This window comes from Variovorax sp. CCNWLW225 (genome assembly GCF_037204045.1).
Classification (GTDB): Bacteria; Pseudomonadota; Gammaproteobacteria; order Burkholderiales; family Burkholderiaceae_C; genus Variovorax.
In genome coordinates this window covers 1-190803 of record NZ_JBBCBV010000009.1, presented here as the reverse complement: position 1 = coordinate 190803, position 190803 = coordinate 1, and the positions used below count along the sequence as shown (strand labels likewise).

Genomic DNA, 190803 nt, shown 5'->3' with positions numbered 1-190803 from the left:
ATAAAGGAGGAGGGGCGCAGCCCCGGGGGACATTCGCGGAGGGGAGTACCCGGTGGCCTTTGCACAAGCCCTGAACAACAGCGCCCCGAACAACAGCCCCAAGAACAAGAGCCCTGAACAAGCGCACCCCCAAGGAGACCCAAATGAAAAAATCCGTAGATTTCTATTTCGACTTCGGCAGCCCCGCCGCCTACCTGGCCGCCACCCAGCTGCCGCACGTCTGCGCCGACACCGGCGCCGAACTCGTCTGGAAACCCATGCTCCTGGGCGGCGTGTTTCAGGCGACCGGCAACCGGTCTCCGGCTGAAGTGGTGCCCAAGGCGCCGTACATGACCATCGACCTGCAGCGCTTTGCCAAACGCTACGGCGTGCCCTTTGTGCACAACCCGCACTTTCCAATCAACACGCTGCTGCTCATGCGCGGTGCCACCGGCATCCAGATGAAAGAGCCGGAGCGCTTCGGCGCCTACGTCGACGCCATTTTTCACGCCATGTGGGTCGAGCCCAAGAACATGAATGACCCGGCCGTCGTTGGCGCCGTGCTTCAAAATGCGGGGTTCGACGCCACTGCCTTGCTCGCGCTGGCCGGTTCGCAGGAGGTCAAGGATCGCCTCAAAGCCGTCACGCAAGAAGCTGTGGAGCGCGGCGTGTTCGGCGCCCCCACCATGTTCGTCGGCGACCAGATGTTCTGGGGCCAGGACCGCCTGGATTTTGTGCGAGAAGCCCTCGACGCCTGAGCGTGGCGCCACCCGTTTTTATTCAAGGACCATTCCCATGAGCGACATCCTCGTCCACACCGAAGCCGGTGTGATGACCCTGACATTCAACCGCGTCGACAAGAAAAACTCCATCACCAGCGGCATGTACGCCGAACTGGCCGATGCACTGGCCACGGCCGAGAGCGACGCGGCCGTGCGCTGCGTACTGATCCAGGGCGACCCGACCATTTTCAGCGCCGGCAACGACATCGGCGACTTCCTGAATGCCCCGCCCGCCGGCAAGGAGTCGCCGGTGTTCCGCTTTTTGCGCGGTATCGCCACCTTTCCCAAGCCCGTGGTCGCATCCGTCTGCGGCCCGGCCGTGGGCATCGGCACCACCATGTTGTTCCACTGCGACCTCGTCTACGCCGGTGACAACGCGGCTTTTTCGATGCCTTTCGTGAACCTGGGCCTGTGCCCCGAGGCGGCCTCGAGCCTACTGGTGCCGCAGATGCTGGGCTACCACCGCGCGGCCGAGGCGCTGCTGCTGGGTGAGCCCTTCATGGCCGAGGCCGCGCTCGAAGTGGGCTTGGTCAACCGCATCGTGCCGCCGACCGAAGCCAACGCCATTGCCCAGGTGCAGGCCCGCAAGCTCGCGGCCAAGCCGCTGAGCGCGCTGGTCGAGACCAAGCGCCTGCTGAAGAAGGCGCAGATGCCGGCAGTGCTCGAGCGCATGGACGAAGAGGGCGCGAGCTTCGGCCGCATGCTGCGGGAACCGGCCGCGCGCGAAGCCTTCGGCGCCTTCATGGAAAAGCGCAAGCCGGATTTTTCGAAGGTCTGAGGGCGCTCGGCCCTCTGCGCCGATTTACTTCTCGATCACGCGAGGGCGGCCGTTGTCGTCGATGGCCACGTAGGTGAACGTGGCCTGCGTCACCTTGATGTACTCGCCCTGCGCCCGAAAGCGCTCGGCGAACACCTCCACCGTCACCGTGACCGAGGTGCGCCCGATGCGTACCAGCTTCGAATAGAACGAGAGAATGTCGCCCAGCCGCACCGGCTGCTTGAAGATGAACTCGTTCACCGCCACCGTGGCCTGGCGGCCCTTGGCGTAGCGCGCCGGAATGACCGAGCCGGCCAGGTCGCACTGCGCCATGACCCAGCCGCCGAAGATGTCGCCATTGGCGTTGCAGTCCGCCGGCATGGGGATGACCTTGAGCACCAGCTCCATGTCGGTGGGCAGGCTTTTGAGGGTGGCGGCAGCGTCGGTGCTGGAAGTATCGGACATGGGCACAATCTGAGGCAGAACAAAGCAACCACGATTGTCCCTCATGCGCCGCAGCGGCGAAGCCCTACCTCCTCCCTCCCATCCCGTCGCCGGGCACCCCCCGGCGCGCAGCGATCGCTCCGACTGGGCCACGCTGCGCCGCCTTTTCCCCTACCTCTGGCAGTACAAATGGCGGGTGATCGCCGCGCTTGCCTTCATGGTGGGCGCCAAGGTGGCCAATGTGGGCGTGCCGGTGCTGCTCAAGAACCTGATCGACACGATGACGCCCAAGCCCGACATGGCGCAGGCGCTGCTGATCGTGCCCATCGGGCTTTTGCTGGCCTACGGGCTGCTGCGGTTCTCGACCGCGCTCTTCGGCGAACTGCGCGAGCTCATCTTCGCCAAGGCCACCGAAGGCACGGCCCGGCAGATTGCGCTGGAGGTGTTCGGGCACCTGCATTCGCTGAGCCTGCGCTTTCACCTGGAGCGCCAGACCGGCGGCATGACGCGCGACATCGAGCGCGGCACGCGCGGGGTGCACTCGCTCATCTCGATGTCGCTCTACAGCATCGTGCCGACCATCATCGAGCTGGTGCTGGTGCTCACCATCCTGGGCGTGAAGTTCGACTCGCTCTTTGTCTGGATCACGGCCGCGGCGTTGGTGCTGTACATCAGTTTCACGGTCACGGTGACCGAGTGGCGCACCCAGTTCCGCAAGACCATGAACGAGCTCGACTCCATGGCCCAGAGCCGCGCGGTCGATTCGCTGCTGAACTACGAAACCGTCAAATACTTCAACAACGAGGAGTTCGAGGCCAGGCGCTACGACGCCAGCCTGGACCGCTACCGCAAGGCTGCCATCAAGAGCCAGCGCACGCTGAGCATGCTCAACATCGGGCAGCAGATGATCATCGCCGTGAGCCTGGTGCTGATGCTCTGGCGCGCCACCTCGGGCGTGGTCGAAGGGCGCATGACGCTGGGCGACCTCGTGATGGTCAACGCCTTCATGATCCAGCTCTACATTCCGCTCAATTTCCTGGGCGTGATCTACCGCGAAATCAAGCAGAGCCTGACCGACCTCGACAAGATGTTCGTGCTGATGGAAAAAGAGCGCGAGGTGCGCGATGCGCCCGGCGCGCAGCCTCTGTCTTTGCTCCCTCTCCCTCCGGGAGAGGGCAGGGGTGAGGGCAGCGGCGTAGATTCCACCATCCGCTTCGAAGACGTCAGCTTTGCCTACGAGCCCGCGCGCCCCATCCTGAAGCACGTGAGCTTCGAGATTCCGGCCGGCAAGACCGTGGCCGTGGTCGGCCCCTCGGGCTCCGGCAAGTCAACCCTCGCACGCCTGCTCTACCGCTTCTACGACGTGCAGCAGGGCCGCATCACCATCGGCGGGCAGGACATCCGCGAAGTGCAGCAATCCAGCGTGCGCCGCGCCATCGGCATCGTGCCGCAGGACACGGTGCTGTTCAACGACACCGTCGAATACAACATCGCCTACGGCCGCCCCGGTGCCACGCGCGAAGAAGTGGAAAACGCCGCTCGCGCGGCGCGCATCCACGACTTCATCTCGGCCACGCCGCTGGGCTACGAAACCACGGTCGGCGAGCGCGGCCTCAAGCTCTCGGGCGGAGAGAAACAGCGCGTGGCCATTGCGCGCACGCTGCTCAAGAACCCGCCGATCGTGATCTTCGACGAGGCCACATCGGCGCTCGATTCCGCCAACGAGCGCGCCATCCAATCCGAGCTCAAGAGCGCGGCGCAGGACAAGACCACGCTGGTCATTGCGCACCGCCTGTCGACGGTGGTGGATGCACACGAAATCCTGGTGCTCGAGGCGGGCGTGATCGTCGAGCGCGGCACGCATGCCGAGTTGCTGGCCAGGCAGGGCCGCTATGCGCAGATGTGGGCTTTGCAGAAGAGCGAAGCAGCACCTCTGTTATAGGCTCGCCCCCAGGCTCCGCGCACTTCGTGTCGCTTCTCCCACCCCCTACCGGGGGCAACACCAGCGGCCCGGCAAAGCCGGTTCCGCGGTGTTCCACTGAAAGAAATTGCGAGTTCACTTTTTTTGATACCGATTAGGAGTTCAGACGTGCCGACCAAGATTCCCCTGCTGGTGCTCAACAGCCTCTCGAGTGCCCACCAGGCCCAGATTGCCGAGATCTACGACGTGACCTACGCCTTCGACCCCGCCGCGCGCGCCGCGGCCGTTGCCGAGCATGGCAAGAAGTTTCGCGCGGTGCTGACCATCGGCGTCATCGGCATCACGCCCGAAGAAATCGCGGCCATGCCGGCACTTGAACTCGTCTGCTGCATGGGCGCAGGCTACGAAGGCGTGCCGCTCGACGTGACCCGGGCGCGCGGCATCGTCACGGCCAACGGCGCGGGCACCAATGACGATTGCGTGGCCGACCACGCCTTCGGCCTGCTGATCAGCATCGTTCGCGGCTTTCGCCAGCTCGACCGGCTGTGCCGCGAGGGCGTGTGGCGCGAGGCCATTCCGCAGCCGCCGAACGTGTCGGGCAAGAAGCTCGGCATCCTCGGGCTGGGCACCATCGGCCAGAAGATCTCCAAGCGCGCGGCAGCGTTCGACATGGAAGTGGGCTATCACAACCGCAAACCGCGCGAAGGCGCAACGCAGCGCTACTTCGACGACCTGAAGTCCCTCGCCACCTGGGCCGATTTTCTGGTGCTCGCCGCGCCCGGCGGGCCGGCCACGCGCCACCTGGTGAATGCCGAGGTGCTCGATGCACTCGGGCCGCAAGGCTTCCTGGTCAGCATCGGCCGCGGCAGCGTGGTCGATACCGAGGCGCTGGCCGCGGCCCTGCGCGAGAACCGCATTGCGGGTGCGGGGCTCGATGTGTACGAAAGCGAGCCGAAGCGGCCCGAACCACTGATTGGCCTGGACAACGTGCTGCTCACGCCGCACATGGCGGGCTGGTCGCCGGAGGCGACGCAGAAGTCGGTTGACCATTTCCTTGCGAATGCCGAAGGGCACTTTGCAGGACGCGGAGTATTGACCCCGGTCTGATGCCTTGCCCCTTCCCCCGCTGGGGGAAGGTTGGGATGGGGGCGGGCAGGGTGCCCAAGGGATGCGCCGCGTGCCCCCACCCCAGCCCTCCCCCAGAGGGGGAGGGAGTCAGCCCAGAAACGGAGGGCGCCGGGCACCCCATCCGGACGCCTTCTCATACACATTCCCCAGCCGCAGCACGCCGAGATCTGCATGGATCGGCCCGGCCAGCTGCAGGCCCATCGGCAAACCACCCTCGCCGAATCCCGCGCGCACATTCAGCGTCGGCAACCCAGCCAGCGTGAACGGCGTCACGATTTCCATCCAGCGGTGGTACGTGTCGCTCGGCACGCCGGCCACTTCGGCGGGCCAGTGCAGCTCGGCATCGAAAGGAAACACCTGCGCCGTCGGCGCCAGCACGAAGTCGAAGCGCTCGAAGAGCCTGAGGAACGCGCGGTACACGTTCGAGCGATAGACCGAAGCCTGGTACAGCGACGCCGCATCCAGGTGGCGGCTCTGCTCTATTTCCCACTGCGCCTCGGGCTTGAGCTGGGCAAAGAGCTTCGGGTCGCTCAGGTATGCGCCGAGCTTGCCGCCGACCAGCAGCTGCCGCAGGCGCAGCCAGGCGCTCCAGTTGTGCTCGCGCGGCACGTCGAGCGTGCAGGGCTCGACTTCGCAGCCGATGGCGCGAAAGGTGTCGAGCGCGCGCTCGCCCAATTCGCGAATGCCCGGCGCCAGCGGCAGATCGGGCCAGATGCTGCCGAGCCAGCCCACGCGCAGGCCCTCCACGTTGTCGTCGAGCCGCAGTGCATCGGGCGCGGGCAGGGCCTGCGGCGACGACAGCGGCACGCGCGTGTCGAAGCCCGCCTGCACCGCCAGCAGCCGCGCGGTGTCTTCCACGTTGCGGGCCATCGGTCCTTCGGTGCCCAGCTGCTGGAAGAACAGCTCCTGCTCGGGATCGCCGGGCACGCGGCCGCGCGAAGGCCGCATGCCGATCACGTTGTTGAAGGCGGCCGGGTTGCGCAGCGAGCCCATCATGTCGCTGCCGTCGGCCACCGGCAGCATGCCCAGGGCCAGCGCCACCGCGGCGCCGCCGCTGCTGCCGCCGGCGCTGCGGTCGGGCGCATAGGCGTTGCGGGTAATGCCGAACACCGTGTTGTAGGTGTTCGAGCCCAGGCCGAACTCCGGCGTGTTGGTCTTGCCGATCACGATGGCGCCGGACTCCCGCATGCGCGCGACGTGAAGGCTGTCGGTGCGCGCCGGGGTGCGCGGCGAAAGCGGCGAGCCCATGGAGGTCGGCAGGCCGGCTGCGTGGCTCAAGTCCTTCACCGCCAGCGGAAAGCCGTGCATCCAGCCGCGCCGCTCGCCGCGTGCCAGTTCGGCGTCGCGCTCACCGGCTTCGGCCAACAGGGCTTCGGGTTCGCGCAGCGAAACAATGGCGTTGAAGCGCGGGTTGAGCGCCTCGATGCGCGCCAGCGACGCTTGCATCACCTCGCGGCAGGACACCTTTCGGCTCCCGATCAGGTGCGACAGTTCGGTGGCGGTCAGTTCGGGCAGGTCGGCAAAAGACATGGCGAGTGCGGGAAAAGGAGGGGGCGCCCAGTATGGCGCGGCGCTCGCATAATCGCCGCGTATGGAAACAAAGTGGCTAGAAGACTTCATCAGCCTGGCGGAAACGCGCAGCTTCAGCCGCTCGGCCCAATTGAGGCATGTCACGCAGCCGGCTTTTTCGCGCCGCATCCAAGCGCTGGAGGGCTGGGCCGGCACCGACCTGGTCGACCGGAGCTCCTACCCCACGCGCCTCACGCCCGCGGGCCAGACGCTCTACAGCCAGGCCATCGAGATGCTGCAATCGCTGCAGAGCACCCGGGCCATGCTGCGCGGCCATTCGGCGGCGGGGCAGGACGTGATCGAGATTGCGGTGCCGCACACGCTGGCCTTCACCTTCTTTCCTTCGTGGGTGACCAGCCTGCGCGAGCACTTCGGGCCCATCAAGAGCCGGCTCATCGCGCTCAACGTGCACGACGCCGTGCTGCGGCTGGTCGAAGGCAGCTGCGACCTGCTGATTGCCTATCACCACCCCTCGCAGCCGCTGCAGCTCGACGCCAACAAGTACGAAATGGTCAGCCTGGGCGAGGAAACCGTGGCGCCCTGGGTCAAGGCCGATGCCGAGGGCGCACCGCGCTTCCGCCTGCCCGGAAGGCCCGGCCAGCCGCTGCCCTACCTGGGCTACGCGCCCGGCGCCTACCTGGGGCGGGTGGTCGACCAGTTGCTGAAAGAGTCGGGTACCGCCATCCACCTCGACCGGGTCTATGAAACCGACATGGCAGAGGGCCTGAAGGTCATGGCGCTAGAAGGCCACGGCATCGCCTTTTTGCCGCAGAGCGCGGTTCGCAAGGAAATCAAGGCGCGCAAGCTGGTGAGCGCGCTGCCGCCCGAGATCGACAGCCTGGAGGCGACGATGGAAATCCGCGCCTATCGCGAGCGGCCAAGTGCCCCCATCCCCGTCAAGACCGGCGCCGGCCGTTCCGCCAAGGCCGCGGCGGGCCTGGAAAGCCTGCAGCCCAAGCGCACGGCCGATGCGCTCTGGTCATACCTGGTCGGCGCCCAGCCGCCAACCCGCCGAGATGGTTGACGCCTGGAATTTGTGCGCTGCACAATCTATAAATGCCGCGCATGAGGCTCCCCGCAAACGGCATTGGCGTTGCGGGCGGGCCGCCACTACAGTCGCGGCAGCTTTCAGATCGCTGTCACAGCAAGTCTTCCGGCACGCGCCACCCGCGTGCTTTTTTTTAGCCGAGGAACCTGTATGAGCCCCAATTTCAGGACCGAACACGACTTCCTCGGCGAAAAGCAGATTCCTGCCCTCGCCTACTGGGGCGTGCACACCGCGCGTGCGGTCGAGAACTTTGCGATCTCCGGCACCCGCGTGTCGGCCATGCCCGACCTGGTGCGCGCCCTGGCGCTGGTAAAGAAGGCCGCCACGCGCGCCAATGCCGACCTGGGCGCCATCGACCGCGACCGCGCCGCCGCCATCATCCTGGCCTGCGACGACCTCATCGAAGGCAAGCTGCTCGACGAATTCGTGGTCGACGTGATCCAGGGCGGCGCCGGCACCTCGACCAACATGAACGCCAACGAGGTGATCTGCAACCTCGCGCTTGAGAAGCTGGGCCATGAAAAAGGCCGGTACGACGTGCTGCACCCCAACGACCACGTCAACGCCTCGCAGAGCACCAACGACGTCTATCCCACGGCGGTGCGGCTGGCGCTGTGGTTTGCCATCGACAAGCTGCTCGAATCCATGGCGGCGCTGCGCAAGAGCTTCGAAGCCAAGGCGCTCGAGTTCAAGGACATCCTCAAGATCGGCCGCACCCAGCTGCAGGACGCCGTGCCCATGACGCTGGGGCAGGAGTTCCTGACCTACGCCATCATGATCGGGGAAGACGAGGCCCGGCTTGGCGAGGCGCGTGCGCTCATCGAGGAAATCAACCTCGGCGCCACGGCCATCGGCACCGGCATCAACGCGCCGCACGGCTATGCCAACCTGGCCTGCCAGTACCTGGCCGAGCAAAGCGGCGTGCCGCTGAAGCAGGCGGCCAACCTGATCGAGGCCACGCAGGACACCGGCGCCTTCGTGCAGCTTTCGGGCGTGCTCAAGCGCGTGGCCACCAAGCTCAGCAAGACCTGCAACGACTTGCGCCTGTTGTCCAGCGGGCCGCAGGCCGGCTTCGGCGAAATCCGGCTGCCGGCGCGGCAGGCCGGCTCGTCGATCATGCCGGGCAAGGTCAACCCGGTGATCCCGGAAGTCATGAACCAGGTGGCTTTCGAGGTCATCGGCAACGACATCACGGTCACCATGGCGTCGGAGGCCGGCCAGCTGCAGCTCAACGCCTTCGAGCCCATCATGGGGTGGAGCCTGTTCAAGAGCATCCGGCACCTGAGCAATGCCTGCATCACGCTGCGGCAGAACTGCGTCGAAGGCATCGAGGCGAACCGCGAGTTCCTGGCCAAGCGAGTGCGGGAATCGGTCACGCTGGTTACCGCGCTCAACCCCCTCATCGGCTACGAAAAGGCGGCGCTCATCGCCAAGACCGCGCTGGCCACCGGCGGACCAATCGACCTGGTGGCCGAATCGCTGGGCATCATGACGCGCGCCGAGATGGACGCGCTGCTCGTGCCCGAAAATCTGACCCAGCCCGTTCGCCTGTCCGCACCGGTGCCCCCGGCTGCCGAGCCCTCGGGCACAAAGGCTGCTTAGTGAAAGTCGGACAATGCCAATGGGTAGCCCTGCACCACGACGGCGCCGCGATGCGCGGCGCCGGTGCAAGCGTCATCGAGAATGCACCGGGTTGGCCCGGGTATTCCCCATGACCTGAATGTCTAAAATTTAGTTGTATCTGTATCTTCCAGTCACCTCAGGAGTTTTCCGTATGAAAAAGCAAGTATTGGCATTGGCAATCGCAGCCGTGGCTGCCGGCAGCGCGTTTGCACAGGCCAATGACACCCTGGCCAAGATCAAGGCCTCGGGCACCATCACCGAAGGCGTGCGGGAATCTTCCGGCCTTTCGTACACGCTGGGCAACGGCCAGTACACCGGTTTCCACTACGACGTCTGCGCCAACATCATTCGCGACATCCAGAAGCACCTCGGCCTGGCCAAGCTTGAAACCAAGTACCAGCCCGTGACCTCGCAAAACCGCGTGCCCCTGGTGCAAAACGGCACCGTCGACCTGGAGTGCGGCTCCACCACCAACAACGCCACGCGCCAGAAGGACGTGTCGTTTGCCGTGACCACCTACGTCGAGGAAGTGCGCATTGCTGTCAAGGCCAACTCGGGCATCAACAGCATCAAGGACCTGAACGGCAAGACCGTGGCCACCACCACCGGCACCACGTCGGTGCAAACGCTGCGCAAGAACGAGCGCGCCGGCGGCATCGACTTCAAGGAACTGTATGGCAAGGACCACTCCGACAGCTTCCTGCTGCTCGAATCGGGCCGTGCCGACGCCTTCGTGATGGACGGTTCCATCCTGGCCTCGAACATCGCCAAGTCCAAGTCGCCTGCCGAATACAAGATCGTGGGCGAAGTGCTCAGCGTCGAGCCCATCGCCATCATGATCCGCAAGGACGACGCCGCCTTCAAGAAGGTGGTGGACGACAGCATCAAGGCGCAGATCAAGAACGGCGAACTCGCCAAGCTCTGGGACAAGTGGTTCCTGAAGCCGATTCCCCCGGCAAACGTCACGGTGAACCTGCCCCTGTCCGACGCCACCAAGTCGGCTTGGGCCAACCCGAACGACAAGCCGATGGAAGAGTACGCCGCGAAGAAGTAATCGCTACGAAGGTCATCCGCGCAACGCCCGCCGCCCCCGGCGGGCGTTTGTTTTCGCAGGCAACGCAATGCTGCGGCGCGCAGGCATGGCCTCTGCAAGCTGGCAGTCTGGAAATCTGAAAGAAGGAGAGTCCCCGATGGGATCAAACTGGGATTGGCAGGTCTTCTTGCAAGACCCGGGCGGGAAGTACCCGACCTACTGGGAGTGGATGCTGTCCGCATGGGGCTGGACCGTGTCGGTGGCCCTGCTGGCGCTCATCGTCGCGCTGGTGCTGGGTTCGCTGATCGGCATCATCCGCACCTTGCCGAACAGCCCCTGGCTCGTGCGCCTGGGCAATGCCTGGGTCGAGCTGTTCCGCAACATTCCGCTCTTGGTGCAGATCTTTCTCTGGTACCACGTCATTCCGGCGCTGATTCCGGTCATGAAGGGCGTGCCCAGCTTCGTGCTGGTGGTGCTGGCGCTGGGCTTCTTTACCTCGGCGCGTATTGCCGAGCAAGTGCGCTCGGGCATCCAGGCGCTGCCCAAGGGCCAGCGCTACGCGGGCATGGCGGTGGGCTTTACCACGCCGCAGTACTACCGCTACGTGATCTTGCCCATGGCCTACCGCATCATCATTCCGCCGCTCACGAGCGAAACGATGAACATCTTCAAGAACTCGTCGGTGGCGTTTGCCGTGTCGGTGACCGAACTCACGATGTTCGCCATGCAGGCGCAGGAAGAAACCTCGCGCGGCATCGAGGTGTACCTTGCAGTGACCGGGCTCTACGTGATCTCGGCCTTTGCAATCAACCGCATCATGGCTTTCATCGAGAAGAAGACGCGCGTGCCGGGCTTCATCGTTTCGGCCAGCGCCGGCGGCGGGGGACACTGACATGATGAATCTCGACCTGTCGTTCTATAACTGGGACGTCATCAGCAACTTCGTCGTCAAGGGCTTCTACTTCAGCATCATGCTGACGATCGTGGCCACCATCGGCGGCGTGATCTTCGGCACCGTGCTGGCGCTCATGCGGCTGTCGGGCAAGAAGTGGCTCGACGCACCCGCCGCCATCTACGTCAACGGCATGCGCAGCATTCCGCTGGTGATGGTGATCCTGTGGTTCTTCCTCCTGGTGCCGGCCTCGTTCTACGCGGCCTTCGGCTCCATCGGCTCGAACTACCGCTCGGAAATCTCGGCCGTGATCACCTTCATCGCGTTCGAGGCGGCCTACTTCAGCGAGATCATGCGCGCGGGCATCCAGTCGATTCCGCGCGGCCAGGTGAATGCGGGCCAGGCGGTCGGCATGACCTACGGCCAGAACATGCGCCTGATCGTGCTGCCGCAGGCGTTCCGCAACATGCTGCCGGTGCTGCTCACGCAGACCATCATCCTGTTCCAGGACACCTCGCTGGTGTATGCCATTGGCGCGTACGACATGCTCAAGGGCTTCGAGACCGCGGGCAAGAACTTCGGCCGTCCGATCGAGGCCTACCTGCTCGCTGCCGTCGTTTACTTCATCATGTGCTATGCCTTGTCATGGCTCGTCAAGCGCCTCCACAAGAAGATTGCCATCATCCGCTGAGTGGCTGAACCGGAGAAAGAAATGTCCGAAAAAATGATTGAAATCAAGAACGTCTCCAAGTGGTATGGCCCGGTGCAGGTGCTCAACGATTGTTCGGTGAGCATCTCCAAGGGCGACGTGGTGGTGGTGTGCGGGCCCTCGGGCTCGGGCAAGTCCACCCTCATCAAGACCGTGAACGCGCTCGAGCCCTTTCAGAAGGGCGAGATCACCGTCAACGGCATTCCGCTGCACGACCCCAAGACCAACCTGCCCAAGCTGCGCTCCAAGGTCGGCATGGTGTTTCAGCACTTCGAGTTGTTCCCGCACCTGTCGGTCACCGAGAACCTCACGATCGCCCAGATCAAGGTGCTCGGCCGCAGCCCCGACGAAGCCAAGACCCGCGGTCTGAAGATGCTCGACCGCGTGGGCCTGATGGCGCACAAGGACAAGTTCCCGGGCCAGCTCTCGGGCGGCCAGCAGCAGCGCGTGGCGATTGCCCGTGCGCTCAGCATGGACCCGATCGTGATGCTGTTCGACGAACCCACTTCGGCGCTCGACCCCGAAATGGTCGGCGAAGTGCTCGACGTGATGGTGAGCCTGGCCAGGGACGGCATGACCATGATGGTGGTCACGCACGAAATGGCCTTCGCCCGCAAGGTGGCCAGCCGCGTGATCTTCATCGACGTGGGCGGCAAGATCCTGGAAGACTGCCCGAAGGACGAGTTCTTCAGCCACCCGGAGAATCGTCAGCCGCGCACGAAGGACTTCCTGAACAAAATTCTGCAGCACTGATCGATTCGCTGCAGCGGCACCAAAAAGCAAAAAGCCACGCTGTTCGCAACGTGGCTTTTTTTTATTGCCTGAGCTCTCAGGGCAACCGTGCGATGTGTTCGGTCAGCAGGTCGAAAAAGCCCTGCGCATCGCCATCGACGATCCAGTTCGCGTTGGCGGGGCGGTTCAGGCTGCCGTACCAATCGGCCGCCGTCTGGCCGAAACCCATGCCGTCGCGGCTGTCGACCTCGACGTTGACCAGCCTGCCCCTGAAGAGCGAAGGCTGCAGCAAATAGGCGATCACGGTCGCGTCATGCACCGGCCCGCCGGGCATGTCGTAGTGCCGCATTTCCTGCGGCGCATAGGCGCCCAGGATGTCGGCCACGATGGCGCCGGACCGGTTGCCGATGCCGCGAAGCCGCGCGATGCGTTCGTCGCTCGTGAGAATCTTGTGCGTCACGTCCAGCGGCAGCATGGTCGTCGGCACACCGCTTTTCAGCACGGCCTCCGCCGCATGCGGATCGGCAAATACATTGAACTCGGCGGTCGGCGTGATGTTGCCGCCGTTGAAATGCGCGCCGGCCATGAGCACCAGTTCGCGCAAGCCGCGCACGATGTCGGGGGCTTGCGCGAGCGCCAACGCAAGGTTGGTTTGCGGGCCGAGCATGGCAAGCGTCACGCTTTTCTCCGGCGCCGCGCGCAGCGTGCGAATGAGGTAGTCGACCGCGTGCCCTTCAGCCAGCGGCGTGGCCGGCTCATGAACCTCGACGCCGGTGATGCCTTCTCGGCCGTGGATGTTGGCCGCGTAGATTGGCGCGCGCTGCAGCGGGCGCTCCGCGCCGGCATACACCGGAGTGTCCGGACGCCCGGCCCATTCGCAGGCGAGGCGCGCGTTGCGCGAGGTCTTGGCCAGCGGAACATTGCCGGCCACCGTGGTCAGCGCCTGGAGCTTCAGCGCTTCAGGCGCCGCCATGGCGAACAGCAGCGCGATCACATCGTCCGCGCCGGGGTCCGTGTCGATGATCAGAGTGTGCATCGCGACATTGTCGCGGCGCCACCCTGAATCGACGACGGTGCTGTCTTCCTGCTGAGTTACTTCTTGCGTGCTGCGATGGCCTTCTCGGCCTTCGCCACGAGGTCGGCACCCACGGTGCCCTTCCACTTTTCGTACACCGGCCGCGTGGCCTTCACGAAGGCTTCGCGCTCGGCTGGCGTGAGCTGTGTCACGGTCACGCCCATGCCGGCAATGTCCTTCAGCACCGGCTTGTCGGCTTCGACCAAGCCCTTGCGCGCAATGGCAATCTCCTGCTGTCCCGCATCAATGGCGGCCTGGCGAACGATGGCCTGGTCCGCCGGCGTCCACGACGCCCAGATCTCCTTGTTGACCACGAAGACCAGCGGATCGGCAACATAGCCCCAGGTGGTGACGAATTTCTGGCCCACGTTCTGCATCTTGAGCACGGTGAACAGGAAGAGCGGGTTCTCCTGGCCGTCGACTGCGCCGCTGGCGAGCGCGGGCTGTGCGTCGGCCCAGCTCATCTGCGTGGGGTTGGCGCCGAGCGCGGTGAACATGTCGGAATAGATAGGCGAGCCGACGACGCGGATCTTCATGCCCTTCAAGTCTTCGGGCGACTTGATCGGCTTCTTGGAGTTGGTGATTTCGCGGTAGCCGTTCTCGCCCCAGGCAAGGGGCACGACACCGGCCTTGTCGAGTGTCTTGAACATGTCCTTGCCAACCTCGCCTTGGGTGAGCGCATCGATGGCCGCGTAGTCGGGCATCAGGAAGGGCATGGAGAAGAGGTTGAGCTGCTTGACTTGCGGCGACCAGTTGATAGTCGAGCCCACGGCCATGTCGATCACGCCCTGGCGCAGCGCGCTGAACTCGCGGGTCTGGTCGCCCTGGATGAGCGACACGCCGGGGTAGAGCTTGATGTTGATGCGGCCCTGGGTACGCTCTTTCACAAGGTCGGCCCAGATCTTCCCGGCCTGGCCCCACGGTGTGGGCGGGCCGAGCACGAGCGACATCTTGTATTCGGGCTTGTAGGCGGCCTGCGCCATGGCGCCGGTCGAGAACATGCCCAGGGCGGTGGCTACGGCGGCAAGGCCCAAGAGGGTGCGGCGGAATTTCATGAGAGGTCTCCTTGTTTTTTGAACACTACTAAGCAGGGGATTTTTTCGGGAACGGTTGGGGTGTTGCGGGGCTGCTGTTCAGGGCACGTGCAAAGGCCACCGGGTACTCCCCTCCGCGAATGTCCCCCGGGGCTGCGCCCCTCCTCCTTTATTTCGCTGCGTGGAGCACCCGATGCCCTGTGCACCTGACGCGCTGCTGGTGCAACGCCGATCAACGACCACTGCTCATAACGCGCACGTCGATGGGGTGCCTTGCGCAGCGAAATAAAGGAGGAGGCCGCAGGCCGGGGGACATTCGCGGAGCAAGGTACCCCGTCGGCGGGCGCGCGCCCCGAACAAGGCGCTAACCGAACAGCACGAAGCAAAGAGAAGCAGAGTCCCATCTCAATACCCCAGCTTCCGAGGCAGCCACAACGCAAGTTCCGGGAAAGCGATCACCAGCACCATCACCAGGAACATCGAGAACAGCATCCAGCCCACCCACCGCACGGTTTCTTCCATGCGCACCTTGGCAATACGGCACGACACCATCAGGTTGACCGCGAGCGGCGGGGTGAACTGGCCCAATGCGACCTTGAGCGTGAGGATGACGCCGAACCACACCGGATCCCACTTGTAGTACTGCACGATCGGCAGCAACAACGGCACGAAGATCAGGAAGATCGACACGCCGTCCAGGAACATGCCGACCGTGATCAAGAGCAGGATCAGCAACGCCAGGATGCCGTATTCGCCCAGGCCCGAATTCACAATCGCACGCGTTACGGGGTCGATGATGCCCAGCGTCGAGAGCGAGTACGCGAAGATGCCCGCGAGCGATACCACCAGCAGGATCACCGCCGAGAGCTCGCCCGACTCGCGCAAGATCACGAACAGGTCGCGCACCTTGATCGTCCGGTGCACGCACATGCCCACGAACAGGCCGTAGAACACCGCCACCACCGCTGCTTCGGTGGGCGTGAACCAGCCCGCACGCATGCCGCCCAGAATGAGAACCGGTGCCGCCAAGCCCCAGACTGCTTCGCGAAAGCTCTTCCAGAACGGAGGGCGCGGCAACGTCGATTCGAGCGCGCCCATCTTGTGCTGGCGGGCCAGCAGCACGGCCGGAATCATCAGCGCCAGGCCGGCCATCACGCCCGGGATCATGCCGGCGGCGAACAGCGCCGGCACCGAGGCACCCGGCACCAGCACCGAATACACGATGAACGCGACCGAAGGCGGAATCAGGATGTCGGTGGCCGCCGCGGCGCCCACCACGCTGGCCGAGAAGGCGGCCGGGTAGCCCGCGCGCGACATGGCCGCGATCATCACCGCGCCCACGGCGGCGGCATTGGCCGGGCCGGAGCCGGAGATGCCGCCGAGGAACATGGCCACCGCAATGGCCACCAGCGGCAGCATGCCGGGGCCGCGGCCGACGATGGCGACCGCAAAGTTCACGAGCCGCAGCGCCACGCCCGAGCGGTCGAAGATGGAGCCGACCAGCACGAACATCGGAATAGCCAGCAGCGGGTACTTGCCCAGGCCGGCATAGAAATTCTGCGGCACGGCCAGCAGGCCGAACCACTGCGCGTCGCTGTTGGCCAGCGCAATGCAGGCGGCGCCGGCCAGGCCGAGCGCGGCGCCGATGGGCACGCCCACCAGCATCATCGCGACGAAGGCGACGAACAGAAGGGTGGCGATCACGATGCGTCGCCTTTGTCGTTCCTGCTTTGCTCGCCGGTGTACTCCTTGCGGCCGCGGCGGATCATCAGGCCCACGGCGCGCAGCGCGATGGCAAAGGACACGATGGGCAGCCACATCGAATACCACCAGGCCGGCAGGCCGATGCCGGGCGTGGTTTCTTCGAAGCGGTAGTCGTCCCACACCATGCGGATGCTGAGCGCGCCGATCAACGTGAACAGGATGGCGATCATCAGCGCGCCGAACTGCGCCAGGCGCTTGCGCCGCGCCATCGAGCCGCTCTCCGAGAAGTATTCGATGCGGATGTGCCGGTCGCGCGCCACGGCGGCCGAGCCGGCCACCAGCGCCAGCATGATCATCAGGAAGACCGAGAACTCTTCGGTCCATGCGAACGAAGAGTCGGTGAAGTACCGCACCAGCACGTTGGCAAAGGTGATCAGCGCCAGCGCGCCCATGATGATCACGGTGAGCCAGTCCTCGATGGCGAGCGGCACCTTGGTGGGCTCGTCGGCGGCTTCGATGTCTGGGGGGAGGGGGCTGGCGGCGTCCAGCAAGGGGCCGGACTCGTTGGGAGTGGTCATCGAGAGGGAGGGGGAAAGCAGCTATGGATGGTAACGATCCATGTCCATCCGTTCATCGGGGTTTTCCTAAGCTGCGGCTCCATTTCCGCCCCCTCCGGCCCTCTCGAAACGGGCTACTCGAGCTTGGCGCCCGAATCCTTGATCAGGCGCTCCCAGATCGGGCTTTCCTTCTTGTACACGGCGGAAAAAGCCTCGGGCGAGCTCTCCTTCAGGTCAAAGCCCATGGCCGCCACGCGTGCCTGCACGTCCGGCTGGCGCGTGGCCTTGCCCACTTCTTCGGCAATGCGCTGCACGATCGGCTTGGGCGTGCCGGCCGGCATGGCAATGGCGAGCCAGCCCGCCACGCGATAGGCCTCGTCGCCCAGGCCCTGTTCGGCCAGCGTCGGCACGTCGGGCAGCGTGGCCATGCGGCGTTCGCCGCTCACGCCAACGGCCTTGAGCTTGCCCGCCTCGATGTGCGGCTTGGCCACCAGCGCGCTGGCAAAGGCCATCTGGATCTGGCCGCCGATCAGGTCTTGCAGCATCGGCGCCTCGCCCTTGTAGGCCACGTGGTTCATTTCGGCCTTCTGCGTGAGGCTCATGTGCGCGCCGGCCAAGTGCGGGTACGCGCCTACGCCGTACGAGCCGTAGGCCACCTTGCCCTTGTTGGCGGCTACGTACTTCAAGAGCTCCGGCCCGTTCTTCACCGGCACGCTGGGGTGCACCACCAGCACCAGCGGAGCCGTGGCAATCTGGTAGACCAGCGTGAGGTCGCGCTGCGTGTCGTAGGGCAGCTTCTGGTAGAGGAACTGGTTGGTCAGCAGCGAATTGCTCAGCGCCAGCACCAGGGTGTAGCCGTCGGGCGGCGCCTTGGCCACGGCGTCGGTGCCGATGATGCCGGCGGCGCCCGGCTTGTTGTCGATGATGACCGGCTGGCCCAGCCCGGCAGCCATCTTCTCGCCCACCAGGCGGGCCAGCACGTCGGTGGCGCCGCCCGGGGCAAAGGGCACCACCATGCGGATCGGCTTGCTCGGATAGGTCTGCGCCCAGCCGGCGGTGGTGGCTGTGAGCGCGAGCGATGCAATGGCAAGGCAGTGCAGGGCGCGGCGGGTGATGGTGAATGTGGCGTTGTTCATGTTCTCGATGTCTCCGATGGTTGATTTATTTTTGTGTGCGTGCCGCCAGTCAGCCGGTGCCTCGGCTATTCCGTGCGCACCCTGGTCCTGAACGGCAGCGGCGCAAGCGCCGCTTCGATCCGCTGCTGCAGCGCCGCCGCAAGCGTGCCCGCGGCGGCTGCGTCGACGCGCACCTCCACCAGGCTTTCGCCCTCGCTGCGCACGCTCGGCCGGGCGGCTTCCGCCACGCCGAGCTCGTTGCAGATCTGCACCACCGCGGCCGCCACCACGCGGCTCGCCGCCATGGCGCGCAACTCGGGCTTGTAGATCTTGCCGACGTTGGTCATCGGCATGTTCTCGATGACGATCACAGACTTGGGCTTGGCGGGTGCCTCGTCCACGCGCCCGGCGGTGAAGGCCAGCAGCTCGTCCTCGGTGGCCGACGCACCCGGCACCAGTGTTGCGAACACCACCGGCAGTTCGCCCGCATACGCATCGGGCGCACCCACCGCCGCGCACAGCTGCACCGCCGGATGCGCGCCCAGAGCGTCCTCGATCACCTTGGGGTCGATGTTGTGGCCGCTGCGAATGATCAGGTCCTTCGAGCGGCCGCTCAGGTTGAGCCGCCCTTCGCCATCGATCCAGCCCAGGTCGCCGGTCGCAAGCCAGCCGTCGGCCGTGAAGGCCTTGGCGTTGTCCGCCGGATCGACAAAGCCAGAGAACAGGTTGGGCGACTTGAACAGCACCATGCCCTGCTCGCCCGGCGGCAGGTCGCGGTCGCTGGCGTTGCCGCTTTCGTCGAGCGCCACGATGCGCATTTGCATATACGGCAGCGGAAAGCCGACGCAGCCCGCCGGCCCGTCCACGCCCGGCGGCGTGATGGTCGAGATGCCGGCCATCTCGGTCATGCCCAGGCTCTCGTGCACGTGCAGGCCGAACAGCCGCTCGAAGCGCGCGGCCAGCTCCGGCGAGAGCACCGCAGCGCCCGTGCGGCAGTAGCCGATCGATGAAATGTCGGCGCCGTCCAGCGGCACGTTCGCCAATGCGGCCAGCACCGTGGGCACGGCCGAGAGCGAGGTGGGCCGGTACTTCTCGACCAGCTTCCAGTAGTTGGCCAGCACCTCCTTGTTGCGCAGCAGCGAGGTCGTCGGAATGATCACTTCCACCCCGGCCGAGAGCGACGCCAGAGAGGCCGGCAGCACGCCCGCCACGTGGAACAGCGGATAGCCGTTGATCGAGATGCCCTGGTCGTTCATGCCCGCGACCTGCACGCTGGCCCAGGCGGTGAACACCTGCGCGCCGTGGCTGTGGCGCGCGAGCTTGGGCGCGCCGGTGGTGCCGCCGGTGTGAAAGTAGGCGGCAATGTCGGTGGGTGCGATGTCTCGGCCGCTCACGAGCCGGTCGGCAGGCTGCGCGGCGCGCAGCGTGTTGAACTCGGCGACACCTTCGGGCAGCGCGCCCGCGGCGCCCGGCGCCTCGTCGTGCGGCGCCACGCGCAGCACGGTGGTGAGTGTCGGCACCTGGCTGCGCAGCCGCATCGCCTTCGACCACATGCCCGATTCACTGTCCGAGCCGTAGGCAATCAGCACCTTGGCGCGGCCGGCCGTCATCAGCGCCACCAGCTTCTCGTCGGTGAGCAGCGGGTTGAGCGGCTGCACGATGCCGGCCGCTTCGCCGCCCCAGAGCGCCAGGTGGTATTCGAGGCAGCCCGGCAGCAGCACCGCCACCGCGTCTTGGGGGCCCACACCCAGCGCATGCAGCATGTTCGCGGTCTGGTGGATGCCCGCGAGCAAGTCGGCATACGACCAGCGAATCGGCTCGTCGGCCGGGTTGCCGGTGCGAAGAAAGGTGAGCGCCGTCTTGCCGCCAAAGGCCGCGCCTGCGTTGCGAAAGATCTCGTAGGTGCTGCGCACCGTCAGCGCCTGCTCGAGCGGCGTTTCCTCGAGCCTGCGGATATCGGCCAGGCTGCGCACCGGAAACTGGGGGCGGAACGGCTCGCCGGCCACCTTCGTCTTCTTGCTGTCTGCCATGCGTGTCTCCTGATGTTGTCTCTTTGCCGGCCGCGTTGCGAAGCGCTGTTTTACTGGTTCGTGATCTTGTTGTCGCGAATGACCTTGCCCCAGCGCTCGAAATCCTGGCGCATGCGCGTGCCCGTTTGCTCGGGCGTACCGTAGGCCGCAAAGGAGCCGACGCTTTCGAGCTTGTCCTGCACGTCCTTGTCGGCCAGCGCGTTCTTCAGTTCGGCGCTCATGCGGTCGACCACGTCCTTGGGCGTGCCCGCCGGCGCCAGCAGGCCGCCCCAAGAGGTCGCATCGAAGCCGGGGAAGCCCTGTTCGGCCACCGTCTTCACATCGGGCAGCAAGCTCACGCGCTTGCCCGAGCCGACTGCAATGGCGCGCAGCGTGCCGGCGCGGATGTGCGGCATCACCGCCACCAGGTCCGAGAACATGGCCGGCACCTGTCCGCCGATCAGGTCGGTCACGGCCGGCGCGCTGCCGCGGTAGGGCACGTGCTGCATGTCGAACTTGCCGATGTTCTTGAGCTGCTCAGTGGTCAGGTGGCCGAAGCTGCCGGCGCCCGCGGTCGTGTAGTTGAGCTTGCCGCCTTCGGCCTTGGCCTTGGCAATCAGGCCTTGCAGGCCGGTGACTTCGGGCAGCGACTTCGGATTGACCACCATCACGATCGGCAGGTCGTACACCGTGCCCACGGGCGTGAAGCTCTTGAAGATGTCGTAGGGCGTGGGGCCGTACAGGTGCGCGGCCAGCAGCGTGGGCGTGGCCAGCATCACGAAGGTGTAGCCGTCGGGCGCGGCCTTGGCGGCAGCCGCCGCGCCGATGGTGCCCGAGGCGCCGCTGCGGTTGTCGATGAGGATGTTCTGCTTCAGGCCCTGCGACATCTTCTGCGCCACGATGCGCGTGGCCACGTCGGTCGGGCCGCCTGGCGGAAAGGGCACGACCACGGTGATCGGCTTGGCCGGCCAGGCCTCTGCGAAGGCGGCGCCTGCCACCAGCGGAAGGGCCAGGGCGATGAGCGCGCGGCGTGCGGGATTGCGAAGGGAGCGGGAGAAAGGAAATGCCATGACTTCTTCAGGGAATCAATGAGGAGAAGGAAAGAGCGTCTTCAGAGAACGCCGTTCGATTTAAGTTGCGCGAGCTTGTCGTCCGAAAGGCCGAGCAGCGACTGCAGCACCTCGTGCGTGGCTTCGCCCAGTTGCGGCGGCGCGCTGCGCACCGGCAGGCGCTCGCCGTCGAAGCGGTAGGGCGGTGCCAGCACGTTGACCTTGCCGGCCACCGGATGCGGCTGCTCGGTGACAAGGCCCGCGTCGGCCGCGCGCTTGGAGTTCAGCGCTTCGAGCAGGCCCAGCACCTCGCCGCACGGAATGCCCGATTGCGTGAGCTTGGCCAGCAGGTCGGCGCGCTGGCGCTTGGCCAGTTCGGCATGCAGCTCAGGCAGCAGCACTGCGCGGTTTGCCGAACGCAGGATGTTGGTCTTGAAACGTTCGTCCGCCGCGAGGTCAGGCCGCTCGAGCACGTCGGTGCAAAAGCGCGAGAACTGGGCGTTGTTGCCCACCGTAATGACCAGCGGACCATCCGCCGCGTCGAACACGCCGTAGGGCACGATCGACGGATGCGAGTTGCCGTAGCGCGGCGGGTCTTCGCCCATCAGCAGTGCTTCCAGCCCGTAGTAGGCGGTGATCATCAGGCCGCAGTCGAACAGCGCCATCTCTACGTGGCGTCCCTTGCCGGTTTTTTCGCGCTGGTACAGCGCGGCCAGCACGGCCTGGGCCGAGTACATGCCGGTGAACAGGTCGACCACGGCCACGCCGAATTTCAGCGGCGGCTGGTTGGCTTCGCCGTTCAGCGCCATCAGGCCCGCCTCGCCCTGCACCACCAGGTCGTAGCCGGGGCGCGCGGCCTCGGGGCCGGTGCGGTCGTAGCCTGAGATCGAGCAGTAGATGAGCCCGGGCTGTTCCTTGCTGAGCTGTTCGTAGCCGAGGCCGAGCTTGTCGATGCCGCCGAACTTGAAGTTCTGGATCACCACATCGCACTGCCTGGCAAGGTCGCGCGCAATCTGCTGGCCTTCGGGCGTTTGCAGGTCGAGCGTGACCGAGCGCTTGTTGCGGTTCACGCTGTTGAAGTAGGCCGTCTCGGTGTTGCCGACACGCAGGCCCCAGTCGCGCGTGTCGTCGCCGCGGCCCGGGTGCTCGACCTTGATGACTTCGGCGCCCATGTCGGCCAGCACCATGCCGCACCAGGGGCCCGCAAGGATGCGGGACAGATCGAGAACGCGCACGCCGGCAAGCGGCAGCGAGGAATTCAGCATGGGCATGAGAGCAACTCCCTTGAAACGAGAAAGCCCCGCAGCGTGTGCGAGGCGTGATATGGGGTGAATGCGGCCGGGAGCGTCAGGAGGCGTTCGGTTTCTGCCGGCGCAGCGCCGCGAAATCCGCCGTGCGCTTGCCGAGAAAGGCGCCAATGCCCTCGGCCGCTTCGGCATCGGCCTGCGACTCGACCATGTACACGGCCTCGGCCTCGAGCTGTTCCTCGAGCGTGGCGCGGTGCGCCTGGCGGCACAGCGTCTTGATGCGCGCGCTCGCGCGCTGCGGGCCGTTGGCCACCTTCGCGGCGAGTGCAACGGCCTCGGCCAGCGCGACGCCCTTGTCGGTGAGCCGGTTGACCGCGCCCAGCGCATGCAGGCGCTCGGCCGTCATGCGGTCGCCGGTCAGGCACATTTCGGTGAGCACCTGGCGCGAGACGAACTCCGACAGAAAAGCCGTGGCGCCGCCGTCCGGCGTGAGGCCGACCTTGACGTAGGCCACGGTGTAGAACGCGTCGCGCGCCGACACCAGCATGTCGCAGGCCAGCGCCATCGACAGGCCTGCGCCCGCCGCACCGCCTTCCACGGCCGCGATGACGGGCTTGCCGCAATCGCGAATGGCGCGGATCAGGTTGTTCAGGCCTTCGAGCTTTTCGCGGCGCTCCGAAGCAGGCAGTTCGCGGCGCTTGGCCAGCAGGTTCAGGTCGCCGCCCGAGCAGAAGAAATCGCCCGCGCCGGTGAAGACGATGGCGCCGACTTCGGGGTCGTCCTGCGCGTCGGCAAGCGCGGCGCTCAGTTCCGCATACAGCGTTGGCGTGATCGCGTTGCGCGCGTCCGGGTTGCTGTTGGTCAGGATGCGGACGGCACCCTGCTGGGTGATGAGCACGGTCTTGTCGCTCATTGCACGGTCTCCTTGCCAAGCGCGATGTAGCGCTGCAGATGATGGTCTTCGTCGCCGAGCTGGTGGTCGATCATCACGAGCCGCTTGGCATAGTGCGGCAGCGGCAGCTCCCAGGTCATGCCGATGCCGCCATGCATCTGGATGCTTTCTTCGGCCACCAGCGCGCCGATGCGGCCGATGCTGAACTTGGCGGCCGAGAGCGCGCGTTCGCGCGTGATGCGATCCGCACCATCGATGGCGGCTGCCGCATTGATCACCGCCGAGCGCGCCTGTTCGATCTCGAGCAGCAGGTCGGCCATGCGGTGCTGCAGTGCCTGAAAGCTGCCGATCAACGTGCCGAACTGCTTGCGCGTGCGCAGGTAATCGAGCGTGGCGGTCTTGGCGGCTTCCATGGCGCCCACGGCTTCGGCACACAGCGCGAGCACGCCGCGGCCGATGGCGCGCTCCAGCGTGGCGTGGCCCTGGCCTTCGGTGCCCAGCAGTGCATCGGCACCCAGCTTCACGCCGTCGAATGCGAGTTCGGCCACGCGGCCGCCGTCGATGGCGGGGCAGCCGCGCACCGTGAGGCCCGGCGTCTTTGCGGGCACCAGAAACAGCGAGATGCCGGCCTCGTCGTTCACGCCGCCCGATGTGCGGGCGGAAACCAGCAACAGGTCGGCCTGCTCGCCGTGCGGCACGACCGCCTTGGCACCGCTCAGCACCCAGCCGTCGCCGCTGCGCTCGGCGCGGGTGGCAACGTGCGTGCGCTCGTAGTGCGCGCCGGCTTCGTCGTGTGCAAAGGCGGTAACGATGGCGCCGTTGATGATGTCGCCGAGCTTTTCTTTCTGCGCATCGCTGCCGGCTGCGCTGAGCGCTTCGCCAACCATCACCGCGCCCAGCAGCGGCTCGACCACGAGGCCGCGGCCCAGCGCCTCGAAGACCACGGCAATGTCGAAGCCGCCGCCGCCGAAGCCGCCATCGGCCTCGCTGAAGAGCGCGCCGATCACGCCCAGTTCTGCGAACTGCTGGAAGATCTCCTTGCTGAACCCGTGCTGCGACTTCGCGATGCGGTCGCGCGCATCGAACGCGTACTGCTCGGCGATGAAGCGGTTCAGGCTGTCGGCGAGCATGCGCCGGTCTTCGGTGTGTTCGAAGTTCATGTGCGTGTCTCCTTTACAGCCCGAGGATCATCTTGGAGATGATGTTCTTCTGGATTTCATTCGAGCCGCCGAAGATCGACAGCTTGCGGTTGTTGAAGTAGCGCGCGGCCGCGGCCGATGCGTAGGCCGGGCCGAAGGTCTCGCCGTCGAAACCGTCGTGCAGCGCTTCCTCGATGAAGGGCCGCCCGTACACGCCCGTCGCGCGGCGCGCCAGCGAAGAAATCTCTTGCCGGATCTCGGTGCCGCGAATCTTGAGCATCGAGCTTTCCGCGCCCGGCACGCCGCCACCCGCCACGGCGGCAATCACGCGCAGGTTCGTCGTCTTCATGTTCTCCAGGTCGATCTCGACACGCGCCATGCGCGCCGCGAACGCCGGGTCTTCCGCCAGCGGCTTGCCGTTTTTCGTCTGCGTGGCCGCAATGCCCTTGAGCTGTTCGAGCGCGGCCACCGAGAAGCCCACGCCCGCGATGTTGGTGCGCTCGTAGGTGAGCAGGTACTTGGCGCAGGTCCAGCCCTTGTTCTCTTCGCCCACGAGGTTTTCGGCCGGCACGCGCACGTCGGAGAAGAACACCTCGTTCACTTCATGCTCGCCGTCGAGCGTGATGATCGGGCGCACTTCCACGCCGGGGGAAGTCATGTCGATCAACAGGAAGCTGATGCCCTCTTGCTTCTTCGCCTCGCGGTTGGTGCGCACCAGGCAGAAGATCATGTTGGCGTGCTGGCCCAGCGTGGTCCAGGTCTTCTGGCCGTTCACGATGTAGTGGTCGCCCTGGGCGTCGATGCCGCGGACGGCCGATGTCTTTACCGCCGCCAGGTCGGAGCCCGCGCCGGGTTCCGAGTAGCCCTGGCACCACCAGTCGGAGCCGTCGAGGATGCGCGGCAGCCAATGGCGCTTTTGCGCCTCGTTGCCGTACTTGATGAGCACCGGCCCCAGCATGTTCACACCGAAGGGCACGATGCGCGGCGCGAAGGCCAGCGCGCATTCATGTTCGAAGATGAACTTCTCGACTGCCGTCCAGCCCGGGCCGCCGTACTGCTCGGGCCAGTGGTTCGCAAGCCAGCCGCGTTCGTTGAGGATGGCGTGCCACTCCTCCATGTCCGCCTTGGCGAGGATCTTGCCGCTGCTGACCTTGGCCGAGAGGCGCGCGGGCAGCTTGTCGGCGAGGAAGGCGCGCACTTCCGCGCGGAAGGCTTCTTCTTCGGGGGTGAAGTTCAGGTCCATGGCGTCGCTTCTTCCTAAGGGGTTCAGGCGTGGTTGAGGCTGTCGAAGTTCGCGCCGCGTTCGACCAGGTCGACCAGCAGCGGCGAGGGCTGCCAGAAGAGCGGGTCTTGCTTCGCGAATTCGTGGATGTCGGCCAGCACCTTGGGCAGGCCCACGGTGTCGGCGTATTTCATCGGGCCGCCGCGGTGGCGCGGGAAGCCGTAACCGTAGAGAAAGGTCACGTCCACGTCGAGCGGGCGCAGCGCGATGCGCTGGTGCACCACGTTCGCGCCCTCGTTGATCATCGCGGCCATGTAGCGGCGCATGATTTCTTCTTCCGTGAAGGCGCGCGGCTCGATGCCGGCGCGCTCGCGCTCGGCGTCGATGATGGCCAGCACCTCGGGGTCGGGCACGCCGGTGCGCGCGCGTTCCGGGTACAGGTAGTAGCCGCGCTGCGTCTTCTGGCCGAACCAGCCGCGCTCGCAGATGCGGTCGGCAATCTGCACGTAGCGCGCCTTCGGGTTGCGCGTGGCGGCCTTGCGCTTGCGCGTGGCCCAACCGATGTCGCCGCCCGCCAGGTCCGACACCTGGAACGGCCCCATCGGATAGCCGAAGTTGCGCACCGCCTCGTCGATCTGGTAGGGCGAGGCGCCGTCTTCCATCATGTGGTCGGCGGCCTGGCGGTACACGGCGAGGATGCGGTTGCCGATGAAGCCGTCGCACACGCCCGCGCGCACGGGCACCTTCTTGAGTTTCTTCGCAAGCTCGAAGCCCGTGGCCACCACGTCGGCGCTCACCTTGGCGGGCACCACGATCTCGAGCAGCTTCATGATGTTGGCCGGCGAGAAGAAGTGCAGGCCCACCACGTCCTGCGGGCGCGAGATGCTGGCCGCGATCTCGTCGATGTCGAGGTACGAGGTGTTGGTGGCCAGCACCGCGCCGGGCTTGCACACGCGGTCGAGTTCGGCGAACACCGCCTTCTTCACGCCCATGTCTTCGAATACCGCTTCGACCACGATGTCGGCCTGCGCGAGCGCGTCGTAAGAGGTGGAGCCCGAGAAGCGTGCCATCACGGCGGCCTTGGCTTCGGGCGTCATGCGGCCCTTGGCGATGAGGCCGTCGTACACCTTCTCGACGTGCTGGCGGCCGCGCGCGAGGCTGGGCTCGTCGCGCTCGATCATGGTCACGGGCAGGCCCGCGTCGAGCATTGCCACCGCGATGCCCGCGCCCATGGTGCCGCCGCCGATGATGCCGGCCGATTCGAGCGCGCGCGGCTTGGCGGCCTTGGTTTCGGGCGCCTTCAGCACTTCGCGCTCGGCGAAGAAGGCGTGGATCAGGCCGGCGCGCTGCGGGCTGTCGATGCACTGCAGGAACAGCTTGCGCTCCAGCGCCATGCCTTCGTCGAATGGCAGCGTGAGCGCGGCTTCGACCGCTTCGATGATCTTCATCGGCGAGAAAAGCCCGCGGCTCTTCTTGGCGGTGTCGGCGCGCGCTGCTTCCAATGCGGCGCGGCTGCCGTCGGCATCGGCCAGGCCGGCGGCCTCGCGCGTGCGGCGCACCGGTGCCTTGGCGGCGGCGAGTTCCTGCGCATAGGCCAGGCCTTCGGCGCGCGCGTCGGCCTGGGTGCCCAGGCGGTCGACCAGCCCGAGCGACAGTGCTTCCTTCGCACCCGCATGGCGGCCGCTGAGCATCAGCTCGAGCGCGGGCTTCACGCCGATAAGGCGCGGCGCGCGCTGCGTGCCGCCCGAGCCGGGCAAGAGGCCAAGCTGCACTTCGGGCAGGCCCAGCTTGGCCGAAGGCGCGGCAAGGCGGTAGTGCGCCGACAGCGCCACTTCAAGCCCGCCGCCCAATGCCGCGCCGTGGATGGCGGCAATCACAGGCTTCGTGCAGTTCTCGATCTTCAGGCACACCTCGGGCAACGAGGGCGGCTGCGGCGTCTTGCCGAACTCGCGGATGTCCGCGCCCGCGATGAAGTTGCGGCCCGCACCGACGATCAGCACCGCGGCGGCCGCGCTGTCGGCCTCCGCCGCCTCGATGGCGGCCACCAGGCCGCGGCGCACATCCACGCCCAAGGCGTTGACCGGCGGGTTGTCGATGGTCACCACGAACACGCCGCCCGGATGTGGGGCGCGCTCGAAGCTGACGGGGTTGGAAGAAGACGCGGGAAGGCTGGAGTCGGTGATGGCCATGTCTTGTCTCTCTTGTCTCTTGCGGGTTCCAGGGTGAACCCAGCATTCTTTGCCCGATGCGCGGCTTTGACAATTGCATAGAGGGTTGACAGACTGTCAAAGGATTTTTGACACAATCCGGTGCATGGACCTCCAATCGCTGACCTTGCTGGTGGAAATCCTCGACGCGGGCAACCTGAGCGCGGCGGCACGCCGCCTCAAGATGAGCCGTGCCAACGTCAGCTACCACCTGAACCAGCTGGAACGCTCGGTCGGCGCCCAGCTGGTGCGGCGCACCACCCGCCGCGCCGAGCCCACCGAGATAGGCCTGCGCCTCTACCAGCATGGCGTCGCCATCCAGACCGAACTGCTGGCCGCAAAAGAATCCGTCACCACGCTGGGCCAGGGCTTGCAGGGCCGCGTGCGGCTGAGCGTGCCCAGCGGCTACGGCCAGCTGGTCATGGCCGACTGGCTGATCGACTTCAAGCGCCAGTACCCCGGCATCGTGCTCGACGTGGTGTTCGAAAACCGCATCGAGGACCTGCTGCGCGACGAGGTCGACATTGCGATCCGCGTGGTGCCCGAGCCCCCGCAGAACCTGGTGGCGCGGGAGCTGGGGCCGGTGCGCTACGTAGCCTGCGCCTCGCGCGACTATGCGCAGAAGCATCCGCTGCCGGTGCAGCTGGACGAGCTGCAGGGCGCGCCGGTGGTCACCGCCGCGGTCATCGGCCGGGAACTGCGCGTGTCGGCCTACCAGGGTGAGACCCGGCGCGAGGTGATCCTGGAGCCAACGCTGATTTCAGAAAACTTCTTGTTCCTGCGCCAGGCCATCCTCGCGGGGCTCGGCATCGGCCTGGTGCCCGACTACGTGGTGCAGGACGACGTGCGCCGTGGCGAGGTGGTGACCACGCTGGACGACTGGCGCCTGAGCATTTTCGGCACGCAGATGTTCATGCTCTACATGCCGAACCGGCAGCACACGCGGGCGATCCGCACCTTCATCGACTTCATTCTGGAGCGGGTGCGGCCGCCCGCCACGGACCCGGCCGATCAGTCGCAGCGGTAGGTGACTTCGCCGACGACCGGCGCGCGCGACCCCTTGGGGTCGAGATAGCGCATCGGAGCGCCGAAATTGCGGCAGTAGGCCTCGGCGTCCTGCGGGCTGGGCGACTTGAACACGCCGTCGCCGAGCCAGGTGACACGGGGCGCGGGCCGCGCGGCGCATCCGGCGAGGACGAGGGCAGCGAGGGGCAGGACAAAGAAAGCGGAGAGAGCAGGTGAGCGGCGCATCGGAAAGCGCATCGCTGCGCACGGGTGAAGAAGAGAGCCCGCGACTTTAGCGGGTGAAAAGCCTGGGCGCTTTCCCCGCTCTTCAAGACATACGGCCTTCAAAGCTGTATATTCATACAGTATTTTAAGTGCCCAGTTTCCCGTGGACCTCCAGCGCAAACTCGCCATCCTCGCGGACGCCGCCAAGTACGACGCCTCGTGCGCGTCCAGCGGCTCGCAGCCGCGCGACTCCATCGGCGGGCGCGGCATCGGCTCGACCGAGGGGGCCGGCATCTGCCACAGCTTCGCGCCGGACGGGCGCTGCATCTCGCTGCTGAAGGTGCTGCTTACCAACCACTGCCAGTACGACTGCCTCTACTGCGTCAACCGCGCGTCGAGCAACGTGCCGCGCGCGCGTTTTCGCGTCGAAGAAGTGGTGCAGCTCACGCTCGACTTCTACCGCCGCAACTGCATCGAGGGCCTGTTCCTGTCGAGCGGGATCATCAAGTCGCCGGACCACACGATGGAGCAGGTGGTCGAGGTGGCGCGCACGCTGCGCGAAGACCACGACTTTCGCGGCTACATCCACCTGAAGACCATTCCCGATGCAAGCGACGAGCTCATTGCGCGCGCCGGCCGCTATGCAGACCGCCTGAGCATCAACGTCGAAATGCCGACCACCGAAGGCTTGCAGGCGCTCGCCCCCGAGAAGGACGAAAGCGCCATCCGCCGATCGATGGCGCGGCTGCGCCTGCGCATCGACGACACGCGCGAAGAGGCGCGCCGCGTGGTGCCGATTCGCGCGCTGCCCGGCGCGGCGCCCGCCGCCGCAAAGCCGCCGCCCTTTGCACCCGCCGGCCAGAGCACGCAGATGATCGTGGGCGCCGATGCCACCGACGACCGGCAGATCCTCGCCTCGAGCGCCACCCTCTACGGCGCCTACAAGCTCAAGCGCGTGTACTACTCAGCGTTCAGCCCCATACCCGACGCCGCCCGCGCGCTGCCGCTGGCGGCGCCGCCGCTGATGCGCGAGCACCGGCTCTACCAGGCCGACTGGCTCATGCGCTTCTACGGCTTCGGGCACCAGGAAATCGTGGCCGAGCCCAATGGCCTGCTGCGGCTCGACGTCGATCCCAAGCTGGCCTGGGCGCTCGCGCATGCCGACCGCTTTCCGGTCGACCTTAACCATGCGCCGCGCGAAATGCTGCTTCGCGTGCCGGGGCTCGGCGTGAAAGCCGTCGAGCGGCTGCTGCAGGCGCGGCGCGTGCGCCGGGTGCGTGCGGACGACCTGCGGCGGTTGCACGTGCCGGCGCGCAAGGTGCTGCCGTTTGTCGTCGCGGACGGACACCGGCCGTCGCGCGGGGCGCCCATGCCTTCGCCGGAGCCGCAGCGCGCGGCGCAAGCCTCGCTGTTCTGAGCCGAGTCATTTGCCATGCATGTGCGGCTCGACAACCCGGTCGATCTAGACGCCTTTCGCCGCCACGCGCGGCAGCTGCTTGCCGCGGGCGTGCCGCCGGACCGCGTCGAATGGAACGCGTCGCAGGCCGCCGGCGATGCCGCCGATCTGTTCGGCGCTCCGCACGATGCCGCGCCGCCGGCGGCGCTTGCTACCGCCGCAGAGCGGCAGCCCGTGCCCGCATGGTTCGTCGAATTGTGCGGCGACGTCATCCTGCACCGCGACCCGCAGCGCTTTGCTTTGCTGTACCGGCTGCTGTGGCGCCTTTCGCACGAGCCCGCGTTGCGGCACGATCCGCTCGACGCCGACCTGATGCAGGCCCGGCAGATGGCCAAGGCCGTGCACCGCGACATCCACAAGATGCGAGCCTTCGTGCGCTTCACCCGCGTGCTGGGCGACGACGGCCTGGAGCGCCACGTGGCGTGGTTCGAGCCCGAGCACCGCATCGTCGAGGCCAACGCGCCGTTCTTTGCGCGGCGCTTCGCGCAGATGCGCTGGGCCATCCTCACGCCCGAGCGCTGTGTCGAATGGAACGGCCAGGCGCTTGCCTTCCAGGGCGGCGCCGACCGCCGCGAGAAGCCGCCGCCCGATGCCGGCGAGCAACTCTGGCTCACCTACTACGAACACATCTTCAACCCGGCGCGGCTCAAGCTCGCGATGATGCGGCGCGAAATGCCGCGCCGCTACTGGCACAACCTGCCCGAGGCCGCGCTCATCCAGCCGCTGGCCGAAGCGGCCACGGCGCGCAGCCAGTCGATGATCGAGGCGTCGCCCACCGCGCCGCGCCGCATCCGCGCGCCCATCGCGCTGCACCTGCGGCCGGCGGCGGGCGTGGCGCCGGCTGACCTGGGCGAGCTGCGCGCGGCGGCGCACGCTTGCCGCGATTGCCCCATCGGCGCGCTCGCCACGCAGGCCGTGTGCGGCGAAGGCCCGCTCGGCGCCACGCACATGCTGGTCGGCGAACAAGCCGGCGACCAGGAAGACCTGGCGGGCCGCCCTTTCGTCGGGCCCGCGGGCCAGCTGCTCGATCGCGCAATGGCGCAGCTGGGCTGGGCGCGCGACACCGTGTACCTGGCCAACGCCGTCAAGCACTTCAAGTACGAGCTGCGCGGCAAGCGCCGCATCCACAAGACCGCGGGCCAGCGCGAGGCCGAAGCCTGCGCGCACTGGCTCGACAGCGAGATTTCGCTGGTGCGCCCGCAGGGGCTGGTGGCGCTGGGTGCGACGGCTGCGCGCACGCTGCTGGGGCGGCCGGTGGCGGTGCAGGCCGAGCGCGGTGCGTGGCTGCACGAGCGCGGCGATGGCCGGCCCGTGTTCGTCACCCTGCATCCGTCCGCGTTGCTGCGCTTGCCTGACACGGAGCGCGGCGAAGCCTTCGGCCATTGGCTGGCCGATCTTGCGTTGGCGCGCGGCACGCTTTCTGCTGCAATGGCCGCATGAACGAACAAGCTTCCGGCGGAACCGCCTTGCGGGTCGCGCCGCTCACGCCACAAGCCTTTGCGCCTTTCGGCACCGTGATCGAGGCGCCCGCCGCGGGTGGCCGCGACATCAACGGCGGCAACGCAAGGCGCTTCGACCTGCTCGACAACCTGCAACTCGATGCCGCCGGCGGCCGGCCGATGCTTGCGCTGTTCCGCGCCGCGGCGCGCGGTTTTCCGCACGCAGTGGCCGAGATGGAGCGTCATGCGCTCGGCAGCCAGACCTTCGTGCCGCTGGGCGAGCGGCGCTTCGTGATCGTGGTCGCGCGTGCGGGCGAAGCACCGGCCGCGGCCGGCGAGCTCGCGGCCTTTGTCACCGACGGGCGGCAAGGCGTGGTGCTTGCGCCCGGCACCTGGCACCACGCGCTGCTGGCAGTGGATGCGGGCGACTTCGTGGTGATCGAGCGTGCCGCTGGCGCTGTCGATTGCGACCTGTGCACGCTCCCGGCGCCGGCGGTCGTCGACTGGAAGGGTTAGCTAGGCGCTCTTGCCGGCCGGTTTTTTGGTGGCGAGGCTTTTTGCCACCCGCACGGCATCCCTGGCCAATTCGGCCAACGCCTCGTGGTCTTCGATGATCTCGATGGGCACCTCGAAATACTTCCGCACCTGGACCCGCCGGGCCTTCGTGTCGTAGGCAAAGCACTGGCTGCCCAGCTTCTCGTACTTGGGCCGGGTGGTGTCGTCCACCACGAAGTACACGGTGCTGCCCATGATCATCGCGAACTGCGTGGCATCGGCCACGAGCCCCGTTCCGCCGAAGAAGCGCGTCCTGGCGATGCGAGGGATTGCAGAGAGCCGGTCCACGATGAAATCGACGAACTGCGGCGAGGCTTCCGACATGGTGTGCTGGCGCCAGGGCGCCGGATGAAAAGAGCGCAGTGTCGCCGACGCCGGCGAAGCTGCGCCGCGCAGGGTCAGCCCGCGGCGATGCGCTGGGCGAGCTGGATCAACGAGCGGTCCGAGCCTGCCGGCCCGAGCAGCGAGATGCCCAGCGGCGCGCCGTCGCGCGACGCCAGCGGCATCGACAGCTGCGGAAAGCCGCTGAGTCCTGCAATGCACAGCATCCGGATCGCGCGGTTGCGGTAGTCCTCCAGCCCGGCCTCGCTCTCGCTGCGCAGCGGCGCAATGTCGGGCATGGTCGGCATCAGCAGCACGCCGTCGGTGCCCAGCAGCGCAGCCAGGTGCGCGCGAAACGCGGTGCGAAAGACGCGCGCGGCCACCACCTGCGCATCGGTCACGTCGCGCGACCATGCAAAGCGCTCGGCCACGCCCGGGCCCAGCGGCGGCGCATAGCGCTCGATCAGCGGGCCATCGGTGAGCCAGGCCTCGCGCGACTGCAGGTAGCGAAAGTTCCAGTACATCGCATCGAACGATTCCATTGCCACCGTCGTGCCCTGTGCGGGTCCGAGCAGGCCTTGTACACGGTCGATCACGCCTTGCAGCGCCTTCGTCGCGGCGGGCGCGGCCAGGCCCCACACGTCGTCGGGCCCTAGCAGGCGCACGCGTTCGGGCAGCGCCGGTGTGTCGGCGCCCAGCAGCACGTCGGCCACGCGCGCAAAGGTGCCGATGTCGCGCGCGAACCAGCCGCAGGTGTCGAAGCTCGGCGCAAGGTCGAGTGCGCCCTCCAGGCTCACGCGGCCATGCGTCGGGCGCAGGCCGTACAGGCCGCAATGGTTGGCCGGCGCGCGCACCGAGCCGCCGGTGTCGGTGCCGAGCGCAAAGTCGCAAAGGCTCGACGACACCGCCGAGGCCGATCCGGACGAAGAGCCGCCCGTGATGCGGTCTTTGGCGGCGCCGTTGATCGGTGCGCCGAAATGCGCGTTGTTGCCGTTCATCGAGAACGCGAGTTCGTCGGTCACGGTCTTGCCCGCGAAGCGTGCGCCCGCGTCGAGCAGCTTCTGCACGGTAGGCGCGGTGCGGCTCTTGATGCCCGACATCGCCAGCACGATGGGGCTGCCGCCGCCGGTGGGAAAGCCGGCCACGTCGAACAGGTCCTTGGCCGCAAAGCTCAGGTCGGCCAACGGGCCGGTGGGCGCATGCGGCACCGGCGCGTCGGGGTAGGGAACGAAGGCGTGGGCGGGGTCGTGCAAGGGCATGGTGCGTCAGTAGGAGTTTGTGCGGTGCGGGTCAGGCGACCAGCGTGGGTGCAATGGCTGCTGCGGCCTCGGTGTGGATGCAGCGCGCGCGGTGGTTGGGCGCGAGCTCGACCACCGGCGGCTGCGCGGCGCGGCAGGCATCGGTGGCAAGCGCGCAGCGTTCAGCAAAGGCGCAGCCCGGCGGCAGCGCGGAGAGATCGGGCGGCGCGCCGCCGATGGTTTCGAGCCGCGCACCGCGTGCCAGGGCGCCATGCGCACGGCTCTTGAGCAGCGCGATGGTGTAGGGGTGCCGCGGCGAGCGGATCAACTCGCGGGCCGTGCCTTCCTCGACGATGCGGCCCGCATACATCACGGCAATACGGTCGGCCACCTCCACAGCGGCGCCAATGTCGTGCGTCACGAAGATCACCGACAGGCCCAGGTCGCGCTGCAGTTCGCGCAGCAGCAGCAGGATCTGGATCTGCACCGTGGCGTCGAGCGCGGTGGTCGGCTCGTCGGCCAGCAGCAGCTGGGGCTTGCAGGCCAGCGCGAGCGCAATCATGGCGCGCTGGCGCATGCCGCCGGACATCTCGTGCGGGTAAGCGGCCAGGCGCCGCTCGGGGCTGGGAATGCGCACGCGCTCGAACAGCGCGAGCGCACGCTGGTGTGCCTCGGCCGCAGTCGCTTTCTTCTCGTGCCGACGGATCGACTCGACGATTTGCGCGCCGACCGAATACACCGGGTCGAGCGCGAGCAGCGGCTCCTGGAAGATCATCGAAGCGACCTTGCCGCGAAAATCGTCGAGCTCGCGCGCCGGCATTGCAAGCACGTCGCGCCCGGCCACCTGCACCTGCCCGCCCATGCGCGTGCGGCGCTCCGGGTGCAGGCGCAGCAGCGTGCGCATGGTCACGCTCTTGCCGGAGCCGGATTCGCCGATCAGCGCGACCACTTCGCCGCGCTGCACTTCCAGGCTCACGCCGCTGACCGCATGCACGGGCTTGCGGCCTCCGCTGAAGGTGACGCTGAGGTCGCGCAGGCGGACCATCGGCTCGCCGACAGGGATGGCGTTGCTGCTGCCGCTATCGGTTTTGCTGCTGTCGCTCATGCTGCCTGCCTCATCGGCGGTTGTGCCATCGGGTGCCCGCTCCCGGGCTCGAGAACAAGGCAGCTCGCCGCATGCAGCGAACCCGTGGCGACGGGCTCGGGCACGACCTGGCTGCACACCGGTGCGGCCAGCGCGCAGCGCGGATGAAAGCGGCAGCCAGACGGCGGGTTGATCGGATTCGGCGGATCGCCAGCCAACGCTGCTTCCATGGTGCGGTTGTCGGGGTCCATGGACGGCATCGACGAGAGCAGGGCGCGGGTGTAGGGATGCGCGGGTGCATCGTAGAGCGCATCGGCCGGCCCGATCTCGGCCACCTGGCCGAGGTACATGACCATGACGCGGTCGCTCACGTAGCGCACCACGTTGAGGTCGTGGCTGATAAAAAGATAGGTGAGGCCAAACTCGGCCTTGAGGTCGAGCAGCAGGTTGATGACCTGTGCTTCCACCGACTTGTCGAGCGCCGACACGGCCTCGTCCAGAATCACCATGCGAGGCTGCAGCGCAAGTGCGCGCGCAATGTTGACGCGCTGGCGCTGTCCGCCCGAAAGCTCATGCGGATACCGTTCGGCAAAGCGCTGTGGCTCCAGGCCCACGCGCGCGAGAAGATCGCGCGCACGCGCCACAGATTCGCGCCGGCTGACGCCATGCACCTGCGGACCGAAGGCAACCGAGTCTTCGATGGTGAGGCGCGGGTTGAGCGAGGCGTAGCTGTCCTGGAACACCATCTGTACCTGGCGCCGAAATTCCTTGAGCGGAAGTTCGCGGCCGCCGACTTCGCGGCCATCGAAAATCACCTCGCCCCGGGTCGGCGCAATCAGCTGCATCAGCAGCCGCGCGGTGGTCGACTTGCCGCAGCCCGATTCGCCGACCACACCCAGCGTTTCACCTTTCAGCACTTCGAAATCGACGCCATCGACGGCGCGCACTACACCGCCGCCACGGCCTAGAGGGTCTTTTTTGAGCGGGAAGTGCTTGACCAGGCCGGTGATGGTGAGCAGCGGCTGTGCGGGGCCGCCGATGTCTTTCAGTGCGTCCATGTTGCCGTGCTCCTTTGTTTTTGGCGCTGTTGTCCAGGGCAGGTGCAAAGGCCACCGGGTACTCCCCTCCGCGAATGTCCCCCGCCTTCGGCTCCTCCTTTATTTCGCTGCGCGGAGCACCCGATGCCCTGTGCACTGGGGCACGCTGCTGGTGTACCGCTGATCAACGACTGCTCCGTATAACGCGCCCGCTGGCGGGGTGCCTTGCGCAGCGAAATAAAGGAGGAGGCCGCAGGCCGGGGGACATTCGCGGAGAAAGGTACCCCGTCGGCGGGTGAGCGCCCTGAAGACGGCCCGCGACAAACAAAACAAGCAAAAGAACAAGCACCCATCTTCATCCCTTGTTGTCCATCGCCGACCGCAACCCATCGGACAAGAGATTGAAAGAGATCGAGGTGATGAAGATCATCGCCCCAGGCAGCGCAGCAACCCACGGCTGCACATAGATTGCAGTGCGCAGCGTGTTGAGCATCAGGCCCCACTCCGGCTCCGGCGGCTTTACGCCCAGTCCCAGGAACGACAGGCCCGAGGCCAGGATCATCGACACCGCGATCAGGCTCGTGGCGTACACGAAGATCGGACCGAGCACGTTGCCCAGCACATGCACCCGCACGATGGTGAACGGGTTTGCGCCCGAGGCGCGCGCCGCCTCCACGTAGTCGCGCGTGCGCACCTGCGTCGTCACGCTTTCGGCCACGCGGGCGATTTGCGGAATGAACACGATGGTGAGCGAGATCAACGAATTGACGACGCCCGCGCCCAGCGTGCCCGACAGCGCAATGGCCAGCAGCACCGACGGGAAGGCGTAGAACACGTCGATGGTGCGCATGATCAGCGTGTTGGTGAGGCCGCCGGCATAACCCGCGACGATGCCGATCACCGTGCCGAGCACGAAGGCGCAGATCACCGGGGTGATGCCGATGAACAGCGACAGCCGCGCACCGACGATCAGGCGCGACAGCATGTCGCGGCCCAGCTCGTCGCTGCCGAGCGGCAGGCCCTCGGTGCCGATGGGCTTGAGCCGCTTGAGCATCGACGATGCGTAAGGGTCGGCCGGCGCGAGCCAGGGGCCGAACACGGCCAGGCCTATGAGCAGCAGCACCATCAAGGCGGCGCCCATGGCGACCGGATCGCGCGTGAAGCGTAGCAGCGCCGAGGTCCAATAGCCGCGCGAGCGCTGCATCGGCAGCGGCTTTACATCGGCGGCTGCAGCAGGGGAGGGGAAGGGAAGTGCGCTCATGGTGGTCAGGCCCGCGCAATCCGCGGGTCGAGCATGGTTTGCAGCACGTCGACCAGCAGGTTCAGCAACACGAAGAACAGTGCCAGCACCAGGATGGTTCCTTGCAGCAGCGGCAGGTCGCGCTGGAAGATGGCGGAGTTCAAGAGAAAGCCGGTGCCGGGCCAGGAGAACACGGTCTCGATCAATATCGAGCCGCCGAGCAGATAGCCCAGCTGCAGGCCCATCACGGCCAGCGCCGTGGGCGCCGCGTTCTTCACCATATGGCGGAACACGCCGAAGTGCGTGAGGCCCTTCGCGCGCAGGCCGACAATGAATTCCTGATCCAGGATGTCGGCCACCAGCGCGCGCACCGTGCGCGCGATGATGCCCATGGGAATCACCGACATGGTGAGGGCCGGCAGGATGAGGAACTGCACATGCTCCCAGTCCCACGCCCAGTCGCTGGAGCCGCCCGGTCCCGCGCCCGTGGCCGGCAGCCACATGAGCTGCGACGAGAACACGATCACCATCACCATGCCCAGCCAGTAGTGCGGCACGCTCACGCCCAGCACCGACAGCATCGAGGCGAAGCGGTCGATCCACGAGTTGCGAAAGTACCCGGCCACGAAGCCGAACAGGCAGCCCAGCACAAAGCCGATGAACGTGGCCACCACCGCGAGCCGCAGCGTGTTGCCCACGGCGGTGAACACCTCGCCCGCCACGGGCCGGTTGCTCGCGATCGAAACGCCCAGGTCGCCGTGCAGCGCCCGCCAGATCCACATCGCGAACTGCTCGGGCAGCGAACGGTTGAAGCCGTAGAGCTCGCGCAGCTGCGCCTGCAGGTCGGCCGAGGCGTCGGGCGGAAGAATCGACACCAGCGGATCGCCGGGCGCGATGTGCACGAGCAGAAAGCACACCAGCGCCACGCCGATCATGATCGGCACGGCGTAGACCACGCGGCGCAGCAGATAGGCCAGCATCAGTCCATCGTCATGGTTGCGATGTCGATGAACCAGCTCTTGGGCTGCACCACGTTCTTGACCTTGGCCGACATCGCGCGCGGGCCGACGTCATGCGCAATCCAGACGAACGGCGCGTCGTCGACGATGTGCGCATGCAGCTTGGCGAGCGCGCCGTCGCGTGCCTTGTCGTCGAAGCTGGTGCGCGCATCGGCCACCAGCTTGTCGACCTCGGCGTTGCCGTAGTAGCCCCAGTTGTTGGACACCGGCGGGAAGGTCTTGGTGCTCACGAAGCGCACCATCGCGAAGAAGGGGTCCATCGCCGCGAAGCTCACATTGGTCGCGTTGGCGCCGTTGGCCGACGGGTCTTTCACGCCCTTGCGCCAGTTGGTGAAGAGCGTGTTCCATTCGATCACGTCGAACTCGACGTCGAAGAAGCACTGCTTGAGCGACTGCTGCGCAAATTCGTTCATGGGCAGCGGCTGCATCTGGCCCGAGCCCGAGGCGGAGATCTGCACCTTCACCTTGATCGGCTTGGCGGCCGAGTAGCCGGCCTGCGTCATCAGCGCCTGGGCGGCCTTCACGTCGTACTTGATGTCGAACTTCGGGTTGCCCCACCACGGATGGCCGGGCGGCACGGTGCCCTTGGGCTCGGCCATCATGCCGCCCAGCAGCTGCTTCATGCCGCCGCGGTCGATGCACAGGTTGGCGGCTTGGCGCACGCGCTTGTCGAGCCAGGGCGAGCCTTCGGCGAACGACAGCTGCCAGGGCCACACGTGCGGCTGCGCGTTGGAATAGATCTTGAAGCCGCGCTGCGTGATCTGCGGCATGGCGTCAGGCGCGGGCGCTTCGATCCAATCGACCTGGCCGCCCAGCAGCGCGGCGGTGCGCGCGTTGGCTTCTGGCATCGGCAGCATCACGACCTTGTCGATCTTGGGTACGCGCTTGGCATCCCAGTACGTCTTGTTGGCGGCCAGCTCCAGCCGCTCGCGGGCCACAAAGCGCGTGACCTTGAACGGGCCCGAGCCCGCGGGATCGGCGGCAAAGGCCGTCCATGCGGCCTTGGACTTGTCGGCGGGCGTGGCGCCGGCGGCGGCGTCGAACTTCTTCTGCCACTGGGCGGGCGAGGCCATGAACAGGTTCGTCAGGTTGATCGGCAGGAAGGCGTCGGGCTCGCTGGTGGTGAGCTCGACCGTCATGTCGTCGACCTTGCGCGCGGTGCGCAGCGTCGGCATGCGCGAGGCGGTCACGCCCACCTGGCTGGGGTCGAACTGCGGGGCGTCCTTGTCGAGCACCTTCTGCACGTTCCACACCACGGCGTCGGCATTGAAGGCCGAGCCGTCATGGAACTTGACGCCGGGGCGCAGCTTGAAGACCCACTTGGTCTTGTCCTTGGCATCGACGGTCCATGAGGCGGCCAGCGCCGGAATCAGCACGCTTGGCGCGTCGGCCTTCGACAGGTCCCACTGCGTGAGCGAGTCGTAGATGGGAATGCCGGTGAAGCGGTTGCCCTCGAAGCCCTGGTCGGGCTGCCCCAGGGTGCGCGGAATGTCGGCCGCGGTCATGGCGATGCGCAGCGTTTTCTCCTGGGCCAAGGCCGGCGTTGCAAAAGCCAGGGTGGCAAGCGCCGCACAGGCGGCCAGGGGTTTCAGGATCAAGGCAGGAACAGCACGCTTCACATGGAACTCCTAGGGATGAAAAGGCAAAAGGTGTCGAACCGGTGGTGAAGCACGACGTGTGCCAGCCGCGGTTTTCAGGGCCAGGCCCACGCCATCTCGCGGCGGGCGCAGCGCAGGTCCATCTCGTATTCCATGTCGACGATGGGCGGGCGCGCGAGGTGCCAGGTCAGGCCGGTCGTCAGGGCGCCGCGCTGCACGATTTCGTCGAACACCAGGGCGCCGATGTCGTGCGTGGTGTAGGCCTGCACGGCCGATGCGTCGCTCCAGCCGAAGCCCAGCGCCGCGAGCCGGCGCTCCATCTCGGTCATCACGTAGGCCAGCTTGTCGCGCATGCCTTCGGTACTGGTGTCGCCCAGGCGGACCATCACGTCGCGGTAGCTCGCGTGGCCGTCGGGCGCCTCGCCGCCGCCGGACACCACGAAGCTCGGCGGGCCGGCGGCATCGTCGGCCGGCACCGTGTACGAAAAGGCCTGGAACGCCGGCGTGGCGGGTGCGCCCAGGCGCGGGCAGACGTTGGTGCGGGCAACCGGGTTCCGCTCGCCGCGCACGAGGCCCCAGCTTTCGAGCGTGCCGGCATAGAGCCGGTTGAAGTCATGAAAGCCGCGCTCGGAAAACGGCGCCGGCGAGCGCAATTCGCAGCCGCACAGCGCCGCGAGCGGCCGGCCGATGGCGGCCAGGTGGTTGGCGATGGCGTCGAACCCGTCGGCCAGCGGCACCGCCTTCTGGAAGCGCACCCGCTCGATCGCGAAGCCCGGCTGTGCGGCCACGCCGGCTGAGTACTGGAACACGCCTTTCACGTAACGGTAGCCGCCCTCGGGAAAATCCACCACCTCAGTCGCAGTCTTCATGCAGCCTCTCCAAGTCAGCGCTCAATGTAGGGAGCGCCGGCTCCGGCGGGAAGGCTGATTCCGGCACGCCGCTGTTGCCGGAATCAGAACAGGCGGGTACGCCGCCACCGTAGCGGCGCATGCTGGCCGACAGCGTTTCGAGCAGCGCGCGCGCAGCCGGGGAGAGCCGGTGGGCGGGCATGGTGAGCAGGCTGGTTGCCGTCGCTGCAAAGTCGCGCTCCTGCAGCGGCACCGCGCAAAGGTCGCCGTTCGACACTTCATGCAGCGCGGCATAGCGCGGCAAGAAGGTGGCCAGGTCGCTGTTGCGCACCACGCCCTTGGCCATGTCCAGCGTGCTGGTTTCGATGGCGAGCTCCAGCGCAACCTGCGTCTGGCCGGCAATGCGGTCCACCAGGTGGCGGATCTGGAACGAGCGGTCTGGCAGCGCCACGCGCTGGCCCGCCAGCTCCTGGAAAGACACGCTGCGCCGCCGCGCGAGCGCATGCGTCGGCGCCACCACCACGCACAGCGGCTGCTCGAGCCGCGCATGCTCGCGGAACGCATGGCGCTCCGGAAGGTTGAACGCCAGCGCAATGTCGATGCGGCCCTCTTGCAGCGCCTCCAGCACCGCGCGCGAGCCGACCACGGAGGCCACCACCCTGACCTGCGGATGCCGCTTCTGGAAGCGCGCGAGGTTGTTCGAGAGAAAGTGGCCGACCATGCCCTCGATGCTGCCGATGCGCACCACGCCGCAGGGCTGGCCCACCAGTTCCTGCAATGCGCCGCGAAGAGCCGTGCTGTCCTGCAGCACCCGCTCGGCATGCGCCAGCACCAGCTCCCCGGCCGGCGTGAGCACCGTGCGGTTGGCGCGGCGGTCGAGCAGCGCGGTCTGCAGCTCGCCCTCCAGGTTGGCGATCTGCCGGCTGATGGCGCTCGGCGCCACGCCCAGCTGTTCGGCCGCCCGGCGCAGCGAGCCGGCACGCGCGGTCTCGCGGAAATAGAGCATTGCCGTGGAGAGCATCGTGGGTCCTCTTCTTTTCATTTGCCGGATGGCACGACCGGGCCGAACCATCGGCCCTTCCGCGCCGGACGTCAAGCAACCGCCGTGCCGCGGGAGGCCGATGCGACAATTGCCCTCCCATGACAGACACCCTCACCATCACCCGCCCGGACGACTGGCATCTGCACGTGCGCGACGGCGCCGCGCTCGAAGCCGTGGTGCCGCACAGTGCGCGCCAGTTCGGCCGCGCGCTGATCATGCCGAACCTGCGCCCGCCCGTGACCACCGCGGCGCAGGCCACGGCCTATCGCGACCGCATTCGCGCGGCGGTGCCCGAAGGCACGGCCTTCGAGCCCGTGATGTCGCTCTACCTGACCGACAAGCTGCCGCCCGAAGAAATTGCCTTGGCCGCCCAGGCCGGCGTGCGCGCGCTCAAGCTCTACCCCGCCGGCGCCACCACCAACAGCGATGCCGGCGTAACCGACATCCGCCACACCTACAAGACGCTCGAAGCCATGCAGAAGCACGGCCTGCTGCTGCTGGTGCACGGCGAAGTGACCGACCCGGCCATCGATTTGTTCGACCGCGAAGCCGTCTTCATCGACCGCGTGATGATTCCGCTGCGCCGCGATTTCCCTGAACTCAAGGTCGTGTTCGAGCACCTCACCACGAAAGAGGGCGCTCACTACGTGCGCGACGCCGGCCGCTTCACGGCCGCCACCATTACCGCGCACCACCTGCTGTACAACCGCAACGCCATCTTCACCGGCGGCATTCGCCCGCACTACTACTGCCTGCCCGTGCTCAAGCGCGAAACGCACCGCGTGGCACTGGTCGAGGCGGCCACCAGCGGCAGCGACCGTTTCTTTTTGGGCACCGACAGCGCGCCGCACCCGGCGCACCTGAAGGAACATGCACTCGGCTGCGCCGGTTGCTACACCGCGCTGACCGCCATCGAGCTCTATGCCGAGGCCTTCGACAGCGTGGACGCGCTCGACAAGCTCGAGGGGTTTGCAAGCTTTCACGGGCCCGACTTCTACGACTTGCCCCGCAACAGCGACACCATCACGCTGAAGCGCGAAAGCTGGACGGTGCCGGAGACGGTGCCTTACGGCGACGCCACGCTCAAGCCACTGCGCGGGGGGGAAACGGTGGCCTGGCGCATGAGCTGAGTGCGATCGTCGTCCCGTGCGTCACGGGGGGTCGCTCAATTGCCGGCCCCCCATAACAAGTTGCAGATAGCCTTGGGTGGCTGGATTGCCGGAGCGGCCCACCACCATCAGCAACGCACTGGGCTCGACGGTAGCATCGTATTGGTCTGTGGGCGAGGAGGTGTTCCATCCAATGCGAATGCCACTCGCGTGGGGGCGCGCAGTAGGGTAGGTCGATATGGGCTCAAGGGTGATGGAAAAGGGAAGTGAGCTGCCGTCGGGGTGATTGAAAACCGTGTTTATCGCGTTGACGGAAGTTCCACCGCTACCGTGGCCGCCGAGCGTCGAGACGGTCAGTGGAAATGAGTTTGCCGGCCACTGGAAGGGTGCCCAAGTCGTGAGGCCGACCTCAAAGATCGCGCGGTTCGATGAATCAACGGCGGCGCGCAGGTAAACATTTTTGCCCCCGATGCGTGCCACGGAGAAATGGAAGTTGTCGCTCGCATTCGCCGTGTTGGTGGCGACCCAATCTCCGGCTTCTGAGCCCTTGGTGACTGAGTAGTTCCGATCAGGCGTACACATTGGCTTCAACGGATCTGTGGAGCAGACGCCAAGCGTGGACGTGTTGGCTCCACTGTAGTGCAGGTCGAACGTGCTGGTCGTAGAGTCGGCTATTCCTGTGCCACGCGCCACGCTAAACATGTTGAAACGCGGGAGACTGCCAACAAGATGAAATTCTGTTGCGTCAATGACCAAATTGCGAGCCGCGACGAATGGTTGAAGCGCATAGCGGCCCGAACCACTCGACTCCAGAAATGGAAAGGTGCCGATGACAGCGTCAATAGTGACCTGGAAGCGCGCAGCTGACGGAGGGGCGACCCTGTCTGTGGCAAATACATAGACGTTTTTTTGCACCGGATCGGCAACGAAGGGTCCGCGAACCGAGTGGCCTGACTCATCCACCATCTCGTATTGATGCCTGTCGAAATCAAGTCGCAAGCGCTGCTTGGTGCCATTGGAGGCGAATACCGTGTAGCTGTCGTTGCGCGGATCTACGGCCACCCCTTCGCCAGTTCCCCATAAACCGATCACTCCATTCTGGTAAGGCTCGTTAGTACCAAGCCGCGGGATGGCTGCCATGGCCCAGAGGCCGGCGCCGCGTGCACCGTACAGCGTTGAACTACCCGATTGCAGTCCGCGCGCACCGATCGGTGCATCGTTGGCTGGCGTGACCAGCGGGCGCTGTTCAACGGTCCATTTGCCGTCTGCATACACAGCGGATTGGCGGACACTGTCTGCGTGCACGCTTGTTCGGGTCCACGCGTCACCGACTTCGAGCGCAGGCTCGTTTCCGCTGGTGCTACTCGCGGTAAAGGCGCCGTACATCGTGGCGGCCGTCCATTCGGTAGTTTCCGGCAAGCCAATACGAAACTGGAGATCAAGGTTCGGCAGCCGCCCGGCAGCCAAATAGACGTTCTGCCCCCCCACTCGGGCCACTGAAAAATCGATCTGCTCTGCTGTATCGGCCGTTGTTAAACGCCAGATGCCGGGACGCCCTGTAGCGACGATGGCATAGGTCTTCAAGAGCTGCGTGGGACAGGCTTCGACTCGGTAAAGACGGGTATCCGAGCGGCACACGCGCAATTGAGTCCCGCCGCCGGAAATGCTGATTTGGTGTGCCAGCGAGTAAGCGGTGTTTTGAAACGGTGTACCGTAGGTGAAGCGGTTATAGGTGCCGTCCAGTGCGGACTGTGCGCTAACCAGGTTCGTAACGCCCAAGAAGGGATAGGAGGTGCCAACTGTGCCTTCCAAAGCTGTCAGAGCCAGTGGAAACGTACCGACGATGGCGTCACCGAGAAGACGAAAGCGAGCGAGATTGACTACGGAATTGACTTTGCTACGCTGAAGCACAAAGGTGCCTGGCTGCATAGGATCATCAGAAAATTCACCAGACGCGATCGTGCCAACAACAGGCGAGTTGATCGGCTGTAATACGTTGCTATTTCCTCCATCGCTTAGACCAAATACGTAGCGTCGATTGTTGAAATCGAGGTCAAGGGTGTACTGCCCTCCGTTAGCGGAAAAAACCCGATAGCGGCGCTTAAAGGGACTCTTCGCGAGCGGACGCAGAGGCGTGGCCAGTTCCTTGTTGGGAACGGAATCTTCGGTGAGCGCGCTAGCCTGGGTCTGCCCTGACGCTGTAAATGAAGCGGGGAGCACGGAACCATCTCCTCCGCCGTTCCCGCCACAGCTTATGAGACATATTGCCGCGAACCCGCCAAACAGTATGCGATGAACTTGCACACTTCCTCCCTTTTGAGATTTATCCGATCAATCGTAACTGAATGTCTGTGATGGGTGCATGCTGTGCGGTACTGCCTCATGGCCGCGCAGGTGAGGTCTGCATAGAGCAAGCGGGGGATACTCGTTCTTCTACTTTGATAGGAACTTCATATGACTTCCACGCTGCGCGTGATGCTGCTGATCGATGCCGACAACGTCTCGGCCGACGTGATCGAGCAGGCCGTGCAGCGAACCATGTCCGAGTACGGCGCAGTCCATGTGCGCCGCGCCTACTGCAACGCCGAAACCGCACTCAAGCAGCAGGCGCTGTTCAAGCGGCTGTCGGTGCGGCCGATGGTCAATATCTCGGCCGGCAAGAACAGCACCGACATCGCACTCGCCGTGGATGCCATCGACCTCGTGATCGCCGAGCGTCCCGACGTGGTGGTGCTGGTGTCTTCCGACTCCGACTTTGCGCCGCTCGTGATTCGCCTGCGCGAAAAGGGCTGCCGCGTGTGCGGCCTCGGCCAGCAGGGCAAGACCGGCGAAGAGACCGTGACGGTCTACGACGAGTTCACCGACCTGCGGCACCACGGCGCGCCGGTCGCACCGCGCGCCGCACCGGCGAAGAAGGCAGCGGCCAAGGTGGCCGCCAAGCGCGCGCCCGCCAAGACCGAGAAGAAGAGCGCGGCCGCGCCGGCCCGCAAGACCGCGGCCAAGACGCCGCCGGCCCGAAAGACCACCAAGGCAGCGAAGCCGGCACAGGCGCAGCCGCAACCGCCCTCCGAGGCCGCCGAGTTCATCCTGCAGGCGGTGCCCGCGCTGCGCGGCGGCACCGACGTGCCGCTCAACGACGTGGCCCAGGCCCTGCGCGGGGCCGGGCTGCTCGGCAAGCACGGCAGCTCGCTCAAGCTGTTCGACAAGCTTCCGGCGGAGTTCGCCGTGCTGCAGCACCCCGACCGCATCCGCTGGACCGGGGCGCCCGCGTCTTGAGCCTGGCGGCGATCGACTGGGCGCAGCCCTGGCTCGCGCCTTATCGCGCCATCGGCGAGTCGGCAGCCCACGCCGCACTTCACACCACCACGGTTGCGGCCGCGCTGCAGCAGAGCGCGGCGCCGGGCTTCTCGCCCGTCTTCGCGCCGCAGCTGGATCTGCCCGCGGGCCTGGCGTACGAAGCGCACATTTTCCAGACTGGCACCGTGCCGACGCGCGACAACCTGCACGACTTCTTCAACGGGCTGGTCTGGCTCGCCTTTCCCGAAACCAAGCGCCGCCTCAACGAGCTGCAGGCCGCGGAGATCGCCCGCAGGGGCATCGCGTCCACGCGCGGCCCGCTGCGCGATGCGCTCACGCTTTTCGACGAGAACGGCGCCGTGCTCGATGCACCCGCCGCGTTGTGGAAAGCGCTGGCCGCGCGCGACTGGCACACCCTTTTCGTGACGCAGCGCGCCTTGTGGGCCAAGGCGCGGCTGCTCGTGTTCGGCCACGCGCTGCTCGAGAAACTCACCACCCCGCGCAAAGCGGTCACCGCGCATGTGCTGCTGCCTGCGCCGGGCGCGGTCGGGTTGTCGGTGCCCGACGACCGGGCGCTGGCCCGCAGCCTCGATGCGGAATACCTGGCGCAAAAACCTTTTGCTCCGCTGCCAGTGCTGGGCGTGCCGGGCTGGTGGCCGGACAACGCGTCGGTAGATTTCTACGACGATCCGAAGGTCTTCCGGCCTGGACCATAGAACTTTTGCTCCTATCATCGCTCTACCCGCGAGCCGCCGTGCAGGCCGCCTTCAGAACCAAACAACAATGGAAGAGGGCCACACATCGCACGGCTTGAAGAGGGCCATCCGGTCCTCATCTATGCGGCAGCGTTCCCCCACGGAGAATTCAACTTGAAACGTATCCTTCTGTTCGTTTTGACCAATGTGATGGTCGTTGCGGTGCTCGGCATCGTTGCCAGCCTGCTCGGCGTCAACCGCTACCTGACGGCCAACGGGCTGAACCTGACGGCCCTGCTCGGCTTCGCGCTGATCATGGGCTTTGGCGGCGCGATCATTTCGCTGCTCATCAGCAAGCCCATGGCCAAGTGGACGACCAAGCTGCACATGATCGACAACCCCCAGACGCCCGACGAGGCCTGGATTGTCGGCACCGTGCGCAAGTTCGCCGACAAGGCCGGCATCGGCATGCCCGAGGTCGGCATCTTCGAAGGCGAACCCAACGCCTTCGCCACCGGCGCGTTCAAGAACTCGTCGCTGGTGGCGGTGTCCACCGGCCTGCTGCAGGGCATGACGCGTGAAGAAGTCGAGGCCGTCATCGGCCACGAGGTGGCGCACATCGCCAACGGCGACATGGTGACCATGACGCTGATCCAGGGCGTGATGAACACCTTCGTCGTGTTCCTCTCGCGCGTGATCGGCTATGCGGTCGACAGCTTTCTGCGCCGCGGCGACGACCGCTCGTCGGGCCCCGGCATCGGCTACTACGTGAGCACCATCGTGCTCGACATCGTGCTGGGCTTTGCGGCGGCCATCGTGGTGGCATGGTTCTCGCGCCAGCGCGAATTCCGCGCAGACGCCGGCGCGGCCGCGCTCATGGGCCAGAAGCAGCCGATGATGAACGCGCTGGCCCGCCTCGGCGGCCTGCCGGCCGGCGAGCTGCCCAAGGCGGTGGAAGCTATGGGCATCACGGGCAGCATCGGCAAGCTCTTTGCCACGCACCCGCCGATCGAAGAGCGCATTGCGGCGCTGCAGAACGCGCGCTGATCTTTTGCCGAGCCAACAAAAAAGCCGTCACGGGCAACCGTGGCGGCTTTTTTAATGGGGGCCGAAGCTTCGTCAGTACGAACGCAGCGAAATGCCCCAGCGCCCCGTAACGCGGGTGGCAATCCAGAGATTGCGGTGCGTGCTGAGCACCGTGCCGGCCTCGTCTTCACGCGTGTAGGTGACCACGAAATGCACCTTGTCGGCGCTGGCCAGTACGGCTTCCTTCGACTGGTAGCGCGTGAGGCGCCAGCCAGAAGCCTTGAGCTTCTCGAAGAAATCGACCGGATGGTGGCCGGGCGCCTGCCACTCGAGCCGCTGCGCGCCCGAGAGCATCACATGCGGAAAGTGAAGCTCGCCGTCCATGCCCGCGGTGTCGCAGGCATTGAAGCGATCGGTAAAACGGTCGAGGCAGGCGGAGGCCTCGCGGATCGCATCCGCCTCCGCGGCGCCCGCAGAGGCCGCCGGTGCCACGAAGCTCGCGAAGTCGGTCACGGGTGCTGCAGCGGCAACGGCCGGGGCGATCAGGCCGCCGGGGCTGCCGGCTGGCGCTCGGCGCGTGCGCGTGCGAGCATGCGCGCGACTTCTTCGGCGTCCATGCCGTACATCTCGGCAAAGGCCTGCTCGCTATCGCGCCCGCTCGCCTCGAAGGCGCGCAGCAGCGCCTCGCGCTTGGCGGCTTGCCGGCCCAGTTCGGCCAGCGCCTCGTCGAGCACGGCATTGGTTTCTTCGTCGCGCGAGCGCACCAGCACCGCATAGGCTTCGCGGTCGAGGCCCGAGGCTTCCACCGCGCGGGCAATGCGTGCCACCAGCTGGGGGCGCAGGTCTTCGCCGGGGTTGCGCTGCGCTCGGCGGCGGTGGAGCTCGAGGATGGCGTGGTGCACATGCTCGGGCGCCACGGGTTCCACCACGTTGCCGTCGAGGTCGTGCCGCGGAAGGCCCGCCGCCACCGCCTCGAGGTAGCGCGTGGAACGCGCATGCAGGCCGAGTGCGACCTTCAGGTCGTCCTTCTTGAAATCGTCGGGGTGCTTTTCGAGCAGGTCCTGGAACACGCCGAGCTTGAGCGGCAGGAAGCGCGCGCCGAACATGCCGGGATAAAGCTCGAACAGCTTTTCGAGCGCGGGGTGCACCTTGCGCGCGCGCTGCGGCTGTTGCTGCTGCGCGGCCTGCTTGCCGGGCTTTTGTTTTTGCTGTTGCTGCTGCCGTGGCTGGCGCGGCTGCCGGGGCGGGCGGCCGCCCTCGGCGCGGGGCTGCTGGGCAGCGCCCTCGGCTTGCGTTTGCTGGACTTCCTGGATTTCTTCTTGAGGCGTGGCGGTGTCGGTCATCGGTCGGTTCTTGTCAGGTTGGCAGCAGGCAGAAAAAAAGCAATGTTCCCTCGCGCTCAGCGCGGTCGGAACATCTTGAAGAGATTGTCGGGGCTGATCTCGAAATAGTCGGCCGGGCCGCCGCCGCGCAGGATCGGGCGCGCGGCAGCCGTGTCGTAAATGCCGTTTTTCAGCAGGTGCCGTGCAATGTGCACGCCCACCACTTCGCCGAGGATGAGCCATGTGGGCACCGGCTCGCCGTTCACGCCTTCGAGCTGCAGCAGCTGCGTGAGCCGGCATTCGAACGACACCGGGCTTTCGGCCACGCGCGGCACCGCAATGTTGCGCGAAGCCGCTGGCGTGAGGCCGGCAAGCTCGAACTCGTTCACCTCGGGCGGGACGGCCGCGCACGACTGGTTCATTTGCTCGGCCAGCGGCCGGGTGGCCAGGTTCCAGCCGAACTCGCGCGTCTGGCGGATGTTGTGCAGGCTGTCCTTGGCGCCAATGCTCGCAAAGCCGACGATCGGCGGCGTGTAGTTGAAGGCGTTGAAGAAGCTGTATGGCGCGAGGTTGAGCGCGGCGTTCTCGTCCTGCGACGAGATCCAGCCGATCGGCCGCGGACCGACCATTGCATTGAACGGATCGTGCGGCAGGCCATGGCCCTTGGCGGGCTCGTAGAAGTGGAAGTCGTCTTCGCTGTTGTTGTTGCTGTTGGACATGGCGGTGGCTCCTTACGTTCCGGTGACGCTGCGTGCCACCGCCTCGGCCACCTTGATGCCGTCCACGCCGGCCGACAGAATGCCGCCCGCGTAGCTCGCGCCTTCGCCGGCCGGGTACAGGCCGCGCACGTTGAGGCTTTGAAAGTCGTCGCCCCGCGTGATGCGGATCGGCGACGAGGTGCGCGTTTCCACACCGGTCAGCACCGCATCGTGCAGGTCGAAGCCCTTGATCTTGCGGCCGAAGGCGGGAAAGGCTTCGCGCATCGCCTCGATGGCGTAGGCCGGCAACGCCTGGTGCAGGTCGGTGGGCGTGACGCCGGGCTTGTACGACGGCAGCACGCTGCCGAGCGCGGTCGAAGGCTTGCCCGCGATGAAGTCTCCCACCAGCTGGCCGGGCGCGCGGTAGTCGCCGCCGCCAAGCACGAAGGCGTTCGATTCGAGCTCGCGCTGGAGCGCGATGCCGGCGAGCGCATCGCCCGCGGTCTCTGCCGTCCAGCCGGGAAAGTCGCGCGGGTCGATGCCCACCACGATGCCCGCGTTGGCGTTGCGCTCGTTGCGCGAATACTGGCTCATGCCGTTGGTGACCACGCGGCCCGGCTCGCTGGTGGCTGCCACCACCGTGCCACCCGGGCACATGCAGAAGCTGTAGACCGAGCGGCCGTTGCTTGCGTGGTGCACCAGCTTGTAGTCGGCCGCGCCAAGCAGCGGGTGGCCCGCATGCCGGCCCCAGCGCGCACGGTCGATCAGGCCCTGCGGGTGCTCGACCCGAAAGCCGATGGAAAAGGGCTTGGCCTCGATGTGCACGCCGCGCTGGTGCAGCATGGCAAAGGTGTCGCGCGAGCTGTGGCCGAGCGCCATCACCACGTGGTCGGCGCGCAGCTCGCTGCTTTGGCCGGTGGCCTGGTCGACCACCGTAAGGCCGCGAAGCTGGCCGTTTTCGATCTGCACATCGGTCACGCGCTGCTCGAAGCGGATTTCGCCGCCCAGTGCCACGATCTGCTCGCGGATGTTCTCCACCACCTTCACCAGCTTGAAGGTGCCGATGTGCGGATGCGCGACGTAGAGAATCTCGGGCGGTGCGCCGGCCTTGACGAACTCTTCCATCACCTTGCGGCCGAGGAAGCGCGGATCCTTGATCTGGCTGTAGAGCTTGCCGTCCGAAAAGGTGCCGGCGCCGCCTTCGCCGAACTGCACGTTCGACTCGGGGTTGAGCACGCCCTTGCGCCACAGTCCCCAGGTGTCGCGGGTGCGCTGGCGCACCGTTTTGCCGCGTTCGAGCACGATGGGCTTGAAGCCCATCTTCGCGAGCATCAGCGCCGCGAAGATGCCGCAGGGGCCGAAGCCGATCACCACAGGCCGCGGCGCACCCTCGGGCGCATGCGCCGGCGGCGTGTAGCGCATGTCGGGCGCGGGCTGGATGTGCGGGTGGCCGGCGTGCTTTGCGAGCAGCGCGGCCTCGAGCTTCGAATCGGCCAGCTGCACGTCGACGATGTAGACCTGCAGCAGCTGCGGCTTGCGCGCGTCGAAGCTGCGCTTGAACACCTTGAACTCGCGCACGCTGGAAACCGGCGTGTCGAGGGCGGTGGCAATGGCCTGGGGGAGCGCCGCGTCGTCGTGGTCGAGCGGCAGTTTGATTTCAGAGAGTCTCAGCATGTCGGTGTGGCTTGTGGTTATCAAGCAGGCCGCAGATTTTACGCGCCCGGGGCGCTATGAAAGAGATAGCTGATCAGGCCGGCAGGAAGCCTTCGACCGAGAGGTAGCGCTCGCCGGTGTCGTAGTTGAAACCCAGCACCACCGCATCGGGTGCCAGCGTGGGCAGCTTCTGCGCAATGGCCGCGAGCGTGGCGCCGGACGAAATGCCCACCAGCATGCCTTCCTCCACCGCGCAGCGGCGGGCCATTTCGCGGGCCGGTTCGGCGTCGACCTGCAGCACGCCGTCGAGCAGCGAGGTGTCGAGGTTCTTTGGAATGAAGCCCGCGCCAATGCCCTGGATCGGGTGCGGCGAGGGCTGTCCGCCCGAAATGACCGGCGAGGCCACCGGCTCCACCGCGAACACCTGCAGCTTGGGCCACTTCTTCTTGAGCACCCGCGCCACGCCCGTGATGTGGCCGCCGGTGCCCACACCGGTAATCAGCACGTCGATGCCGTCGGGGAAGTCGGCCGCAATTTCCTCGGCCGTGGTGCGCATGTGCACGTCGACGTTGGCGGGGTTGTTGAACTGCTGGGGCATCCACGCGCCCGGCGTGCCGGCCACGATTTCTTCGGCGCGGGCAATGGAGGCCTTCATGCCGCCGGCGCGCGGCGTCAGGTCGAAGGTGGCGCCGTAGGCCAGCATCAGCCGGCGGCGCTCCACCGACATGCTGTCGGGCATCACCAGGATCAGCTTGTAGCCCTTGACGGCCGCAACCATCGCCAAGCCGATGCCGGTATTGCCCGAGGTGGGCTCCACGATGGTGCCGCCGGGCTTCAGCGCGCCGGATTTCTCGGCGTCTTCCACCATTGCGAGCGCAATGCGGTCCTTGATGGAGCCGCCCGGGTTGGCGCGCTCGGACTTGATCCACACCTGCTGCTTCGCATTGCCGAACAGGCGGTTCATGCGGATGTGCGGCGTGTTGCCGATGGTCTGGAGGATGTTCTGGGCCTTCATTGGATCTCCTTGGGCTTTATGGGGCAGGGCAGGTCAATCGAAGCGCCATTGTGAAACGGGCCGCCAGCGGATGCGAGGGGATCAGGCGATAATTCCCTCCGTGAAGCACGCCAGACCGCCGCTGGTGCAAGCCCGAAAGGGGCGACGCCGCAAGGCGCCGTGTCGAAAGACCGCACTGGAGGAACGTCCGGACTGCACAGGACAGCGCAGGAGTTAACGACTCTCCACCGTGAGGTGAGGATCAGAGCAACAGAGACGAGCCGATTAAGTTCGGGTGAAACGGGCAATCTCTGCGCGCAGCAACACCAAGTAGGCCAGTATCGAGGTGGTTCCGCTGAGCTGGCGGGTAGGTGGCATCGAGCCGTTTGGCGACAAACGGCCCAGAGTAATGGCGGTCACGTTGGGGGCAACTCCAACGCACAGAATCCGGCTTATCGGCGGGCTTCACACTTTTTCTTGCCCCGGGGCAGCGAGCCATTGCGCAGCTGCCGCGGAGCGCACGCTCAGCGCGTAAACAGCCAGCCGCCCTTGGGCTGGCGCATCAGCTCATGCCGCCTGACGGAGCGCTCTTCGCCGTCGTCTCCCACGTACACCACGTCGAAGCGCAGCAGCTTGGGCGACACCATCTTCCAGTTCTGGATGCGCTTGACGGTGACGCAGGCTGTCCTGTCGTGGTACTGCATCTCCGCCATGGGCCCGCCCTGGAAGCCCGTACCGTCGAACAACCGGCCCGGCGCTGCAAAGGGGTTGAGCACGGCGCCGTTGCGGGCGGTGATGCAGCCTTCGGTCCGCACGAAAGATTCGATGGTCGGCGCCGCGCTTCGCACGATCTTGGCCACGGCCGGCGTCGGCGGCTTGGCGACGATTGCCTCGCGGATGCGCTCCACCTGCTCTTCGGTGATGGGTGCGAGCCCGCTGGGAGAAACGACCGGTGGCGGCGCCGGTGGCGCAGGCGGCGCCTGGTTGGGCAGCAATGGCGCCAGATAACTGCAGCCCGCCAGCGCAAGAGGCGCTGTGCAGGCAAGTGCGGCGGTCTTGAATCCGAACTTCATTTTTTCTCCTGTCCCTGTACCTATCCCTGTACCTGTTTTTGTCCCCCGACAGCTTCTTTCTTGTTGTTGTCGTTGTCGTGTCAGAAGCGTTCGTGCGGCGAAAGATAACGCCACTGCCCGGGCTGCAGCCCCGACAGCGGCACGCGGCCGATGCGAATGCGCCGCATCGCGAGGATGCGCACGCCCGCTTCGTCGCACAGATGCGCAATCTGCCCGGGCCGCGCGCCCTTGAGTGCAAAGCGCAGGCCGGTCTGCTCGTCGCTCTGCCGGCCGATGCTCACGCGCGCGGGCGAGCGCTCGAAGCGCACCAGCTGCTCGGGGCTGACCGTGCCCGCCACGTCGACCATGACCTCGTGTTCGATCACGCCCGCGTCTTCATGCAGCTTGCGCTCGATGCGCCAATCCTGCGTGTACACGACGAGTCCGCTGGCGCCGGTTTCGAGCGGCGTCATGCAGTTCTGGCCCTTGGCGTGCGCCGGCAGAAAGCGCATGCCCGCGCGCTCCGGCTCGTGATGGTTGGCGGCCACCAGCAGCCGATGCGCGTTTTCGGTCGGCATGCCGGCCGGCTTGTGCAGCAGCAGGGTGACGGGCAACACCGGTTCAGGCTTGGCGCCGGCTTCGATCTCGACCTTCTGGTGGTCTTGCACGCGCGACTGCGGCAGCAGCGCCGGCACGCCATCTACCCGCACCGCGCCGTTTTCGATGAGCAGCTCGGCCTCGCGGCGCGAGCAGCCGGCGATGGCGGCCACGCGCTTGGCAAGGCGAATGCCTTCTTCGCTGGCGCCGGTCATTGGGCGGAAGCCAGTTGCCGGATGCGCGCCACGTGCGCGGCCAGCGAGCGGGCCGCCACGGGCCACATGCGCTCGGGCACGTCGTCGTAGGCGAGCGGCAGCCAGTCTTCAGGCGTGCCTTGGGGGAGTTTCTTCATGGCGGATGCAATCTTGGCTTCGCGCTTGAGGCGATGCGCTTTCAGTTGGGCGATGGCGGTGCGCGCACTGCCGATGACGTAGCCGTGCGCCGGCAGGATGAAGTCGATGCCGCCCACCTCGGAGGCCGCGCAGGCCGCGTCGAGCTTGTCCAGCGATTCGAGGTACGCGTTCATGTCGCCATCGGGCGGGTCGACCACGGTGGTGCTGCCGTTCAGGATGTGGTCGCCGGAGAACAGCAGGCCGTCTTCCTCCAGCACCAGGCACACATGATTGGCGGCATGGCCGGGTGTGTGAATGGCGCGCAGCGTGTGGGTAATTTCCTGGCCTTCGGCGCCGGTGCCCGAGAGCACCAGGCGCTCGCCGTCGAGCAGTTCGCGCTCGGCGGCAAAGCGCGCGGACGAACGCGCCGTGGGCGCAGAAGAAAGCCCGAGGATCGGCGGCTTTGCCTTTTCGCACAGCGCCTGCAGCGGCGCCGCACCGGGCGAATGGTCGGCGTGCGAATGCGTGCACACGATCATGCGGATGTCGCCCTGCGTGGCACGCCAGAGCCGGCCGATGTGCGCGGCATCGTTCGGCCCGGGGTCGATCACCAGGTAGCCCGTGGCGGCATCGCCCACGATGTAGCTGTTGGTGCCCGGGCCGGTCATGGCGCCTGAATTGGGCGCGGTCAGGCGCTGCACGTTCTTGAGCAGCGGCACCGCGTGCTCGCTTTGCCAGTCGAGCGTGTGCAGCAATTGGCCGTCGGGGCACACCAGCGCAAGCTCGCCGTAGGGCGATTCGCCTTCCATGTAGCGCGCATCCTGCCCGCCGAGCAGCCCGGCGCGCGGGCAACTGGTCCACAGCGGTTTTTCGCCGGCACAGGCTTGCAGCACCGCATCGACCTTGGCATAGGCCGCCAGCCGCTGCAGCGTGCGCACCGTTGGAAAGATCATGAAGAAGCTGCCCGCCGCGTGGCGCGCCAACGCATCGGCCGGCCGCACCCAGCAGGGCTCGAACTGCTCGCTTTCGTCGGCCGTGGGCGTCTGGCCTTCGGGCATGCGCGCCACCAGAAAGGGCACGTCGAAGCGCTTGGGCAAGTCCCGGTCGGTGATCCAGTGCGCAAGGGTGAAGACCTGGTCGGACGCGAGCAGCAGCCCGCGCTGTTCGCACTGCGCCACAAAGGAAACGGGCGACGTGGTGCTGCGGTCCATCGACGCGATGTCTTCCGCGCTTACCGGCCGGCCGTCGGCATGACGCGCGAGCAGCACGCCCAGTTCTTCAAAGCCTTCGCGAATGGCCGCGATGGCCTGCGTGAGTTGAAGTCCGCTCTGCGTCGGGCGGTGCGTGGCAATGCGCTGGGCGGCTTCGTCGGCCGCATCGATCTGGCCGCCGGGAAACACATAGGCGCCTGGCGCGAAGCTTGCTCTGTCGGAACGGCGCGTCATCAGCACTTCGATGCCGGCTTCGGAATCGCGCAGCAGCAGCATGGTGGCTGCCGCGCGCACGGGCACCGGCTCGCGTGCGGGGTGGAGTTGTTGGGTGGGGCGGACCATGCGGCGATTATGGAGAGGTACTGCGATGCGGGCGCGCCCCGCATAAGCTCATACCGGATCGGGCATGAACCGCGCGCCACAATCCCGGGCTGCACCGCCCGCATCGAGGAAAGACAGTCATGACTCATTCTCCCTTTTCACGTTCCTTTCGGCCCGGCCTGCTGCTGGCCGGCGCCGCCCTGTGCGTGGCCGCGTCGTCCGCCGCATTTGCCCAGGCCGAGTGGCCCCAGCAACCCGTCACGCTGATCATGGGCTTTCCGGCCGGCTCCGGCGTGGACGTGGTGGCCCGCGCCATCCAGGAGCCGCTTGCAAAGCAACTCGGCAAGCCCGTGATCATCGACTACAAGTCGGGCGCGGCCGGCAACATTGCCAGCGAGTATGTGGCCCATGCCAAGCCCGACGGCTACACGCTCTCTTTTGGCACCGCCGCCACGCACGGCAGCAACGCCGCGCTCTACAAGAAGCTGCCGTTCGACGTGGAGGCCGACTTCGTGCCCGTGGCGCCGGTGCTCGATGTTTCGAACGTGCTCACCATCAACCCCGAGGTGATCAACGCAAAGACATTGAAGGAGTTCGTCGATCTCGTCAAGGCCAACCCCGGCAAGTACAACTATGCGTCTACAGGCAACGGCGCCGGCACGCACATGGCCTTTGCCGAATTCAATTCGCGCCTTGGCCTGAACATGGTGCACGTGCCCTACAAGGGCGGGCCAGAGGCCATCACGTCGGTGGTGCGCGGCGAAACCTGCTGCATCATGAACCAGGTGCAGACGGTGCTGCCGCACTACAAGGCGGGCAAGGTGCGCCTCCTGGGCGTGACCACGGCCAACCCGGTGGCCGCCGTCAAGGAGGTGCCCACCATCGCCTCGAGCGGTCTCCCTGGCACCAAGGGCTTCGACAGCTCGATCTGGTTCGGCATCTTCGCGCCCAAGGGCACCGATGCGCAGATCGTCAACAAGCTCAACGCCGCGGTGAAGGCGGTGCTGGAGCAGCCCGACATCCGCGAGCGCTTCGAAAGCCAGGGCAACACCGTGCGCATCGAAACGCCCGCGCAGTTCAAGAAGACCGTGCACGACAACCGCGTGAAGTGGGCCGAGGTGGCCAAGGCCGCGAATATCAGCATCGATTGATGGCAGGGGCGGGGCCCTGCAGTGCTATTCGAGCAGCGCCCGGTGAACGCGAATCGCCTCGGCCGACACCGGGTTCAACGCCCCGCTTCCATCCGCATCCAGGTGCGCGAGCAGCTCCCTGCGCATGCGCGGCTCCCAGAAGCGCTTGAGGTGCAGCGCCAAGTCCTGCAGGGCTTCGCCGCGGTCGGGCATGGCTTCGAAGAAGCTGCCCATCTGGTTCACCATGCGAATCAGCTGGTCTACATGCATTGCTGAAAACCTCGGGCGGTTGCGGGCTGGCCGTTCAGCCGCCCCGGGTGGGTGTAGATGACCAGGTCGTCGCCGCGCACGAAGCCCGCCAGCGTCAGTCCTGATTCTTGCGCGACGGCCGTGGCCATCGAGGTCGAGGCCGACACCGCGGCCAGCAGCGGCACCCCGGCCGCAACGGTCTTTTGCACCATCTCGAAACTCGCGCGGCTTGTCACGGCGATGAAGCCGGTGGAAGCGGCCAGCGTGCTCTTGGCAAGCGCACCCACCAGCTTGTCGAGCGCGTTGTGCCGGCCGATGTCTTCGCGCACCAGCAGGGCCTCGCCTTCTGCCGTGCACCAGGCCGCCGCGTGCACGGCGCCCGTCACCTTCTGCAGCACCTGCAGCGATGCAAGCTCCCGCATGCCGCGGGCCACAGCGCTCTTCGAGAGCGAGGGGCCCGGCGGCAAGGCCGGCAGTGCGCGCGCGACATGCGCGAGGCTTTCGGTGCCGCACAGTCCGCAGCCCGTGCGGCCGGCCATCGAGCGGCGCCGCTCCTTCAGCCGCGCGAAGGCCGCGCTTGCGACTTCGAGCTTCAGGGTGATGCCCTCGGGCCCGTACTCTTCCTCGATGCCGTAGAGCTCGCCGCGCGCCAGCAAGATGCCCTCGCTGAGCGCGAAGCCCAGCGCAAAGTCGGCCAGGTCGGTGGGTGTTGCAAGCATCACGGCGTGCGCAATGCCGTTGAACTCCAGCGCAACCGGTATCTCCACGGCCACCCAGTCGCGGTTGTCGAAAGCCTGCCGTGCGCGCACGCCGCGCACGGGCAGCAACTCGGCGCCTCCGGGCCGCAGCGGTATGTCGGCCAGGTTCATTTGGCCACCGCTGTTTCTGCCACTTCGCCGAGCCGCTTGTTGAGCAGCTCTTCCTGCAGCGCGTTGAACCGGCTGTACTCCTGCTGCCACTCCGAAGGCTGCATCACCGGCATCACCTGCACCGCGGTTACCTTGAATTCGGGGCAGTTGGTGGCCCAGTCGGAGTTGTCGGTGGTGATCACGTTGGCGCCCGATTCGGGAAAGTGGAAGGTGGTGTACACCACGCCCGGCTGCACACGCTCCGTGATGGTGGCCCGCAGCACGGTTTCGCCGGCCCGGCTCCGGATGCCGACCCAGTCGCCCTCCGCAATGCCGCGGTCCTCCGCGTCGGCCGGATGGATTTCGAGCCGGTCTTCGCTGTGCCACTGGTTGTTCTCGGTGCGGCGGGTCTGCGCGCCCACGTTGTACTGCGAGAGGATGCGCCCGGTGGTCAATATCAGCGGGTACATGCGCGTGACCTTCTCGTCGGTGGGCACGTACTGCGTGATGATGAACTTGCCCTTGCCGCGCACGAATTGGTCGATGTGCATGGTCGGCGTGCCTTCGGGTGCGGCCTCGTTGCACGGCCACTGCACGCTGCCCAGCTTTGCCAGCTTGGCGTAGCTCACCCCCGTGAAGGTGGGTGTGAGCGCGGCGATCTCGTTCATGATTTCTTCGGCGCTCGAATAGTTCATGGGGTAGCCCAGCGCGTTGGAGAGCAGCTGCGTCACCTCCCAGTCGGCATAGCCGGCCTTGGGCGGCATGACCTTGGTGACGCGCGAGATGCGCCGCTCGGCGTTGGTGAAGGTGCCGTCTTTTTCCAGGAACGACGCACCCGGCAAGAACACGTGCGCGTACTTGGCCGTTTCGTTCAGGAACAGGTCTTGCACCACGATGCACTCCATCGCCATCATGGCCTCGGCCACGTGCTGGGTGTTCGGGTCCGACTGCACCACGTCTTCACCTTCGCAGTACAGGCCCTTGAAGCTGCCGGTAATGGCGGCATCGAACATGTTGGGAATGCGCAGGCCCGGCTCGGGCCGCAGCTCCACGCCCCAGGCCGATTCGAAGCTGCCGCGCGCGGTGCTGTCGGACACATGGCGGTAGCCCGGCAGTTCGTGCGGAAATGAGCCCATGTCGCACGAGCCCTGCACGTTGTTCTGGCCGCGCAGCGGGTTCACGCCCACGCCCTCGCGGCCCACGTTGCCCGTGGCCATGGCCAGGTTGGCAATGCCCATCACCATGGTCGAGCCCTGGCTGTGCTCGGTCACGCCCAGCCCGTAGTAGATGGCGGCATTGCGCTTGCCGTCATGGCCTTGGGCAAACAGCCGCGCGGCAGCGCGCAGGTCGGCGGCCGGCACGCCGGTCACTTCTTCCATGGCCTCGGGCGAGTTGGCCGGGCGCGCGACAAATTCGCGCCACTCGTTGAACGACTTGGGTTCGCAGCGCTCGGCCACGAAGGCTTCATCGACCAGGCCTTCGGTCACGATCACGTGCGCCATGGCGCTGATGACCGCCACGTTGGTGCCGGGCTTGAGCTTCAGGTGATAGTCGGCCTTGACGTGCGGCGACCTCACCAGGTCGATGGTGCGCGGATCGACCACGATCAGCCGCGCACCGGCGCGCAGGCGCTTCTTCATGCGCGATGCGAACACCGGGTGGCCGTCCGACGGGTTGGCGCCAATCACCATGATCACGTCCGACTTTTCCACCGACTTGAAGTTCTGCGTGCCGGCCGATTCGCCCATGGTCTGCTTCAGGCCGTAACCGGTGGGCGAGTGGCATACGCGCGCGCAGGTGTCGACGTTGTTGTTGCCGAAGGCCGCACGCACCAGCTTCTGCACCAGGTAGCCCTCCTCGTTGGTGCAGCGCGACGACACGAGCCCGCCGATGGAATCGGTGCCGTACTTGGCCTGGATGCGGCGGAACTCGCTCGCGGCATAGTTGACGGCTTCTTCCCAGCTCACCTCTTGCCACGGGTCGGTGATCTTGCTGCGGATCATGGGCTTGAGCACCCGGTCCTTGTGGGTGGCGTAGCCCCAGGCAAAGCGGCCCTTCACGCAGGAGTGGCCTTCGTTGGCCTTGCCGTCCTTCCACGGCACCATGCGCACCACTTCATTGCCCTTCATCTCGGCCTTGAAGCCGCAGCCCACGCCGCAGTAGGCGCAGGTGGTAATGGCGCTGTGCTCGGCCTGGCCCAGCCAGATGACCGATTTTTCTTGCAGCGTGGCCGTGGGGCAGGCCTGCACGCAGGCGCCGCAGCTCACGCATTCGGACTCCATGAAGGGCTGGTCCTGGCCCGGCGACACGCGCGACTCGAAGCCGCGCCCGCTGATGGTGAGCGCAAAGGTGCCCTGCGTTTCTTCGCAGGCACGCACGCAGCGGTTGCACACGATGCACTTGGACGGGTCGTAGGTGAAATACGGGTTGGACTCGTCCTTGGCGCTCTTCAGGTGGTTGGCGCCGTCATAGCCGTAGCGCACGTTGCGCAACCCGGTCACGCCGGCCATGTCCTGCAGCTCGCAGTCGCCGTTGGCGGCGCAGGTGAGGCAGTCGAGCGGATGATCGGAGATGTACAGCTCCATCACGCCCTTGCGCAGCTCCTGCAGCCTGGGGCTTTGCGTGCGCACCTTCATGCCGGCCTCTGCCGGCGTGGTGCAAGACGCCGGGTAGCCCTTGCGCCCGTCGATCTCCACCAGGCACAGCCGGCACGAGCCGAAGGGCTCCAGGCTGTCGGTGGCGCACAGCTTGGGCACCTGCACGCCCGCGTCCACCGCGGCGCGCATCAGCGAGGTGCCCTTGGCCACCGTCACCGGCATGCCGTCGATTTCGAGCGTGACTTCCTCGGTGGACTCGCGCCTGGGCGTGCCGTAGTCGATGTCTTGCGATGGGTTCAGCATGGGGGTGTCTCCTGGATTGCTCTTCGATTCATGCCGCAGCGCGGTCGGGGGCTTCGATGCCGAAGTCCTCCGGGTAGTGGTTGATGGCCGACAGCACCGGGTAGGACGTCATGCCGCCCATGGCGCAGAGCGAGCCGTGCAGCATGGTGTCGCACAGGTCGCGCAGCAAAATGACCTGCTGCGGCCGGTTCTGGTTGCTCGTGATCTTGTCGATCACTTCCACACCGCGCGTGGAGCCGATGCGGCACGGCGTGCACTTGCCGCACGACTCGATCGCGCAGAACTCCATGGCGTAGCGGGCCAGCTGCGACATGTCGGCCGTGTCGTCGTGCACCACGATGCCGCCATGGCCCACCACCGCGCCCACGGCGGCATAGGCCTCGTAGTCGAGCGGCAGGTCCCATTGCGATTCGGGCACATAGGCGCCCAACGGGCCGCCCACCTGCACCGCCTTGATCGGCCGGCCGCTCGCACTGCCGCCGCCAAAGTCGTAGAGCAGTTCGCGCAGCGTAAGGCCGAACGCCTTTTCGACGAGGCCCCCATGCCGGATGTTTCCGGCCAGCTGAAACGGCAGCGTGCCGCGCGAGCGGCCCACGCCGTAGTGCTTGTAGAAGTCGGCGCCGCGCGCCAGGATGAGGGGAACCGACGCCAGCGTGATCACGTTGTTGATCACCGTGGGCTGGCCGAACAGCCCCTGCAGCGCCGGCAGCGGCGGCTTGGCGCGCACAATGCCGCGGCGGCCTTCCAGGCTTTCGAGCAGCGCGGTTTCTTCGCCGCACACATAGGCGCCCGCGGCCTTGCGCACGATCAAGCGAAAGCTGCGGCCCGAGCCCAGGATGTCGTCGCCCAGAAAACCCGCCTGCTCCGCATTGCCGATGGCCTCGTTCAGCGTGGCAATGGCATGCGGGTATTCCGACCGCACGTAGATGTAGCCCTCGGTCGCGCCCGTCGCAATGCCGGCGATCGTCATGCCTTCCACCAGCACGAGCGGATCGCCTTCCATCGTCATGCGGTCCGAAAAGGTGCCTGAGTCGCCTTCGTCCGCATTGCAGACGATGTATTTCTGGCGTGCCTGCGCGGCCAGCACCGTCTTCCACTTGATGCCGGCCGGAAAGGCGGCGCCGCCGCGGCCGCGCAATCCGGAGTCGAGCACTTGCTGCACGATATCCGCCGGTGCCATTGCCAGCGCGCGGCGGAGCCCCGCAAAGCCTTCGTGCGCCTCGTAGTCGGCCACCGACACCGGGTCGGTCACGCCCATGCGGGCAAAGGTCAGGCGCTCCTGCTTCTTCAGGTAGGCAATCTCTTCCGTCAGGCCCAGGTTCAGCGCATGCGCGCCGCCGTCAAGAAAGCCTGCGTCGAACAGGCCGGCCACGTCGGCGCGCGTGACCGGACCGTACGCAACGCGGCCTTGCGGTGTTTGCACTTCGACCAGCGTTTCCAGCCAGAAAAGGCCGCGCGAGCCGTTGCGCACAATGCGCACCGGCATGTTGCGCGCAAGGGCTTCGGCTGCAATCTGCCGGGCCACACGGTCGGCGCCCACCGCCAGTGCGGCGGAGTCGCGGGGAACATAAATGGTGGTGGTCATGAGGCTTGCCGCGCTTCCCCGACGATTTCGTCGAACAGCGCCGGCGTGATGCGCGCATGCACTTCGTCGTTGATTGCAATGGACGGCGACGAGGCGCAAAGGCCAAGGCAGAACACCGGCTCCAGCGAGTACTGGCCGTCGGCCGAGGTGCCATGCACGCCGCAGCCCAGCCGTTGCTCGGCATGCGCCAGCAGCGCGTCCGCACCCATCGCCTTGCAGGCCTCGGCCCGGCAGACCTGCACCAGCAGCCGGCCCGCCGGCGCAGAGCGAAAGTGGTGGTAGTAGCTGACCACGCCGTGCACCTCGGCGCGCGACAGGTTGAACTGCTCGGCCACGAGCGGCACCGCATCGGGCGGCACGTAGCCCAGCGCGTCTTGTATGCCGTGCAGCGCGGGCAGCAGCCCGCCGGGCACGTCCTTGTGCGCGGCGGCAATGGATGCCGCGATGCCCAGGCCTGCCGTATCTGTCGTCTCTGTCATATGCTTTTCATCTCCTAATTTCGGAGTTGCCATACCCGTGGTTGCGCGAGTGTATGGAGCAGCATCAAGTGCCACAATATGATGCGACCGGCCCAATAAATATGCTTTGAAAAGCCTAAACCTATGCATGAAGTGCACATCAAGCCGCAATGGACCATTCGCCAGCCCGATGGCGCAGCCCTGGCGCCGCGGGTGATCGAGCTGCTGGTGAAGGTGCTGGAGCACGGCAGCCTGTCCAGCGCCTGCACGGAGGCCGGCGTGTCCTACCGCCATGCCTGGGAGCTCATTCGCCAGGGCGAAGCCATGTTTGGCCAGCCGCTCGTGGCCATGCAGCGGGGCAAGGGCTCCAGCCTCACGCCGCTGGGCGAAAAGCTGGTGTGGGCAGACCGCCGCATCACGGCGCGCCTGTCGCCCTTGCTCGATTCGCTGGCCTCCGAACTGGGCGCTGAAATAGAAAAGCTGATTCCCACCGCGCCCAACTTGCTGCGCATCCACGCCAGCCACGGTTTTGCCATCGAGGCATTGCACGGCTTCCTGGCCGCGGCGCAGGTGCCGGGCGATTTGCGCTACTGCGGCAGCGAAGAGGCTGTCGCCTCGCTGCATCACGGCAGTTGCGACGTGGCGGGTTTTCACGTGCCGCTCGGCGCGTTCGAGGCCGAAGCCGTCACCCACTATGGCGCCTGGCTCAACGCCGATACGCAGAAGGTCATCGGCATGGCAACCCGCCGCCAGGGCCTGATGGTCGCGCCCGGCAACCCGAAAAAGATCTACTCGCTGGCCGACCTGGCGCGCCCCGATGTCCGCTTCATCAACCGGCAGGCGGGTTCAGGCACGCGCTACCTGTTCGATCTCCAGTTGCGCGAGCAGGGCATTGCGCCCGAATCGATCAAGGGCTACGAGCAATGCGAGTTCACGCACGCGGCCGTGGCCGCCTTCGTGGCCAGCGGCATGGCAGACGCGGGCTACGGCGTGGAAACACCCGCACGGCAGTTCAAGCTGGACTTCATCTCTAACCAGGTGGAGCGCTACTTTCTGCTGTGCGACGAACGCTCGCTCGCCGCGCCCATCGTGCAGCGCATGCTCGACATTCTGCGCAGCGATGCCTATCAGCAGGCGGTGAACCGGCTGCCGGGCTACCAGGCGGTGAACTGCGGCCGTGTGCTGTCGCTCTCCGAAGCGTTCAGTTCATTGGGCAATCAAGCCGCTTCGATCGAAAGCCGGGGCCACCGCTCGGCAAACCGCTTGGCCTGAACGCGCTCGCGGTAGGTCGCAGCGCTTGCCCTCTGCGGGTTGTGCCGAACGCGCAGCCCGAAAAGGTCGTCGAGCCCATGCGGAGCAACGACGCCCAGTGTTCCGTCGCCGTTGAGGTAAACGCCAACGCACGTCGCGAACTCCGGCCACGTCGCAACGCCTTCTTCAAGCGAGGCGAGCGGCGCAACAACCTGGCCGAGGGCGTCGGCGAACCAGCGATGGACGCCGGCTTGATTCGTTACTTCCCAGCAGAGGTTTGGCATGGCCGAGCGAAGCTGCTCTTCGAGGTACGCATCGTGCTCCGGTCCGGCATTCGCATCGAAGTAGACGACGTCCATGTCTTCGACGGCGGAACGATGGTCGAAGCCATGAAGGGTGTCCCACACCAACGAGCGGATGACACCGGCACCGATGCACCAGGAGGGGAGCTCCAGCGAGCGAACAGCGTGCAGCGCGGCCATCAGCGGGTCTGATGCGGCCACCATCGCGGTGAGCTTGCGCTCGAGGTGCGTCTGTTGATGCTGTTGGCCTCGCGAGCGCTCCATCGCAACCGACGAGGTTCTGAAGCCCAGCTTGGCAAAGAATTCGGCGGCCCCGGGTCTGCCCGCCCGCAGCACCCACGTGATGCTTGTCTCCGAACCTACGATGTGTTGGACGAGCGCCTGTCCGATTCCTCTCCGGCGGAAGGGCTCGGCGACCACGACCATGGACAGGTATCCGTTGGACAGGCCGTCGCTGATGGCACGCGCAAAGCCGACAACCTCGCCATCTGCCACCGCGATTACCGCCGTATGCGATGCCGAGATCAACTGGCCAAGGTACTCGGCATCAGCGATCCGGTGGGCCCATCCATTCGCTGACAGAAGCTTGTGAACCGCTTCGAGGTCGGAAGCAGCAGCGCTGCGAATCTGCATGTCTTCTGCTCCTCAAAGAACAAGCGGAACATCTCTCAAGAACACCGGCAAGTCCATGGTCGGGGGACGAAGCGATGCCTGGTAGAGCATCTGCGCCACGTATCCGCGGTGGTAGGTCTTGTGATTCACCACGTGGAGCAGCATGTCGCCCCGGGTCATCGCGCCTGAGCCGCCGTCGACGAATTCGAAGTGCACGACTTCATCGTGCGCCGTGCCGGAGATCCGGCCGGCGTAGTCGATGTACCAACCGTCGCTGAGCGCCTGTGCATCGCGAAGCTCCCCAAGGCTTGGCATCACTTCCGTATTGCGCGAAGTGAAGCCATGGCGTTCTCCTTCGAGATGAGCCTTCCAGATCAGGTCGACCACATAGGCGTGATTCAGCGTCTTGACCATGTCGCCCAATGCGGATGCAACGGCCTCGCTTTGCGGCAGCTCGGCCAGTGCTCCGAAGAGGCGCGAGTTTGCCCAGGCCGTGTAGCGCGTGAGCATGCGGATGTTGCGGGTGTCGGTCACAGACGCCTCCGTGAGCTCGGCTCTTCTCGCTCACACCGCATAAGCAGCGCAGGCCCGTCAGGCGTCATGACTTCGCCAACGTCCTTGAAGCCGACTTTTCTGTAGCACCGTATGGCACGTGCGTTCTCGGGCGAGGGGTCTGTCTGCACTTTCGAAACCCTTGGGTCTTGAAAGAGCCGGTCGACGAAGGCCTTGATCATTGCGGTGCCCAGGCCCTGGTTCAATCGCGCGGCGTCTGCCAGGAACTGGTCGATGCCTCTCGCGCCGGCATCGGTTTCGTCTTCCCACCACCCGTCTCCGGAGCCTTGCACCACATAGACCTGGATGAACCCGATCGGCTCATCGTCAAGGCTGGCGATGAATGCCCTGGTCGACGACCTGCCGTCGAGCGTCGGAAGGTACTCGTCCCTGATCTCTTCGAGCGTGCTGGGCTCGCTCCACCATTCAGCGACGTGGGGCCGCCGAACCCATTCGTGGAGCATCGGAAAGTCGCTTTCTTCCAATGGCCTGAATGAAAGTGTCGTGGACACGAGCGGTACTCCTTTTCAAGGTGAGGGGGGGTCTTTACTATAGGGCTCGAGTCGGCGTCGACCTGTACCAGGAGTTCACATGAACCGCGCTGCCGTATGCATGCTGCTGGCCAGTGCCCTTGTGCTGGGCTGCGCGCCAGGCCCGGGCCAGACCGACACCGGGTGGGGCGCGCTGCGCAATGGCGATGTCGTTGTGTTCAGGCATGCCGAGGCACCTGGAATTGGAGACCCGCCCGGCATGCGCCTGGACGACTGCAGCACCCAACGCAACCTCGACGACACCGGCCGCAAGCAGGCGCGCCGCATCGGCGAGCGGTTTCGCGAGCGCAGCATTGCGGTGTCCACCGTGCTTACGTCCGAATGGTGCCGTGCGCGCGATACCGCTACCTTGGCCTTTCCCGCCATCAAGGCTCGTGTCGACAGTGCGTTCAATTCGCTGTTCTCCGATCGATCGCGTGAACCCGAGCAAACAGAGCGCGCACGGGCGTTGCTCCTGGCCTGGCGCGGCCCGGGCGTACTCGTGGTGACCACTCACCAGGCCAACATCAGTGCACTGACGGGCGTCGCGCTGGCGTCGGGCGAAGGCGTCGTCATGCGATCGCGCCAGGGCGCCCTGGCAGTGGTGGGCACGCTACCCACTGACGGGCAATGACGCCTGGGTCAGGTGAACGAAGCGACCCAGTCCCAAACTGCTTGGGGTGCCTCGATCATCACGTTGTGGCCGTGCGGCCCGAGGTCGCGTGCATCAGGGTCGAGCGCTCGGGTCTGCTCCATTGTCACCAACGCATCGTCGCGCCCGCGGCCAAGGTGAACGGGGCAGCGGGCCAGCGCCATCAGTTCGGACAGCGGCGGTTTGCCGACCGCATTGGCCCGTGGGTCCATCGCCAGGCGCCATCCATCGGCGTCGCGCTCCACGCCTCTTGCAGCGGCAGCCGCCGATGCATCGGCGATTCCCGCAAGGCCTGAAACCTTCAGGTACCGCTCCCGCGCCTCTTCTTCGGTGGAAAACTGCTTTGCGGGCTGCAATGCCAGCGTTTCCATGCGGCGCAGTTCATCGTCGCTCCACGCCGCCTTGATGCCGGCCCCAAAGACCCGGTGTGGTGCCACGCCGAACCAGCCCGTGGCCAGTGCAAGGGCGATCACCCCGCCGAGCGAATGCCCGAGCACCAGCAGCCGCCCTGCGGGATCGACGTGCGGCAGCGCGGCGCGCGCAACGGTTGCGGCGCATTGGCCGATCGCATAAGAGTCTTGCCGGCCGGAGCGGCCGTGGCCGGGCAAATCCAGCGCGAGCCAGCGCCCGGCCCAGCGGGTGCTCGCCATGTCGCACATGGGCGACCACACGGCTCCCGTTGCGCCCATGCCATGCAGCATGAGCAGCAGGTCAGCGCCTTCGCCGCCTTGTTCCGCGTAGATGTTCGCTGTGTGCATCGCATCGCTCCTCAGGCGCGGCGCACTTCCATCACGCCATGCTCGCCGGCCTGCTCATAGACCGATGGCACGCGCGCGGCCAGGTGCAAAAGAATGCGTGGCGCCTGCTTCTTGACGGACCACCGCACCAGGATGCCGGCCACCACCAACGGCCCGCCGATCCACGGATGTCCCGCCAGCGCCGCGGCAATGCCGGGGCCGATGAGGGCAAGGGCCAATGCCGTCGCATGCATGCGGTGCGACACGAAGGGCGCCGCCAGCGCGGGGTTGACGATGACCCGAAAGCGCCCTTGCGGCAGCCCCTCGCGGAATTCCTCGAAAGGAATGTGTTCGGCGGTCTCCTGCGTGTCGTTATGTTGGCTCATGGGCGCATTCTGGCCAAATGGCTATGGGTCGGCTACTGCTGCTTTCGATAGCTCAGCGGCGGCCCTTGCTCTCCGGTGGGGCGTGCCCACGGATCTTCGACCAGTACTCATCGCGAGCGTCGTCGTCTATGGCTGGCTTGATGTGCGTTGCATACAGGGCGTCTTTCCCGTCCTTTCTGGGACCAGAGATCCAGTAGTGCTCGCCGGTTTCAACGTCGTAGTAGTTCGATTTGAAGCCGTCGCCCTTGAGGCTGCAGAACGCCTTGCCTCCGTAGTAGAGCGTTGCGCCAGATTTGGAACTGGTGACGTGGCCGATGCGGGCCGGTCCCGTCAGCCCGCTCGTCTTCGCTTCGATGTACATGATGCGGCTTTTCATCAGAGCTCACCCTTGGGAAGATCAAAGACGTGCAACTCTTCCCATCGGCCGGTCGAGTTTTCGATCAGCACGACCGAAGTGCAATTTGCGCCGACAGCACCGAATGCATCGAGCCGGCTCTGCACCTCAGCGGCGACTGCGCTGGCTTCGGCAGCATCACCATGGGCCACCGTGAGGTGCGGAACGATGCCTTGGTGCTCTCCGCCGTAAGGCTGAAAGTCCGGAAAAGACTCCACGAGCGCTTTGGTCATCCTGATGAAGGGCTCGGCCGGTTGCGGTGCGACATACGTAGTCGCCGGAAAGCGAGCCACGGTATTCAGCGAAAAGGAGAACGCGGCAACTGTGTTCAACACGCTTTGCGCCCGCTCCAATACGGCAGGTGTGATGTGCCGAGGGTCCATGAACGGCACGAGCACGGTGATATGCGCGGGCACTCCCAGGTCGGTTGTCGCATCGAAACGCCGGCGCAGGTCTCCAACGAGCGCTTCGGCCGAGGGCACCGGGACAATGAATGCGGATATCGCCATGCCCGATGATATTCATCAAGCGGCGTACTCCCATCGCCTCACCAAACTGCCGCCGATGAGCCGCTCCCTCCACCGCATCGCCTCATGCGAGATCTCCTGGCCGATGTGCCGGTGCCTCCAGCAAGGCTCACGGCCGAAAAATCGCTGGCGAATGAGGCGCAGACAGCGTAGGAGCGCGCGTCTAAAAGCCGCGTAGAAAATGATGGCCGCGGCGCAAAAAGTCTTGAGCGGACGATGCGGCATTTCATCGCACCCGGAGCCTGGCCAGGCGCGGTCCGCCGCGCGCGGGCACCGTCATCGCGACTACGCCCGCCACGATGCACGCGAGCCCGGCCCACGCGGTGGGTGAGAGCGTCTCGCCGAGGAATACCACGCCGATCATCACGCCGATGGGCACGCGCAGATAGGCCTGCGCGGCGGTCGACATCGGCCCGAGCGTCTTGATGAGCCGGAAGTAGATCGTGAAGGCGAGGGCCGTGGAAAGCACCGCGAGAGCCAGCACCGCCAGCGCCGAGCCGGCCGAAGGCGCAAGTGTCCACGGCCGGTCGAGCGCGAGGCTCGCGGGCAGCAGCATCGCCGCGCCGCAAAGCAGCGAGCCCGCGGCCGGCACCATCGGATCGAGTCCCTTGAACACGCGGCCGAACATGGCGGCGCAGCCATAGCAGACGGCCGCCGCCACCAGCCCGATTTGAGCAAGGAGCGAATGTCCGAGGCCGTGCAGCGCCTCGACGCCGACGATCAGGCAGATGCCCGCTAGGCCCGCGCACACGCCGAAGAGGCGGCGCAGCGTCGGCTTCTCGGCACCGCCCATGCCCAGGCCCAGCAGGAAGATGAAGATCGGCGAGGTCGAATTGAGGATGGTGGCGAGCCCGGCCTCCACGCTGAGCTCGGCCCACGCGATGAGCGTGAACGGCAGCACGCTGTTCAAGCAGGCTTGCAGCGCGAAGCGGCGCCACATCGCGGGCTCCCGCGGCAGGCGCACGCCGCGCAGGCGCAGCAGGGCGAGCAGCAGCAGGCCGGCAATCAGCGTGCGCGCCGCAATCAGTGTGACGGGCGGCAGCGTTTGCACGCCGATCTTGATGAATGTGTACGAGGCGCCCCAGCAGGTGGCGAGCACGGCGAGCAGCATCCATTCGAAAGCGATGCGGGGTGGGGTCGTTGGCATGGTGCGCCGATCATCGAGAGTCTGCGGGAGGAACACTTCGGCCCGCAACGAAACGTGCGCGCCCTCGGCCTACGCAAAAGTCCGTTGTCGGCTGTAGAACGCCGGGCCGGCGCCAGGAGAGTCTTAGCGGCAGATTCAAATCTTCGAAAGAAAAGAAAGGCCTTCCATGCGCGCCAACGACAAATCGCTGTTCGGACCCGTTGCCGATGAACTGACGCCGCTCGAAATCTCCCAGGCCGTTCTCCAGGGCGAAGAAAACCCCAACACGGCACGGCCGCTCACGCCGCTCGAACAGGCCGCCACAGGCATCGGAACGGGCGGCGGACAACGTTCGTCGCTCGGCCGCATGCTGTGCAGCCCCTCGGTGGCTTGGGGCGCCGCGGCCATGGCGGGCCTGGGCCTTCTTGCCGCGCTGGCCTATGCAAGGCGGGAGCCCACGCTCAGGCCTTGACGCCGCTCGCGGCGATGGCGGGCACGCGGAACCTGCCTCACTACACTGCTGTGGATGAGCCTTTCCCCTTCACCGCATCGCGTGCGAGAAGACCACCTCGTTTCCTACTTCCTGAGCGGCGACGCCATGCGCAGTCGCAGCGTAGGCGATGTCGTGCTGTCCGGCACGGTCGATGTACCGATGCCTCCTGCGAGGCTCACAGCCGATTGGGAGCGCGAGATCTCTTCACGACTGGCCTTGGAGCCCGGCGACGTGGAGCCGCTGCCCCTGGCGCGGGCACGTGCGCGCTGGCCCGACTACGCGCGTTGCGTGCAGGCCGCGGCGGAGTGGACGCGTGCGCTTGGCCTGGGCGACGTGCTTGCGTCGAGCGACGTTGCCCTCATGGCTTGCCGCGGTGCGAGGTACCACCACGATGCGGCGCAATACGGCGGTGCGGGCTTCTGCAATCTCTTCGTGAGCGAGGACAAGGGGCTCGACGTGCACTTTGCTGCCACGGGCCATCGCATTCCGCTTGCGCGCGGCACGGTCCTGGTCTTCGATACCGGCCAGCCTCATGCGGTGGTGCCGCGCGGCGGCAGTGGTTTCGATGCGGCCAGCTTCGGCCCGGAGAAAGACTGTACCCAGGTGTTCCTTACCTGGGAGCTGCCCATTGAAGATGCCCGCGTGGCGCGCGCACTCGGCGTTGCGTTCGACGTCGATTCTTCGACCACATCGCAACTGCATGAAGAGCAGGTGCGGGTGAACGGCAAGCGAGCAACCGTATGCCCTGGATCCGGCCGATGGGCGCCGTTCGACTGAGAACTATCGGCAATGCATTACCAATGCATTACTGATTTGCCTCCAATGCCTACCAAGGTTCGCATCGCTGCTACATCGCGGTGTCATGGCTGCTTCGTACGCTTGATGCCGCCTTGATGCATTGGCGGCGGACGCTGCCGGTCGTCAAAGGCCATTCAAATTGCCTCGGCGAAATCAGGAGTGACTCATCCATGCATTCACGGCTTTTGTATTTGCGCGCGCCGCTCGCGCTGTTGGTCCTCGCTTGCGCGTTGAGCGCATGCGGCGGTGGTGATGGCGGTGGCGGAAGTGGCGGCTTCAGCGCCAGCGCCACCGCAAAGGACAGCGGCGACAACTCGGCCAAGACCGACCCCGCACCGACCACGTCCAACGCGGGCAACAACAGCGGACCCACCGTCAGCTACGCCCCCTGAAGGCGCGCGCATCATCAACACCTGACACCGACCCCACCATGACCACACGTCGCAAGTTTCTCCAGAGCGCCACGGGCACCGGCATTGCAGCCGCCACGCTGGCCACCTTTCCGCCCAGCATTCGCCGCGCGCTGGCCATTCCGGCGCACCACGACACCGGCACCATCAAGGACGTGAAGCACGTCGTGCTGCTGATGCAGGAGAACCGCTCTTTCGACAGCTACTTCGGCACCTTCAAGGGCGTGCGCGGCTATGGCGACCGCTTTGCCATTCCGGCGCCCAACGGCAAGACCATCTTTCACCAGACCTATACCAAGACATCGCCGCCCAGCACCTATGTGCCCTACCGGCTGGACGAGAGCAAGGGCAACGCGCAGCGCGCGGGCAGCACGCCGCACAGCTGGTCTGATTCGCAGGCTGCCTGGGACCACGGCCGCATGTTCAAGTGGCCGGACTCCAAGAACCTGCTGTCGATGGGCTACTACGACACGGCGGAAGTGCCGTTTCAGCGTGCGCTGGCCGAGGCCTTTACGCTGTGCGACCACTACCACTGCGGCATGCACACCGGCACCATTGCCAACCGCCTGTTCTACTGGAGCGGCACCAATGGCCCCAACGGCACCAGCCCGGTCGATGGAAGCAAGGTGCAGCTGGCGGTGCTCAACAACCAGTTCAACGCGGGCAACGACATTGGCGCCTCCACCGAAGGCTGGACCTGGACCACCTATGCCGACCGGCTCGAAAAGGCCGGCGTCAAATGGAAGGTCTACCAGAGCCTGATCGACAACTTCGGCTGCAACGAGATGATGAGCTTCAGGCACTGGCGCACCGCCATCGAGCAGATGCCCGAAGCCCGCCGGCCGGTGTACGTGCCCGCCACCGACATCACGCAGCCGGTGACCGCCGCGGGGCCGTTTTATGACCCTGCCATCGACGACCCGCTCAGCCCGCTGGCCAAGGGCTTCGGCAACACCATGCCGTATGGCTTTCTCGAAACCTTCCGTGAAGACATTCGCAACGGCACCTTGCCGGCAGTGTCGTGGATCATTTCGCCGTCTGCCTACAGCGAGCACCCTGGCCCCTCGAGCCCGGCCAAGGGCGGCTGGTATGTGCAGGAAGTGCTTGACGCACTCACCTCCAACCCCGAGGTGTGGAGCAAGACCGTGCTGCTCATCAACTTCGACGAGAACGACGGCTTCTTCGATCACCTGCCTTCGCCCGCTGCACCGTCGCGCAACCCCGACGGAACGCTTGCCGGCGCCACCACCATGGCCGAGGCCGACGTGGCCGTCGAATATCACAACTACACGCCGGCCACGCCGCGGCAGCCCGCCTTGGACGGCCGCCCCTACGGCCCCGGCCCGCGCGTGCCAATGTGGGTGGTTTCGCCGTGGAGCCGCGGCGGCTGGGTCAACTCGCAGGTGTGCGACCACACCTCGACGCTCATGTTTCTGGAAAAGTGCTTTGGCGTGGCCGAACCGCAAATCAGCAAATATCGCCGTGCCGTGTGCAGCGATCTCACCAGCGCCTTCAACTTCGAGCGGCCCAACGACGAGCCTTTGCCCACCCTGGCAGGCCGCAAGACCAAGGCAGAGGCCGATGCGCTCACCGCCGCGCAGCAGGCCATGCCGAGCATCGTGCCCACGGCCGATGCCGCATTGCCCGTGCAGGCGACCGGCGTGCGGCCCTCGCGCGCGCTGCCCTACGAGCTGCACACCAGCGCCCGCAGCGATTCGCTCAACGGCCGCGTTCAGCTGCTGTTTGCCAACAGCGGCAAGGCGGCCGCCGTGTTCCACGTGTACGACAAGCTGCACCTGTCGGACAGCCTGCCGCGCCGCTATGCGGTCGAGCCCGGCAAGCAGATCGACGGCTACTGGAACGCCATGACCGACAACGCCGGCCTGTACGACCTGTGGGTGCTCGGCCCCAACGGCTTTCACCGCCAGTTCAAGGGCGACCTGAACCGGCTGCGCGCCGGCGGTGCGGCCGCGCCCGAAATTCGCGTGGGCTACGACGCGCGCCGCGGCGACATCTACCTGCAGATGCGCAACGACGGCCGGCGCGATTGCCGCTTTACCGTGCAGTCGAACAAGGCCTACCCGCGGCCCGACGCCTACCAGGCCGGAGGCAAGGGCCGTCATGAAGACCGCGAAGACGACGACAACGACCGCCGCCACGACAACAACGGAAGCAACAGCCACGGCGACCACGGCAACAACGGCATCTACCGCCCCCACCCCGACGGCTCATGGCGCGTTCGCGTCAAGGGCGGCGGCGACACCGCCATGCGCTGGAGCCTGGACGCCAGCGGCCAGTGGTACGACTTTGTGGTCACCTGCGATGCCGACCCGTCCTTCTACCGGCGCTTTGCCGGCCGCATCGAGACCGGCCGGCATTCGGTGAGCGACCCGGCCATGGGGCTGCCAGACCGCTTCTGACCGCGACAGCCGGGGCCTACTACGGCAGCAGCTTCGCAACCGAATCCGTGAACGACGGAATATCGGTTGCGGTGTGCGTGGTCGAGTAGGTGGTTTCTTCCACCGTCAGGCCCTGGTACACGCGGCCCTGCAGCCGCCTGAATATCGAGTCGACAGGGCCCGAGTTGCACTCGACCGGGTCGCTGCAGCGCGTAAGAATGAGCGTGGCGGGCAGGGGCCGGCCGTTGAGCGCGTCGTGCATTTGCTGCTCGAGGTTTTCGTACTCCGGCCCCTGGTACGAATACGCGCCTTCAAACGACAGGAAGTGCGAGAACGTCAAGCTGCCCGCCGCCCCTTCGAGAAAGAGCGCAATGCCCGCCATGCTCCCGCTCAGCGAGAGGCCGGTGAGCATGCGCCTGCCTGTGTCGGCGCGGTACTTCGCTTCGATGAACGGCACCAGCTCTTGCGTCAGAAAGTCGTGGTACGCCCTGGCGCCGGGCAAGGTGTAGTCCTGCTCGCGGCGCGACGTGCCGCCAATGCCGACCAGGATCGCCTGCGTTCCGCGGCTTTCGAGAATGTCTTTGAAGTTGGAAAAGCGCGTGCCCGGCGGGTTGAAGATCGCGTCGCCGTCCATCGCGTAAATGATGGGGTAGCGCGTTGAACTGCCGTCGTAAGAAGCGGGCAGGTAGATCTCGAGCGGATAGCTTGCGCCGGTCTTGGTCGAGGCAATGCTGTCGGAAACCACGCGGCTGGTTGCCGGGGGCGGATCGACCGGCTCAGCAGGTGGAGGCGCGGGCGGTGCAGCGGGAGTGTCCGTTGGGGGTGGCGCCGGCGGCTGTGGAGGAGGCGCAGTAGACGTATCGCTCGGCGGTGGCGCGGTACCTACCGCGGCAATGGGAAACGCGGCGCCACCACCTCCGCCACCTCCGCCGCCGCAGCTCGACATGCCGAGCACCAACGCCCAGCCCCCAACGAATACGAACGCGCGCAGCGCTCGTCCAAGTTGCCGCATCGCAACGCCTCGATCGATTGTGGTTTAAGAGAAATGCCGTCAGGTGCCACGTCGACAAAGTGCGCGCGCAAGCCAATACAGCCTCTCTTCAGAATGCCACACGAGCCCGCCGTTGCGGGCCGATCAAGGGGTAGCTCAGCCCTGAAACACTCGTATCAATCCCATGCGGGCGAAAGGCCTGCGGGGTCGGTCAGCCGCTCGCCGCGGTCGAGCGCCGCAATCTGCGCCAACTCGGCATCCGCCAGCCGCAACTGCTGCGCCTTCAGGTTGCTTTCGAGGTTGGCGCGTTGAGTCGATGACGGAATGACCGCGTAGCCCAGTTGCATGGCCCACGCCAGAACCACCTGCGCGCTGGTCGCGTTGTGCGCCTTGGCAATCGCCTCGATCACCGGGTCGGCCAGCACCTTGCCGTAGGCCAGCGTCATGTAAGAAGTGATGTGAATGCCCTGGCTCTTCGCAAACTCTGCCACCTTGCGGTTCTGCAGGTAGGGGTGCAGCTCGATCTGGTTGGTGGCAATGTTCTGCGCACCCACGGCCGCAATGGCCTCCTTCATCAGCGCGATGTTGAAGTTGGAAACGCCGATGTGCGTCGTGAGCCCCTGCGCCCTGGCATCGGCCAGAGCGCCCATGAACTCCGCCACCGGCACCGCGTTGCCGGGCGAAGGCCAATGGATGAGCGTCAGGTCGACATGGTCTGTGCGCAGCATGGCAAGGCTTTCTTTCAGGCTGGGCACCAGCTTGTCTTTTGCGTAGTTGTCCGTCCAGATCTTGGTCGTGATGAAGAGCTTGCTGCGCGGCACGCCGCTCTCGGCAATGGCTTGGCCCACCTCGGCCTCGTTGCCGTAGATCTGCGCCGTGTCGATCAGTCGGTAGCCCAGGTCGAGCCCGTTCTTCACCGAGTCGATCACCACCTGGCCCTTCAGGCGAAAGGTGCCGAGGCCGAAGGCGGGAATGGTGTTGTTGGTTGTCATGATGTTGTTCGTCCTTGTGCGTTTTAAAAAAGAGAAAGAAGAGGGCCGCTCAGTGCCCCGCCGGCACCGGGCCCGAAGCCCGCACCGGAATGCCGGCACGGCGGTCGAGCGTTCCGCTCCACTGCGTGAGTGCCAGCGACACCAGCACCACCAGCGCGCCGATCCACGGCGTGTGCATTAGCCCAAGATGTGTCACGATCAGCCCGCCCACCCATGCTGCGAGCGCAATGCCCAGGTTGAACGCCGCAATGTTCAGGCCCGAGGCCACGTCGACAGCCTGCGGCGTAAAGCGCTCGGCCTGCTTCACCACATACACCTGCAGCCCCGGCACGTTGCCGAAAGCCACCGCGCCCCACATCAGCACCGCCACCAGCGCCAGCCACTTGTGCGGCGCTGCAAAGTTGAACACCAGCAGCACCGCGGCCAGCAGCGCAAAGATGATCTTTAGCGCCGGAATCGGCCCCATGCGGTCGGCCAGCTTGCCGCCCCAGATGTTGCCCACCGCCACCGACACACCGTACACCAGCATCACCCAGCCCACAGCGCCTGCGCTGAAGCCCGACACCTGGGTGAGGATGGGCGCCAGAAACGTGAACGGAATGAACGAGCCGCCGTAGCCGATGGCCGTCTTGGCATACACCAGCAACAACCGCGGCTCCGCCAGCACCTTGGCCTGCTGCGCCAGCGAGGCCGGCGGCGTGTGGCGGATGTTGCTGGGAACAAAAACCCAGCTGCCGATGAACGCAATGACGCCCAGCGCAGACACTGCCAGAAAAGTCTCGCGCCAGCCAAAGTGCTGCCCGATGAACGTGCCCAGCGGCACACCCGTAACCAGCGCTACCGTGAGCCCGGTGAACATGATGGCAATGGCGCTCGCGGCCTTTTCCTTAGGCACCAGGCCCGTGGCAATCGTCGAGCCAATCGAGAAGAACACCCCGTGCGCCAGCCCCGTGAGCACGCGGGCGGCAATCAGCGATTCATAACTCGGCGCCTGCCACGCCAGCAAGTTGCCGAGCGTGAACAGCGCCATCAGCCCGAGCAGCAGCCCCTTGCGCGGCAGCTTGCCCGTGAGCGCGGTGAGCACCGGCGCGCCTATGGCGACACCCAGCGCATAGAGGCTGACCAGCAGGCCCGCCGAGGGAAGGCCGATGCCGAGATCAGCAGCGACAGTGGGGATGAGGCCAACGATGACGAACTCGGTCGTCCCGATGGCGAAGGCGCTGAGGGTCAGCGCGAGCAAGGCGATTGGCATGAAGCACTCCTTCTTGGGTTAGCAGGAGTGTCTTGGGATTACCTTTGCGGATAAATGGGGTTCTGAGCAGAAGATAGTTGCGCTTGAATCAAGTATCAACGCGGGCTTCGTTCTCGTTCGGTGGGGCGAATGAGCCTGGAAAGACGGAAGCTCGTCGATATACTGCGCCCCGTCGTGTCCGTTGGTGCGGCCGGGTTTGGAAGCCTGATGAAACCTCTGCGAACCTTGGAGACCATTTCATGGCTGAATCTTCCCGTGCGCGTCCGCAATCTCGCAGTGCTTCTGCTTCTTCTCTCGACGCCAAGTTCGACGCACTCGCTCTGCAAGCCTGCGACGATGCCGGCGCCCTCAACGACGTAGTACGCGCCTACACGGCGCTCGAAAAGCTCATCGACACCAGCGCCCTGAGTGACTGCGAAGTACTCACCCCAAGCCGCACCGAACTGAGCGCCTTGCTGCGCCTGCTCAACGACGCCCTGCTGGTCCGCATCAACACCGTCAACGCCGCCACTGGGGTAGTTCACGAAGCGCTTCAACGGAACACTCACGGTGCCATGTAGCGCCAGCTTTTTCTCCACAACACAGCCGATGCCCGTTTCACCCGTTGCCGATGGCAAATCTGAAAGCGTTTCCGCCACTTGGGCACGCCTCCGGAACATGGTCGCGGCGCGAGCCTCTTCAGACGGCCGCACCGACGCCCTCTACCCCGGCCTGCGCTACTACCGCTTCTCCCAACCCATTCGCTACGAGAAAACCCAACGCCTCACACCCGGCGTCGTGGTCGTCCTGCAAGGCCGCAAGACCGCGCACCTCGGTGCTAGCGACCGCCGCTCGCTGGACTACGGCGCCACCCAATGCCTGGTGCTCGGCGCCGAGGTCGCGTGCCTCGGCACGGTGGTCGGGGCGAGCGCCGAAGAGCCGTACCTCGCCATTCATCTCGACCTGCCGCCCGATGTGCTGGTCAAGTCTTTCGTCGCGCTGGCAGAAAGCGGCACGCTCGCGGCCGAGCCGGCCCGGGTGACCGAGAACTTCACGGCGCCGGTGGGGCCGGAGGTGGTCGAGGCCTTCGCGCGCCTGCTGCTGGCGGCGGACGACCCGGTGGACCGCCGCACGCTCGCGCCGCTGGCGGTCGAAGAGATCGTGCTGCGGTTGCTGCGCTCCGAGGCTGCGGCGGCCATTCGCAGCGCGAGCGCCGTCACCAAGGCGGGCGCACGCATACAGGCGGCCATCGCCTTCATGCGCCGCCACCTGGGCCGGCCGCTGTCGGTGGCTGAAATTGCCGGCCACGTGCACATGAGCCCTTCGCACTTTGCGCACAGTTTCAGGGAAGTGGCCGGGGTCACGCCGATGCGCTGCATTCGCGACCTGCGGCTGGAAGAGGCGCGCATGCTGATGCTGGGCACCGGGCTGCGCCCCGGCGATGCGGCTGCGAAGGCGGGCTTCGAGAGCGCGGCGCATTTCAACCGCGCGTTCCGCAGGCGGTTCGAGGCAACGCCCGCGGAGTACGTGCGGCGCGTGCAGTCGGGTTAAAGGATGGGGGGCTGCGGCAGCTTCGCAGCCATGGTCAATGGGTTCGCAGCTTCGCGTCTTGGCGCGGGGAAGGGCGCTGGCTAACCTGCCTGCTTCCTTTTTCTTTTGTTGAAAGCAGCGCGAAATTTCATGGAACCGATTAACGTCATCATCACCTTCGAAGCCAAGCCCGAAGGCGCTTCTGCCTTCGCCGAACTCATGAACCAGGTCAAGCAGTCGTTGCCGTCGGCGGATGGCTGTCGGGGCGTGCGGCTGTTCGGGCACAGCGACAACGCCTGCGCGTTCACGCTGGTCGAATCATGGGAATCAAAGCGCCACCATCAGGCGCACATCGACCGCGCGGTGGCGTCGGGCGCGTGGAGTGCGCTGGAGGCGCGGTTGGCTTGTGCGCCTGTGAGCCGCTATTGCATGGAGCTTTGATTGAGGCGCCTGTTTTAACGATCCAAGGGGTCGGGTCGAACGCCGTGGTGCCGGTGTGCGGCCACGACAGGTAGTCGTCGACCAGTGGTGAGCTTTGGCCGCCAGCGAGCGGCGCGGCGCCAGGCCGCAGGCGCGAGCGGACCGCTCTGTCTCGCCGTCCTCGCCGGCTTGAGGAACTTTGCCGACATGAAAGGAGTGCTGACCGGTCTAACTTTGGTTCTCAAGGCCACAGTGGCGACTTCTCTTCATCAAAAAATAGCAATGGGCAAAGGCACGTATGAGCGCAGCACCCGCCACAGAACCGACTCACCGAAAGCGGCTTCTCGCACGTCGGTCAAGGAACAGATGACGAAGCGAGATGCGGACCTGGCGCTGGCAATGGAATCGCTCGAGGCTGTTGCGCGAGGCGTCGGCGCGAGCATCGCCCAATTTGCAGAATCGGCAATTCCTGGAAGGAAGGTGCTGAGCCTGCCTGCCGCGCCAGGGCGCAACCGGGGGTTTCCTAAAGAGTTCGGATTGGCCGGGGACATCGGTCGGGTGGTTTATCGCTTGAAGTTGCTGCAGGCTGCAATCGACAAGGCGACCCGTCGCCACCAACGGAGCACTGCTGTGAAGGCGCAGCACCCCGGAATCCTAGGGTGAGTGCCGGCTCGCAAATGGCGGCTTAATCTGGCAAGAGGTGTGAGGCCATTGCCGGCGCAACGACTGCAACGGCGCCCCCCGGCCTACACTCCCACTCATGACCGCCACCATCGCTTGCATCCACGTTGCCTTGGCTGCGCTGCTTCTCGCAGCGGCCTATGCCCGTGCGGCCGCAAAAAAGGTGCGTCGTCAGCTGACGCCCGCACATTCCTAAGCCCGGCGGTCCGCTATCTCCCTTTTCAGCGCAACCATCCACCGCCGGGCATAAAGCCTCGCGCGGTAGCGGTCGCCGTCCTCATGGGACGACGCTCGCATTCGATGGAGTGCGTCAATGCATGCAACGATTCACAGTGAGCGCACGCTCACCGACCTTGACTTCGCCCGCCTGAGCAAACTGCTCGGGCGCGAGCTTCCGCCAAGCCTGGCAGACCTGTTGGCAATTGCCGAAGTGACGAGCTCGCGCGCGGTGCCACCCAATGTGGTGACGATGTATTCGCGAGTGGAACTCGTCGACCTGCACACCGCGCGGCGTCAAACGCTCACTGTGTGCTATCCAGGCGATGCCGATGCGGGGGCCGGTTTTATCTCGGTGCTCTCTCCGGTTGGCGGCAGCCTGCTGGGGCTGAAGGTCGGCGACATCGCGAAGTGGCTGACGCCGAGTGGCGACAACTGCGCTGCTGAAGTCGCGGCGATTCTCTTCCAGCCAGAGGCCGCTGGCGACTACCAGCGATAGACGCCCGGCTCGAGGTGGAGTTTCCGCACGGGCGCCGAGTGCGCGCTGGCGCGCCGCAAACGCCGGGCCGCCCTTACGACAACCCTACGCCCGAAACCAGATCTTGAGTGTTACGTAGACTGCATAGCCCAAGCCAAGGATCATCCACGCAAGGAAGAACATGTTGGCCCAGTAATCGCCAGTATCCGCCGCCAGGGTGTAGACCTGCATCCTGCACGCCTTGCCGACGCATGGCACCTCACCTCGAACGAGCGCGCGCAAAAACTCGAACAGGAAGTAGCAGACTCCGGCACCAGTCATGAGCAATCCCACCGGCCCTACAAGGCCTTCGGTGCGCTCGCCCTTCTCATTCCAACGCTCTTTTTGAAGCAACTTTTGCCCATACTTGTACCAGGCAAATCCGAGCAGGAGCATCAGCGAGTAGTAAATGGCGGTACGCATGTCATCGAGTCGTTGTGCTGTGAGGGGAAGAGCGTTCGACAAGATGGTATCCGAGCAGCGAAAGGGCGGCCGATTTCCCGGTGCTCGCCCGTTCGGGCAAATGCGGATCGGATGCGCGGCGGGCTTCAACCGGGGGAGTGCGGAATGCCGGGACTGAGGCACCACTCGAAAAAGCGATCGAGCTCATTCGATTTGTCGAACAGTGCATCGGCGCCCAACTCCAGGCTCCGGCGCCGCATTTCTTCGGTTGGATAGTTCGTCAACACAACCATCCTTTGATGCGATGCGCGTTCCTTGCAAGCTCGCAATACCGTGAGACCCGAGCCTTCGCGCAAGAAAAGATCGACCACAGCCAGGTCCCAGGCATTGCCGAGATTCTTGAGGACGGTGACAGCCTCGCTCGCCGTCTCAGCCAAGGCAACAACTTCCGCATTGGCGAGGTCAGCCAACGCCGGGATCAGAGCCTCTCTGATGGTGGTGCTGTCCTCGATGAGAACTGTCTGGAGCGGCATGGCGGTTGGAGCGTCGTTGCTCAATCCCACTTGTTGCGATAGGTTGCGGCCTGTGAATGTTTATACGTATCGGCCGGGTTGATGATGTAGGTCAAAAGCTTGATCTTTCAGAAGCGACCGAGTCGTTGCTACATGCCGACTAACATCGGATTTCAAAGTGAAAGGTGTGCCATGACCCGCCCATCCCCCGACGACAAAGACGCCGCCGATCTGGCCAAGGCGCTTGAAGAGAACAAGCATGCGGCTGAGACGGTCCAGGAAGTTGCCGAGGATCTATCGGTCGTCCATACGGTGCTGGACAGTGAAGTGCCGAAAGAGACGCTGAACCCCGACGTCGGCCAGGCGATCGAGCAAACAGACCAGCTCAAGGACAAGCTCAGGTCAGCCGAGGAAAAGCTGAAGACAGTGAACGAGACGCTTGAACAGCAGGTTGCCTCGAAAGACTCTTGAGGTGACCACGGGAGAAACTCTTGAGCATCGGCTCTGCTGGAAGAATTTCCGAAGTGAACTCACGCGTATTCACGCTGCACCGCATGCGAGAACACCAGCGAATCGGCCATCAGCGAGGCCGCCAGAAAGGTCGGCCGTAGGTTGATCGACGCGAGTTCCGCGAGGGCGAACCAGCGGAACTCCAGCTTCAAGTGGCTCTCGATGCCGTGGTGGGCTCGGTCCTTGTCGAGCACGCTGGAGCACGGATCGAGTGCGACGCGAAAATAGAAGCCGATCTCGTGGTTGCGCTGGCCCGCAAGGTCGAAGAAATTCTCGGCGACATGCACAAGAGGGCCGCATTCGACCGCTTCGCCGAGTTCTTCCCTCATCTCGCGCACCACTGTCGCCGATGCGGCTTCGCCGACCTCGACCCGGCCGCCTGGCAGCGCCCAATATGCATCGCCCGGCGCACGATGCACGAGCAGGTGACCGGCATCGAGCACGATGGCCGCGGCACGGACCTGGAAGCGCTGGCCGTGAAGATGGACTGAAATCATGGGGGTCTGCCTGTCGTTTGCAGTGGGACTCGCGCAAGTTTGCACCATCGAGCAGCGCAGCCCCCAGCGCCCGCCCGCTAGTCCGAATGCGGCCAAGAGCGCGCGTTGCTCCGCTCAATGCGGCCGGCAGTCATAGTGCAACGCCACGGTGTCCGACCCTGGCAGGCGGTTCTGGCCCAGCAGCTTCCAGTTCTGCGCCAGGCCAGGCTCGAAGGTGGGGACACCCTCACCCAGCAGCACGCTACCCACCAGCAGATGCAGTTCGTCGACCAGCCGCCGTGCCAGCAGGTCGTTGTAGAGCACGTGGCTGCCGTAGATCAGCAGGTCGGGGCCGGGCGCGGCTTTGAGTTGGCCGATGCGTGCCGGGGCTTGGGCCCGGCCGACCACTTCGGTGTCGGCCCAGGGTGAGTCGGGGCGCACGACCAGGCGGTCGCTGACGAGCACCTTGCGCGCTGCCCCCACACGCTCGGCAATCTCGCGCTGCACCGGCTCACTGCCAGGGCCGCAATCGACGTTGGGCCAATAGGCCTCGAACATAGGGAAGGTGGTCGCGCCGAAGAGCAGCGTGCCGGCGCGGCGCATGCAGTCGAGGTTGTGGGCGCTGAAGGCGGCATCCATCAGCAGGCCGGCGAGCGCGCCGCCCGGGCCGGCGCAGTAGCCGTCCAGTGAACTGAGGATGCTGACGATGAGCTTGGCCATGAAAAGGTCTCCTTGAGTTGTGCCACGCCGCCGGCCCTTCCGGGGCGTGTCATCTACTTGGAGACAGGGCGAGGGCCAAACTCATCGGCCCCGGCAGCCGCATCAGCAGATAAGAAGCTCCTCGGGCATGCCGAAGCGCCGGCAGACTGCCGGGTCGATGAAGCTGTCGATGGATTCGATCAACCCACCGCGCAGGCGCAGCAGCACCACGCCGCCCGGCGTAAAGCGCTCGGCGCCGGCGTGCCGCACGTAGCAGGCAAAGCCGGGTTGGCCGTTGGCGCGCAGAGGCTGCAAACGCCAAGGCGTCTGGAACACGCGCTCGGCAAAGAACATCAGCGCAAAGCGGCGGCCGTTGAACCAGGCAGGCAGCGGCGGCATGGTGAATCGCGCGTCCTCGGCCAGCAGGCTGGTCAGGGCTGCGACGTCGCGGCGCTCCCAGGCGCTGACGAAGCGCTGCAGCAGACTATCGACGCCTTGCGCCTCGAGTGCCTGCACGTCGGCCGACGGTGCGCGCTCCTTCACCGTCTTCTGCGCGCGCTGCAGCGCGCTGTTGACCGACGCCACCGAGGTGCCGAGCATCTCGGCCGCTTCGGCTGCCGAATACTCCAGCACCTCGCGCAGCAGCAGCACGGCGCGCTGCGTGCCGGGCAGGTGCTGCAGCGCGGCCACGAACGCAAGGGCGACCGACTCGCGCCCTTGCAGCGTGGTGGCCGGATCTTCATGATTGCCGATCCACTCGGCGTCGGGCAAGGGTTCCAACCACACCGGCCCGGTCACCGGCTCACCCAGATCGGCCGTGGCCTGCAGCGGCGCGCCATGGTCGGGCGATGTCATGCGGCGGGGGCGCTGCGAGATCATGCGCAGGCATACGTGGGTGGCAATGCGGTAAAGCCAGGTGCCGAGCGCGCTGCGCGACTCGAAGCCGGCCAGGCCACGCCAGGCGGCAAGCAGGGTCTCTTGAAGCGCGTCGTCTGCATCGAACGGAGAGCCCAACATTCGATAGCAGTGAGCGTGAAGCTGGCGACGATGGGGCGCCACCAGTATGTCGAAAGCAGCGGTGTCGCCGGCACGTGCACGCGACAGGCACGCGGCTTGGGCAACAAGGTCGGGCGCAGGGGACATGGCGCATTCTGGCGCACCCATCTGCAACTGACAGCAATCGCTGCGTAGCCGCCCCGCGGGCAAACGCCTGAAATGAACCGCATTGCTCCCCTTGTTCGCCCACTGCCGCGACGGGGCCCCCCGGGAAAATCGAACCTCCATTCGTTCCCGAAAATCCCATGAGAGACCTGAAGATCGGCACCCGCCTAGGAATGGGCTTCACGCTACTGCTGCTGCTCCTGCTTGCCATCGGCGCGATCGGCCTGCAGCAGATGGCCAGGCTCGCCGATGAGATCCGGGTCGTCAACGAGGTGGCCGGCGGCAAGCTCTATGCGCTCAACCGAGTTCGCTTCGCGATCGGCACACGGGCGATTGCGGCGCGCAATCTGGCGCTGGTGAGCGACGCGCAGCTGCAGAAGAAGGACCTGGACCTCGTGAAGTCCTCCCAGTCCGAGATCGACGAGGGCATGAAGACCTTGGGCGCCATATTGAAAGACCCGCGCTCGGCCGCGGTGGACGAAGAGCAGCGCCTGCTCGCGCAGTTGCAGGCGCTCGAGGCGCAGTACCTGGTGATCGCGGGAAAGGTCGTGTCGCTCGCGACCGGCGGCAAGACCGAGGACGCCGTGCGCGCGCTGACGCAGGAATGCATGCCGCTGCTGACGCAGGTGATCGCTCATGTCGGCACGTTCGAGAAGGTGCTCAAAGAGGGCGCGGATCGCACCGCGGCCGAGGCCGCGCAGGCCTACCAGACCGCCCGCTGGCTGATGCTGCTGCTCAGTGGTCTTTCTCTGGCGCTGGGCATTGCCGCTGCGCTCTGGCTCACGCGTTCGATCACGCGTCCGCTCAACGAGGCGGTGCGCGTGGCGCAGTCGGTCGCCGCCGGCAACCTTGCCACCCAGGTGATGCCGGCCGGCCGCGACGAAGCCGGCCTGTTGATGCGGGCGTTGCACGAGATGAACACCAGCCTCGTCCGGCTGGTCAGCGAGGTGCATCGCGGCGTGGCGAACATCGGCGAAGCCTCGGCCCAGATCTCGGCGGGCAACCGCGACCTGTCGTCGCGCACCGAGCACCAGGCGAGTTCGCTCGAGGAGACGGCGGCTTCGATGGAAGAGCTCACATCCACCGTCAAGCAGAACGCCGAGAACGCGCGGCAGGCCAACCAGCTCGCGGTCTCCGCATCGTCGGTGGCCGCCGAGGGCGGAACGATCGTCGGCCAGGTGATCGACACCATGGCGGCCATCAATGGCTCGTCGAGGAAGATCGTCGACATCATCGGCGTGATCGACGGCATCGCCTTCCAGACCAACATCCTCGCGCTGAACGCAGCGGTCGAGGCGGCACGGGCCGGCGAGCAGGGCCGCGGCTTTGCCGTGGTGGCCTCCGAGGTGCGCAGCCTGGCGCAGCGCTCGGCCGCCGCCGCCAAGGAGATCAAGGATTTGATCGGCGATTCGGTCGGCCGCGTCGAAGCCGGCAGCCAACTGGTGGACCAGGCCGGCCGCACCATGCGCGAGATCGTCGCCAGCGTGCAGCGCGTCACCGAGATCATGGGCGAGATCACGGTCGCGAGCCGGGAGCAGACCGACGGCATCGAGCAAGTGAACCAGGCCATCGCGCAGATCGACCAGGGCACGCAGCAGAATGCCGCGCTGGTTCAGCAGGCGGGCACTGCCGCGGGATCGCTGCAGGCGCAGGCCGGCAGCCTCTCACAGGCGGTCAGCGCGTTCAGGCTCTGACGCGAGGCACGTCCGTCGTGCTCGTAATCTTTCGGGCGAACACCCGTTCCAGACAATCGATGCGGAGTTCGATCAAATCACCAGCCATTTCGTCCCGCCCGGGGCGGAGGAAGGCTTCAATACAGTTCGCTATGGCTGAACATGCTTGCGCCCCGCTTGCCTGGCAGCACGATCGATCACGTCGGCGACTTTCTTCGGCTGGGTCATGAAGACCGCGTGGCTGGCCTTCACCTCTTCCACCGCGGCACCAATGCGCCGGGCCATCTTGTGCAGCATCCGCACGTCGAAGGCCTTGTCCTCGGTCGCGATCACCGCCCAGCTTGGCTTGGTTCGCCATGCGGCGTGATTGAGCCTGGTCGCAAACACTGACATGTTGATCGGCACCTGCGAGTCACGCAAGAACGCGGCGTCCGCATCGCTGGCATCGCCGGCGAAGCCGATCTTGAACTTCTCCAGACTGACGAATCCGTAGCCGTCGGCTTGCGTGTCGATCACGAAGTCGGGGGCACTGAATCCGGCGTACTGCTCACTCGTGGTTTCGCCGGCGTCGGGCGAGAGAGCACTGACATAGACAAGACCGACCACCTTCGGGTTCATGCCGGCCTCGGTGATGACTGTGCCCCCCCAGGAGTGACCGACGAGGATCGTGGGACCGTCCTGGCGGGCGAGCGCCCGCTGGGTCGCCGCCACGTCGTCGGCCAACGAAGTCAGAGGATTCTGAACAATGGTGACCCGGTAGCCTCTGTTGATCAACTCGTCATAGACACCCCGCCAGCCGGAACCATCGGCAAAGGCGCCATGCACCAGCACAACATTTTTTGCCTGCACCTGTTGCGCATGTGCGCCGCCACCGGGGCCGACGATGCTGGCGGTGGTCGCAGCGGCGATGAAAAGCTTGCGAATCAGTGAGTTCATTGGGAGTCCTGGGCAGTGGATGGAAAGATGGGAAATGGTAGAAAAAAACGTGCTGCACAGGGTTGCAAAGATGGCCACAAAGTCAGACGTTTAAGCGCGCAGGTCGAACATCTGCAAAAAGAAGTTGTGCAGATAGAGGAAGTCACGCAATAAAGTTGTGCTGCAAGACGGGCGCATCTGAGATCGAAACGCACACGAACGCCCCTCGCAGGATGCGCGGGCCGCTGGCCTGCTTCATGTTCGAAATGCAGCTGCCGATGGACCCGGCGCGCCTAGACCGTCGGGACGGTTCCCCCGTCTATCAAGTGCTCCGAACCCGAGACCGAGCCCGCCCGTGGTGACACAAGGAACGTGATCAGGTCGGCGACTTCTTGCGGTCTGGCCGGCCGGCCGAGCGGAATGCCGCCAAGCGATTGCATGATGATCCGCTTGCCGCCCTCGTAGTCGGTGCCGGCCTGGTCGGCAAGGCGCTCGGCCAGCGCCACCGACGCTTCGGTCTCGACCCATCCCGGCGATACGCGCAACACGCGAACGCCCTTGGGTGTCACCTCTTTCGACAACGCCTTGCTGTAAGTGGACAACGCCGCCTTGGCTGCCGCATAGGCGGTCGTGGATTCCGGCAATGGCAGCAGGCGCTGGATCGAGCTGACGTGGACGATGACGCCTGAACCCTGCGCGAGCATGGCGGGCAGCAGTGCGCGATCGAGTCGGACGGCGGGCATGAGATTCTGGTTCAGTTCAGCGAACCAGCGCGCATCATCAAGGGCTGCAAAGCCGCCGCCTGGTGCACTGGAGCCGCCGAGCACGTTGACGAGAATGTCAATGCCGCCCCAATGGTCGAGCACCGACTGCGCGACCTTGGCGGTGCCCTCGGCCGTCGAAAGATCGGCAGCAACATGGATCACGCCTGCGCTCGACCGCGCGGGTGCGGAGCGCGCCGTGGCCATCACCCGGACGCCGGCATCGCACAGCCCTTGGACGACCGCCGCGCCGACACCCTTGGTCCCGCCAGTGACCAGCGCTCGCTGCCCTCGGAGTTGAAGATCGAAGCTCATGCCGTGATCTCCAGCGACACGATCAGCCCACGTTCGAGGCGAAAGCGATACTGAAGGTCGACCGGGCTGCCAGGAAAATTTCCGGTCACTTGAGCCCGAACGACGTGGGCTTCCTCCTCCTGATGCAGCGCAAACGGCGCGACCGTGTACCCGTACCGGGCCGCTGCAGCGGCCTTCCATTCCTGAATGGCGCGGCGGCCGGTGTGAGTGCGGCCTTCGTCCTTCACGCTGGCTTGCGGCGTGAAGCATTGGGCCAGTGCCTCGGCGCTTTGCGCGTCGGCCGCGAAGTAGGCGGAGATCGGATCGGGAAGGGGCAGGGTGCGCATGGTGACAACGTCTTGGAGATGAAGTCGCAAGGATGCGCGTCGCACACCAATTAGTGAATCTTCTAGAATCTTCACGAGCTATGTAGAGGACGATACACAATGCGCGGGTCGGAATTTGCCGAGCTCAAGGCTTTTGCCGCGGTGGTGGAACGCGCGAGCTTTGCCCGAGCCGCAGAGCATTTGGGGCTGTCGGCTTCTGCGCTGAGCCAAACCATCCGGCAGTTGGAAACGCGGCTCGGTGCGCGGTTGCTGAACCGCACGACCCGCAGCGTGGCAACCACCGCGACCGGGGCGCAGTTGTACGGGCGCATCGCGCCGCTCTTCCACGAGATCTCCGATGCGGTGAACGAAGCGAGCGCCATGGCAGGCCAGACGCGCGGCACGCTGCGCATCAACACCCTCGGAATGGCCGCCTGGGCGGTGATCGGCCCCCGCCTGGGTCGGTTTTACCGGGCGCACCCGGAAGTCACACTGGACATCGTGGTCGATAACGGGCTGAGCGACATCGTTGCGGGTCGATTCGACGCCGGCATCCGCGTGGGGGGCAAGCTGGAGAAGGACATGATTGCCGTGCGCTTGACGCCGGATGTGAAGATGGTGGCCGTGGCATCCCCGGACTATCTGGAGCGCCGCGGCACACCGCGGTCGCCGTCCGATCTGCACGGCCACGCCTGCATCAACTGGCGGCTCCAGAGCGACGGGAGTGCCTACCGCTGGGAGTTCGAAAAGAAGGGCAAGCGGACCGAGGTGGCGGTGGACGGACCGTTGGTCACCAATCACTCGGACATGGGCGTCGCGGCTGCACTGCAAGGACTGGGAATCGTCTATGCCTTCGATCGCGAACGAGTCGATGCACTGCTCGCCCAGCAGCGCCTGGTGGAGGTTCTTGCCGACTGGTCGATTGCACGGCCAGGGCTGTTTCTGTATCACCCCAGCCGGCGCCAGGTTCCGGCCGCGCTGCGCGCCTTCATAGACTGCATGCTCGACAAAGATGCCTGAGCCAGATCGGCTCTGAGTACTCGTTTTTGAGACTCAGAAGAACGTTCCGCAAGAACACCAAGATTCAATGCTCGGCGCGATGGCATGGCGTGAGCTAAACGGGATTGGAGCGCGTTTGGGTAGCGGTGCTACTCACCCCTCACTGCAGCGCTAGCTCAAGAAAGTCCAAGCGGTCCTGCCCCCAGAATAGTTCGCCATCGAGCACATAGGAGGGCGAGCCGAAGACACCCGCCGCGACGGCGGCATCGGTGTTGCGCACGTAGGCGGCCTGGACGGCAGTCGTCTCGGCCAAACGCAGCAGCGTGTCGGCGTCCAGGCCCTGTGAAAGAAGAATCGCCCGCAGCGTCGATGCGTCGGAAATGTCTTGTTCATCGCACCATTCGGCCGCCAGAATTGCCTTGTAGAGCGGGGCCACATGCACTCCCGCCGCGTCGGCCGCAATGACCACGCGTGACGCGAGGCCAGCATCCGGGCACATGAACCGGGGTGTCGGATTGACATGGATGCCGAGGCGCTTGCACCACCGCTTCAACTCGGCAATTCGATAGGCCTGCCGCTCGGGCGCACGTTTCGGCAAGATCACGCCTCCGGTGCGCGCGTAAACGGCCGGAAGATCGACAGGCAGGTAGCGGATCGAGACGCCGTGCCGCGCCGCCACGTCCTCGAGCCGGTCCGCACCCAGGTAGGCCCAGTCCGAGTTCATCCAGAAGTAATAGTCGATTGTTTGCGGCATCTTCAGGGCGCCTTCGCCAGGAGCGGGGATGTAGCAAGCACCTTGAAGCGCTGGTCGCCGTGCATCTTCCACGCGCTGAAGCAAGCCACGGCCCCGAGTGCGCTCAGGTACCAGATCACGTATTGCGGATCTCCGTTCCCCTTGCTCAGCAACCAGGTCGCGACGATCGGCGCGAGGCCGCCGCCGATGGCGCCGGATGACTGCACCGCCAGCGAAATGCCGGTGTAGCGCACTTCCGCGGGAAATTGGCTGGAGAACAGGCTGCCTTCAGGTCCGTAGAGCGAGGCATACACCAGGCCCACGGCAAGAATCAGCGCGGCGTTGATCCAGAAGACCTCGCGTGTGTGAAGGAACGAGAAGAACAGCGGCGCACATGCGAGGATGCCCACGGTGCCGATCATGAACACCCATTTCTGGCCGATCCTGTCGCCCAGCCATCCGAAGAATGGCATCGTGAGCAGCGCGGCGGTGGCACCCCAGATGATTGCATCGAGCACGGTGCTGCGCGGAATGCCGAGGGTGCCTGTGGAATAGGCAAGCGCGAATGTCACCGTGGTGTAGAACCAGGTCACCTCGGCCAGGCGGGCACCCACGACGACCAGCGTTTCGCGCGGGTATTTCTTCAGCACCTCGACCACGGGCACCTGTACCTTCTTTCCCACCTGCTCGATGTCCTGGAAGTCGGGCGACTCGGCCACCTTCGCGCGGATGAACCAACCCACGAGCAGCAGCACGACGCTGGCCAGGAACGGAATGCGCCAGCCCCAGGACAGCATGTCCGCTTCCGGCAGCTTGGCAACCGCGCCCATCGCCAGGGAAGACAGGATGAGGCCGGGTGCCACGCCGACTTGCGGCAGGCTTCCGAAGAATCCCTTCTTGCCTTCGGGCGCGTGTTCGACCGCCATCAGCACCGCACCGCCCCATTCGCCGCCCACCGCCACGCCCTGCAGGAAGCGCATGCACACCAGCAGCACTGCGCCCCAGTAGCCAATCTGCTCGTAGGACGGGATCAGGCCGATCAGGATCGTGGGCACGCCCATGAGCATCAGGGTGATGAGCAGCATCGACTTGCGCCCGACCTTGTCGCCGAAGTGCCCGAACACGATCCCGCCGAGCGGCCGCGCGAAGAAGCCGACGGAATAGGTCGCAAAGGCCGCCATGGTGCCGACGATCGGATCGAAGGCCGGAAAGAAGATCTTGTTGAAGATCAATGCGGCAGCCGTTCCGTAGAGAAAGAAGTCGTACCACTCGATGGTGGTCCCCATCATGCTTGCGAGACCGGCCGTCACATAGCGACGCTTGGCGTCGGTTTTCTCGCTTGCACCGCTGTCAGTGTGTGTGTTCATGGGGTCACCAGGTAGTGTTGCGAATGCGTGTGGGATTCAGGAGGCCGCATGGCCTGTGCGCAGTGCCGTGGTCTGGCGGCACCAGTAGTTGAACGTCGCGTTGACGATCGACGGCTTCAGCAGATAGTCGTGCGCCTCTCGGGCCAGCGCGTCGTCAACGGGCGTGAGCACCCCGAAGGCAGCCTGCGCCCGAAGCTGCATGCGGGCAGCACGCTCCAGGTAGACGGCAAGGTAGGTAGCCTCTTCGATGGTGTGGCCGGCCGTCAGGTAGCCGTGATGAGCGAGCACTATCGCCCGCTTGCTGCCGAGCGCTTCGGAGATGATCACGCCCTCCTGGTCGGCAATGGGCACACCCGGCCACTCGGAAAGGAACGCACAGTCTTCGTGAAGCGGAGTCATGTCCATCTGCGAGATGACGAGCGGCTGACGCGCCGCCGCCAACGCCGACGCCCAGGGCGAATGCGTGTGGATGATCGACTGCACGTCGGGGCGGGCGCGGTACACCCAGAGGTGGAATCTGGTCGCCGGATTGGCCATGCCCGTGCCGCTCAAGGTGTTCAGGTCCTGGTCGACTTCGATGAAGTCGCTTGGCGTGGCCTCGTCGAAACCGAGGCCGAAACGCAGGGTCCAGTAGGCGCCTGGACGCTCCGAGCGGGCGCTGATCTGGCCGGCAAGGCCGGCCTCCTGCCCCGTCATCGCAAGGATCCGGCAGGCAAGGGCCAGCGTCTCCCACATGTCGCGCGGTGTGTCCTTCAGGTGCTGCGCCATCTCGCGGGTCGCGCGCTCGTCGAAATACTCCTTGGTTCGCAGGTCGTCTTTCATGCATGCCGTCCGTGGTTTGGGTTTGCGGCTGCATGAGCACCCCACGCACGTCCGCTGCCATGGGAAGTATCGAGACAGCGGCCCTCGCGAGCCATGCAGCAGACCGCATAGCACCTATGCGGCGGCGGGCCTCAGGAAGCGGCGGCGATGGCGATGGCGGCGTCGACCAGGTGCTCGACGATCGGCGGCAGCACGCGTCCTGCCTTGACGATGACGACGACCCGCCGGCGTAGCGCCGGCCGGGTAATGGCGACCTTGCGCAGGCGGTGGTCGATCAGCAGCTTGTCGGGAATCCGGCATGGCAGGATGCAGCACCCGACACCAGAGGACACGATCTCGAGCATGGCGTCGACCGTCTCGGCCTCTGCCGCTATCTGGGGAACGAGCCCGCTGCTGTGCACCATGCGCCGCAGCATGTAGTGAGAAGGAAATGCGACAAGCTTCGGCAGATGCACGGTCAGGTCGATCCGATCGCCGATGTCGCTGGCCTCCGGCACGAGCAGGCACATCTCGTCGTCGAACAGCGGCCGCGAGACCACGCCGGCCGATGCAACCGCCGAGTCGTAGACGAAGCCAACATCGGCCTTGCCGCTTTCCACGAACTCCACCACCTCGGGAGAGCTGCGCCCCAGCAGCGAGAGGTTGACGCTTTCGTGCTGGCTGACGAAGCGGGCCACGACCTCGCCCATGAAGTAGTAGCTCAGGGTGTGGATCACGGCAAGCCGCACCGTGCCCTGGGTGACGCCATCGCGCACTCGTAGCGTGTCGAGTGCAGTGTCGATGGTGCGGAATGCGCCTTCGGTCTGCTCTTTGAGCTGTCGGCCCGCCTCGGTCAGCTCGACACCTCTGCCGGTGCGGACAAACAGTGCCTTGCCCACGTGGGCTTCGAGCGCGGCGAGCTGCCGGCTCAGGCCGGATTGCGTCTGGTCCAGATCTTCAGCCGCCCGCGATAGCGATTTCAGCTGTGCAATCTGCAGAAAATAGCGAAGCTGGCGGTCGAAGGTTTCCATGTGGCCTTTGCACTCGAACGGAAAGCACCCGCTGGAGCGAGCGCCCCCGTATTGGCGCAATGCAAGGATCGGGCCGAGCAGATCTGCCTGCGAGAGCAGCCCAGGCGTCGGGATTCCCCTGATGCAATGAGCAATGCGAAGCGACTCCCTTAACCATCGGTTAAGACCGGCTAAACAAGACGCGAATTGTCGGCCTGCCTGCGAATTGTGAGGATGCGAAGCGCTGACACCAGCGTTGGATCCGAACAAAAAAGAGACAGGAGACAGCATGCACCCCAACAGCCCGGTCGGGCGCCAGTTGCGCCTGCACTGGTTCACGGCGACGACAGCAGCCGCAGCGGCCATCGCTATTTCTGCCGCGTCCGCGAATGCCCGCGTTACCCGCATCGTGATCGACAGCGTCGCGCCTCTCGCGGGGCAGTCGATTCCCTATGAGCAGATTCGCGGCCGTGCCTTCGGCGAGCTCGACCCGAACGATCCGCATAACAGCGTCATCACCGACATCAAGCTGGGGGCCGACGCAGACGGCAAGGTGCGGTACGAGACCACCTTCAATCTGGTGAAGCCGGTCGACATGAACCGTGCAAGCGGCTTTCTGTGGCACGACGTGCCCAACCGCGGCGGCGCGGGCACCATTGTTGTGGACGAGCGCGAGCTGGGCGACATTGGCCTGCGCAGCGGCTGGCAGGCGGACAACGCGGGCAACACGGGCATTCCCGCCAACCGGGCGGAGGGCACCAATCACTGGGTGGCGGCGCCCATTGCCAAGGTGAACGGCGTGGCGGTCACAGGCAAGGTGTTCGGGCGCATCGTCAACCGCAGCGGCGCAGGCTCGCAGCCGCTGATGGTGCAGACCAACCCCGTGCCCTACCTTCCGGCCACGCTGGACACGGCCAAGGCAACACTGAAGACGCACACCACGGAAACGGTCGATGGCGTTGTCACCGAAGGGCCGGCCATTGCGGCGGGCGACTGGGCGTTTGCCAAGTGCGATGCGGGCAATCCGTTTCCTGGCACGCCGATCGATATCAACCCGGCCAATGCACCCGGCAACCTGCCGGTGCACATCTGCCTGCGCAACGGCTTCGACGCCAACCTGCTGTACCAAGTGGTGTACCCGGCGCAAAACGCCTATGTATTGGGCGTGGGCATGGCGGCGTTTCGCGACGTTGGCACATTCTTTCGCTACGAGGCGGCCGATGACTTCGGCACGCGCAACCCGGTGGCCGGGCTGGTCAAGGGCACGGCGGTGCGGGGTGTCTCGCAGTCCGGAAACATGGTGCGGCAGTTCATCTTCATGGGCCTGAACCAGGACGAGCGCAATCGCAAGGTGTACAACGGGGCCTGGCCGATCATCGCGGGCCGCCGGGTGGCGGCCAACTCGCGCTGGGCCCAGCCGGACGGCGTGCTCGAGCTGTACCAGCAGGGCAGCGAAGGCCCGCAGTGGTGGGTGGAGTGGCCAGACCCGGTGCGCAAGCAACCGACCGGCAGCATCTTTTCGCGTTGCGACGCCAACGACACCTGCCCGAAGGTGATCGAGCACTTCGGGGCGGCCGAGGTGTACGCGCTGAAGCTCACGCCCGAGTGGATCGGCACGGCGGGCGATGCGGACATTCCGCTGCCGCGCAACGTTCGGCGCTACTACGTGCCGAGCTCCCACCACGGCGGCGGCGCGGGCGGCTTCACGCACATGCCCGTGGCCACGGGCACGGGCACGGGCATGGGCGCGGCCAGCACCGGCCCGAGCTGCCCCGGAAACAACTTCGGCCGTGGCACGCTGGCGGCAAACCCGGTGCCGCACACTGAAATTACCAACGTGCTGCGCCTGGCCATGCGCGACTGGGTGCTGAACGGAACACCGCCGCCGCCCAGCCGTTGGCCCACGCTGGCGGGCAAGACGCTGGTCGACGCGAACAAGAAGGCGACGGGTTTTCCGAGCGGGGTGCCCGGCATTCCGGACTCGATCTTCCTGCCGGAGAACTTTGCGTTTCCGGTGTTCGATTACGACTGGGGGCCGCAATTCAATCACGCGGAAGCCTCCGGCGTGCCCACCAACGTGCCGCCGGTCATCAAGAAGGTGATCCCGATGAAAGTGCCGAAGGTCGATGCCGACGGCAACGAGATCGACGGCGTTCCCACGGTGCTGGTGATGGCGCCGCTCGGCACTTACCTGGGGTTCAACGTCACTGCAGAGGGGTTCCATCGAGGCCAGGTGTGCAACTACGTGGGTGGCTATGTGCCGTTCGCGCGCACGCGCGCCGAGCGAACCGCCAGCGGCGACCCGCGCCTGTCGCTCGAGGAGCGCTACGGCAGCCACGAGGGCTACGTGGCCGCCGTGCGAGGCGCCGCCGAGAAGGCGTTCGCGCAGGGCTTTCTTCTGCCGGCGGACCGCGACCGGCTTATCCGGCAGGCTTCGGAGAGTGCCGTGCTCCGCTGAATGCAGCGGCGCTTTCTTCGATCATTTCGACCAGGGCGGCCGCCGGAGCGGAGAGTTCCAGGCGGCTGCGCATGGCCAGCAGCAGCACGCGTTCCATTTCGATGCCTTCAAGGCCGACCTGCACAAGGCCCAGGGCCTGGGCATAGAGCGCAGCGGCCGCGCGCGGCAAGACGGCGACGCCAAGCCCGAACGAGACCATGCGGCACATCGAATCGAAGCTGCGCACCTGCACCCGGATGCGCGGCGTGCGCTTCACCGCGTCGGCCGCCGCCATCACCTTGCGCGTGAGCGATGCGCTGCGTGCCAGGGTGACCAGGTCATGGTCGAGCACGTTCACGATGGAAGCGTTCTGCTGCCCGGCCAGCGCGTGGCCCGCCGGTACCAGCAGCACCAACTGATCGACGTTGCAGACGATGGTCTCCAGGCCTTCGTGCGGCACGTTGTCGCCAATCACCGCCAGCTCCGCCGTGCCCTTGAGCACGGCGCGAATGCCGTCTTCGCTCAAGGCGTCTTCCATGTCGATCACCACCTGCGGATGCGCCGCGCGTACTCGGCCAGCACGCTGGGCAAAAAGCCGCCGAAAGCGGAGGGGTTGGCGCACAGCCGCAGGTGGCCGGTGGCGCCCGATTGAAGATCGTCGACGGCCTGCACCAGCTGTTCGAGCCGCGCAATCACCTCGATGGCGTGCCGGTGCAGGGTCTGACCTTCGGGCGTGGCAGTGACGCCGCGCTGGCCTCGCTGGAGCAGCGCCATGCCGCAGTGCTGCTCAAGCTCGGTAATGCGCTTGCTTGCCGCCGGGAGCGAAACACCGAATCGGTCCGCGCCCGCGGTCAGGCTTCCGCCATCGACAACTGCGACAAAAAGTCGCAGAGAGATGAGATCGAAACGATTCAGGTTGATCATTGCGGGTGGATTTGACCACCCCGGCGATACGATCCGTTGAAAGAAGCGACACACACCATGCCCATGCCTCAGCAAACCGGTTTCATCTCTTCCACGCGGGCGCGCGGCGCCATGGCGGCGGCCCTTTGCGCGGCATCGCTGTTCATCGCCGGCTGCCAGGCGCAGCCTGAATTCCGCCCGCTCACCTCCGAGGCGCCGCCGCCGCCGAGCTTCGTGACCCTGCCGGCCGAAGAAGCCTGCCAGGCCGCGCAGGCACGCTACGCGCTCGGCCGGCCGCTCAACCCGCCGCTGCTCGAAGAAATGCGCACCCGCACCGGCTCCAAGTCGGCCCGCACCTCGGCGGCCGGCACGCCGCTGCCGGCACCGGCCGATCCGGCGCGGCTCAATGTCGACCTTGACCCGCAAGGCCTGGTGGTTGCCGCGCGCTGCGGCTGAGGGGCATTGACCTAATAATTTCGCAATGACGACGAAGACCAGCACCTCCACTTCCTCCGCTGCGCCCATCGCGCTGGACTGCTACTACAGCCTTTCCTCGCCCTGGGCCTACCTGGGCGGCCCTCAGCTGCAAGACATCGTGCGCCGCCACCATGTGCGACTCACGCTCAAGCCCTACGACTTTCAGGCGGTGGTGCCGCAAACCGGCGGCATTCCGCTGAAGACCCGGCCCGAGCCGCGGCGCACGTACCACGCGCTCGAACTGGCGCGCTGGCGCGACTACCTGGGCATGCCGCTCAACCTGGAGCCGGCGTACTACCCCAAGGGCGCTCCGGTCGACCCCAACTGGAACAAGTACCCGGGCTGGATGGTGATCGCCGCCCAGCTGAAGGGCCTCGACGCGCAGCCGCTCTCGCATGCGCTGCTGCGCGCGCTGTGGGCGGAAGAGCGCGACACCTCCGAAGCGGCGGTGCGCATAGCGGTGGCCGACGAAAACGGCTACGACGGCGCCTCGCTGCAGGCGCTGGAGCAGGCGGCCGAAACCCTTGCGATCTACCGCGCCAACAGCGCCGACGCCATAGAGGCCGGCGTGTTCGGCGCGCCCACGTTCATCCTGAACGGGGAGCGGTTCTGGGGGCAAGACCGGTTGGCGTTTCTGGACCGGGCTTTGGACAAGCTGCGCGCGGCACGCTGAAACAGTCTTGAATGCGGTCGCAAGCATCGGCCGCGCTGCCGGTCTTTTCTCGCCGGCTTTATCCAATTGCAAACTGACGGTTTGCAATTGATCGCACTGCATCGCCAAGAATTTCACGGTGCGGCTTCCTTCGCATCAGTATTAGCGTTCGATCTCTCGGTGCATTGGCGATTTGCCAACTGATACTCGAAGTCAGATCTCCAACGGCGTCACGTCACGTGGGGAGCGGTCGATAACGCCCAAGAAGAACGGCGTGTCTTCATGCATTTCCTGGCTTTTGATATCCCGATCCAGCCTGTCCACAACGACTGGCAGTTCGCACAGATCGTGCAAATCACCTATGACCGAATTACCAGAATCGCCTTTAGTGCGTTTGCTCGACACGCGTTACGGAAGCCTCAGCGTCCCGGCCGGGAAGAATGACCTGATCACCGATTTTCTCGAGCACTATGGAGAGTGGGCGTCGCTTGAAGTGGAGTACCTTGCGTCCTTACTGCCTCCGAAGGCGCGGGTGCTGGACGTCGGCGCCTATGTGGGCACTTTCGGATTGGGTATTGCGCAATCAGCAGATGCGGCATTCGTCGCAATGGTCGAGGGTAATCCTGCCATCGCGCCGCACCTGTTGGCGAATGCGTCGCGCAACCTGAGTTGCACATACGAAGTGCTGAACGCGCTCGTCGTCAACTCGAATGCGCCTCCCGTCGGCACGGGATGGGCCGACGTGGACAATGCAGGATCGGCATCGTTCGGAGAACAAGCCAGCGGCACGGTACCTATTCCGCTGCCCGACACGACAATCAGCTTTCGAGCGCTCGTGGAGCGTTTTGGTCCTCTTGACCTTATCAAGCTCGATGTCGAAGGGATGGAGGCACAGCTGCTCGCCGATCATCCTTTTTTGCTGCATGACAAGTCCGTCCTGCTTTGGCTCGAGTGCAACGAGGCTCGCAGCTCTCTCACCCTGGCGCAAATGCTGATCGATGCGGGTCGGCCGGTCACTTACTTTGCATGGCCGTCGCACAATCCGGATAACCATCGGGGCGTTCAACGAAAAATGTTCCCGTTTGCCTACGAAGCGGGTCTTCTGCTCGGCGCGCAAGCCACGCCCCTGACGCCGCAGCAGCAGCGCGCCGGGTGCCTGATCAGGAGCATTCATACAGTCGAGGACCTAAGAGAGGCGCTGTGGCTCACGCCACGGTGGGCTCCGAGGGAGTGGGATGTGCTCGACCGCAATGAGATCGCCGCAATTGCAACGCACCTTTGGCTAGGAAAAAAGCGGGAGAGCTTCCTGGCCGAGGCCGTACCGTTGAACGGAGGCAGCCCGGAAGAGGCCACGGCCAGGCAGGTGAGTGCGACTCAGGACAAGAACGCTCGCCTGATCGCATTCAGAGACGCCAGGGTCGCCCAGCTCGAAAGTAAATTGGCTGCACTCGTCAGCCAGAACCTCGAAATGGAGCGGGCGGAAAGTTCGGCTGTTGCTGCTGCCAATACCAACGAATTGCTCGCTCGCGGAATGACCGAAAAGTTGCGCGCGCAGCATGAATTGCATCAAGAGCAGGTCGCCGCGCTGGTGGCGCAACTCGAAGAATCCCAGGTACTGCACGAACGGCACGGTACTGCGCTTGCAAAGCAGGTTGCCGTGCTGCTCGAGCAGAACGAAAACCTTTCGAATGCCTTGTATGGCATTCGGAGCAGCCTGACGTGGCGAATCGCTTCCCGGTTTTCCCGCCTGGCCGGCCATATCCCTCTCCTCAAACGGGTCGCCAAGGGGCTGCTGCGTCGCAAGCTGGCTGGGGCAGAGTCATGACCGAGCCCAACGAACACGAGCTCGGCACCATCGTGCCGTTTTTCGATCGTGGCTACTATCTGTCGCGATATCCTGATGTTGCGTCGGCGAATGTCGACCCGGTCTGGCACTACTGCGCGATCGGTTGGAAGGAGGGCCGGGACCCGTCCGCGGCATTTGACACGAGCTATTACCTGCGCGAGAACCGGGATGTCGCGGCAGCTGGCATCAACCCATTCGTCCACTACATCGGAAGCGGGCGGAACGAAGATCGCAAACCCGTACCAGAGATGGCCGGTATGCGCAGGCAACTCCTGAATGCGTGGAGCGCTGCCGCCGATCGCTTTGGCGCCGAACGCGGTGAACCTGTGCTGGGCGTGTCGCGCGAACTTGATGTCCATACCCTCGTCGCAGCGCTCACCTCGAGTGCAAAAAATCGAGAATTCGTCATCTCTGTCAGTCACGACGACTACGTACTCAGCGTTGGCGGCATACAGAACATCATCGGCGACGAGCTCGCGGAATTCCGCAACAGAGGCATAGGCTACCTGCACCTGTGTTCGGCCCGCCCGATTCGATGGCTTGCCGATGCGTCGAGCGGCGATGATTTCGTCTTTGCGCTGCGCCTGGATGGCGAAGCGCTGGGTCGCGCCAACGGCGCGACACTGCAGCAGGCGTTGAAGCGCCTTGGAGCAAATGGTTCGCGAGGCATGTGGGTGATCCACCACCTCATGAGCCATTCGCCCGAACTGATCGAGAAGTTGATCGGGGCCAACAGCGCGCGGCAGCCGCTTTTCTGGACACACGATTACTTTGCCCTGTGTCCGAGCTACACGCTGCTGCGAAATGACACCAGCTATTGCGGCGCACCGCCGGTGAGTTCGGCGGCATGCGAGATCTGCGCTTACGGAAAGGAGCGGCCGGTTCACCAAGAGCGCATCCAGGCGTTCCTGCGTGCGGTCCGCCCGTCGCTCGTGGCACCCTCGCAGTCCGCCTTGGAACTGTGGTGCCGTGCGGGAGGGGTCGAGGTGCCTCATAAGCATGTGCTGCAGCCTGCCAGGCTGGCGCAGTCGGACCGAATGTGGGCCGAAGCTTCCAGACCGCGTTTGCGCATTGGCTACCTGGGCTCGCAGGTTTTTCACAAGGGCTGGGACATCTACCAGCGCTTGGCGGAGGCTTTTCAAACTGACGAACGGTATGAATTCTTCCAACTAGGAACACCCGGTGCCACTCCGTCGTTCATCCATCACATACCGGTCAAGGTCGGAGCATCGGGACGTGACGCCATGGTGCACGCAATAGCCAGACAAGATATCGATGTGGTCGTCTGCTGGAGCATCTGGCCCGAGACCTTTTGCTTTACTGCGCACGAGGCGATGGCTGGCGGCGCTTTCGTGGTGGCCAGACGCGGCCAGGGCCATGTGAATGCGGCCATCCATGCGCATGCGCCGGCGGCCTCGCGCAATGTCGACGACGAAGAAGAGTTGCAACGCTACTTCCGCAGCGGAGAGGCCCTGATCGATGTCGCACGGTCGTCGCGACGGCATGGTTGCCTGGTGCCGTCTCAGGGAAGCGCGGAGTTGTTGTATCCTGTCTTTGAAGGAGAGGTTCAAGCATGAGAGTCGCTTGTTTCACGAGTGCTTCCTTCAGTTATCTCGACCGGGCGAGAGTGCTTTTCGAGACCGTCAGGAGATTTCATCCCGAATGGGAGAACTGGTTTTGTCTGGTCGATGAAGAGCCAGCGAATTTCGTGTTCGACATCGACGCCGAAGACATCGATCGGGTCGTGAAGCTGGACGAATTGGGTGTCAAAGAGCCTCTCGCGTGGGCTTTCGAGCACGATGTCGTCGAACTGTGCACGGCTGTAAAGGGCGCGATGCTGTGCCACATGCTCGAACAGGGCATCGACAAGGTCATCTACCTCGATCCCGACATCGCCTTGTTCGGATCGCTCGACGAAGTGCTGAAGCTGCTCGACGAGCACAGCGCGGTGCTCACGCCGCACCAGATCGATCCCGACACGGAGCGCTCAGCTATCTTGGACAACGAGATCGGGTCGCTGAAGTACGGCATCTTCAACCTGGGCTTTGTTGCGGTGCGCAACAACGCGCCGGGCAGGACCTTCGCGCGTTGGTGGCGCGACCGCTTGCTGGAGTTCTGCTTCGACGACATCGAGAACGGTTTGTTCACCGATCAGAAGTGGTGCAACCACGCGCCTGTCTTCTTTCCCGAAATTGCCATATTGCGGCACCGCGGCTACAACGTGGCGAGCTGGAATCTCAGTCAGCGTCCCATCCGAATTTCACCGGACGGCAGGATCACCGCTGGCGGCGACCCGTTGAAGTTTTTTCACTTCACCAAAGTGACGCATGTCGGTGAAACTATGCTAGCCCGATACGCAGGAGGGCGTCCGGAAGTGTTCGAACTGATGCACTGGTACAAAAGCCGCCTAAAGGCCCATTCCGCAAAGGGGGTTCCGCCGGGATGGTGGCACTACGGAACCTACTCCGACGGCAGGCCGATCTCGAAAGAGGATCGCACCGCTTACCGGCAATTGCGGCTGCAGCAGAAGCACCTGGCCAATCCGTTCGCGGCCTGACCCTGCATGCGACATGCGGTAAACCCGTGGATTGGTGCTCCCGATCTGGGCTACGCGCAACCCGAGGGCTTGCTGCAGTTCAAGTCGAGTGTTTTGCCAGGAACGACTGCCACGCCTTTTGCTTTCCGCCTGGAAGGCTCCCGGTAAAAAATGCCGCGTGCCGATCGCGGTCTCGCGGCTGTATCGGGTTTACCGGCTCCGGCTCGTCAGGTGCGGTGCCGGTGGCGATAATCCCCCGATGCGAATCCGCTTTACCAAGATGCAGGGAGCCGGCAACGATTTTGTCGTGCTCGACGAAACGCGCGGCACGCTGGGCCTCACGGCCGCGCAATACCGCTTTCTGGCCGACCGCCACTTCGGCGTGGGCGCCGACCAGATCCTTACGGTGCGGCGCCCCTCCAAGGACGCGGGCAAAGACATCGACTTTCAGTACGTGATCCACAACGCCGATGGCGGCGAGGTGGAGCAGTGCGGCAACGGCGCGCGCTGCTTCATGCGCTTTGTGCGGGAGCACCAGCTGACCGACAAGGACATGGTGCGCGTCGAAACGCTGGCCGGCATCATCGAGCCGCGCATGAGCGAAGACGGACGCGTGACGGTGGACATGGGCCCGCCCATCTTCGAGCCGGCCCGCGTGCCCTTCGACACCGCGGGGCTCGACCCGCAGCCCACGGGCGCTTGGCACACCTGGCACCTGGCGCTTGGCACGCACGCCGATTCGGCCATTGTCTCGGTGGCTGTGCTGTCGATGGGCAACCCGCATGCGGTGCAGGTGGTCGACAACGTCGACACGGCGCCAGTGGAGCGGCAGGGCTCGCAAATCGAGCACCACCCGCGCTTTCCGCAGCGGGTGAATGCCGGCTTCATGCAGGTGATCGACCGCACGAACGTCAAGCTGCGGGTGTTCGAGCGCGGCGCCGGCGAAACGCTGGCCTGCGGCACCGGCGCGTGCGCGGCGGTAGTGGCGGGCATCCGGCTGGGCCTGCTCGACAGCCGGGTCGACGTGCAAACGCACGGCGGCGTGCTCACCATCGGCTGGGAGGGCGAGGGCAACCCGGTGCTCATGACCGGGCCGGCCACCACGGTTTTCGAGGGAGACATCGAGGTGCCCGAGCTGCCATGACCAACTTCAGAAACAACAAAGACGACGCCATGAACCCGATCACCGAAGACGACATCGCCAACTACCTGGCGAACACGCCCGACTTTTTCGAGCGGCACGCACAGTTGCTGGCGCAGGTGCAGCTCACCAGCCCGCACGGCAACCGCGCCGTGAGCCTGCAGGAGCGCCAAGCCGAGATGCTGCGCGAAAAGATCAAGGCGCTGGAGCATCGCCTGATGGACATGGTGCGCCACGGCACTGAAAACGTGGTTATTGCCGACCGCCTGCAGCGCTGGACCAAGGGCCTCTTGACCACGCGCGACCCGCGCAGCCTGCCGTACCGCATTGCGGTCGACCTGCAGTCGCTGTTTTTGGTGCCGCAAACCGCCATCAAGGTGTGGGACTGCGGCGCCGACTACCTCAACGAGGCCTACGCCCAATGGGTGAGTGACGACGTGAAGGCGCTGGCCACCTCGCTCACGTCGCCTTACTGCGGACTCAACTCGGGCTTCGAGGCGGCCAACTGGCTGCCCGAGCCGGCCGGCGCCATGTCGATTGCGCTGATTCCGCTGCGCCCCGATGCCGAGTCGCCGGCCTTCGGCCTTTTGGTGCTGGCCTCGCCGGACGCACAGCGCTTCAACGCCGAAATGGGCACCGACTTTCTCGAGCGCATCGCCGAACTGGCCTCGGGCGCGCTGTCGCGGCTGCGGCCTTGAGCGGGCGGCACCGGTCCTGGCGGGCCGTGCGGCCCGTGCTGTGGACGGTGCTGCTTGGCGGGTTGCTCGCGTACCTGGCCATTGCGGCCATTATTTGGCGGCGCGCGGCCGAAACGCTCGACAACCCGCCCCAGCGCGCGGCCGATGCCGCGCTGATCCTCGGCAATCGCGCCTACCTGCGGGGCAAGCCCAACCCGTGCCTGACTGGGCGGGTCGACGCCGGCATTGCGCTGGCCAACGCGGGCCGCGTGAAGCAGCTGGTGCTCTCGGGCGGTGTCGACAAGGAAGACGGCCGCATCGAAGCCGAGGTCATGCGGCAGCATGCGCGCGCCGAAGGCTATGCCGGCCCGCTGCTGCTGGAGCCGGCTTCCACCTCCACCCGGCTGAATCTTGCGTTGTCGCGCCCCCTGCTGCAGGCGGCGGGCATTCGCAGCGTGATCGTGGTGTCGGAGCCCTATCACCTGTGGCGCGTGGAGCGGCTGGTGCGGGCCGCCGGATTCGACAAGGACTTCGACGTGCAGTACGCCGCTGCCAGCACGCGCTGCTGGCAGCGCTGGGGCATGGTTTTCAAAGGCGCATTGCGCGAGCCTTTGGCTGTCGTGAACAATGCGTTCAATGGCTACCTCCACTGAGACGACCGGCACGCGCTGGGTAGAAAAATACCTGGAGCACGTGCGCGTGGAACGCCGGCTGGCGGCGCGCACGGTCGAGCTGTACGCCATTCACCTGCAGGCGCTCTCGGCCAATGCGGCCGAGGCCGGCCTTGCGCTGGACCGCGTTCAAACCGCGCACATCCGGCGCTGGATGGCGCAGCTGCACAGCGCCGGCCGCGAGCCGCGCGGCATTGCGCTGGTGCTCTCTTGCTGGCGCAGCTTCTACCGCTGGCTCGGCAACGAGGGGCTGGTGGGCTTCAACCCCGTGCAGGACGTGCATGCGCCCAAGGCCGCGAGGCCGCTGCCCAAGGCGCTGGCGGTCGACGACGCGGTGCGGCTCGCCGAGACCTACGACCCCGAGGCCGATCCGTGGACCGAGGCCCGCGACGGCGCCATCGTCGAAGTGCTCTACGGCTGCGGCCTGCGCGTGAGCGAGCTCACCGGCCTGGATGCGCGCGCCAGCAACACGGCCCTTGGCTGGGTCGACCTGGACGCGATGGAAGCCAACGTGCTCGGCAAGGGCAGCAAGCGGCGCATCGTGCCGCTGGGCAGCAAGGCGGCCGAGGCGCTGCGCGACTGGCTTGCGGTGCGCGGCGATTGCCCGGCGCTGGCCACGGCCGGCCTGCGGGATCCGGCGGGCGCCGCGGCGCTTTTCATCAACAGCAAGGGCTTGCGGATGTCTTCGCACGCGGTGTGGAAGCTGCTGCGCGAGCGCAGCCTCAAAGCCGGCCTTGCGGCGCCGGTGCATCCGCACATGCTGCGGCATTCGTTTGCGAGCCACGTGCTGCAATCGAGCAGCGACCTGCGCGCTGTGCAAGAGCTGCTCGGCCACGCCAACATTGCCACCACGCAGATCTATACCCGGCTGGATTTTCAGCACCTGGCCAAGGCCTACGACGCGGCCCACCCGCGCGCGCAGGCCCGGCCCGAAGGCACGAGTACGCAGGCACGCGCTGAAGCAAGTGCCCGCGCCAAGCCCAAAAAAGACGACACCCACAAATAATGAAAACCCTCCGCCTCAAGCCCGGCAAAGAGCGCTCGCTGCAGCGCCGCCACCCCTGGATCTTCGAATCCGCCATTGCACGCGGCGGCGCCGATTCGGGCGAAACGGTGCGGGTCGAATCGCATGACGGCGCCTTCTTGGCGTGGGCCGCGTTCAGTCCGGTTTCCAAGATCCGCGCGCGGGCCTGGAGCTTTGTCGAAACGCAGCGCATCGATGCAGCCTTTCTGGCCTCGGTGTGCGCCCGTGCCGCGGCCGCCAGGGGCCTTTTCGACCTGCAGAGCGACGGTGTGCGGCTAATCCACGGCGAGGCCGACGGGCTGCCGGGCCTTATCGTCGACCGCTACGGAGACACGCTGGTGGCGCAGTTCCTGTCGGCCGGCGTCGAGCGCTGGAAGGCCGCCATCGCCGACGCGCTGCTCGAGGCGACCGGGCTGCACAAGCTTTATGAGCGTTCCGACGCCAGCGGGCGCGAGCGCGAGGGCCTGAAGCCCGTCACGGGCTGGCTGCGCGGGGAGGGCGCCACCGAAATAACGATTCGCGAGCATGGCTGGAAGCTTTCGCTCGACATTGCGACCGGCCACAAGACCGGTTTTTACCTCGACCAGCGCGACAGCCGCCAGCGGTTTGCCGAGCTGGCGCAGCACCGGCGCTTCAGGCGCGTGCTCAACTGCTTTTGCTACACCGGCGGCTTTACCGTGGCGGCGCTTGCGGGGCTGCAGGCCGCGGGCGCCATGGATGGGGCGGAGCTGGTGTCGGTGGATTCGTCGCAGCCAGCGCTCGACAAGGCGCGGGCCAACCTGGCGCTGAACGGCTTCGGCGGCGAGGGTTCGGGCGTAAAAGCCGAGTTTCTGGACGCCAACGTCAACACCGTGCTGCGCGAGTTCATCGAACAGGGCCGCACCTTCGACGCCATCGTGCTCGACCCGCCCAAGTTTGCACCCACCGCGGCCCATGCCGATCGCGCGGCCCGCGCCTACAAGGACATCAACCGCCTTGCGCTCAAGCTGCTGGAGCCCGGCGGCGTGCTGCTGACTTTTTCATGCTCGGGCGGCATCAGCGCCGATCTTTTTCACAAGATCGTGGCTTCGGCGGGTATCGACGCGCAAGTAGACGGTTACATCAGCGAACGCCTTGGCGCGGCGCCTGACCACCCGATGACCATCGAGTTCCCGGAGGGCGAATACCTCAAGGGCCTGGTGGTGGTGAAAAAGCCAGCTTGACCCCGCGCCAACGCAACTGAGTGGCATTGGCTAAACTGCCTGTCCAGTTTTTCTTCTTCCCAGTTTTCCGCTTTCGGAGCACACCATGGCCCTTATTCCCGCCACAATCCTCACCGGCTTTCTAGGCTCGGGCAAGACCACGCTGCTCAAGCGCATCCTGACGGAGGCCCACGGCCAGAAGATCGCGGTGATCGAGAACGAGTTTGGCGAAGAGAACATCGACAGCGACATTCTCGTGACCGAATCGAAAGAGCAGATCGTGCAGATGAGCAACGGCTGCGTCTGCTGCACCATTCGCGAAGACCTGCGCGAAGCCCTGCAACTGCTGGCCGCCAAGAAGCGGCAGGGCCTGCTCGACTTTGACCGCGTAGTGATCGAGACCACCGGCCTGGCCGACCCCGGCCCCGTGGCGCAGACCTTCTTCATGGACGACGAAATTGCCGAGAGCTATTTGCTCGACTCGATCCTGACGCTGGTCGATGCCAAGCATGCGCCGCAGCAGCTCAACGACCGCCAGGAAGCGCGCCGCCAGGTGGGCTTTGCCGACCAGATCTTCATCAGCAAGAGCGAGCTGGTGTCGGCCGAAGAAACCGAGGCGCTGATTCACCGCCTGAAGCACATGAACCCGCGCGCGCCGCAGCAAAAGGCGCATTTCGGCGATGTGCCGCTGAAAGACATTTTCGACCTGCGCGGCTTCAACCTGAACGCCAAGCTCGACATCGATCCGGACTTCCTGAAGGAAGACGACCACGATCATCACGACCATGACCACGCGCATGGCGAGCATTGCGACCACCCCTCGCACAAGCACGAAGGGCATGGCCACCATCACCACACGAACGACGACGTGAAGAGCTTCGTCTACAAGGCCGACCGCCCCTTCGACCCGGCCAAGCTGGAGGATTTTCTGGGCGCTATCGTCAACATCTACGGCCCGCGCATGCTGCGCTACAAGGGCGTGCTGAGCATGAAGGGCACCGAGCGCAAGGTGATTTTCCAGGGCGTGCACCAGCTGATGGGCAGCGACCTGGGCCCCGAGTGGGGCAAGGACGAAGCGCGCCAGAGCCGCATGGTGTTCATCGGCATCGAGCTGCCGCGCGAGATTCTGGAGCAGGGGCTCGAGCAGTGCCTGGTGTAACGGCGCGCTGCCGGCACTGAGCCCTGCCAAATAAAAAAGGCGCTGCCCCGAGGGGCAGCGCCTTTTTTTGTTGAGCCGAGGCTTACTTGCCGGCCATGCCGCCCAGCGGCTTGCCGTTGACCTTCAGGTTGCCTTCGCTGTATTCGACCTGGCTCGTGATGTCGGTGCCGTCGCGCTTGACGAAGCCCATGCCTTCGCCTTGCTCGACCAGGCCCGCCACCATTTCAGGCGGCGGCAGCTGGCCGCTCTCGGCGCCGGTGGCGGCAATCTGCTCCAGCCATTGCATCGGCAGCCGCACACTGGCCTTGAGCACGCCGCGCTTCATCAGGAGCGCCATGCCGGGTTCCTTCAGGTCTTCGTCGGTCACGCCGACCAGGCCGGCCGTGTAGCTGATTTCGCCGCGCTTGCCGCCGATTTCGACCAGCATCTTGTCCAGCCCGAGCTCGGGGTTGTACTTGGCCATGGCCTTGAGGTCCGGGGCGAGCTGGTCCATCAGCGCCTGCATGGCGGCCTGGGAGGCTTTGCCGCCGCCCTTGCCGCAGCCGTTGATGGCGGCCGACTGCATCCAGGCGTCGGCCAGCTTCTTGTAGCCGGCCGCGTGAATGCGGCGTCCGCCGCTGGTCATCTCGAACTTGTCGATCTTCGTTTCGCCGACCTTGCCGGTGCCCTTGATGGTGCCGATCGATTCGTAGAGGCCGTCCTTGATGTTGGCATCGGCAATCATGTCGATGTTCTGCAGCAGCACGGCGGGCAGGGGCTTGCCGCTGCCGCTGGCGCCCAGGCCCTTGGGCGCCGAGAACTCGAAGCTGTCGAGCCGGGCTTCGGTCTTGCCCGTGGCAAGAATCCAGCCTTCGCTCTTGTTCATGTCGGCCTTGCCGGCCAGCTTGCCCATTTTCAGGGTCACGCCGGTGCGCGTGTCGGTCAGGTCCAGGCCGGGCATTGCCAGGCTGTAGTTCACCTGGGTACGGGCGCCGTTCATCTCGGCGCGCATTTGTGCGCCTTGCCAGGTGAACTGTCCCTTGCCTTCTTCGGCCAGCTTGATCGGCGCCACCGTCAGGTCGGTTGCGTAGCCGCCGTTGAACGCCACCTTGGTGTGGGCGGTCAGGGGCTTGGCCTTGCCGAAGAGCTTTTCGGCTTCGGCCTGGGCCTTCACGTCGAGCACCAGTTCGCTGTCGATGGTGGCCGCGGCCAGCGTGCCGCCGGCAATCGGGCCGTGGCGAATGGTGTCGCGCACGGTAATGCGTACGGGCTTGAACGGCGTGCTCTCGGCATCGGCTTCTTCGTCGTCCTCTTCGCCCGGCTCGGCGGGCTTGGCGACGGCGGGCACCTGCGCGGCGGCCGTATCGGCGGCGCAACCGAACTCGAAGGTCACGGTGCTGACCGCACCGAAGAATCCGCTTTCGTATTTGCGATCGATCACGCGCACGAGCGCGGTCTGCTTCGGCAACTCCTCCAGGGCGGCTTCGTAGCTGGACTTGACTTTGGAGCCCGCCCACCACGTGCTGCCACCATAGGCAACGGCGATGGCTGCGGCCAGCGTGCCCAAAACTGCTTTTTTGCTCAAGATTTCTTCTCTTTTGTATGAATGATCGGATCGATCCGCTGGGCCGCTTGGGCTCGGCAGGTCTTGTTGCCCCCTCCGGCAACGCCGGGGATGCTAACGGACGTAAGCGGTTTGCAGGTACATCTCCCTTCTGTTTTGAGTTCTCTATACAATCGCGCGCCTGTTCCGGCAGCCACGCTTTCGTTTTAAGAGCGAGATGTGGCTTACGGCAGGGGGCGCCGCAAGTTTCTGGCGGGCTTTCGGGGGTATAACCCCGGGGTTCGTCGCTGCGAGCACTCCGACAATGTGGAGCCCGGGGCCTCAATCCCGCAGTGGTTCCCTTGGGAGGAGACACCCAGTGAAAGCGCGTTCCAGTTCGTTCAAGGAGCCAGTCACCGTGAAGAAACCCGCCGCCAAGGCAATGCCAGCAACCAAGTCCGCCGCCACCAAAGCGGTGGCTGCAAAGCCGGCTGTACCCGCGGCAAAAAAGATTTCTTCCGCTGCAAAGGCCCCGGCCACGAAAGAAAAAAGCGCTCCAAAGAAGCCAGCAACGCCAACGGCCAAGGCCGCGACCGTTGCAAAGAAGCCCGTCAAGCCTGCAAAGTCTGCTGCGCCGCCGGAGGCATCCGCCCCGGCCAGGAGTGCAACCAAAACTGCAGATGCGGGTCTACCGCCATCCAAAACTGTCGGCCGCACTGCTGCCGTTACTTCTGCCCCTCCGATACCAATGAAAAAAACGGCTGCCGCCTCTTCTTCCGCCACGGCGACACCTTCGATGCCCGCTCAGACCGCCGCACCCGCCCCCGCGCGAGGTGGCCGCGTGTCCCGGCTGTCGCAGCTGACCGTGCCTTCCATGCCGCAATCGGTGGCTTCCACCGCTGCCAAGTCCTCCTTCTCGCAGGCGCCCTCCAACGCGCTGGTGCCGCCGCCTCCCGTGGCGGTCAAGAAAGACCCGAAGCTCGCCAACAACTGGAAAGCCAAGTCGGCTGCCGAGTTGACCGACGCCGAAGTCATCGCCATGCCCGACTCCGAGTACATGAATGAAAAGCAGATGGCGTTCTTCCGCCTGAAGCTGGTCGAGCTCAAGCGCGGCATTCTCGAAAACGCCGGTGAAACCACCGAGCACCTGCGCGAAGACACCGTGGTGGTGCCCGATCCGGCCGACCGCGCCACCATCGAGGAAGAGCACGCACTCGAGCTGCGCACGCGCGACCGCGAGCGCAAGCTGCTCAAGAAGATCGAGCAGTCGATCCAGCGCATCGACGCCGGCGACTACGGCTACTGCGACGAAACCGGCGAACCCATCGGCGTCGGCCGCCTGCTGGCCCGCCCCACGGCCACGCTGTCGCTCGAAGCGCAGCAGCGCCGCGAACTCAAGCAGAAGATGTTCGGGGACTGAGCGGAAAGACAAAAAAGCCCAGTTCGCCTCGAAATTCCTGTAGATGGCTAAGGAAGAAACGAGCCGCCTCCTTTCCAAGGTGGCGAAGTTCGTCCGCAATCCGCTGAAGGATTGGTCGGAGCTGAATGCGGCCGCCGATTCCACGCTGCCCGACCAGGCCTACAGCCGGGAAATGCTCAAGGAAATGATCGAGCGGCGCCAGCGCAACGACTTTGTGCGCCGGCGCGAGTTCGACATGCTCCGCAAGCTGCGGCAACGCGAAGCGGCCGCCCATGCCTTCGAAGGCACGGTCACGCCGTCGTCCTTCAACCTGAACACCACCACGGAAAAGTCCGAGGGACGCGCGCTCACGCTCAAGAAGATCGACGAGATCGAAGAGCAGATGTCGCAGCAGTGGTGGAAGGGCCGCGGCCCCAACGGCGAGGTGCTGGCCAATGCGCCGCCTGAAGCCGGCGCCGAGACGTTGCCCCCGCCCATGGACGAGGCCGAAGTGGCCAGCTTGCTCGCGGCACCCACTTTCAGGGCCGCGCCTGCTGCGCCGGCCTCTGCCGCCGCCGCCGAGACTCCTGTTCCGGCCCACGCGGCCGCTCCCTTTTCGGCCAGCATTCCGGGCAGCGCGGCGGTCGACGACACCTCGTTGCTCACCGCGCGGCTCGCGCGCGACAGCGCGCTCGAAGAAGCCGTGATCCGTTTTGCGCATGGCGACGACACGGGCGCCGAGGCGATTTTTCTGCAGGCCCTGGCCTCCGAGAGTGCCGGCGCCGAGGGCGACCACGCCGCCGCCGAGCGCGACGAGACGCGCTGGCGCGCCTTGTTCGACCTGTATCGCGCCACCGGCGACGCGACCCGGTTTGCCGCCGCCCGCATGCGCTACGCACAGCGCATGAAGCGCATGGGGCCCGACTGGGTTCCACTCGACGAACTGGCGCGCGACGTGCAGGCGGTAGCCGCCAGCGAGCACGCCGAACTGGCTTCGGCGGCTGCCGACTGGACCAGCCCCGCTCGCCTGTCGCGCGATGGGCTGGTCAACCTCACGCGTGCGTTGTCGCAGGCCGGCCCGATCTGGACGCTCGACTGGCGCGCGCTGACCGCCGTCGAGGCCGATGCCGTCTCTCCATTGCGCGTGCTGTTCACCCATTGGGCGAATTCGCCGGTCAAGCTGCGCTTCATCGGCTCGGCCAAACTGCTTGCCGTGCTGGCCGAGGCCACGCCCAACAACGAGCGCAGCACCGAAGACGTGTGGTGGCAGTTGCACCTGGCAACGCTGCGCATGATGAACCTGCCGGACGACTTCGAGCTGGTGGCGCTCAACTACTGCATTACCTACGAGGTGTCGCCGCCTGCGTGGCAAGACCCGAATGGCGAATGCACCACGATCGAGGCGCCGGAAGGGAGCCGCTCGGGCGCCGGCTCCGTGTGGTCGCTGTTATCCGTCAACGGCGAATCGGACAGCTTTCCTTCCACCGACAGCGGCTTTGCCGCCTTGGCCGGCGACCTGCGCGGCGAGGCGCATTCGAGCCTGCAGCGGCTGGACGTCGACCTGCGCAACACCACCGCCCCGGTCATTTCGTGTGCGGCGCTGCTGCGCATGGACCTTGCCGCCGCCGGCACGCTGCTGAGTTGGGTGCGCGCTCGCGACGCCCAGGGCGAGCGAGTCCAGTTCGTGGACGCCCACCGCCTGATTGCGGCGCTGTTCGACCTGGTGGGCATTGCCGACCACGCCACGGTAGCGGTTCGTAAGAACTGACTCCGGCCGGTCGACTTGCGCCGGACGGGGTTGCATTGCCCCGCGGCATCCCCAGATGGCTTCGATGGAACAGTTTCACGGCACCACCATCGTGAGCGTGCGCCGCAAGACCCCCCAGGGCGACCAAGTCGCCATTGGCGGGGACGGGCAGGTCACTCTCGGCAATATCGTCATCAAGGGCACGGCGCGCAAGGTGCGGCGGCTCTATCACGGCAAGGTGCTGGCTGGCTTTGCCGGCGCCACGGCCGACGCCTTCACGCTCTTCGAGCGCTTCGAGGCCAAGCTTGAAAAGCACCAGGGCCACCTGACCCGCGCCGCGGTAGAGCTCACCAAGGACTGGCGCACCGATCGCGTGCTGCGCAAGCTGGAGGCCATGCTGGCCGTAGCCGACGCCACCACCTCGCTCATCATCACCGGCAACGGCGACGTGCTGGAGCCTGAAGACGGCGTCATCGCCATCGGCTCGGGCGGTGCGTATGCGCAGTCGGCCGCCAAGGCGCTGATCGACAACACGGACCTGACGGCTGAGCAAATTGTGCGCAAATCGCTCGCGATAGCCGGCGAAATCTGCATTTACACGAACATGAACCACACGGTGGAAGCGCTCTGACCATGTCCATGACCCCGCAGGAAATCGTTTCCGAGCTCGACAACCACATCGTCGGGCAACCGGCCGCCAAGCGCGCCGTGGCCATTGCGCTGCGCAACCGCTGGCGCCGCCAGCAGGTCGAAGAAAAGCTTCGCACCGAGATCACGCCGAAGAACATCCTCATGATCGGCCCCACGGGCGTGGGCAAGACCGAAATTGCGCGCCGCCTCGCGCGGCTGGCCGATGCGCCCTTCATCAAGGTGGAAGCGACCAAGTTCACCGAGGTGGGCTATGTGGGCAAGGACGTCGATTCGATCATTCGCGACCTGGCCGAAATCGCCGTCAAGCAGACGCGCGAAGCCGAAAGCGCCAAGGTGCGCGCCCGCGCTGAAGACGCCGCCGAGGAACGCATCCTCGACGTGCTGCTGCCGCCCGCGCGTGGCAGCGACGGCGCCGCGCCGGCGCTGGATGGGCCCAACCCCACCCGGCAGGCCTTCCGCAAGAAGCTGCGCGAGCACCAGCTCGACGACAAGGAGATCGAGCTCGACCTTGCCGAGACCCGCGCTCCGCTAGAGATCATGGGCCCGGCGGGCATGGAGGAAATGACCGAGCAGCTGCGCGGCATGTTCGGCCAGCTCGGCGGCGGCAAGCGCAAGACGCGCAAGCTCAAGATCGCCGAGGCCATGCGCCTGCTGATCGACGAAGAGGCCGCCAAGCTGGTTAACGAAGACGAAATTCGCACCCAGGCCATCACCAATGCCGAGCAGAACGGCATCGTCTTCATCGACGAGATCGACAAGGTCGCCACGCGCAGCGAAGCCCAGGGCTCCGACGTGTCGCGCCAGGGCGTGCAGCGCGACCTGCTGCCGCTGGTCGAGGGCACGGCCGTGACCACCAAGTACGGCGTGGTGCGCACCGACCACATGCTCTTCATTGCGAGCGGCGCCTTTCACCTGAGCAAGCCGAGCGACCTGATTCCCGAGCTGCAGGGGCGCTTTCCGATCCGCGTCGAGCTGCAGTCGCTCTCGGTGGCGGACTTCGAAAGCATCCTCACGCAAACGCGCGCTTCGCTCGTGAAGCAGTACCAGGCGCTGCTTGCCACCGAAGGCGTCACGCTCGAGTTCACGCCGGAGGGTGTCAACCGCCTGGCGGCCATTGCATTCGAAGTGAACGAGCGCACCGAGAACATCGGCGCGCGCCGTTTGTCGACCGTGATGGAACGGCTGCTCGATGAGGTAAGCTTCGATGCCACCCGCATCGGCGGACAGACCATCCGCATCGATGCCGCTTACGTCGACGAGCGCCTTGCGGCACTAAGTCACGACGAAGACCTTTCGCGCTTCATCCTCTGAAGCCCGCTTTGCAGCCCCTGTTACGGGGTTGCGCTTCACGCATTACATTCATTGCGTGAGCTAAGTACTTCTTTTTCAACGAAATTCGCCGATTTCCAGGTTTGGAAATCGGCGCTAAGTCGTTGATTCCATTACAAAAAATACCACCAACGACCAGTTGCGCGTGAAGTGTTTCCTGCTACAGTGCAAAAAAGTGCAGTTAAGTGGGAAAAAGTGCGGATGGCGCCCCTTTCGGGTGCCGCGGCCTTCCCAACACAAAGGTCCTGGTCGTGTTTCAAGGCGCTTCATCGCTCAGTCTCGATGCCAAGGGGCGGCTCTCCGTGCCGACCCGGCATCGTGACGTCCTGAGCGCGACGGCGAACGGCCAGCTCACCATCACCAAGCACCCGCACGGGTGCCTCATGGTGTTCCCGCGTCCCGAGTGGGAGAAATTCCGCGAGCGCATCGCCGCATTGCCGATGTCGGCACAGTGGTGGAAGCGCGTTTTCCTCGGCAACGCCATGGACGTCGAGATGGACGGCACCGGCCGTATCCTCGTGTCGCCCGAACTGCGTGCGGCCACCGGCATCACGCGCGAGACGCTGTTGTTGGGCATGGGCAACCATTTCGAGCTCTGGGACAAGGCCACCTACGAGGCCAAGGAGGCCGAGGCCACCCAGGGCGAGATGCCCGATGTGTTTCAGGACTTCGCGTTCTGAGGGCTTGTGTGAACACTCCATGGATTCATACAACCGTGATGCTGAACGAAGCGGTGGAAGCCCTTCTTTCCGGCAGCACCGCGGCGACCGGCACCTACGTGGACGCGACGTTCGGGCGCGGAGGGCATTCGCGCGCCATTCTCGCGAGGCTGGCTCCGGAAGGCAGGCTGATCGCATTCGACAAGGATGCGGAAGCGGTGGCCGAAGCAGCGCGCATCTCGGATGCGCGTTTTTCCATCCGGCACCAGGGATTCCGTTCGCTGGGTGAATTGCCCGATGCCAGCGTTGCGGGTGTGCTGATGGACCTGGGCGTGAGTTCGCCGCAAATCGACAACCCGGTGCGCGGTTTCAGTTTTCGTTTCGACGGCCCGCTCGACATGCGCATGGACACCACGCGCGGCGAGAGCGTGGCCGAATGGCTGGCAACAGCCGAACTTCAGCAGATTGCAGAGGTGATCCGTGACTATGGCGAAGAACGGTTTGCTGTTCAGATTGCAAAGGCGATTGTTGCTCGCAGACAAGAACGGGGCGCAATTTCAACCACCACCGAACTGGCCGAGCTCGTGGCTGGCACGGTCAAAACCCGCGAGCAGGGCCAGAACCCTGCAACGCGCACATTTCAGGCTTTTCGGATTTTCATCAACGCCGAGCTTGAAGAGCTGCAACAGGCGCTAGAGGCGAGCCTGTCGGTGCTGCAGCCCGGCGGCCGGCTCGCGGTGATCAGCTTCCACTCGCTGGAAGACCGCATCGTGAAGCAGTTCATCGCCAAGCACTCCAAGGAGGTGTACGACCGGCGTGCGCCTTTCGCGGCGCCCAAGGTAATGAAGCTCAATGCGCTGGAGCGCATCAAGCCCTCGGCCGAAGAGGTGAGCGGCAACCCGCGCTCGCGCAGCGCCATCCTGCGCGTGGCCGAGCGCACCGGGGCCAACTGATCATGGCCCGCCTCAACCTGCTCCTGCTGCTGGCCGTCGTTGCGACGGCGCTGTACCTTGTGCACACGCAGTACCTGTCGCGCCAGCTGTACACCGAGCTCGACCGTTCGCAGCAGGAAGCGCGTCGCCTCGAGCTCGACCACGACCGGCTGCAAGTGGAAAAGCGCGCCCAGGCCACGCCGCTGCGCGTTGAAAAGCTCGCCAAGGAACAGCTTCAGATGCGCACCACCACGCCGGCCATCACGCAGTACGTGCGGCCCGATGGCACGGTCATTCCGGCCGTGGTGGCCCCGCCGCCCGCGCCGCCGACCGGCCCCGCGCCAAAGCCCACCGCAGCGAGGCCCCAGCGATGAGCCGCCGCAGCGTCCGCTACACCACCAGCCCCTTGCTCGCGAGCAAGACGCCGGTCTGGCGCAGCAAGTTCATCGTCGCCGGCATTGCGCTCGGCTTCGTCGTGCTGGCGGGCCGGGCTGCGTACGTGCAGGTCTTCAACAACAGCTTCTTCCAGCGGCAGGGCGAAGTGCGCTTTGCGCGCACGCTGGAGCTGCCGGCCAACCGCGGGCGCATTCTCGACCGCAATGGGCTCATCCTGGCTTCCAGCGTGGTGGCGCCCAGCATCTGGGCCATTCCGGAAGACATCGAGCGCGACGATCCCGAGGTGCGCGCCAAGCTCAAGCAGGTGGCCAAGCTGCTCGAAATGCCGCAGAAGGAGTTCGACAAGAAGCTCGAGGACGAAGACAAGACCTTCGTCTGGATCAAGCGCCAGGTCGACGAGCCCATTGCCAAGCAGATTGCCGCGCTCAACCTCAAGGGCATCTACCAGCGCAAGGAATACAAGCGCCAGTACCCCGAGGGCGAGGCTGCCGCGCACGTGGTGGGCTTCACCAACGTCGAAGACAACGGGCAGGAAGGCATCGAGCTTTCCTTCAACAAGGAGCTGGCCGGCAAGGCCGGCTCGCGCCGCGTCATCAAGGACCGCCTGGGCCGCGTGGTCGAGGGCGTGGGCGAGCAGGTGCCGCCGGTCGACGGCAAGGACATCCAGCTCAGCGTCGACAGCAAGGTGCAGTTCTTCGCCTATCAAAAGCTGCGCGACGCCGTGACGGCGCGCCGTGCCAAGGCCGGCAGCGTGGTGGTGCTCGACGCCGTGACCGGCGAAGTGCTGGCGCTGGCCAACTACCCGAGCTACGTGCCCGACAAGCGCCAGAACCTCACCGGCGAACAGCTGCGCAACCGCGCGCTCACCGACACCTTCGAGCCCGGCTCGACCATGAAGCCGATCACCGTGGCCATGGCGCTGGAGGCCGGCCGCGTGAAGCCGTCCACGCTCATCGAAACCTCGCCAGGCCGCTACCAAATGGGCGGCTTCACCATCAGCGACACGCACAACTACGGCACGCTCACGGTCGAAGGCGTGATCCAGAAGTCGAGCAACGTCGGTGCGCTGAAGATCGCGCAGAAGATGTCTCCGCACGAAATGTGGGACACCTACACCGCGCTCGGCTACGGCCAGAAGCCGCAGATCCAGTTTCCCGGGGCGGTGACCGGGCGGCTGCGCCCCTGGAAGACCTGGAAGCCGGTCGAGCAAGCCACCATGGCCTACGGCTATGGCTTGTCGGCGTCGCTGTTTCAAATGGCGCATTCGTACACAGCCTTCGCGCACGACGGCGCGATCATTCCGGTCACCATTCTCAAGAGCAACGAGCCGCCAGCGGGCGTGCGGGTGTTCTCGCCTTCGAACGCGCTGGCGGTGCGCAAGATGCTGCAGATGGCCGCAGGGCCGGGCGGCACCGGCACGCGCGCGCAGACCATCGGCTATTCGGTCGGCGGCAAGTCGGGCACGGCGCACAAACAGGTTGGCAAAGGTTACGCAAGCAACAAATATCGCGCGTGGTTCACCGGCATGGCGCCCATCGAAAAGCCGCGCATCATCGTCGGCGTGATGATCGACGAGCCGAGCGACGGCCAGTACTTCGGCGGCGTGGCCGCCGCGCCTGTTTTCAGCGAAGTCGTGCAGCAGACCCTGCGCATGATGAACGTTGCGCCCGATCTCGCGGTCAAACCCCTGGTGGTGACGCAAGGCGTCGACGAGAGCTTCTGAGCATGCTGACACTCACTTCCCCCCAGCTCGCCGCGCTCTGGCTCCAGGAGCGCGTGCAGGGTGCGCTGCATGCGGACAGCCGGCCGGTGGGCGCCGGCGACGGTTTCATCGCCTGGCCCGGTGCGGCGACCGACGGGCGCAAGCACGTGGCGGCCGCACTGGCGCAAGGGGCTGCAGCCTGCCTGGTCGAGCACGAAGGCGTGGAAGCTTTCGGCTTCGACCAAGGCGAATTCAGCGACCGCATCGCAAGCTATCCGGGCCTCAAGGCCGCGACGGGCCCGATCGCTTCCGCGTTCTACGGCAACCCCTCGGCCGCCCTCGAATTGCTGGCCGTTACCGGCACCAACGGCAAGACATCGACCGCATGGTGGCTGGCCGAAGCGCTGTCCACCTTGACCGTGCCTGGCGGCGTTCGCACTCTCCGGCTCGACGGCAGCACCGAGCGTTGCGCACCGTCGCCCTGCGCGGTCATGGGCACGCTGGGCATCGGCGTGCCGCCGGAGCTCACCTACACCGGCCTCACCACGCCCGACCCGGTAATGATGCAGCGCGAACTGCGCGCGCTGGTCGAACGCGGTTTCGGCGCCTGCGCCATCGAGGCATCGTCGATCGGCATTGCCGAGCGCCGGCTCGACGGCGCGCGTATTGCCGTGGCCGTGTTCACCAACTTCACGCAGGACCACCTCGACTACCACGGCAGCATGGAGGCCTACTGGCAAGCCAAGGCCGAGTTGTTCCGCTGGCCCGGATTGCGCGCCGCGGTGATCAACATCGACGACGTGCACGGCGCGAGCCTGTGCGCCAACCTGATCGAAGCCGGTGTCGGCGCTCTCGACGTGTGGACCGTTTCGGCCGCCGGTTCTCCGGCGCGGTTGATGGCGCGCGACGTGGGCTACGACGCGCAGGGGCTTCAGTTCTCGGTGGCCGAGCACGGCACCGATGCCGTCGAGCGCATCTCCACCGGACTGATCGGCCAGTACAACGTGGCCAACCTGCTGGGCGTGCTGGGCACGCTGCGCGCGTTGGGTCTTACGCTCGCGGAGGCCGTGGCGGCTTGCGCGAATCTCGGCAGCGTGCCGGGCCGCATGGAGCGGGTGAGTGCCGGTGCGGGCGGGCCGCTGGCGGTGGTCGACTACGCCCACACGCCCGACGCGCTCGACAAGGCGCTGGCCGGCTTGCGCCCGCTCGCTCAGCAGCGCGGCGGCGCGCTCTGGTGCCTGTTCGGCTGCGGCGGCGACCGCGACCCGATCAAGCGGCCGATGATGGCGGCGGTGGCCGAGCGCCAGGCCGACCGCGTGATCGTGACCAGCGACAACCCGCGCAGCGAGAACCCCGACGCGATCATCAGCCAGGTGCTGCTCGGCCTCTCGCGCCCCGAAGCGGCCCAGGTGCAGCCCGACCGGGCGGCCGCCATTGCCGACGCCATTGCGCAGGCCGCGCCGCAAGACGTGGTGCTCATCGCCGGCAAGGGCCATGAAGCCTGGCAGGAAATTGCCGGCCAGCGCATTCCGTTCTCCGACCGCATCCACGCGCAAGACGCGCTCGCCCAGCGAGGTGCCGCATGAGCGACGCCATGATGCTCACGCTGGCCCAGGCGCAGCAGTGGATTCCCGGCTCGCGCCTGGTGGGCGACCCCGGGACCGCGATTGCCCGCGTTCACACCGACACCCGCACGCTGTCGCAGGGCGACCTGTTCGTGGCGCTCAAGGGCGAGCGCTTCGACGCCAATGAATTCCTGGCCGACGCCAAGGCGCACGGTGCCGTGGCCGCCATTGCGCACCATGGGCTGGAGACTGCCGGACTGGCCGGTCTCGAGGTGCCCGATTCCCTCGCGGCGCTCGGTGCGCTGGGCGCGCGCTGGCGCGCACAGTTCGATCTGCCGCTCATTGCCGTGACCGGCAGCAACGGCAAGACCACCGTCACGCAAATGATCGCGGCCATCCTGGTCGCCTTCAGGGCCGACCGTGCCTTGGCGACGGCCGGCAATTTCAACAACGAGATCGGCGTGCCCCTGACGCTGCTTCGCCTGCGGGCCAAGCACCAGCATGCGGTGGTCGAGCTGGGCATGAACCACCCGGGCGAGATTGCGCGCCTGGCCGCCATTGCGCGCCCGACCATTGCGCTGGTGAACAACGCCCAGCGTGAACACCTCGAGTTCATGGCCACCGTCGATGCGGTGGCGCGCGAAAACGGTGCGGTGTTTTCCTTCTTGCCAGAGGGTGGCACCGCCGTGTTCCCGCATGCCGACGAGTTCACTCCGCTGTGGAACGACATGGCACGTGACGGCGCATCGCCCCGCTGCATGACCTTCGGCGAGCAGCCGGATGCCGATATTTCGCTGGTCCGTGCCGACTGGGGGCATGGCGCCTGGCAGGTCGGCATTCGCACGCCGCTGGGAGACTTCGATGCGAGCCTGCACATTGCGGGCCGGCACAACGTCGTCAATGCGCTGGCGGCCACCGCCTGCGCGCTTGCGGCCGGGGTTTCGCTCGAAACCATTGCAGCGGGCCTCACCAAATTCGAACCGGTGAAGGGCCGTTCCAAGGCGAGCGAGGTCGTGCTGCCCGGCGGGCATTCGCTCACGCTTGTGGACGACACCTACAACGCCAATCCCGATTCCGTGCGCGCCGCCATCGACGTGCTCGCGGCGCTGCCTGGCCCGCGCCTGCTGGTGCTGGGAGACATGGGCGAGGTGGGCGACCACGCATTCGAATTTCATACCGAGGTGGGCGACTGGGCGCGGCAGCGCGGCATCGAGGCCGTGTACGCGCTGGGTGCCGAAACGGCGCACAGCATTGCCGCATTCGGCGGTGGAAGCAGCGGCAGCGATGGCCGGCACTTCGCGGAGATCGATGCGCTCAACGCCGCCGTGCTCGCGCGCTTGCCGCAGGTCGGGAGCGTGCTGGTCAAGGGCTCGCGCTTCATGAAGATGGAGCGGGTGGTGCAGGCCATCGAGCAATCACGACAACAACAAAAGGAGGCCGGTCATGACGCATGAGCCGCGCAAGACAACATGCTGATGAGCCTGGCCCAATGGCTGCAAACACTCTCGCCCGAATTCGGGTTTTTGCGCGTTTTTCAGTACCTCACCTTCCGTGCGCTGATGGCCGCGCTCACGGCGCTGGTGGTCGGCCTGGTCGCCGGCCCGTATGTGATCCGCCGCCTGGCCGCGCTCAAGATCGGCCAGCCGGTGCGCGGCTACGGCATGGAAACGCACCTGACCAAGAGCGGCACGCCCACCATGGGCGGCGTGCTGGTGCTGTTTGCCATCGCCTTTGCCACGCTGCTGTGGTTCGACCTGTCGAACCGCTTCGTCTGGATCGTGCTGTGGGTGACGATGGGCTTCGGCGCCATCGGCTGGGTCGACGACTGGCGCAAGGTGGTGCGCAAGGACCCGGAAGGCATGCGCTCGCGCGAGAAGTATTTCTGGCAGTCGGTGGTCGGCCTGATCGCCGGCTTCTACCTGCTCTTCAGCATTTCGGAAAGCTCCAACTGGCGCGTGCTGCAGCTGTTCTTCGCCTGGGTGCAGTCGGGTTTCGATCTCGACTTTCCGCCGAAGATCAACCTGCTGGTGCCGTTCTTCAAGGAAGTGAGCTATCCGCTCGGCGGTATCGGCTTTGTGGTGCTGACCTACCTGGTGATCGTGGGCGCAAGCAATGCCGTCAACCTGACAGACGGCCTGGACGGCCTGGCGATCATGCCGGTGGTGATGGTGGGCTCGGCGCTGGGCGTGTTCGCCTATGTCACCGGCAGCGCCGTGTATTCCAAGTACCTGCTGTTTCCCAACATTCCGGGCTCGGGCGAGCTGCTGGTGTTCTGCTCGGCCATGGCCGGTGCGGGGCTGGCGTTTCTCTGGTTCAACACCCATCCGGCGCAGGTCTTCATGGGCGACGTGGGCGCGCTGGCGCTCGGCGGCGCGCTGGGCACCATCGCGGTCATCGTGCGCCAGGAGATCGTGTTCTTCATCATGGGCGGCATCTTCGTGGTCGAGGCGATCTCGGTGATGGCCCAGGTCATGTACTTCAAGTACACCAAGAAGCGCTACGGCGAGGGCCGGCGCGTGCTCAAGATGGCGCCACTGCACCACCACTTCGAGAAGAGCGGCTGGCGCGAGACGCAGGTCGTGGTGCGCTTCTGGATCATCACGATGCTGCTGTGCCTCGTGGGTCTTTCAACGCTGAAGCTGCGGTAACGGGCACATGCGACACCTGAAAGACCTCCCCGTATTGATCCTCGGCCTCGGTGCGTCCGGGCTGGCGATGGCGCGCTGGTGCGCACGCCACGGCGCGCAGGTGACTGTGGCCGATACGCGCGAGGCGCCCGCGCTGCTTGCAACGCTGCAGGCGGAGCTGCCCGACGTGGCGTTCGTCGGCGGGCCGTTCTCGGCCGCGCTGATCGAAGGCACGCCGATCCGGGCCGTCTACCGTTCCCCGGGGCTGTCGCCTGCGACCATCGCGCCGGTCGCCGATGCGGCGCGCGCCGTGGGGCTGCCGGTCGGCGGCGAGCTCGACCTCTTTGCGCGCGCGCTGCAGGATTTGCGAACGGTCGAAGTGCCGGTCGTGGAAGCGGAGCCCGAAGTGGAAGCGCCGGCCGAAGCCGAGCCCGCTGCGGAAGTACCCGTGGAAGTTGCGGAGCCTGAGGCGCAGGCCGAATTGGCCTTGGAGGTGGAACCGCCGGCAGCCGCACCTGTCGAGGCGGAAGCTTCTGAAGCGGCCGAAGTGCCGGAATCGACCGGGCAGGTCGAAGCTGCTGCGCAAGCGCCTGAAGCTGCAGAGACCGCTTCGGCAGTCGAACCCACCGAAGCAACGAGCACAACCGAAGCGCCGGCAACACCCGAGCCAACGGAAGCGCCGGCCGAGGCGGCCACCGAAGGCGAGCCTGCGGCAACCCCCGCCATGGCGGAAGCCATGCCGCGCGATCCTTCTCTGAGCATTCCTGTTTCGCCGCCTTCGGACGAAGCGCCGAACGCAGAAACGCCGAACGCAGAAACACCTGAAGCGACCGCCGCATCGCCGGCGCCCGCTACCGTTTCGAGGCTGCCGAGCACCGGCAAGCCCTACGTGCCTACCGCAGCCAGGGAAGCCGCCGAATTCGTCGCCAAGATTGCCGAGCTCGCCGCCTCCAACCCGGCTTCCGCCGCCGTCGAGGAAGAGCCGACGGCCCAGCTCCCCCTAGTGCCGATCGAAGAGCCGCCGGCACCGAAGGGCTACACGCCCGCCGTGCTTGCCATCACCGGCACCAACGGCAAGACCACCGTCACCGCGCTCACGGGCCAGCTGGTCGAGCGCGCGGGCAAGACCGTGGCGGTGGCGGGCAACATCGGCCCGACGCTGCTCGACACGCTGGCTGCACACATCGACGCCGAGACGCTGCCCGACGTGTGGGTGCTCGAACTCTCGAGCTTCCAGCTCGACGGCGTGCAGGGCTTCGAGCCCACGGCCGCAACTGTGCTCAACCTCACGCAGGACCATCTCGACTGGCACGGCGACATGCCCGCGTACGCGGCTGCGAAGGCGCGCATCTTCGGCGCGCAGGGCCTCATGGTGCTGAACCGCGACGACCCGGGCGTGATGGGGATGTTGCCCGCGCCCGTCAGGGTGAAGCTGCAGCGTCCGCAGACCCGCACGCACATTACCTTCGGCAGCGCGATGCCACTGCGCCCGGGCGACTACGGCATCGAGCGCGTCAACGGCATGGCCTGGCTGGTGCGCGCGTTGGAAGCCGACGAAACGCAAAAGCGCAAGCGCGGCGCGGTGGTGGAAGAAGAGATCTTCCTTCAGCGCCTGATGCCTGCGGACGCCTTGCGCATCCGCGGGCGGCACAACGCCATGAACGCATTGGCCGCGCTCGCGCTCGCCAGCGCCGCCGATTGCCCGCTCGGCCCCATGCTCTACGGCTTGCGCGAATACCGCGGCGAGCCGCACCGGGTCGAGCCGATCGCGCTGGTGGACGATGTCGAGTATTTCGACGACAGCAAGGGCACCAACGTCGGTGCCACGGCCGCCGCCCTGAGCGGCCTGGGCGAAGACCGGCGCGTGGTCGTCATCCTCGGCGGCGAAGGCAAGGGACAAGACTTCGAACCGCTGGCCGAACCGGTACGCCAGTACGCGCGCGCTGTGGTGCTTATCGGCCGCGACGCACCGCTCATCGAGCAGGCGCTGGCCTCCACCGGCGTCTCGCTGATGCATGCGGGCTCGATGGAAGAAGCCGTCAACCTGGCCGCCGCGCGCGCCAATCCCGGCGATGCCGTGCTGCTGTCACCGGCTTGTGCGAGCTTCGACATGTTCAAGGACTACGAACACCGCGCGGCGGTGTTCCGCGAGGCCGTGCAGACGCTCGCGGACAACCCCCGCGAATCTGACTCGTCGAACGATTCCGACTTTTCCTCGGGAGACCCGGTTTGAACACCACAGCCGCCGGCGCCACGCCCAACGCCAAGCCCAGCCGTTTCGGTGGCTGGTTCGGGCGCGCGCGCAGCGGCATCGACGCCTTGCCCATGCACCTGCCGGTGCGGCTGGGCGGCGCCGGCGTCACGCAGACCAAGGCCACGCCAATGCGTGTGCTGGGCTTCGACCAGGCACTGGTCTGGGTCACCGTCGCGCTGCTCACCTGGGGCCTGGTGATGGTGTACTCAGCCTCCATTGCGCTACCGGACAACCCGCGCTTCGCACGTGCGGGCTACGGTCCGGTGTTCTTTCTCACGCGGCATGCGGCGTCGGTGGCGGTGGCGTTCATCGCGGCGCTGCTGGCCTTCCAGATTCCCATGAAGACCTGGGAGCGCTCCGCGCCCTGGCTCTTCGTGGCCTCGCTGCTGCTGCTGGTGGCGGTGCTCATTCCGCACATCGGCATCAACGTGAACGGCGCGCGGCGCTGGCTGCCGCTGGGCTTCATGCGCTTTCAGCCGTCCGAACTCGCCAAGCTCGCAATGGTGTTCTATGCGGCCAGCTACATGGTGCGCAAGATGGAGATCAAGGAGCGATTCTTCCGCGCGGTGCTGCCGATGGGCATTGCGGTGGTGGTGGTCGGCATGCTGGTGATGGCCGAGCCCGACATGGGCGCCTTCATGGTGATTGCCGTCATTGCCATGGGCATCCTGTTCCTGGGCGGCGTGAACGCGCGCATGTTCTTCGTCATTGCCGCGCTGGTGGTGGTGGCCTTCGGCACGATCGTGGCCAGCAGCCCGTGGCGGCGCGAGCGCATCTTTGCGTACCTCGACCCGTGGAGCGAGGAGCATGCGCTGGGCAAGGGCTACCAGCTCTCGCATTCGCTCATTGCCATCGGCCGCGGCGAGATCTTCGGCGTGGGGCTGGGCGGCAGCGTCGAAAAGCTGCACTGGCTGCCCGAGGCGCACACCGACTTCCTGCTGGCCGTGATCGGCGAGGAGTTCGGCCTGGTCGGCGTGCTGCTGATCATCGGCCTGTTCCTCTGGCTGACCCGCCGCATCATGCATATCGGCCGCCAGGCGATTGCACTCGACCGCGTGTTCTCGGGGCTCGTGGCGCAGGGCGTGGGCGTGTGGATCGGCTTCCAGGCCTTCATCAACATGGGCGTGAACCTCGGCGCGCTGCCGACCAAGGGGCTGACCTTGCCGCTGATGAGCTTTGGCGGTTCGGCCATCCTGATGAACCTGGTGGCTCTGGCGGTAGTGCTGCGAATCGATTATGAGAATCGTGTGCTGATGCGTGGAGGCCGCATATGACAGGCCGCACAGCACTCGTCATGGCCGGCGGCACGGGCGGCCACATCTTTCCGGGACTCGCGGTGGCCGAGGCCCTGCGCGAGCGCGGCTGGCGCGTGCACTGGCTGGGCGCGCCCGGCAGCATGGAAGAAAAACTGGTGCCGCCGCGCGGCTTCGCTTTCGAGCCGGTCCAGTTCGGCGGCGTGCGCGGGAAGGGGCCGCTCACGCTGTTCCTGCTGCCGCTGCGGCTCCTGCGGGCTTTCTGGCAGAGCCTTGGCGTGGTGCGCCGCGTCAAGCCCGACGTGGTGGTGGGCCTGGGCGGCTACATCACCTTCCCGGGCGGAATGATGAGCGTGCTGCTCAACAAGCCGCTGGTGCTGCACGAACAGAACTCGGTCGCGGGCCTTGCCAACAAGGTGCTCGCGGGCGTGGCCGATCGGGTGTTCACTGCTTTTCCCAATGTGCTGAAGAAGGCGCAGTGGGTGGGCAACCCGCTGCGCGCGGCGTTCACCTCTCAGCCCGCGCCGGCCGTGCGCTTTGCGGGCCGCAGCGGGCCGCTGCGGCTCTTGGTGGTCGGCGGCAGCCTGGGCGCCAAGGCGCTCAATGCCGTGGTGCCGCAGGCGCTCGCGCGCATCGAGCCGGGCACGCGCCCCACGGTGCTGCACCAGAGCGGCGCCAGGCAGATCGACGAGCTGCGCGCCAACTACGCCGCCGCCGGCGTGGAAGGCGAGCTCACGCCGTTCATCGAAGACACCGCGCAGGCCTATGCCGACGCCGACATCATCGTCGCGCGTGCAGGGGCCAGCACCGTCACAGAAATCGCGGCCGTCGGCGCAGCAGCGCTGTTCGTGCCTTTTCCTTCGGCGGTCGACGACCACCAGACCACCAACGCGCGCTTCCTCGTCGATGCGGGCGGCGGCTGGCTGGTGCAGCAGACCGACCTCACTCCTGAATTGCTGGCTGACTTGCTACAGAAAACCGAGCGCACCGCGCTGATCGAAAAGGCCGCCAAGGCCAAAACCATGCAGAAGACCGAAGCCGTCGACGCGGTCGTCCGCGCCTGCGAGGAGCTTGCCAAATGAAGCACGCGATTCGTCATATTCACTTCGTGGGCGTCGGCGGCTCGGGCATGAGCGGCATTGCCGAAGTGCTGCTGAACCTGGGCTACCGCATCACGGGCTCCGACCTGGCGGACAGCGCCACGCTGCGCCGGCTCGCGAGCCTGGGCATCGGTACCTTCGTGGGCCACGCGGCCGCGCACATCGAGGGCGCCGACGCCGTCGTGACCTCCACGGCGGTGCAGTCCGACAACCCCGAGGTGCTCGCCGCGCGCGAGAAGCGCATTCCCGTGGTGCCGCGCGCCATGATGCTGGCCGAGCTGATGCGCCTGAAGCAGGGCATCGCGATTGCCGGCACGCACGGCAAGACCACCACCACCAGCCTGGTGGCGAGCGTGCTCGAAGCCGCCGGGCTCGACCCGACCTTCGTGATCGGCGGCCGCCTGAACAGCGCCGGCGCTAATGCACAGCTCGGCAGCGGCGACTACATCGTGGTGGAGGCCGATGAGTCGGACGCTTCGTTCCTGAACCTGCTGCCGGTGATGGCGGTGGTCACGAACATCGATGCCGACCACATGGAAACCTACGGGCACGACTTCGCGAAGCTCAAGAAGGCGTTCGTCGACTTCCTGCACCGCATGCCGTTCTACGGCGTGGCCATCTTGTGCACCGACGATCCGGCGGTGCGCGACATCGTGGGCGAGGTCACCTGCCCGGTCACCAGCTACGGTTTCGACGAAGGCGCCCAGGTGCGCGCGGTCGACGTGCGCGCCGTGGGCGCGCAGATGCATTTCACGGCGCAGCGCCGCAATGGCGTCACGCTGCCCGACCTGCCCATCGTGCTGAACCTGCCGGGCGAGCACAACGTGCGCAACGCGCTCTCGGTGATCGCGGTGGCGGTGGAGCTCGGTATTCCCGACGAAGCGGTGCAGCGCGGGCTGGCCGACTTCAAGGGCGTGGGGCGCCGCTTCCAGAGCTACGGCGACGTGGCCGTGCAGGGGCAGGCCGGCGTGGATGCGCCGGGCACCTTCACCGTGATTGACGACTACGGCCATCACCCGGTCGAGATGGCCGCGACCATTGCCGCCGCGCGCGGCGCCTTCCCGGGCCGCCGGCTGGTGCTGGCCTTTCAGCCGCACCGTTACACCCGCACGCGCGACTGCTTCGAAGACTTCGTCAAGGTCATCGGCAATGCCGACGCGGTGCTGCTGGGCGAGGTGTACGCCGCCGGCGAGCCGCCCATCGTGGCCGCCGACGGCCGCTCGCTGGCGCGTGCCCTGCGCGTGGCAGGCAAGGTGGAGCCGGTGTTCGTGGACGACATCAACGCCATGCCGCAGGCCATTGCGGACAACGCGCGCGCCGGCGACGTGGTGCTTTGCATGGGCGCGGGCTCCATCGGCGCGGTGCCCGGCAAGGTGGTCGAACTTGCCACCGCAGCGCGCGGCGCGGAGGTTACCCAATGACTCTTCAAGATCCAAAGCAATTCGGCAAGGTGGCCGTGCTGTTCGGCGGAAGCTCCGCCGAGCGAGAAATTTCCCTCATGTCGGGCAACGGCGTGCTCGAGGCCCTGCGCTCGCGCGGCGTCGATGCGCATGCCTTCGATCCGTCGGAGCGCGATCTGGTCGAGCTTCGGCGCGACGGCTTTGCGCGCTGCTTCATTGCGCTGCACGGGCGGCATGGCGAAGACGGCACGGTGCAGGGCGCGCTCGAGCTGCTCGGCATTCCCTATACCGGCTCGGGCGTGATGGCTTCCAGCGTGGCCATGGACAAGGTCATGACCAAGCGCATCTGGCAGGCCGATGGGCTGCCGACGCCGAAATACGTGCGCCTGGCTTTCGACCAGCAAAGCCGCGAACAGATTCGCGCCGTGCCCGACGTGCTGGGCCTGCCGCTGATCGTGAAGCCACCGCGCGAGGGCTCGTCCATCGGCGTGACCAAGGTCGAGGGCTACTCGCAGATGCAGGACGCCGTGGCGCTTTCGGCCAAATACGACGCCGATGTGTTGTGCGAGGAATTCATCGAGGGCGAGGAAGTGACCTGCGCCGTGCTCGGCCAGGGGCTCGATGCGCGCGCGCTGCCCGTGGTGCGCATTGCCGCACCCGAAGGCGCCTACGACTACCAGAACAAGTATTTCACCGACGACGTGAAGTACCACTGCCCGAGCGGCCTCGCCGAAGCCGAGGAGCGCGAGATCCAGCGCATCACGCTGGCCGCGTACCACACGCTCGGTTGCCGCGGCTGGGGCCGTGCCGACGTGATGATTCGCGCGAGCGACCGCAAGCCCTTCCTGCTCGAGATGAACACCTCGCCCGGCATGACCAGCCACTCGCTGGTGCCGATGTCGGCGCGCGCATCGGGCATTGCCTACGAAGACCTGTGCCTGCGCGTGCTGGCCTCGGCTTCGCTGGACTCCACAGGGGGAACGCAATAGCCATGGCCGACAGCATCCAGGCGCCGTTCGACGTCAAGCTCATGAACATCGTCTCGAACCTCGCGTTCGCGGTGGTGGCGCTCATGCTGCTTGCGGCGGGCGCATGGTGGGTGCTGCGGCAGCCGTTCTTTCCCATTGCCGGCATCAAGGTCGACGGCGACGTGACGCACAACAACGAAGTGACCCTGCGCGCCAACGTGGCGCCACAGCTCTCGGGCAACTTCTTCACGGTCGATCTCGCCCGTGCAAGAACGGCCTTCGAGTCGGTGCCCTGGGTGCGCAAGGCGGTGGTGCGGCGCGAGTTTCCGAACAAGCTGCGCGTCACCCTGACCGAGCAGGTGCCCGTGGCCAACTGGGGCGACGAAGCAGGCTCGAAGCTGATCAACAGCTTTGGCGACGTGTTCGAAGCCAACGTGGCCGAGGTGGACGACCGCCTGCCGCGGCTCGACGGTCCCATCGAGCAGGCCGGGCAGGTGCTGGGCATGTACCGCGTGATTGCGCCGATCTTCCAGCCCTACGACTTCAGCGTCGACGAGCTCACGCTTTCGAGCCGGGGCAGCTGGAAGGTGGTGCTGAACAGCGGCGCCGAGATCGAGCTTGGCCGCGGGCAGCCCGAAGAGGTGGCCGCCCGTGCGCAGCGTTTCCTGAAAACCGTGACCCAGGTCGCGGGCCAATACCACCGCACCGCGGCGGACGTCGAAGGGGCCGATCTGCGCCACAACGATGCCTATGCGTTGCGCCTTCGTGGCGTCACCACGGTCGTTACCGACCCGAAGACCAAGAAGAAGTAAATAGCGAATACCGAGGACATTCAATGCCCAAAGAATACAAAGACCTCGTTGTCGGACTCGACATCGGCACCGCCAAGGTGATGGTGGTGGTGGCCGAGGTGCTGCCCGGCGGTGAACTCAAGCTGGCCGGGCTCGGCATTGCGCCGAGCAACGGCCTGAAGCGCGGCGTGGTGGTGAACATCGACGCCACCGTGCAGAGCATCCAGCAGGCCCTGAAAGAGGCCGAGCTGATGGCCGACTGCAAGATCAGCCGCGTCTACACGGGCATTACCGGCAGCCACATCCGCGGCATCAACTCGAGCGGCATGGTGGCCGTGAAGGACAAGGAAGTGACGCCCGCCGACGTGGCCCGCGTGGTGGAAACCGCGCGCGCCATCAACATTTCGAGCGACCAGCGCCTGTTGCTGGTGGAGCCGCAGGAGTTCGTGATCGACGGCCAGGACGTGAAGGAGCCGATCGGCATGAGCGGCATGCGGCTCGAAGCCAAGGTGCACATCGTGACCGGTGCGCAGAGCGCGGCTGAGAACATCATCAAGTGCGTGCGCCGCTGCGGCCTGGAGGTCGACCAGCTGATGCTGAACCCGCTGGCCTCGAGCCAGGCGGTGCTGACCGAAGACGAGCGCGAGCTTGGCGTGGTGCTGGTGGACATTGGCGCGGGCACGACCGACGTGGCCATCTTCACCAACGGCGCGATTCGCCACACGGCCGTGATTCCGATCGCGGGCGACCTGATCACCAGCGACATCGCCATGGCGCTGCGCACGCCCACCAAGGACGCGGAAGACATCAAGGTCGAGAACGGCTATGCCAAGCAGCTTCTGGCGGACCCCGACACACAGGTGGAAGTGCCTGGCCTCGGCGACCGCGGCCCGCGCATGCTGAGCAAGCAGGCACTGGCCGGCGTGATCGAGCCGCGCATCGAAGAAATCTTTTCGCTCGTGCAGCAGGTGGTGCGCGAGTCGGGCTACGAAGAGGTGCTGTCGTCGGGCGTGGTGCTCACGGGCGGCAGCGCCGTGATGCCAGGCATGGTCGAGCTCGGCGAAGACATCTTCCTGAAGCCGGTGCGGCGCGGCATTCCGAAGTACTCGAGCGCGCTGTCCGACATGGTCGCGCAGCCGCGCGCCGCCACCGTGATGGGTTTGCTCGAAGAAGCACGCTTCGCACGCATGCGCGGCTTCAAGGTCGCGCAGAAGAACGGATCCGTAAAGACTGCGTTCGGACGTTTCAAGGACTTCATCGTGGGGAACTTCTAAGCATGAATCACTCCCCACTCTGGCTCGCACGCGGCGGCCCCCCATTGCATTTCAACGAGCGATGGCGGCGCACAGGTCCACCGCCGCGACGACGGCTACGTTGAACTCGTCAAGACACCAGAAAAATTCATAGATACACAACGGCAACTGCAAAATTCAAGGAGTTAGAAATGACCATCGAAATGATCGAAGTCGAAGAATTCAACCAAGGCACTCAGATCAAGGTGATCGGAGTGGGCGGCGGTGGCGGCAATGCCGTCGCTCACATGATGGAGCGCGGCGTGCAGGGCGTTCAGTTCGTCTGCGCCAACACCGACGCGCAAGCGCTCCAGCGCAGCAACGCACACAAGATCATCCAGCTGGGCACGAGCGGCCTGGGCGCGGGCAGCAAGCCCGACAAGGGCCGTGACGCGGCCGAAGCCGCGGTGGACGACATCCGCGCCGCCATCGACGGCGCGCACATGCTCTTCATCACGGCCGGCATGGGCGGCGGCACCGGTACCGGCGCCGCCCCCGTGATTGCACGCGTGGCAAAGGAAATGGGCATCCTCACCGTGGGTGTGGTGACCAAGCCCTTCGACTGGGAAGGCGGTCGCCGCATGACCAACGCCGACGCCGGCCTGGTCGAGCTCGAGGCGAATGTCGACTCGCTGATCGTGGTGCTCAACGAGAAGCTGCTCGACGTGCTGGGCGAGGACATCACCCAGGACGAAGCCTTCGCGCATGCGAACGACGTGCTGAAGAACGCCGTGGGCGGCATCTCGGAAATCATCAACGAGTACGGCGGCGTGAACGTCGACTTCGAAGACGTGCGCACCGTGATGGGCGAGCCAGGCAAGGCCATGATGGGCACCGCAGCCGCTGCCGGCCCGGACCGCGCCCGCATCGCCGCCGAACAGGCCGTGGCCTGCCCGCTGCTCGAAGGCATCGACCTCTCGGGTGCCAAGGGCGTGCTGGTGCTGGTGACCGCGTCGAAGGGTTCGCTGAAGCTGAACGAGTCGAAGCTCGCGATGAACACCATCCGCGCCTACGCCTCGCCCGATGCGCACGTGATCTACGGCGCCGCCTACGACGAGAGCCTGGGCGACGAAATGCGCGTGACCGTGGTGGCCACCGGCCTCTCGCGCGCCGACGCACGCCGCCAGGCACCGACGCTCGAAGTGATTCGTACCGGCACCGACAACATCCCGTTCAACGTGCCCACGCTCGGCGGCACGGGCCATGCAGGCCACGGCGGCCACGGCGTGAGCCAGCCCAACTACGACGGCATGGCGGTTCCCAGCGTGTGGCGTACCAACCGCACAATGGCCGCGGCCAAGGTGGACGCGCTGTCTTCGGGCGGCATGGACGACTTCGAGATCCCCGCATTCCTGCGCCGTCAGGCTGACTGAGGCCGGGGGCCACCGAACGCAGAGGGCACGAAGGTTCGCAAGGGGTACGGGGAAGACCTGAAAGGGACTTCCGCCGCCCTAGGCGCTGCGTTCGCTTCGTGCCCTTTGCGTCCATCGCCCCGCTTGAAATAGAACCTATGTCTATCGGTGCCATAGCGAGGGGCATAGGCCGCCATGCCCGTCGCCCGCCTAAAATCGCGGGCGTGCTGCAACAAAGAACTCTCAAGTCGATCAGCCGCGCCGTGGGCGTGGGGCTTCACAGCGGACAGCGCGTGGAGCTCACGCTGCGCCCGGCTCCGTCGGACACGGGCATCGTGTTCCGGCGCGTCGACCTGCCCGAGCCGGTCGACATCCGCATGACCGCCGAGGCGGTGACCGACACGCGCCTGGCTTCCACCGTTTCTACTGGCGGCGCGAAAGTGCAGACGGTCGAACACCTGATGTCGGCCTGCGCAGGCCTGGGCATCGACAACCTCTACATCGACATCACGGCCGACGAAGTGCCGATCCTCGACGGATCGGCCTCGTCGTTCGTGTTCTTGCTGCAAAGCGCGGGCATCGAGCTGCAGAAGGCGCCGCGCCGCTTCATTCGCGTAACCCGCAAGGTCGAGGTGCGCGAAGGCGAGGGCGCCAACGAGAAGTGGGCGAGCCTTGAGCCGTACCACGGCTACAAGCTGAGCTTCGAGATCGACTTCGACCATCGCGTGGTCAACTCCACCGGCCAGCGCGTGGAGTTCGACCTCGGCAAGGATTCCTACAGCCGCGACATTGCACGCGCCCGCACCTTCGGCTTCACGAAGGAAGTCGAGTACATGCGCAGCAAGGGCCTGGCGCTCGGCGGCGGGCTGGACAACGCCATCGTGATGGACGACACCAAGGTGCTCAATGCCGGCGGGCTGCGCTACGACGACGAGTTCGTGAAGCACAAGATTCTTGATGCGATGGGCGACCTGTACATCATCGGCAAGCCGCTGCTGGCCGCGTATACCGCGTTCCGGTCGGGCCACGCGCTCAACAACAAGCTGCTGCGCGAACTGCTGGCGAATAGCGATGCCTACGAGGTCGTGACTTTCGAAGACGAGAAGCGCGCACCGCGCGGTTTCGGCGAAGTGGCGCGGGCCTGGTAGCAGGCCGGTTCTTCAGTTCCTCGTTTCACGCAATGCTTGTCTTCCGCTGGGCCATCCTGCTGCTTCTGCTGGTGGCGGGCGTGTCGTTCGCGTTCTATGCCGGAACCGGGCAGGTCAAGTACCGGCGCTTCGGTTGGATCGTGCTCAAGTGGACGCTGCTCGCGGCGTTCGGTTTCTTTGCGGTGCTGATTGCGGAGCGCGTGGCCTAGCCTGGTAGCGGGCTAGGCTCGCACCGCGCCGTTGACGGGCGCCTGAACAGCGTTACCTGGAGCGGCCTTGCCGGTAGGTGCCGGCGTGCGTTTTCGACAGCTCGGCCGCTTCGGCCAGCCGTGCCATCGAACGGCCCACCTGCGCATGCGTGATGGCAATGCCCAGCGCGTCGGCTGCGTCGGCGCCCGGCAGGCCCGGCAGATCGAGCAGGCGCTTCACCATCTCTTGTACCTGTGCCTTGGCAGCCTGGCCGTGCCCCGCCACGGCCTTCTTCATTTGCAGCGCGGTGTATTCGGCCACCGTGAGCTTGCTGTTCACCAGCGAGGTCACGCAGGCGCCGCGCGCCTGGCCGAGCAGCAGTGTCGACTGCGGGTTGACGTTGACGAAAATGATTTCGACCGCCGAAGCGTCGGGCTGGTAGCGTTCGGCGATTTCGGCGATGCCGTCGAACAGCACCTTGAGGCGCGCCGGCAGGTTGCCGCTGCCCAGGTGCCGCGTGCTGATGGTGCCGCTTGCCACGTAGCGCAGCGCGTGGCCGTCCGCATCCACCACGCCGAAGCCGGTAGTGAGAAGGCCGGGGTCGATGCCGAGAATGCGCATGTGGTCAGACGTTGAAGTACCAGCGGATCGAATGGAAGAAGATGGGCGCCGCAAAACACAGCGCATCCACACGGTCGAGCAGGCCATTGGCGCCGGTCACGCCCACGCCTTTCTTGCCCCAGTTGGGAATACCGCGGTCGCGCTTGAGCGCCTTCATCACCAGGTGGCCCATGGAGCCTGCGATGCACGCGATGAACGACACGGCAAGCGCCTGGCCGAACTTGAACGGCGTGATGAACGAGAACAACGCACCCACCAGGCTGGCCACCGTGATGCCGATGCCCCAGCTGGTCCAGTTGAAGCTGCGGCTCACGTTGGGTGCAAAGGGCTTGCGCTGCGTGCGGCGCGAGATCACGTGCTGCACCAGCACCGAGGTCTGCACCACGAACACCAGGAAGAACACGAGGAATGCGCTCTTGCCTTCGTAGCCCGGAAAGCTCAGGAGCAGTAGCGCCGGCACGTGGCTCATGCCGTAGACGCAGACCATGATGCCCCACTGCAGCTTGGCGTTGCGCTCGAGAAAGTGGCTGGGATCGTTGGCGAGTGCGCTTGCGACCGGGATCGCGAGAAACACGTAGACCGGAATGAAGACGGTGAACAGGTCGAAGCGCGCGGTGGCCACGAGCCAGAACTGGATCGGCAGCACCACGAAAAAGGCCAGGATCAGGCTGCGGTGGTCGCCGCGGCGTGTGGGCGAAAGGGTGATGAACTCGCGCAGCGCGAAGAAGGCGATGAGCGCGAACAGCACGGTGGCCACGGTTTCGCCCAAGGCCCAGCCAACCCAGAACACGATGACCATGAACCAGGTGGTGCCCAGCAGCTTGCGATAGTGGGCGAGTTCGGCTTGCCAGGTGGCATCGTGCACGGGGTTGCGGCGTTCCCTGAAGCTCAGGAAGAGCGCCGCTGTGCTTGCGATCACGAGCAGGCCGAAGACGATGAGGAACAGGGTCGCGACTTGCTGGGTCGGGGTGAGGCTGCGCAGGAACTGGTTCATGTCAGTTTTCCTTCGCGCGTTGTTGGGGACTGCGTTCTAGGCGCTGTTGTTCGGGGCTTGTGCAAAGGCCACCGGGTACTCCCCTCCGCGAATGTCCCCCGTCGGCGGGTGCGCGTCCCGAAGACGGCCCGCAAAAAACACCACGCAAAGCAAAAGCCTTCATTTCAAACATCGCGCAAAGCAATCACCGCAGCACGCGCGCGATCGAGGAAAGGGCGGCGCTCTTCGCCTTCTTCCACGCGAATCGGCGCACCGAAGGTCACGGAACACAGGATCGGCACCGGCACAATCTCGCCCTTGGGCATGACGCGCTGCACGTTGTCGATCCATGCGGGCACCAGCACCACATCGGGAAACATCGTGGCGAGTGTGTAGAGGCCCGACTTGAACTTCTGCGGCTCGCCCGTGTGGCCTCGCGTGCCTTCGGGAAAGATGATGATCGAGTCGCCGCTGCGCAGTGCTTCGACCAAGGGTGCGAGCGGATCGGAGGTGGGAGCTGCAGCGGGTTCCGAAGGCGCTGTTTCCGACGCGACGGACGGTGATTCGACAGGGGGCGCGACCGGGGGAGGTGGCGGCGGCGGCGCGGGAAGATCGAGCCGCCCTTGCACTTCGTCGAAAGCCTCGGGAGTCACATCGACGACGGTCTGGGCCGCTGGCGCCAGTGGAAGCAACGGTTCCATCGAAGGCTCGATGCGCTCGGCCGGCGCTGCAACGGTGTCGCGTACTGGCGCGGGCGGCGCCTCAGGTTCCGCCGCAGGGACTGCCGCCGGTGCTGCCGAAGCGGGCGCAGCGGCCGCCCGTTCAACATACACCGCGTTGAACACCTCGGTCGTGATCCATCGCTTGAACGGCGTATTGGCCCAGTAGTCGCGCGCTGCAATGGGCCGGGTGATGCTGCGCAGTTCCTCGGGCAGGGCGGCCCAGATCATCACGAGGTCGGCGTGGCTCTGGTGATTGGCGAAATAGATGCGCTGCTCGGCCTTGGGCGGGCAGCCGTACCAGCGTGCCTGGGCCCCCGTGAGCAACCGGACGATTCCCAACAACAACCAACCTGTGAGCTTTGCCAGCATGGGCGCGATGATACGGGGCATGCGATGGCGTTTCGATCCTCTTTCTCTGGTGTGGGCGGTGGCCCTGTTCGTGGTTCTCGTGCTGCTGGCCACCGTCGGCGCGCGATGGGGCTGGCTGCGGAGTTTCTTCGGCGATGTGCTGGCCGTGGCGTGGGTCTATGTCGTCTTCAAGACCTTCATTGCCGCGCGCGTGCTGCCGTTGGCGCTGGCCGCGCTCGCGCTGGGCTTGGCGGTCGAGCTGGGCCAGTTCCTGGCATCGGCCTGGCACCTGCACATTCCGAACCGCGCCCTGCGCATTGTGCTCGGCAGCACGGCGGACTGGTGGGACGTGCTGGCCTACCTGATCGGCTTTGCGGCCGTGCTGGCCATCGAAGCGCTGTGCGGTGCAGTCAGGGCAACTCGGCCGACGGCATGCGCGCCACGATGGTCGAAGCCCGTCCGCTGAGGTAAGAAGACGAGCCCAGCCGGCGCTCGAAGAACTTGGGGCTGGGCAGCATCACCGCCAGGCGTGCGGCCTCGCCGGCACTCAGGCGCGAGGCGGGCTTCCTGAAGTAGTACTGGGCTGCGGCCTCGGCACCGAACACGCCTTCGCCCCATTCGACATTGTTGAGATAGATCTCGAGGATGCGGCGCTTGTCGAGCAGCACCTCGAGCGTCATGGCGAGCACCAGTTCCTGGCCCTTGCGCAGTAGCGTGCGCTCGCCGGAGAGCAGCAGGTTCTTCGCAAGCTGCTGCGTGATGGTGGAGCCGCCACGCAACTGCACGGGCCGCACCGGCTTGCCGCGCGCAATGGCACGCGCCGCGCGCCGGGCCGCAAGCTCCTCGGCCTTGGCATTGCGCTGCCGCGCGCGTTCGATGGCTTCCCATTCCACGCCGTTGTGGTCGATGAAGTCGGCGTCCTCGCTGGCGATGACGGCCCGCTTGAGGTTGTCGCTGATCTGTGCGTAGGGCACCCACTCCTGGCGCCAGGCGCCCTTGCTACCCTGGTGAATGGCGATCTGCCAGGCTTCGGAGCGCTGGAACGCCGTGCTCTGCGGAGCGATCACGGCCATCGCGGCAATGCGCGCCACGAAGAAAAGCTCGAGCGCCACCGCCGCGACCAGCAGGTACGCAATCAGCCGCAGCAGCCCCTTCATTGGCCGGCGGCGATTGAAGCGCGCAATTCGGCCAGCACCTGCGCAGCGGGCGGGCGCACGCCGCGCCAGGCCTCGAAGGCTTCGGCCGCTTGCTCGACCAGCATGCCGAGCCCATCGCGCCCGACGGCGCCGTGCGCTTCGGCCCAGGCAATGAAGCCGGCGGCGGCAGGCCCGTACATCAGGTCGACCGCGAGCGCGCCGGGGCGCAGCACCTGCGCACGCACCGGCACCGCATCGCCCGCAAGGCTGGAGGCGGTGGCGTTGATCACCACGTCGAAATTGCCGGGTACTTCGTCGAGCGCCCACGCTTCGAGCGTGGCGCCGTGGCGCAAGGCCAAGGCCGCATGGCGCTGCACCAGGGCCATGGCCTTGCCGACGGTCCGGTTGGCCACGACGATGCGCGAGGCGCCCGCATCGAGCAGCGGTCCGAGCACGCCCGCAGCAGCGCCCCCCGCACCGATCAGCAGCAGCTCGCGGCCGGCCAGCGGCACGGCGGCGTTGCGAACGATGTCGTTGACCAGCCCGATGCCGTCGGTGTTGTCGGCGTGAATGCTGCCGTCCGCTTCGAAGCGCAGCATGTTCACCGCTTGCGCGAGCAGGGCGCGTTCGCTGGTGTGCTGTGCAATTGCGGCCGCATCGAACTTGAAGGGCACCGTGACATTGCAGCCGCGCGCGACGTTGCCGTGTTCGGCGGCTTCTCGCTGGAAGCCGGCAACGCCTTCGGCGAAGGCGCCGATCGGCACGAGCCGGCGGGTGTATTCCAGCTCCTGGCCGCAGAGTTCGGCAAATCGGGCATGGATGCGCGGCGAGCGGCTGTGCTCGACGGGGTTGCCCATTACGCAGTACAGGTCCATGGCGCCGTGATTCGCAGTTGTTGCTATTGGGTTGCTATTGAGAAGAGAGCTCGATGGTTTCGTCGCGCGTGAACTTGAAGCGCGACTGCAGCACGATCTGGTCGGTCTGCTTGCGCATGGCATCGGTGAACTTGCCGAAGTTGCCGATGCTGTGCACGATGGCCTTGGCGCGCCGGTCGAGCGTGGTGTCGCCCGAGCTTTCATCGACCACGGTGTCGAGGATCTTGCCGTCGTGGTTGATGGTGATCGTCATCTTGAGCTGACCGTAGAGCTTCTTGCCGGCCGCCGTGGGAAAGTTCTCGGTGCCCCGCACCTCGATGCGGCGGCGCAGTGTGTCCACGTAGATGGCATAGGCCGCCTCGCGTGTGGAAGGGCTCAGGTAGCGCTTCTTGGGGCGTGCGTTTTCTTCGTTCACGCGCCGTTCGATTTCGGCCAGCAGCTCGACCATCTGGCGCCGCTTTTCCTCGCGGGCCACGGCTTCCTTCGGGTCGCCCGAAACGCGTGGATCGGGCGCGGGCATGGCGGCCAGGTCGCGCTTGAGCTGCGCGAGCAGCTGCATCTGCTGCGCCTGCATGGCCTCGACCTGGCGCTGCGCTTCTTCGGCGGAGTCACCCACGGCGGTAAAGCTCGACGGCGGCAGCGGGCTCGTGGCGCGGCCCCGTTCGAGGTCGCCGCCGCCGGCCAGCGAGGTTTGCGCCATGACGCGGGCCGTGGCGTCGGGTTTGTCGTTGGTCTTGCTGTTGACCAGGATCACCTCGAGCGGCGTGTCGCTGAAGACCCGGTTGAACGATTCAGGGTCGACGAAGCGCACCGTCAGAAGCGCGGCGTGCGCGATGATCGACACACCGAGTGCAATCTGCAGCGTGCTCAGATCCCTGAAGTTCATTGACGACGCTCCTCGCGGCTCATTGAATGGTTTTTATGTTCCGCGCGGCGCTCACGCCGGCGTGTTCTCCGGTGCCGGCTCGCTGTCGGTGAGGTCGACCGCAATCGCGATGGGACCGGCTACTTCTTCTTCCTCGTCGCCGCTTTCCTCGTCGGCTGCGGCATCCGCCTTGGGCGCATCGAGGCGCTCGAGCACCGTGCCGTGCACGTCGAGCGCAATTTCGTCGATCTCGCCGAGCTTCACGCGCAGGCGCGCACCGCGCTCCTGCTGGCCCGCGACCGGAAACACCAGCGGCAGCGTGTCCGCACGCACCAGCGCGCCGTTCTGTATGTCCTTGATGACAGTGACTTCAAGCTCGGTGATGCCTTGCTGCTCGAGGTACTTGAGCGTCCAGAAGCGTTCCATGCCGCCCTGGTAGGCGTTGTAGGTTGCGTAGGCGGCGTCGAAGCCCGAGAGAATCGAGAACAGGTCGGCGTCCTTCGGCTTGAAGGGTGCGGCCAGTGCGGCCGTCTTGCCGTGGCGCGCGGCCGCGATGATCTGCCACTGGTTCACGAGGTCGGTATAGCGGCGCAGCGGCGAGGTGCTCCAGGCGTAGCTCTTCACGCCCAGGCCCGCATGCGGCAATGCCCGCGTGCCCATACGCACCTTGATGCCCGGCGCCAAGCTGGCTTGGCTGCGGTAGAGCCCCGGCACGCCGAGCTCGCCGAGCCAGCCGCCCCAGCTGCTGTTGGCCAGGATCATGGCCTCGGACACGATCAGGTCGAGCGGCGCACCGCGTTGGCGCGTGGTGATCTGCACCTGCTCGCTGCCGTCCGGCTCGCCATCGTTGCCGACGAGGCGAAAGTTGTAGTCGGGCCGGTTGAAGTTCTCGGGCTTGCCGCGCACTACTTCGCGCTGGGCCTTCAATTGCTTTGCAAGGCGGAACAGGAAGGAAAGCGGTGCGCGCAAGTTCGCAGCCGCCTCGGGCGTGTTCTCGTTCGTGAACGATGCGTCTTCGAGCCAGGGTTGCGTGACGATGCTGTCGAGTTGGTCGTGGCGCAGATTGGCCACGATGGGCACGCGTTCGAGCTTGGTCTCGCTGGACTGCAGTTCGAGCGTGGCTTCGTCGAAGCGCACGTAGAGCGACACGGCCGGCCGGTCTCCGCCTTCGAGCAGCGTGTAGGCGTTGACCACCTCGTCGGGCAGCATGGTGATCTTGTGGCCCGGCATGTAGACCGTGGACATGCGTGCGCGCGCCACCTGGTCGATGGCGCTGCCCGGCGTGAGCGCAAGGCCCGGCGCGGCAATATGGATGCCGACCGTGACCGTGCCGCTGCCGAGGCCCTGCACCGACAGCGCATCGTCGATTTCAGTGGTTTGCGAATCGTCGATCGAGAAAGCCTGTACGCCGGCAGCCAACGGCAGGTCGTCGGCGATGGCCGGTGCGGCGAGTGCCGGAAAACCCGTGCCCTTGGGAAAATTCTCGAAAAGGAAGCGGCGCCAGTGGAACTGGTAGGGCGAATCGATGGCGCCGGCGCGCTCCAGCAGCTCGAGCGGCGGGCGCTGCGTGGCGCGCGCGGCGTCGACCACGGCCTTGTACTCGGGCGCGTTCTTGTCGGGCTTGAACAGGATCTTGTAGAGCTGCTCGCGAATCGGCTGCGGGCACACGCCTTCGGCCAGCTGCCCGGCCCACTCGACAATTTGCGCCTGGACGACTTTTTTCTTTTCGATGGCGGCCAGCGCCTGCTGCACTATTTCGGCCGGCGCCTTCTTGAAGCGCCCTTTGCCTGCGCGGCGAAAGTAGTGCGGTGCCTCGAACAGCGCGAACAGCGCGGCGGCCTGCTGTGCGAGCGTGGGCTTGTCGCTGAAATAGTCGGCCGCGAGTTCTGCAAAGCCGAATTCGCCTTCGGCCGCAAACTCCCATGCGAGGTCGAGGTCCATTGTGGCGGCGATGGCGCGCGCTTCGGCAATCAGCTCGGCCGGGGACGGCTTCTCGAAACGCAACACGATATTGGCGCCCTTGACCTTGACGCGCTTGCCGGTGTCGAGCTCGACCTGCGCCGATGCTTCAGCCTCCGACAACACGCGGCCGCCGAGGTACTTGCCGGCTTCTTCAAACAATACAAACATGAGCCGATTGTCCCACGCTGGACCCGGCCCGCCGCCCGGCGCCGGAGGACTTCAGACCGGGTTGATGAAGTCGATGACGTCGTCCAGATGGTTCTGCTCGAAATCGGACAGCGCGTGGTCGCCTCCCTCGAGCAGCTTGATGTTGCTATCGGGGTAGCGCGCCGACATTTCATGCCAGTCGAGCGCCTCGTCGCCCTTGGCGATGATGGCCAGCACGCGCTCGGGGCGCGTGAGGGCGCCAACCTCCATGGTGCGCAGCTCCTGGATGTACTCGGGCCGGAAATAGAAGTGCTCGGCCGGGTCCTGCCACGTGGTCTGGTCGCCGATATAGAGCTGCAGGTCGCGCGCGGGGTGCACGGCGGGGTTGAGCAGCACGGTGCGGCAGCGCGTCATTCCCGCAACGTAGGTGGCATAGAAGCCGCCGAGCGATGAACCGACCACGGCCATCGACTTGCGCGGCCAGTCGGCAATGCCTTTCATCACCATGTCGATCGCTTCGCGCGGAGAGGGTGGCAACTGCGGGCACCACCACTGCAGGTTGGGGTGCTCCAGCGCCACGCGCCGCGCCATCAGCCGCGCCTTGGTCGAGCGGGGCGAGGAGCGGAAACCGTGCAGATACAACAGGTGAGTGGTTTTCGGATCCATGCGAGGCGGAGACTGAAAATGTTGCGTTCGACGCAACTCCATAGAAGGAGCCGGGTAATTTTGCATGAGGTCCTCGTGCGGGGCGCGGGTGCCGGTGAGGGCTCTCGCATGCAGGCTTCGTGCGGGGAGGTGAATGTTTACCACTGGAATCTCCGGCCCGCGGGATTTTTCTGCATCCGATCGGGCGCGGGCCGTGTCCCGGAACCCGAAAGTACTCAGCTGATGCACCAGGAGTGGCCAAGTTCGCCTGGTGCTGTTGCGTTTTTGCAAGCGGCGCGAAGTTTCGCGGCCCGGGATCGATGCCTGCATCCCATGAAGATGGGAGGTGCCGCGGCCTTTTGAATCGACGTGGCGGCTTATGCTAAGCCCATGAATATCGAGGCTCCTGATCCTGGAACGGCACGCCGCTGGGGCGTGCTCGTGGTCGAGGACGACAGCCGCGCGCGTGCCTTCTTCGAGGCCAGCGTGCAGCGCAGCGCAAGCCTCTTCTGGCTTGGAAGCGCCGGCACCGTGCATGAGGCATTGGCATGGCTTGCGCAGACCGCCACCATTCCCGACGTGCTGCTGGTCGATCTCGGCATGCCCGACGGCAGCGGGCTGGACGTGATCCGCGAGGCCGTCGCGCGCTTTCCGGGTTGCGAGCCGCTGGTGATCTCGGTCTTCGGCGACGAGGAAAACGTGCTTTCCAGCATCGAGGCCGGCGCTGTCGGCTACATCCACAAGGACGCGGCACCCGAGGACATCGCGCAGACCATCGTCGAGATGAAGGCCGGCGCGTCCCCGATCTCGCCCATGATCGCGCGGCGGGTGCTTGCCAAGTACCGCAGCCTGCAGACGGCGGGCACGCCCGCCGCGGCAGTGCCCCAGGCGGCCATCGACAGCACGGCGCCCAGCCTGCTCTCCGCCCGTGAACATGAAGTGCTGACGCTGATTGCGCGCGGCTTCTCCTATGCGGAAATCGCCCGGCTCAAGGGGTTGAGCGTGCACACGGTGCAAACCCACATCAAGAATCTCTACGGCAAGCTGGCGGTGCATTCCAAGAGCGAGGCGGTGTTCGAAGCGACGCGCCTCGGCCTGCTGTCCCACCCCGGGTGAGCCGTGTGGCAGGGCGCATGTTCGCAAGGCCGTGGAGGGCGCTGTTCGCGCTCTGGCTTGCGGTAGTCCTGCTGGCGCCGGCGGTTGCCGCGGCGGCGGATGGCCCTCTTGAGCTGCGCAGCGGCACGGCGACCGTCACCGTCGACGGTGCCACGCGGACAGCGCCCGTCGAGCTTTCCTACCATTGGGATCGCCAGCACCGGGGGCGCCCCGGCTTCGCGAGCTTCGAACTGCCTTTCACGCTCGACGCCGCGCCCGAGACGCCATGGGGCATCTTCATTCCGCGGGCCGGCAACGTCCTCGAGGTGTCGCTCAACGACGCATTGCTGCAGGTGTACGGCGATCTGGGCCGCGGCAACGGGCCCGACTACGCCAAGGCGCCCATCTATGTGCCGATTCCGGGGCATTTGCTGAAAGTAGGCGACAACCGCCTGCAGATTCGCATCCGCGCCGACGGCGCCCGGCGGGCCGGGCTTTCACGCGTGACGATCGGGCCGGCCACCCCCGTGCGCACCGAGCTTTTCGAAACGGCCTATGGCTGGCGCTTTACGGGCTCGGTGCTCCTGAGTGCCTTCAGCCTCATCGTCGGCGGCATTGCACTGGCGCTGTGGCTCACCCAGGTGGACGCCGAGGCCGTGGGGCGGCATCGGCGCGACGGCATCTATTTCTGGACGGCGCTCGCCGAATTCTGCTGGGCGCTGCGCGTGGCCGACGGCGTGATTGCCGAACCCCCTCTGCCTTGGCCGGCCTGGGGTGTGCTCATGGCCGCCTGCTATGCCGGCTGGGCGGCGTCCGCCATGATGTTCTGCTACCACCTAGCGGGCTGGGACCACAGGCCCCGCATGCGCTGGCTGCGGTGGCCAATGGGGGGAGTGGTTGCCGGAACGGTCGCCGCAAGCTCGATGGCGCTGTTCCGCGAGGAGCCGTACTGGCTTACCGGCTGGCTTGCGGCGGAGATCGTGTTCATCGCGCTGTTCGTCTGCGCCTTCGTGGTGGCGACTGTGCGGCGGCCGAACCTGGGGCGCCTGCTGGTGGCAGCCGCCGCGCTGGCAACGCTGGGCTTCGGCATCCGGGACTGGCTGGTGATCCGCCTGAGCGACGCTTACGGCGAAACCACCTGGGTGCGCTATTCCTCCGTGTTCTTCGGTATTGCGCTGCTGCTGATCGTGCTGCGTCGCTTTCGCGCCGCCAGCATCGAAGCGCGCGGCTCGGTGGCGGCACTGGCCCAGCGAGTGGCGCAGCGCGAACGCGAGCTCGCATCGACCTTCGCGGCACTGGAGCAGGTGGCGCGCGACCAGGCCCGCACCCACGAGCGCGAACGCATCCTGCGCGACATGCACGACGGCGTGGGCTCGCACATCAGCTCGGCCATCCGGCAACTGCAGTCCGGCCAGGCCAGCTCCGAAGAGCTGCTGCGCACGCTGCGCGACTCCCTCGACCAGCTCAAGCTCTCGATCGACTCCATTCACCTGCCGCCGGGCGATGTGGGCGCCCTGCTGGCGGCGCTGCGCTACCGGCTGGAGCCGCGCCTGGCGGCCGCGGGCATCCGGCTGGAGTGGGGCGTGGAAGAGGTGCCGACGGTAAAGGGGCTCGATGCGCAAGGCATGCGGCAATTGCAGTTCCTGCTGTTCGAGGCGGTTTCCAACGTGATGCAGCATGCCCAGGCAAAGACGCTGCGGATCGAGTCGGAAGCGCCGGCCGGAAAGGTGCAGTTGCGCGTGATCGATGACGGCCGGGGTTTCGACGCGTCCCAGGTGCCGCGGGCGCTCACGGAGCGTGCCGGCGCCGTCGGCGCGCGGCTGGCGGTCGAAAGCCGACCGGGACGCACGGTCGTTCAGTTCGAATTCGACTGACGGGGCGTGCCGGGCGCGGATAATCCAGCCCCATGTCCGCCGTGTTCAATCAGCCCTCCCTGGCGCGCCGCGTCGCGCCCATCTTCCAGGGGTTCGACGGCTTTCTGGCTTTTGCCGTGCTGTTGCTGGCGTTCGCCGGGTTGCTGACGATGTATTCGTCCGGCTACGACCACGGCTCGCGTTTTGCCGACCACGGCCGCAACATGCTGCTGGCGGGCTTCATCATGTTCGTGGTGGCCCAGGTGCCGCCGCAGCGCCTCATGATGTTCGCGGTGCCGGTGTATGTGACGGGGGTGGCGCTGTTGATTGCGGTTGCGCTCTTCGGAATCACGAAGAAGGGCGCCACGCGCTGGATCAACCTTGGCGTGGTGATCCAGCCGAGCGAAATCCTCAAGATCGCGATGCCGCTGATGCTGGCCTGGTGGTTCCAGCGCCGCGAAGGCCAGTTGCGGCCGCTCGATTTTGTGGTGGCCACGGTGCTGCTGGCCATCCCGGTCGGGCTCATCATGAAGCAGCCCGACCTGGGCACTTCGCTGCTGGTGCTCGCTGCCGGCCTGGCCGTGATCTTTTTCGCCGGGCTCCCGTGGAAGCTCATCGTGCCGCCGGTGGTGATCGGCGCCGTGGCCATCACGCTGATCGTGAGCTTCGAGTCGCGGCTGTGCGCGGAGGGCGTCGACTGGCGGGTGCTGCACGACTATCAGAAGCAGCGCGTTTGCACCCTGCTCGACCCCAGCAAGGACCCGCTGGGCAAGGGCTTTCATATCATCCAGGGAATGATCGCCATCGGCTCGGGAGGCGTGGGCGGCAAGGGGTTCATGCAGGGAACGCAGACGCATCTCGAATTCATTCCCGAGCGCACCACCGACTTCATCTTTGCGGCCTATTCCGAAGAATTCGGCCTCGTGGGCAACCTGGCGCTGATTGCCGCCTTCATCCTGCTGATCTTCCGCGGCCTGGCCATCGCGGCCAGCGCCACGAGCCTGTTCTCGCGGCTGCTGGCGGGGGCGGTGACGATGATTTTCTTCACCTACGCCTTCGTCAACATGGGCATGGTCAGCGGCATCCTGCCGGTGGTGGGCGTGCCGCTGCCTTTCATCAGCTACGGCGGCACTGCGATGGTCACGCTGGGGCTGGGGCTGGGCATCCTGATGTCCATCGCCCGGGCCAGGAAGCTTTCTCAAAGCTAGGCACGCAGCCGCAGCGCGGTTGTTGGCCCCGGCCGGGGGAAGGCGAAGCGCCGCCGGGCGCGCGCGGTCCGGAGGCGAGCCCTAGAATCCACTTCATGATCTCTCGCGAACCCACCATCGAGCGCCTTGCCACGGCGCAACAGCTCCTGCTTACGCCGTTCGGGCTCGACGAATCGCACCTGAGCAAGGCCCTGGCCGAGATCACCGCCCACAAGGTGGACGATGCCGATCTGTACTTCCAGTACACGCGCAGCGAGGGCTGGAGCCTGGAAGAAGGCATCGTCAAGACCGGCAGCTTCAGCATCGACCAGGGTGTCGGCGTGCGCGCGGTCAGCGGCGAGAAAACCGCTTTCGCCTATTCGGACGATATTTCCGAGGCGTCGCTGCTCGATGCGGCCCGCACGGTCCGCTCGATTTCCTCCGCCGGCCGCACCGGCCGCGTGAAGACGCCGGCGCGCAAGATCGCTTCGAGCCGTTCGCTCTACAACGGCGTAGACCCCATTTCCACGCTCGACAGCACGGCCAAGGTCAAGCTGCTCGAACGGGTCGAAAAGCTCGCGCGCTCGCGCGATCCGCGCGTGGCCCAGGTCATGGCCGGCCTGGCGAGCGAGTACGACGTGGTGCTGGTGGCGCGCGCCGATGGCACCCTGGCCGCCGACGTGCGGCCGCTGGTGCGGCTGTCGGTGACCGTGATCGCCGAGCAGAACGGCCGGCGCGAGGTCGGCTCCGGCGGTGGTGGCGGGCGCTTCGGGCTGGCCTATTTCACCGACGAGCAGATGGCCGAATACGTCGACCAGGCCGTGAAGGCCGCGCTGACCAATCTCGACGCCCGTCCGGCGCCCGCCGGCGAAATGACGGTGGTGCTCGGCTCCGGCTGGCCCGGCATCCTGCTGCACGAGGCCATCGGCCACGGGCTGGAAGGCGACTTCAACCGCAAGGGCTCGAGCGCGTTTTCGGGCCGCATTGGCCAGCGCGTGGCGGCCAAGGGCGTGACGGTGCTGGACGACGGCACCATTGCCGACCGCCGCGGCTCGCTCAACGTGGACGACGAGGGCAACGCGAGCCAGCGCAACGTGCTCATCGAAGACGGCATTCTCAAGGGCTACATCCAGGATTCGCTCAACGCGCGCCTCATGAAGGTCAAGCCCACCGGCAACGGCCGGCGCGAGAGCTACGCCCACGTGCCGATGCCGCGCATGACCAACACCTACATGCTCGGCGGCGACAAGGATCCGAAGGAGATCGTCGCCAGCATCAAGAAGGGCCTGTACGCCACCAACTTCGGCGGCGGCCAGGTCGACATCACAAGCGGCAAGTTCGTGTTCTCGGCCAGCGAGGCCTTCTGGGTCGAGAACGGCAAGATCCAATACCCCGTGAAGGGCGCGACCATCGTGGGCAACGGCCCTGACGCGCTCACCCGCGTGACCATGATCGGCAACGACATGGCGCTCGATTCGGGCGTTGGCACCTGCGGCAAGGAAGGCCAGAGCGTGCCCGTGGGCGTCGGCCAGCCGACCTTGCGCATCGATGGTTTGACCGTAGGCGGAACGGCCTGAGAGCTTGCTAAGCTCCGCTCCTTATTTTTCAAAAAGAGGAGCATTCGATGAGGATCAGGATCAATTCGTCCGGGGCCCTGTGGGCTGCAACCGCCGCAGTGGCGCTCGCAACCGCAGGTTGCGCTTCGCGCGGCGGTTCGGGCGACAGCAGCCAGCCTGCGGCCTCGGCACCCGCTGCCAGCGCACCCGCCGCTCCGGCGCGCGGCGGCGTCAAGGCCGGCATGGACGCCAAGGGCAACGTCATTGATTCGTCCAAGGTCGAAGCCGGCAGCGGCCGCACCGTCAAGGGCCTGAATGGCTACGAAGGCGAAATCACGGGTGTTCCCGCCCGCAACAGCAAGTTCTCGCGCCTGCAGATCGGCATGAGCGCCAAGCAGGTCACCGACCTCGCCGGCCAGCCGACGGACCAGGGCGCCTATGTCACGGGCAAGGCCTTCATTCCGTTCTATTTCGGCAGCGACCGCCACCGCTACGAGATGACCTACAAGGGCCAGGGCCGGCTGGTTTTCGCGGGCGGCGGCATGGGCGACTACTCTGGCGGCAACCTGATCTGGATCATTCACAACCCCAACGAATCGGGATACCGCTGAGCGTTCGGAGCCGGGCTTTTGCCCGGCTTTTTGTTTTCCGTGCTACATTTCGCCCACATGTCCGCCCTCCGCGCTTATTTCTTTGCCTACTTTTGGTTCCCGGTTTCCGGCGGACGAGAGGCGAGCGCGTAAAGCAAACGAACACCCTCCCAGAACCGCCGGTGGCCCAGAGCCCCCGGCGGTTTTTTTATGCCCTGACGATTTCACTCCAACAAGGAAAAGCACCATGAGCACGAACACTGCCCCCGCCAGCGACAGCTGGTATGCGAGCGTCGAAAAAACCAGCAAGACCGACGACGAACGCATCAAGGACATCAACGTGCTGCCCCCTCCCGAACATCTGATCCGCTTCTTCCCGATTCGCGGCACGCCGGTCGAAACGCTGATCGAGGGCACCCGCCGCAACATCCACAACATCATGGCCGGCAAGGACGACCGGCTGCTGGTGATCATGGGGCCGTGCTCCATTCACGACCCGGCCGCAGCGCTCGACTACGCCCGCCGCCTGAAGGTGGAGCGCGAAAAGTACGCCGGCACGCTGGAGATCGTGATGCGCGTGTACTTCGAGAAGCCGCGCACCACGGTGGGCTGGAAGGGCCTCATCAACGATCCGTACCTGGACGAAAGCTACCGCATCGACGAGGGTCTGCGCATTGCGCGGCAACTGCTCATCGACATCAACCGGCTCGGGCTGCCGGCGGGCAGCGAGTTCCTCGACGTGATCTCGCCGCAATACATTGGCGACCTGATCGCCTGGGGCGCCATCGGCGCGCGCACTACCGAGAGCCAGGTGCATCGCGAGCTGGCCTCGGGCCTCTCGGCGCCCATCGGCTTCAAGAACGGTACCGACGGCAACATCCGCATCGCCACCGACGCCATCCAGGCGGCGGCGCGCGGCCACCACTTTCTTTCGGTGCACAAGAACGGCCAGGTGGCCATCGTGCAGACCAACGGCAATCGCGACTGCCACGTGATCCTGCGCGGCGGCAAGGCGCCGAACTACGACGCCGAGAGCGTCGAGGCCGCCTGCAAGGACCTGGAAGCTGCCAAGTTGCCGCCCACGCTGATGGTCGACTGCAGCCACGCCAACAGCTCCAAGCAGCACCAGAAGCAGATCGACGTGGCGAAAGACATCGCCAACCAGATCGCGGGCGGATCGAACCGCGTTTTCGGTGTGATGGTCGAGAGCCACCTGCAAGCCGGTGCGCAGAAGTTCACGCCGGGCAAGGACCAGATCGCGGGCCTCGAATACGGCAAGAGCATTACCGACGCCTGCCTGGGCTGGGACGATTCGGTGCAGGTGCTCGACGTGCTGTCGCAGGCGGTCAAGCAGCGCCGGGGATAAAACCGGCTGGGCGGGATCAGAGCATCCCGGCCAGTTCGGGCCAGTGGTGCCGCATGGCGGTGGCTTCAGCGCTTTCGGGCGGCACCAGGGAAAAGTCTGCGAAATCGAAGCCCGGGCCGACCATGCAGGCGACCAGTGTGTAGTCGCCGCTCGTGTGGCCCTGGATTGGCCGGGCGGCCTGCCACTGGCCTGCCGGCACCACGTGCTGCGGGCGCGTGCCGTGTGCGTCGACCGGCCCCAGCCGCACGTGCGCCGGCGCGGTGCGCATGGCGGCATCGCACGTCCACAGTGCCAGCGGCACGCCTTCAAGGTGTACCCACACTTCGTCGGAGAGCACCCGGTGCCAGCGCGAATGCTGGCCGGCCTCCAGCAGAAAGTAGATGCTGGTGAGCGCGCTGCGCGGCGCGCGGCCATCGGTGGGAACCACGCTCGCGGCCGAACGGAACACCTCGCTGTACCAGCCGCCCTCGGGGTGGGGCTGCAGCTTCAGGCTCTCGATCAGTTCGCGGGCGCGCGTGGCGGTCATGGGGCCGCCGCGCTGCGGAGCGCCGCAAGCAGCTTGTCGTGCACGCCGCCGAAGCCGCCGTTGCTCATGCAGACGATGTGATCGCCAGGCCGCGCCGCGGCAACGATCTGCGCGACCAGCGGCTCGACGGCACCGGCTACCTGCGCGCGGTCGCCCATCGGCGCCAAGGCCGCGGCGGCGTCCCAGTCGAGCCCGGCGGTGTGGCAGAAGGACAGGTCGGCCGCTTCCAGGCTCCATGGGAGCTGCGCCGCCATCACGCCGAGCTTCATCGTGTTGCTGCGCGGTTCGAAGGCCGCGAGGATGCGCTCGCCTTGCTTGCCGGCATCGTCGAGCTTCTTGCGCAGGCCGTCGAGCGTGGTGCGGATGGCGGTCGGGTGATGGGCGAAGTCGTCGTAGACGGTGATTGCGCCGCCGCTGCGCTCGACCGTACCGCGCAACTCCATGCGCCGGCGTACGTTGCGGAAGCTGCCGAGTGCCTTGGCCGCATCGGCCGGCGCAACGCCCACATGCTCGGCTGCCGCTATGGCGGCCAGCGCGTTCATCTGGTTGTGCAGGCCTGAAAGCTCCCATTCGACGCGGCCCACGGCCTCGCCGCGGTACAGCACGTCGAAGGCGTCGTGCGTGCCGCGCGCCTGCCATTCACCGCCAGCGCCAAAGCGGGCGAGCCCGCTCCAGCAGCCTTGGCTCAGCACGCGCTGCAAGCTCTCTTCGGTGGCGTTGACCACCAGCCGCCCGCTGCCGGGTACCGTGCGAACGAGGTGATGGAACTGCCGTTCGATGGCGGCGAGGTCATCGAAGATGTCCGCGTGGTCGAATTCCAGGTTGTTGAGAATCGCCGTGCGCGGGCGGTAGTGCACGAACTTGCTGCGCTTGTCGAAAAAGGCGGTGTCGTACTCGTCCGCCTCGATGACGAATGCCGGGCCGTCGCCAAGCCGGGCCGACACGCCGAAGTCGAGCGGAACGCCGCCCACCAGAAAGCCCGGCGCCTTGCCGCCTTTCTCCAGCACCCAGGCCAGCATCGACGTGGTGGTGGTCTTTCCGTGGGTTCCGGCCACGGCAAGCACGTGTCGGCCCAGCAGCACGTGCTCGGCGAGCCACTGCGGTCCGCTGGTGTAGGGCTTGCCGGCATCGAGGATGGCTTCCATCAGCGGGAACTTGGGGCTGCCGTCGGGTAGCCGGGCCCTCGAAGCCACATTGCCGACCACGAACATGTCGGGTGAAAGTGCCAATTGGTCGGCGCCGAAGCCTTCGATCAGGTCGATGCCGAGCGACCGGAGCTGATCGCTCATGGGCGGGTACACGCCGGCATCGCAGCCCGTGACCCGGTGGCCCGCTTCGCGCGCCAGGGCGGCCAATCCGCCCATGAACGTGCCGCAGATGCCAAGAATATGAATGTGCATCGGGCGATTCTAGGGAGGCCGCATGCCGCGGCCGCGCCGCAGCCTTGCCCTTTGTACTGATGTTTGGTGTGAGGGCGGCGTAGTGCGGGCAAAATGTTCCGATGGACACGACCACCAAGCGTGAGATCGCCGCCACCGCAGCCCGACTCGTCGTCGAGGAGGGGCTGGAGTACGGCCCGGCCAAGCGCCGGGCGGTGCGAGACCTTGGCCTGTCGTCGCGCACGGCGCTGCCGAACAACGACGAGGTCGAGGCCGAAGTGCGTGACTACATCGCGCTTTACTGCGCCGATACCCAGCCGCAGGAGCTGCGTGCCTTGCGGCTGCTCGCGCTCGAATGGATGGAGCGCATGGCGGCGTTCCGGCCGCACATCGGGGGGGCTGTGTGGCACGGCACGGCCACGCGGCTGTCAGACATTTATATTCAATTGTTCTGCGATGATTCCAAGTCGGCCGAAATTGCCCTCATCGACCATCACGTGGATTACGAGCCGCGAATGGTCACCGGATTTCACGGTGAGCAGGTCGAGGCATTGAGCGTGCATGCCGCAAGCCGTGCGTTGGGCGAGGAAATCGGGGTTCACCTGCTGGTGTACGACCTCGACGACCTGCGCGGAGCGCTCCGGCCCGACGCCCAGGGGCGCACACCGCGCGGCGATCTGGCCGCGCTGCGCCGGCTGATTGAAAGAGAAAAGGACAAGTGAATGACTTCTTCGCCCACACGGCGCCGCCTCATGTATGGCGGCGTGGCGGTCGCGGCCGCCGCGGCAGGCTTGGGCGGCGCGTGGTGGCGTGAGCGTGGCGGCAGCACCAAAGGCGAAGTCCTGGATGCCGCCTTCTGGGATCAGCGATTCGACCGTCCGGAGGGCGGTGAACTGGTTTTCTCGAGCCTACGCGGCAAGCCGCTGCTGTTGAATTTCTGGGCCACGTGGTGCCCGCCATGCGTGGAAGAAATGCCGATGATCGATCGCTTCTTCCGCGAAAATGGCGCGAACGGCTGGCAAGTCGTCGGTTTGGCGATAGATCAGCCTAGCGCCGTCCGCAAGTTCCTGCAGAAGACGCCCGTCAGCTACCCGCTTGGGTTGGCCGGTTTGCAGGGTACTGAACTGGTAAAAAGCCTTGGCAACACCGCCGGAGGATTGCCGTTCACGCTGGTTCTTACGGGCGCGGGGACCGTCGCGGCTCGTAAAATGGGCAAGCTCGAGCCCGCCGATCTGGACACGTGGCGACGTGAACTCGTTCACGGTTAGAATCAGATACACCTCGGCATTCGCCGCCAATCGCTAAAGATCAACGATTTTTGGCCAAGTTACATCCTAATGACCGGCAAAGTCGGCACTGGAGCCTCATGGATCTGCGCAAACTCAAGACACTGATCGATTTGGTGTCGGAATCCAATATTTCCGAACTGGAAATCACCGAAACCGAAGGCAAGGTTCGCATCGTCAAGGGCGGCGGCGCTGCCCCGGTGCAATATGTTCAGACCGTGGCGGCACCTGCCGCTGCTCCCGCCGCCGGTGCGCCTGCGGCGCCTGCGCTTGCTGCTGCCGCGCCGGCCGCCGAAGCCGCGCCCGCCGGGCATGCGGTCAAGTCGCCGATGGTCGGCACCTTCTATCGTTCGTCCAGCCCGGGCGCACCAGCGTTCGTCGAGATTGGCAGCAAGGTCAACGAGGGCGACACCGTCTGCATCATCGAAGCGATGAAGATCCTCAACGAAATCGAAGCGGACAAGTCCGGCACGATCACCCAGATCCTCGGCGAAAACGGTCAGGCAGTCGAATACGGCCAGCCGCTGTTCATCATCGAGTGACCATGTTCAAGAAGATCCTAGTTGCAAACCGGGGGGAAATTGCCCTCCGGATCCAGCGCGCCTGCAGCGAGCTCGGCATCAAGGCCGTGATGGTCTATTCCGAAGCGGACCGCGACGCAAAGTACGTCAAGCTGGCGCAGGAAGCCGTGTGCATCGGCCCCGCGCCATCGTCGCTGAGCTATCTCAACATGCCGGCGATCATCTCGGCGGCCGAGGTCACCGACGCCGAAGCGATTCACCCCGGCTATGGTTTCCTGAGCGAAAACGCCAACTTCGCCGAGCGCGTGGAGCAAAGCGGTTTCCAGTTCATCGGCCCCACGCCCGACAACATCCGCACGATGGGTGACAAGGTCTCGGCCAAGCAGGCCATGATCAAGGCCGGCGTGCCTTGCGTGCCCGGCTCCGAGGGCGAGCTGTCCGACGACGCCGCCACCAACAAGCGCATCGCGCGCGCCATCGGCTACCCGGTCATCATCAAGGCCGCCGGCGGCGGCGGTGGCCGCGGCATGCGCGTGGTGCACACCGAAGCGGCACTGGTCAACGCGATCCAGATGACCAAGGCGGAAGCCGGCGCTGCGTTCAACAATCCGGCCGTGTACATGGAGAAGTTTCTCCAGAACCCGCGCCACGTTGAAATCCAGATCCTGGCCGACAAGCACAAGAACGCGGTCTATCTGGGCGAGCGCGACTGCTCCATGCAGCGGCGCCACCAGAAGGTGATCGAGGAATCGCCGGCGCCCGGCATTCCGCGCAAGCTGATCGAGAAGATCGGCGAGCGCTGCGCGGCGGCCTGCAAGAAAATCGGCTACCGCGGCGCCGGCACCTTCGAGTTCCTGTACGAAAACGGCGAGTTCTATTTCATCGAGATGAACACGCGCGTGCAGGTGGAGCACCCGGTGACCGAGTTCACCACCGGCATCGACATCGTGAAAACGCAGATCATGGTGGCGGCGGGCGAGAAGCTGCCGTTCACGCAGCGACAGATCGAAATGCGCGGCCACGCGATCGAGTGCCGCATCAACGCCGAAGACGCCTGGAAGTTCACGCCGTCGCCGGGGCGCATCACCATGTGGCACCCGCCGGGCGGCCCTGGCGTTCGCGTCGATTCGCATGCGTACACCAACTACTTCGTGCCGCCCAACTACGACTCGATGATCGGCAAGATCATTGTGTATGGCGACACGCGCGAGCAGGCCATGGCGCGCATGCGCACGGCGCTGAACGAAACGGTGATCGAAGGCATCCAGACCAACATTCCGCTTCACCGCGAGCTGATGGTCGACGCCAAGTTCATGAGCGGCGGCACCAACATCCACTACCTGGAAGAGTGGCTGGCGGCACACAAGCGCTGAGCAACACCCGACGCCACCCATGTTTGAACTTCGCCTGATGGCGCCGGAAGACCGGGTCGAAATGGTCAGCGACGCGCTCGACGCACTCGATGCGCTGAGCGTGTCGGTGGAAGACGCCGACGCGCAGACCGATGCCGAGCAGGCGCTGTTCGGCGAGCCTGGCATGCCGCCGCCCAAGGAGGGCTGGCAGCGGTCGCGCGTCATTGCGCTGTTCGCCGACGAAGCCCTTGCCAAAGAGGCTGCGTCGGTGCTCGCGCTGCAAGACTTCTTCGAAGGCTGCGCGGTGCTCGGCGTGGCGCCGGTGCCCGATCAAGACTGGGTGCGGCTCACGCAGTCGCAATTCGCGCCGGTCGAAATCACGCCCGAGTTCTGGATCGTGCCCACCTGGCATGAGCCGCCCGAGCAAGCCAGGCAGTTGATCAGGCTCGACCCGGGGCTCGCTTTCGGCACCGGCACGCACCCCACCACGCGCATGTGCCTGCGCTGGATCGCGAAGCAGGGCGAAGGCGCATTCGGCGACCAGCGCGTGCTCGACTACGGCTGCGGCTCGGGCATTCTTGCCATTGGCGCGGCGAAGTTCGGCGCACGCGATATCGATGCCGTCGACATCGACGAGGCCGCCGTTTCGTCGACCCGCCTCAACGCCGAAGCCAATGGCGTGCGCCTGAATGCCGGCCTGCCGGAAGCGGCCAAGGGCAGCTACAACACGGTGCTGGCCAACATCCTTGCAACGCCGCTCAAGGTGCTTGCGCCCTTGCTGCGCAGCCACGTGGCGCCGGGTGGATCGCTGGTGCTCGCCGGCATTCTCGAGCGGCAGGCCGACGAACTGAAGCAGGCCTACGCGCCCTATGCCGCGCTCGAGGTCAGCGACAGCGAGGACGGCTGGATCCTGATGACGGCTCGCTGCTGAGCAGCGCGGCCGGGATTTCGCACCGTCGCGCACCGCTCGCGAGGCGGGGGCTCAACCCTACAATCGCCCGGTCATGAGCCTTGTCACGCGTTGCCCCGCCTGTGCCACCACCTTCAAGGTGGTGCGCGACCAGCTTCGCATCTCGGATGGATGGGTACGTTGCGGCCGCTGCAGCCATGTGTTCGACGCCACGCTCGATCTGCACGAGGCGCCGGACGGCGTGCCGGGTCCGGCGGCGCCACCTCCGCCTCCGACGGCGCCTTCCGCAAAGGCCGAGGCGGAGCCCGGGCCGTCTGAGCAGCAGCACCCTACGCAGGCCGAGCAGGCCGGGCCGGAGTCTTCGAGTGCGACGGAAGACGCGGACTTCTTCGACGACGAACCGGAGCATGGTGAAGCGTCGGACGCGGTCGCTTCGTCGCCGCTGGAAGAAACGGACGAGCTTCTGCCGCCGGCGCCGCTTCCGGAGACCAGGCCTGCACCGACGCCTGCGCCAAGTTCCGCACCTGCGACGCCGTCCGCGACGGCCTTCGTCCTGCCTGCGCACGGAATCATCGCCGACGAGTTGTGGTCCGACTTCGAGGCCAACGAGCCCGAATGGCGGCCACCTGCGAGCTCGCTGCCCCCGTTTCCGAACATCGACCTGAATCTCGCGGCGCCACCTTCGCCGCCACCACCACCGCCGCCTCCCTTGCCGGCCTTGCGCATCAAGGCTCGCGAAATGGCGGCATCGGCCAGCGTCGAAGACGAAAAGCACGAGGCCGCGCAAGACCGCGACCAGGTGCAGATGCAGAAGGCGCTGCGCCGGGCACGCATCAAGTCGGCCAAGATCGCGAGCGCCAAGGCGCGCGATGAGCGCACCGCCGCAAAGGCGTCCGCGTCGATGGTGAGGCAGGCGAGCGAACTGGACGGCGATTCGGGTCCTCTGCCGCTCCCGGCGCCGCTTCACGAAGCGGAGGATTCGGACAGGGTTCCTTTCTCCGGTGACGAGAAGGCGGACCGTGGCACCGAAGGGTTCTGGCATCGCGGCGTCGTACGATTTGCGCTCTGGTTCTTCGCCGTGCTGGCCGTTGTGCTGTTCGTCGCGCAGGTCTTTCATCACGAGCGCAATGGCATCGTGGCCCGCCAGCCGAACCTGCGCCCCGCATTCGCCGCCATGTGCCGATTGACCGGCTGCGAGCTCACGGCGTTGCGCCAGATCGGCGACATCGTGATCGAAGGCGCCGCCTTCGCGCGCGAGAAAACCGGCAGCAACGACTACCGGCTCAGCTTTACCTTGCGCAACGGTGCCACGGTTCCGCTGGCCATGCCGGCCATCGAGCTTTCGCTGCTCGACACGCAGGAGCGGGCAGTGGTGCGCCGCGTGCTGGCGGCTTCGGATTACGGTGCGCCGACGGTGCTTGCGGCGCGCTCCGACCAGGCCGCATCGCTGCCGCTCACGTTGTCCGCAACGGAGGCGGCAACGCTGCCGCCCATTGCCGGCTACCGCGTGGAAGCGTTCTATCCTTAAGCCCGGGTTCGCGCCCGTGCCTCGTTCATTTCATTCATTCATCCTTCAACCAACGGCTCACCATGGCAGCAGTGATTTGCGGTTCCCTCGCGTTCGACACCATCATGACTTTCGAGGGCCGGTTTGCCGACCAGATCCTTCCGGACCAGCTGCACATTCTCAATGTGTCGTTCCTGGTGCCGGGCCTGCGGCGTGACTTTGGCGGCTGCGCCGGCAACATCGCCTACAGCCTCAACGCGCTGGGTGGCACGGCATTGCCAATGGCCACGCTCGGAAGCGACGGAGCCGACTACCTGGAGCGCCTGCGTACGCTGGGCATCAGCACCGAGTTCGTGCGCCAGCTCGACGACACTTTCACCGCGCAGGCGATGATCATGAACGACGTCGACAACAACCAGATCACCGCGTTCCACCCCGGTGCAATGCAGCAAGCGCACCTTACGAAAATCGCCGCCCGCGAAGACATCCGCGTCGGCATCATCGCGCCCGATGGCCGCGACGCGATGCTGCAGCATGCGGAGCAATTCGCGGCCGCGGGCATTCCGTTCGTGTTCGATCCGGGCCAGGGCCTGCCGATGTTCGACGGCGAGGCGCTCAAGCACTTCATCGATCTGGCAAGCTGGGTGGTCGTCAACGACTACGAGGGAAAGATGCTCTCGCAGCGCACCGGCTGGAGCCTGGCAGAAATCTCCAAGCGCGTGCGCGGCCTTGTGGTCACGCTGGCGGCCGAGGGCTGCGAAGTGTGGACCGATGGCGAGCGCGAGCACGTGCCGGGCGTGACGCCGACTGCGGTGGTCGAACCCACTGGCTGCGGCGATGCATGGCGCGGCGCGCTGCTGTTCGGCCTGGAAAAGGAATGGCCGCTCGCGCAATGCGCGGCACTTGGCAACCGCATCGGTGCGCTCAAGATCGCGCAGCGCGGGCCGCAAAACTACCAGATCGACAAGAAGGCGCTGGGCCTCTGAGCCGCCGGTTGCTCGCTCGCCTTCGCGGGCGGCGCGCATAAAAAAAGCCCGACACCGTGAGGTGCCGGGCTTTTTGCCGTCAAGGCCGCTGAGAAGCTCAGGGCTTGCTGGCCGTCGGAAACGGCCAGGCTGCCTGCGGGTTCAGCGTCGTTTGCGCAGCAGGAGCAGGCGCTGCGGCAGGGGCTGCCTTGGCGGCCTTCTTCGCAGCAGGCTTCTTGGCAGCAGCGGCAGGCTTGGCAGCGGGCTTTTTCGCGGCTTTCTTGGCCGCAGCCTTTTTGGCAGGAGCCTTCTTGGCGGCAGCCTTCTTCGCAGGGGCCTTCTTGGCAGCGGCCTTCTTCGCCGGAGCCTTCTTCGCCGCCGCCTTCTTGGCAGGAGCCTTCTTCGCTGCGGCCTTCTTCGCCGGAGCCTTCTTGGCAGCGGCCTTCTTTGCCGGAGCTGCCTTCTTGGCGGCTACCTTCTTCGCAGGCGCCTTCTTGGCGGCTACCTTCTTGGCTGCGACCTTCTTGGCCGGAGCCTTCTTCGCAGCTACCTTCTTGGCGGGAGCCTTCTTAGCGGCCGCGACCTTCTTTGCCGGAGCCTTCTTTGCAGCGGCTTTCTTAGCCGGCGCTTTCTTTGCAGTTGCCATTTCTATTTCTCCTTGATCAAGTTGAAAAAATCAACCTATTGAAGCACTCCGCGCACGTTGGTAGCGCAAAGCGATTCATGGCGTTGGAATCTGTGCTCCAGCACCATGAACACCTGAGCCCTCGTCCATGCCGCGCTCTTCGGCGCGATCGGTGGCAAGGGCAATTCTTGAATTCATTAATTCTTATCGGAAAGATTCAATCCCAGGAGAGCGCGCCACCCGACTGGTACTCGATCACGCGGGTCTCGAAAAAATTGCGCTCTTTCTTCAGGTCAATCATTTCGCTCATCCAGGGGAACGGGTTTTCCTCGTTCGGGAAGAGCGTTTCGAGGCCGATCTGCTGTGCACGCCGGTTGGCAATGTAGCGCAGGTAGCCCTTGAACATGGAGGCGTTCATGCCGAGCACGCCGCGCGGCATGGTGTCTTCGGCGTATTTGTACTCGAGCTCGACGGCCTTCATGAAGAGGGCCTTGATCTCGGCCTTGAACTCGTTGGTCCAGAGGCCGGGATTCTCGAGCTTGAGCTGGTTGATCAGGTCGATGCCGAAATTGCAGTGCATCGACTCGTCGCGAAGGATGTACTGGTACTGCTCGGCGGCACCGGTCATCTTGTTCTGGCGGCCCAGCGCAAGAATTTGCGTGAAGCCGACGTAGAAGAAGAGACCTTCCATCAGGCAGGCGAACACGATGAGCGACTTGAGCAGCGTCTGGTCGGTTTCGTGCGTGCCGGTCTTGAAGTGCGGGTCGCTGATGGCGTCGATGAACGGGATCAGGAACTGGTCCTTCTCGCGGATCGACGGCACTTCGTTGTAGGCGTTGAAGATCTCGCTCTCGTCCAGGCCGAGCGACTCGACGATGTACTGGTACGCGTGCGTGTGGATCGCTTCCTCGAAAGCCTGGCGCAGCAGGAACTGGCGGCATTCGGGCGCCGTGATGTGCCGGTAGGTGCCCAGCACGATGTTGTTGGCGGCCAGTGAGTCGGCGGTCACGAAGAAGCCGAGGTTGCGCTTGACGATGCGGCGCTCGTCTTCGGTCAGGCCGTTCGGGTCTTTCCACAACGCGATGTCGCGCGTCATGTTCACTTCTTGCGGCATCCAGTGGTTGGCGCAAGTGGCGAGGTATTTTTCCCAGGCCCACTTGTACTTGAACGGCACCAACTGGTTGACGTCGGTCTGGCCGTTGATGATGCGCTTGTCGGAAGCCTTGACGCGCTGCGCTGCGACGGGGGCCGTGGGTTGTGCAATCGACGAAGTCGGAGCGTCCACCGGTCGGCCTGCGGGCAAGCCGCTGGTCGATGCGTGGTGTTGCTGCAATCCTTGTTGCATATCCTTTGGTAAGGAGGGCTTGACTTCTTCGTCCCAGGTCAACATAGAAAAATCCAATGCTCAATTATCGGAGCAACGATGTGAGTTGCAAAGTGCTCGTTCACGTCGCGCTCCATTTATGTGGTTGTTATGTTGCTCTCATGCATCGCGCGATGTCAGTCAATGCCGTGATCGACTGAGAGTTCGCGCGTTGTGCATGGACCTCGCTCTCTTCACTGACGCGTCATTGGCATGCTTCGCAAGTCGGATCGTCCACGCCGCAGAACGCGATGTCGGTTGCGGGAATCGCGTTCATCTGCGCCTTTGCTGCGGCAGCCGCTGCGTCGAGTGCGCTCATGCCCGAAGGTGCATCGCTGCCCGACGACACCGCATTGAGGCGGCCCGATTGCACCGTGGATTTCTCGGCGTGCGTCGCGCTCTGCGTGCGCAGGTAGTAGGTGGTCTTCAGGCCGCGCAGCCATGCGAGCTTGTAGGTGTCGTCGAGCTTCTTGCCCGATGCGCCGGCCATGTAGATGTTGAGCGATTGCGCCTGGTCGATCCACTTCTGGCGACGCGAGGCGGCTTCGACGAGCCACGTGGTTTCCACTTCGAACGCGGTGGCGTAGAGCGCCTTCACGTCTTGCGGCACGCGGTCGATCGGGCGCAGCGAACCGTCGAAGTGCTTCAGGTCCATCACCATCACGTCGTCCCACAGGCCCAGGCGCTTGAGGTCGCGCACCAGGTAGTGGTTGATCACGGTGAACTCGCCCGACAGGTTCGACTTGACCGAGAGGTTGCCGAAGCACGGCTCGATGGAGGCATCGACGCCGATGATGTTCGAGATGGTCGCAGTCGGGGCGATGGCCACGCAGTTGGAGTTGCGCATGCCGTCGGCCTTGATCTTCTGGCGCAGCGCATCCCAATCGAGGGTGGCCGAGCGGTCGACCTCGACATAGCCGCCGCGTGCTTTTTCAAGCAGGTCGAGCGTGTCGATCGGCAGGATGCCCTTGTCCCACAGCGAGCCCTTGTAGCTCGAGTACTTGCCGCGTTCCTTGGCCAGCTCGGTCGAGGCCCAGTAGGCGTGGTAGCAGATGGCTTCCATCGACTCGTCGGCAAACTGCACGGCTTCTTGCGAGGCGTAGGGAATGCGCAGTTCGTACAGCGCGTCCTGGAAGCCCATCAGGCCCAGGCCGACCGGGCGGTGGCGCAGGTTCGAGTCGCGCGCCTTCTTCACGGCGTAGTAGTTGATGTCGATCACGTTGTCGAGCATGCGCATCGCGGTCGAGATCGTCTTCTTGAGCTTTTCCTGGTCGACCTTGCCGTCCTTCAGGTGCTGCAGCAGGTTCACGGAACCCAGGTTGCACACGGCGGTTTCGGTGTCGCTGGTGTTCAGCGTGATTTCGGTGCACAGGTTCGACGAGTGAACCACGCCGGCGTGCTGCTGCGGCGAGCGCACGTTGCAGGCGTCCTTGAACGTGATCCAGGGATGGCCGGTCTCGAACAGCATCGTCAGCATCTTGCGCCACAGGTCCGACGCCTGGATGGTGCGGGCGGGCTTGATCTCGCCGCGCGCGGCCTTTTCTTCGTAGGCGACATACGCCTTCTCGAAGTCGGCGCCGAACAGGTCGTGCAGGTCGGGCACGTTGGACGGCGAGAACAGCGTCCAGGTGCCCTTTTCCATCACGCGGCGCATGAAGAGGTCGGGAATCCAGTTGGCCGTGTTCATGTCGTGCGTGCGGCGGCGGTCGTCGCCGGTGTTCTTGCGCAGTTCCAGGAACTCCTCGATGTCGAGGTGCCAGGTTTCAAGGTACGTGCAGACCGCGCCCTTGCGCTTGCCGCCCTGGTTCACCGCCACGGCCGTGTCGTTCACCACCTTGAGGAACGGCACCACGCCCTGCGATTCGCCGTTGGTGCCCTTGATGTGGCTGCCCAGCGCGCGCACGCGGGTCCAGTCGTTGCCCAGGCCGCCTGCAAACTTGGAGAGCAGGGCGTTTTCCTTGATCGACTCGTAGATGCCGTCCAGGTCGTCGGGCACGGTGGTCAGGTAGCAGCTGGAAAGCTGCGAGCGCAGCGTGCCGGCGTTGAAGAGCGTGGGCGTGCTCGACATGAAGTCGAACGACGACAGCACTTCGTAGAACTCGATGGCGCGGGCTTCGCGGTCGATTTCGTTCAGCGAGAGGCCCATGGCCACGCGCATGAAGAAAGCCTGCGGCAGTTCGATGCGCGACTTGCGCACGTGCAGGAAGTAGCGGTCGTACAGCGTTTGCAGGCCGAGGTAGTCGAACTGGTTGTCGCGCTCGGCCTTGAGCGCCGCGCCCAGGCGGGGCAGGTCGTACTGCAGCAGCTTTTCGTCGAGCAGTTCGTTCTCGACGCCCTTCTTGATGAACTGCGGGAAGTAGTCGGCGTAGGTCTGCGCGCGTTCGGCGGGCATGACTTCGCGGCCGATGATTTCCTTGAAGATCGTGTGCAGCAGCAGGCGGGCGGTCGCGAAGGTGTAGTCGGGGTCCTTCTCGATGAGCGTGCGGGCGGCCAGGATCGAGGCCTTGTACACCTCGTCGAGCGGCACGCCGTCGTACAGGTTGCGCATCGTCTCGGCGACGATCGGCGCGGCGCTGATGCCGTCGCCCAGGCCTTCGCAAGCCGATTCGATCAGGCCCTTGAGTTCATTCAGGTCGAGCGCCACGCGCTCGCCGCGGTCCAGCACGTGGAGCAGCGGCGCAGCCGGCGTTTCCTGCGTGCCTTGCTTGGAGCGCTCTTGCGTGCGGCGTTCGCGGTACAGCACATAGGCGCGCGCAATTTCGTGGTGGCCGCCGCGCATCAGGCCGAGCTCGACCTGGTCTTGCACGTCTTCGATGTGGAAGGTGCCGCCGCCCGGACGCGAACGGACCATGGCGCGGATCACGCCTTGCGTGAGGGCGTCGACCGTTTCGCGCACGCTGGCCGAAGCCGCGCCCTGGGTGCCGTGCACCGCCAGGAAGGCTTTCATCATCGCGATGGCGATCTTGTTGGGTTCGAAGGGAACCACGGCGCCGTTGCGACGGATGATCTGGTAGTGCGCGAGGTTCTGACCGGTGGGCGAGCCAGCAGTGTCTCGTTGCTGCTGCGGCGTCGAGGGAACGGCACGCGGGGTCGATGGGGTGTTCAGGGCTGTTTGCATTCGCTTCCTCTCGGTGTGGCAATTCTTGTTGGGTGGCAATGCCTTGGCGGGGCATTGCGCCGGTGCGTGATGACCGGACGGAAGACACTATATCTAGGGTGCGAAGCGTCTACAACCACTAGATGTAGTGTTTTTTGAGATATTCAACACAGTGGCGTATTTGTTTGGGCGCGGCACTCGGCCAGCGATGCCCCATGAATACTGGCCTATGGTCGCGCAACCCGCGCGGGCTGTGGCTTGCAAGCGGATTTGGGCCTGCAAGGCGCATGGTTGCTGGAGGCGCGCTCCAAATTTTAGAGATTGCTGCGGCGCAAGAACGCCGCATCGCATACCGCCGACCGATTAAAAAAATTAGAGCGGCAGCACCTGTTCGGGGAACATCCGCGGACTCCAGCCGAGCTGGCCGCGCAGCAATTGCCAATCGAAGCCCGCGCCCGGATCCTGTTTGCGGCCCGGCGCAATGTGCTCGTGGCCCGCGATGAACGCGATGGCGTAGTGCTGCGCAATCGCCGCGCAAAGGCTGGCCAGCGTTTCGTATTGGGCCTCGTCGAAGGGCTGGCCTTCCAGGCCTTCGAGCTCGATGCCGATCGAATCGTCGTTGCAGTTTTCGCGGCCACGCCAGGACGAGACGCCGGCATGCCAGGCGCGATCGTCGCAGCTCACGAACTGCCAGAGTTCGCCGTTGCGCCGCACATAAAAGTGCGAGGAAACCTGCAGGCCGCGAATGGATTGGAAGTAAGGGTGCGCGTCCCAGTCGAGCTGGTTCGCGAAGAGCTGCTGCACCGCATCGCCGCCATATTCGCCGGGCGGCAGGCTGATGGAATGCAGCACGATCAGGTCGGTCTGCGCGCCTGCCGGTCGCGGGCCGAAATTCGGCGAGTGCAACGCCTTTGCAAAGCGGTACCAGCCGGCGCGCCAGAGGCCGTCGCCACCGCTCGCGTTGGCCGCTGATGCTTCAATCGTCGGCATTGCTCGCGGTACCTTCGTCGCCGTTGGGCGTGGTGATGCCCAGGCGCGCGATGCGATAGCGGATCTGGCGCAGGCTCATGCCGAGCCGCGCGGCTGCGGCGGTGCGGTTGAAGCCGCTTTCATGCAGAGCACGCACCAGAATTTCGCGCTCCTGCTGGTCGAGATAAGCCTGCAGGTCGGACGGCAAGGGCGGCGGTGCGGTCTTAGGTTCAACGAAGGCGGCCGCGGGTGCTGCAGCGGCGGGCGGTTCGCCGTCGTCCGGCGGCGGAGAAAACGAGGGCGCCGAAGCCGCAAGCCCCGCGACGGCGGGCTGTCCACCGCCCATCAGGTCCAGGTGCAGTTCGTCGCCGTCGTTGAGCGCCACGGCGCGGTGCAGCAGGTTTTCGAGTTCGCGCACATTGCCGTGCAGCGGATGCTGCGCGAGACGGTGCAGCAGGTCGCCGGAAAGATGCGGCACCGGCAGTCCGCCGTCGTGCGCAATGCGCGCGAGCAAAGCGGCGCACAGGGCCGGCAGGTCTTCGCGCCGGTCGCGCAGTGCGGGCACCGCAATCTCGATCACGTTGAGCCGGTAGAACAGGTCCTGGCGGAAGCGGCCGGCGTTGACCTCGGCATGCAGGTCCTTGTGGGTGGCGCTCACGATGCGTACGTCGACCGCGTCTTCCTGCGTGGAACCGATGGAGCGCACGCTGCGCTCCTGGATCGCGCGCAGCAGCTTGGACTGCATTGCCAGCGGCAGGTCGCCGATTTCGTCGAGGAACAACGTGCCGCCCCGCGCGGCCTGGAAGTAGCCGTCGCGGTCTTGCGACGAGCCGGTGTACGAGCCCTTGCGTGCGCCGAAGAATTCGGCCTCGAGCAGGTTCTCCGGAATGGCGCCGCAGTTGACCGCAACGAACGGGCCGTCGCTGCGCTGGCTGCAGGCGTGCACGGCGCGCGCCACCAACTCCTTGCCGGTGCCCGATTCGCCGCGCACCAGCACGGGCGCCATGCCGCGCGCCACTTTGGCGATGCGCGACTTGACCAGGCGCATCGGCTCCGAGTTGCCCACCAGCCGCTCGAGCGCCGCAATGCCGCTGCCTGTCACGCCGGGCGTGTCGCCGGCACGTTCGCCTTGTGCCGCCGGCACCGCTTTAGTGGCCTTGGCGGGCGCGGCCTGCTGCGCCTGCACGGCGGAGGCAACGACGGCGCGGAACTGCTTCAGGTCGACAGGTTTGGTCAGGTAGTCGAATGCGCCGGCTTTCAGCGCCTCGACCGCGTTCTCGGCGGAACCGTAGGCCGTCATCACCACGCAGCGCTCGGTGCGCTGGTCCTTCTGGATGCGGTGGATGATTTCCATGCCCTGGCCGTCGGGCAGCCGCATGTCGGTGATCACCGCATCGAATTGCCCGGCCTCCAGGTGCTCCCATGCTTCCGAAACGCTGCCCGCGGCTTCCACGCGGTAGCCCTCGCGAAGCAGCGTGAGTTCGTACAGCGTGCGCAGGTCGGGCTCGTCGTCGATGACCAGGATGTTGGCCGGGCGCTGCAGGGAAGGGGGATTGGGAGTGCTCACGGCGCTATTGTGTCAGCCGGTTTTCGCTGGGAGCGAAGCTGACGAAGAATTCGTTGCCTTCGGGTCCGCCCGCCACAAGCGCCCGGCGCTCGTAGCCGATGGTGGCGCCATGGCGTCGGCACAGCTCGCGGCACAAGAACAGGCCGAGTCCGCTGGAGCGGCTTTCGGAAGAGAAAAACGGCTCGAACAAATGGCGCTGCACCGCCGGCTCCAGCGGCGCGCCGTCGCTCCACACCTGCAGGCTCGGCCGGCCTGAGCTTCCGCGCTGCGTGGTGGTGACGACCTGGATCGAGCCCTCGCGCTTGCCGGCGTAGCGCGCCGCGTTGTCCAGCAGGTTCACCAGCAGCCGGCGCAGGTGCTCGACGTCGAAGCGCACCTCGCTGTCGGCGGCATCGAGCGTGATGAGAACGCCCGGGCGCTGCGTCTGGCGTACCCATTCTTCGGCGAGGGCGCGCACGGCGGGGTCGAGCGCGACCTGCTCGCCGAGCGAAAGAACGCGCTGCTGGCGCGCACGCGAAACGTCGAGCACGTCGTCCACGATGCGTGCGAGACGCTGGGCGTTGTGCTGCACCATGCTGGTCAGCTTTCGGTGCGCGGGATCGGTGAGGTCTTCGTTGAGCAGCGCGCTGGCCTGTGTGATGGCGGCCAGCGGATTGCGGATTTCATGCGCCACTGCAGCCGACATGCGGCCCATTGCCGCCAGCTTCTCGGTGCGGATGCGGGCCTCGAGTTCGCGCAGGTCTTGAAGGAACATCACGCACAGGCTGTCCACGCGCTGGTCGCTGGTGGGCGTGAGCCGCGTGCGCACCCGCACTTCGCGTGCCGCGCCGCGCGCTTGCGCCACCGGAATTTCTTCGGATTGCGGCGCCCGGCGCGCAAAGGTCTGGCGCGCCAGCGCGGCCAGCGCATGCCAAGCGGGCTGCGTGTGCAGCGCAAAGGGCAGGGGGAGCTTGGCCAGGCCTTGGCCGAGGATGGCATCGGCGGCCGGATTGGCCGCGTGCACCAGGCCTTCGGCGTCGATCACCAGCACGCCTTCACTCAGCGTTTCGATCACCAGGTCGTTCACCTGCGCCTGCATTTGCGCACTGCTGCGGTTGCGCTCGGCGGTGGCTTCTTCTCGTGCGAGCCGGCGTGCGAGCTCGTGCGCCAGCAGCGCCACTACGAAAAGCCCGGTGCCCGTGAGCGCCGCCTGCACGAAGCGGGTGGACGAGTCGCCGGGCTGCTGGAGCCAGTGCCAGCCCGCGTCCGCCAGCAACAGCAGCGTGACAGTGGCCGTGGTGCCCAGACCCACGGTCACGGTTCCGAGCACCGCGCTCATGAGCACCGGCAGTGCGAACAGCGGCGTGTAGTTGATGTTGCCGCCTTGCAGCACCTGGAGCGCGGTGAAGGTGCCCAGGTCGATGCCGATGGTGACGAACCAGAGCGCCGCAAAGCCCCGGATCGGCGGCGTGAAATGCGCGTAGCGCGCACCCAGCCAGGTCGCCGCCAGGTAGCCCGCCGAAAGCGCAATGGCCAACGGCTGCATCGTCTGGCCGAGTGCGAAGGAAACGCCCTGCAACAGCACGAGCACCAGCGCCACGAAGCAGCGCGCCGCCATGAAACCGCGCCACAGCCGCAGCAGCGCGGCGCTTTCGCTGCGGCCCGGTTCGAGCACGTCCCAGTCGGTGACGGCTTCGCCGCGCGACCAGAGAGACGAGCTCATGGAGGCGGCACCCGTTCAGCCGCGCTCGGCGGCCTCACGGTGCGCAGCGCTGCAGTAGACCGCGTCGCCCGGGCCGCCGAGCGCATCGCTTGCAGGCAGGTGCAAGCCGCAATGCGCGCAGCGCAGCATGGCCTTGGGCGCGGCCGGTGCGGCGGGCTGGCGCTGGGCGCGGGCTGCCTTTTCGCGCTGCGCGTCGCGCATTTCTTCGCGGCGGTTCTTGCGCCAGAGCCAGATTGCCACCCAGAGCACCGCGAGAACGAGCAGGTATTTCATGCCGTACCGCGCGCCAGCACCACTTCGAGCACAAAACGCGAACCCACATAGGCCAGCAGCAGCAAGGCGGAGCCGGCATACAGCACGCGGCGCGCGGTGCGGCCGCGCCAGCCGAAGCGCGCGCGCCCCACCAGCAGCACGGCAAAGCTCATCCACGCCAGCACCGAGAACACTGTCTTGTGGTCCCACTTCCAGGCGCGCACCGTGGCTCCGTACAGCGTTTCGCTGAACAGCAGGCCCGCCAGCAGCGTGGCGGAAAGCAGAACGAACCCCGCCGTGACGAAGCGGAAGGTGAGCCGTTCGAGCGTGAGCAGCGGCACCCCGGCCTGCGGCTCGGTGGCAAGGCGAATCTGCTTTTCAGCCCGCGTGATCAACCAGGCATGCACCACCGCGGCGCCGAACAATCCATACGAGGCAATGCCCAGTGCCAGGTGCAGCGGTAGCCAGGGCGATGCCGAAACGTGCAGCGGCGTGCCGGGAAACAGAACGGCCAGCACCACCGCGGCCGCGCCTAGCCAGGCCAGCGCCCGCCGAACTTTCAGTTGCGGGTACATGCGGCTTTCGACCGCGTAGACGGTAAGCACCAGCCATGCCGTGACGGAGAGCGCCGGCGCAAAGCCGAAGCGCGGCTGGCTGCCGATCAGGCCGTGGGCCAGCACCGCGGCATGCAGCAGCCATGCGAGCCCCAGGGCCCACTGGGTGGCTTTTCGGCTCAGGCGGGCGCCCGCGGCGGCGGCAAATCCGTAGGCAGCCGCGGTGGCGATGCCCAGCGCCACGGCAAGTGGGGAGGGGATCGCTAAAATCATTGCAGGAGTGTAATAGGCTCGCCGCCAGTCTTCGCGCGCATCGTGGCGCATCGCCAACCCGCTGCCGGGGGCAACACCTGCGGTTCGGCAAAGCCGGTCCGGCGGTGTTTCGCGAATGGGCGCAAGCGGCCGACACTCACATCAGTTACGACTTCCCAATGACCCGCCGCGGCGGGCAGCAAGGCATTTCTTCCATGGCCACCGCCCTCTCAGAAAAGTTCTCCCGCCTCGTCAAGACGATGAGCGGCCAGGCGCGCATTACCGAAAGCAACGTGCAGGACATGCTGCGCGAAGTGCGCATGGCGCTGCTCGAGGCCGACGTGGCGCTGCCCGTGGTGCGCGACTTCGTCGCCCGCGTGAAGGAAAAGTCACTTGGCCAGGAAGTGCTGGGTTCGCTCAAGCCGGGCCAGGCGCTGGTCGGCATCGTCAACCGCGAACTCGCCGCCACCATGGGCGAGGGCGTGTCCGACATCAACCTTGCGGCCCAGCCGCCGGCGGTGATCCTGATGGCCGGCCTGCAGGGCGCGGGCAAGACCACCACCACCGCCAAGCTGGCCAAGCACCTGATCGAAAAGCGCAAGAAAAAGGTGCTGACCGTGTCGGGCGACGTCTACCGGCCCGCCGCCATCGAGCAGCTCAAGATGGTCACCAAGCAGGCCGGTGCCGAATGGTTCCCGAGCACGCCGGACCAGAAGCCGCTCGACATTGCACGCGCCGCGCTCGACCACGCCAAGCGCCACTTCTTCGATGTGCTGCTGGTCGACACGGCCGGCCGCCTGGCGATCGACGAAGTGCTGATGACCGAAATCAAGCAGCTGCACGGAGCGCTCGATCCGGTCGAAACGCTGTTCGTGGTCGATGCGATGCAGGGCCAGGACGCGATCAACACCGCCAAGGCCTTCAAGGACGCGCTGCCGCTCACCGGCATCATCCTGACCAAGACCGACGGCGATTCGCGCGGCGGGGCGGCGCTGTCGGTGCGCCAGGTCACGGGCGTGCCGATCAAGTTTGCCGGCACGAGCGAGAAGATCGACGGCCTGGAGGTGTTCGACGCCGAGCGCCATGCCGGCCGCATCCTGGGCATGGGCGACATCGTTGCGCTGGTCGAGCAGGTCACGGCCGGCGTCGACGTGGCGGCGGCGCAGAAGCTCGCGGCCAAGGTCAAGAGCGGCGCGGGCTTCGACCTGAACGACTTTCTCGGCCAGCTGCAGCAGATGAAGCAGATGGGCGGCCTCTCCAGCCTGATGGACAAGCTGCCGCAGCAGATGGCCGCCAAGGCCACCGAGGCCGACATGACCCGCGCCGAGCGCGACATCCGCCGCAAGGAAGGAATCATCCAGAGCATGACGCCGCTGGAGCGCCGCAAGCCCGAACTGCTCAAGGCCACCCGCAAGCGCCGCATCGCGGCCGGCGCCGGCGTGCAGGTTCAGGAAGTGAACCGCCTGCTCAACGAGTTCGAGCAGATGCAGGGCATGATGAAGAAGATGAAGGGCGGCGGCCTCATGAAGATGATGAAGAAGATGGGCGGCATGAAAGGCATGGGCGGAATGGGTGGCCCGGGCGGTCCCAAGCTCCCGTTCTGAGCCCCACGCATATATATAGGTAGACAGAAGCCCGCCGAAGGATGCTCCGGCGGGCTTCGTCGTTTCAGGTCTGCACGTCGTAGACCGTCGCGTGCGCCTCCACGGGCGCCGGCAGCTCCCAGCGATGCAGCATCCGCTCGATGCCCGCGTTCGATAACGTGGTGTCGCGCTCGCGGTTGCGGCGCATCAGCTCGGGATGCGGCACCTCCAGGTACACCAGCTCGATCCGGGCGTGATACGCCCAGAGCAGGTCCAGCGTCTTGGTGCGCATCTGCTGGCTCAGGTGCGTGGCATTCCAGACGAAGCGCTCCTGCTTGCGCAGCAGCGCCTTGGCCCCATCGACCGCATGGTGCGCGGCCAGCCCGTCGTTCTCGCCGTGCTTCAACCCCAGTTCGGCACGCGCATCGTCGAATGACACCACCGGCCAGCCCTTGCGATGCTGCGCCACCCAATGGTTCTTGCCACTCGCGGGCAGGCCGCACATCACCGTGACCTGCGAACCCGCAGCCTGGAACAACGGGTAGTCGGGACTGGTGTCCGCGCCACGGAAGTAGGCCAGGCGCGTGTGTGCATCGGCCATTTGGCGAGAGCCTTCCCAGCAGCCTTCTTCCCGGGCCAATTCCTCGAAAAGCGCGATGTCGGCCATGCTGTCTGCGCGCTTCTCGCAGTGGCGCCCGAGCATGTCGCAGCGCGCCACGCAGCACAGGTCGGGCAGGCTCAATTCCCACGAGAGCTTGTGCACCAGCCACTCGGGCCGCACCCCCTTGCGCGAGGCAAAGGCATGGAACGGCAACTGGTGCACCGCGATGATCCGGCACACGGCTTCGCGCAGCGCGAACGGCACGCGGGCCTTCCACATCAGCACGCGCACATCGACCGAGCCGCGGCGCGAATGGCCCGGCTGGCCGATACGGCCGCTGGCTTCGTCGATCACGGTGGTGTCCGGCTTGGCGATGTCGTGCAGCAGGCAGGCCATGAACAGCACGAAACGGCCGTCGGCGCCGGCACGCTGGTAGTGCGGATCCTGCATCAGCGCGTCCAGCACCATGCGCGTGTGGATGCCGACGTTGCCTTCGGCGTGGTAGTACGGGTCTTGCGGCGTCTCTTCAAGGCGCAGCAGGGCCGGCAGCAGTTCGCAGCACTCGGCCCAGTCGTAGCCCTGCGGAGGCGTCGGCACCAGTGCGCGCAAGTCGTCGTAGGTCATCGCGGCCTCCCTGTTGTTGTCAGTTCTGCGGGGTCGCGGAACGTGCGTAGCCCCAGGTCTTTCCAGCCCACTTGCGGCGTCGGCGCGTAGAGGTCGACACCTGGCGCGAGCTGGTTGGGCAGCACGGGCCGGCGGCTGTGGTGCGAGCCCGAGTCGAGGATGGTCTGCACGAAATCAGGCCGCACCCACTTGTAGCGGCCGGTCACCTCGCCCTGCGACTCGGTCTTGAGGTACAGGCCCTCAGCCAAGTCGGACAGGTCGGTTTGCTGCCGCACGAGCTCGAGCGGCTGGCCTTCCTGCATCACGGCCTGTTCGAAGGCCACTTTCCAGCCGGCGCTGCGCGCGAGCGATGGCCGCACGAGCGAGCGCAGTGCCTTCGCCTGGTGCGGCATCTCGCCTTCGTAGAGCACGGGTACCGAAAGTACCGGGCTGCCGTCGAGCAATGCGTGCCGTGCGGGTGTCGACAGGAAGCACTGCGCTTGGCGATCGTAGAGGTCGAACTCCAGAAAGAACGCGGGCAGCCGGTCGTACCAGCAGCTGTGCTTTGCAAAGCACCACTCGCCGTACATCACATAGCGGTCCTCGAGCCGCTCGAGCAGCGTCGGCTCGTGGGCGGCGGCCCAGTGCTTGAACAGGTTGAACTGGCGCTCGCTGGCGCCGCCCGCGAGATAGTGGCCGCGCGATTGCAGCAGCAGCTCGCCCCCAGAGGTGAACGACACGGCTGCATTGGCGCCATCGAGCTTTTCCTCGATGACCACACGCTGGCCCTGCAGCGCGGACAACGGTGTCTGGCCATCGTCGGTGTCGCCGGCCTGCAAGCGCGAGCCTTCCAGATGCGCAGTACGCGGGTACTTGAGCAGTGGAACGGATGAAAGAGAAGAGAGAGGGAACACGTTGTTCTCCAGATGCAAATCAGGAAGAACCGACAACGTGCGGGAGCGAAGCTGGAAGAGAGATCGACTCGGCGGCCGAAGCGGGCCGTGCCTGGTCAGTGAGGGAACGCAGCTAGGCGCCCGACATGACCAGCGAGTGGTGTTGTCGGCGTCAGAGGGTGGTGACGGCGAATCGGGGCACTTGGCGCTCCAGGGGATCGAGGGATCCGTGGGTTGAAAAAGGAAGGCGCGATTCTAGCCACGCACCATAAAAAAAGCCGACCCTGAGGCCGGCTTTTTTTGGGGCTGTGTCTTCAGCGCATCAGGCTGTGGCCAGCGCCGCGGGACGCGCAAGGCGCACCGCATGCATCCAGGCGCGGCGCAGCACGGCCGGCGAACGCGATTCCTCGGGAATCAGCAGGAAGCCGCGATCGCGCAGCGACGTGCCCAGTGCGATCTGGCTGGTCAGCACCGTGAGCGGAATTGCCAGCAGCAGCGGCAGGCCAACGGGCATGAGCCAGATCAGCGCGCTCGGGTCGATCATTGCAACGCCCAGGGCCAGCGCACCAACCACCACGCTCATGGGAGCGAGCTGCGACACGGCAACCTTCCACGGCACGGCAGCGGCTTCGCGCGGGGGCGACTTCCAGTCGAGCTTGATGCCGGTGAGGGCAACCAGCACGAACAGCGAGTGGGCCAGCATGCGAACCGGCGCCTGCACGATGGCCAGGGCGCTTTCGAGCACCGAGCTCTTCACCAGGCCCCACAGGCCGCCGTACTGGCGTTGCTCGCCGCGCATCAGCACGGCGGCAATGCCGAGCACGCGGGGCAGGAACAACAGGCACAGGGTCCAGATCCACAGGCCGGCCAGTTCCGCCGGCAGCACGCTCCAGCTGGAGATGAGGCTCGAGCCGCTCAGCCACAGCGCGGTGCCCAGCGTCAGGAAAGCCAGCCACAGCGGCGCCGAGACATAAGCCATGGTGCCGGTCACGAACATTGCGCGGTGCACCGGGTGAATGCCGGGTTCGGCCATCAGGCGGGCGTTTTGCAGGTTGCCCTGGCACCAGCGGCGGTCGCGCTGGAGTTCGGCCAGCAGGTCCGGCGGTTGCTGCTCGTAGCTGCCGACCAGGTCGGCGCAGAGCCACACGTTGTAGCCCGCGCGGCGCATCAGCGCGGCTTCGACGAAGTCGTGCGACATGATGCCGCCCGACATGCCGCCGGTGCCCTTGATGGGCGCCAGCGCGCAATGCTTCATGAAGGGCTCGACGCGGATGATCGCGTTGTGGCCCCAGTAGTGCGATTCGCCCAGTTGCCAGAACTGCATGCCCAGCGTGAACAGGCGGCCCGTCACGCGGGAAGCGAATTGCTGCGCGCGGGCATGCAGCGTCACGTGGCCGATGGCCTGCGTGGCGGTCTGGATGATGCCGGCGGTGGGGTTGGCTTCCATCAGCTTGACCATCGAGGTTAGGCAGTCGCCGCTCATCACGGAGTCGGCGTCGAGCACGACCATGTAGCGGTAGTCCTTGCCCCAGCGGCGGCAGAAGTCGGCCACGTTGCCGGCCTTGCGGTGCGTGCGGCGGGTGCGCAGGCGGTAGTACACCTCGACCTGCGGCTGGTTCGGGCTGTCGGCCAGTGCGGCGCGAAGGTCTTCCCAGGCGGCGCGTTCGGCGGCGGCGGTTTCGGGCGAGTAGCTGTCGGACAGCACGAACACGTCGAACTGCCTGGCGTGGCCGGTGGCCGCGACCGATTCGCAGGTGGCGCGCAGGCCTGCGAACACCGTGGCAACGTCTTCGTTGCAGATCGGCATGATGATCGCGGTGCGAGCTTCGGGGTTCATCGGGTGGTGGGCCACCTGCTTGACCGACAGGGCGTGCTTGTCACCGCGCACCGAGACGTAAAAGCCCATGAGCGCCGTGACAAAACCGGTGACGACCCAGCCCGAAAGCAGGCCGTACAGGCCGATCTGGCCGTATTCGAGCCAGATGTTGTCGTAGTCGGGCTGCACGCCGGCAAACAGCGCGGAGGCAATCACGGTGCTCAGCAGCGTGAGCGCCATGAAGGCGAAGCGGCGCTGCGCGGCGGCGCGCTGCCATGGCTGCTTGACCTGTTCGCCGGCTTCGGCGGTTTGGCTTTCCGGCTTGCCGCCGGCGCCGAGCTTGACCAGCAGGGCGGTGCCGATGCTGTTCCAGAAGCCGCGCCAGGGGCGGGGCGCCATGGAGCCGCGGTTGACCGGCGGAGCGGTCACGGAATTAGGGTGGCGTTCTTCGCGCACCGGGCTGCGGTGCGAAAAGTCGGCTTCGGTCAGCACGTTCAGTTGGGAGAAGTCGTTCGGCTTCATGTGTGATTTACCAACGTTGCTTGTCGAGGGAAGGGGTGTCGCCAATGGCAGGAAAGCGCTTGATCACGCAATCCGGTTCGGCGCCGCCTGCGCTTGCGAGCGCGGCCAGCGAATGACCGGCGGCACGGGGCCGCACGGGGGAAAACTGCTTTTGACGCAGGCCGTCGCGCTGCTGGCGCAGTGCGAAAGATGGGCTGTTGAGTGCTGTCATGCCTGTACAGGGGCAAACCCTGTGCCAGGATGAAAAAACGCTTTCAGATCAACAACTTGGCGCGATCTGGATGCGATTTTCGGAGTTGGAGCCGGTTGGGAGGCTCTGAAACCCCTGTTTTTGTCGCCGAATCCCGACAAGCCTGGGAGGCTGGCGGAAAAGATCCTTTTAAATCAACAACTTAGCGACGTCGCTAGTCGGCGACAGGCTCGCTGCCCGGAGCGACAGGGTCGGCCTTGAAGTGGCCCGGGGTGAGTTCGTGCTTTTGCAGCAGGCGATAGAACTCGGTGCGATTGCGGTCGGCCAGGCGGGCCGCGTCGGCCACGTTGCCGTCGGTCAGCTTGAGCAGCCCGACCAGGTAGTCGCGCTCGAAACGCTGCTTGGCCTCGGCATAGGTCTGGACCTCGACCGTCGGCACCCGCAGTGCCCGCTGCACCAGCGCCAGCGGAATGAGCGGCGAGCTCGACAGCGCGCAAACCTGTTCCACCACGTTGTAGAGCTGCCGCACGTTGCCCGGCCAGGCGGCGGTGGCCAGCGCCTTCAGTGCCTCGGGCGCGAAGCCGGACAGGCGCTTGCCGTACTTGGTCGACAGCTTCTGCAGGAAGTGGTTGGCCAAGAGCGGAATGTCCTCGCGCCGGGCCGACAGCGGCGGCAGCGTGAGCGTGACCACGTTCAGGCGGTAATAAAGGTCTTCGCGGAACTGGCCCGCTTCCATGGCCGCGTCCAGGTCGCGGTGGGTTGCCGAGATGATGCGCACGTCGACCTCGATCGACTGGCTGGCGCCCAGCGGCCGTACCGCGCGCTCCTGCAGTACCCGCAGCAGCTTGACCTGCAGCGCGGGCGGCATGTCACCGATTTCGTCCAGCAGCAGCGTGCCGCCGTCGGCCTGCTGGAACAGGCCCTTGTGGTTGGCGTGCGCGTCGGTGAAGGCGCCCTTCATGTGGCCGAACAGTTCCGACTCGAGCAGCGCCTCGGGAATGGCGCCGCAATTGACGGCCACGAAGGGCTTGTCGGCGCGAGCGCTCGCGCGGTGAATGGCACGCGCCAGCAGCTCCTTGCCGGCGCCGCTGTCTCCGCGCAAAAGCACCGAGGCGTCCGACTTGGCGACCATGCGCGCTTCGGCCAGCAGTTCGGACATGCGGTTGCTGCGGCTCACGATTTCGGCGCGCCAGCTTTCGTCGCCGGCCTTGGCGGGCGTGCTGGCGGGGGCGCCGAGCGCCAGCGCCTGGGCGATCTTGTCGAGCAGCTCGCGGCCGTCATACGGCTTGGTGAGATAAGTGAACACGCCGCGCGCCGTGGCCTCGACGGCATCCGGAATGGTGCCGTGGGCGGTGAGCAGGATCACCGGCAGCGAGGGGTGGCGCTTTCTTATTTCATCGAACAGCTGGAGCCCGTCGCGGCCGGGCAGCCGCACGTCGCTGAGCACCAGTTGCGGATGCTCGATCTCGAGCTGGGTGAGCGCGGTTTCGGCCGAGCTCACGGCAGTGACCTGGTAGCCGACCGAACTCAGCCGCATCGAGAGCAGCCGCAGCATGTCCGGATCGTCGTCCACCACCAGCAGGCGCGCGCCGGTCGTGCTCATCGAAGAACCTCTTTCTGCAGCCGCTGGATGTTCATGGGGTGGGCTTGGTGCCGTTGGGTGGGGGCAGGGTGGGTGCCGGTGCGTTCGGGCGCGCGAAGCTGCGTTCGATGGCGCGCAGCGCTTCGATGCGGTCGTTCAGCTGGTCGATGCGGCGCTGGCTTTCGCGCAGCTGCTGCACCTGCTTGTCGCGGTCGTCCTCGACGCGGCGTTGCTCCACGTAGCGCGCGGCCAGTGCGCGCGCGAGCGGCTGCAGCGGCTGCGCTTCGGGTAAGGGGTTGGCCGCCACGCGCTGCATCAGGCCAAGGGCGCGCGCCAGGTCGGCCGGCACGCGCGTTTGCGCAAGCAGCAGCGCCAGCTGCATTTGCGCGCTGGGCGAATCGCCCGGATCGCCGGCGCGGGTGATCTCGGCGCTCAGCTCGGCGCCGCCCAGCGGACGCACCTTGTCGGCATAGGCCAGCATCGCCGCCACGGGGCCTTGAGTCATCAATGTGAAGAGCGATGCCGGCTGCGTGGCCGGCGCCTTGGGCTCGGCCTCCACGGGCATCACGCGCGGCACCACGGGCGGCGGCGGCAGGGCGGTGGCCTCGGCCGGGGGCTCGGGTTGCGTCGCGCAGGCGGCCAGCAGCAGGACGAAAGGCACGGCCATCGCCCCGTAGAAGGTCGAACTGCGGACGAACGAAAAAGACATGGATCGACGAAGGAAAGACAAAAGGCAGTGTTTCAGGTGGATGCCCGGAGGCTTCACGAAGGATTGGCGGTGGGTTGTTCTGGAGGCTGGATCCGGGATCAGGCCGTGCGCGGCAGTTCGATGCGAAAACGCGCGCCAGGCCCGCTCGGCTGCAGGGTGATGCGGCCCCCATGGGCAGCAATGTACTCCTGCACGATGGAAAGGCCGATGCCGGTGCCCTTGACCGCATGCTCGGGTTGGCGTTCGCCCCGGTAGAACGGCTCGAAAATGCGGTCGCGGTCGCTTTCGGCAATACCCGGGCCGGCGTCATTGACATCGATGCAGGCCGAATCCGGCGTGCTCGACACCACGATATTGATGACTCCGCCGCGCGCCGAATAGCGGATGGCATTGGACAGCAGGTTGGCAATGGCGGTGCCGAGCTTGGTGCGGTCCACCGTGACCGTGAGCGGCTCGCCCTCTGCGCGCACGCGCAGGCCGTGGGCTTGCCACTGCAGGCGCTGCGCCTCGATCTGTTCCTCGATCAGCGGCAGCAGCTCGGTGCGTTCCCGGCGCAGCTCGCGCGCCTCGAAGGCCGCGGCATTGAAGCGCAGCAATGCCTCGATCTGGCCCTGCAGCGACACGGTGTTCTGGTTCAGGATTTGCGCCACTTCCAGCTGGGCCGGGTTGAGCGGCCCGGTCACACCGTCTTCGAGCAGCGAGACACCTTCCCTCAGCGCGGCGAGCGGCGTTTTCAGTTCGTGCGACACATGGCGCAGGAAGCGCGCCTTGTCGGCGTCCAGTTCGGTCAGGCGCAGGCGCAGCCACTCCAGCTGCTGCGACACGCGCCGAATGTCGGCCGGACCGCGAATGTCGATCGGCTCGTCGAGCCGGTTTTGCCCGAGGCCGACGATGGCGTGCTCCAGCCGCTTGAACGGGCGCGCCAGCCAGATGCCGAAAGCCAAGGCCAGAGACACGGCGAGCACGCTGGCGGCGATCACTTCGCGCATCAGGCGGCGGCGTGCGTTCTCGATGCGCTTGGCCAGCGCATCGTTTTGCGTTTCGATGAGGAACTGCGCCTGCTGCGCCAAGTTGGTGTTCAGCGAATCGAGTTCACGGAACTGCATGGCCATGGTGCTTTCGCGCGAGAGCGCGCTGTCGGCGCTTCCGCTCATCAGGCCTTCGATCACGCCGAGCTGGGCGCGCCACATCTGGATGCCCGCCGGCGCAAGGCCGTTGTTCTCGAGCCGTTCGAGCACCTGGTGCGCTTCACGCGCGGCATCGTCGAAGCGGCGGCGCAGCACGGCGTCGTTCAGCACCAGCGACTGGCGACCGGCGCGCTCCATGGCCGCGCTGCGCTCGGCCAGCGACTGGGCCGCGCCCGAGAGCCGCAGCGCACGGGCGGCCGCATCGCGGCTCTGGCTCATGAGCGCGTCGTACTGGAACACAGAGCGCAGCACCACGCCCACCAGCAAGGCGGTGATGAGCAGGAATGCGAAAAGAAGGAGCTGCTGGAACGAGCCCCGCGTCGATGGCCGCTTCGCCATCAGGCGGCGAGCGCGGCCGGAGCCGGCGCCGTCGACGTTTCGCGCGTGGCCACTTCGCCGCGCAGCGTGTAGGCGAGCGAGCGCGTGATGCGCAGGTCGGCCATTTGCCCGACGAGCCGTGCATCGCCTTCGAAGTTGACCACGCGGTTGCACTCCGTGCGGCCCATCAGTTCGTTCGCGTCCTTGCGCGAAGCCCCTTCGACCAGCACGCGCTGCGTGGTGCCCACGAGCGCATCGCCGAAGCGGCGCACGTTGCCGTCGATCACGCGCTGCAGCGTTTGCAGGCGCGCAAGCTTCACCGCATGCGGCGTGTCGTCGTGCAGCGCCGCGGCCGGCGTGCCAGGGCGCGGACTGAAGATGAAGCTGAAGCTGTTGTCGAACTTGCAGTCGTCGATCAGCTTCATCATCTTGGCAAAGTCTTCGTCGGTCTCGCCCGGGAAGCCGACGATGAAGTCGCTGGAGAGCGCAAGCTCGGGCCGGATGGCGCGCAGCTTGCGCACCGTGCTCTTGTATTCCATGGCGGTGTAGCCGCGCTTCATGGCCATCAGGATGCGGTCGCTGCCGTGCTGCACGGGCAGGTGCAGGTGGCTCACGAGCTGCGGCACCTTGGCGTAGGCCTCGATCAGCCGTGGCGTGAACTCGTTCGGGTGGCTGGTCGTGTAGCGGATGCGCTCGATGCCGGGGATCTCTGCAACGTACTCGATGAGCAGCGCGAAGTCGGCAATTTCCGCCGTATCGCCCATGCGGCCACGGTAGGCGTTCACGTTCTGCCCCAGCAGCGTGACCTCGCGCACGCCCTGGTCGGCCAGGCCGGCAATCTCCACCAGCACGTCGTCTAGCGGGCGGTTCACTTCCTCGCCGCGGGTGTAGGGCACCACGCAGTAGCTGCAGTATTTGGAGCAGCCTTCCATGATCGACACGAACGCCGTAGCGCCCTCCACCCGTGCGGGCGGCAGGTGGTCGAACTTCTCGATCTCGGGAAAGCTGATGTCCACCTGCGGGCGGTCGAGCCGCTCGCGGTCGTTCAGCATTTCGGGCAGGCGGTGCAGCGTTTGCGGGCCGAACACGATGTCGACGTAAGGCGCGCGCGCGATGATGGCATCGCCCTCCTGGCTGGCCACGCAGCCGCCCACGCCGATCTTCACGCCCTTGGCCTTCAGGTGCTTCACGCGGCCCAGGTCGGAGAACACCTTCTCCTGGGCCTTTTCGCGCACCGAGCAGGTGTTGAACAGGATCAGGTCGGCCTCGTCCACGTTCTGGGTGGGCTCGTAGCCCTGCGCGGCGTTCAGCACATCGGCCATCTTGTCCGAGTCGTACTCGTTCATCTGGCAGCCGAAGGTTTTGATAAAGACTTTTTTGCTCATGGGGTGCTCTCTTGCCCTCCCGAGCGGGAAGGCGGAATACCGGACGCGCGCGGCGTCCGGAAGCGCGGCGGGCGAGTGCCCGCTGGCATTTTTATTGCGTGTTGACGGTGTCGTTCGTGGTGAACGGCCAGATGTTCAGGAGCGGCTTGTCGAGCGATTCGCGCCTGGCAACGGCTTCGTCGGGCGTCAGGATCCAGACCTCGCGCAGCAGGCCCGCTGCGTCACGCGTGTAGTTGACCAGGTATTTCTGACCCGTGATGGCACTCGACATGACCAGCATGTTCTGGGCGCTGCGGATGCGTCCGCCAGGCGCCATGCGGTCAGGCTTGCCGTCGAGTTCGACGTCGACCCCGTCGATCACCATGAACTTGCCGCGCAGCGTGCCAACCGGGAACGTGCGGCCGCCTACGAGCGACTCGTTCTGCGTCTGCGGCCGGGGAATGTCGGCCTGGGCCGCCGCGTCAATGGAAAAAAGGCTTGCAGCTACTGTGCAAAGCGCTATGAAAGTGAGAGCATTCGTGGGTTTCTTGCAGCGGTTCATGGGGTATATCCAGAGGCTGTGGAGCGGCGATTTTAGCGGCGAGGTTGAATTCGGCCTTGCGCCTGCCACAGCGGGTTGTGCACGGGCCATTGCGTTGCCGCTTTACTTATCTTTACGGTACCCGTCGACACTGTGAACTGGCCGCTGATCCAATAGCCGCTGTCAGCCCAAAGTGCACAAAAAATCCATGAAGAAAAAACTCGTCTTCGCCCTTGCAGGTGTGTCGATCGTAGCCGCCGCGGGATGGTGGTGGAGCGGATCTGGCGATCGTCTTGCCGCAGGCAGCGCCAAGCCTGCCGCGGGCGCCAAGGGCGTGGCACCCGCCGACGGCGCGCCGCCGGCACTGGTAACGCTCGCAACCGCCGTGCGGCAGGACGTGCCGGTCACGGTCCAGGTCAACGGCAGCGTGGTGTCCCTCAACAGCGTCGATCTCCGGCCGCAGGTCACCAATACCGTGGCGGCGGTGCACGTGAAGGAAGGGCAGTTCGTCAAGGAGGGCCAGTTGCTCTTCACGCTGGACGACCGCAATGACCAGGCCAACCTGGCCCGCGCCCGCGCGCAGCAGAAGCGCGACGAGGCCACGCTGGCCGACCTGGAGCGCCAGTACAAGCGCAGCCAGGAACTGCTGGCGCAGAACTTCATTTCCAAGAGCGCCACCGACGCCACGCTGTCGCAGCTGGAGGCGCAGCGCGCCGCGGTGGCGGCCGACCGCGCCGCGGTGCAGTCGGCGCAAGTGGCGCTGGGCTACGCCACGCTGCGCGCGCCCATCGCCGGGCGCATCGGCGCCGTCAACATCTATCCCGGCACGCTGGTGCAGCCCACGCTGTCCCTCGTCACCATCACGCAGCTCGATCCCATTGCGGTGAGCTTCCCTGTGCCCGAGGCCAATCTGCAGGACCTGCTGGCCGCCGCGCGCAGCCGCGCCAAGGTCGAGGCGCTCGTGACCGGCCGGCGCGAGCCGCTGAGCGGGGTGCTCAATTTCGTCGACAACACGGTCGACCCGCAGATCGGCACCGTGCGCGCGAAGGCGGTGTTCGACAACGGCGACCAGAGCCTGTGGCCCGGCCAGTTCGTGGGCACGCGCATCACGGTGCGCACGCTGGCAGGCGCCACCGTGGTACCGGCCGCGGCGCTCATGATGCTGCCCGACGGCGCCTCGCTCTACGTGGTGGACCAGGCCGGCACCGCGGCGCGCCGCAAAGTCCAGGTGCTCTATACCTTCGGCACGAAGGTGGCGGTGAGCGGCGTCGAGCCGGGTGAGCAGGTGGTCATCGAGGGCAGCCAGAACGTGCGCCCGGGCGGCAAGGTCCGCGTCGACGCAAAGGCCGCGCCGGCGGGCACGACCGGCGTCACACCGGGCAGCGCGGCCTCGTCGGACGTCAAGACCCCGCGGGAACGCGCATGAACATCTCGGAGCTGTGCATCCGCCGTCCCGCCATGACGGTGCTGTTGTCCGCCGCGGTGGTGGTGGCGGGCATCTTTGCGTATTTCAGCATTCCGGTCGCCGCGCTGCCGAGCTACAACACACCGGTCATCAACGTGAACGCCCAGTTGCCGGGGGCAAGCCCCGACACCATGGCCTCGTCGGTGGCGCTGCCGCTCGAGAAGCAGTTCTCGACCATTCCGGGCCTGCAGACCATCAGCTCGGTCAACACCCAGGGCGTGAGTTCGATCACGCTCGAGTTCGTGAGCAGCCGCGACATCGATGCCGCCGCCGTCGACGTTCAGGCCGCGCTGCTGCGCGCCCAGCGCCAGTTGCCGCAAGAGCTCACGCAGCTGCCTTCGTACCGCAAGGTGAATCCGGCCGATGCGCCGGTGCTGTTCATCGCGCTCATTTCGCCGTCGATGAACCCCTCGGAGCTCAACGACTACGCAGAGAACCTGATCTCGCCCACGCTCTCCACCATCGACGGCGTGGCGCAGGTGGCCGTGTACGGGCGCAAGGCCTTCGCGGTGCGCATCAAGGCCAATGCCGATCTGCTGAACGCCCGCAACATCACGCTCGACGAACTTGCCAGGGCCGTGAATTCGGCCAATGCCAACACGCCCGTCGGCACGCTCGACGGGCCGCGCCAGACGCTCACCATCCAGGCCAACCGGCAACTCACGAAGGCCGAAGACTTCGCCAAGCTGATCATCGGCCAGCGCAACGGCGCCCCGGTGCGGCTCGACGAAGTGGCCACCATCGAAGACAGCTTCGAGTCGGTCAAGACCGCGAGCAGCTTCAACGGCCAGAGCTCCATCTCGCTCGCTGTGCAGCGGCAGCCCAATGCCAACACCGTGGAGGTGGTGGACGCGGTGCGCGCGCTCATTCCGCGCTTCAAGGCGGAGCTTCCGCAATCGGTCGAGATCCACATGGTGAACGACCGCTCGCTGTCCATCCGCGAGGCGGTGCACGACGTGCAGCTCACGCTGCTGGGCACCATCGCGCTGGTGGTCATGGTGATCTTCCTGTTCCTGCACCGGCTGGTGGCCACGCTGATTCCAGCCGTCACGATCCCGATCTCGCTCATCGGCGCGGTGGCGCTGCTCTATGCCTTCGGCTACAGCCTGGACAACGTGTCGCTGCTCGGCATCACGCTGGCCGTGGGCCTGGTGGTGGACGACGCCATCGTGGTGCTCGAAAACATCATGCGCTATGTCGAAAAGGGCATGGAGCCCTTCGCGGCGGCGCTGCGCGGCGCGCGAGAGGTGGGCTTCACCATCATCTCGATTTCGATTTCGCTGGTGGCGGTGTTCATCCCCATCTTCTTCATGCCGGGTGTCATCGGCCTGTTGTTCCACGAGTTCGCGGTGGTGGTGGCGCTGGCCGTGCTGGTGTCGGCCGTGGTGTCGCTCACGCTGGTGCCGATGCTTGCGAGCCGGCTGCTCAAGCACACGCCACGTCCTGAAGGCGCCATCGACCACGAAGAAGAGCATCCGGAACCCGGAACCGCCATCGGCCGCGCCTTCGAGCGTGGTTACCGCTGGGTGCATGGCACCTACATGCGAACGCTCGACTGGACTCTTGGCCATCGCACGCTGATGCTGCTGGTGGCCGGCGCCACCTTCGTCGTCACGGCCTGGCTGTTCGTTTCCATACCGAAGGGCTTCTTCCCCGAGGAAGACATCGGGCAGATCCAGATCACCACCGAAGCGGCCGAGGACATTTCCTTCACCGCCATGAATGCGCTGCAGGAGCGCGTGGCCGCTTCGCTCCAGGCCGACCCGAGCGTGGCCTACGTGAGCTCGTTCGTCGGCGTGGGCGGCCCTACGGCCACGCAGAACTCAGGCCGCCTTTTCGCCGTGCTCAAGCCGCGCAGCCAGCGCCCCAAGATGGCCAAGGTGCTCGAATCGCTGCGCCAGCGTTTCCGGGAGATTCCGGGCATTGCGGTCTACATGCAGCCGGTGCAGAACCTGCGCCTGGGCGGCCGCCAGAGCAAGGCGCGCTTCCAGTACACGCTGCAAAGCGTGAACGCCGGCGAAATGGTGCCGTGGTCCACACGACTCATGGAGCGCATGCGCGCCGACCCGGTCTTCCGCGACGTCACCAGCGACTCGCAGAACCGCGGCCTGCAGGCCACGCTGGAAATCGACCGCGACAAGGCCGGCGTGCTCGGTGTCGCGGTGGGCGACCTGCGCCTGGCGCTGTACAACGCGTACGGCGACCGGCAGATCGGCAGCATCTACGGCGCGAGCAATACCTACCAGGTGATTCTGTCGGCCGCCGACAGCGACCGCCAGTTCGAAGACGACGTGTCGCGCCTGTCGGTGCGCAGCACCGGCGGCCAGTTGGTGCCGCTGTCGGCCTTCTCGACCGTCAAGCGCACCGTGGGGCCGACCTCGGTCAACCACCAGGGCCAGCTGCAGGCGGTCACGGTGTCGTTCAACCTTGCGCCCGACGTGCCGCTGGGCAACGCGACCGCGAAGATCGACCAGTTCAAGGCAGAGCTGAAGATGCCGCAGTCGATCATCACCACCTACGGCGGCGATGCGGCGGTGTTCCAGAGCTCGCAGGCCAGCCAGGCCGTGTTGCTGGTGCTGGCCGTGCTGGTGATCTACGTGCTGCTGGGCGTGCTGTACGAGAGCTACATCCACCCGTTGACCATCCTGGCCGGGCTACCCTCGGCGGCTGTGGGCGCGTTGATCTCGCTGAAGATATTCGGCTTCGACCTGACGCTGATCGCGACCATCGGCATCCTGCTTTTGATCGGCATCGTGAAGAAGAACGCGATCATGATGATCGACTTCGCGCTCGATGCGCAGCGCACCGAAGGCATGAAGCCGGTCGACGCCATCCGCGAGGCCTGCCGGCTGCGCTTCCGCCCGATTCTCATGACCACGCTGGCCGCGCTGATGGGCGCGCTGCCGCTTGCGCTCGGCCTGGGCGCCGGTGCCGAGCTGCGCCAGCCGCTGGGTGTGGCGGTGGTGGGCGGGCTGATCTTCTCGCAGGTGATCACGCTCTACATCACGCCCGCGATCTACCTCGCGCTCGACCGCTACAGCGGCACCGGGCCGATGGTCGATCTGCCGGGCGAGGCCAAGACCGAAGCCGATGCCGCCGGGCACACGGCGTCGCACGCCTAGCCTAGGTCGTTGTTTCGTCGAGAACGTCGTCGTCCGCCGCCAGGTGGGCGGTGTCGCTCCAGCCCACAAGGCTGAAGCCTTCGGGCGTCCACAGCATGCGGTTGATGGCCGCATTGCCGAGTTGCCAGGTGCGCGGCGCCTGCAGTTCCTGGCGGGTGGCGGCGCGGTAGAGCACGTCCATCACGCCGCCGTGCGCCACCAGCACCACCAGCCGTCCCGGGTGGCGCGCGGCCAGTTTCGATGCGATGCGCGTCACCCGCTCGCGAAAGGCCAGCAGGCTCTCGCCGCCTTCGGGCTCGAACTCGGGGTCGCGCTCGCGCCAGCGTTTCGCCTGCTCGGGCAGGGTGGCCTCGATCTCCGCGAAGCTCATGCCCTCGAAGTGGCCGAAGGCGCGCTCGCGCAGGCCGGGCTCGGGCTGCACCGTGAGGCCGTGGGGCTTTGCAATTTCCTGCGCGGTTTGCCAGGCGCGCGACAGGTCGCTCGCGTAGATCACGCCGATGTCTTCGTCCGCCAGCGCGTGCCCCACGCGCCGGGCCTGCCACAGGCCCGTGGCGTTGAGCCCGATGTCGAGCTGGCCTTGAATGCGCGTGTCGACGTTCCAGGCGGTTTCGCCATGGCGAACGGCAATCAAACGGGTAATTTCTTCCATCCGGCGGGATTCTAGAAGCGCGTCATTTCTTTGCCGTGGGCAGCTCGATGTTCACCCGGCGTTCGCCCTGCGGCGGGTTCGGAAAGCCCTGCAGCGCGGCATCGAACATCACCGGCAGGATGGTCGAGCTGATGTTGTACGGGCCGTCGTTGCGGGCGCGCGTTTCGTAGACCACGCGGTTCGAGCCGATGTCGCGCAGCACGATGCTTACTTCGCGCTCGTACCAGGGATTGGCAGCCGGCGGCATGAAGGCCGGGCCGCCGTACCAGCCGCCGCCATACCAGCGGCGGGCGTAGCCGTGATACCCGTAGCCGCCATAGCCCCACGGGCCGTCGAAAAGCCACGGGTCTGCCCAGGGCGAGAGGCCGGCCGTCACGCGCGCGCCGATCTGCGCGCTGTAGGTCGGGCGAGCATCGTCGCGGCGCAGGCCCACCTTTTCGAGCGCCGCGGCGGCCATTGCTTCCAGAGATTCCTGCCGGGCGGCGTCGGCCTGCTGCGAGGGCAGGCGCTCGAAGCGGTAGGTGGCGCCGGGCGGCACCGCGGCGAGCGAAGAAAAGCTCTTTACGTCGCTGTCGACCACCCAGGAGGTGGCGCAGCCGCTCAATGCTGCTGCAAAAAAAAGAGCAAGAAACGCACGTTTCATGAGGGTCTCCGGGCTCGCCAGCCCCAAATTCCCCTGGGTTGCCCGGTTCAGCCCTGAAGGATGCGCAGGGCTGCAGGTGCCTGGGAGAGCAAGTCGAAAGAGGGCGCGTCGAAGGCCTTGTCGCCGTCTTCGTCGGCCACGCCGGTCGCCTTCAGACCCTTGAAGTCGTGCCGCGTTCCGTCGAGCAGGTGCGAAGGCACCACGTTCTGCAGTGCGGTGAACATGTTTTCCACGCGGCCGGGGTGCTTCCTGTCCCACTCGCGCAGCATTTCGCCGACCTGCTTGCGCTGCAGGTTTTCCTGGCTGCCGCACAGCGTGCACGGAATGATCGGAAATTCGCGGTGCTGGGCCCAGCGCACCAGGTCTTTCTCGGCCACGTAGGCGAGCGGGCGAATGACGATGTGCTTGCCGTCGTCGCTCACCAGCTTGGGCGGCATGCTCTTGAGCTTGCCCGCGAAGAACATGTTGAGAAAGAAGGTCTGCAGCATGTCGTCGCGGTGGTGCCCGAGCGCCACCTTGGTGGCGCCCAGCTCGTCGGCCACGCGGTACAGGATGCCGCGGCGCAGCCGGCTGCACAGGCCGCAGGTCGTCTTGCCTTCGGGGATCACGCGCTTGACGATGCTGTAGGTGTCCTGGTTCTCGATGTGGAAGTCCACGCCGAGCTCGCTCAGGTACTTGGGCAGCACCTCTTCCGGAAACCCGGGCTGCTTCTGGTCGAGGTTGACCGCGACGATGTCGAAGTGAATCGGTGCCCGCGCCTTCAGCTTGAGCAGGATGTCCAGCATGGCGTAGCTGTCCTTCCCGCCCGAGACGCACACCATGACCTTGTCGCCCTCTTCGATCATGTTGTAGTCGACGATGGCGCGGCCCACCTCGCGGCACAGGCGCTTTTCGAGCTTGTGCGTCTCGCGCTCGATCTTCAGGGAATTGGTGGCGGCGCCGGCGACGGGCGCCTCGTCGATCCAGACGGCGTTCATTGGTGGGCTACTTCAGGCAAATGAGGGAAAGACCCCCGATTTTGCCTTGGATCACCATTCCCCGGCTTCGATGCGGATAGCCACCTCGCAGTCGTCGAAGATTTCGAGCTTGGCGATCTTCACCCTTACGCCCCGCACACCGGGCAGCTGCAGCAGCCGCTGCGCGAGCTTGCCGATCAGGCTTTCGAGCAGGTTCACATGCTCGGCGGTGCACTCGTCGATGATGATGCGGCGCACCTTGCGGTAGTCCAGCACGTGAAAGATGTCGTCGTCCTGCGGCAGCAGCGGCTGCGAGCCGAGGTTGAGCTCGGCATCGACCAGGATCGGCTGGGGTGCCCTCTTTTCCTGCTCGAGGATGCCCAGGTTGGCGTCGAAGCGCAGCCCCTGGAGGGTGAGAGTCTGGTGGCCGTGCGATATGGAGGACATGGTGTTGGTGGTGCTCACATGAGCGAGAAATCGCGCTCGAATCTCATCAGGTGCTGGCCGCCGTCCACCAGCAGCGTGGTGCCGGTGATCGAGTTGTTCTCCAGCGCAAATTTCACCGTGGCCACCACATCGGCGGGCGTGGAAGAGCGGCCCAGCGGCGACAGCTTGTGCAGCTGGGCAAACTTTTCGTCGTCCAGCATGTGGCTCGAAAGCGTGAGGCCGGGCGCCACGCCGACCACCCGCACGCGCGGCGCCAGCGCCAGCGCCAGCATGGGCGTGGCGGCTTCCAGCGCGGCTTTGGAGAGCGTGTAGCTCAGGAAGTCGGGGTTGGGGTTCCAGAGCTTCTGGTCGAGCAGGTGAACCACCGCGCCTTGCGCATCGCGCAGCGCCAGGTGGTCGCGCAGCGCCTGCGCCAGGAGAATGGCGGCGCCGGTGTTGCTGCGCGCATGGCGCTCCATGAGCGCATAGCTGAAGCTGGCCGCGTCGTCATGCTCGAAGAGCGCCGCACTGTGGACCACCGCATCGACCCCGCCGAAGTGCGCCGCCACTCGCGGCAGCAAGGCACGGGTGGCGCCTTCGTCGAGCAAGTCGGCCTCGAAGGCGGCCGATTTGTCCGAGAGCGCCGCGCATTTGGCCGACGTTTGCTCGGCCTCGATGCGAGAGCTGCGGTAGTGCACCGCCACCTGCCAGCCCCCCGCGGCCAGCGCCAGCGCAATCTCGCGCCCCAGCCGGCGGCCCGCACCCGTGACGAGGACGGTGCGGGGGCCTGCGGAAAGCGGTGCTGTGCTCATGCGGACAGAGAAGGGAGAATCGGGGGGTGACGACAAAGACGACGAACAGTTTACCCATCGCCATCGATGCCCTGATCGCCCGCGCCGTGGAACGCGCCGGCGGCTGGATCGGGTTCGACCGCTTCATGGCGCTGGCCCTGTATGCGCCGGGGTTGGGCTACTACGCCAACACCTCGGCCAAGTTCGGCCACATGCCGTCTTCAGGCAGCGACTTCGTGACCGCGCCCGAACTCACGCCCATGTTCGGCCAGGCGCTTGCCGCGCAGGTGGCCGAGGCGCTGCAGAAGACCGGAACCGACACGGTCTGGGAATTCGGCGCCGGCTCCGGCGCCCTGGCGGTGCAGCTGCTGCATGCCCTCGACGAAATGGGCCGCACCGACGTGCGCTACCGCATCGTCGATCTTTCGGGCACCTTGCGCGAGCGCCAGCAGCAGGCCCTGGTGCGCTATGCAGACAGAGTCGAATGGCTGGCCGAACTGCCCGAATCGATGCAGGGCGTGGTGATTGGCAACGAGGTGCTCGACGCGATGCCGGTGCAACTGCTGGCGCGCGTGGGCGGCCGGTGGTTCGAGCGCGGCATCGTGCGCGATACGCAAGGTTCCGGCTGGACCTGGGCCGACCGAGAGACCGCACTGCGGCCGCCGCTCGAGGTGCCGGGCGAGCACGACTACCTGACCGAAATCCATCCTCAGGCCGAGGCTTTTGTCGCGACCCTGGCGGACCGCCTGACGAAGGGCGCGGCCTTCTTCATCGACTACGGCTTTCCGGAGCGCGAGTACTACCACCCGCAGCGCCACATGGGAACGGTGATGTGCCACCGCGCGCACCAGGCCGACGGCGATCCGCTGTCCGACGTGGGCTACAAGGACATCACTGCGCACGTCAACTTCACGGGCATTGCGCTTGCGGGGCAAGAGGCGGGGCTCGAAGTGCTGGGCTATACCAGCCAGGCGCGGTTTCTGCTGAACTGCGGGTTGCTGGCGAGGATGGAGCAGAGCTCTACCGCGGAGAGGGGAACGGCGGCTCGGCTCGTTCATGAGCATGAGATGGGGGAGCTGTTCAAGGTTGTGGGGTTTGCTGTGGGGGAGGCTTGGGAGGCGATGGGGTTTGTGGAGGGGGATCGGAGTCATACGCTCTGACTCTGCTGGCTTGGTTTTGATTCCGAGGCCGGGTCTCGCCCCGGCGGGCGACCTACTTTTCTTTGCTTCGCCAAAGAAACGTAGGCAAAAGAAAGGC

At 65.9% G+C, this 190803-nt stretch carries 181 protein-coding genes and 1 other RNA gene; 85 read left to right on the top strand and 97 right to left on the bottom strand.

All coding sequences use genetic code 11. The features are described from left to right. The first annotated feature begins 143 nt into the window (after nucleotides 1-143). Together V9L20_RS16935 and V9L20_RS16930 are read left to right on the top strand one after the other, a co-directional pair. Complete coding sequence (locus V9L20_RS16935) at nucleotides 144-737, top strand: 2-hydroxychromene-2-carboxylate isomerase (protein ID WP_258503935.1); 594 nt, start codon at nucleotides 144-146, stop codon at nucleotides 735-737. A gap of 37 nt (nucleotides 738-774) precedes the next feature. Next, nucleotides 775-1539 (top strand): enoyl-CoA hydratase, encoded by a 765-nt coding sequence (locus V9L20_RS16930; protein ID WP_337297486.1) that lies wholly within the window; start codon nucleotides 775-777, stop codon nucleotides 1537-1539. A 24-nt stretch (nucleotides 1540-1563) separates the two neighbouring features. On the opposite strand, the gene V9L20_RS16925 is transcribed toward V9L20_RS16930, so the two are convergent. Beyond that, on the bottom strand, nucleotides 1564-1983 hold the full coding sequence (locus V9L20_RS16925) for an acyl-CoA thioesterase (RefSeq protein WP_337297485.1): 420 nt from the start codon (nucleotides 1981-1983) through the stop codon (nucleotides 1564-1566). 43 nt (nucleotides 1984-2026) lie between these two features. Between V9L20_RS16925 and V9L20_RS16920 the strand changes: the two genes are divergently transcribed. Both V9L20_RS16920 and V9L20_RS16915 read left to right on the top strand, forming a co-directional pair. Further along, the gene (locus V9L20_RS16920) at nucleotides 2027-3904 is read left to right on the top strand and encodes an ABCB family ABC transporter ATP-binding protein/permease (RefSeq protein ID WP_337297493.1); all 1878 of its coding nucleotides are present in this window, start codon (nucleotides 2027-2029) and stop codon (nucleotides 3902-3904) included. 147 nt (nucleotides 3905-4051) lie between these two features. Then, the gene (locus V9L20_RS16915) at nucleotides 4052-4990 is read left to right on the top strand and encodes a 2-hydroxyacid dehydrogenase (RefSeq protein WP_337297484.1); all 939 of its coding nucleotides are present in this window, start codon (nucleotides 4052-4054) and stop codon (nucleotides 4988-4990) included. A 108-nt stretch (nucleotides 4991-5098) separates the two neighbouring features. On the opposite strand, the gene V9L20_RS16910 is transcribed toward V9L20_RS16915, so the two are convergent. Next, the gene (locus V9L20_RS16910; protein WP_337297483.1) at nucleotides 5099-6541 is read right to left on the bottom strand and encodes an amidase; all 1443 of its coding nucleotides are present in this window, start codon (nucleotides 6539-6541) and stop codon (nucleotides 5099-5101) included. Between the two features lie 61 nt (nucleotides 6542-6602). On the opposite strand from V9L20_RS16910, the gene V9L20_RS16905 reads away from it, so the two are divergent. The 6 genes from V9L20_RS16905 (at nucleotide 6603) to V9L20_RS16880 (ending at nucleotide 12638) form a co-directional block, all read left to right on the top strand. Beyond that, the gene (locus V9L20_RS16905) at nucleotides 6603-7604 is read left to right on the top strand and encodes a LysR substrate-binding domain-containing protein (protein ID WP_337297482.1); all 1002 of its coding nucleotides are present in this window, start codon (nucleotides 6603-6605) and stop codon (nucleotides 7602-7604) included. A gap of 174 nt (nucleotides 7605-7778) precedes the next feature. Then, nucleotides 7779-9230, top strand: a complete 1452-nt coding sequence (locus V9L20_RS16900; protein WP_258503940.1) for an aspartate ammonia-lyase — start codon at nucleotides 7779-7781, stop codon at nucleotides 9228-9230. A 172-nt stretch (nucleotides 9231-9402) separates the two neighbouring features. Next, a complete protein-coding gene (locus tag V9L20_RS16895) occupies nucleotides 9403-10305 on the top strand; it encodes an amino acid ABC transporter substrate-binding protein (protein ID WP_258503941.1) in 903 nt (300 codons plus the stop codon). 136 nt (nucleotides 10306-10441) lie between these two features. Further along, a complete protein-coding gene (locus tag V9L20_RS16890; protein ID WP_337297481.1) occupies nucleotides 10442-11176 on the top strand; it encodes an amino acid ABC transporter permease in 735 nt (244 codons plus the stop codon). Between the two features lies 1 nt (nucleotide 11177). Continuing rightward, on the top strand, nucleotides 11178-11867 hold the full coding sequence (locus tag V9L20_RS16885; protein WP_337297480.1) for an amino acid ABC transporter permease: 690 nt from the start codon (nucleotides 11178-11180) through the stop codon (nucleotides 11865-11867). A 33-nt stretch (nucleotides 11868-11900) separates the two neighbouring features. Beyond that, entirely contained in the window at nucleotides 11901-12638 is a 738-nt protein-coding gene (locus V9L20_RS16880) for an amino acid ABC transporter ATP-binding protein (protein WP_157616571.1), read from the top strand. A 76-nt stretch (nucleotides 12639-12714) separates the two neighbouring features. Here the strand turns inward: V9L20_RS16880 and V9L20_RS16875 are convergent, their stop codons facing one another. From V9L20_RS16875 to V9L20_RS16820, 12 genes are all read right to left on the bottom strand, one after another. Next, complete coding sequence (locus V9L20_RS16875) at nucleotides 12715-13653, bottom strand: nucleoside hydrolase (RefSeq protein ID WP_337297479.1); 939 nt, start codon at nucleotides 13651-13653, stop codon at nucleotides 12715-12717. A 56-nt stretch (nucleotides 13654-13709) separates the two neighbouring features. Continuing rightward, nucleotides 13710-14747, bottom strand: a complete 1038-nt coding sequence (locus tag V9L20_RS16870) for a DctP family TRAP transporter solute-binding subunit (protein ID WP_281147834.1) — start codon at nucleotides 14745-14747, stop codon at nucleotides 13710-13712. Nucleotides 14748-15131: 384 nt separating this feature from the next. Further along, nucleotides 15132-16430 carry a TRAP transporter large permease gene (locus V9L20_RS16865; protein WP_157611966.1) on the bottom strand — a complete coding sequence of 433 codons (1299 nt, stop codon included), beginning with the start codon at nucleotides 16428-16430 and terminating at the stop codon, nucleotides 15132-15134. After that, nucleotides 16427-17008 carry a TRAP transporter small permease gene (locus V9L20_RS16860; protein ID WP_337297478.1) on the bottom strand — a complete coding sequence of 194 codons (582 nt, stop codon included), beginning with the start codon at nucleotides 17006-17008 and terminating at the stop codon, nucleotides 16427-16429. Before V9L20_RS16860 ends, V9L20_RS16865 begins: the two co-directional genes overlap by 4 nt. A 113-nt stretch (nucleotides 17009-17121) precedes the next feature. Beyond that, nucleotides 17122-18123, bottom strand: coding sequence for a Bug family tripartite tricarboxylate transporter substrate binding protein (locus V9L20_RS16855; RefSeq protein ID WP_337297477.1), 1002 nt, complete (start codon nucleotides 18121-18123; stop codon nucleotides 17122-17124). A gap of 65 nt (nucleotides 18124-18188) precedes the next feature. Next, complete coding sequence (locus tag V9L20_RS16850; protein WP_337297476.1) at nucleotides 18189-20132, bottom strand: acyl-CoA synthetase; 1944 nt, start codon at nucleotides 20130-20132, stop codon at nucleotides 18189-18191. A 50-nt stretch (nucleotides 20133-20182) separates the two neighbouring features. Continuing rightward, nucleotides 20183-21181, bottom strand: a complete 999-nt coding sequence (locus V9L20_RS16845) for a Bug family tripartite tricarboxylate transporter substrate binding protein (protein ID WP_337297475.1) — start codon at nucleotides 21179-21181, stop codon at nucleotides 20183-20185. A 41-nt stretch (nucleotides 21182-21222) separates the two neighbouring features. Continuing rightward, entirely contained in the window at nucleotides 21223-22431 is a 1209-nt protein-coding gene (locus tag V9L20_RS16840; RefSeq protein ID WP_337297474.1) for a CaiB/BaiF CoA transferase family protein, read from the bottom strand. Nucleotides 22432-22507: 76 nt separating this feature from the next. After that, entirely contained in the window at nucleotides 22508-23320 is an 813-nt protein-coding gene (locus tag V9L20_RS16835) for an oxepin-CoA hydrolase, alternative type (protein ID WP_337297473.1), read from the bottom strand. Continuing rightward, nucleotides 23317-24459 carry an acyl-CoA dehydrogenase family protein gene (locus V9L20_RS16830; RefSeq protein WP_337297472.1) on the bottom strand — a complete coding sequence of 381 codons (1143 nt, stop codon included), beginning with the start codon at nucleotides 24457-24459 and terminating at the stop codon, nucleotides 23317-23319. The genes V9L20_RS16835 and V9L20_RS16830 overlap by 4 nt, the downstream gene beginning before the upstream one ends. Nucleotides 24460-24472: 13 nt before the next feature. After that, a complete protein-coding gene (locus tag V9L20_RS16825) occupies nucleotides 24473-25681 on the bottom strand; it encodes an acyl-CoA dehydrogenase family protein (protein WP_337297471.1) in 1209 nt (402 codons plus the stop codon). Nucleotides 25682-25704: 23 nt separating this feature from the next. Continuing rightward, nucleotides 25705-27849 carry a 3-hydroxyacyl-CoA dehydrogenase NAD-binding domain-containing protein gene (locus tag V9L20_RS16820; protein ID WP_337297470.1) on the bottom strand — a complete coding sequence of 715 codons (2145 nt, stop codon included), beginning with the start codon at nucleotides 27847-27849 and terminating at the stop codon, nucleotides 25705-25707. A gap of 124 nt (nucleotides 27850-27973) precedes the next feature. On the opposite strand from V9L20_RS16820, the gene V9L20_RS16815 reads away from it, so the two are divergent. Beyond that, nucleotides 27974-28894: a LysR family transcriptional regulator gene (locus V9L20_RS16815; RefSeq protein ID WP_337297469.1), complete on the top strand. Its 921-nt coding sequence runs from the start codon at nucleotides 27974-27976 to the stop codon at nucleotides 28892-28894. Here V9L20_RS16815 and V9L20_RS16810 read toward each other — a convergent pair. Further along, nucleotides 28879-29007, bottom strand: coding sequence for a hypothetical protein (locus tag V9L20_RS16810; RefSeq protein WP_337297468.1), 129 nt, complete (start codon nucleotides 29005-29007; stop codon nucleotides 28879-28881). The genes V9L20_RS16815 and V9L20_RS16810 overlap by 16 nt on opposite strands. A 253-nt stretch (nucleotides 29008-29260) precedes the next feature. Here V9L20_RS16810 and V9L20_RS16805 point away from each other — a divergent pair, with 253 nt between their 5' ends. From V9L20_RS16805 to V9L20_RS16795, 3 genes are read left to right on the top strand one after another with little or no spacing between them, the layout of a single operon-like run. Next, on the top strand, nucleotides 29261-30514 hold the full coding sequence (locus V9L20_RS16805; RefSeq protein WP_337297467.1) for a putative DNA modification/repair radical SAM protein: 1254 nt from the start codon (nucleotides 29261-29263) through the stop codon (nucleotides 30512-30514). Between the two features lie 15 nt (nucleotides 30515-30529). Then, complete coding sequence (locus tag V9L20_RS16800) at nucleotides 30530-31993, top strand: UdgX family uracil-DNA binding protein (RefSeq protein WP_337297466.1); 1464 nt, start codon at nucleotides 30530-30532, stop codon at nucleotides 31991-31993. After that, nucleotides 31990-32508 (top strand): ureidoglycolate lyase, encoded by a 519-nt coding sequence (locus V9L20_RS16795; RefSeq protein ID WP_337297465.1) that lies wholly within the window; start codon nucleotides 31990-31992, stop codon nucleotides 32506-32508. Before V9L20_RS16800 ends, V9L20_RS16795 begins: the two co-directional genes overlap by 4 nt. Here V9L20_RS16795 and V9L20_RS16790 read toward each other — a convergent pair whose 3' ends face one another. From V9L20_RS16790 to V9L20_RS16750, 9 genes are all read right to left on the bottom strand, one after another. Continuing rightward, nucleotides 32509-32871, bottom strand: coding sequence for a TfoX/Sxy family protein (locus V9L20_RS16790; protein WP_337297464.1), 363 nt, complete (start codon nucleotides 32869-32871; stop codon nucleotides 32509-32511). It abuts the gene before it with no gap. A gap of 74 nt (nucleotides 32872-32945) precedes the next feature. Then, on the bottom strand, nucleotides 32946-34127 hold the full coding sequence (locus V9L20_RS16785) for an amidase (protein WP_337297463.1): 1182 nt from the start codon (nucleotides 34125-34127) through the stop codon (nucleotides 32946-32948). A 31-nt stretch (nucleotides 34128-34158) separates the two neighbouring features. Further along, on the bottom strand, nucleotides 34159-35151 hold the full coding sequence (locus V9L20_RS16780) for an ABC transporter ATP-binding protein (RefSeq protein ID WP_337297492.1): 993 nt from the start codon (nucleotides 35149-35151) through the stop codon (nucleotides 34159-34161). A gap of 56 nt (nucleotides 35152-35207) precedes the next feature. After that, nucleotides 35208-36248: an ABC transporter ATP-binding protein gene (locus V9L20_RS16775; protein ID WP_337297462.1), complete on the bottom strand. Its 1041-nt coding sequence runs from the start codon at nucleotides 36246-36248 to the stop codon at nucleotides 35208-35210. A 334-nt stretch (nucleotides 36249-36582) separates the two neighbouring features. After that, nucleotides 36583-37488 (bottom strand): ABC transporter permease, encoded by a 906-nt coding sequence (locus V9L20_RS16770; protein WP_337297461.1) that lies wholly within the window; start codon nucleotides 37486-37488, stop codon nucleotides 36583-36585. Between the two features lie 5 nt (nucleotides 37489-37493). After that, on the bottom strand, nucleotides 37494-38447 hold the full coding sequence (locus V9L20_RS16765; protein ID WP_258503964.1) for an ABC transporter permease: 954 nt from the start codon (nucleotides 38445-38447) through the stop codon (nucleotides 37494-37496). Beyond that, nucleotides 38447-40105 carry an ABC transporter substrate-binding protein gene (locus V9L20_RS16760; RefSeq protein WP_337297460.1) on the bottom strand — a complete coding sequence of 553 codons (1659 nt, stop codon included), beginning with the start codon at nucleotides 40103-40105 and terminating at the stop codon, nucleotides 38447-38449. The genes V9L20_RS16765 and V9L20_RS16760 overlap by 1 nt, the downstream gene beginning before the upstream one ends. A gap of 74 nt (nucleotides 40106-40179) precedes the next feature. After that, entirely contained in the window at nucleotides 40180-40953 is a 774-nt protein-coding gene (gene cnbZ / locus V9L20_RS16755; protein WP_337297459.1) for a 2-amino-5-chloromuconate deaminase CnbZ, read from the bottom strand. Then, entirely contained in the window at nucleotides 40937-41953 is a 1017-nt protein-coding gene (locus V9L20_RS16750; protein WP_337297458.1) for a LysR family transcriptional regulator, read from the bottom strand. The genes cnbZ and V9L20_RS16750 overlap by 17 nt, the downstream gene beginning before the upstream one ends. Before the next feature lie 119 nt (nucleotides 41954-42072). On the opposite strand from V9L20_RS16750, the gene pyrC reads away from it, so the two are divergent. Then, nucleotides 42073-43104: a dihydroorotase gene (gene pyrC, locus V9L20_RS16745; protein ID WP_337297457.1), complete on the top strand. Its 1032-nt coding sequence runs from the start codon at nucleotides 42073-42075 to the stop codon at nucleotides 43102-43104. 21 nt (nucleotides 43105-43125) lie between these two features. Here pyrC and V9L20_RS16740 read toward each other — a convergent pair whose 3' ends face one another. Then, nucleotides 43126-45303, bottom strand: coding sequence for a hypothetical protein (locus tag V9L20_RS16740; RefSeq protein ID WP_337297456.1), 2178 nt, complete (start codon nucleotides 45301-45303; stop codon nucleotides 43126-43128). Between the two features lie 234 nt (nucleotides 45304-45537). On the opposite strand from V9L20_RS16740, the gene V9L20_RS16735 reads away from it, so the two are divergent. From V9L20_RS16735 to htpX, 3 genes are all read left to right on the top strand, one after another. Then, nucleotides 45538-46359: an NYN domain-containing protein gene (locus tag V9L20_RS16735; protein WP_337297455.1), complete on the top strand. Its 822-nt coding sequence runs from the start codon at nucleotides 45538-45540 to the stop codon at nucleotides 46357-46359. Next, entirely contained in the window at nucleotides 46356-47096 is a 741-nt protein-coding gene (locus V9L20_RS16730; protein ID WP_337297454.1) for a DUF3025 domain-containing protein, read from the top strand. Before V9L20_RS16735 ends, V9L20_RS16730 begins: the two co-directional genes overlap by 4 nt. Before the next feature lie 153 nt (nucleotides 47097-47249). Continuing rightward, nucleotides 47250-48122: a protease HtpX gene (htpX, locus tag V9L20_RS16725; RefSeq protein WP_337297453.1), complete on the top strand. Its 873-nt coding sequence runs from the start codon at nucleotides 47250-47252 to the stop codon at nucleotides 48120-48122. Nucleotides 48123-48194: 72 nt separating this feature from the next. Here htpX and V9L20_RS16720 read toward each other — a convergent pair whose 3' ends face one another. The 5 genes from V9L20_RS16720 to cysK form a co-directional block, all read right to left on the bottom strand. Beyond that, nucleotides 48195-48614 carry a hypothetical protein gene (locus V9L20_RS16720; protein ID WP_337297452.1) on the bottom strand — a complete coding sequence of 140 codons (420 nt, stop codon included), beginning with the start codon at nucleotides 48612-48614 and terminating at the stop codon, nucleotides 48195-48197. A gap of 29 nt (nucleotides 48615-48643) precedes the next feature. Beyond that, nucleotides 48644-49444 (bottom strand): ProQ/FINO family protein, encoded by an 801-nt coding sequence (locus V9L20_RS16715; RefSeq protein WP_337297451.1) that lies wholly within the window; start codon nucleotides 49442-49444, stop codon nucleotides 48644-48646. A gap of 56 nt (nucleotides 49445-49500) precedes the next feature. Next, on the bottom strand, nucleotides 49501-50142 hold the full coding sequence (locus V9L20_RS16710; protein WP_337297450.1) for a flavin reductase family protein: 642 nt from the start codon (nucleotides 50140-50142) through the stop codon (nucleotides 49501-49503). A gap of 12 nt (nucleotides 50143-50154) precedes the next feature. Then, nucleotides 50155-51795 (bottom strand): NAD(P)/FAD-dependent oxidoreductase, encoded by a 1641-nt coding sequence (locus V9L20_RS16705; RefSeq protein ID WP_337297449.1) that lies wholly within the window; start codon nucleotides 51793-51795, stop codon nucleotides 50155-50157. A gap of 73 nt (nucleotides 51796-51868) precedes the next feature. Next, nucleotides 51869-52789 (bottom strand): cysteine synthase A, encoded by a 921-nt coding sequence (gene cysK, locus V9L20_RS16700; RefSeq protein WP_337297448.1) that lies wholly within the window; start codon nucleotides 52787-52789, stop codon nucleotides 51869-51871. A 102-nt stretch (nucleotides 52790-52891) separates the two neighbouring features. Here cysK and rnpB point away from each other — a divergent pair. Next, an RNA gene (gene rnpB / locus V9L20_RS16695) (RNase P RNA component class A) lies at nucleotides 52892-53239 on the top strand. A gap of 53 nt (nucleotides 53240-53292) precedes the next feature. On the opposite strand, the gene V9L20_RS16690 is transcribed toward rnpB, so the two are convergent. The 3 genes from V9L20_RS16690 to V9L20_RS16680 all read right to left on the bottom strand — a co-directional run bounded on the left by V9L20_RS16690 (nucleotide 53293) and on the right by V9L20_RS16680 (nucleotide 56302). Beyond that, nucleotides 53293-53841, bottom strand: coding sequence for a hypothetical protein (locus V9L20_RS16690; RefSeq protein ID WP_337297447.1), 549 nt, complete (start codon nucleotides 53839-53841; stop codon nucleotides 53293-53295). A gap of 80 nt (nucleotides 53842-53921) precedes the next feature. Continuing rightward, entirely contained in the window at nucleotides 53922-54632 is a 711-nt protein-coding gene (locus tag V9L20_RS16685) for an RNA pseudouridine synthase (RefSeq protein WP_337297446.1), read from the bottom strand. After that, the gene (locus tag V9L20_RS16680) at nucleotides 54629-56302 is read right to left on the bottom strand and encodes an MBL fold metallo-hydrolase (protein WP_337297445.1); all 1674 of its coding nucleotides are present in this window, start codon (nucleotides 56300-56302) and stop codon (nucleotides 54629-54631) included. The genes V9L20_RS16685 and V9L20_RS16680 overlap by 4 nt, the downstream gene beginning before the upstream one ends. A gap of 119 nt (nucleotides 56303-56421) precedes the next feature. On the opposite strand from V9L20_RS16680, the gene V9L20_RS16675 reads away from it, so the two are divergent. Beyond that, nucleotides 56422-57432: a Bug family tripartite tricarboxylate transporter substrate binding protein gene (locus V9L20_RS16675; protein WP_337297444.1), complete on the top strand. Its 1011-nt coding sequence runs from the start codon at nucleotides 56422-56424 to the stop codon at nucleotides 57430-57432. 24 nt (nucleotides 57433-57456) lie between these two features. Here the strand turns inward: V9L20_RS16675 and V9L20_RS16670 are convergent, their stop codons facing one another. Genes V9L20_RS16670 through V9L20_RS16650 form a run of 5 tightly spaced genes read right to left on the bottom strand, consistent with a single transcriptional unit; the run spans nucleotide 57457 to nucleotide 63472 of the window. After that, entirely contained in the window at nucleotides 57457-57681 is a 225-nt protein-coding gene (locus V9L20_RS16670; protein WP_157611998.1) for a formate dehydrogenase subunit delta, read from the bottom strand. Further along, complete coding sequence (gene fdhD, locus V9L20_RS16665; RefSeq protein WP_337297443.1) at nucleotides 57672-58529, bottom strand: formate dehydrogenase accessory sulfurtransferase FdhD; 858 nt, start codon at nucleotides 58527-58529, stop codon at nucleotides 57672-57674. Before fdhD ends, V9L20_RS16670 begins: the two co-directional genes overlap by 10 nt. Further along, nucleotides 58526-61408 (bottom strand): formate dehydrogenase subunit alpha, encoded by a 2883-nt coding sequence (fdhF, locus tag V9L20_RS16660; protein WP_337297442.1) that lies wholly within the window; start codon nucleotides 61406-61408, stop codon nucleotides 58526-58528. Before fdhF ends, fdhD begins: the two co-directional genes overlap by 4 nt. A 28-nt stretch (nucleotides 61409-61436) precedes the next feature. Further along, nucleotides 61437-62993: a formate dehydrogenase beta subunit gene (locus V9L20_RS16655; RefSeq protein ID WP_337297441.1), complete on the bottom strand. Its 1557-nt coding sequence runs from the start codon at nucleotides 62991-62993 to the stop codon at nucleotides 61437-61439. Beyond that, nucleotides 62990-63472 carry a formate dehydrogenase subunit gamma gene (locus V9L20_RS16650; RefSeq protein WP_258503985.1) on the bottom strand — a complete coding sequence of 161 codons (483 nt, stop codon included), beginning with the start codon at nucleotides 63470-63472 and terminating at the stop codon, nucleotides 62990-62992. Before V9L20_RS16650 ends, V9L20_RS16655 begins: the two co-directional genes overlap by 4 nt. A 123-nt stretch (nucleotides 63473-63595) precedes the next feature. On the opposite strand from V9L20_RS16650, the gene V9L20_RS16645 reads away from it, so the two are divergent. Next, nucleotides 63596-64723, top strand: coding sequence for a substrate-binding domain-containing protein (locus V9L20_RS16645; RefSeq protein ID WP_337297440.1), 1128 nt, complete (start codon nucleotides 63596-63598; stop codon nucleotides 64721-64723). Here V9L20_RS16645 and V9L20_RS27325 read toward each other — a convergent pair. Genes V9L20_RS27325 through V9L20_RS16625 form a run of 3 tightly spaced genes read right to left on the bottom strand, consistent with a single transcriptional unit; the run spans nucleotide 64669 to nucleotide 66680 of the window. Next, on the bottom strand, nucleotides 64669-65637 hold the full coding sequence (locus V9L20_RS27325) for a nucleotidyltransferase family protein (RefSeq protein WP_443098593.1): 969 nt from the start codon (nucleotides 65635-65637) through the stop codon (nucleotides 64669-64671). The two genes, V9L20_RS16645 and V9L20_RS27325, sit on opposite strands and share 55 nt — an antisense overlap. A gap of 12 nt (nucleotides 65638-65649) precedes the next feature. After that, nucleotides 65650-66150 (bottom strand): DinB family protein, encoded by a 501-nt coding sequence (locus tag V9L20_RS16630; protein WP_337297439.1) that lies wholly within the window; start codon nucleotides 66148-66150, stop codon nucleotides 65650-65652. Next, on the bottom strand, nucleotides 66147-66680 hold the full coding sequence (locus tag V9L20_RS16625) for a GNAT family N-acetyltransferase (protein ID WP_337297438.1): 534 nt from the start codon (nucleotides 66678-66680) through the stop codon (nucleotides 66147-66149). The genes V9L20_RS16630 and V9L20_RS16625 overlap by 4 nt, the downstream gene beginning before the upstream one ends. Before the next feature lie 79 nt (nucleotides 66681-66759). Between V9L20_RS16625 and V9L20_RS16620 the strand changes: the two genes are divergently transcribed. Then, complete coding sequence (locus tag V9L20_RS16620) at nucleotides 66760-67332, top strand: histidine phosphatase family protein (protein ID WP_337297437.1); 573 nt, start codon at nucleotides 66760-66762, stop codon at nucleotides 67330-67332. An 8-nt stretch (nucleotides 67333-67340) separates the two neighbouring features. On the opposite strand, the gene V9L20_RS16615 is transcribed toward V9L20_RS16620, so the two are convergent. The 5 genes from V9L20_RS16615 to V9L20_RS16595 form a co-directional block, all read right to left on the bottom strand. Beyond that, on the bottom strand, nucleotides 67341-68108 hold the full coding sequence (locus V9L20_RS16615) for an alpha/beta fold hydrolase (RefSeq protein WP_337297436.1): 768 nt from the start codon (nucleotides 68106-68108) through the stop codon (nucleotides 67341-67343). A gap of 11 nt (nucleotides 68109-68119) precedes the next feature. Beyond that, nucleotides 68120-68473 (bottom strand): hypothetical protein, encoded by a 354-nt coding sequence (locus V9L20_RS16610; protein ID WP_337297435.1) that lies wholly within the window; start codon nucleotides 68471-68473, stop codon nucleotides 68120-68122. A 52-nt stretch (nucleotides 68474-68525) separates the two neighbouring features. Next, nucleotides 68526-68849 carry a 1-deoxy-D-xylulose-5-phosphate synthase gene (locus V9L20_RS16605; RefSeq protein ID WP_337297434.1) on the bottom strand — a complete coding sequence of 108 codons (324 nt, stop codon included), beginning with the start codon at nucleotides 68847-68849 and terminating at the stop codon, nucleotides 68526-68528. Next, nucleotides 68849-69376 (bottom strand): 2'-5' RNA ligase family protein, encoded by a 528-nt coding sequence (locus tag V9L20_RS16600; protein ID WP_337297433.1) that lies wholly within the window; start codon nucleotides 69374-69376, stop codon nucleotides 68849-68851. Before V9L20_RS16600 ends, V9L20_RS16605 begins: the two co-directional genes overlap by 1 nt. A 244-nt stretch (nucleotides 69377-69620) precedes the next feature. Beyond that, nucleotides 69621-70541: a DMT family transporter gene (locus tag V9L20_RS16595; protein ID WP_337297432.1), complete on the bottom strand. Its 921-nt coding sequence runs from the start codon at nucleotides 70539-70541 to the stop codon at nucleotides 69621-69623. A gap of 166 nt (nucleotides 70542-70707) precedes the next feature. Between V9L20_RS16595 and V9L20_RS16590 the strand changes: the two genes are divergently transcribed. The 4 genes from V9L20_RS16590 (at nucleotide 70708) to V9L20_RS16575 (ending at nucleotide 74641) form a co-directional block, all read left to right on the top strand. Continuing rightward, nucleotides 70708-70992 (top strand): hypothetical protein, encoded by a 285-nt coding sequence (locus V9L20_RS16590; RefSeq protein WP_337297431.1) that lies wholly within the window; start codon nucleotides 70708-70710, stop codon nucleotides 70990-70992. Between the two features lie 54 nt (nucleotides 70993-71046). Continuing rightward, nucleotides 71047-71790: a hypothetical protein gene (locus V9L20_RS16585; protein ID WP_337297430.1), complete on the top strand. Its 744-nt coding sequence runs from the start codon at nucleotides 71047-71049 to the stop codon at nucleotides 71788-71790. Between the two features lie 191 nt (nucleotides 71791-71981). Next, the gene (locus V9L20_RS16580) at nucleotides 71982-72203 is read left to right on the top strand and encodes a hypothetical protein (protein ID WP_337297429.1); all 222 of its coding nucleotides are present in this window, start codon (nucleotides 71982-71984) and stop codon (nucleotides 72201-72203) included. Nucleotides 72204-72241: 38 nt separating this feature from the next. Next, nucleotides 72242-74641, top strand: coding sequence for a phosphocholine-specific phospholipase C (locus V9L20_RS16575; RefSeq protein ID WP_337297428.1), 2400 nt, complete (start codon nucleotides 72242-72244; stop codon nucleotides 74639-74641). A 19-nt stretch (nucleotides 74642-74660) separates the two neighbouring features. On the opposite strand, the gene V9L20_RS16570 is transcribed toward V9L20_RS16575, so the two are convergent. The 3 genes from V9L20_RS16570 to V9L20_RS16560 form a co-directional block, all read right to left on the bottom strand. After that, the gene (locus V9L20_RS16570; RefSeq protein WP_337297427.1) at nucleotides 74661-75632 is read right to left on the bottom strand and encodes an alpha/beta hydrolase; all 972 of its coding nucleotides are present in this window, start codon (nucleotides 75630-75632) and stop codon (nucleotides 74661-74663) included. A 155-nt stretch (nucleotides 75633-75787) separates the two neighbouring features. Then, nucleotides 75788-76603, bottom strand: a complete 816-nt coding sequence (dkgB, locus tag V9L20_RS16565; protein ID WP_337297426.1) for a 2,5-didehydrogluconate reductase DkgB — start codon at nucleotides 76601-76603, stop codon at nucleotides 75788-75790. A 49-nt stretch (nucleotides 76604-76652) separates the two neighbouring features. Beyond that, nucleotides 76653-77855, bottom strand: coding sequence for an MFS transporter (locus tag V9L20_RS16560; RefSeq protein WP_337297425.1), 1203 nt, complete (start codon nucleotides 77853-77855; stop codon nucleotides 76653-76655). 239 nt (nucleotides 77856-78094) lie between these two features. Between V9L20_RS16560 and V9L20_RS16555 the strand changes: the two genes are divergently transcribed. The 5 genes from V9L20_RS16555 (at nucleotide 78095) to V9L20_RS16535 (ending at nucleotide 81180) form a co-directional block, all read left to right on the top strand. Next, nucleotides 78095-78415, top strand: coding sequence for a hypothetical protein (locus V9L20_RS16555; protein ID WP_337297424.1), 321 nt, complete (start codon nucleotides 78095-78097; stop codon nucleotides 78413-78415). 28 nt (nucleotides 78416-78443) lie between these two features. Further along, nucleotides 78444-79385 carry an AraC family transcriptional regulator gene (locus V9L20_RS16550; protein ID WP_337297423.1) on the top strand — a complete coding sequence of 314 codons (942 nt, stop codon included), beginning with the start codon at nucleotides 78444-78446 and terminating at the stop codon, nucleotides 79383-79385. Nucleotides 79386-79514: 129 nt separating this feature from the next. Further along, nucleotides 79515-79805: a putative quinol monooxygenase gene (locus V9L20_RS16545; RefSeq protein ID WP_337297422.1), complete on the top strand. Its 291-nt coding sequence runs from the start codon at nucleotides 79515-79517 to the stop codon at nucleotides 79803-79805. A gap of 186 nt (nucleotides 79806-79991) precedes the next feature. After that, nucleotides 79992-80447 carry a hypothetical protein gene (locus V9L20_RS16540; RefSeq protein ID WP_337297421.1) on the top strand — a complete coding sequence of 152 codons (456 nt, stop codon included), beginning with the start codon at nucleotides 79992-79994 and terminating at the stop codon, nucleotides 80445-80447. Nucleotides 80448-80778: 331 nt separating this feature from the next. Beyond that, nucleotides 80779-81180 (top strand): GreA/GreB family elongation factor, encoded by a 402-nt coding sequence (locus tag V9L20_RS16535; protein WP_337297420.1) that lies wholly within the window; start codon nucleotides 80779-80781, stop codon nucleotides 81178-81180. Between the two features lie 84 nt (nucleotides 81181-81264). On the opposite strand, the gene V9L20_RS16530 is transcribed toward V9L20_RS16535, so the two are convergent. After that, nucleotides 81265-81621: a hypothetical protein gene (locus tag V9L20_RS16530; protein ID WP_337297419.1), complete on the bottom strand. Its 357-nt coding sequence runs from the start codon at nucleotides 81619-81621 to the stop codon at nucleotides 81265-81267. A gap of 125 nt (nucleotides 81622-81746) precedes the next feature. After that, nucleotides 81747-82133: a response regulator gene (locus tag V9L20_RS16525; RefSeq protein WP_337297418.1), complete on the bottom strand. Its 387-nt coding sequence runs from the start codon at nucleotides 82131-82133 to the stop codon at nucleotides 81747-81749. 171 nt (nucleotides 82134-82304) lie between these two features. Between V9L20_RS16525 and V9L20_RS16520 the strand changes: the two genes are divergently transcribed. After that, nucleotides 82305-82583 carry a hypothetical protein gene (locus tag V9L20_RS16520; protein ID WP_337297417.1) on the top strand — a complete coding sequence of 93 codons (279 nt, stop codon included), beginning with the start codon at nucleotides 82305-82307 and terminating at the stop codon, nucleotides 82581-82583. A gap of 59 nt (nucleotides 82584-82642) precedes the next feature. On the opposite strand, the gene V9L20_RS16515 is transcribed toward V9L20_RS16520, so the two are convergent. The 3 genes from V9L20_RS16515 to V9L20_RS16505 all read right to left on the bottom strand — a co-directional run bounded on the left by V9L20_RS16515 (nucleotide 82643) and on the right by V9L20_RS16505 (nucleotide 84940). Then, nucleotides 82643-83119: an NUDIX hydrolase gene (locus V9L20_RS16515; protein WP_337297416.1), complete on the bottom strand. Its 477-nt coding sequence runs from the start codon at nucleotides 83117-83119 to the stop codon at nucleotides 82643-82645. A 114-nt stretch (nucleotides 83120-83233) separates the two neighbouring features. Then, nucleotides 83234-83818: a dihydrofolate reductase family protein gene (locus V9L20_RS16510; protein WP_337297415.1), complete on the bottom strand. Its 585-nt coding sequence runs from the start codon at nucleotides 83816-83818 to the stop codon at nucleotides 83234-83236. 102 nt (nucleotides 83819-83920) lie between these two features. Beyond that, nucleotides 83921-84940 carry an RNA polymerase subunit sigma-70 gene (locus tag V9L20_RS16505; protein ID WP_337297414.1) on the bottom strand — a complete coding sequence of 340 codons (1020 nt, stop codon included), beginning with the start codon at nucleotides 84938-84940 and terminating at the stop codon, nucleotides 83921-83923. A 158-nt stretch (nucleotides 84941-85098) separates the two neighbouring features. Between V9L20_RS16505 and V9L20_RS16500 the strand changes: the two genes are divergently transcribed. Beyond that, nucleotides 85099-86652 carry a methyl-accepting chemotaxis protein gene (locus tag V9L20_RS16500; RefSeq protein WP_337297413.1) on the top strand — a complete coding sequence of 518 codons (1554 nt, stop codon included), beginning with the start codon at nucleotides 85099-85101 and terminating at the stop codon, nucleotides 86650-86652. 129 nt (nucleotides 86653-86781) lie between these two features. Here V9L20_RS16500 and V9L20_RS16495 read toward each other — a convergent pair whose 3' ends face one another. The 3 genes from V9L20_RS16495 to V9L20_RS16485 form a co-directional block, all read right to left on the bottom strand. Continuing rightward, the gene (locus tag V9L20_RS16495; protein ID WP_337297412.1) at nucleotides 86782-87567 is read right to left on the bottom strand and encodes an alpha/beta fold hydrolase; all 786 of its coding nucleotides are present in this window, start codon (nucleotides 87565-87567) and stop codon (nucleotides 86782-86784) included. 272 nt (nucleotides 87568-87839) lie between these two features. Next, the gene (locus V9L20_RS16490; protein ID WP_337297411.1) at nucleotides 87840-88622 is read right to left on the bottom strand and encodes an SDR family oxidoreductase; all 783 of its coding nucleotides are present in this window, start codon (nucleotides 88620-88622) and stop codon (nucleotides 87840-87842) included. Beyond that, nucleotides 88619-88948, bottom strand: coding sequence for a nuclear transport factor 2 family protein (locus V9L20_RS16485; RefSeq protein ID WP_337297410.1), 330 nt, complete (start codon nucleotides 88946-88948; stop codon nucleotides 88619-88621). Before V9L20_RS16485 ends, V9L20_RS16490 begins: the two co-directional genes overlap by 4 nt. Before the next feature lie 99 nt (nucleotides 88949-89047). Between V9L20_RS16485 and V9L20_RS16480 the strand changes: the two genes are divergently transcribed. Beyond that, a complete protein-coding gene (locus V9L20_RS16480; RefSeq protein ID WP_337297409.1) occupies nucleotides 89048-89947 on the top strand; it encodes a LysR family transcriptional regulator in 900 nt (299 codons plus the stop codon). 139 nt (nucleotides 89948-90086) lie between these two features. Here the strand turns inward: V9L20_RS16480 and V9L20_RS16475 are convergent, their stop codons facing one another. The 4 genes from V9L20_RS16475 to V9L20_RS16460 all read right to left on the bottom strand — a co-directional run bounded on the left by V9L20_RS16475 (nucleotide 90087) and on the right by V9L20_RS16460 (nucleotide 93858). After that, entirely contained in the window at nucleotides 90087-90680 is a 594-nt protein-coding gene (locus V9L20_RS16475; RefSeq protein ID WP_337297408.1) for a 2-hydroxychromene-2-carboxylate isomerase, read from the bottom strand. Nucleotides 90681-90682: 2 nt separating this feature from the next. Beyond that, entirely contained in the window at nucleotides 90683-92026 is a 1344-nt protein-coding gene (locus tag V9L20_RS16470) for an MFS transporter (protein ID WP_337297407.1), read from the bottom strand. 36 nt (nucleotides 92027-92062) lie between these two features. After that, complete coding sequence (locus V9L20_RS16465) at nucleotides 92063-92848, bottom strand: aldolase (protein WP_337297406.1); 786 nt, start codon at nucleotides 92846-92848, stop codon at nucleotides 92063-92065. 131 nt (nucleotides 92849-92979) lie between these two features. Continuing rightward, nucleotides 92980-93858: a LysR family transcriptional regulator gene (locus V9L20_RS16460; protein ID WP_337297405.1), complete on the bottom strand. Its 879-nt coding sequence runs from the start codon at nucleotides 93856-93858 to the stop codon at nucleotides 92980-92982. 268 nt (nucleotides 93859-94126) lie between these two features. Between V9L20_RS16460 and V9L20_RS16455 the strand changes: the two genes are divergently transcribed. Continuing rightward, a complete protein-coding gene (locus tag V9L20_RS16455; RefSeq protein ID WP_337297404.1) occupies nucleotides 94127-96295 on the top strand; it encodes an alpha/beta hydrolase domain-containing protein in 2169 nt (722 codons plus the stop codon). Here V9L20_RS16455 and V9L20_RS16450 read toward each other — a convergent pair. Together V9L20_RS16450 and V9L20_RS16445 are read right to left on the bottom strand one after the other, a co-directional pair. Next, nucleotides 96258-96812, bottom strand: coding sequence for a LysR substrate-binding domain-containing protein (locus tag V9L20_RS16450; protein WP_337297403.1), 555 nt, complete (start codon nucleotides 96810-96812; stop codon nucleotides 96258-96260). The two genes, V9L20_RS16455 and V9L20_RS16450, sit on opposite strands and share 38 nt — an antisense overlap. A 5-nt stretch (nucleotides 96813-96817) precedes the next feature. Then, nucleotides 96818-97198, bottom strand: coding sequence for a LysR family transcriptional regulator (locus V9L20_RS16445; protein ID WP_337297402.1), 381 nt, complete (start codon nucleotides 97196-97198; stop codon nucleotides 96818-96820). Between the two features lie 57 nt (nucleotides 97199-97255). On the opposite strand from V9L20_RS16445, the gene V9L20_RS16440 reads away from it, so the two are divergent. The 11 genes from V9L20_RS16440 to V9L20_RS16390 all read left to right on the top strand — a co-directional run bounded on the left by V9L20_RS16440 (nucleotide 97256) and on the right by V9L20_RS16390 (nucleotide 108541). Next, nucleotides 97256-97633 (top strand): I78 family peptidase inhibitor, encoded by a 378-nt coding sequence (locus tag V9L20_RS16440; protein ID WP_337297401.1) that lies wholly within the window; start codon nucleotides 97256-97258, stop codon nucleotides 97631-97633. A gap of 25 nt (nucleotides 97634-97658) precedes the next feature. Then, nucleotides 97659-98327 (top strand): 2-hydroxychromene-2-carboxylate isomerase, encoded by a 669-nt coding sequence (locus tag V9L20_RS16435; protein ID WP_337297400.1) that lies wholly within the window; start codon nucleotides 97659-97661, stop codon nucleotides 98325-98327. 340 nt (nucleotides 98328-98667) lie between these two features. Next, nucleotides 98668-100131, top strand: coding sequence for an FkbM family methyltransferase (locus V9L20_RS16430; RefSeq protein ID WP_337297399.1), 1464 nt, complete (start codon nucleotides 98668-98670; stop codon nucleotides 100129-100131). Continuing rightward, the gene (locus V9L20_RS16425; protein WP_337297398.1) at nucleotides 100128-101729 is read left to right on the top strand and encodes a hypothetical protein; all 1602 of its coding nucleotides are present in this window, start codon (nucleotides 100128-100130) and stop codon (nucleotides 101727-101729) included. Before V9L20_RS16430 ends, V9L20_RS16425 begins: the two co-directional genes overlap by 4 nt. Next, a complete protein-coding gene (locus tag V9L20_RS16420) occupies nucleotides 101726-102709 on the top strand; it encodes a glycosyltransferase (protein WP_337297397.1) in 984 nt (327 codons plus the stop codon). The genes V9L20_RS16425 and V9L20_RS16420 overlap by 4 nt, the downstream gene beginning before the upstream one ends. 238 nt (nucleotides 102710-102947) lie before the next feature. Beyond that, the gene (dapF, locus tag V9L20_RS16415; RefSeq protein ID WP_337297396.1) at nucleotides 102948-103832 is read left to right on the top strand and encodes a diaminopimelate epimerase; all 885 of its coding nucleotides are present in this window, start codon (nucleotides 102948-102950) and stop codon (nucleotides 103830-103832) included. Next, nucleotides 103829-104527, top strand: coding sequence for a DUF484 family protein (locus tag V9L20_RS16410; RefSeq protein ID WP_157612032.1), 699 nt, complete (start codon nucleotides 103829-103831; stop codon nucleotides 104525-104527). The genes dapF and V9L20_RS16410 overlap by 4 nt, the downstream gene beginning before the upstream one ends. A gap of 26 nt (nucleotides 104528-104553) precedes the next feature. After that, nucleotides 104554-105159 carry a YdcF family protein gene (locus tag V9L20_RS16405; protein WP_337297395.1) on the top strand — a complete coding sequence of 202 codons (606 nt, stop codon included), beginning with the start codon at nucleotides 104554-104556 and terminating at the stop codon, nucleotides 105157-105159. After that, a complete protein-coding gene (locus V9L20_RS16400; protein ID WP_337297394.1) occupies nucleotides 105143-106183 on the top strand; it encodes a tyrosine recombinase XerC in 1041 nt (346 codons plus the stop codon). Before V9L20_RS16405 ends, V9L20_RS16400 begins: the two co-directional genes overlap by 17 nt. Then, a complete protein-coding gene (locus V9L20_RS16395; RefSeq protein WP_337297393.1) occupies nucleotides 106183-107403 on the top strand; it encodes a class I SAM-dependent rRNA methyltransferase in 1221 nt (406 codons plus the stop codon). Before V9L20_RS16400 ends, V9L20_RS16395 begins: the two co-directional genes overlap by 1 nt. Before the next feature lie 85 nt (nucleotides 107404-107488). Then, a complete protein-coding gene (locus tag V9L20_RS16390; RefSeq protein WP_337297392.1) occupies nucleotides 107489-108541 on the top strand; it encodes a CobW family GTP-binding protein in 1053 nt (350 codons plus the stop codon). Nucleotides 108542-108623: 82 nt separating this feature from the next. On the opposite strand, the gene V9L20_RS16385 is transcribed toward V9L20_RS16390, so the two are convergent. Together V9L20_RS16385 and V9L20_RS16380 are read right to left on the bottom strand one after the other, a co-directional pair. Further along, a complete protein-coding gene (locus tag V9L20_RS16385) occupies nucleotides 108624-110105 on the bottom strand; it encodes a YdgA family protein (protein WP_337297391.1) in 1482 nt (493 codons plus the stop codon). Between the two features lie 300 nt (nucleotides 110106-110405). Then, on the bottom strand, nucleotides 110406-110846 hold the full coding sequence (locus V9L20_RS16380; RefSeq protein ID WP_337297390.1) for a hypothetical protein: 441 nt from the start codon (nucleotides 110844-110846) through the stop codon (nucleotides 110406-110408). Nucleotides 110847-110859: 13 nt separating this feature from the next. Here V9L20_RS16380 and dksA point away from each other — a divergent pair, with 13 nt between their 5' ends. The 21 genes from dksA to V9L20_RS16275 all read left to right on the top strand — a co-directional run bounded on the left by dksA (nucleotide 110860) and on the right by V9L20_RS16275 (nucleotide 134837). Continuing rightward, nucleotides 110860-111483, top strand: coding sequence for an RNA polymerase-binding protein DksA (gene dksA, locus V9L20_RS16375; protein WP_012746056.1), 624 nt, complete (start codon nucleotides 110860-110862; stop codon nucleotides 111481-111483). A 43-nt stretch (nucleotides 111484-111526) separates the two neighbouring features. Further along, the gene (locus V9L20_RS16370) at nucleotides 111527-113230 is read left to right on the top strand and encodes an STAS domain-containing protein (RefSeq protein WP_337297389.1); all 1704 of its coding nucleotides are present in this window, start codon (nucleotides 111527-111529) and stop codon (nucleotides 113228-113230) included. 64 nt (nucleotides 113231-113294) lie between these two features. Beyond that, nucleotides 113295-113840, top strand: a complete 546-nt coding sequence (gene hslV / locus V9L20_RS16365) for an ATP-dependent protease subunit HslV (RefSeq protein WP_026283873.1) — start codon at nucleotides 113295-113297, stop codon at nucleotides 113838-113840. A 2-nt stretch (nucleotides 113841-113842) separates the two neighbouring features. Next, the gene (gene hslU, locus V9L20_RS16360; RefSeq protein ID WP_258504035.1) at nucleotides 113843-115171 is read left to right on the top strand and encodes an ATP-dependent protease ATPase subunit HslU; all 1329 of its coding nucleotides are present in this window, start codon (nucleotides 113843-113845) and stop codon (nucleotides 115169-115171) included. 269 nt (nucleotides 115172-115440) lie between these two features. After that, nucleotides 115441-115869, top strand: coding sequence for a division/cell wall cluster transcriptional repressor MraZ (gene mraZ, locus V9L20_RS16355; RefSeq protein WP_126747920.1), 429 nt, complete (start codon nucleotides 115441-115443; stop codon nucleotides 115867-115869). Between the two features lie 8 nt (nucleotides 115870-115877). Then, entirely contained in the window at nucleotides 115878-116801 is a 924-nt protein-coding gene (rsmH, locus tag V9L20_RS16350; RefSeq protein ID WP_337297388.1) for a 16S rRNA (cytosine(1402)-N(4))-methyltransferase RsmH, read from the top strand. Between the two features lie 2 nt (nucleotides 116802-116803). Beyond that, nucleotides 116804-117154: a cell division protein FtsL gene (gene ftsL / locus V9L20_RS16345; RefSeq protein WP_337297387.1), complete on the top strand. Its 351-nt coding sequence runs from the start codon at nucleotides 116804-116806 to the stop codon at nucleotides 117152-117154. Further along, on the top strand, nucleotides 117151-118899 hold the full coding sequence (locus V9L20_RS16340) for a peptidoglycan D,D-transpeptidase FtsI family protein (protein WP_337297386.1): 1749 nt from the start codon (nucleotides 117151-117153) through the stop codon (nucleotides 118897-118899). Before ftsL ends, V9L20_RS16340 begins: the two co-directional genes overlap by 4 nt. Nucleotides 118900-118901: 2 nt before the next feature. Beyond that, nucleotides 118902-120464, top strand: coding sequence for a UDP-N-acetylmuramoyl-L-alanyl-D-glutamate--2,6-diaminopimelate ligase (locus tag V9L20_RS16335; protein WP_337297385.1), 1563 nt, complete (start codon nucleotides 118902-118904; stop codon nucleotides 120462-120464). A gap of 8 nt (nucleotides 120465-120472) precedes the next feature. Continuing rightward, on the top strand, nucleotides 120473-121897 hold the full coding sequence (locus tag V9L20_RS16330) for a UDP-N-acetylmuramoyl-tripeptide--D-alanyl-D-alanine ligase (RefSeq protein ID WP_443098594.1): 1425 nt from the start codon (nucleotides 120473-120475) through the stop codon (nucleotides 121895-121897). A gap of 15 nt (nucleotides 121898-121912) precedes the next feature. Then, a complete protein-coding gene (mraY, locus tag V9L20_RS16325) occupies nucleotides 121913-123091 on the top strand; it encodes a phospho-N-acetylmuramoyl-pentapeptide-transferase (RefSeq protein WP_258504042.1) in 1179 nt (392 codons plus the stop codon). Between the two features lie 7 nt (nucleotides 123092-123098). Further along, entirely contained in the window at nucleotides 123099-125303 is a 2205-nt protein-coding gene (gene murD / locus V9L20_RS16320; RefSeq protein WP_337297383.1) for a UDP-N-acetylmuramoyl-L-alanine--D-glutamate ligase, read from the top strand. Next, nucleotides 125300-126598, top strand: a complete 1299-nt coding sequence (gene ftsW, locus V9L20_RS16315; protein WP_443098592.1) for a putative lipid II flippase FtsW — start codon at nucleotides 125300-125302, stop codon at nucleotides 126596-126598. The genes murD and ftsW overlap by 4 nt, the downstream gene beginning before the upstream one ends. Then, entirely contained in the window at nucleotides 126595-127659 is a 1065-nt protein-coding gene (gene murG, locus V9L20_RS16310; protein ID WP_337297382.1) for an undecaprenyldiphospho-muramoylpentapeptide beta-N-acetylglucosaminyltransferase, read from the top strand. Before ftsW ends, murG begins: the two co-directional genes overlap by 4 nt. Continuing rightward, on the top strand, nucleotides 127656-129098 hold the full coding sequence (murC, locus tag V9L20_RS16305; RefSeq protein ID WP_337297381.1) for a UDP-N-acetylmuramate--L-alanine ligase: 1443 nt from the start codon (nucleotides 127656-127658) through the stop codon (nucleotides 129096-129098). The genes murG and murC overlap by 4 nt, the downstream gene beginning before the upstream one ends. Then, a complete protein-coding gene (locus V9L20_RS16300; protein ID WP_337297380.1) occupies nucleotides 129095-130066 on the top strand; it encodes a D-alanine--D-alanine ligase in 972 nt (323 codons plus the stop codon). Before murC ends, V9L20_RS16300 begins: the two co-directional genes overlap by 4 nt. A gap of 2 nt (nucleotides 130067-130068) precedes the next feature. After that, complete coding sequence (locus tag V9L20_RS16295; protein ID WP_258504048.1) at nucleotides 130069-130857, top strand: cell division protein FtsQ/DivIB; 789 nt, start codon at nucleotides 130069-130071, stop codon at nucleotides 130855-130857. 23 nt (nucleotides 130858-130880) lie between these two features. Further along, nucleotides 130881-132110, top strand: coding sequence for a cell division protein FtsA (gene ftsA / locus V9L20_RS16290; RefSeq protein WP_007832444.1), 1230 nt, complete (start codon nucleotides 130881-130883; stop codon nucleotides 132108-132110). 170 nt (nucleotides 132111-132280) lie between these two features. After that, the gene (ftsZ, locus tag V9L20_RS16285) at nucleotides 132281-133501 is read left to right on the top strand and encodes a cell division protein FtsZ (protein ID WP_337297379.1); all 1221 of its coding nucleotides are present in this window, start codon (nucleotides 132281-132283) and stop codon (nucleotides 133499-133501) included. 203 nt (nucleotides 133502-133704) lie between these two features. Continuing rightward, a complete protein-coding gene (gene lpxC / locus V9L20_RS16280) occupies nucleotides 133705-134628 on the top strand; it encodes a UDP-3-O-acyl-N-acetylglucosamine deacetylase (protein ID WP_258504050.1) in 924 nt (307 codons plus the stop codon). Between the two features lie 32 nt (nucleotides 134629-134660). Beyond that, nucleotides 134661-134837: a hypothetical protein gene (locus V9L20_RS16275; protein WP_165442064.1), complete on the top strand. Its 177-nt coding sequence runs from the start codon at nucleotides 134661-134663 to the stop codon at nucleotides 134835-134837. A gap of 52 nt (nucleotides 134838-134889) precedes the next feature. On the opposite strand, the gene ruvC is transcribed toward V9L20_RS16275, so the two are convergent. The 3 genes from ruvC to V9L20_RS16260 all read right to left on the bottom strand — a co-directional run bounded on the left by ruvC (nucleotide 134890) and on the right by V9L20_RS16260 (nucleotide 137502). Beyond that, nucleotides 134890-135438, bottom strand: coding sequence for a crossover junction endodeoxyribonuclease RuvC (gene ruvC, locus V9L20_RS16270; protein ID WP_157612051.1), 549 nt, complete (start codon nucleotides 135436-135438; stop codon nucleotides 134890-134892). A gap of 4 nt (nucleotides 135439-135442) precedes the next feature. Then, a complete protein-coding gene (locus tag V9L20_RS16265; RefSeq protein WP_337297378.1) occupies nucleotides 135443-136432 on the bottom strand; it encodes a phosphatidate cytidylyltransferase in 990 nt (329 codons plus the stop codon). Nucleotides 136433-136596: 164 nt separating this feature from the next. Next, nucleotides 136597-137502 (bottom strand): lysophospholipid acyltransferase family protein, encoded by a 906-nt coding sequence (locus V9L20_RS16260; protein ID WP_337297489.1) that lies wholly within the window; start codon nucleotides 137500-137502, stop codon nucleotides 136597-136599. A gap of 7 nt (nucleotides 137503-137509) precedes the next feature. Here V9L20_RS16260 and V9L20_RS16255 point away from each other — a divergent pair, with 7 nt between their 5' ends. Then, nucleotides 137510-137947 carry a DUF2809 domain-containing protein gene (locus V9L20_RS16255; protein WP_337297488.1) on the top strand — a complete coding sequence of 146 codons (438 nt, stop codon included), beginning with the start codon at nucleotides 137510-137512 and terminating at the stop codon, nucleotides 137945-137947. Here V9L20_RS16255 and V9L20_RS16250 read toward each other — a convergent pair. The 5 genes from V9L20_RS16250 to V9L20_RS16230 are packed head-to-tail and all read right to left on the bottom strand — an operon-like array spanning nucleotide 137892 to nucleotide 143132. Further along, nucleotides 137892-138638 carry a transglycosylase domain-containing protein gene (locus V9L20_RS16250; protein ID WP_337297377.1) on the bottom strand — a complete coding sequence of 249 codons (747 nt, stop codon included), beginning with the start codon at nucleotides 138636-138638 and terminating at the stop codon, nucleotides 137892-137894. The genes V9L20_RS16255 and V9L20_RS16250 overlap by 56 nt on opposite strands. Next, nucleotides 138635-139492: a shikimate dehydrogenase gene (gene aroE, locus V9L20_RS16245; protein ID WP_337297376.1), complete on the bottom strand. Its 858-nt coding sequence runs from the start codon at nucleotides 139490-139492 to the stop codon at nucleotides 138635-138637. Before aroE ends, V9L20_RS16250 begins: the two co-directional genes overlap by 4 nt. Before the next feature lie 34 nt (nucleotides 139493-139526). Then, the gene (locus V9L20_RS16240) at nucleotides 139527-140378 is read right to left on the bottom strand and encodes an energy transducer TonB (RefSeq protein WP_258504054.1); all 852 of its coding nucleotides are present in this window, start codon (nucleotides 140376-140378) and stop codon (nucleotides 139527-139529) included. Between the two features lie 51 nt (nucleotides 140379-140429). After that, a complete protein-coding gene (locus tag V9L20_RS16235) occupies nucleotides 140430-142487 on the bottom strand; it encodes a ribonuclease catalytic domain-containing protein (RefSeq protein ID WP_337297375.1) in 2058 nt (685 codons plus the stop codon). Nucleotides 142488-142538: 51 nt separating this feature from the next. Beyond that, nucleotides 142539-143132 (bottom strand): YqiA/YcfP family alpha/beta fold hydrolase, encoded by a 594-nt coding sequence (locus V9L20_RS16230; protein WP_126747940.1) that lies wholly within the window; start codon nucleotides 143130-143132, stop codon nucleotides 142539-142541. Nucleotides 143133-143501: 369 nt separating this feature from the next. On the opposite strand from V9L20_RS16230, the gene V9L20_RS16225 reads away from it, so the two are divergent. The 6 genes from V9L20_RS16225 to V9L20_RS16200 all read left to right on the top strand — a co-directional run bounded on the left by V9L20_RS16225 (nucleotide 143502) and on the right by V9L20_RS16200 (nucleotide 150758). Next, on the top strand, nucleotides 143502-144227 hold the full coding sequence (locus V9L20_RS16225) for a response regulator transcription factor (RefSeq protein WP_157612057.1): 726 nt from the start codon (nucleotides 143502-143504) through the stop codon (nucleotides 144225-144227). Nucleotides 144228-144244: 17 nt separating this feature from the next. After that, nucleotides 144245-146080, top strand: a complete 1836-nt coding sequence (locus V9L20_RS16220) for a sensor histidine kinase (RefSeq protein WP_337297374.1) — start codon at nucleotides 144245-144247, stop codon at nucleotides 146078-146080. 32 nt (nucleotides 146081-146112) lie between these two features. Then, nucleotides 146113-147267 (top strand): rod shape-determining protein RodA, encoded by a 1155-nt coding sequence (gene rodA / locus V9L20_RS16215; protein WP_337297373.1) that lies wholly within the window; start codon nucleotides 146113-146115, stop codon nucleotides 147265-147267. A 95-nt stretch (nucleotides 147268-147362) separates the two neighbouring features. Beyond that, on the top strand, nucleotides 147363-148823 hold the full coding sequence (tldD, locus tag V9L20_RS16210; protein ID WP_258504058.1) for a metalloprotease TldD: 1461 nt from the start codon (nucleotides 147363-147365) through the stop codon (nucleotides 148821-148823). 47 nt (nucleotides 148824-148870) lie between these two features. Further along, nucleotides 148871-149413 carry a hypothetical protein gene (locus V9L20_RS16205; protein ID WP_337297372.1) on the top strand — a complete coding sequence of 181 codons (543 nt, stop codon included), beginning with the start codon at nucleotides 148871-148873 and terminating at the stop codon, nucleotides 149411-149413. A 226-nt stretch (nucleotides 149414-149639) separates the two neighbouring features. After that, the gene (locus tag V9L20_RS16200; protein ID WP_126747946.1) at nucleotides 149640-150758 is read left to right on the top strand and encodes a 3-deoxy-7-phosphoheptulonate synthase; all 1119 of its coding nucleotides are present in this window, start codon (nucleotides 149640-149642) and stop codon (nucleotides 150756-150758) included. A 16-nt stretch (nucleotides 150759-150774) separates the two neighbouring features. On the opposite strand, the gene V9L20_RS16195 is transcribed toward V9L20_RS16200, so the two are convergent. Together V9L20_RS16195 and mpl are read right to left on the bottom strand one after the other, a co-directional pair. After that, on the bottom strand, nucleotides 150775-151284 hold the full coding sequence (locus tag V9L20_RS16195; protein WP_337297371.1) for a cupin domain-containing protein: 510 nt from the start codon (nucleotides 151282-151284) through the stop codon (nucleotides 150775-150777). Beyond that, a complete protein-coding gene (gene mpl / locus V9L20_RS16190; protein ID WP_337297370.1) occupies nucleotides 151281-152684 on the bottom strand; it encodes a UDP-N-acetylmuramate:L-alanyl-gamma-D-glutamyl-meso-diaminopimelate ligase in 1404 nt (467 codons plus the stop codon). The genes V9L20_RS16195 and mpl overlap by 4 nt, the downstream gene beginning before the upstream one ends. A 101-nt stretch (nucleotides 152685-152785) precedes the next feature. On the opposite strand from mpl, the gene V9L20_RS16185 reads away from it, so the two are divergent. From V9L20_RS16185 to V9L20_RS16155, 7 genes are all read left to right on the top strand, one after another. Further along, nucleotides 152786-153385, top strand: coding sequence for a hypothetical protein (locus tag V9L20_RS16185; protein WP_337297369.1), 600 nt, complete (start codon nucleotides 152786-152788; stop codon nucleotides 153383-153385). Next, the gene (locus V9L20_RS16180) at nucleotides 153386-153931 is read left to right on the top strand and encodes a TlpA family protein disulfide reductase (RefSeq protein WP_337297368.1); all 546 of its coding nucleotides are present in this window, start codon (nucleotides 153386-153388) and stop codon (nucleotides 153929-153931) included. Between the two features lie 98 nt (nucleotides 153932-154029). Then, nucleotides 154030-154491: an acetyl-CoA carboxylase biotin carboxyl carrier protein gene (accB, locus tag V9L20_RS16175; protein WP_337297367.1), complete on the top strand. Its 462-nt coding sequence runs from the start codon at nucleotides 154030-154032 to the stop codon at nucleotides 154489-154491. A gap of 2 nt (nucleotides 154492-154493) precedes the next feature. Then, complete coding sequence (gene accC, locus V9L20_RS16170; protein WP_126747952.1) at nucleotides 154494-155843, top strand: acetyl-CoA carboxylase biotin carboxylase subunit; 1350 nt, start codon at nucleotides 154494-154496, stop codon at nucleotides 155841-155843. 19 nt (nucleotides 155844-155862) lie between these two features. Next, a complete protein-coding gene (gene prmA, locus V9L20_RS16165) occupies nucleotides 155863-156753 on the top strand; it encodes a 50S ribosomal protein L11 methyltransferase (protein ID WP_337297366.1) in 891 nt (296 codons plus the stop codon). A 73-nt stretch (nucleotides 156754-156826) separates the two neighbouring features. After that, nucleotides 156827-158260, top strand: coding sequence for a DUF3426 domain-containing protein (locus V9L20_RS16160; protein WP_337297365.1), 1434 nt, complete (start codon nucleotides 156827-156829; stop codon nucleotides 158258-158260). Nucleotides 158261-158322: 62 nt separating this feature from the next. Continuing rightward, nucleotides 158323-159225, top strand: coding sequence for a carbohydrate kinase family protein (locus V9L20_RS16155; protein WP_337297364.1), 903 nt, complete (start codon nucleotides 158323-158325; stop codon nucleotides 159223-159225). Between the two features lie 97 nt (nucleotides 159226-159322). Here the strand turns inward: V9L20_RS16155 and V9L20_RS16150 are convergent, their stop codons facing one another. The 8 genes from V9L20_RS16150 to V9L20_RS16115 form a co-directional block, all read right to left on the bottom strand. Continuing rightward, nucleotides 159323-159850, bottom strand: a complete 528-nt coding sequence (locus V9L20_RS16150; protein ID WP_055801757.1) for a histone H1-like DNA-binding protein — start codon at nucleotides 159848-159850, stop codon at nucleotides 159323-159325. Between the two features lie 196 nt (nucleotides 159851-160046). After that, complete coding sequence (locus V9L20_RS16145; RefSeq protein WP_126747956.1) at nucleotides 160047-161219, bottom strand: ribonucleotide-diphosphate reductase subunit beta; 1173 nt, start codon at nucleotides 161217-161219, stop codon at nucleotides 160047-160049. Between the two features lie 178 nt (nucleotides 161220-161397). Beyond that, on the bottom strand, nucleotides 161398-164310 hold the full coding sequence (locus tag V9L20_RS16140; RefSeq protein ID WP_337297363.1) for a ribonucleoside-diphosphate reductase subunit alpha: 2913 nt from the start codon (nucleotides 164308-164310) through the stop codon (nucleotides 161398-161400). Nucleotides 164311-164661: 351 nt separating this feature from the next. Beyond that, complete coding sequence (gene ampD / locus V9L20_RS16135) at nucleotides 164662-165279, bottom strand: 1,6-anhydro-N-acetylmuramyl-L-alanine amidase AmpD (protein WP_337297362.1); 618 nt, start codon at nucleotides 165277-165279, stop codon at nucleotides 164662-164664. Continuing rightward, on the bottom strand, nucleotides 165266-166825 hold the full coding sequence (locus V9L20_RS16130) for a sigma-54-dependent transcriptional regulator (protein WP_443098591.1): 1560 nt from the start codon (nucleotides 166823-166825) through the stop codon (nucleotides 165266-165268). Before V9L20_RS16130 ends, ampD begins: the two co-directional genes overlap by 14 nt. A gap of 4 nt (nucleotides 166826-166829) precedes the next feature. After that, nucleotides 166830-168527: a two-component system sensor histidine kinase NtrB gene (locus V9L20_RS16125; RefSeq protein WP_337297361.1), complete on the bottom strand. Its 1698-nt coding sequence runs from the start codon at nucleotides 168525-168527 to the stop codon at nucleotides 166830-166832. 15 nt (nucleotides 168528-168542) lie between these two features. Further along, nucleotides 168543-168800 (bottom strand): PP0621 family protein, encoded by a 258-nt coding sequence (locus tag V9L20_RS16120; RefSeq protein ID WP_157612073.1) that lies wholly within the window; start codon nucleotides 168798-168800, stop codon nucleotides 168543-168545. Further along, nucleotides 168797-169606: a cytochrome C assembly family protein gene (locus V9L20_RS16115; protein ID WP_337297360.1), complete on the bottom strand. Its 810-nt coding sequence runs from the start codon at nucleotides 169604-169606 to the stop codon at nucleotides 168797-168799. The genes V9L20_RS16120 and V9L20_RS16115 overlap by 4 nt, the downstream gene beginning before the upstream one ends. 194 nt (nucleotides 169607-169800) lie before the next feature. Between V9L20_RS16115 and ffh the strand changes: the two genes are divergently transcribed. Continuing rightward, a complete protein-coding gene (ffh, locus tag V9L20_RS16110; RefSeq protein WP_258504072.1) occupies nucleotides 169801-171189 on the top strand; it encodes a signal recognition particle protein in 1389 nt (462 codons plus the stop codon). A gap of 64 nt (nucleotides 171190-171253) precedes the next feature. Here ffh and V9L20_RS16105 read toward each other — a convergent pair whose 3' ends face one another. The 9 genes from V9L20_RS16105 to V9L20_RS16065 all read right to left on the bottom strand — a co-directional run bounded on the left by V9L20_RS16105 (nucleotide 171254) and on the right by V9L20_RS16065 (nucleotide 181515). Next, on the bottom strand, nucleotides 171254-172393 hold the full coding sequence (locus V9L20_RS16105; RefSeq protein ID WP_337297359.1) for an AAA family ATPase: 1140 nt from the start codon (nucleotides 172391-172393) through the stop codon (nucleotides 171254-171256). Next, a complete protein-coding gene (locus tag V9L20_RS16100; protein WP_337297358.1) occupies nucleotides 172390-173286 on the bottom strand; it encodes an RNA ligase family protein in 897 nt (298 codons plus the stop codon). Before V9L20_RS16100 ends, V9L20_RS16105 begins: the two co-directional genes overlap by 4 nt. 301 nt (nucleotides 173287-173587) lie before the next feature. Beyond that, nucleotides 173588-175603 (bottom strand): glucans biosynthesis glucosyltransferase MdoH, encoded by a 2016-nt coding sequence (gene mdoH / locus V9L20_RS16095; protein WP_337297357.1) that lies wholly within the window; start codon nucleotides 175601-175603, stop codon nucleotides 173588-173590. A 7-nt stretch (nucleotides 175604-175610) separates the two neighbouring features. Then, nucleotides 175611-175814 carry a hypothetical protein gene (locus V9L20_RS16090; protein ID WP_126747965.1) on the bottom strand — a complete coding sequence of 68 codons (204 nt, stop codon included), beginning with the start codon at nucleotides 175812-175814 and terminating at the stop codon, nucleotides 175611-175613. Between the two features lie 193 nt (nucleotides 175815-176007). Continuing rightward, the gene (locus V9L20_RS16085) at nucleotides 176008-177396 is read right to left on the bottom strand and encodes a sigma 54-interacting transcriptional regulator (RefSeq protein WP_337297356.1); all 1389 of its coding nucleotides are present in this window, start codon (nucleotides 177394-177396) and stop codon (nucleotides 176008-176010) included. A 31-nt stretch (nucleotides 177397-177427) separates the two neighbouring features. Further along, nucleotides 177428-178084 (bottom strand): hypothetical protein, encoded by a 657-nt coding sequence (locus tag V9L20_RS16080; RefSeq protein WP_337297355.1) that lies wholly within the window; start codon nucleotides 178082-178084, stop codon nucleotides 177428-177430. A gap of 98 nt (nucleotides 178085-178182) precedes the next feature. Further along, nucleotides 178183-179610: a sensor histidine kinase gene (locus V9L20_RS16075; RefSeq protein WP_157612079.1), complete on the bottom strand. Its 1428-nt coding sequence runs from the start codon at nucleotides 179608-179610 to the stop codon at nucleotides 178183-178185. After that, nucleotides 179610-180974, bottom strand: a complete 1365-nt coding sequence (miaB, locus tag V9L20_RS16070) for a tRNA (N6-isopentenyl adenosine(37)-C2)-methylthiotransferase MiaB (protein WP_337297354.1) — start codon at nucleotides 180972-180974, stop codon at nucleotides 179610-179612. The genes V9L20_RS16075 and miaB overlap by 1 nt, the downstream gene beginning before the upstream one ends. Before the next feature lie 91 nt (nucleotides 180975-181065). Next, on the bottom strand, nucleotides 181066-181515 hold the full coding sequence (locus tag V9L20_RS16065) for a hypothetical protein (RefSeq protein ID WP_258504079.1): 450 nt from the start codon (nucleotides 181513-181515) through the stop codon (nucleotides 181066-181068). Between the two features lie 187 nt (nucleotides 181516-181702). On the opposite strand from V9L20_RS16065, the gene V9L20_RS16060 reads away from it, so the two are divergent. Next, on the top strand, nucleotides 181703-182920 hold the full coding sequence (locus V9L20_RS16060; RefSeq protein ID WP_258504080.1) for an efflux RND transporter periplasmic adaptor subunit: 1218 nt from the start codon (nucleotides 181703-181705) through the stop codon (nucleotides 182918-182920). Then, entirely contained in the window at nucleotides 182917-186081 is a 3165-nt protein-coding gene (locus V9L20_RS16055) for an efflux RND transporter permease subunit (RefSeq protein ID WP_337297353.1), read from the top strand. Before V9L20_RS16060 ends, V9L20_RS16055 begins: the two co-directional genes overlap by 4 nt. Nucleotide 186082: 1 nt before the next feature. On the opposite strand, the gene V9L20_RS16050 is transcribed toward V9L20_RS16055, so the two are convergent. From V9L20_RS16050 to V9L20_RS16030, 5 genes are read right to left on the bottom strand one after another with little or no spacing between them, the layout of a single operon-like run. Continuing rightward, nucleotides 186083-186730 carry a histidine phosphatase family protein gene (locus tag V9L20_RS16050; RefSeq protein WP_258504082.1) on the bottom strand — a complete coding sequence of 216 codons (648 nt, stop codon included), beginning with the start codon at nucleotides 186728-186730 and terminating at the stop codon, nucleotides 186083-186085. A 22-nt stretch (nucleotides 186731-186752) separates the two neighbouring features. Continuing rightward, nucleotides 186753-187373 carry a DUF4136 domain-containing protein gene (locus V9L20_RS16045; protein WP_337297352.1) on the bottom strand — a complete coding sequence of 207 codons (621 nt, stop codon included), beginning with the start codon at nucleotides 187371-187373 and terminating at the stop codon, nucleotides 186753-186755. A gap of 47 nt (nucleotides 187374-187420) precedes the next feature. After that, entirely contained in the window at nucleotides 187421-188350 is a 930-nt protein-coding gene (ttcA, locus tag V9L20_RS16040; protein WP_337297351.1) for a tRNA 2-thiocytidine(32) synthetase TtcA, read from the bottom strand. Nucleotides 188351-188401: 51 nt separating this feature from the next. Then, entirely contained in the window at nucleotides 188402-188776 is a 375-nt protein-coding gene (locus V9L20_RS16035; RefSeq protein WP_337297350.1) for a dihydroneopterin aldolase, read from the bottom strand. 14 nt (nucleotides 188777-188790) lie between these two features. Next, nucleotides 188791-189567: an SDR family oxidoreductase gene (locus V9L20_RS16030; protein ID WP_337297349.1), complete on the bottom strand. Its 777-nt coding sequence runs from the start codon at nucleotides 189565-189567 to the stop codon at nucleotides 188791-188793. A 26-nt stretch (nucleotides 189568-189593) separates the two neighbouring features. Between V9L20_RS16030 and V9L20_RS16025 the strand changes: the two genes are divergently transcribed. Continuing rightward, nucleotides 189594-190706 carry a class I SAM-dependent methyltransferase gene (locus V9L20_RS16025; protein WP_337297348.1) on the top strand — a complete coding sequence of 371 codons (1113 nt, stop codon included), beginning with the start codon at nucleotides 189594-189596 and terminating at the stop codon, nucleotides 190704-190706. The last annotated feature ends 97 nt before the right edge of the window (nucleotides 190707-190803 follow it).

Coding starts and splice junctions, on each gene's coding strand:
- V9L20_RS16935 (WP_258503935.1), top strand. CDS start 144: ATGAAAAAATCCGTAGATTTCTATTTCGACTTCGGCAGCCCCGCCGCC.
- V9L20_RS16930 (WP_337297486.1), top strand. CDS start 775: ATGAGCGACATCCTCGTCCACACCGAAGCCGGTGTGATGACCCTGACA.
- V9L20_RS16925 (WP_337297485.1), bottom strand. CDS start 1,983: ATGTCCGATACTTCCAGCACCGACGCTGCCGCCACCCTCAAAAGCCTG.
- V9L20_RS16920 (WP_337297493.1), top strand. CDS start 2,027: ATGCGCCGCAGCGGCGAAGCCCTACCTCCTCCCTCCCATCCCGTCGCC.
- V9L20_RS16910 (WP_337297483.1), bottom strand. CDS start 6,541: ATGTCTTTTGCCGACCTGCCCGAACTGACCGCCACCGAACTGTCGCAC.
- V9L20_RS16905 (WP_337297482.1), top strand. CDS start 6,603: ATGGAAACAAAGTGGCTAGAAGACTTCATCAGCCTGGCGGAAACGCGC.
- V9L20_RS16900 (WP_258503940.1), top strand. CDS start 7,779: ATGAGCCCCAATTTCAGGACCGAACACGACTTCCTCGGCGAAAAGCAG.
- V9L20_RS16895 (WP_258503941.1), top strand. CDS start 9,403: ATGAAAAAGCAAGTATTGGCATTGGCAATCGCAGCCGTGGCTGCCGGC.
- V9L20_RS16890 (WP_337297481.1), top strand. CDS start 10,442: ATGGGATCAAACTGGGATTGGCAGGTCTTCTTGCAAGACCCGGGCGGG.
- V9L20_RS16885 (WP_337297480.1), top strand. CDS start 11,178: ATGATGAATCTCGACCTGTCGTTCTATAACTGGGACGTCATCAGCAAC.
- V9L20_RS16880 (WP_157616571.1), top strand. CDS start 11,901: ATGATTGAAATCAAGAACGTCTCCAAGTGGTATGGCCCGGTGCAGGTG.
- V9L20_RS16875 (WP_337297479.1), bottom strand. CDS start 13,653: ATGCACACTCTGATCATCGACACGGACCCCGGCGCGGACGATGTGATC.
- V9L20_RS16870 (WP_281147834.1), bottom strand. CDS start 14,747: ATGAAATTCCGCCGCACCCTCTTGGGCCTTGCCGCCGTAGCCACCGCC.
- V9L20_RS16860 (WP_337297478.1), bottom strand. CDS start 17,008: ATGACCACTCCCAACGAGTCCGGCCCCTTGCTGGACGCCGCCAGCCCC.
- V9L20_RS16855 (WP_337297477.1), bottom strand. CDS start 18,123: ATGAACAACGCCACATTCACCATCACCCGCCGCGCCCTGCACTGCCTT.
- V9L20_RS16850 (WP_337297476.1), bottom strand. CDS start 20,132: ATGGCAGACAGCAAGAAGACGAAGGTGGCCGGCGAGCCGTTCCGCCCC.
- V9L20_RS16845 (WP_337297475.1), bottom strand. CDS start 21,181: ATGGCATTTCCTTTCTCCCGCTCCCTTCGCAATCCCGCACGCCGCGCG.
- V9L20_RS16840 (WP_337297474.1), bottom strand. CDS start 22,431: ATGCCCATGCTGAATTCCTCGCTGCCGCTTGCCGGCGTGCGCGTTCTC.
- V9L20_RS16835 (WP_337297473.1), bottom strand. CDS start 23,320: ATGAGCGACAAGACCGTGCTCATCACCCAGCAGGGTGCCGTCCGCATC.
- V9L20_RS16830 (WP_337297472.1), bottom strand. CDS start 24,459: ATGAACTTCGAACACACCGAAGACCGGCGCATGCTCGCCGACAGCCTG.
- V9L20_RS16825 (WP_337297471.1), bottom strand. CDS start 25,681: ATGGACCTGAACTTCACCCCCGAAGAAGAAGCCTTCCGCGCGGAAGTG.
- V9L20_RS16820 (WP_337297470.1), bottom strand. CDS start 27,849: ATGGCCATCACCGACTCCAGCCTTCCCGCGTCTTCTTCCAACCCCGTC.
- V9L20_RS16815 (WP_337297469.1), top strand. CDS start 27,974: ATGGACCTCCAATCGCTGACCTTGCTGGTGGAAATCCTCGACGCGGGC.
- V9L20_RS16800 (WP_337297466.1), top strand. CDS start 30,530: ATGCATGTGCGGCTCGACAACCCGGTCGATCTAGACGCCTTTCGCCGC.
- V9L20_RS16795 (WP_337297465.1), top strand. CDS start 31,990: ATGAACGAACAAGCTTCCGGCGGAACCGCCTTGCGGGTCGCGCCGCTC.
- V9L20_RS16790 (WP_337297464.1), bottom strand. CDS start 32,871: ATGTCGGAAGCCTCGCCGCAGTTCGTCGATTTCATCGTGGACCGGCTC.
- V9L20_RS16785 (WP_337297463.1), bottom strand. CDS start 34,127: ATGCCCTTGCACGACCCCGCCCACGCCTTCGTTCCCTACCCCGACGCG.
- V9L20_RS16780 (WP_337297492.1), bottom strand. CDS start 35,151: ATGGTCCGCCTGCGCGACCTCAGCGTCACCTTCAGCGGAGGCCGCAAG.
- V9L20_RS16775 (WP_337297462.1), bottom strand. CDS start 36,248: ATGGACGCACTGAAAGACATCGGCGGCCCCGCACAGCCGCTGCTCACC.
- V9L20_RS16770 (WP_337297461.1), bottom strand. CDS start 37,488: ATGAGCGCACTTCCCTTCCCCTCCCCTGCTGCAGCCGCCGATGTAAAG.
- V9L20_RS16765 (WP_258503964.1), bottom strand. CDS start 38,447: ATGCTGGCCTATCTGCTGCGCCGCGTGGTCTACGCCGTGCCGATCATG.
- cnbZ (WP_337297459.1), bottom strand. CDS start 40,953: ATGAAGACTGCGACTGAGGTGGTGGATTTTCCCGAGGGCGGCTACCGT.
- V9L20_RS16750 (WP_337297458.1), bottom strand. CDS start 41,953: ATGCTCTCCACGGCAATGCTCTATTTCCGCGAGACCGCGCGTGCCGGC.
- pyrC (WP_337297457.1), top strand. CDS start 42,073: ATGACAGACACCCTCACCATCACCCGCCCGGACGACTGGCATCTGCAC.
- V9L20_RS16735 (WP_337297455.1), top strand. CDS start 45,538: ATGACTTCCACGCTGCGCGTGATGCTGCTGATCGATGCCGACAACGTC.
- V9L20_RS16715 (WP_337297451.1), bottom strand. CDS start 49,444: ATGACCGACACCGCCACGCCTCAAGAAGAAATCCAGGAAGTCCAGCAA.
- V9L20_RS16710 (WP_337297450.1), bottom strand. CDS start 50,142: ATGTCCAACAGCAACAACAACAGCGAAGACGACTTCCACTTCTACGAG.
- V9L20_RS16705 (WP_337297449.1), bottom strand. CDS start 51,795: ATGCTGAGACTCTCTGAAATCAAACTGCCGCTCGACCACGACGACGCG.
- cysK (WP_337297448.1), bottom strand. CDS start 52,789: ATGAAGGCCCAGAACATCCTCCAGACCATCGGCAACACGCCGCACATC.
- V9L20_RS16690 (WP_337297447.1), bottom strand. CDS start 53,841: ATGAAGTTCGGATTCAAGACCGCCGCACTTGCCTGCACAGCGCCTCTT.
- V9L20_RS16685 (WP_337297446.1), bottom strand. CDS start 54,632: ATGACCGGCGCCAGCGAAGAAGGCATTCGCCTTGCCAAGCGCGTGGCC.
- V9L20_RS16680 (WP_337297445.1), bottom strand. CDS start 56,302: ATGGTCCGCCCCACCCAACAACTCCACCCCGCACGCGAGCCGGTGCCC.
- V9L20_RS16675 (WP_337297444.1), top strand. CDS start 56,422: ATGACTCATTCTCCCTTTTCACGTTCCTTTCGGCCCGGCCTGCTGCTG.
- V9L20_RS16670 (WP_157611998.1), bottom strand. CDS start 57,681: ATGCATGTAGACCAGCTGATTCGCATGGTGAACCAGATGGGCAGCTTC.
- fdhD (WP_337297443.1), bottom strand. CDS start 58,529: ATGAACCTGGCCGACATACCGCTGCGGCCCGGAGGCGCCGAGTTGCTG.
- fdhF (WP_337297442.1), bottom strand. CDS start 61,408: ATGCTGAACCCATCGCAAGACATCGACTACGGCACGCCCAGGCGCGAG.
- V9L20_RS16655 (WP_337297441.1), bottom strand. CDS start 62,993: ATGACCACCACCATTTATGTTCCCCGCGACTCCGCCGCACTGGCGGTG.
- V9L20_RS16650 (WP_258503985.1), bottom strand. CDS start 63,472: ATGACAGAGACGACAGATACGGCAGGCCTGGGCATCGCGGCATCCATT.
- V9L20_RS16645 (WP_337297440.1), top strand. CDS start 63,596: ATGCATGAAGTGCACATCAAGCCGCAATGGACCATTCGCCAGCCCGAT.
- V9L20_RS27325 (WP_443098593.1), bottom strand. CDS start 65,637: ATGCAGATTCGCAGCGCTGCTGCTTCCGACCTCGAAGCGGTTCACAAG.
- V9L20_RS16620 (WP_337297437.1), top strand. CDS start 66,760: ATGAACCGCGCTGCCGTATGCATGCTGCTGGCCAGTGCCCTTGTGCTG.
- V9L20_RS16615 (WP_337297436.1), bottom strand. CDS start 68,108: ATGCACACAGCGAACATCTACGCGGAACAAGGCGGCGAAGGCGCTGAC.
- V9L20_RS16610 (WP_337297435.1), bottom strand. CDS start 68,473: ATGAGCCAACATAACGACACGCAGGAGACCGCCGAACACATTCCTTTC.
- V9L20_RS16605 (WP_337297434.1), bottom strand. CDS start 68,849: ATGAAAAGCCGCATCATGTACATCGAAGCGAAGACGAGCGGGCTGACG.
- V9L20_RS16600 (WP_337297433.1), bottom strand. CDS start 69,376: ATGGCGATATCCGCATTCATTGTCCCGGTGCCCTCGGCCGAAGCGCTC.
- V9L20_RS16595 (WP_337297432.1), bottom strand. CDS start 70,541: ATGCCAACGACCCCACCCCGCATCGCTTTCGAATGGATGCTGCTCGCC.
- V9L20_RS16590 (WP_337297431.1), top strand. CDS start 70,708: ATGCGCGCCAACGACAAATCGCTGTTCGGACCCGTTGCCGATGAACTG.
- V9L20_RS16585 (WP_337297430.1), top strand. CDS start 71,047: ATGAGCCTTTCCCCTTCACCGCATCGCGTGCGAGAAGACCACCTCGTT.
- V9L20_RS16580 (WP_337297429.1), top strand. CDS start 71,982: ATGCATTCACGGCTTTTGTATTTGCGCGCGCCGCTCGCGCTGTTGGTC.
- V9L20_RS16575 (WP_337297428.1), top strand. CDS start 72,242: ATGACCACACGTCGCAAGTTTCTCCAGAGCGCCACGGGCACCGGCATT.
- V9L20_RS16570 (WP_337297427.1), bottom strand. CDS start 75,632: ATGCGGCAACTTGGACGAGCGCTGCGCGCGTTCGTATTCGTTGGGGGC.
- dkgB (WP_337297426.1), bottom strand. CDS start 76,603: ATGACAACCAACAACACCATTCCCGCCTTCGGCCTCGGCACCTTTCGC.
- V9L20_RS16560 (WP_337297425.1), bottom strand. CDS start 77,855: ATGCCAATCGCCTTGCTCGCGCTGACCCTCAGCGCCTTCGCCATCGGG.
- V9L20_RS16555 (WP_337297424.1), top strand. CDS start 78,095: ATGGCTGAATCTTCCCGTGCGCGTCCGCAATCTCGCAGTGCTTCTGCT.
- V9L20_RS16550 (WP_337297423.1), top strand. CDS start 78,444: ATGCCCGTTTCACCCGTTGCCGATGGCAAATCTGAAAGCGTTTCCGCC.
- V9L20_RS16545 (WP_337297422.1), top strand. CDS start 79,515: ATGGAACCGATTAACGTCATCATCACCTTCGAAGCCAAGCCCGAAGGC.
- V9L20_RS16540 (WP_337297421.1), top strand. CDS start 79,992: ATGAAAGGAGTGCTGACCGGTCTAACTTTGGTTCTCAAGGCCACAGTG.
- V9L20_RS16535 (WP_337297420.1), top strand. CDS start 80,779: ATGCATGCAACGATTCACAGTGAGCGCACGCTCACCGACCTTGACTTC.
- V9L20_RS16530 (WP_337297419.1), bottom strand. CDS start 81,621: ATGCGTACCGCCATTTACTACTCGCTGATGCTCCTGCTCGGATTTGCC.
- V9L20_RS16525 (WP_337297418.1), bottom strand. CDS start 82,133: ATGCCGCTCCAGACAGTTCTCATCGAGGACAGCACCACCATCAGAGAG.
- V9L20_RS16520 (WP_337297417.1), top strand. CDS start 82,305: ATGACCCGCCCATCCCCCGACGACAAAGACGCCGCCGATCTGGCCAAG.
- V9L20_RS16515 (WP_337297416.1), bottom strand. CDS start 83,119: ATGATTTCAGTCCATCTTCACGGCCAGCGCTTCCAGGTCCGTGCCGCG.
- V9L20_RS16510 (WP_337297415.1), bottom strand. CDS start 83,818: ATGGCCAAGCTCATCGTCAGCATCCTCAGTTCACTGGACGGCTACTGC.
- V9L20_RS16505 (WP_337297414.1), bottom strand. CDS start 84,940: ATGTCCCCTGCGCCCGACCTTGTTGCCCAAGCCGCGTGCCTGTCGCGT.
- V9L20_RS16500 (WP_337297413.1), top strand. CDS start 85,099: ATGAGAGACCTGAAGATCGGCACCCGCCTAGGAATGGGCTTCACGCTA.
- V9L20_RS16495 (WP_337297412.1), bottom strand. CDS start 87,567: ATGAACTCACTGATTCGCAAGCTTTTCATCGCCGCTGCGACCACCGCC.
- V9L20_RS16490 (WP_337297411.1), bottom strand. CDS start 88,622: ATGAGCTTCGATCTTCAACTCCGAGGGCAGCGAGCGCTGGTCACTGGC.
- V9L20_RS16485 (WP_337297410.1), bottom strand. CDS start 88,948: ATGCGCACCCTGCCCCTTCCCGATCCGATCTCCGCCTACTTCGCGGCC.
- V9L20_RS16480 (WP_337297409.1), top strand. CDS start 89,048: ATGCGCGGGTCGGAATTTGCCGAGCTCAAGGCTTTTGCCGCGGTGGTG.
- V9L20_RS16475 (WP_337297408.1), bottom strand. CDS start 90,680: ATGCCGCAAACAATCGACTATTACTTCTGGATGAACTCGGACTGGGCC.
- V9L20_RS16470 (WP_337297407.1), bottom strand. CDS start 92,026: ATGAACACACACACTGACAGCGGTGCAAGCGAGAAAACCGACGCCAAG.
- V9L20_RS16465 (WP_337297406.1), bottom strand. CDS start 92,848: ATGAAAGACGACCTGCGAACCAAGGAGTATTTCGACGAGCGCGCGACC.
- V9L20_RS16460 (WP_337297405.1), bottom strand. CDS start 93,858: ATGGAAACCTTCGACCGCCAGCTTCGCTATTTTCTGCAGATTGCACAG.
- V9L20_RS16455 (WP_337297404.1), top strand. CDS start 94,127: ATGCACCCCAACAGCCCGGTCGGGCGCCAGTTGCGCCTGCACTGGTTC.
- V9L20_RS16450 (WP_337297403.1), bottom strand. CDS start 96,812: ATGGAAGACGCCTTGAGCGAAGACGGCATTCGCGCCGTGCTCAAGGGC.
- V9L20_RS16445 (WP_337297402.1), bottom strand. CDS start 97,198: ATGATCAACCTGAATCGTTTCGATCTCATCTCTCTGCGACTTTTTGTC.
- V9L20_RS16440 (WP_337297401.1), top strand. CDS start 97,256: ATGCCCATGCCTCAGCAAACCGGTTTCATCTCTTCCACGCGGGCGCGC.
- V9L20_RS16435 (WP_337297400.1), top strand. CDS start 97,659: ATGACGACGAAGACCAGCACCTCCACTTCCTCCGCTGCGCCCATCGCG.
- V9L20_RS16430 (WP_337297399.1), top strand. CDS start 98,668: ATGACCGAATTACCAGAATCGCCTTTAGTGCGTTTGCTCGACACGCGT.
- V9L20_RS16425 (WP_337297398.1), top strand. CDS start 100,128: ATGACCGAGCCCAACGAACACGAGCTCGGCACCATCGTGCCGTTTTTC.
- V9L20_RS16420 (WP_337297397.1), top strand. CDS start 101,726: ATGAGAGTCGCTTGTTTCACGAGTGCTTCCTTCAGTTATCTCGACCGG.
- dapF (WP_337297396.1), top strand. CDS start 102,948: ATGCGAATCCGCTTTACCAAGATGCAGGGAGCCGGCAACGATTTTGTC.
- V9L20_RS16410 (WP_157612032.1), top strand. CDS start 103,829: ATGACCAACTTCAGAAACAACAAAGACGACGCCATGAACCCGATCACC.
- V9L20_RS16400 (WP_337297394.1), top strand. CDS start 105,143: ATGGCTACCTCCACTGAGACGACCGGCACGCGCTGGGTAGAAAAATAC.
- V9L20_RS16395 (WP_337297393.1), top strand. CDS start 106,183: ATGAAAACCCTCCGCCTCAAGCCCGGCAAAGAGCGCTCGCTGCAGCGC.
- V9L20_RS16390 (WP_337297392.1), top strand. CDS start 107,489: ATGGCCCTTATTCCCGCCACAATCCTCACCGGCTTTCTAGGCTCGGGC.
- dksA (WP_012746056.1), top strand. CDS start 110,860: ATGCCCGCTCAGACCGCCGCACCCGCCCCCGCGCGAGGTGGCCGCGTG.
- V9L20_RS16370 (WP_337297389.1), top strand. CDS start 111,527: ATGGCTAAGGAAGAAACGAGCCGCCTCCTTTCCAAGGTGGCGAAGTTC.
- hslV (WP_026283873.1), top strand. CDS start 113,295: ATGGAACAGTTTCACGGCACCACCATCGTGAGCGTGCGCCGCAAGACC.
- hslU (WP_258504035.1), top strand. CDS start 113,843: ATGTCCATGACCCCGCAGGAAATCGTTTCCGAGCTCGACAACCACATC.
- ftsL (WP_337297387.1), top strand. CDS start 116,804: ATGGCCCGCCTCAACCTGCTCCTGCTGCTGGCCGTCGTTGCGACGGCG.
- V9L20_RS16340 (WP_337297386.1), top strand. CDS start 117,151: ATGAGCCGCCGCAGCGTCCGCTACACCACCAGCCCCTTGCTCGCGAGC.
- V9L20_RS16335 (WP_337297385.1), top strand. CDS start 118,902: ATGCTGACACTCACTTCCCCCCAGCTCGCCGCGCTCTGGCTCCAGGAG.
- V9L20_RS16330 (WP_443098594.1), top strand. CDS start 120,473: ATGATGCTCACGCTGGCCCAGGCGCAGCAGTGGATTCCCGGCTCGCGC.
- mraY (WP_258504042.1), top strand. CDS start 121,913: ATGCTGATGAGCCTGGCCCAATGGCTGCAAACACTCTCGCCCGAATTC.
- murD (WP_337297383.1), top strand. CDS start 123,099: ATGCGACACCTGAAAGACCTCCCCGTATTGATCCTCGGCCTCGGTGCG.
- murG (WP_337297382.1), top strand. CDS start 126,595: ATGACAGGCCGCACAGCACTCGTCATGGCCGGCGGCACGGGCGGCCAC.
- murC (WP_337297381.1), top strand. CDS start 127,656: ATGAAGCACGCGATTCGTCATATTCACTTCGTGGGCGTCGGCGGCTCG.
- V9L20_RS16300 (WP_337297380.1), top strand. CDS start 129,095: ATGACTCTTCAAGATCCAAAGCAATTCGGCAAGGTGGCCGTGCTGTTC.
- V9L20_RS16295 (WP_258504048.1), top strand. CDS start 130,069: ATGGCCGACAGCATCCAGGCGCCGTTCGACGTCAAGCTCATGAACATC.
- ftsA (WP_007832444.1), top strand. CDS start 130,881: ATGCCCAAAGAATACAAAGACCTCGTTGTCGGACTCGACATCGGCACC.
- ftsZ (WP_337297379.1), top strand. CDS start 132,281: ATGACCATCGAAATGATCGAAGTCGAAGAATTCAACCAAGGCACTCAG.
- V9L20_RS16275 (WP_165442064.1), top strand. CDS start 134,661: ATGCTTGTCTTCCGCTGGGCCATCCTGCTGCTTCTGCTGGTGGCGGGC.
- ruvC (WP_157612051.1), bottom strand. CDS start 135,438: ATGCGCATTCTCGGCATCGACCCCGGCCTTCTCACTACCGGCTTCGGC.
- V9L20_RS16265 (WP_337297378.1), bottom strand. CDS start 136,432: ATGAACCAGTTCCTGCGCAGCCTCACCCCGACCCAGCAAGTCGCGACC.
- V9L20_RS16260 (WP_337297489.1), bottom strand. CDS start 137,502: ATGCTGGCAAAGCTCACAGGTTGGTTGTTGTTGGGAATCGTCCGGTTG.
- V9L20_RS16255 (WP_337297488.1), top strand. CDS start 137,510: ATGATACGGGGCATGCGATGGCGTTTCGATCCTCTTTCTCTGGTGTGG.
- V9L20_RS16250 (WP_337297377.1), bottom strand. CDS start 138,638: ATGAAGGGGCTGCTGCGGCTGATTGCGTACCTGCTGGTCGCGGCGGTG.
- aroE (WP_337297376.1), bottom strand. CDS start 139,492: ATGGACCTGTACTGCGTAATGGGCAACCCCGTCGAGCACAGCCGCTCG.
- V9L20_RS16240 (WP_258504054.1), bottom strand. CDS start 140,378: ATGAACTTCAGGGATCTGAGCACGCTGCAGATTGCACTCGGTGTGTCG.
- V9L20_RS16235 (WP_337297375.1), bottom strand. CDS start 142,487: ATGTTTGTATTGTTTGAAGAAGCCGGCAAGTACCTCGGCGGCCGCGTG.
- V9L20_RS16230 (WP_126747940.1), bottom strand. CDS start 143,132: ATGGATCCGAAAACCACTCACCTGTTGTATCTGCACGGTTTCCGCTCC.
- V9L20_RS16225 (WP_157612057.1), top strand. CDS start 143,502: ATGAATATCGAGGCTCCTGATCCTGGAACGGCACGCCGCTGGGGCGTG.
- V9L20_RS16220 (WP_337297374.1), top strand. CDS start 144,245: ATGTTCGCAAGGCCGTGGAGGGCGCTGTTCGCGCTCTGGCTTGCGGTA.
- rodA (WP_337297373.1), top strand. CDS start 146,113: ATGTCCGCCGTGTTCAATCAGCCCTCCCTGGCGCGCCGCGTCGCGCCC.
- tldD (WP_258504058.1), top strand. CDS start 147,363: ATGATCTCTCGCGAACCCACCATCGAGCGCCTTGCCACGGCGCAACAG.
- V9L20_RS16205 (WP_337297372.1), top strand. CDS start 148,871: ATGAGGATCAGGATCAATTCGTCCGGGGCCCTGTGGGCTGCAACCGCC.
- V9L20_RS16200 (WP_126747946.1), top strand. CDS start 149,640: ATGAGCACGAACACTGCCCCCGCCAGCGACAGCTGGTATGCGAGCGTC.
- V9L20_RS16195 (WP_337297371.1), bottom strand. CDS start 151,284: ATGACCGCCACGCGCGCCCGCGAACTGATCGAGAGCCTGAAGCTGCAG.
- mpl (WP_337297370.1), bottom strand. CDS start 152,684: ATGCACATTCATATTCTTGGCATCTGCGGCACGTTCATGGGCGGATTG.
- V9L20_RS16185 (WP_337297369.1), top strand. CDS start 152,786: ATGGACACGACCACCAAGCGTGAGATCGCCGCCACCGCAGCCCGACTC.
- V9L20_RS16180 (WP_337297368.1), top strand. CDS start 153,386: ATGACTTCTTCGCCCACACGGCGCCGCCTCATGTATGGCGGCGTGGCG.
- accB (WP_337297367.1), top strand. CDS start 154,030: ATGGATCTGCGCAAACTCAAGACACTGATCGATTTGGTGTCGGAATCC.
- accC (WP_126747952.1), top strand. CDS start 154,494: ATGTTCAAGAAGATCCTAGTTGCAAACCGGGGGGAAATTGCCCTCCGG.
- prmA (WP_337297366.1), top strand. CDS start 155,863: ATGTTTGAACTTCGCCTGATGGCGCCGGAAGACCGGGTCGAAATGGTC.
- V9L20_RS16160 (WP_337297365.1), top strand. CDS start 156,827: ATGAGCCTTGTCACGCGTTGCCCCGCCTGTGCCACCACCTTCAAGGTG.
- V9L20_RS16155 (WP_337297364.1), top strand. CDS start 158,323: ATGGCAGCAGTGATTTGCGGTTCCCTCGCGTTCGACACCATCATGACT.
- V9L20_RS16150 (WP_055801757.1), bottom strand. CDS start 159,850: ATGGCAACTGCAAAGAAAGCGCCGGCTAAGAAAGCCGCTGCAAAGAAG.
- V9L20_RS16145 (WP_126747956.1), bottom strand. CDS start 161,219: ATGTTGACCTGGGACGAAGAAGTCAAGCCCTCCTTACCAAAGGATATG.
- V9L20_RS16140 (WP_337297363.1), bottom strand. CDS start 164,310: ATGCAAACAGCCCTGAACACCCCATCGACCCCGCGTGCCGTTCCCTCG.
- ampD (WP_337297362.1), bottom strand. CDS start 165,279: ATGCCGACGATTGAAGCATCAGCGGCCAACGCGAGCGGTGGCGACGGC.
- V9L20_RS16125 (WP_337297361.1), bottom strand. CDS start 168,527: ATGAGCTCGTCTCTCTGGTCGCGCGGCGAAGCCGTCACCGACTGGGAC.
- V9L20_RS16120 (WP_157612073.1), bottom strand. CDS start 168,800: ATGAAATACCTGCTCGTTCTCGCGGTGCTCTGGGTGGCAATCTGGCTC.
- V9L20_RS16115 (WP_337297360.1), bottom strand. CDS start 169,606: ATGATTTTAGCGATCCCCTCCCCACTTGCCGTGGCGCTGGGCATCGCC.
- ffh (WP_258504072.1), top strand. CDS start 169,801: ATGGCCACCGCCCTCTCAGAAAAGTTCTCCCGCCTCGTCAAGACGATG.
- V9L20_RS16105 (WP_337297359.1), bottom strand. CDS start 172,393: ATGACCTACGACGACTTGCGCGCACTGGTGCCGACGCCTCCGCAGGGC.
- mdoH (WP_337297357.1), bottom strand. CDS start 175,603: ATGAAGCCGAACGACTTCTCCCAACTGAACGTGCTGACCGAAGCCGAC.
- V9L20_RS16090 (WP_126747965.1), bottom strand. CDS start 175,814: ATGACAGCACTCAACAGCCCATCTTTCGCACTGCGCCAGCAGCGCGAC.
- V9L20_RS16085 (WP_337297356.1), bottom strand. CDS start 177,396: ATGAGCACGACCGGCGCGCGCCTGCTGGTGGTGGACGACGATCCGGAC.
- V9L20_RS16080 (WP_337297355.1), bottom strand. CDS start 178,084: ATGTCTTTTTCGTTCGTCCGCAGTTCGACCTTCTACGGGGCGATGGCC.
- V9L20_RS16075 (WP_157612079.1), bottom strand. CDS start 179,610: ATGGCGAAGCGGCCATCGACGCGGGGCTCGTTCCAGCAGCTCCTTCTT.
- miaB (WP_337297354.1), bottom strand. CDS start 180,974: ATGAGCAAAAAAGTCTTTATCAAAACCTTCGGCTGCCAGATGAACGAG.
- V9L20_RS16065 (WP_258504079.1), bottom strand. CDS start 181,515: ATGAACCGCTGCAAGAAACCCACGAATGCTCTCACTTTCATAGCGCTT.
- V9L20_RS16060 (WP_258504080.1), top strand. CDS start 181,703: ATGAAGAAAAAACTCGTCTTCGCCCTTGCAGGTGTGTCGATCGTAGCC.
- V9L20_RS16055 (WP_337297353.1), top strand. CDS start 182,917: ATGAACATCTCGGAGCTGTGCATCCGCCGTCCCGCCATGACGGTGCTG.
- V9L20_RS16050 (WP_258504082.1), bottom strand. CDS start 186,730: ATGGAAGAAATTACCCGTTTGATTGCCGTTCGCCATGGCGAAACCGCC.
- V9L20_RS16045 (WP_337297352.1), bottom strand. CDS start 187,373: ATGAAACGTGCGTTTCTTGCTCTTTTTTTTGCAGCAGCATTGAGCGGC.
- ttcA (WP_337297351.1), bottom strand. CDS start 188,350: ATGAACGCCGTCTGGATCGACGAGGCGCCCGTCGCCGGCGCCGCCACC.
- V9L20_RS16035 (WP_337297350.1), bottom strand. CDS start 188,776: ATGTCCTCCATATCGCACGGCCACCAGACTCTCACCCTCCAGGGGCTG.
- V9L20_RS16030 (WP_337297349.1), bottom strand. CDS start 189,567: ATGAGCACAGCACCGCTTTCCGCAGGCCCCCGCACCGTCCTCGTCACG.